This window comes from Mesorhizobium sp. M6A.T.Ce.TU.016.01.1.1 (assembly GCF_003997065.1).
Taxonomy (GTDB): domain Bacteria; phylum Pseudomonadota; class Alphaproteobacteria; order Rhizobiales; family Rhizobiaceae; genus Mesorhizobium; species Mesorhizobium mediterraneum.
In genome coordinates this window covers 1-230,686 of the sequence record NZ_RZTJ01000002.1, presented here as the reverse complement: position 1 = coordinate 230,686, position 230,686 = coordinate 1, and the positions used below count along the sequence as shown (strand labels likewise).

The 230,686-nt window shown below is 60.4% G+C and carries 202 protein-coding genes, 1 tRNA gene and 3 pseudogenes (1 of these 206 cut by a window edge); 64 read left to right on the top strand and 142 right to left on the bottom strand.

The features are described from left to right. Positions 1 to 92, top strand: the final stretch of a protein-coding gene (locus tag EOC94_RS04425) for an LLM class flavin-dependent oxidoreductase (protein WP_127288795.1). Its footprint begins 928 nt before the window's first position; 92 of the gene's 1,020 nt are visible here — the last part of the coding sequence; its start codon lies beyond the left edge, outside the window; it ends in the stop codon at positions 90 to 92. A gap of 52 nt (positions 93 to 144) precedes the next feature. Here EOC94_RS04425 and EOC94_RS04420 read toward each other — a convergent pair. The 3 genes and pseudogenes from EOC94_RS04420 to EOC94_RS04410 form a co-directional block, all read right to left on the bottom strand. Further along, a pseudogene (locus EOC94_RS04420) lies at positions 145 to 367 on the bottom strand (RES domain-containing protein); the annotation flags it as partial. Positions 368 to 408: 41 nt separating this feature from the next. Then, the gene (locus EOC94_RS35045; protein ID WP_281032961.1) at positions 409 to 648 is read right to left on the bottom strand and encodes a hypothetical protein; all 240 of its coding nucleotides are present in this window, start codon (positions 646 to 648) and stop codon (positions 409 to 411) included. Between the two features lie 49 nt (positions 649 to 697). Further along, complete coding sequence (locus EOC94_RS04410) at positions 698 to 1,417, bottom strand: methyltransferase (protein ID WP_185928158.1); 720 nt, start codon at positions 1,415 to 1,417, stop codon at positions 698 to 700. 793 nt (positions 1,418 to 2,210) lie between these two features. On the opposite strand from EOC94_RS04410, the gene EOC94_RS04405 reads away from it, so the two are divergent. Further along, positions 2,211 to 3,185: an AraC family transcriptional regulator gene (locus EOC94_RS04405; protein ID WP_127288789.1), complete on the top strand. Its 975-nt coding sequence runs from the start codon at positions 2,211 to 2,213 to the stop codon at positions 3,183 to 3,185. Positions 3,186 to 3,396: 211 nt separating this feature from the next. Here the strand turns inward: EOC94_RS04405 and EOC94_RS04400 are convergent, their stop codons facing one another. The 10 genes from EOC94_RS04400 to EOC94_RS04355 all read right to left on the bottom strand — a co-directional run bounded on the left by EOC94_RS04400 (position 3,397) and on the right by EOC94_RS04355 (position 15,586). After that, positions 3,397 to 5,046 (bottom strand): GMC family oxidoreductase N-terminal domain-containing protein, encoded by a 1,650-nt coding sequence (locus tag EOC94_RS04400; protein ID WP_127288787.1) that lies wholly within the window; start codon positions 5,044 to 5,046, stop codon positions 3,397 to 3,399. Then, entirely contained in the window at positions 5,043 to 6,554 is a 1,512-nt protein-coding gene (locus tag EOC94_RS04395; RefSeq protein WP_127288785.1) for an FGGY-family carbohydrate kinase, read from the bottom strand. The genes EOC94_RS04400 and EOC94_RS04395 overlap by 4 nt, the downstream gene beginning before the upstream one ends. A 23-nt stretch (positions 6,555 to 6,577) precedes the next feature. Continuing rightward, positions 6,578 to 7,420: a class I fructose-bisphosphate aldolase gene (locus tag EOC94_RS04390; RefSeq protein ID WP_127288783.1), complete on the bottom strand. Its 843-nt coding sequence runs from the start codon at positions 7,418 to 7,420 to the stop codon at positions 6,578 to 6,580. Beyond that, positions 7,393 to 9,129: a glycerol-3-phosphate dehydrogenase/oxidase gene (locus EOC94_RS04385; protein WP_127288781.1), complete on the bottom strand. Its 1,737-nt coding sequence runs from the start codon at positions 9,127 to 9,129 to the stop codon at positions 7,393 to 7,395. Before EOC94_RS04385 ends, EOC94_RS04390 begins: the two co-directional genes overlap by 28 nt. Before the next feature lie 18 nt (positions 9,130 to 9,147). Beyond that, complete coding sequence (locus EOC94_RS04380; protein ID WP_127288779.1) at positions 9,148 to 10,143, bottom strand: aldo/keto reductase; 996 nt, start codon at positions 10,141 to 10,143, stop codon at positions 9,148 to 9,150. After that, positions 10,140 to 11,120: a sugar-binding transcriptional regulator gene (locus EOC94_RS04375; protein ID WP_127288777.1), complete on the bottom strand. Its 981-nt coding sequence runs from the start codon at positions 11,118 to 11,120 to the stop codon at positions 10,140 to 10,142. The genes EOC94_RS04380 and EOC94_RS04375 overlap by 4 nt, the downstream gene beginning before the upstream one ends. A 28-nt stretch (positions 11,121 to 11,148) precedes the next feature. Beyond that, positions 11,149 to 12,138, bottom strand: coding sequence for an ABC transporter permease (locus EOC94_RS04370; protein ID WP_127288775.1), 990 nt, complete (start codon positions 12,136 to 12,138; stop codon positions 11,149 to 11,151). Between the two features lie 19 nt (positions 12,139 to 12,157). Beyond that, positions 12,158 to 13,699 carry a sugar ABC transporter ATP-binding protein gene (locus EOC94_RS04365; RefSeq protein ID WP_127288773.1) on the bottom strand — a complete coding sequence of 514 codons (1,542 nt, stop codon included), beginning with the start codon at positions 13,697 to 13,699 and terminating at the stop codon, positions 12,158 to 12,160. Between the two features lie 108 nt (positions 13,700 to 13,807). Further along, entirely contained in the window at positions 13,808 to 14,839 is a 1,032-nt protein-coding gene (locus tag EOC94_RS04360; protein ID WP_127288771.1) for a substrate-binding domain-containing protein, read from the bottom strand. Between the two features lie 363 nt (positions 14,840 to 15,202). After that, positions 15,203 to 15,586, bottom strand: a complete 384-nt coding sequence (locus tag EOC94_RS04355) for a helix-turn-helix domain-containing protein (protein ID WP_095486262.1) — start codon at positions 15,584 to 15,586, stop codon at positions 15,203 to 15,205. Positions 15,587 to 15,690: 104 nt separating this feature from the next. Here EOC94_RS04355 and EOC94_RS04350 point away from each other — a divergent pair, with 104 nt between their 5' ends. Then, positions 15,691 to 16,740 (top strand): zinc-binding alcohol dehydrogenase family protein, encoded by a 1,050-nt coding sequence (locus EOC94_RS04350; protein WP_127288769.1) that lies wholly within the window; start codon positions 15,691 to 15,693, stop codon positions 16,738 to 16,740. A 158-nt stretch (positions 16,741 to 16,898) separates the two neighbouring features. Here the strand turns inward: EOC94_RS04350 and EOC94_RS04345 are convergent, their stop codons facing one another. Then, complete coding sequence (locus EOC94_RS04345) at positions 16,899 to 18,281, bottom strand: FAD-binding oxidoreductase (RefSeq protein WP_095486260.1); 1,383 nt, start codon at positions 18,279 to 18,281, stop codon at positions 16,899 to 16,901. 458 nt (positions 18,282 to 18,739) lie between these two features. Here EOC94_RS04345 and EOC94_RS04340 point away from each other — a divergent pair, with 458 nt between their 5' ends. Continuing rightward, the gene (locus tag EOC94_RS04340) at positions 18,740 to 22,429 is read left to right on the top strand and encodes a PAS-domain containing protein (RefSeq protein ID WP_127288767.1); all 3,690 of its coding nucleotides are present in this window, start codon (positions 18,740 to 18,742) and stop codon (positions 22,427 to 22,429) included. A 69-nt stretch (positions 22,430 to 22,498) separates the two neighbouring features. Then, positions 22,499 to 23,206: a response regulator transcription factor gene (locus tag EOC94_RS04335; RefSeq protein WP_210212058.1), complete on the top strand. Its 708-nt coding sequence runs from the start codon at positions 22,499 to 22,501 to the stop codon at positions 23,204 to 23,206. Positions 23,207 to 23,466: 260 nt separating this feature from the next. Here the strand turns inward: EOC94_RS04335 and EOC94_RS04330 are convergent, their stop codons facing one another. From EOC94_RS04330 to EOC94_RS04320, 3 genes are read right to left on the bottom strand one after another with little or no spacing between them, the layout of a single operon-like run. Then, positions 23,467 to 25,176: a tetratricopeptide repeat protein gene (locus EOC94_RS04330; protein ID WP_095486257.1), complete on the bottom strand. Its 1,710-nt coding sequence runs from the start codon at positions 25,174 to 25,176 to the stop codon at positions 23,467 to 23,469. A 4-nt stretch (positions 25,177 to 25,180) separates the two neighbouring features. Further along, complete coding sequence (locus EOC94_RS04325; protein WP_280953381.1) at positions 25,181 to 25,348, bottom strand: DUF1127 domain-containing protein; 168 nt, start codon at positions 25,346 to 25,348, stop codon at positions 25,181 to 25,183. Beyond that, complete coding sequence (locus tag EOC94_RS04320) at positions 25,348 to 25,845, bottom strand: methyltransferase domain-containing protein (RefSeq protein ID WP_245465489.1); 498 nt, start codon at positions 25,843 to 25,845, stop codon at positions 25,348 to 25,350. The genes EOC94_RS04325 and EOC94_RS04320 overlap by 1 nt, the downstream gene beginning before the upstream one ends. A 2-nt stretch (positions 25,846 to 25,847) precedes the next feature. Between EOC94_RS04320 and EOC94_RS04315 the strand changes: the two genes are divergently transcribed. After that, positions 25,848 to 26,270, top strand: coding sequence for an AbrB family transcriptional regulator (locus EOC94_RS04315; protein WP_095486254.1), 423 nt, complete (start codon positions 25,848 to 25,850; stop codon positions 26,268 to 26,270). A 115-nt stretch (positions 26,271 to 26,385) separates the two neighbouring features. On the opposite strand, the gene EOC94_RS04310 is transcribed toward EOC94_RS04315, so the two are convergent. The 7 genes from EOC94_RS04310 to EOC94_RS04280 all read right to left on the bottom strand — a co-directional run bounded on the left by EOC94_RS04310 (position 26,386) and on the right by EOC94_RS04280 (position 34,753). Further along, positions 26,386 to 27,777 carry a glycosyltransferase gene (locus tag EOC94_RS04310; RefSeq protein ID WP_127288761.1) on the bottom strand — a complete coding sequence of 464 codons (1,392 nt, stop codon included), beginning with the start codon at positions 27,775 to 27,777 and terminating at the stop codon, positions 26,386 to 26,388. A gap of 498 nt (positions 27,778 to 28,275) precedes the next feature. After that, on the bottom strand, positions 28,276 to 29,025 hold the full coding sequence (locus EOC94_RS04305) for a ribonuclease activity regulator RraA (RefSeq protein WP_127288759.1): 750 nt from the start codon (positions 29,023 to 29,025) through the stop codon (positions 28,276 to 28,278). A 23-nt stretch (positions 29,026 to 29,048) separates the two neighbouring features. Next, complete coding sequence (locus EOC94_RS04300) at positions 29,049 to 30,212, bottom strand: mandelate racemase/muconate lactonizing enzyme family protein (RefSeq protein WP_127288757.1); 1,164 nt, start codon at positions 30,210 to 30,212, stop codon at positions 29,049 to 29,051. A 30-nt stretch (positions 30,213 to 30,242) separates the two neighbouring features. Beyond that, positions 30,243 to 31,340, bottom strand: coding sequence for an ABC transporter ATP-binding protein (locus EOC94_RS04295; protein ID WP_127288755.1), 1,098 nt, complete (start codon positions 31,338 to 31,340; stop codon positions 30,243 to 30,245). Positions 31,341 to 31,350: 10 nt separating this feature from the next. Continuing rightward, positions 31,351 to 32,241 carry a carbohydrate ABC transporter permease gene (locus EOC94_RS04290; RefSeq protein ID WP_127288753.1) on the bottom strand — a complete coding sequence of 297 codons (891 nt, stop codon included), beginning with the start codon at positions 32,239 to 32,241 and terminating at the stop codon, positions 31,351 to 31,353. Continuing rightward, the gene (locus EOC94_RS04285) at positions 32,238 to 33,197 is read right to left on the bottom strand and encodes a sugar ABC transporter permease (protein WP_095486248.1); all 960 of its coding nucleotides are present in this window, start codon (positions 33,195 to 33,197) and stop codon (positions 32,238 to 32,240) included. The genes EOC94_RS04290 and EOC94_RS04285 overlap by 4 nt, the downstream gene beginning before the upstream one ends. Before the next feature lie 77 nt (positions 33,198 to 33,274). After that, positions 33,275 to 34,753: a sugar ABC transporter substrate-binding protein gene (locus EOC94_RS04280; RefSeq protein WP_127204221.1), complete on the bottom strand. Its 1,479-nt coding sequence runs from the start codon at positions 34,751 to 34,753 to the stop codon at positions 33,275 to 33,277. Positions 34,754 to 34,965: 212 nt separating this feature from the next. Between EOC94_RS04280 and EOC94_RS04275 the strand changes: the two genes are divergently transcribed. The 5 genes from EOC94_RS04275 (at position 34,966) to EOC94_RS04255 (ending at position 39,939) form a co-directional block, all read left to right on the top strand. After that, positions 34,966 to 35,676, top strand: coding sequence for a GntR family transcriptional regulator (locus EOC94_RS04275; RefSeq protein WP_127288751.1), 711 nt, complete (start codon positions 34,966 to 34,968; stop codon positions 35,674 to 35,676). A gap of 53 nt (positions 35,677 to 35,729) precedes the next feature. Continuing rightward, positions 35,730 to 36,896 carry a mandelate racemase/muconate lactonizing enzyme family protein gene (locus tag EOC94_RS04270; RefSeq protein WP_127288749.1) on the top strand — a complete coding sequence of 389 codons (1,167 nt, stop codon included), beginning with the start codon at positions 35,730 to 35,732 and terminating at the stop codon, positions 36,894 to 36,896. Between the two features lie 45 nt (positions 36,897 to 36,941). Continuing rightward, on the top strand, positions 36,942 to 38,300 hold the full coding sequence (locus tag EOC94_RS04265; RefSeq protein ID WP_127288747.1) for a mandelate racemase/muconate lactonizing enzyme family protein: 1,359 nt from the start codon (positions 36,942 to 36,944) through the stop codon (positions 38,298 to 38,300). A 103-nt stretch (positions 38,301 to 38,403) separates the two neighbouring features. Continuing rightward, positions 38,404 to 38,730: an NIPSNAP family protein gene (locus EOC94_RS04260; RefSeq protein ID WP_127288745.1), complete on the top strand. Its 327-nt coding sequence runs from the start codon at positions 38,404 to 38,406 to the stop codon at positions 38,728 to 38,730. Positions 38,731 to 38,739: 9 nt separating this feature from the next. Further along, positions 38,740 to 39,939 carry a mandelate racemase/muconate lactonizing enzyme family protein gene (locus EOC94_RS04255; RefSeq protein ID WP_127288743.1) on the top strand — a complete coding sequence of 400 codons (1,200 nt, stop codon included), beginning with the start codon at positions 38,740 to 38,742 and terminating at the stop codon, positions 39,937 to 39,939. Between the two features lie 351 nt (positions 39,940 to 40,290). Here EOC94_RS04255 and EOC94_RS04250 read toward each other — a convergent pair whose 3' ends face one another. The 4 genes from EOC94_RS04250 to EOC94_RS04235 all read right to left on the bottom strand — a co-directional run bounded on the left by EOC94_RS04250 (position 40,291) and on the right by EOC94_RS04235 (position 45,709). Continuing rightward, positions 40,291 to 41,910 carry an ABC transporter ATP-binding protein gene (locus tag EOC94_RS04250; protein WP_127288741.1) on the bottom strand — a complete coding sequence of 540 codons (1,620 nt, stop codon included), beginning with the start codon at positions 41,908 to 41,910 and terminating at the stop codon, positions 40,291 to 40,293. 1 nt (position 41,911) lies between these two features. Next, positions 41,912 to 43,033 carry an ABC transporter permease subunit gene (locus EOC94_RS04245; RefSeq protein WP_095486241.1) on the bottom strand — a complete coding sequence of 374 codons (1,122 nt, stop codon included), beginning with the start codon at positions 43,031 to 43,033 and terminating at the stop codon, positions 41,912 to 41,914. Continuing rightward, entirely contained in the window at positions 43,026 to 43,949 is a 924-nt protein-coding gene (locus EOC94_RS04240; protein WP_095486240.1) for an ABC transporter permease subunit, read from the bottom strand. Before EOC94_RS04240 ends, EOC94_RS04245 begins: the two co-directional genes overlap by 8 nt. Positions 43,950 to 44,116: 167 nt before the next feature. Continuing rightward, a complete protein-coding gene (locus EOC94_RS04235; RefSeq protein ID WP_095486239.1) occupies positions 44,117 to 45,709 on the bottom strand; it encodes a peptide ABC transporter substrate-binding protein in 1,593 nt (530 codons plus the stop codon). Positions 45,710 to 46,123: 414 nt separating this feature from the next. Here EOC94_RS04235 and EOC94_RS04230 point away from each other — a divergent pair, with 414 nt between their 5' ends. Together EOC94_RS04230 and EOC94_RS04225 are read left to right on the top strand one after the other, a co-directional pair. After that, positions 46,124 to 46,573 carry a TadE/TadG family type IV pilus assembly protein gene (locus EOC94_RS04230; protein WP_127289191.1) on the top strand — a complete coding sequence of 150 codons (450 nt, stop codon included), beginning with the start codon at positions 46,124 to 46,126 and terminating at the stop codon, positions 46,571 to 46,573. Then, complete coding sequence (locus EOC94_RS04225; RefSeq protein WP_245465488.1) at positions 46,574 to 48,358, top strand: pilus assembly protein TadG-related protein; 1,785 nt, start codon at positions 46,574 to 46,576, stop codon at positions 48,356 to 48,358. A gap of 15 nt (positions 48,359 to 48,373) precedes the next feature. Here EOC94_RS04225 and EOC94_RS04220 read toward each other — a convergent pair whose 3' ends face one another. From EOC94_RS04220 to EOC94_RS04175, 10 genes are all read right to left on the bottom strand, one after another. Continuing rightward, complete coding sequence (locus EOC94_RS04220; protein WP_127288739.1) at positions 48,374 to 50,002, bottom strand: alpha-glucosidase family protein; 1,629 nt, start codon at positions 50,000 to 50,002, stop codon at positions 48,374 to 48,376. Next, entirely contained in the window at positions 50,002 to 52,029 is a 2,028-nt protein-coding gene (gene glgX, locus EOC94_RS04215) for a glycogen debranching protein GlgX (RefSeq protein ID WP_127288737.1), read from the bottom strand. The genes EOC94_RS04220 and glgX overlap by 1 nt, the downstream gene beginning before the upstream one ends. Positions 52,030 to 52,040: 11 nt before the next feature. Beyond that, a complete protein-coding gene (locus tag EOC94_RS04210; protein ID WP_127288735.1) occupies positions 52,041 to 53,669 on the bottom strand; it encodes an alpha-D-glucose phosphate-specific phosphoglucomutase in 1,629 nt (542 codons plus the stop codon). Positions 53,670 to 53,672: 3 nt separating this feature from the next. After that, entirely contained in the window at positions 53,673 to 55,118 is a 1,446-nt protein-coding gene (gene glgA, locus EOC94_RS04205) for a glycogen synthase GlgA (RefSeq protein WP_095486093.1), read from the bottom strand. Positions 55,119 to 55,121: 3 nt separating this feature from the next. Further along, positions 55,122 to 56,387 (bottom strand): glucose-1-phosphate adenylyltransferase, encoded by a 1,266-nt coding sequence (gene glgC / locus EOC94_RS04200; RefSeq protein WP_127288733.1) that lies wholly within the window; start codon positions 56,385 to 56,387, stop codon positions 55,122 to 55,124. 35 nt (positions 56,388 to 56,422) lie between these two features. Beyond that, the gene (gene glgB, locus EOC94_RS04195) at positions 56,423 to 58,636 is read right to left on the bottom strand and encodes a 1,4-alpha-glucan branching protein GlgB (RefSeq protein WP_127288731.1); all 2,214 of its coding nucleotides are present in this window, start codon (positions 58,634 to 58,636) and stop codon (positions 56,423 to 56,425) included. Between the two features lie 53 nt (positions 58,637 to 58,689). Beyond that, on the bottom strand, positions 58,690 to 61,152 hold the full coding sequence (locus tag EOC94_RS04190) for a glycogen/starch/alpha-glucan phosphorylase (RefSeq protein WP_127288729.1): 2,463 nt from the start codon (positions 61,150 to 61,152) through the stop codon (positions 58,690 to 58,692). A gap of 218 nt (positions 61,153 to 61,370) precedes the next feature. Further along, positions 61,371 to 62,153 (bottom strand): ATP-binding cassette domain-containing protein, encoded by a 783-nt coding sequence (locus EOC94_RS04185; protein ID WP_127288727.1) that lies wholly within the window; start codon positions 62,151 to 62,153, stop codon positions 61,371 to 61,373. A gap of 2 nt (positions 62,154 to 62,155) precedes the next feature. Next, positions 62,156 to 63,220 (bottom strand): ABC transporter permease, encoded by a 1,065-nt coding sequence (locus EOC94_RS04180; protein WP_095486216.1) that lies wholly within the window; start codon positions 63,218 to 63,220, stop codon positions 62,156 to 62,158. A 155-nt stretch (positions 63,221 to 63,375) separates the two neighbouring features. Further along, the gene (locus EOC94_RS04175) at positions 63,376 to 64,392 is read right to left on the bottom strand and encodes a sugar ABC transporter substrate-binding protein (protein ID WP_164547250.1); all 1,017 of its coding nucleotides are present in this window, start codon (positions 64,390 to 64,392) and stop codon (positions 63,376 to 63,378) included. A 234-nt stretch (positions 64,393 to 64,626) separates the two neighbouring features. Here EOC94_RS04175 and EOC94_RS04170 point away from each other — a divergent pair, with 234 nt between their 5' ends. The 4 genes and pseudogenes from EOC94_RS04170 (at position 64,627) to EOC94_RS04155 (ending at position 68,328) form a co-directional block, all read left to right on the top strand. Further along, positions 64,627 to 65,853, top strand: coding sequence for an ROK family transcriptional regulator (locus EOC94_RS04170; RefSeq protein ID WP_095486098.1), 1,227 nt, complete (start codon positions 64,627 to 64,629; stop codon positions 65,851 to 65,853). A 16-nt stretch (positions 65,854 to 65,869) separates the two neighbouring features. After that, positions 65,870 to 66,019: pseudogene (locus EOC94_RS35215) on the top strand (RbsD/FucU domain-containing protein); the annotation flags it as partial. Continuing rightward, positions 66,016 to 66,939, top strand: coding sequence for a carbohydrate kinase (locus tag EOC94_RS04160; RefSeq protein ID WP_095486099.1), 924 nt, complete (start codon positions 66,016 to 66,018; stop codon positions 66,937 to 66,939). The pseudogene EOC94_RS35215 and the gene EOC94_RS04160, both read left to right, overlap by 4 nt. A gap of 246 nt (positions 66,940 to 67,185) precedes the next feature. Further along, positions 67,186 to 68,328: a DegT/DnrJ/EryC1/StrS aminotransferase family protein gene (locus tag EOC94_RS04155; protein WP_095486100.1), complete on the top strand. Its 1,143-nt coding sequence runs from the start codon at positions 67,186 to 67,188 to the stop codon at positions 68,326 to 68,328. A 138-nt stretch (positions 68,329 to 68,466) separates the two neighbouring features. On the opposite strand, the gene EOC94_RS04150 is transcribed toward EOC94_RS04155, so the two are convergent. From EOC94_RS04150 to cysD, 5 genes are all read right to left on the bottom strand, one after another. Further along, positions 68,467 to 68,895 carry a type II toxin-antitoxin system VapC family toxin gene (locus EOC94_RS04150; RefSeq protein ID WP_127288725.1) on the bottom strand — a complete coding sequence of 143 codons (429 nt, stop codon included), beginning with the start codon at positions 68,893 to 68,895 and terminating at the stop codon, positions 68,467 to 68,469. After that, complete coding sequence (locus EOC94_RS04145) at positions 68,895 to 69,134, bottom strand: type II toxin-antitoxin system VapB family antitoxin (RefSeq protein WP_127288723.1); 240 nt, start codon at positions 69,132 to 69,134, stop codon at positions 68,895 to 68,897. Before EOC94_RS04145 ends, EOC94_RS04150 begins: the two co-directional genes overlap by 1 nt. 290 nt (positions 69,135 to 69,424) lie before the next feature. Continuing rightward, positions 69,425 to 70,213, bottom strand: a complete 789-nt coding sequence (cysQ, locus tag EOC94_RS04140) for a 3'(2'),5'-bisphosphate nucleotidase CysQ (protein ID WP_185928177.1) — start codon at positions 70,211 to 70,213, stop codon at positions 69,425 to 69,427. A gap of 10 nt (positions 70,214 to 70,223) precedes the next feature. Then, on the bottom strand, positions 70,224 to 72,161 hold the full coding sequence (cysN, locus tag EOC94_RS04135; RefSeq protein WP_185928157.1) for a sulfate adenylyltransferase subunit CysN: 1,938 nt from the start codon (positions 72,159 to 72,161) through the stop codon (positions 70,224 to 70,226). A 2-nt stretch (positions 72,162 to 72,163) separates the two neighbouring features. Beyond that, entirely contained in the window at positions 72,164 to 73,069 is a 906-nt protein-coding gene (cysD, locus tag EOC94_RS04130) for a sulfate adenylyltransferase subunit CysD (RefSeq protein ID WP_095486105.1), read from the bottom strand. Positions 73,070 to 73,642: 573 nt separating this feature from the next. Between cysD and EOC94_RS04125 the strand changes: the two genes are divergently transcribed. Beyond that, the gene (locus EOC94_RS04125) at positions 73,643 to 74,830 is read left to right on the top strand and encodes an O-antigen ligase (protein ID WP_127289187.1); all 1,188 of its coding nucleotides are present in this window, start codon (positions 73,643 to 73,645) and stop codon (positions 74,828 to 74,830) included. Between the two features lie 16 nt (positions 74,831 to 74,846). Further along, positions 74,847 to 75,794: an NAD-dependent epimerase/dehydratase family protein gene (locus EOC94_RS04120; protein WP_127288717.1), complete on the top strand. Its 948-nt coding sequence runs from the start codon at positions 74,847 to 74,849 to the stop codon at positions 75,792 to 75,794. On the opposite strand, the gene EOC94_RS04115 is transcribed toward EOC94_RS04120, so the two are convergent. From EOC94_RS04115 to EOC94_RS04105, 3 genes are read right to left on the bottom strand one after another with little or no spacing between them, the layout of a single operon-like run. Next, on the bottom strand, positions 75,782 to 76,321 hold the full coding sequence (locus EOC94_RS04115) for a sugar transferase (RefSeq protein ID WP_127289185.1): 540 nt from the start codon (positions 76,319 to 76,321) through the stop codon (positions 75,782 to 75,784). The two genes, EOC94_RS04120 and EOC94_RS04115, sit on opposite strands and share 13 nt — an antisense overlap. A gap of 9 nt (positions 76,322 to 76,330) precedes the next feature. Beyond that, positions 76,331 to 77,323, bottom strand: a complete 993-nt coding sequence (locus EOC94_RS04110) for a glycosyltransferase family 2 protein (RefSeq protein WP_245465487.1) — start codon at positions 77,321 to 77,323, stop codon at positions 76,331 to 76,333. 20 nt (positions 77,324 to 77,343) lie between these two features. Continuing rightward, positions 77,344 to 79,305, bottom strand: a complete 1,962-nt coding sequence (locus EOC94_RS04105; RefSeq protein ID WP_127288715.1) for a nucleoside-diphosphate sugar epimerase/dehydratase — start codon at positions 79,303 to 79,305, stop codon at positions 77,344 to 77,346. Between the two features lie 322 nt (positions 79,306 to 79,627). Between EOC94_RS04105 and EOC94_RS04100 the strand changes: the two genes are divergently transcribed. Next, on the top strand, positions 79,628 to 81,130 hold the full coding sequence (locus EOC94_RS04100) for a glycosyltransferase family 39 protein (RefSeq protein WP_185928155.1): 1,503 nt from the start codon (positions 79,628 to 79,630) through the stop codon (positions 81,128 to 81,130). A gap of 124 nt (positions 81,131 to 81,254) precedes the next feature. On the opposite strand, the gene EOC94_RS04095 is transcribed toward EOC94_RS04100, so the two are convergent. From EOC94_RS04095 to EOC94_RS03985, 24 genes are all read right to left on the bottom strand, one after another. Continuing rightward, a complete protein-coding gene (locus tag EOC94_RS04095; protein ID WP_127288711.1) occupies positions 81,255 to 82,058 on the bottom strand; it encodes a glycosyltransferase family 2 protein in 804 nt (267 codons plus the stop codon). 107 nt (positions 82,059 to 82,165) lie between these two features. Beyond that, a complete protein-coding gene (locus EOC94_RS04090) occupies positions 82,166 to 83,671 on the bottom strand; it encodes an ABC transporter ATP-binding protein (protein WP_127288709.1) in 1,506 nt (501 codons plus the stop codon). Continuing rightward, on the bottom strand, positions 83,661 to 84,458 hold the full coding sequence (locus EOC94_RS04085; protein ID WP_127288707.1) for an ABC transporter permease: 798 nt from the start codon (positions 84,456 to 84,458) through the stop codon (positions 83,661 to 83,663). The genes EOC94_RS04090 and EOC94_RS04085 overlap by 11 nt, the downstream gene beginning before the upstream one ends. A 22-nt stretch (positions 84,459 to 84,480) precedes the next feature. Then, positions 84,481 to 85,617, bottom strand: a complete 1,137-nt coding sequence (locus tag EOC94_RS04080) for a class I SAM-dependent methyltransferase (RefSeq protein WP_127288705.1) — start codon at positions 85,615 to 85,617, stop codon at positions 84,481 to 84,483. Between the two features lie 33 nt (positions 85,618 to 85,650). Further along, positions 85,651 to 86,595 carry an NAD-dependent epimerase/dehydratase family protein gene (locus EOC94_RS04075; protein WP_127288703.1) on the bottom strand — a complete coding sequence of 315 codons (945 nt, stop codon included), beginning with the start codon at positions 86,593 to 86,595 and terminating at the stop codon, positions 85,651 to 85,653. Next, positions 86,592 to 87,809: a glycosyltransferase family 4 protein gene (locus tag EOC94_RS04070; RefSeq protein ID WP_126103176.1), complete on the bottom strand. Its 1,218-nt coding sequence runs from the start codon at positions 87,807 to 87,809 to the stop codon at positions 86,592 to 86,594. Before EOC94_RS04070 ends, EOC94_RS04075 begins: the two co-directional genes overlap by 4 nt. Before the next feature lie 6 nt (positions 87,810 to 87,815). Continuing rightward, entirely contained in the window at positions 87,816 to 88,790 is a 975-nt protein-coding gene (locus EOC94_RS04065) for a glycosyltransferase family 2 protein (RefSeq protein ID WP_126103177.1), read from the bottom strand. Beyond that, positions 88,783 to 90,198 carry a sulfotransferase gene (locus EOC94_RS04060; RefSeq protein ID WP_185928154.1) on the bottom strand — a complete coding sequence of 472 codons (1,416 nt, stop codon included), beginning with the start codon at positions 90,196 to 90,198 and terminating at the stop codon, positions 88,783 to 88,785. The genes EOC94_RS04065 and EOC94_RS04060 overlap by 8 nt, the downstream gene beginning before the upstream one ends. Continuing rightward, positions 90,195 to 91,103 carry a dTDP-4-dehydrorhamnose reductase gene (rfbD, locus tag EOC94_RS04055; protein WP_127288699.1) on the bottom strand — a complete coding sequence of 303 codons (909 nt, stop codon included), beginning with the start codon at positions 91,101 to 91,103 and terminating at the stop codon, positions 90,195 to 90,197. Before rfbD ends, EOC94_RS04060 begins: the two co-directional genes overlap by 4 nt. Continuing rightward, the gene (rfbB, locus tag EOC94_RS04050; RefSeq protein ID WP_127288697.1) at positions 91,100 to 92,170 is read right to left on the bottom strand and encodes a dTDP-glucose 4,6-dehydratase; all 1,071 of its coding nucleotides are present in this window, start codon (positions 92,168 to 92,170) and stop codon (positions 91,100 to 91,102) included. Before rfbB ends, rfbD begins: the two co-directional genes overlap by 4 nt. Before the next feature lie 26 nt (positions 92,171 to 92,196). After that, positions 92,197 to 92,751 carry a dTDP-4-dehydrorhamnose 3,5-epimerase gene (gene rfbC, locus EOC94_RS04045; protein WP_127288695.1) on the bottom strand — a complete coding sequence of 185 codons (555 nt, stop codon included), beginning with the start codon at positions 92,749 to 92,751 and terminating at the stop codon, positions 92,197 to 92,199. Next, positions 92,752 to 93,633 (bottom strand): glucose-1-phosphate thymidylyltransferase RfbA, encoded by an 882-nt coding sequence (rfbA, locus tag EOC94_RS04040; RefSeq protein ID WP_095486117.1) that lies wholly within the window; start codon positions 93,631 to 93,633, stop codon positions 92,752 to 92,754. Between the two features lie 45 nt (positions 93,634 to 93,678). Further along, on the bottom strand, positions 93,679 to 95,067 hold the full coding sequence (locus EOC94_RS04035) for an O-antigen ligase family protein (protein WP_127288693.1): 1,389 nt from the start codon (positions 95,065 to 95,067) through the stop codon (positions 93,679 to 93,681). Then, positions 95,064 to 96,323, bottom strand: coding sequence for a hypothetical protein (locus EOC94_RS04030; RefSeq protein WP_164547022.1), 1,260 nt, complete (start codon positions 96,321 to 96,323; stop codon positions 95,064 to 95,066). The genes EOC94_RS04035 and EOC94_RS04030 overlap by 4 nt, the downstream gene beginning before the upstream one ends. Next, the gene (locus EOC94_RS04025; protein ID WP_127288691.1) at positions 96,211 to 98,592 is read right to left on the bottom strand and encodes a polysaccharide biosynthesis tyrosine autokinase; all 2,382 of its coding nucleotides are present in this window, start codon (positions 98,590 to 98,592) and stop codon (positions 96,211 to 96,213) included. Before EOC94_RS04025 ends, EOC94_RS04030 begins: the two co-directional genes overlap by 113 nt. 56 nt (positions 98,593 to 98,648) lie before the next feature. Continuing rightward, on the bottom strand, positions 98,649 to 99,428 hold the full coding sequence (locus EOC94_RS04020; RefSeq protein ID WP_095486120.1) for a polysaccharide biosynthesis/export family protein: 780 nt from the start codon (positions 99,426 to 99,428) through the stop codon (positions 98,649 to 98,651). Beyond that, positions 99,428 to 100,237, bottom strand: coding sequence for a CpsB/CapC family capsule biosynthesis tyrosine phosphatase (locus EOC94_RS04015; protein ID WP_095486121.1), 810 nt, complete (start codon positions 100,235 to 100,237; stop codon positions 99,428 to 99,430). Before EOC94_RS04015 ends, EOC94_RS04020 begins: the two co-directional genes overlap by 1 nt. Positions 100,238 to 100,345: 108 nt before the next feature. Beyond that, the gene (locus EOC94_RS33990) at positions 100,346 to 100,504 is read right to left on the bottom strand and encodes a hypothetical protein (RefSeq protein ID WP_164547023.1); all 159 of its coding nucleotides are present in this window, start codon (positions 100,502 to 100,504) and stop codon (positions 100,346 to 100,348) included. A 108-nt stretch (positions 100,505 to 100,612) separates the two neighbouring features. Continuing rightward, positions 100,613 to 101,119, bottom strand: coding sequence for a hypothetical protein (locus EOC94_RS04010; RefSeq protein WP_126103184.1), 507 nt, complete (start codon positions 101,117 to 101,119; stop codon positions 100,613 to 100,615). A gap of 372 nt (positions 101,120 to 101,491) precedes the next feature. After that, positions 101,492 to 101,965: a hypothetical protein gene (locus EOC94_RS04005; protein WP_095486123.1), complete on the bottom strand. Its 474-nt coding sequence runs from the start codon at positions 101,963 to 101,965 to the stop codon at positions 101,492 to 101,494. Positions 101,966 to 102,014: 49 nt separating this feature from the next. Further along, positions 102,015 to 104,255 carry a mannose-1-phosphate guanylyltransferase/mannose-6-phosphate isomerase gene (locus tag EOC94_RS04000; RefSeq protein ID WP_126103185.1) on the bottom strand — a complete coding sequence of 747 codons (2,241 nt, stop codon included), beginning with the start codon at positions 104,253 to 104,255 and terminating at the stop codon, positions 102,015 to 102,017. Then, positions 104,252 to 105,088, bottom strand: a complete 837-nt coding sequence (locus EOC94_RS03995; protein WP_185928153.1) for a glycosyltransferase family 1 protein — start codon at positions 105,086 to 105,088, stop codon at positions 104,252 to 104,254. Before EOC94_RS03995 ends, EOC94_RS04000 begins: the two co-directional genes overlap by 4 nt. A gap of 335 nt (positions 105,089 to 105,423) precedes the next feature. Further along, positions 105,424 to 106,461, bottom strand: coding sequence for an SDR family oxidoreductase (locus EOC94_RS03990; RefSeq protein ID WP_185928152.1), 1,038 nt, complete (start codon positions 106,459 to 106,461; stop codon positions 105,424 to 105,426). Next, positions 106,403 to 107,182: a class I SAM-dependent methyltransferase gene (locus EOC94_RS03985; protein ID WP_245465486.1), complete on the bottom strand. Its 780-nt coding sequence runs from the start codon at positions 107,180 to 107,182 to the stop codon at positions 106,403 to 106,405. The genes EOC94_RS03990 and EOC94_RS03985 overlap by 59 nt, the downstream gene beginning before the upstream one ends. A gap of 578 nt (positions 107,183 to 107,760) precedes the next feature. On the opposite strand from EOC94_RS03985, the gene EOC94_RS03980 reads away from it, so the two are divergent. Further along, on the top strand, positions 107,761 to 109,707 hold the full coding sequence (locus EOC94_RS03980; protein ID WP_127288683.1) for an acyltransferase family protein: 1,947 nt from the start codon (positions 107,761 to 107,763) through the stop codon (positions 109,705 to 109,707). 490 nt (positions 109,708 to 110,197) lie between these two features. Then, positions 110,198 to 111,001 carry a hypothetical protein gene (locus tag EOC94_RS03975; RefSeq protein ID WP_127288681.1) on the top strand — a complete coding sequence of 268 codons (804 nt, stop codon included), beginning with the start codon at positions 110,198 to 110,200 and terminating at the stop codon, positions 110,999 to 111,001. 71 nt (positions 111,002 to 111,072) lie between these two features. Here the strand turns inward: EOC94_RS03975 and EOC94_RS03970 are convergent, their stop codons facing one another. From EOC94_RS03970 to EOC94_RS03905, 13 genes are all read right to left on the bottom strand, one after another. After that, positions 111,073 to 112,149 carry a glycosyltransferase gene (locus EOC94_RS03970; RefSeq protein WP_127288679.1) on the bottom strand — a complete coding sequence of 359 codons (1,077 nt, stop codon included), beginning with the start codon at positions 112,147 to 112,149 and terminating at the stop codon, positions 111,073 to 111,075. 20 nt (positions 112,150 to 112,169) lie between these two features. After that, positions 112,170 to 112,910, bottom strand: coding sequence for a methyltransferase domain-containing protein (locus tag EOC94_RS03965; RefSeq protein WP_185928151.1), 741 nt, complete (start codon positions 112,908 to 112,910; stop codon positions 112,170 to 112,172). A 302-nt stretch (positions 112,911 to 113,212) separates the two neighbouring features. After that, positions 113,213 to 114,511: an O-antigen ligase family protein gene (locus EOC94_RS03960; protein WP_127288675.1), complete on the bottom strand. Its 1,299-nt coding sequence runs from the start codon at positions 114,509 to 114,511 to the stop codon at positions 113,213 to 113,215. Positions 114,512 to 114,607: 96 nt separating this feature from the next. Next, positions 114,608 to 115,291, bottom strand: coding sequence for a class I SAM-dependent methyltransferase (locus EOC94_RS03955; protein WP_127288673.1), 684 nt, complete (start codon positions 115,289 to 115,291; stop codon positions 114,608 to 114,610). A gap of 108 nt (positions 115,292 to 115,399) precedes the next feature. Next, positions 115,400 to 116,797: a flippase gene (locus EOC94_RS03950; RefSeq protein WP_127288671.1), complete on the bottom strand. Its 1,398-nt coding sequence runs from the start codon at positions 116,795 to 116,797 to the stop codon at positions 115,400 to 115,402. A gap of 911 nt (positions 116,798 to 117,708) precedes the next feature. Continuing rightward, complete coding sequence (locus EOC94_RS03940; protein WP_127288667.1) at positions 117,709 to 119,100, bottom strand: glycosyltransferase; 1,392 nt, start codon at positions 119,098 to 119,100, stop codon at positions 117,709 to 117,711. Next, positions 119,090 to 119,809 carry an FkbM family methyltransferase gene (locus tag EOC94_RS03935; RefSeq protein ID WP_185928148.1) on the bottom strand — a complete coding sequence of 240 codons (720 nt, stop codon included), beginning with the start codon at positions 119,807 to 119,809 and terminating at the stop codon, positions 119,090 to 119,092. The genes EOC94_RS03940 and EOC94_RS03935 overlap by 11 nt, the downstream gene beginning before the upstream one ends. A gap of 127 nt (positions 119,810 to 119,936) precedes the next feature. Next, positions 119,937 to 120,998 carry a hypothetical protein gene (locus EOC94_RS03930; protein WP_127288663.1) on the bottom strand — a complete coding sequence of 354 codons (1,062 nt, stop codon included), beginning with the start codon at positions 120,996 to 120,998 and terminating at the stop codon, positions 119,937 to 119,939. Positions 120,999 to 121,001: 3 nt separating this feature from the next. Continuing rightward, entirely contained in the window at positions 121,002 to 121,790 is a 789-nt protein-coding gene (locus EOC94_RS03925; RefSeq protein WP_127288661.1) for a glycosyltransferase family 2 protein, read from the bottom strand. Between the two features lie 22 nt (positions 121,791 to 121,812). Next, entirely contained in the window at positions 121,813 to 122,907 is a 1,095-nt protein-coding gene (gmd, locus tag EOC94_RS03920) for a GDP-mannose 4,6-dehydratase (RefSeq protein WP_127288659.1), read from the bottom strand. Positions 122,908 to 123,065: 158 nt separating this feature from the next. Next, the gene (locus EOC94_RS03915) at positions 123,066 to 124,343 is read right to left on the bottom strand and encodes a sugar transferase (protein WP_245465485.1); all 1,278 of its coding nucleotides are present in this window, start codon (positions 124,341 to 124,343) and stop codon (positions 123,066 to 123,068) included. Between the two features lie 256 nt (positions 124,344 to 124,599). After that, positions 124,600 to 125,163, bottom strand: coding sequence for a transcription termination/antitermination NusG family protein (locus EOC94_RS03910; RefSeq protein ID WP_185928147.1), 564 nt, complete (start codon positions 125,161 to 125,163; stop codon positions 124,600 to 124,602). A gap of 437 nt (positions 125,164 to 125,600) precedes the next feature. Next, on the bottom strand, positions 125,601 to 126,191 hold the full coding sequence (locus EOC94_RS03905; RefSeq protein WP_095486142.1) for a biotin transporter BioY: 591 nt from the start codon (positions 126,189 to 126,191) through the stop codon (positions 125,601 to 125,603). A gap of 116 nt (positions 126,192 to 126,307) precedes the next feature. Between EOC94_RS03905 and EOC94_RS03900 the strand changes: the two genes are divergently transcribed. Further along, positions 126,308 to 127,216: an MBL fold metallo-hydrolase gene (locus EOC94_RS03900; protein ID WP_127288655.1), complete on the top strand. Its 909-nt coding sequence runs from the start codon at positions 126,308 to 126,310 to the stop codon at positions 127,214 to 127,216. A 3-nt stretch (positions 127,217 to 127,219) separates the two neighbouring features. On the opposite strand, the gene EOC94_RS03895 is transcribed toward EOC94_RS03900, so the two are convergent. Together EOC94_RS03895 and EOC94_RS03890 are read right to left on the bottom strand one after the other, a co-directional pair. Then, the gene (locus tag EOC94_RS03895) at positions 127,220 to 128,002 is read right to left on the bottom strand and encodes a DUF1499 domain-containing protein (RefSeq protein ID WP_185928146.1); all 783 of its coding nucleotides are present in this window, start codon (positions 128,000 to 128,002) and stop codon (positions 127,220 to 127,222) included. Between the two features lie 76 nt (positions 128,003 to 128,078). Next, the gene (locus tag EOC94_RS03890) at positions 128,079 to 129,707 is read right to left on the bottom strand and encodes a fatty-acid--CoA ligase (protein ID WP_127288653.1); all 1,629 of its coding nucleotides are present in this window, start codon (positions 129,705 to 129,707) and stop codon (positions 128,079 to 128,081) included. 179 nt (positions 129,708 to 129,886) lie between these two features. On the opposite strand from EOC94_RS03890, the gene EOC94_RS03885 reads away from it, so the two are divergent. From EOC94_RS03885 to EOC94_RS03875, 3 genes are all read left to right on the top strand, one after another. After that, positions 129,887 to 130,243 (top strand): hypothetical protein, encoded by a 357-nt coding sequence (locus tag EOC94_RS03885; RefSeq protein ID WP_095486222.1) that lies wholly within the window; start codon positions 129,887 to 129,889, stop codon positions 130,241 to 130,243. Positions 130,244 to 130,394: 151 nt separating this feature from the next. Continuing rightward, entirely contained in the window at positions 130,395 to 130,784 is a 390-nt protein-coding gene (locus EOC94_RS03880) for a DUF427 domain-containing protein (RefSeq protein ID WP_127288651.1), read from the top strand. A gap of 286 nt (positions 130,785 to 131,070) precedes the next feature. Then, complete coding sequence (locus EOC94_RS03875) at positions 131,071 to 132,987, top strand: calcium-binding protein (RefSeq protein WP_210212056.1); 1,917 nt, start codon at positions 131,071 to 131,073, stop codon at positions 132,985 to 132,987. A 279-nt stretch (positions 132,988 to 133,266) separates the two neighbouring features. Here EOC94_RS03875 and ppdK read toward each other — a convergent pair whose 3' ends face one another. After that, positions 133,267 to 135,954: a pyruvate, phosphate dikinase gene (gene ppdK / locus EOC94_RS03870; RefSeq protein ID WP_127288649.1), complete on the bottom strand. Its 2,688-nt coding sequence runs from the start codon at positions 135,952 to 135,954 to the stop codon at positions 133,267 to 133,269. A gap of 210 nt (positions 135,955 to 136,164) precedes the next feature. Between ppdK and EOC94_RS03865 the strand changes: the two genes are divergently transcribed. From EOC94_RS03865 to EOC94_RS03850, 4 genes are all read left to right on the top strand, one after another. Next, the gene (locus tag EOC94_RS03865) at positions 136,165 to 136,509 is read left to right on the top strand and encodes a VOC family protein (RefSeq protein WP_126103203.1); all 345 of its coding nucleotides are present in this window, start codon (positions 136,165 to 136,167) and stop codon (positions 136,507 to 136,509) included. A gap of 147 nt (positions 136,510 to 136,656) precedes the next feature. Continuing rightward, a tRNA-Gln gene (locus EOC94_RS03860) sits at positions 136,657 to 136,731 on the top strand. 232 nt (positions 136,732 to 136,963) lie between these two features. Next, on the top strand, positions 136,964 to 138,115 hold the full coding sequence (locus tag EOC94_RS03855; RefSeq protein ID WP_127288647.1) for a nucleotidyltransferase family protein: 1,152 nt from the start codon (positions 136,964 to 136,966) through the stop codon (positions 138,113 to 138,115). A 116-nt stretch (positions 138,116 to 138,231) separates the two neighbouring features. Next, positions 138,232 to 139,911 carry an ABC transporter ATP-binding protein gene (locus EOC94_RS03850; RefSeq protein WP_127288645.1) on the top strand — a complete coding sequence of 560 codons (1,680 nt, stop codon included), beginning with the start codon at positions 138,232 to 138,234 and terminating at the stop codon, positions 139,909 to 139,911. A gap of 94 nt (positions 139,912 to 140,005) precedes the next feature. Here the strand turns inward: EOC94_RS03850 and EOC94_RS03845 are convergent, their stop codons facing one another. The 9 genes from EOC94_RS03845 to EOC94_RS03805 all read right to left on the bottom strand — a co-directional run bounded on the left by EOC94_RS03845 (position 140,006) and on the right by EOC94_RS03805 (position 148,876). Next, a complete protein-coding gene (locus tag EOC94_RS03845) occupies positions 140,006 to 140,284 on the bottom strand; it encodes a PqqD family protein (RefSeq protein WP_127288643.1) in 279 nt (92 codons plus the stop codon). Continuing rightward, positions 140,281 to 141,150 (bottom strand): hypothetical protein, encoded by an 870-nt coding sequence (locus EOC94_RS03840; protein ID WP_126103207.1) that lies wholly within the window; start codon positions 141,148 to 141,150, stop codon positions 140,281 to 140,283. Before EOC94_RS03840 ends, EOC94_RS03845 begins: the two co-directional genes overlap by 4 nt. Further along, positions 141,147 to 142,277, bottom strand: coding sequence for a methyltransferase domain-containing protein (locus EOC94_RS03835; RefSeq protein WP_126103208.1), 1,131 nt, complete (start codon positions 142,275 to 142,277; stop codon positions 141,147 to 141,149). Before EOC94_RS03835 ends, EOC94_RS03840 begins: the two co-directional genes overlap by 4 nt. 13 nt (positions 142,278 to 142,290) lie before the next feature. Beyond that, positions 142,291 to 142,710: a tail fiber domain-containing protein gene (locus EOC94_RS03830; RefSeq protein WP_126103209.1), complete on the bottom strand. Its 420-nt coding sequence runs from the start codon at positions 142,708 to 142,710 to the stop codon at positions 142,291 to 142,293. 241 nt (positions 142,711 to 142,951) lie between these two features. Then, positions 142,952 to 144,841 (bottom strand): asparagine synthase (glutamine-hydrolyzing), encoded by a 1,890-nt coding sequence (gene asnB / locus EOC94_RS03825; protein ID WP_127288641.1) that lies wholly within the window; start codon positions 144,839 to 144,841, stop codon positions 142,952 to 142,954. A 15-nt stretch (positions 144,842 to 144,856) separates the two neighbouring features. Then, complete coding sequence (locus EOC94_RS03820; RefSeq protein WP_206616794.1) at positions 144,857 to 145,393, bottom strand: lasso peptide biosynthesis B2 protein; 537 nt, start codon at positions 145,391 to 145,393, stop codon at positions 144,857 to 144,859. 258 nt (positions 145,394 to 145,651) lie between these two features. Beyond that, positions 145,652 to 147,424 (bottom strand): SLC13 family permease, encoded by a 1,773-nt coding sequence (locus EOC94_RS03815; RefSeq protein WP_127289175.1) that lies wholly within the window; start codon positions 147,422 to 147,424, stop codon positions 145,652 to 145,654. Positions 147,425 to 147,597: 173 nt separating this feature from the next. Beyond that, positions 147,598 to 147,834: a hypothetical protein gene (locus EOC94_RS03810; protein ID WP_127205514.1), complete on the bottom strand. Its 237-nt coding sequence runs from the start codon at positions 147,832 to 147,834 to the stop codon at positions 147,598 to 147,600. A 109-nt stretch (positions 147,835 to 147,943) separates the two neighbouring features. After that, positions 147,944 to 148,876, bottom strand: coding sequence for a complex I NDUFA9 subunit family protein (locus tag EOC94_RS03805; RefSeq protein ID WP_245465484.1), 933 nt, complete (start codon positions 148,874 to 148,876; stop codon positions 147,944 to 147,946). Between the two features lie 349 nt (positions 148,877 to 149,225). On the opposite strand from EOC94_RS03805, the gene EOC94_RS03800 reads away from it, so the two are divergent. From EOC94_RS03800 to EOC94_RS03765, 8 genes are all read left to right on the top strand, one after another. After that, positions 149,226 to 149,837: a cupin domain-containing protein gene (locus EOC94_RS03800; RefSeq protein ID WP_127205516.1), complete on the top strand. Its 612-nt coding sequence runs from the start codon at positions 149,226 to 149,228 to the stop codon at positions 149,835 to 149,837. Positions 149,838 to 149,956: 119 nt separating this feature from the next. Further along, a complete protein-coding gene (locus tag EOC94_RS03795; RefSeq protein ID WP_127288637.1) occupies positions 149,957 to 150,895 on the top strand; it encodes a substrate-binding domain-containing protein in 939 nt (312 codons plus the stop codon). Positions 150,896 to 150,969: 74 nt separating this feature from the next. Then, positions 150,970 to 151,767, top strand: a complete 798-nt coding sequence (locus EOC94_RS03790) for an ATP-binding cassette domain-containing protein (RefSeq protein WP_126103216.1) — start codon at positions 150,970 to 150,972, stop codon at positions 151,765 to 151,767. Then, positions 151,764 to 152,774, top strand: coding sequence for an ABC transporter permease (locus tag EOC94_RS03785; RefSeq protein ID WP_127288636.1), 1,011 nt, complete (start codon positions 151,764 to 151,766; stop codon positions 152,772 to 152,774). Before EOC94_RS03790 ends, EOC94_RS03785 begins: the two co-directional genes overlap by 4 nt. Before the next feature lie 4 nt (positions 152,775 to 152,778). After that, positions 152,779 to 153,870 (top strand): phosphotriesterase, encoded by a 1,092-nt coding sequence (locus tag EOC94_RS03780; protein ID WP_126103218.1) that lies wholly within the window; start codon positions 152,779 to 152,781, stop codon positions 153,868 to 153,870. A 37-nt stretch (positions 153,871 to 153,907) separates the two neighbouring features. Further along, positions 153,908 to 154,678 carry a glutamine amidotransferase gene (locus EOC94_RS03775; RefSeq protein WP_095486149.1) on the top strand — a complete coding sequence of 257 codons (771 nt, stop codon included), beginning with the start codon at positions 153,908 to 153,910 and terminating at the stop codon, positions 154,676 to 154,678. Between the two features lie 3 nt (positions 154,679 to 154,681). Beyond that, a complete protein-coding gene (locus EOC94_RS03770) occupies positions 154,682 to 155,590 on the top strand; it encodes a ribokinase (protein ID WP_095486150.1) in 909 nt (302 codons plus the stop codon). Then, on the top strand, positions 155,587 to 156,417 hold the full coding sequence (locus EOC94_RS03765; RefSeq protein ID WP_095486151.1) for a BtpA/SgcQ family protein: 831 nt from the start codon (positions 155,587 to 155,589) through the stop codon (positions 156,415 to 156,417). Before EOC94_RS03770 ends, EOC94_RS03765 begins: the two co-directional genes overlap by 4 nt. A gap of 160 nt (positions 156,418 to 156,577) precedes the next feature. Here the strand turns inward: EOC94_RS03765 and EOC94_RS03760 are convergent, their stop codons facing one another. The 4 genes from EOC94_RS03760 to EOC94_RS03745 all read right to left on the bottom strand — a co-directional run bounded on the left by EOC94_RS03760 (position 156,578) and on the right by EOC94_RS03745 (position 162,681). Continuing rightward, positions 156,578 to 157,564 carry an NAD-dependent epimerase/dehydratase family protein gene (locus EOC94_RS03760; RefSeq protein ID WP_185928145.1) on the bottom strand — a complete coding sequence of 329 codons (987 nt, stop codon included), beginning with the start codon at positions 157,562 to 157,564 and terminating at the stop codon, positions 156,578 to 156,580. Positions 157,565 to 157,736: 172 nt separating this feature from the next. Then, positions 157,737 to 161,195, bottom strand: coding sequence for a chromosome segregation protein SMC (gene smc / locus EOC94_RS03755; RefSeq protein ID WP_127288635.1), 3,459 nt, complete (start codon positions 161,193 to 161,195; stop codon positions 157,737 to 157,739). A 117-nt stretch (positions 161,196 to 161,312) separates the two neighbouring features. Next, positions 161,313 to 162,050: a DsbA family protein gene (locus tag EOC94_RS03750; RefSeq protein WP_095486154.1), complete on the bottom strand. Its 738-nt coding sequence runs from the start codon at positions 162,048 to 162,050 to the stop codon at positions 161,313 to 161,315. Between the two features lie 130 nt (positions 162,051 to 162,180). Further along, positions 162,181 to 162,681, bottom strand: a complete 501-nt coding sequence (locus EOC94_RS03745) for a DUF721 domain-containing protein (RefSeq protein ID WP_095486155.1) — start codon at positions 162,679 to 162,681, stop codon at positions 162,181 to 162,183. A gap of 55 nt (positions 162,682 to 162,736) precedes the next feature. Between EOC94_RS03745 and mutY the strand changes: the two genes are divergently transcribed. Together mutY and EOC94_RS03735 are read left to right on the top strand one after the other, a co-directional pair. Continuing rightward, positions 162,737 to 163,921, top strand: a complete 1,185-nt coding sequence (gene mutY, locus EOC94_RS03740) for an A/G-specific adenine glycosylase (RefSeq protein ID WP_127288634.1) — start codon at positions 162,737 to 162,739, stop codon at positions 163,919 to 163,921. Between the two features lie 21 nt (positions 163,922 to 163,942). Continuing rightward, on the top strand, positions 163,943 to 164,554 hold the full coding sequence (locus EOC94_RS03735; RefSeq protein WP_126103221.1) for an HAD family phosphatase: 612 nt from the start codon (positions 163,943 to 163,945) through the stop codon (positions 164,552 to 164,554). Between the two features lie 65 nt (positions 164,555 to 164,619). On the opposite strand, the gene EOC94_RS03730 is transcribed toward EOC94_RS03735, so the two are convergent. Further along, positions 164,620 to 165,753 carry a site-specific DNA-methyltransferase gene (locus tag EOC94_RS03730; RefSeq protein ID WP_127206239.1) on the bottom strand — a complete coding sequence of 378 codons (1,134 nt, stop codon included), beginning with the start codon at positions 165,751 to 165,753 and terminating at the stop codon, positions 164,620 to 164,622. Between the two features lie 175 nt (positions 165,754 to 165,928). On the opposite strand from EOC94_RS03730, the gene EOC94_RS03725 reads away from it, so the two are divergent. Then, a complete protein-coding gene (locus tag EOC94_RS03725; RefSeq protein ID WP_127288633.1) occupies positions 165,929 to 166,615 on the top strand; it encodes an HAD family phosphatase in 687 nt (228 codons plus the stop codon). A gap of 39 nt (positions 166,616 to 166,654) precedes the next feature. Here the strand turns inward: EOC94_RS03725 and EOC94_RS03720 are convergent, their stop codons facing one another. Continuing rightward, positions 166,655 to 167,329, bottom strand: coding sequence for a hypothetical protein (locus tag EOC94_RS03720; protein ID WP_127288632.1), 675 nt, complete (start codon positions 167,327 to 167,329; stop codon positions 166,655 to 166,657). Positions 167,330 to 167,456: 127 nt separating this feature from the next. Here EOC94_RS03720 and thrC point away from each other — a divergent pair, with 127 nt between their 5' ends. Genes thrC through EOC94_RS03700 form a run of 4 tightly spaced genes read left to right on the top strand, consistent with a single transcriptional unit; the run spans position 167,457 to position 173,665 of the window. After that, entirely contained in the window at positions 167,457 to 168,854 is a 1,398-nt protein-coding gene (thrC, locus tag EOC94_RS03715; RefSeq protein WP_127288631.1) for a threonine synthase, read from the top strand. 14 nt (positions 168,855 to 168,868) lie between these two features. Continuing rightward, positions 168,869 to 170,161, top strand: a complete 1,293-nt coding sequence (locus EOC94_RS03710) for a pitrilysin family protein (protein WP_126103224.1) — start codon at positions 168,869 to 168,871, stop codon at positions 170,159 to 170,161. A gap of 15 nt (positions 170,162 to 170,176) precedes the next feature. Beyond that, positions 170,177 to 170,773, top strand: coding sequence for a GNAT family protein (locus EOC94_RS03705; RefSeq protein WP_095486162.1), 597 nt, complete (start codon positions 170,177 to 170,179; stop codon positions 170,771 to 170,773). 3 nt (positions 170,774 to 170,776) lie between these two features. Further along, a complete protein-coding gene (locus EOC94_RS03700) occupies positions 170,777 to 173,665 on the top strand; it encodes an EAL domain-containing protein (protein WP_127288630.1) in 2,889 nt (962 codons plus the stop codon). A 216-nt stretch (positions 173,666 to 173,881) separates the two neighbouring features. Here EOC94_RS03700 and EOC94_RS03695 read toward each other — a convergent pair whose 3' ends face one another. Both EOC94_RS03695 and EOC94_RS03690 read right to left on the bottom strand, forming a co-directional pair. After that, positions 173,882 to 174,808 carry an oxygenase MpaB family protein gene (locus EOC94_RS03695; protein ID WP_127288629.1) on the bottom strand — a complete coding sequence of 309 codons (927 nt, stop codon included), beginning with the start codon at positions 174,806 to 174,808 and terminating at the stop codon, positions 173,882 to 173,884. A gap of 150 nt (positions 174,809 to 174,958) precedes the next feature. Continuing rightward, positions 174,959 to 175,222: a DUF4242 domain-containing protein gene (locus tag EOC94_RS03690; RefSeq protein WP_126103226.1), complete on the bottom strand. Its 264-nt coding sequence runs from the start codon at positions 175,220 to 175,222 to the stop codon at positions 174,959 to 174,961. A 150-nt stretch (positions 175,223 to 175,372) separates the two neighbouring features. Here EOC94_RS03690 and EOC94_RS03685 point away from each other — a divergent pair, with 150 nt between their 5' ends. The 3 genes from EOC94_RS03685 (at position 175,373) to EOC94_RS03675 (ending at position 178,541) form a co-directional block, all read left to right on the top strand. Continuing rightward, a complete protein-coding gene (locus EOC94_RS03685; RefSeq protein WP_185928144.1) occupies positions 175,373 to 176,251 on the top strand; it encodes a LysR family transcriptional regulator in 879 nt (292 codons plus the stop codon). Positions 176,252 to 176,405: 154 nt separating this feature from the next. Further along, the gene (locus EOC94_RS03680; protein ID WP_095486166.1) at positions 176,406 to 177,215 is read left to right on the top strand and encodes a methyltransferase domain-containing protein; all 810 of its coding nucleotides are present in this window, start codon (positions 176,406 to 176,408) and stop codon (positions 177,213 to 177,215) included. 342 nt (positions 177,216 to 177,557) lie between these two features. Further along, entirely contained in the window at positions 177,558 to 178,541 is a 984-nt protein-coding gene (locus tag EOC94_RS03675; protein ID WP_245465503.1) for a transglycosylase SLT domain-containing protein, read from the top strand. Here EOC94_RS03675 and EOC94_RS03670 read toward each other — a convergent pair. Continuing rightward, the gene (locus EOC94_RS03670) at positions 178,538 to 179,146 is read right to left on the bottom strand and encodes a YqgE/AlgH family protein (protein ID WP_095486169.1); all 609 of its coding nucleotides are present in this window, start codon (positions 179,144 to 179,146) and stop codon (positions 178,538 to 178,540) included. The two genes, EOC94_RS03675 and EOC94_RS03670, sit on opposite strands and share 4 nt — an antisense overlap. Positions 179,147 to 179,316: 170 nt before the next feature. Between EOC94_RS03670 and EOC94_RS03665 the strand changes: the two genes are divergently transcribed. From EOC94_RS03665 to EOC94_RS03655, 3 genes are all read left to right on the top strand, one after another. Further along, on the top strand, positions 179,317 to 180,123 hold the full coding sequence (locus EOC94_RS03665) for a protein-disulfide reductase DsbD domain-containing protein (RefSeq protein ID WP_127288627.1): 807 nt from the start codon (positions 179,317 to 179,319) through the stop codon (positions 180,121 to 180,123). A gap of 121 nt (positions 180,124 to 180,244) precedes the next feature. Next, on the top strand, positions 180,245 to 180,745 hold the full coding sequence (locus tag EOC94_RS03660; RefSeq protein ID WP_127288626.1) for a peroxiredoxin: 501 nt from the start codon (positions 180,245 to 180,247) through the stop codon (positions 180,743 to 180,745). A gap of 144 nt (positions 180,746 to 180,889) precedes the next feature. Then, positions 180,890 to 181,372 (top strand): DUF2938 domain-containing protein, encoded by a 483-nt coding sequence (locus tag EOC94_RS03655; RefSeq protein WP_127288625.1) that lies wholly within the window; start codon positions 180,890 to 180,892, stop codon positions 181,370 to 181,372. Positions 181,373 to 181,392: 20 nt separating this feature from the next. Here EOC94_RS03655 and rnhA read toward each other — a convergent pair whose 3' ends face one another. The 11 genes from rnhA to coxB form a co-directional block, all read right to left on the bottom strand. Then, positions 181,393 to 181,926 carry a ribonuclease HI gene (gene rnhA / locus EOC94_RS03650; RefSeq protein ID WP_127206056.1) on the bottom strand — a complete coding sequence of 178 codons (534 nt, stop codon included), beginning with the start codon at positions 181,924 to 181,926 and terminating at the stop codon, positions 181,393 to 181,395. Further along, on the bottom strand, positions 181,923 to 182,885 hold the full coding sequence (locus EOC94_RS03645) for a homoserine kinase (protein WP_126103234.1): 963 nt from the start codon (positions 182,883 to 182,885) through the stop codon (positions 181,923 to 181,925). The genes rnhA and EOC94_RS03645 overlap by 4 nt, the downstream gene beginning before the upstream one ends. 5 nt (positions 182,886 to 182,890) lie before the next feature. Next, positions 182,891 to 183,901, bottom strand: a complete 1,011-nt coding sequence (ispH, locus tag EOC94_RS03640; RefSeq protein ID WP_095486173.1) for a 4-hydroxy-3-methylbut-2-enyl diphosphate reductase — start codon at positions 183,899 to 183,901, stop codon at positions 182,891 to 182,893. Between the two features lie 94 nt (positions 183,902 to 183,995). Next, complete coding sequence (locus EOC94_RS03635) at positions 183,996 to 184,751, bottom strand: SURF1 family protein (RefSeq protein WP_185928143.1); 756 nt, start codon at positions 184,749 to 184,751, stop codon at positions 183,996 to 183,998. Continuing rightward, positions 184,748 to 185,134 carry a DUF983 domain-containing protein gene (locus EOC94_RS03630; protein WP_126103235.1) on the bottom strand — a complete coding sequence of 129 codons (387 nt, stop codon included), beginning with the start codon at positions 185,132 to 185,134 and terminating at the stop codon, positions 184,748 to 184,750. Before EOC94_RS03630 ends, EOC94_RS03635 begins: the two co-directional genes overlap by 4 nt. Positions 185,135 to 185,215: 81 nt before the next feature. Continuing rightward, positions 185,216 to 186,097 carry a cytochrome c oxidase subunit 3 gene (locus tag EOC94_RS03625; RefSeq protein ID WP_126103236.1) on the bottom strand — a complete coding sequence of 294 codons (882 nt, stop codon included), beginning with the start codon at positions 186,095 to 186,097 and terminating at the stop codon, positions 185,216 to 185,218. A gap of 1 nt (position 186,098) precedes the next feature. Further along, positions 186,099 to 186,740 carry a cytochrome c oxidase assembly protein gene (locus EOC94_RS03620; protein WP_127288624.1) on the bottom strand — a complete coding sequence of 214 codons (642 nt, stop codon included), beginning with the start codon at positions 186,738 to 186,740 and terminating at the stop codon, positions 186,099 to 186,101. An 8-nt stretch (positions 186,741 to 186,748) separates the two neighbouring features. Further along, positions 186,749 to 186,910: a hypothetical protein gene (locus EOC94_RS03615; protein ID WP_077381685.1), complete on the bottom strand. Its 162-nt coding sequence runs from the start codon at positions 186,908 to 186,910 to the stop codon at positions 186,749 to 186,751. Between the two features lie 2 nt (positions 186,911 to 186,912). After that, complete coding sequence (locus EOC94_RS03610) at positions 186,913 to 187,854, bottom strand: heme o synthase (RefSeq protein WP_127288623.1); 942 nt, start codon at positions 187,852 to 187,854, stop codon at positions 186,913 to 186,915. A gap of 77 nt (positions 187,855 to 187,931) precedes the next feature. Beyond that, complete coding sequence (gene ctaD, locus EOC94_RS03605) at positions 187,932 to 189,584, bottom strand: cytochrome c oxidase subunit I (RefSeq protein ID WP_095486177.1); 1,653 nt, start codon at positions 189,582 to 189,584, stop codon at positions 187,932 to 187,934. Positions 189,585 to 189,621: 37 nt separating this feature from the next. Continuing rightward, on the bottom strand, positions 189,622 to 190,503 hold the full coding sequence (coxB, locus tag EOC94_RS03600; protein ID WP_127288622.1) for a cytochrome c oxidase subunit II: 882 nt from the start codon (positions 190,501 to 190,503) through the stop codon (positions 189,622 to 189,624). Positions 190,504 to 190,867: 364 nt separating this feature from the next. Between coxB and EOC94_RS03595 the strand changes: the two genes are divergently transcribed. Further along, entirely contained in the window at positions 190,868 to 191,422 is a 555-nt protein-coding gene (locus EOC94_RS03595) for an invasion associated locus B family protein (protein ID WP_095486179.1), read from the top strand. Between the two features lie 238 nt (positions 191,423 to 191,660). Continuing rightward, positions 191,661 to 193,073 carry a metalloprotease TldD gene (tldD, locus tag EOC94_RS03590; RefSeq protein ID WP_127288621.1) on the top strand — a complete coding sequence of 471 codons (1,413 nt, stop codon included), beginning with the start codon at positions 191,661 to 191,663 and terminating at the stop codon, positions 193,071 to 193,073. 39 nt (positions 193,074 to 193,112) lie between these two features. Here the strand turns inward: tldD and EOC94_RS03585 are convergent, their stop codons facing one another. The 4 genes from EOC94_RS03585 to EOC94_RS03570 all read right to left on the bottom strand — a co-directional run bounded on the left by EOC94_RS03585 (position 193,113) and on the right by EOC94_RS03570 (position 196,110). Then, a complete protein-coding gene (locus EOC94_RS03585) occupies positions 193,113 to 193,619 on the bottom strand; it encodes an RES domain-containing protein (RefSeq protein WP_127288620.1) in 507 nt (168 codons plus the stop codon). Next, positions 193,612 to 193,980 carry an antitoxin Xre/MbcA/ParS toxin-binding domain-containing protein gene (locus tag EOC94_RS03580; protein ID WP_126103242.1) on the bottom strand — a complete coding sequence of 123 codons (369 nt, stop codon included), beginning with the start codon at positions 193,978 to 193,980 and terminating at the stop codon, positions 193,612 to 193,614. Before EOC94_RS03580 ends, EOC94_RS03585 begins: the two co-directional genes overlap by 8 nt. A gap of 97 nt (positions 193,981 to 194,077) precedes the next feature. Beyond that, on the bottom strand, positions 194,078 to 195,319 hold the full coding sequence (locus EOC94_RS03575; RefSeq protein ID WP_127288619.1) for a class I SAM-dependent RNA methyltransferase: 1,242 nt from the start codon (positions 195,317 to 195,319) through the stop codon (positions 194,078 to 194,080). Next, on the bottom strand, positions 195,316 to 196,110 hold the full coding sequence (locus EOC94_RS03570; RefSeq protein WP_127288618.1) for a TlyA family RNA methyltransferase: 795 nt from the start codon (positions 196,108 to 196,110) through the stop codon (positions 195,316 to 195,318). Before EOC94_RS03570 ends, EOC94_RS03575 begins: the two co-directional genes overlap by 4 nt. Before the next feature lie 170 nt (positions 196,111 to 196,280). Here EOC94_RS03570 and EOC94_RS03565 point away from each other — a divergent pair. Then, positions 196,281 to 196,681, top strand: a pseudogene (locus EOC94_RS03565) (GFA family protein). Between the two features lie 138 nt (positions 196,682 to 196,819). Here the strand turns inward: EOC94_RS03565 and dxs are convergent. From dxs to EOC94_RS03535, 6 genes are all read right to left on the bottom strand, one after another. Then, on the bottom strand, positions 196,820 to 198,733 hold the full coding sequence (gene dxs, locus EOC94_RS03560) for a 1-deoxy-D-xylulose-5-phosphate synthase (RefSeq protein ID WP_127288617.1): 1,914 nt from the start codon (positions 198,731 to 198,733) through the stop codon (positions 196,820 to 196,822). 133 nt (positions 198,734 to 198,866) lie between these two features. After that, positions 198,867 to 199,787 carry a pirin family protein gene (locus EOC94_RS03555; RefSeq protein WP_126103246.1) on the bottom strand — a complete coding sequence of 307 codons (921 nt, stop codon included), beginning with the start codon at positions 199,785 to 199,787 and terminating at the stop codon, positions 198,867 to 198,869. A gap of 9 nt (positions 199,788 to 199,796) precedes the next feature. Beyond that, complete coding sequence (locus EOC94_RS03550) at positions 199,797 to 200,063, bottom strand: DUF2277 domain-containing protein (RefSeq protein ID WP_023716908.1); 267 nt, start codon at positions 200,061 to 200,063, stop codon at positions 199,797 to 199,799. A gap of 110 nt (positions 200,064 to 200,173) precedes the next feature. Beyond that, on the bottom strand, positions 200,174 to 200,425 hold the full coding sequence (locus EOC94_RS03545; RefSeq protein ID WP_095486188.1) for an exodeoxyribonuclease VII small subunit: 252 nt from the start codon (positions 200,423 to 200,425) through the stop codon (positions 200,174 to 200,176). A 3-nt stretch (positions 200,426 to 200,428) separates the two neighbouring features. Then, positions 200,429 to 201,355, bottom strand: coding sequence for a histone deacetylase family protein (locus EOC94_RS03540; protein WP_127206533.1), 927 nt, complete (start codon positions 201,353 to 201,355; stop codon positions 200,429 to 200,431). A 131-nt stretch (positions 201,356 to 201,486) separates the two neighbouring features. Next, on the bottom strand, positions 201,487 to 202,134 hold the full coding sequence (locus tag EOC94_RS03535; RefSeq protein ID WP_126103249.1) for a TetR/AcrR family transcriptional regulator: 648 nt from the start codon (positions 202,132 to 202,134) through the stop codon (positions 201,487 to 201,489). Between the two features lie 119 nt (positions 202,135 to 202,253). Here EOC94_RS03535 and EOC94_RS03530 point away from each other — a divergent pair, with 119 nt between their 5' ends. Continuing rightward, a complete protein-coding gene (locus tag EOC94_RS03530; protein WP_095486191.1) occupies positions 202,254 to 203,477 on the top strand; it encodes an MFS transporter in 1,224 nt (407 codons plus the stop codon). 102 nt (positions 203,478 to 203,579) lie between these two features. Here EOC94_RS03530 and EOC94_RS03525 read toward each other — a convergent pair whose 3' ends face one another. From EOC94_RS03525 to aroC, 6 genes are all read right to left on the bottom strand, one after another. Further along, positions 203,580 to 204,797 carry a carboxymuconolactone decarboxylase family protein gene (locus tag EOC94_RS03525; protein ID WP_127288616.1) on the bottom strand — a complete coding sequence of 406 codons (1,218 nt, stop codon included), beginning with the start codon at positions 204,795 to 204,797 and terminating at the stop codon, positions 203,580 to 203,582. Positions 204,798 to 204,946: 149 nt separating this feature from the next. Next, positions 204,947 to 207,142, bottom strand: coding sequence for an aldehyde oxidoreductase molybdenum-binding subunit PaoC (gene paoC, locus EOC94_RS03520; protein WP_127288615.1), 2,196 nt, complete (start codon positions 207,140 to 207,142; stop codon positions 204,947 to 204,949). 3 nt (positions 207,143 to 207,145) lie between these two features. Continuing rightward, positions 207,146 to 208,093: a xanthine dehydrogenase family protein subunit M gene (locus tag EOC94_RS03515; RefSeq protein ID WP_127288614.1), complete on the bottom strand. Its 948-nt coding sequence runs from the start codon at positions 208,091 to 208,093 to the stop codon at positions 207,146 to 207,148. After that, positions 208,090 to 208,743 carry an aldehyde dehydrogenase iron-sulfur subunit PaoA gene (paoA, locus tag EOC94_RS03510; RefSeq protein WP_127288613.1) on the bottom strand — a complete coding sequence of 218 codons (654 nt, stop codon included), beginning with the start codon at positions 208,741 to 208,743 and terminating at the stop codon, positions 208,090 to 208,092. Before paoA ends, EOC94_RS03515 begins: the two co-directional genes overlap by 4 nt. 601 nt (positions 208,744 to 209,344) lie before the next feature. Beyond that, positions 209,345 to 210,445, bottom strand: a complete 1,101-nt coding sequence (gene ribB, locus EOC94_RS03505; RefSeq protein ID WP_127288612.1) for a 3,4-dihydroxy-2-butanone-4-phosphate synthase — start codon at positions 210,443 to 210,445, stop codon at positions 209,345 to 209,347. 107 nt (positions 210,446 to 210,552) lie between these two features. Next, entirely contained in the window at positions 210,553 to 211,662 is a 1,110-nt protein-coding gene (aroC, locus tag EOC94_RS03500; protein WP_127288611.1) for a chorismate synthase, read from the bottom strand. Positions 211,663 to 211,944: 282 nt separating this feature from the next. Between aroC and EOC94_RS03495 the strand changes: the two genes are divergently transcribed. Further along, positions 211,945 to 212,208 (top strand): DUF1344 domain-containing protein, encoded by a 264-nt coding sequence (locus EOC94_RS03495; protein WP_095486233.1) that lies wholly within the window; start codon positions 211,945 to 211,947, stop codon positions 212,206 to 212,208. A gap of 385 nt (positions 212,209 to 212,593) precedes the next feature. Continuing rightward, positions 212,594 to 213,583, top strand: coding sequence for an MBL fold metallo-hydrolase (locus EOC94_RS03490; protein WP_126103256.1), 990 nt, complete (start codon positions 212,594 to 212,596; stop codon positions 213,581 to 213,583). Between the two features lie 37 nt (positions 213,584 to 213,620). Here the strand turns inward: EOC94_RS03490 and EOC94_RS03485 are convergent, their stop codons facing one another. After that, on the bottom strand, positions 213,621 to 214,541 hold the full coding sequence (locus EOC94_RS03485) for a LysR family transcriptional regulator (RefSeq protein WP_245465483.1): 921 nt from the start codon (positions 214,539 to 214,541) through the stop codon (positions 213,621 to 213,623). 304 nt (positions 214,542 to 214,845) lie between these two features. Then, the gene (locus EOC94_RS03480) at positions 214,846 to 215,946 is read right to left on the bottom strand and encodes a helix-turn-helix transcriptional regulator (RefSeq protein ID WP_245465482.1); all 1,101 of its coding nucleotides are present in this window, start codon (positions 215,944 to 215,946) and stop codon (positions 214,846 to 214,848) included. A 211-nt stretch (positions 215,947 to 216,157) separates the two neighbouring features. On the opposite strand from EOC94_RS03480, the gene EOC94_RS03475 reads away from it, so the two are divergent. After that, the gene (locus EOC94_RS03475; RefSeq protein ID WP_185928142.1) at positions 216,158 to 217,072 is read left to right on the top strand and encodes a DUF1194 domain-containing protein; all 915 of its coding nucleotides are present in this window, start codon (positions 216,158 to 216,160) and stop codon (positions 217,070 to 217,072) included. A gap of 206 nt (positions 217,073 to 217,278) precedes the next feature. On the opposite strand, the gene EOC94_RS03470 is transcribed toward EOC94_RS03475, so the two are convergent. The 6 genes from EOC94_RS03470 to EOC94_RS03440 all read right to left on the bottom strand — a co-directional run bounded on the left by EOC94_RS03470 (position 217,279) and on the right by EOC94_RS03440 (position 222,326). Beyond that, positions 217,279 to 217,866 carry a histidine phosphatase family protein gene (locus EOC94_RS03470; protein WP_127288608.1) on the bottom strand — a complete coding sequence of 196 codons (588 nt, stop codon included), beginning with the start codon at positions 217,864 to 217,866 and terminating at the stop codon, positions 217,279 to 217,281. A 45-nt stretch (positions 217,867 to 217,911) separates the two neighbouring features. After that, entirely contained in the window at positions 217,912 to 218,730 is an 819-nt protein-coding gene (gene fabI, locus EOC94_RS03465) for an enoyl-ACP reductase FabI (RefSeq protein ID WP_095486201.1), read from the bottom strand. A 146-nt stretch (positions 218,731 to 218,876) separates the two neighbouring features. Continuing rightward, positions 218,877 to 219,257, bottom strand: a complete 381-nt coding sequence (locus EOC94_RS03460; RefSeq protein ID WP_245465481.1) for a hypothetical protein — start codon at positions 219,255 to 219,257, stop codon at positions 218,877 to 218,879. Between the two features lie 440 nt (positions 219,258 to 219,697). Next, positions 219,698 to 220,447, bottom strand: coding sequence for a hypothetical protein (locus EOC94_RS03450; RefSeq protein ID WP_127205743.1), 750 nt, complete (start codon positions 220,445 to 220,447; stop codon positions 219,698 to 219,700). 385 nt (positions 220,448 to 220,832) lie between these two features. Then, positions 220,833 to 221,753 carry a DnaJ C-terminal domain-containing protein gene (locus tag EOC94_RS03445; protein WP_095486205.1) on the bottom strand — a complete coding sequence of 307 codons (921 nt, stop codon included), beginning with the start codon at positions 221,751 to 221,753 and terminating at the stop codon, positions 220,833 to 220,835. A gap of 99 nt (positions 221,754 to 221,852) precedes the next feature. Next, complete coding sequence (locus EOC94_RS03440; protein WP_095486206.1) at positions 221,853 to 222,326, bottom strand: RT0821/Lpp0805 family surface protein; 474 nt, start codon at positions 222,324 to 222,326, stop codon at positions 221,853 to 221,855. Positions 222,327 to 222,366: 40 nt separating this feature from the next. On the opposite strand from EOC94_RS03440, the gene pdxH reads away from it, so the two are divergent. The 3 genes from pdxH to EOC94_RS03425 all read left to right on the top strand — a co-directional run bounded on the left by pdxH (position 222,367) and on the right by EOC94_RS03425 (position 223,702). Continuing rightward, on the top strand, positions 222,367 to 222,984 hold the full coding sequence (gene pdxH, locus EOC94_RS03435) for a pyridoxamine 5'-phosphate oxidase (RefSeq protein WP_127288605.1): 618 nt from the start codon (positions 222,367 to 222,369) through the stop codon (positions 222,982 to 222,984). Between the two features lie 182 nt (positions 222,985 to 223,166). Beyond that, positions 223,167 to 223,412, top strand: coding sequence for a CopG family ribbon-helix-helix protein (locus EOC94_RS03430; RefSeq protein WP_095486208.1), 246 nt, complete (start codon positions 223,167 to 223,169; stop codon positions 223,410 to 223,412). Further along, positions 223,409 to 223,702 carry a type II toxin-antitoxin system RelE/ParE family toxin gene (locus EOC94_RS03425; protein WP_095486209.1) on the top strand — a complete coding sequence of 98 codons (294 nt, stop codon included), beginning with the start codon at positions 223,409 to 223,411 and terminating at the stop codon, positions 223,700 to 223,702. The genes EOC94_RS03430 and EOC94_RS03425 overlap by 4 nt, the downstream gene beginning before the upstream one ends. A 43-nt stretch (positions 223,703 to 223,745) precedes the next feature. On the opposite strand, the gene EOC94_RS03420 is transcribed toward EOC94_RS03425, so the two are convergent. After that, the gene (locus tag EOC94_RS03420) at positions 223,746 to 224,501 is read right to left on the bottom strand and encodes a crotonase/enoyl-CoA hydratase family protein (protein WP_127288604.1); all 756 of its coding nucleotides are present in this window, start codon (positions 224,499 to 224,501) and stop codon (positions 223,746 to 223,748) included. 33 nt (positions 224,502 to 224,534) lie between these two features. Further along, positions 224,535 to 226,313 carry an acyl-CoA dehydrogenase gene (locus tag EOC94_RS03415; protein ID WP_127288603.1) on the bottom strand — a complete coding sequence of 593 codons (1,779 nt, stop codon included), beginning with the start codon at positions 226,311 to 226,313 and terminating at the stop codon, positions 224,535 to 224,537. Positions 226,314 to 226,523: 210 nt separating this feature from the next. Between EOC94_RS03415 and EOC94_RS03410 the strand changes: the two genes are divergently transcribed. Continuing rightward, complete coding sequence (locus tag EOC94_RS03410) at positions 226,524 to 226,760, top strand: hypothetical protein (RefSeq protein WP_127288602.1); 237 nt, start codon at positions 226,524 to 226,526, stop codon at positions 226,758 to 226,760. Positions 226,761 to 226,935: 175 nt separating this feature from the next. Then, positions 226,936 to 228,036 (top strand): glycoside hydrolase family 25 protein, encoded by a 1,101-nt coding sequence (locus tag EOC94_RS03405; protein WP_185928175.1) that lies wholly within the window; start codon positions 226,936 to 226,938, stop codon positions 228,034 to 228,036. Positions 228,037 to 228,056: 20 nt separating this feature from the next. Here the strand turns inward: EOC94_RS03405 and purD are convergent, their stop codons facing one another. After that, on the bottom strand, positions 228,057 to 229,334 hold the full coding sequence (purD, locus tag EOC94_RS03400; protein ID WP_127288600.1) for a phosphoribosylamine--glycine ligase: 1,278 nt from the start codon (positions 229,332 to 229,334) through the stop codon (positions 228,057 to 228,059). A gap of 216 nt (positions 229,335 to 229,550) precedes the next feature. On the opposite strand from purD, the gene ubiA reads away from it, so the two are divergent. After that, a complete protein-coding gene (ubiA, locus tag EOC94_RS03395) occupies positions 229,551 to 230,534 on the top strand; it encodes a 4-hydroxybenzoate octaprenyltransferase (protein ID WP_127289169.1) in 984 nt (327 codons plus the stop codon). Positions 230,535 to 230,686: the final 152 nt, after the last annotated feature.

Below are 230,686 nucleotides of genomic sequence, written 5' to 3'. Positions count from 1 at the left end.
TCACCGTTCCCAACCAGCTCGGCGTCGATTACAACGCGCATGTCATCGAGGCGATCCTGACCCATGTCGCCCCGGCCCTGGGCTGGCGCTGACGCTTGCGGCCAAAGCCCCTGCCCTTCCGCGAATGCTTCATCGCCAGGACAGCTAGTCCTTCGGCAGCCGGCCGCTCGGATCGAACACGTTCACTTTGTGCGAAAGATCCGGACCCCAGTCCCACAGCACCAGGTTGCGGTCCTCCGTCTCGGCGCCCGGAGCAAAACTCGGAATCAGAATACCGGCGATGCCTTGAGGTCGCAGTCGGTCATAGATGGACCAGGACGCAGGACGCTCTCCCCCCGCTGAGAGCCGTCGCCCAGGCGATGAGCTGCAAATGCCGGGCCCTCTTCCATATTGGCGATAGTTCAGTGCCTAGATCGGCACCGCTTCGACCAGATGGATTGCAGATGCAGTTTTCATCGTTCGCGTGAGCCGGAAGCCGGCTTTTTCCAACAACGCCGCAAGATCAGACTCGCTGCGGAGCTTTCCCCCGAAAATCATGAGCATGAGCATGTCGAAGCTCCGGCCGTAGAGGGACTCTACGCCCGGGTCGGCGATCAGCAGGGCGCCTTGTGGGGCGATGGCGGTGCGGACGTTCCGCAGCACCGCCATTGCCGTATCGTCGGTTTGGTCTACGAGAATGCGCTTCAGAATGTAGAGATCACCGCCAACCCGGGACCTCACGAAGGAAGTCGCCGCCGACGATCTTGCACCGATCAACGACGCGCGCCGCCAGCATCTCCTGCGCCTCGGTGGCCACGTGCGGCAGATCGAGCAGCGTTCCCCTAATGCCCGGATGGGCTTCGAGAATGCTCAGCAAAAGTCCGCCACGCCCGCCGCCGACGTCGACGACCGAAAGGTCCGGTGCGAATTCGTAGGCGTCGCAAATGGCTACGCCTTCCTGGCTGGACATCTCGCTCATGGCCTGATTCATGACTGCTCCCACCGCTGGGTTCATGCGGAAGTACTCGTATATCCCATGGCCGTTCGTCTTCTCGAACGTGCTCTCGCCGGTGCGCATACTATGCAGCAGGCACGGCCACGAGGCGGCTAAGCACTCCTGCGCCATCAGCATGGCATAGTGGCGGACCGAGCGTGGCGCGCCAGTCTGAAGGAGCCGCCCCTTGCTGGTGTTGACGAACATGCCGGGCGTCGGTTCTTCCAGAATACCGAGGCTGGCCAGAACGCGCATCAGACGCAGCAGCGCGCCTTGATTTGTCTTCGTTGTCGCGGCGATTTCCGCGACCGACCGGGGGCCGTGCTTGAGCAGGTCGGCAATGCCTAGTTCTGCAGCGACGCCAAGTACGTGGGTTTTCGCTACGCCGAGTGTCATCGCCAGGACGTCTTGCACGTCGGAAATGTCGGCAAGGGTGTTCGACATGTCATGTTTCATCGTGAGCCACTTTGTTTGCATTGAAGTGGAAACTCTCGCGGCCAGGTGAGCCTTTTGCCTATGGCGGTTGTCCATTTGAAAACAACAGAACTGGCCGGCCTCATTCCCGGCTGAAACGACGCGGGTCGAACGGGAGGTCGGCGAGTTGGGTCAGCGACATCACCTCGAGATCTGGATGCGAGAGTGGGTCGCGCAACCACTGACGCCATCTTGCAGCGTCGTCCCCGCACGCCTTGACGGGAGGTGGGAATGAATGAGGACTGAGAGCGTCTTCGTGGACGAATCTCCATTCCACGTGCACTCTTCGGATTTTCCAGATCATCTGGCTCCTCCTCTGCTCAGAAGTCATTTGCGGGTCGGCTCGTGCGTTCGCTTGGGATCAGGACACTGCGCCCCCCTGGAAAGAGGCAGCACAAAGGCGTTTGCGCCAAGGCACGGCCGGGCAACCTCGCCGCCGCGAGACTTGAGTTGTGGCGGCCATGACAAACGCATGTTGAATACTGCCACGGGTTCCTTCCTGCGCTGCGTAGACTCGGAGAACTGCCGTGGATCAACAGGCCATCGCAGCGTCGTTCGTTTATCGCTTCGAAAGGTCGTGGCGTTTTTCACCGTGTGCGATCACCATGTTTGTTGATGCTACCGAACCCGGCTCGTCGAGCCGTGGGCAGAAGCGAACGCGATTATGGACTCGCGCGAAAACGTGATTTTTTACTGGAAAGTTGTATTTCTCGTCGATAAGTTGCAATTCTCGCACAAATCGGGAAGCACAGAGAGGGTTTAAATGGCCTCCTCAGCCGCCGAGTTTGCGTCAATCTGCTTTTCAACCGAGGGGTTGCCAGAGCCGGACCGCTTCGAGTTTTGGCGCGAAGTGCTCGGGCGCGCGATTACGAAATTCGAGATTGACCCCGTGCCGGACAGCTCGCCTGACGCAAGCATCACGCTGCGTGCGCTGCCCGGTGTTGACATTGCCAGTGGAGCAGCTGCCGGCATGCAGTACAGGCGCACACCGGCGCTGATCGACAGCGACGACATCGTTCTGTTTGTGGCTTTATCCGGCGCCCAAACGGTCGACCAAATCGGCCGCGAGTGCACGATCAGTGCGGGCGAGGCCGCAGTGTTTGCATGTGCTGAGCCGGGCCTTGCAATTCCTCGTGAACGTCAACACCGGATCGCCTTTCGCACCCCGCACGATGTGCTCGCCCCGATGGTCGGCAACGTGGAGGACGCGATCTGCAAACCCATTCCGTCGACAGTCGATTCCTTGCGATTGCTCGTCAGCTATGCTGCCACACTTGAGGATGTGGACCAGCCCTTAACGCCAGCGGTTGCGAACCTTGCGGCAACCCATATCCAAGACCTCGTGGCGCTGGCGATCGGCGCGACTCGCGACGCCGCAGCGATCGCCGAAGGTCGCGGCCTGCGTGCAGCACGGCTCAAGGCTATTAAGGCCGATATCGTCAGCAATCTCGGCTACCACGACCTCACCGTCGGCGCCGTGGCGCTGCGCCATGGCGTCACGCCACGCTGCGTTCAAAAGCTGTTCGAGACCGAGGGGAGGACGTTTTCCTCCTTCGTGCTCGATCAGCGTCTCGCGCGCGCCCGTCGGCTCCTCAGTGATCCACGTTACGCCGACTGGACGATCAGCTCGATCGCATTCGAAGGCGGCTTCGGGGATCTCTCCTACTTTCATCGCGCCTTCCGGCGGCTCTACGGCGCGACACCCTCCGATATCCGCCAGGGGATGCTCGGCTTTTAACAGCCAATGAGTGTTTGGCATGTCGCCCGCGAAGCTTCTGAGGGACCTGAAGTTCGACCATACGCCGATGCTGTTGGCCGATTCGGGCGTTCCGCGGCGGTGTGCCAGCCCAGGACTGGGCACTGCTGGCTACTTTGGTCCATCGCCGCGAAGGTGCTGATGGCGCGATTGGCGCTTCGGCACCCTGATCCTCAAGCCAAGAGGTGTCAGCCTAGTTTGGCGCAGATGCGCCACCGAGGATCATTCTCGTGGTTGCGTCGTGCAAGATCATTTCCGATGCCTTCTCCGCGATCATCACCACTGGAGAGTTGGTGTTGCCGGAAACGATCGTCGGCATAATCGAAGCATCGACGATGCGCAGGCCTGAAATGCCGTGCACCCGCAGCCGGCCGTCGACAACCGCCATCGGGTCTGCGCCCATCTTGCAGGTGCCAACCGGGTGGAAAATCGTCGTGCCGATATCGCCAGCCTTGCGGACGAGATCTTCATCGCCTTCATATTGTGCGCCGGGCAGCATTTCCTCAGGCGCGAAACGGGCAACGGCGCGCGCCTTCATCAAGCGGCGGACATGGCGGAGCGATGCTACAGCCACCGTCCGGTCTCCCTCGGTAGACAAATAGTTCGGCCGGATCTTCGGGGCAGTCTGCGGATCGGGCGTCTCTATGTGGACAGTGCCGCGGCTTTCCGGTCTGAGGTTGCAGACCGAAACCGTGACCGCGGGGAAGCGATGCAGCGGCTCGCCCAGCCGGTCGGTGCTCAACGGCTGAACATGGTATTCGAGATCGGGCGTCTCCAGGCGTGGGTCGCTTCTGGCGAAGATGCCAAGCTGGCTCGGCGCCATCGACAGCGGTCCGGTGCGACGGATGGCGTATTCGACGCCCATGGCCGCGCGGCTGAACAGATTGTGGTAGCGCTGGTTTAGCGTCGAGGCATTGGCGACCTTGAAGACTGTGCGAATCTGCAGATGATCCTGCAGGTTCTCGCCGACGCCACCCAGCGCGTGGCGAACCGGGATTCCTGCTGCGCCAAGCACGGCAGGTCGGCCGACGCCGGAAAGCTCGAGCAGCTTCGGCGAATTGATCGCGCCAGCGGCAAGTATCGTCTCGCCTGCCCGCGCACGATGCAACTGACCGCCCATCCGGAAGACAACGCCAGTGACGCAAGCTCCGTCGAAATCCAGGGCCTCGGTCTCGGCGCCGGTCACGACGCGCAAATTCGGCCGCCGAAGCACGCTCCGCAGGAACGCTTTCGAGGTATTCCAGCGCACGCCCTTCCTCTGGTTGACCTCGAAATAGCCCGACCCTTCGTTGGTCCCGCCGTTGAAATCCTCGGTCCGGGGGATGCCGAGTTCCTCGGCAGCGTCGCGGAAGGCATCCAGGATTGGCCAGGACAGGCGTTGGCGCTCGACGCGCCATTCGCCACCGGCGCCGTGAAGGTCGCTCGCACCGCCAAAATGGTCCTCGGACTTGCGGAAATATGGAAGCACGTCATCCCAGCCCCAACCAAGATTTCCGGCTTGCCGCCAGCCGTCATAGTCGGCCGCCTGGCCGCGCATGTAGATCATGCCGTTGATCGACGAGCAGCCGCCCAGAAGCTTGCCGCGCGGATAGGTAAGCGCACGACCGTTCAGCCCGGCTTCAGGCTCGGTCTTCATCAGCCAATCGGTGCGCGGGTTGCCCATGCAATAGAGATAGCCGATGGGAATGTTGACCCAGTGGTAGCGGTCACTGCCGCCGGCCTCCAGAAGCAGCACGCGCATGCCTGGATTGGCCGACAGTCTGTTGGCCAGCACGCAGCCGGCTGAACCCGCGCCGACGATGATGAAGTCGTATTGTCCAAAATCGGCAACGGTCTGTGTCAATTAGAGGTCCGTTCGCTTGCCATCCTGTCCCATAGCGGACCCATGGCCTGGTTGATCTCGCCATACAGACGATAGCGCTGCTCATAGAACGGTGCGATCTCGCTATTGGGCTTGTAGAAGCGGTCGGGCGCGGTCATCGCGGCGACGCCCGCAGAGAAGTCGGCAAACAAGCCGACGCCGGTCCCGGCTGCAATTGCAGCTCCCAGCGCACCAGTCTCGCGGCTGCGCGCCACGGTCACCGGCACTTTCAGCACATCGGCAAATATCTGCGGCCAGATGGCGCTGCGCGAGCCGCCGCCCGAAAGAACCGCCTGGCTGACAGTGGCTCCCGCTCGACGCAGCGTCTCGACATGGCGCCGATGTTCGAAGACGACACCCTCGAACAGTGCGCGCAGCATATGCGCCCGCGTGTGCCAGCCGGCGATGCCGTAGAAACCTGCACGCGCCTTGCCATTCTGCTGCGAGCCGTAAAGGAATGGGTGGTAGATCGGCATGTCTCCCGCGGGATCGACGGAAGCAACAAGCTCGCTGCATATCTCGAATGGCGATGCGCCTGCCGGCGCATGCTCGAAGAACTCACGCACGATCCACTCGAGATTTGCGGCCGAAGTGGCGCTCGATTCGATGGCGAGGTAGCGCACCGGATCGAATGTCGACAGCATGAAGATCGACGGATCGCGGATCGGCTCTTCGGTGATAACCTGGTTGATGCTCCAGGTGCCGGCAATGATGGAAGCGGCGCCGGTGCTGGTGACACCCGAACCGATGGCGCTGGCGACGACATCGAACAGCCCCGCCACCACGGGCGTGCCCGCCCGAAGGCCGGTGGCGGCGGCGACATCGCGCGTGATATGGCCGGCGATGTCGGAGGCTTCCAGCATGTTCGGCAGCAGTTCCATGCAATCGTCGAGACCGTAGGCGGCCAGCAACTCACGCTCGTAGCGTCGACCGGGCATGTGCAAAAGCCCGCAGCCAGACATATCCGAGGTTTCGGTCGAGCGCGCGCCGGTAAGGCGGTTGACGACAAAATCCTTGCACAGGAAGACGGTGCCTATTCGGGCAAAAAGCGCCGGGTCATGGCGCTTGAGCCACGCCAGCAGAGTCGGCGTCTGCGCCGCCCAGGGCCGTTGCAGGCAGTGGACATAGGTCCGGTCGCCAACGCCTGCGGCGGCCCATTCGCTCACGAAGCCGACGCCGCGCGTGTCGAGCGACTGGATGCCGAGCAGCGGGTCGCCGCTGCGGTCTAGCGCATAAAGCCCGTTGCCGTGGCCGGCGCAGCCGATCACGGCGATGTCGCGGGGGTCGATGCCCGACTGGTCGAGACACTGGCGGATGACCTCGACGGCGCTGCGCCACAGTTCGCCGAGGTCCCGCTCGACATGGCCGGGCTTTGGCATGCAGGAGCGGCCGTCCCGAGCGGCGAGCGCGAGCTCGCGACCGTCGGTGTCGAAGATGATGGCCTTGATGACGGTGTTGCCCGCATCAAGACCCAGAATGTATTGCTGCATTAAGCTCCTCCCAAGCGCCAGGATTATTCTTGTTGGTAGAGCTCCCAGGCCGCCGCGCCGTCCGCATTCTCATGGATGATCGCCATCAATCCTCTCACGACGGCCCGAGGGTTGGAATGCTGGTATATGTTGCGGCCATAGACCATGCCTGCCGCGCCCTGCGCCATCAGCGCCGCCGACTTGTCGAAGACGGCGCGCAAATCCTCCCTGCCCCCACCGCGCACAAGGACAGGACAGCGCGCCGCCGCCACGACCCGGTGGAAGTCGTTCGGATCGGAGGTCGGGTCCGCCTTGATGATGTCGGCGCCCATCTCGCTGGCGAGCCGGGTCAGGGTGACGATCTTTTCGGGGTCGCCGTCGACCATGTAGCCTCCGCGCTCCGAGTTTGGCAGCATTGCCAGCGGCTCGATCATCAGCGGCATGCCGTATTTTTCGCAGTCGGCACGAACGCGGGCAATGTTGTGGACGCATTGCCGGAATAAGTCCGGCTCATCGGGCAGCATGAACAGATTGACGACCACGCAGGCGGCGTCCATCTCAAGCGCGCCGATCAGTGGCTCGGCTTCGTTCTGCAGGATGGCCCACATCGAGCGATGGCGGGTTTTGTTGTATGGATTGCCCATGTCTATGCGCATGACCAATGCTGGCTTATCCTTGCCGGGCAAGGACTGCAGCAGATCGGCCTGGCCATAATTCATCTGAATGGCATCCGGTCCCGCGGCGACCAGCTGGGCGACGACGCCGGCCATATCCTCGAGCCCTTCCAGGAACGACGGCTCGTTGCACACGCCATGGTCGATCGCGACGTCGAGACAGCGCGCTCCGCCGAACAACCGGTTCATGCGGACTTTCTTGTTGATGCGCATTCGGCGCTCCTTCCTTGGTCTTTTTGGGATAGCTGGTCGAGATCGACGCCGTGCCGGCGTTGCAACAGAGCAAGGAAATCGGTGCGCTCGAACGCCTTGCGCGCGGCGTCCCAGTTCTTTTCGACAGCGAGAATGTCGAGAACCGCATCGAGAAGGCCGGCCGAGAGCGCACCGGTAATGGCGATTGTCGTGCGGCGGAGCAGCAGGTCCCCCAGCTGCTCGACATATTCATTGGCGATGAGATATCGAACCTCCCGGGCCGAATAGTCGCTGCCGGGCAAGAGCTCGTCATGTCCCGCGGCCATGTGGGCGGCGACGGCATCGGCCGCGGTACCGTAGCGCTCGAAGAGGCTGCGCATGCGCTCAAGCGACAGGCCGTGCGCCGCCGCGCGTTCTGCGCACCATTTTGCGGGGGCAATGGGAAAATCCCGGCCGCCGCCGATCGGCATGTTTTCGGTGCCGACGATGCGCTGCCGGCGCAATCGCTCGAGCACGATATCGGCTGCCAATTCGCCGAACGATCGGAAGGTCGTCCATTTCCCGCCGATCATGCAGAGCGTCGGCGGCACGATACCGGCACCCTCGACAAGCTCGCAGAAATGATCGCGGGGGATGCGCCCGGTAAAACTGTCCTGGCTTATCGGCAGCGGCCTCACTCCGGTGAACTGAAAGACGATATCGGCATCGGCGATCTCGATCCCAGGAAACACGAAGGACAGGGACTGAAGAATGTATTGCCGCTCGTCATCCATGCAGCGCGCCTGGTCGGGATCGTCGACACGGATATCCGTCGACCCGACCAGCACGTTGCCGAGATAGGGAAACAGGATGCAGATCCGGCCGTCCTCGTTCTCATAATAGATCATGTGCCCGTCGAGCGCGTCATGAAGCTCGCGATTGTCGACGATCAGATGCGAACCTTTGGTGCCGCCCATAAGCTTCGGCGCAACGGCTCCGATCGCTGAATTGGTCAGGTCGATCCAGCCGCCTGTTGCGTTGACGACGAGCCGCGGCTTCACGGCTACCGTTTCGCCGGATAGTCCGTCGTTAAGCACCAGGCTCGCGTCACCGAGCGATACGCGTGCATAGTTGAGCGCCCGAGCGGACGGCTTTTCCTTCATGGTATCGCACAGCATCTCGGTACCCAGCCGCTCGGGGTGGCTGACCCAGGCATCATAGTATGTCGCCGAATTTCGAATAGCAGGATTGATTGCAGGCCAGACCTTGAGTGTCTCAGCGCGGCTCCTGAATTTGTGCGTCGGGACGACACGCCGTGCGGCGGTGAAGAAGTCATACATCGCCAAGCCGGTCTTGATGACTAATGCGCCGCGCCGGCCAGGGCGACGGCTTAGCCCAAGGAAGCGAACTGCGCCATTTGCCATGCCTGAGAACAGGTCAAAGACAGGCACCGTGGTTGGCAGTGGCGCAACGTAGTGCGGCGCGTTCTTCAACAGCCGATCGCGTTCGAGCAGAGACTCGCGGACCAGCTTGAACTCACCGTTTTCAAGATAGCGCAAGCCGCCATGAACCATGCGCGAGAGGGCTGCGCTGGCACCGGAACAGTAATCGCCCTTTTCCGCGAGCAGCACATCGACGCCCTGCAAAGCGAGTTCGCGAAACACGCTGATGCCGTTAATGCCGCCGCCTATGACGAGCACGTCAACATCGGGATTGTCGCGCAAGCCGACGATCGTCTGGATGCGATTCATCTCAGGATGCGCTTTCGATCACGCATCTATCGCCACGAGATGCCCGGCCACCGCCGCATCGACGGCCGTCAGTTCCGCGGCGCTCAGCGAAATCTCCCCTGCCCTGGCATTGTCGACCGCCTGCTTCGCGTTTCGTGCTCCACACAACGCGAAGGTGATGCCGGGCTGCGCCAGCGTCCAGGCGATGACGATCTGCGCCATGCTTGCCTGGTGGGCCTCCGCGACTGGGGTCAGGGCATGCTTCAAAGCGGCTATCTTGCGCCGGTTGGCCTGAGAGAAGCGCGGATTGTCTTTGCGCTGGTCGTCGCCGCTGAACTCACGTGCCGGATCGATCGCGCCCGAAAGCAGGCCGAGCGCAAGCGACGAATAACTGAGCGTAGCCACTTGATGCTGGCGCGCGATCGGCAGCAATGTCTGCTCAATCTCGCGATCCAGCATCGAGTATCTCTCCTGGATCGCGTCGAGCTGGCCAGTTCCTACATACTGCTGCAGCTCGGCGGCGTTGAGATTGCTTGCGCCGATGGCGCGGATCTTGCCAGCTGATTTGAGGCGTTCGAGCGCTTCCATTGTCTCGGCAATGGGGGTCGTCGGGTCCTGCCAATGAGTGATGTAGAGATCGATATAATCGGTGCCGAGCCGCCTTAGGCTCTGCTCCACTTCATAAGCGATGCCGTCGGCGCCCAGATATCGGTTCACGGGCTTTCCGTCCTGATCGAAGAAGTGGTTGCCCTTTTTCGAATGCCAGTTCAGGCCACATTTGGTGGCGATGACCGCGCGATCGCGCCGGCCCTTGATGGCCTTGCCGACGATCTCCTCGCTGCGGCCGAGACCGTAAGCCGGCGCGGTGTCGATCAGCGAGACGCCGGCTTCGATGGACGCCTGGATCGCAGCGATCGATTCTGCTTCATCGGTGCCACCCCACATCCAGCCGCCGATGGCCCAGGTGCCGAGCCCGACCGCCGAAGTGACAACGCCGGACTTGCCGATTGAGCGGGTGATCTGTCGAGAATTCATGCTGCATTTCCTTCGGCGAGCTCGAGGATCTTCAAGCCGGTGGTTTCGTCGGTGACGAGGGTATCGAGGTGAGTGCCGCGCATGGCACTGAGGATCGGGACCACCTTGCTTGCGCCGCTGGCGACCCCGATCGACTGCGGAATGGTCGCGAATTCCTCGAGCGTCAGCGAAACGAGCGAGTGGTTGAGGCGGTAGTCCGCGAGCTCGCCGTTGCCGTCTATGAGATGGGCGAGCAGTTCGCCCGCCGCGCCCGAGCGCTCGATGGCCAGCCGGTCGGCGCTTGAGGACGGGTGCAGATCGTAGTAGCTCGAATCGTCGGTCAGGATGGAACCGATGCCGACGACCGCAAGCGTTGCCTCCCGCGCCTTGCTGAAGACGTCCGAAACGGCCCGGACGCCCATCAACATGTCGCGTTGGGCCGGGCTGTCGGCAAACAGCGGCGCGTGAATCTGATAGGCGCGCCCGCCGAGCTTGTCGGCCATCAGAGACGCGACATGATTGACGTCGGTGTAATGCTTGCCCTGGACCAGGCCGGTCGCGGGAACGACCTCGACATCGTAGCTGCGGTTCGGCTTGAGGCCGGCGACGACGGCACTCACCCCCTTGCCCCCGGTTATGGAAATCGTATCGCCGTCCTTGATCGTCTCGAGCACCAGTCTGGCCGCGGCCTCGCCGACGCGCTGGAGCGCGGTCTGCGGATTGTCCGATACGGAAGGGACGACGACGGCCCTTTGGATGCCACCTATCGCGACAAGTCGCGCCTCGATGTCGACCAGTTGCTCGATCGGCGACTTGATCTTGATCTCGACAAGCCCGAGTTGATGACCGCGTTTGATCAGCCGGTTGACCGTCGCATGCGAGATGCCGAGCTCCTTGGCGATTTCAGCCTGCGTCTTGCCTTCCATGTAATGAAGCACAAGCGCCTGATACATCTGGCGGACGATCGTGATGTCGTCCCGCGAATTGGTTGGTGACATGATGGATGCTCAACTCTTGCGCTGCTGCTCAGGATTTCCTGCTGTGCAGGAAGTGGTCAATCGATACCGCCGCGAGCAGGATGCATCCCTTGATCATATCCTGCCAATAGACGGAGACGTCGAGCAGGATCAGCGAACTTGTGACGACGGAGAGCAGCGCCATGCCCAGTATGGCGCCGAAGATGGTGCCCGAGCCGCCATTGAGCGATGCCCCGCCAATCACGGCCGCGGCGATGATGTTGAGCTCCATGCCAGCGCCGAAGGTCGGGGTCGCAGCGCCAAAGCGCGACATGTAGATGACGCCGGCAAAGCCCGCGAGGGTCGAGCAGAGGACCGTGACCCAGAATTTGACCTGCTTGGTCTTGATGCCCGAAAATTGAGCCGCCTTCTCGTTGCTGCCGGTATAGAAGACCTTGCGGAACGCGGTGGCGCGCCGAAGCAGGAAATCGAAGATGGCCACGACCACGACAAAGATTACGATGACATAAGGCACATTGCCGAAGCTGCCCTGGCCGATCGCCTTGAACCCGGGCGGCAGGGTGAACAGCGAAAGCGGGGTTCCCTTGGTGATGACAAGGCAAAGACCGCGCACGATGACCATTGCCGCCAGCGACGTGATGAAGTGATTGAGCCCGATGACGGTCACGAAGAAGCCCATCGCCGCGCCGATCAGCGCGCTGGCGCCTATCCCGATGAGGCTCGCGGTCCACGGGTCCAGTCCCATCAGGAAGAGAGCGCCTGACACGACCATGGAGAAGCAGACCACCGACCCGACGGAAAGATCGATGCCGCCGACAATGAGGAGTATCGTCATGCCGACCACGACGATGCCTTCAATGGAGAAGCTCATCAGCATGGCCCGGAAATTTCCCCAGGTCAGGAAATGCGGCGAGGCGAATGTCATGGCGATGCACAGCGCCAGCATGATTGCGATCAGCCCCGCTTCGCGCATTGACCCCAGACGCAGCCAGTTGCGCCCGCCGAGCCCCGGGGCGCTCGCCTTGATTTCAGCGTCCATGAGGGTTCCTCCGGTCTGTCTAAGCGACATTGTGAGCCTGCCTTGCGTTTGATCGTTGCTGCCGGACACCCGAAGCCAGCAGCATGATCGCCTCTTCGGTCAATTCGTCCGCCCCTAATTCGCCAACGATGGCCCCTTCGTGCACGACAAGCACCCGGTCACTGAGCCCGATCAATTCCGGAAGCTCGGATGAAATCACGATGACGCCGACGCCCCGCTCGGCAAGGTCGCGAAGCAGGCGATGAATTTCCACTTTGGCGCCGACATCGACCCCGCGTGTCGGCTCGTCCAGAATGACCACTTTGGGGCCAACCGAAAGAAGCCTGGCGATGGCCACTTTCTGCTGGTTGCCACCACTGAGCGTCGACACCTGTGTCTCGATGCCGCCCATCCGCACACCGTGGCGCTCCACCAGGTCGACGGCTTGCTTTGCCTCGGCGCGGCGATCGAGCAGCCCAAGGGGTGTGGTCAGTTTCCGAAGGTCCAGCGCGGAGATGTTCGACGAAATCGACAGGTCCAGGAACAGGCCCGACGCCTTGCGGTCCTCGGAGAGATAGACCAGGCCCGCGCGCACTGCATCGCTGTAGGTCCTGATGCTGACCGGCTCGCCATTGAGTTCGACCGATCCCGACACTTTCGGGCGCAAGCCGCAAACGGTCTGAACCATCTCGCTGCGGCCGGCGCCAATCAATCCGCCGATGCCAAGAATTTCGCCTGCACGAAGCGCGAAGCTGACGCCGTCCGAACCCTGTCGATAGGAGAGGTTCCCGACCGACAGCACAGGACGGTCGCCGCGCCGTTCAGGCGAGAGCTTTTGCGGATAGAGCTGCGTGATTTCGCGCCCGACCATCTTGCGAACGACATCATTGGGAGTGACCGAAGCGATCAAATTGGTCGCCACATATCTGCCGTCACGAAAGACCGTGACGCGGTCGCACAGGCTGAAGATCTCGGCCATGCGGTGGCTGATGTAGATGATTGAAATTCCGCGCGCCTTGAGATCGCGGACGATTGCGAAAAGGCGCCGCGCCTCGGTCTCGGTCAGGGCGGCTGTCGGCTCGTCGAGCATCAGCACGCGGCATTCGAGCGTCAACGCCTTGGCGATTTCCACAAGTTGCTGGTTGGAAATCGAAAGCTCGGCGACCGGCGTCTCGACCGGGATCGGCGCCAGCAGGTCCATTATCTTTTGCGCATCGGCGTAGAGCCGACGAAAATTCATCAGGGGCGCGCGCCGGTTGTTGATCGCCGCCATGAGAATATTCTCGGCGACCGTAGCATCCTGGCAGAGCGCGATTTCCTGATGGACGAGCCCTATGCCAAGCCGCTGCGCGGCGGATGGCGATGCGATGGTGATGTCCTTGCCTTCGAGATGAATGGTGCCTTCGTCGGGTTGCACAATGCCGGCGATGATATTCATCAGCGTGGACTTGCCCGCGCCATTCTCGCCGCACAGCGCGTGAATTTCGCCCCGCTGCAGCGTGAAATCGACCCCGGTCAGCGCTTTGATAGCGCCGAAGGATTTCGAGATGTCGCGGATTTCAAGAATGGCGGCGGCAGTCACCCCGTCCCCCTGCAGCGTTGATATTGACGATAATGGCCCGGTCGACGGGGCGCGAGCGCGCCCCGTTCGGTTCGAGCATTTCCGAGAGAACTCCGAAGACGGCGGGGCTTACTCCTCGATGCCCTTGGTGCCGCGCCGCGTGAGGTAGGCATCCCAATAGAAATCGTCAGCGTTTTCCGCAGTGACGATGGAAAAGCCGTTGTCGACGAAAGGCACGCCCATGCTGTTGAATCCGGATCGCCGGGCGTCGTTCATCGGATCAATCAGCTCAGGATGCTTGGCCAGCCACAGCAGCATGAATCCCATGTAGCCCTGCATGCCCTGGTTCGGGTTGACCGAGCCAAAGATTTCGCCCGCCTTGATCATATCGAGGATCTTGGCGTTGACGTCGGCCAGCATAACTCGGATCTTGCCGCCGCCCTCCTTCGCGGCCTGCGCTGCGCCGATTGCCGAGTTGGCTTCCGGCATGAACACTGCGCCCAGTTCGGGATGCGCCTGGGCGAGGCTGAGCACGGCCTGATAGGCCTTCGTCGCGTCCTGGTTCGAAGCCGCGCGGCCGACGAGCTTCATATCCGGCCATTTGGCTTCCATGCGGGCGATGAAGGCGGCGATGCGCTTGTCGTGATTATCCTGTCCGGGGTTTTCGAGGACCGCGTATTCACCCTTGCCGTCCATCGCCTTGGCAACGGCATCGGCGGCATAGGTGCCTTCGGCGACGTTGTCGGAGGTGATGTAGGATACTCGTTTGGAGTTGGGCGAATCTGCGGCGAATGTGACTACTGCCGTTCCCTGGTCTATGGCCCGATTGATTGGCTCGATGAATGGATCGGAGTTCATCGGATGCACCAGGATGCCAGCCGGCTTCTGAGCCAGCGCCTGGTCGAATGTCGCTATCTGCTTATTCACGTCGTATTCCGGCGTTCCGGTGTATTCGGTCTCGCAACCGAACTGCTGTCCAGCCTGCTTGAACATCTCGTAGACCGGGAACCAATATTCGACGCCGGAAACCATGACGTTCATGACGTATTTTTCACCCGGCTCGCATTTGAACGGGTTCGCGGCCTGGGCCGCGGCGTGGCTTGCCCCCAACACAGTGGTGGCTGCTGCCGAAATGGCGAGCATGCTCAAAAATTTGCGCAAGAATCCTCCCTCGGCCGAAGCCTGGTCAATTGGACGGTCGGACACTTACGTGCCGCCGCTCGTGGTTGCTGACACCGAACCTCCTCCCGAGGCCCAGCAGTTGATCATTTGCAGGAGTTCGCTCAACTGTCAATAAAATTCATATGCAGAAATATATTTCATACTTGCTTGGTGCATCCGCCGAGCGAGACACCATGCTCGCCATCGCAGCGGCCGACCTCGTGCATGTGGACCGGCGCCGGAGCATGACCCTAGCTCGACTTCCACTATGCTATTGATATTGCAGTTATTATTAATTTGTGTCGGAGGTCACCAACCTCAAGGTCGCATTGCGCCATCTCAAAGTCCGCATGCTGCCGCTATCTATGAATTCCGCGAAACAGTCCGGCGGGCGTGAGTTGCAGCCTGCTTCGTACGCTGGCGCTCGAGCCGCGCCTCGCCCCATTTCGAAAGCATCTCCACAATAGGCCGGAGACTTTCACCTTCCTCGCTGACGCGGTACTCCACCCGCGGTGGAACTACGGCATAGACCGTCCTGCTGACCAGGTCTGCCTCCTCCAGATCCCGAAGTTGCTTGGTGAGAAGCCGGGCGGTGATACCGGGTACACGGCGATGCAGCTCGTTGAAGCGCAAGCAGCCGGCGTCGAGCAGATGAAATAGCACGACGCCCTTCCAACGCCCGTCGATAAGGTCGAGCGTAACCTCCACCGGGCATCCCGGCACATCAACATAGTGCTTTACCTTCATCCCGACGGTTCCCTTTTGGGAAGTTAATACGCCAAACAGCCGTATTGGCAAAGTCTGTCGCAATGGCAATTTGCTCGGTGTTTCAGCATCGAAAAGGAATTCCCATGCAGGCTATCGGCTACCGTCCAGGCTCCGCCTTGTCCGACCCTCAATGCTTCGTAGAGATCAGCAAAGAGTATCCCAAGCCGCGCCCGCGCGATCTCTTGGTCTCGGTACGCGCGGTCTCTGTCAATCCGGTCGATACCAAGATCCGCAACGGCCAGGTTTTCCTAGGCGAAGAGATCGACGTCCTCGGCTGGGATGTTGCAGGGGTCGTTGTCGATGTTGGTGCCGACGTCACGCTCTTTCGCCCAGGCGATGAAGTCTTCTATTCGGGCAATCTCAATCGGCCCGGTGCCAATGCGGAATTGCACGCGGTAGACGAACGTCTCGTGGGTCGCAAGCCGGCCCGGCTCACATTCATGCAGGCGGCAGCGCTGCCTCTTACGTCGCTGACGGCCTGGGAGTTACTGTTCGACCGCCTCGACGTTACGCCCGGAAGGCTGCACGATGGCGGCACGCTGCTGATCATCGGCGGGGCGGGCGGTGTCGGCTCGATGCTGATCCAGCTGGCGCGACGCCTCACCGGCCTGACCGTCATCGCGACCGCCTCACGGCCCGAGAGCCGGGAGTGGTGCCTGTCGCTCGGGGCGCACCATGTCATCGATCATTCGCGATCGATGATCGAGGAGCTTGCCGCTACAGGCGCTTCGGCAATCACCCACATCGCAGCCCTCAACCAGACAGAGCAGCATTGGGCTGCGATCGCAGCGATCATTGCCCCCTACGGCAAGGTCGGAGTCATCACCAACCATGCAATCCTTGATGCGACGCCGCTTCGGTCGAAAAGCGCTTCGTTGCATTGGGAGGACGTGGTGACGCGACCTCATTCTGGCGGTGCCGACATGGTCGCTCATCACAGGATTCTCGAAGAGGTCTCGGCGCTCGCTGACTCCGGTGTCCTGCGCTCCACAGTGACGACCGACCTTGGAAAGCTCACGCCCAGCAGTCTTCTGGAGGCGCATCGGCTTGTTGAGGGCGGCCGCATGTTGGGAAAAGTCGTCTTAGAGGGATTGTCGACCGAAATGGGGGCGCGCCACTACCCGCGACGATGACGGCGAGGGCTGATGATCGCAGGCCAATTGCTGTCTTGCATTTCCAGTTCGTAAGGGCCGCTTTCCGGTCAGCCCTCGATGGAACGCGACACCGGCTTTCGCATGCCACAAGCCTGTCCGCCTCGGCGTGACCCAAAGACGGACAGGCTCAGCCCGGCTTACGGCCGGATGTTGTGGTTGACGCGGAAGAGGTTCGCCGGATCGTATTTGCGCTTAACCGAGACGAGCCGCTCATAGTTGGCACCGTAGGCGGCGCGCACGCGCGCTTCACCTTCATCATCCATCATGAAGTTGATGTAGGCGCCGCCATGCGGGTTGTGCTTGTGCACCGCGGCCCAATACTCGCTTGCCCAGCGCCTCAGCTCCGACGCCTTCGTCGGGTCGGGATCGATGCCCGCGATAACCATGGACCAACGCGCTCGCCGCGCCCCCCAGGCGGTGGCGTCCGGAGCCACGTCCTGAACCGCTCCGTCGATGGGGTAGAGATGCATCAGCGACAGCTCGCTCGGGGTCTTCGAGCCGTGCTCGGCATGGGCAGCGATGGCCGCATCGGACAGCTCGTCGACATAATCGCCCTTCCAGTACCACTGCAAGCCCTTCGGCAGCAGCGGATCAAACAGCGCCTGCAGATCGACGAAGGGCATCTGCACCATACCGTCCATCAAAGGCTTGGGAAGCGCGTCGCGCACGGGCTGCATCGCCCGGATGCCGTCCTCCTCTGCGCCGTTGTAGCAACTGATCAGCGCGCATATGCGCCTTCCCCAGATCTCGCGCGGGAAAGGGTCGCAGGAGGGCACCGTCTTGATGCCGAAGAACATCCCGAGCTCTCGCGGCGCTCCGGGCAGGAAGTCGCGGTACCAGCGCATGATCTCCGCGGCATCTGCGATGTCGAAGAAGATCGGCCCGGCATAGACATCCTTCGCCGGATGCGCCTGAAATATGAAGCGCGTCACAACGCCGAAGTTGCCGCCGCCGCCGCGCAGCGCCCAGAACAGCTCCGGGTGTTCGTCCTCACTTGCCGTCACGACGCTGCCGTCGGCCAGCACGACCTCGGCCGCAAGCAGATTGTCAATGGTGAGGCCGTGTTTGCGCGTGAGATGGCCGGTGCCGCCTCCCAGCGTCAGTCCGGCGACGCCTGTGGTCGCGACGATGCCCGCCGGCACCGCCAGCCCATGAACGCTGGTGGCGCGGTCGACATCGCCTTGGGTGCAGCCGGCCTCGACGCGAACCGTTCGAGTCGTGGGATCGATATCGACCCGTTTCATCGGCGACATGTCGATGACCATCCCGCCGTCGCAACTGCCGAAGCCTGGACCGTTGTGGCCGCCGCCGCGAATGGCAAGAAGCAAATGCTTCTCTCGGGCGTAATTGACGGCCGCGACGACGTCGGCGACCTCGGCGCAAGGGATGATCCAGCGCGGCCTCTTGTCGATCATAGCGTTGTAGAGCCCGCGAGCCTCTTCATAGACCGGATGGTTTTGGTCAATAAGGCTCGCGCGGAGCCGGTCGGGGAAATCATACGAAGTTACTGGCTTATCCATTTTGAACCCTCAGGTTTCGGAGCAAGACGCGTCGGCAACTCGCCAAGACTAGATTGTTCGTCCTGGGCGCCGGACATTTGCGTTTCGCCGGTTGAATCTGCCGCACTGCGGCTCTTCTTGTCATACACCGCCTTCGTTTCAGACGTTTTTCTGTGACGCCGTGGGAATGTTTCGTTTGTTTCAGCGGCACGCTCGAAGGGGATGACAGGCGGCATTTTGTGGCTGGTTAAGATCCCGAGTCGTTAGCTCGAGCCGTGGTTTCGGCCGTGCAATCTAGGCCATTCATGTTTCGGCCGTTTTTCTGGAGCGTTGGATAGATTTCGTTTTCACGCCAGCGCTGGCGAAGACTCCCACGCGCCGAAACAGTTGAAACAAATCACGCAGCGTCTGAATGTGTGCTGAAACAAAGAGGGTCTAATATCCGCCCTCGGAACATCACGCGAACAAAGGGAACGTCCATGCGGCCTGATAATCCGGTTACATCCACACCCACAGGCTATGCCCTCTTTGACGCCAACAATGTCCTCGTTGGTAGCAATCCGGAGATATTTGGAAGCCAGCGGCTCGACCGCGGCGAGATGCAGCCGATGGACGCCATTGCCGCAATCGCCGAAGCCCTCTCATGTCTGAAAAGTTTCGACGGCCGCCCGATCGAGCCGGGCAACGCGTTCGCTGAAAGCGCTGCGGCGCGATGGATGCAAATCGACGACGCTCCTGTTGAAGCGGAGACTTTGGATGGGCGGTGGAAGTTGCTCACGGCACATCCTCGGCCGGACGGTGGCATCGCCCTGGTAAGCGTCGACATTACTGACATGAAGCGAGCGCAGATCGCGCACCTGGAAAACGCCGAGATATTCCGCTGCATCACGGACAGTCACCCGCTGCCCGTTTGGGTGGTGGACGCGGGAAGCGGGCAAATCCTCTATGAAAGCCTCGATGCGTCGAACCTGCTTGGCCGAAAATGGACGTCGAACGAACCGCAATTCCTGACGGATCATTTCGTGAATACTGGCGAATTCGATGAAATCAGGTCTCTTGCCAACAACAGCGACATCGTGCGGGATCACGAAATCCAGCTTAGAAACGCGAGCGGATCGACTGTCTGGTGTTCGACCAACTGCCGTCGCGGTGTTTATGGCGGGCGCCGCTCGCTCATCATCGGGGTGTTGGACATCACGGAACGGAAGCAGCGCGAGGATCTGTTCGGTTTCTTGATCAAGCATCATCCGTTGCCGGTATGGATGAACGACGCGAGTTCGGGGGAACTCATCTACCAGAGCAATGCTGCCGAACGGCTGCTTGGATGGAGCAAAAAGGCGCAACGCGAGACGGTGCGGCTCGGCGATTACTTTGTCGACCCCGAGAAACACCGGGAAATCAATCGGGAGCTCATGCAAAAGGGCGTCGTCGAAAATTGCGAGGTGCTTCTTAAAAGACCCGACGGCCAAGAGTTCTGGGCCACGGGCAATCTCAGGATCGTCGAGTTCCAGGGCCGGCGAGTGGTTCTCGCCGGCATCGCCGATGTGACCAAGCAGAAGAAGCGTGACGGCGAGGTCGCTGCGGCGCGGGAGATGCTCGCAGACGCCGTTGAATCACTCTCCGAGGGGTTCGCACTGTACGACGAAGATCACCGCCTGGTCATGTGCAACAGCCTTTACCGCGAGCTGAACCACCCGGTGCGGGATCTCGTTAAACCGGGCGTGGAATGGGCCGAACTCCTTCGCGAATCCGCCAAGCGCGGCGTGTACCGCAATGCGGTTGGGCGCGAGGATGAGTGGCTGGACGAGCGGATTCAAGGCCGGATCGAGTTTCACTCCCATTTCGAAGTCCCCCTCTCCGACGGCAAATGGCACTCGGTATCGATACATCCCACCGATCTTGGCGGCTTCGTCGTAACGCGCGCCGACATCAGCGAGCGCAAGAAGGCCGAGGCTGCCGAGCGCGACGCCACGGCACTGCTGCAAAAGGTGCTCGATGCCTGCCCTTCGCCGATACACATGACCACGATCGAGGGAGAAACGCTCTACCGCAATCCTGCTACCAGAGATCTCTACGCCGACCGTCCTCGAATAACCGACCACTATGTCGATCCAGACTATAGCGCAATATTGGAGCGCACCCTGATCGAAAAGGGCAGGATCGATGATTTTCGGATCCAGCAGTACGACACCGAGAACAAGGCCTTCTGGGCTTCGATTTCCGCTCGCCTGATCGATTTCCAGGGAAGGCAGGTGATAGTGTCGAACACGACGAATATCACCGACATGATCGCCGCCCAGCAAGAAACGCGCAAGGCCAACGAGCGGCTGATCGACGCGATCGAATCTCTGGCCGAAGGGTTTGCCCTCTACGACAGGAACGATTGCCTGGTGCTGGCCAACAGCAGGTACCGCCAGATGCACGCGATAAGCGCGGATGTGCTCGTTCCCGGCGTGAACTGGTTCGAGTTCCTCCGCGTGACCGCAGAGCGCAACCAGTTTCCGGTTCCACGGGACAAGATCGACGACTGGCTTGCCGAGAGGGCAAGGGACCGCCGCGAATTCCGGCAACAGGAATTCCGTCACACAGACGGGGGTTGGTTTTTCGTCTCGAACTGTCCGACCCGCGAAGGCGGGTTCGTGGTCACCCGTGTCGACATTACAGAGCGCAAGCGGGCCGAGGAGGCCGCCAAGGAAGCGGATGAAATGGTCCGCAAGGTCCTCGAAGCCTGCCCCGTCAACATCCAGATGACCCGCGCGCATGACGGGAAGCTGCTTTACCGCAGCCCCGCCACCGTTGAGCTGCTCGGCAACGTGACCAGCGCCATCGACTACTATGTCGATCCTTCAGCGCGGATGCGATACGTTGAGCGGCTGCTCGCGATGGGGTTGGTCGACGATTTCGAAACCCAGCTCAAACGCAAGGACGGTGGAACCTGCTGGTGCTCGATTTCGTCTCGACTGATCGATTACCACGGTGAGAAGGTGATTGTTTCCCACGCCTACGATCTCACCGACCGTATCGAAATGCAGCAGGAATTGGAGCGGCAGCGCGAGACGCTGCACCAGAACGAGAAAATGTCGGCGCTCGGCGGATTGCTGGCGGGGGTGGCGCATGAACTCAACAATCCGCTCTCGGTGGTGCTTGGCCTGTCATCGCTGTTGAAGGAGACCGCAACCGACGCCAAGGTCGTGGAACGCGCCGACAAGATGAGCAAGGCAGCCGAACGCTGCGCCAGGATCGTCAAGACTTTCCTGGCTATGGCCAGACAGCAGCCGACGCGAACCTCAAACGTTGCGATCGATGACATTATTTCCGAAGCGGTGGACGTGGCGAGCTATTCGATTCGATCGTCGGACATCGGGCTTTCAGTTCATCTTGAACCTGGTCTTCCCCCGATCTGGGCGGATCCCGATCAGCTTGCCCAGGTGCTGATCAATTTGCTTGTCAATGCAGAACAGGCGCTGCACGGCTGGGAAGGGCGACGGACAATCACGGTTTCAACGCGGCTTCATCCCACGACCGGCAAAATAGTCGTCAGCGTTGCCGACACGGGTCCGGGAATTTCCAAAGAGATACTTCCCCGCATTTTCGAGCCGTTCTTCACGACGAAAGAGATTGGGGCAGGAACCGGAATCGGGCTATCCTTCTGTCATCGGATCGTTCAATCCCATGGAGGAACCATCGAGGTCGAATCCCCCGAGGGGGGTGGCTCGACCTTCATACTTTCGCTGCCCGCTTCGGACCGTCTCGACGAACGAGCCGAAACGGCCGAAGACGAGCTCCCGAATTCAACCGGCATTGCTTGTCTGGTGGTGGACGACGAAGAGGAAGTGGGTGAGCTGGTCGCTGAGGTGCTCAGACGAGATGGTTTCAACGTCACCTTTGCCAGATCCGGCGAAGAAGCGCTGCTGCACCTCCAGAACCGCACTTTCGCGCTGATCCTGAGCGATCTGAAAATGCCGAACATGGACGGACGGGGATTGTTCAACCAGATTGCCAAGCTCCATCCGGCCGAGCTCGACAGGTTAGCCTTCCTGACGGGGGACACGATCAGCCCGGACGCGCAGATGTTCCTGCGCGCCGCGAAACGGCCCTATCTTGAGAAACCGATCAAACCTAACGAGCTCCTTTCGTTTGTCTCGAACTTGGTTAACAACAATACTTGACAGATCCATTGAATTGCACGTCACTCCAGAGGCAACTTTTCCATTAGGCTAGTTGCTCGGTGGTCGATTTTGACGACGCAAGCACACGTAGTTGTCTGCGATGACGAACCGGATATCCGCGACACGGTGGCGGAATATCTGGAGCATCATGGCTATGCCGTGACGCCGGCCAATGCAGGGCCTGCCCTGCGTGAACTTGTTGATAGCCAGCACGTCGATGTGGTCATATTGGATATCCGAATGCCAGGAGAGGATGGCCTCTCCCTGGCGCGATATCTACGAGAGCACTCAGACGTTGCCATTATCATGCTGACCGGATCGGCGGAAATCGTCGACCGCGTTGTCGGATTGGAGATTGGCGCCGACGACTATGTCGCGAAGCCCGTGGACCTGCGGGAGCTGCTGGCGCGGGTAAAGGCCGTGCTGCGCAGAACATCGGCGAGCGAAAGAGCTGCGGAGAAAGCGAGCACTCCGGGCCACCAGGTCCAGTTCGGCAAGTGCCGCTTCGACCCGGACGCACACAAATTATACAACGCCGACGGGGCCGAAATAGCGATCACCGCGATGGAGTTCCGGCTTCTGAAAGTATTCAGCGAACATCGCGGACGAGTACTCAACCGCGATCAACTGCTCGAACTCGCCCACGACCGCGGATGGGATCCCTTCGATCGCAGCATCGACATTCGCGTTTCGCGCCTGCGGAAGAAAATTGAGGTCGATCCCTCCAAGCCGGAGGTGATCAGGACAATCCGCGGCATGGGTTACCTCTACTCTTGAGCGCGCCGCTGCCTAGTTGGACCAGCGCAGCCCTTGCGGCCGAGGTATTGCGATTTTGTGGCTCCCCCGCTCAAACTTCTGATTTTCGGGATCCATGCTGCGTTGGGTTGCGGTTCCACTATGACGTGTGGGCACTGAAAGGCAGGCGTGCAGGCCAAGCCTGTCTTCTCGACACCTGGAATTGTGTGCCGCAGCCGCCGGGTTGCGAGGCTGCGACACGTTTCCTGAGCCGACAACGACGCCGGCACCTTAAGCGCGGCTCAGAGCCGTTCGATGCCGAGAAAGTCCGGCGCTCCCACCCAGGCGGCCTTGAGGCGTGCATCCATCTCTTCGGCGTCCGCTGCCCTGCCGGTCCTGCGGAAAACCTCGCGCAGGCCCCACAACGCCCAGGCGTTGTTTGGAGTCTGCTCCAGGACGTGCTCGAAAGCTGCCGCGGCCGCCTCGTGCTCGCCCATGGCCATGTGGATCGCGCCGAGCGTCTGTCGGACCGGATAATACCAGTAGGCCGGTTCCATATAGGCAAGGCCGTCCTCGATCGCGACCGCCGCCTCAAGCTTGTTGCGCGCTTCCTGTAGGTCACCCTGGTGCTGGGCAATGCGGGCCTCCACGATTAGCGCGCTCAATTCCAGCAGGTCCGGCGCCGGAAGTCCTCCCGCCGTCTCCGTGGAAAAATCGGTCTCGGCGGCGAGCTTGCGGATTGCGGTGGCTTCTGCGCGCGCCGCCTCGCTCGCACCCGTTGCGGCGAAGGCGACACCCCTCGCATATCGCCAGGTTGCCTCGACATACGGCAGGGCGTTTGCCGGCACCGGCAGCGCGAGTATGACCTCGGGATCGCTGTACTGGGCGTGCGCAAAATAGGTGGCCGCCTTGATCGGCTGCAGCCCAGCCACCTTTCTGGCCATGGTGTCGGAGACCAGCGCTTCGAGCTTTTTGGCCGCCCCGGCGATTGCCTCGACGTCGCCCGCCATCTGTGCGGAGGTCATCAAGAAATGCAGGTTGTGAGGATAATAGCCGTCCGTGTAGACACCGGGCGTGCTCTCCGGCGCTATGCTGACGCGCTCGAAATAGGCCTCGTCCGCGACCACCGCCTCGCGGTTGATCTCCAGGCTGTCGATCCACCGGCCGACCTGGTGATAGATGTGAGATGGCATGTGCACGATGTGTCCGGCGCCGGGCATGAGGGCGGCAAGCCGGTCGGCGTAGGGTTCGGCCCTTTCCGGCGTCTTGGACGCTTCGACGGCGTGGATATAGAGATGGATCGCGCCGGCATGATCCGGATTGCGGCCCAGCACCCGCTCCAGTGAGGCCACAAGCTTGATCGTGTCCGGCTTTGGCGTTGCTCCGCTGTCAAGCCAGTAGTCCCACGGCATCAGGTTCATAAGCGCGTCGGCGTAGAGCGTGGCGATCTCGTCGTCCTGCGGATGGCGTTCGGCCAGTTTCGCCATCGCCGTGGCATAGGCCCGGTTGAGGGCGCCCTGGTCGGTCGAAGTGTCGGCGCTGTAACGCTTGGAGAGCGCGGCGATGAGGTCCTTTTCCCGGCTGGAGGCGAGGTGCGCCAACTTGCGCGCCTGCGCGACGGCTTCGGCGGCGTTCGCGGCTGCCTCCGGATCCATGCCGGCGTTGATGTTGGGGCCGAGCACGTAAGCCTCGCCCCAGAAACACATGGCGCAGGTCGGGTCCAGCTTCTGCGCGGCCCTGAAAGCGCGCTGCGCCTCAGAGTGATTGAACGCCCACGCCCAGCGCAGGCCCTGGTCGAAATAGGCCTGCGTCAGCGGGTTAGCGGTGGTGACAAGGTAGGAATGGCTGCCTAGGTTTTCGAACAGCGGGACGCTTGTCGAATCCTCGGCAACCGCCGCCGCCTTGGCCTGGCGGTGCGGAAGGCCCGAGTCATGGGCATTGGCGGCGGGCGCCGCCAGAAGGGCGGCCACGCTCGCACAGGCCAGTAGCGGGAGCCTAAATGAAAGCTTCATGGTTTCAGCCCGCCTTGTCTTCTTGGCCGCGCTTCAAGCCGCGGACCACCAAACCAATTTCGGACCGGCTGATCCCGATGTCCTTCAGGAGGGCATCCTCCATTGCCGCAAGGGTCCGTTCCGCCATACGGTGAACCCGGTAGTCCCGGAAAGAGCGGTAAGCTGCTCGCATTATCGACATTGCAACGCTCCATGATTAACGCCGCGGAATGCAGCGGTGCCGTTGCATTTAAACCATCCCTGTTTCAGGCGTTTTTCCGCGCTGAACGCGAAGTGTTTCGTTTGTTTCAGCGCCGAGGAGCGCTTCCCCGGTGGTGTGAATTCCGAGCTGCCAGAGGCGCGGGAAACCACCTTCTTTCTTGGCGCTGGATCGTGAAACCGGCCTCCGCGATCAGCCACGCTGGCTCGCGCGTCAGATGCCAGCCGCCGGCAAGCCAGCCCCACAGTCCGACAAGACGCCCTTGCAGCGTGCTCGGGGAGCGGAGTTTCGCCGCCGCCATGCTCTATGAACACCAGCCGCCCGCCGGCCTTCAGGACGCGGCGGAACTCAGCCAGCGCGCCGTTCGGGTGCGGGATCGTGCAAAGCGAGTAGGTGAGGACCACGGTATCGGCCATAGCATCAGCCAGGCGCTTCTGGTCTGCATTCTGCCGCCACTCATTGTTTGACATCCATGGCTCGGCAACCGACGGCATCAACCTGCGGACCTTATTGGTTCGGACAGTTTCTCATCGGCATTTCGATTGGCTCTCGCTTCAAGAGGGAGGTGGTCTTGCGGCTTCCTCGCGTCTTCGTCAGTAGCGCGGTTTTCATTCTGATCCTTGCCACCTTGCTTTTCGGTTATGCTGCCCTTCTGTGCTGGCTAACGGGACTGGACCTGGCCAGTGCGACCCTCGGCGCCTCGCCTGGCGGCCTGGTCGAAATGGCCATCACCGCACAAACGCTGCACTTGTCCGTCGGGCTTGTGACAGGGTTTCATGTTGTCAGGGCATTTCTCGTCAACGGATTCGCGACGAAGTTTTGGGTAGAATTTCATCGCGTCGGATTGTTTACCGGCCTGGACTGGATCGCCAGCAGATTAAAGAGACATCGATGATGCATCGAGAGACCGGCAGGTACACGAACCGAGCCGACGAAATTTCCTTTCAGCGGAAGGGATAGGCTGAAGACGGATGCAGCAGTCCAGGCGCGAACGCAGCGTCCCACAGCCGTCACTTTGTGGAGTCACTGCGCGTCGCCACCGCGTCCTTGACGGCATTCGCAAGGTTGGCGAGGATTCTCCATTCCTGCTTGAGACCTTCGAGCGTTGCCTCAAACGAACGGGTGCGGGTAGCTCGGGCACCAGCATGGCTCGCGACAGCGTGCGAATAGAGATCGACGGTCTGCTGCGCGGTCGAAGATTGTGAGTAGGAGGCCGCAGTCAATCTGGCTTCTTCTTGCAGTGCCGCTCGGCCCGGCGGAGTGAGCGCGCGGACTCTGGCGAGAGCCTTGGAGAATTGGCCTGGGGACGCATCGGCTGACAGGAGATAGCCGTTCTTTCCGGTGCGTACCACTTCACGGACTCCAGGTTCATCAAGCCCAACTACGGGAACGCCGGTCGCCATCGCCTCGACGAGCACAAGACCCTGGGTTTCGGAACGCGACGAGAAGGCGAAGACGTCCATCGCGGCATAGACGTCGGCCAGATCGGCGCCTTCGACCACGCCTAGCAGATGGCACCTGTCCTGAAGACCCGCCTCTTCCAGCATGCGGCGCATTTCGGACGCTGACGCACCGTCGCCGGCGACGACAAAATGCGCGCGCTCATTTTGCAAAAGAAACAGGCAAACCGCTTCAGTGAGGTAAGTCAGGTTCTTCTCCGGCGCCAGCCGGCCTACGTGCCCGACGATGAAATCGGTTTCCACTATTCCCAACCGGCTCCGCAATCTCAGCCGATCTCCATCGGCGAACCTGGCCAGATCAATGCCGGTCGGGATTGTGGTGATCGGTTTGGTGACGTCGTGGTGGCGCAAGAGGTCGGCAATGCTGTGAGTTGGAGCGATGATATGATCGCACAGGTCACAGTAGCCAGCCGCCAGGCTGAGCACGAGCCGTTGGAGGACCGGTGCATCCTGCGCAACGTAGTGGCCGTAGAGTTCGTAGCGGGTGTGATAGGTAAATATCGTCGGCAATGCTCGCGACGCCGCGGTGCGAAGGGCGGTGTCGCCGAGAAGAAACGGGTGGTGCGAATGGACGACATCCGGTTCGAAGGCGTTCAGTGTCTTCTCGAGCGAGCGGGTGAACGGAATCGGCACTGAAAAATCGCTGCCGTTAAAATTCTGGATCGCAGGGACACGAAGGATGTCGCTTTCTGATCGAGCTGCTTCCGCATAGTCCGGCGCGACGATCAGGACTGCATGCCCCAACTCACGCAGCATTTCCGACAACGACGCAACGCTGTGTGCAACGCCGCCGACATGCGGGCTGAATGTGTTGGTAAACATCACAATGTTCATGCAGGGCCTGTCGAGTACCGCGCCTATCGATCGAAGGGAGGTAGCCTCCAAAGCAATCGCCGCGTCCAGCTTGTCGAGCCATCGGATGATCGAAATCCGATCTTCCACAGTCCGGACTCCCTGCGACAACCAGGCAGCAAGTTTGGGAGCCTGGCGCTCGGACTAAACCTTGACGTTGCCGTCAAGGATCACCTTACCATCCTGAACATTAACGCGGAAAGCATGAGCTTCGGCCTCGCGCTTCAGCGCTGACTTGTGCGTTTCTTGATGTAGGAAACTAGGGGCCTGGTGTGCCGAGCAAATACCAACTCGTCCGACCGCGCTCGTGACCTCTAGGACCGCGTCAAACGCCTCGCTTCGAGAACGAAGATCCCTCCCTCCTGTTCGCCGAGGTCGGCAAGAAGTGACTCTCGAAAACCCGAAACCAGAATCAACACAGTCCGTCAAGAGCCGACATTCGGCGGACTTCGGGGAAGTCTGAATCACGTCAATCCCGGCTGCCAGATCGAAAGCGGTGCCCCAAAGCGAAATTCGACTCCCCACTTTTTCGTAGACGCCGGCGATACCGCCAGACGGTCTGCCGCCCGCCGCAGGGTAATCCATGCGCTAAGTCGGGTTCTCCAACCGGTTTGTTTTGCGCCACTCTTCATACTCCCCGCGGGCATCGTCATGCAGCGGATAATAGCGCTGCAACGACCCGCCTCCCATGAGTTTCACTCGCGAGAACTCCTCCCAGTCGTGATGCTTCTGTGATTCTTCGATTACCTTTGCCGCCATTGCGACGGGGAGCACCACCACGCCATCGTCGTCGGCGATGATGATGTCGCCGGGGATCACCGTGACACCGCCGCAGGCAATCGGAACGTTGACCGCATTGGGGTAGATGCTGGTCTGCACATGATAATTTGGCGTCCAGCCGCGCAGCCATAGCGGCAGATCGAGCTTTTCAACATTGGGCCGGTCGCGCATGCACCCGTCGATGACGATACCCGCGCCGCCTCTGCCTTTGAAATACGTTGACATCATATCGCCGAAGACGCCCGAGCTCATGTCGCCGCGCGCGTCGACCACGACCACATCGCCCTCCTGTGCGTGATAAAGCACGTGCCGATGCAGCTGCGTCTCTGGATCGGCATATTCTCCCTCGGTGAATAGGTCCGGCCGCTGCGGCATGAACTGCAGCGTCAGCGCCGGCCCGACGATCGACTTCCCGTGGTTCTGCGCCACCGGTCCGACCATGTGCGGATTGCGAAAACCCATGTGGCCAAGCGTGCCGGCAACCGTCGCGGCGCCGATCTCCCTTAGCGCGTCGATCAGGTCTTTTGGCGGCCGCGTGATGTCGGGAGCATGTGTCATCGTGGACTCCGGTTGAAAGGGAACTACCAGTTCGTAACAGAACCGTCGCGGCGCTTAAGGTGAGGCGCTTCCCAATAACGAAAGCTCGCCGCCTGGATTGCCTCCTCGTTGACCTCGACGCCTAGCCCCGGCAGATCGCCGACCGGATAGTTGGTCCCGTCGAGCCGTGGTTGCACCGGGAAGAAGTCGGAATTGTCGAAGCCCAGCTTTCTTTCGGGCGCCCTGGTCTCGAGCCACGCGAAGTTGGAGACCGCGGCGGCGAGATGCATGGTCGCGGCCGTGCACACCGGGCCAAGCGGATTGTGCGGCATCAGGTCGACGTAGTGCGCTTCACTCCAGCCAGCGACTTTCATCGCCTCGGTGAGTCCGCCGACATTGCAAACATCGAGCCGGTTGAACTGATGGATGCCGCGTTCGATATAGGGCAGGAACTGCCACTTGCTGGCGAATTCCTCGCCGATGGCAAAAGGAATGTCGGTCATCGTGCGCAGGGATTCGTAGGCCTCCGGTGTCTCGTCCCGTATTGGCTCCTCGAGGAAATCAAGCACGCCGCGGCCGAGCTTGTTGCAGAAGCTCGCCGCCTCTGCCACCGACAGCCGATGATGATAGTCGATGCCGAGGACGACGTCGTCGCCCAGCGCCTCGCGCGCCTTGTTCATCATACTCGCGGTAGCGCCGATCGACTCGCGCGGCTCGAAGATGTCCCTGCCGTTTTGCCCGACGGGGAAGAAGCGGATCGCCTGCCACCCCTGCGCGCGCAGTTCGCGGGCTCGTTCTATGGCAACATCCCCCTCGGCCTCGTCTCCGGTCGAGGCGAAGGTGGGGACGCGGTCGCGCTGCTTGCCGCCCAGCAGCTCGTAGACAGGCACCCCCAATGCCTTGCCCTTGATGTCGTGAAGGGCGATGTCGATGGCGGAAATCGCCGCCTGCAGAACTCGCCCGCCCTCGAAGTACTGGCTGCGATAAACCTCCTGCCAGATCCGGCCAATCTGCATCGGGTCGCGGCCGATGAGAAACTCGCGATAGTGCTCGACCGCGCCGGCCACGGCCTTCTCACGACCGCTCAAGCCGCTCTCGCCCCAGCCGAAGATGCCTTGGTCGGTCTCGACCTTGACGAGCATCTGGTTGCGCGTTCCTACCCATACTGGATAGGGCTTGATCGCGGTGATCTTAAGCTTCTCAGTCATCTACGCCCACGTTCCACGCGCCGCCCTATCTCAGTTGGCCGTGAGGGCCATTTCAGTTTCGCCGTCGAACAGATGCATCCGCTCCTGATCGAACTCGAGCCAGATCTGTTCGTCAGGTGCGACGGCGATGTTGGGAGGCACGCTGATGTTGACGATGGCGCCGGAGAGGAACGCCTGCACGAAGGTGACGTCTCCGGTTGGTTCCACCGTAAAGGCCTTGGCCGGAATGGCACCGGGGACCGCGCTGTTGTGCAGCTTGATCGTCGAGTGTCGCGCTCCGAGCACGACTTTCTTGGTCGTCGCCTTCTGGACCTTGCGCGCGTTGAGTTGCGACAGGTCGAGGCTCCAGCCTTCCGCGCTGGTCAACACGGTGTTGCCGTTTGCCGTCGATGCCTCAAGCGGAATAAGGCTCATCGCCGGGCTGCCTATGAAGCTCGCGACAAACATGTTCACGGGATGGGCGAAAACCTGTGCCGGCGAATCGTATTGCTGCAGATAGCCACCGTTCATTACCGCCATCCTGTCTGCCATGGTCACGGCCTCGAGCTGGTCGTGCGTTACATAGATGATCGTCGCCTTCAGGTCCTGATGGAACCGCTTTATTTCGGACCGCATCTGCACGCGCAGTTTGGCATCGAGGTTAGAGAGCGGCTCATCCATCAGGAACACAGCGGGGTCGCGGACGAGGGCACGGCCCAGGGCCACACGCTGCTGCTGTCCGCCCGAAAGTTCGCGCGGCTTGCGCTCGAGCAAGTGCGTCATGTCGAGCACTCGCGCCGCTTCCTTGACCTTCTTGTCAATCTCGTCCCTGGGGAGTTTGCGCATCTGCAACGGGAACGCCAGGTTCTTGTAGACCGATTTCTGCGGGTAGAGCGCGTAGTTCTGGAACACCATTGCGATGTCGCGGTCCTTGGGGTCGAGGTCGTTGACCACTCGTTCCCCGATGACGATGTCGCCCGATGTGATCGGGATCAGCCCCGCGACGAGATTAAGCGTGGTCGTCTTGCCGCAGCCTGAAGGGCCGACTAACGCAACGAATTCGCCGTCATTGACCGTCAACGAAACGTCGTTGACGGCTTTGAAGCTGCCATAGGTCTTGACGAGATCTTTGAGGACCACGTGGGCCATCGGCAACTCCCTAATGCTTGACCGCGCCTTCTGTAAGGGCGCGTACGAAGTATCGTTGCAGGACGAGGAACAGCACCACGACGGGCACGCTCATCATAAAGCTGGCCGCCATCAGGCCCGGAAAGTCCGTCGTGTTTTCCGAGAAGAAGCGCTGGATGCCGACCGGCAGGGTCAGCTGTTCGTTCTTGGAGAGGAAAGTGTAGGCGTAGATGTATTCGTTCCACGCGCCGATGAAGGAATAGATCGCGGTGGCGATGATCCCCGGCGTCGAGAGCGGCATCACGATCAGGATGAAGGCCTGGAACCGCGTTGCGCCATCAATGCGCGCCGCCTGCTCGAGCTGCACCGGGATGTTGTCGTAGAAGCCCTTGAGCAGCCAGATCGCCAGCGGCAGGCCGAAGGTGAGATAGGTGAGGATCAGCGAGCCGTGCGTGTTCACCAGCCCCAGCACGCGCATCAGGATGAAGAGCGGCACGAGAAAGATCACCGCCGGGAACATGTTGCGCAGCAGCACCGAGAAGAACAGGAAGTTTCGGCCGGGGAAACTGAAGCGCGAAAACGCGTAGGCCGCAGGGACAGCCACGATCACCGAAAGGATTGTCGTGACTGTCGACACGAAAAGGCTGTTCCAGAAGAAGCGGAGGAAGTCCTGACCGACGCTGTTCTGCGGATCGAGCAGCTTTTGATAGCTGGCGAGGGTAGGCTGGTCCGGCCACCATTGCGGCGGGAACTGCATCGCCGCGAACCCGGACTTGATCGAAGTGATCAGCATCCAGATCATCGGCAACGCGGTGTAAAGCAGCATGAAAACGAGGAAGATGCGCCCGGCCCACCGCCATCCGTCGACGCGCATGCGGCGCCGGGTCTGGCCTCGAGGGGCTGTCTCGGCAATCGTGCTCATGCGCTCCCTTCTTTCCGCTCGTTGCCGCTAAGCGCGCGGACGTAGAAGTAGCCCAGCGTCATCAGGATGAGGAACAGGAGCACCGAATAGGCCGATGCCACGCCCCAGAGCTGTCGGCCGAAGGCGAGCTCATAAATGTGGGTGATCCAGATATGCGATGCGTTCGACGGCCCGCCGCCGGTCATGATCCAGGGGATGATGAAGGAATTGAAGTTGGCCACCGCGAGCAGCAGGATCGTCACTGTCGAGACGTTGCGCAAATGCGGGAAGGTGACGTGCCAGAAACGCTGCCATGCACTGGCCCCGTCGACTTTTGCAGCGCTCAGCAACTGTTCGGGGACTGTCTGCAGGCCGGCCATCATCATGATCATGGCAAATGGAAACTCGCGCCAGATATTGACGACGATCAGGGATGGCAGCACCGTGCTGACGCTGTCGATGAAATTCGGCGGCCGGTCGGCCAATCCGAGGCCGACCAGCACTGCGCCGATGATCCCGAAGTCCGAATGGTAGATCCACCTCCAGATATAGGAGGCGGCGACCGCGCTGATGACCCAGGGAACGATCAGGACAGCGCGCAGGACACCACGGCCGATAAAATCGCGGTGGAGCGCCAGCGCGGCAGCAAACCCCAGGACAAAAGAGATGAAAGTGGATCCCACTGTCCAGATCAGAGTGTTCCAGGTGACTTTCCAGAACACACGACTGGCGAGGATGGTCGTGTAGTTGTCGAAGCCGATAAAGGTCTTGTCGCGGAGCTGTAGGCCAGGCGGCGTCTTAAAGAACGACAGCTCGATCGTGTAGTAGATCGGATAGGCGATCACGATGAGCATCACGGCGATCGCAGGGAGCACGTATGCGTAGTCGGCGCGATGCTCCCATATCTTCCGCAACAAGCCGGATTTACCGGGTTGCAATATTCGGCGAGCCTCGGCCTTGCCGGTCACGATCGTCACTGTGGCGTGCCCTCGTTCTTCGGAACGAGCCGGCTGCACTATCGGCGCAGCCGGCCAGATCGCAGGTCAGGCTTGGACTAGAGTCCGCCCATCAGATCTTTGACCTTCTGGGCCGCGTCGTCCGCTGCCTCGTCGACGGTCATCGCTCCGGTTAGGGCATTCTGCAGCATGTCCGGGACGATGATGTTCATGATCTCGGGGGATTGCGGCAGCGCTGGGAACGGGATGCCATATGGCAGCATCGAGGTCGTCACATCGAGGAACTCGATGTTGTCGAGACGTTCCTTCATCCATTTGGTCTTGAAACCATTAAGGTTGCCTGGGTTCGAGCCGGCGTAGGCCATCTTCAGCGACCACTCAGGGCTCGCCCACATGCAGATGATGGCCTTTGCAGCCGGCTCGTCTACCTTGCCGCCCTCGACATATTCGGGCTTCAGAATGTGAATGTTCGAGCCGCCGAACACGACGGCGCGCTTGCCGTCGGGGCCAGTCGGAATCAGGCCGTAGCGCATGTTGTCGATGACGGTCTGCGCCTTGTCTTTGTCGGTGCCTGTCGCCTTCTTCTGCAGGTCGAGCATCACGTCGTAGTCGGACGGGTGCGAGATCATCATGCCAAGCTGGCCGGCGAGGAACAGGGGCTGGTTATCGGCCTGCTGGTTGGTGAGTGCCGAAACCGGAACCGATTTGTCGCGAACGTACATGTCGTATGAGGCTTGCAGCGCTGCCTTGCTCTGCGGGCTGCCGAGTTGGACCTCCTCATAGGTCGGGTTCGCGGTGGCTTCGTCGAAGACGCCGCCGCCATAGGCCCATAGCTGTGGCATGAAACGGTACGGCGTATTGCCGGCATTCTTGCGAGCCACGAGGCCGTAGCCGGCAATGCCGAGCTTGTCGTGGATCTGCTTGGAATATTTGACGACGTCGTCCCAGGTTGCCGGCGGCTTGTCCGGATCGAGGCCCGCCCGCTTGAAGATGTCGGCGTTCCAGATGAATGCCATCGTCTCGTTGTTGGTCGGAATGCCGTAGGTTACGTCCTCCCAGGTTACGGCCTTCATGGCGCCGGGCCAGAAATCATCGGTCGAATAGCCGACATCCTCGGGTTTGAGCGGTTCCAGGTAGCCCTTTGACGCGAACTCGGTACCACCCAGGATTTGCAGGCGGACCGCCATCGGCGCGGCATTGCCCAGGAGCGCCGTGCGGAACTTGTCGAGAAGGTCGTTATAGGTGAGGGCTTGTTCCTCGAGCTGGATGTTCGGATAGGTCTTGCGGAAGGTCTCGAAGAATTCCTTGTAGTACTGGCGCAGGAGGTCGGGGTCGCCCTCGAACACGCCCTGATACCAGAAAGTCAGTCGCCCCTTGTAGTCGAGCGGGGTGACCTTGGCGCAATCGGCTGCCGTGTCAAAATCCTGTGTGCCGGCAATGGAGCGCACATATTCCGGCGACCACTTGCTCAGGTCGACCGGCGGCGCACCGAGTGCCGATGTGGACATCAGCGATGCCATCAAAGCAGTGGCGACAGTGCCGCGCAGGACCGCACTGCCGAGCGTAATCCTCGTCATAGGTATCCTCCCTGGTTCTCAATGCCGCCCTGCGCCGAGGCAAAGCGGCCTAGCTCGTTCGACCGCGGGACGCCTTTCTATTCTATGTATCCCTTCGATCACCTTGTACGTTTTCAGATCATGGATTGCCTGTCAACGCATAGGATCGTACATTGTTTGTGGAAACCGTGTGTGATATCGGGCAGAGTATGTACTGAATAGGGGAGCCGGCCTTGGCCGAAATAAGTGATTTTAAAGCCATGCCACCGGCTGAGATTGACCCCATAGGGGCCTCCAGCGAGGGCGCCTCAGTTTACGAACTGATTAGGGAAGACATCATCGAAGGACGGCTCGCCGCCAACGAACGGCTTGTGGTCACCGATCTCGCCCGGCGTCACGGCACCTCGACCAACCCCGTGCGCGAGGCCCTGCAGCTCTTGCGCGGGGAGGGGTTTGTCATCTTTCTCCCCAACCGCGGGGCGCGCGTCCGACCCATAGATCAGGATTTTGTGCGGGATATCTACGAGATCGGTGTTCTGATCGAGCCGGCCCTGACGCGATGGTTTGTGAATATGGCGACCGGCGAGGACATCGCCGAACTCGAACGTCTCCAAGGCCTGATCGAAGAGAACAACTTCGCCGACACGTTCAGGCACAGCGAGCTGGATACGGCTTTCCACACCGTGATGTACCAGCGGCACTATAACCGCCATGCCGCCGAACTTTGGTGGAAGCATCGCGAAGTGCTGCGAGCCGTGAGCCGGCGTTTCAACTTCACGCTTGCACGGCGTGCCGCGATCATTCGCGAGCACCGCGAACTCATCGCGCTCGTAAAGGCGGGAGAGGCCGACAAGGCGGCCGAACTCGTTTCTCGCCATGTCGAGGGTTCGGGCCGGCATATTCTCGAACAGATGCGAGCGCGCAACGCCGCTCGGGCCGGATAGAATGTCCAGTCCAGAACATCGTTAGCCCGACCATTTCGAAAAAGGTAGTTGAGATGAAAATCACGAGCATTCGGCCGTGGCTGATCAAGTCCGATGCTTCCTATTGGGGAGAGTTCCTTTTCGTCGAGGTGACGACCGACGAAGGGGTGAGCGGCTGGGGAGAGATCACGACAACCACAAGGCTCGCCAACCGCGCCCTGTGCACGATCCTGCGGCAGATCGGCATCGCCGTGACAGGCGAGAATCCAGCTCATATCGAGCGTCTCTGGCACAAGATTTTCCGCAGCTTCACCTACATGGGCAGCCGCGGCGCCGCCGTCGAATGCGTGAGCGCCATCGATATAGCCCTCTGGGATATCCGGGGCAAAGTCCTCGGTAAGCCGATCTACGAGCTGCTAGGCGGACCGGTGCGCGATGAAATCGCACTCTACACCCATCCTAACCAGGCCAAATTCACCAGCAAGGAGGCTGTGGTCCGCGAAATTTTGGACATCGTCGAGTCCGGACACACAGCGCTCAAGTTCGATCCTTTCCCCCACCAGGGCCGCACCGCCGATGGCCTGTCCCGCGAACAGCGGGACGGTTACCTCGATGGCAGCATGACCCGCAAGGACGAGCGCGAAGCGGCCGAACTCACGGCGCTGATCCGCGAAACGGCGGGGCCTGATGTCGACATTCTCATCGACGCGCATGGCCGCTTCGACGTTCCCACCGCCATTCGCCTATGTCGGAGCCTGGAGGAAGCCGGCCAGATCGACTGGTTTGAGGAGCCCTGTCCGCCCGAGAGCCTTAACGCACTCAAGCAGGTGCGTGAGAAGGTCAGTGCCGCGATCTCGTGGGGCGAGCGCGGCCACACGAAATGGGATTTCGTGCCGGTACTCGAGAACAAGCTCGCTGACTACATCATGCCTGATGTGACCTGGACCGGCGGCATTACCGAACTCAAGAAGATTTCCGCCCTATGCGAAGCCTACTACATCCCGGTCTCGCCGCATGACGCCGCTGGGCCGATCAACGTGGTTGCGGGAGCGCAGGTGATGATGACCGTTCCCAACTTCTACAAGCTCGAAACGTCGGAGTGGAACCTGGGCAAATACGATCACCTCATCGACAGACCTCTCGACGTTTCGAACGGCAGCCTGAAGCTGACATCGAAGCCTGGTCTGGGTGTTGAGATGGACCGCGACTACCTGCAGGCCCATGAGATTGAGCTGGGCTAGTTTAGGCCTGCCCACGAGCCCAGCTGACCAGAACGAGGACTGATCATGCCAAAAACAGATGGGGCCGACGAGGCGCTCAATCGGGTGAACACGGACTCCAAGCCGTCCGACCTTCGCATCACCGACATGCGGGTTGCCGAAATCGTCGGTGCGCCGTTCACCTCGGCGCTCATCAAGATCTACACCAACCAGGGCATTGTCGGCCTGGGCGAAGTGCGTGACGGCGCTAGCGCCACCTATGCGCTGATGCTGAAGAGCCGGTTGCTCGGCGAGAATCCCTGTGACATTGACCGACTGTTCCGCCGCATCAAGCAATTTGGTGGCCATGGCCGGCAAGGCGGCGGCGTCTCGGCGGTCGAAATCGCGCTGTGGGATCTCGCCGGCAAGGCCTATGGCGTGCCGATCTACCAGATGCTCGGGGGACGGTTCCGCGACAAGGTGCGTGTCTATTGCGACACCGACGCCGACAAGCCAAGTGGCACCGAGACCGGCAAGCGCCTCAAGCAGCGCATGGAACTCGGCTTCACGTTCCTCAAGATGGATCTGGGGCTGGCGCAGATCTCCCACATCCCGGGCGCGGTGGTCGCGCCGGCTGGCGTGCTCGACGGTTTCCGCACGCATGCCAGCCGCGGCCGGGCACGCACGTTGGACGAACGCCGGGCGCGCAATGCCGCCTATGACGCGCAGAACGTGCCGCATCCCTTCACCGGCCTCCACTTCACCGAAAAGGGCATCGACCTGCTCGATCAATATATCCACGAGGTCCGCGAGGTGATCGGCTACGAGGTCCCGCTCGCCATCGACCATGTCGGCCACATCTCGCTGCAGGATGGCATCCGTCTCGCCCGGCGGATCGAGAAATATGCACCGGCCTGGCTCGAGGACGTGATCCCCTGGCAGTACACCGAGCAGTATCGGCAGTTGCAGCAGGCTACGTCCGTGCCGATCTGCACGGGTGAGGACATCTATCTCAAGGAAGGCTTCGAGCCGCTGCTCAACTCAGGCATCTCGGTCATCCATCCGGACTTGCTGACCACCGGCGGCATCCTCGAGACCAAGAAGATCGGCGACGCGGCACAGGACCATGGTGTCGCCATGGCGATCCATATGGCGGAAAGTCCAATCGCGGCAATGGCTGCGGCGCATGTCGCGACCGCGACCGAAAACTTCATGGCGCTCGAATATCACTCCGCCGATGTCGACTGGTGGGACGATATCGTCACCGGCGTCCCCAAGCCGCTCGTCAAGGACGGCTTTATCACTGTTCTGGACAAGCCGGGCCTGGGGATTGACGACGTAGTCGACGAGGTAATCTCGCTGCACCTGCAACCGGGGGTCACGGGGATATGGCAATCCACCGAGCATTGGGACAATGAATATAGCTGGGACCGGACCTGGAGTTAGCCCAGACCCCTTTCCCTCATTCCCCCAGGCTCACAGGGCCAACGACCGACCATTCGTGTCGACCTCTCCCAAGGGAGAGGCGAAGAAAGAAACGGACGAAACCATGATCTACGAACTGCGTATCTATGACTGCCTGCCGGGCAGGCTGCCGGCTTTGCTCAAGCGCTTTTCCGACCAAACGCTGGCCATCTGGGAGAGGCATGGCATCCGCCAAGCCGGGTTTTTCACCACGGCGATCGGCGAAAACAGCAATCGCCTCACCTATCTCCTCGCCTGGGAATCGCTGGCCGAGCGTGAGGCGAAATGGGCGGCTTTCGTCACCGATCCGGCATGGCACAGAGCCCGGGACGAGTCTGAGCGCGACGGGCAGATCATTGCCAATATCAGCAGCCAGCTGCTCACGCCGACAGCTTTCTCGTCTGTGAAATAGGACTGCGCCATGAAGATCACCGATCTCCGCTGTGCCGTCATCGGCAAGCACCCCATCGTTCGCGTCGTCACCGACGAGGGCCTCTATGGCCTGGGCGAGGTCGAGTACACCAAGCCGTACCTCAAGCCCTGGGTCCTGCATTTTCGCGAGGCGCTGATCGGCGAAGACCCGACCGACGTCGAGCGGGTGATGCTGAAGATCCGCCAACGCGGCTCTTTCAAGCCCTATGGCGCGGCGGTAAGCGCTATCGAGCATGCGCTGTGGGACATTGCCGGCAAGGCCGCAGGCGTGCCGGCCTACAAGCTGCTCGGCGGCAAGGTGCGCGACAAGGTGCGCGTCTACAACGGCTCGATCCGCCAGAAACGCACGGGCGACCGGCCGGAGGATTACGCCGCTGACGTCAAATGGATGATGGAGCAGCCGCAGAACTTCTTCATGATCAAGCAAGGAATCTCGTTCCACTCCAACATGAAGGACACCATTGAGGGCTTCCATTACGGCGTGACGCAGAAGAAGGCCGGCTATCACGGTGCCATGGATCAAGGCGTGATCAGCGAGCGCGGTTTCAATCACATGCTCGACTGCGTGATCGCGATGAAGGAAGTGCTGGGCGACGAGGTCAGCCTGGCGCTCGACTGCGGCCCGGGCTGGATGCTGCCCGATGCGATCAAGTTCGCTCGCGCGGTCGAGAAGTACAATTTGATGTGGCTCGAGGACATGCTGACTGGCGACTATGTGCCGTGGGTCAATCCGCAGGCCTATCGGGAGCTGACCACCTCCACCTCGACGCCAATCCATACCGGCGAGCAGATCTACCTGCGGCACAATTTCAAGGAGCTGATCGAGACGCAGGCGGTGCGCGTCATTGGTCCCGATCCTGCCGATATCGGTGGCATAGCCGAGCTCAAATGGGTGGCCGAGCACGCCTATATGCACTCGATCCTGATGGCGCCGCACGGCACGGCGAACGGCCTGCTCGGCCTCGGCGCGCTGATCAATGTCTGCGCCACGTTGCCCGCCAACTACGTGGCTTTCGAATATCCCAGCGCTTCGGACCCGTGGTGGAGCGACATCGTCATTGGCCTGCCTGAGCAGGTCGTGAAGGACAGCATGGTGGACCTGCTGGAAGCGCCGGGGCTGGGCCTCGATATCGACGCCGAAGCAACCAGGAAGTACCTCAGGGAAGAGGACGCGGGCTTCTTCGACTGAACCATTCTCGCCGGCATCTGCCGCGCTCGACCCGACTAGCGACGTTTTCCTACATCGACCTGCGCTGGATGTTCGTTAACAACAGCCAACTGTCGCGCAAATCAGGCGGGTGCTCTGTCTGGAATGCAAGCTCAAAGCATGCGTGGTTTATCCCCATTGCGCATTTACGCTTTTGTCGGCGTTGATCCCGAAAGGTCAATCACGTGGGTCCCACTCTTCAGGGTTTGTGTGGTCAGACTTGATACTAATCACCTAGCCGGAATGAACTGTCTCCCTTCTCCCGGAACGGCCAGTGGTTGGCTGTTTTGCTCCCGAAAAAATCTCCCTCCGCTGCAGGCCTGACTGATCGCGTTACGCGCTTAAGCGAAACCGAGTGACGTCGATGGCCGCGGCCATGAGCGTCTGCGTGTAGGTAGCTTGCGGATTGCTGAAGATCGCCTCGGTCGGCCCTTCCTCGACGATCTTGCCCTGCTTCATGACGATGATGTAGTCGGCCATGGCACGCACGACGGCGAGATCGTGGCTTATGAACAGATACGACAGTTCATGGTCGGCCTGCAGCTTGCGCAGCAGCTCGACGATCTGCTTCTGGACGGAGCGGTCGAGCGCCGACGTCGGCTCGTCGAGGACGACCACCTTGGGCTTGAGGATCATCGCGCGCGCGATGGCAATGCGCTGGCGCTGGCCGCCGGAGAATTCGTGCGGGTAGCGATTGCGCGCATTCGGATCGAGCCCGACTTCGCGCAATGCCTCGACCGCGCGCAGATCGCGTTGCTTACCCGACAGGGTCGGCTCATGCACCAGAAGCCCTTCGGTGATGACCTGGCCGACGGTCATGCGCGGCGACAGCGAACCGAACGGGTCTTGGAAGACGAGCTGCAATTCACGCCGCAGCGGCCGCATGGCCTGACGGTCGGCGGAGGAGATATCGCGATCGCCAAAGCGGATGAGGCCATCGCTTGGCAGAAGCCGCAGCAAAGCCCGGCCGAGCGTCGATTTTCCCGAACCGGATTCGCCGACGATGCCGATGGTCTGGTTCCGCTGCAGCCGGATCGAAATGTGATCGACCGCGCGCAGCACCAGCGGCTCTCCGGCAAGAAACCCGCCGCCGATCTTGAAGTTCACTTCGACATTCCTGCCTTCGAGCAGGACAGGCGCGTTTGGCGGCGGCGGCGCTTTGGTTCCGGTCGGCTCGGCGGCCAGCAGCATCTTGGTGTAGGCATGCTGCGGGTTGACGAAGATCGCTTCCGCCTCGCCCTCCTCGACGACTTCGCCGTAGCGCATGACGTAGACGCGGTCGGCAAAGCGCCGGACAATGCCGAGATCGTGGGTGATGAAGACGATCGCCATGCCGAGCTTGCGCTGCAGCTCGGCGAGCAGCATGAGGATCTGCGCCTGGATCGTCACGTCGAGCGCCGTCGTCGGTTCGTCGGCGATCAGTATGTCGGGATCGTTGGCGAGAGCCATGGCGATCATCACCCGCTGTCGCTGGCCACCCGACATTTCATGCGGGTAGGATTTCATCCGCCGCTCGGGATCGGGAATACGAACCAGCCGCAAGAGCTTGAGCGCCTCTTCGCGTGCTTGTGCCGCGCCAAGTCCTCGATGCCGGCGGATCGGCTCGATCAGCTGGTTGCCGATCGAATAGAGCGGATCGAGCGAGGTCATCGGCTCCTGGAAGATCATGCTGATCTTGCGGCCGCGGACCTCGTTCAACTCGGGCTTGCTTAGGGTCAAAAGGTTGCGGCCGCGATAGTCGACGACGCCTGTCGCCTCGCCGTTCGAGGCCAGCAGGCTCATCGCCGCCATCATCGTCTGGCTCTTGCCGGAGCCGGATTCGCCAACCACGGCGACGGTTTCGCCTGAATTGACGTGGATGTTGATGCCCTTGACCGCCTCGACCACGCCGTCGAGCGTGCGGAAGCGGACCCGAAGGTCCCTGACGCTGAGGATCGTTTCGGAAGCGTCCATCTCAACGATCCCTAGGGTCGAGCGCATCGCGCAGGCCGTCGCCAACGAAGTTCAGCGCGAACAGCGTCGAGACGAGAAAGAAGGCAGGGAACAAGAGCAGCCAGTTGGCGGTGCCGATGTTCTTGGCGCCGGTCGAGATCAGTACGCCCCAGCTGGTCATCGGTTCCTGCACGCCAAGCCCGAGGAAGGACAGGAAACTCTCCAGGATGATGACATGCGGCACCAGCAGCGTCATGTAGATGACCACTGGGCCAAGCAGGTTGGGAATGACGTGGCGGATCAGGATGCCGCGCTGGCCGATGCCCATCGCCTCCGCCGCCTGGACATATTCCTGCCGCCGGATCGACAGGGCCTGACCGCGCACGATGCGCGCCATGTCGAGCCAGAGCACGGCGCCGACCGCAAGGAACATCAGCACGAAGTTCCGGCCGAAGAAGACCACCAGCATGATGACGAAGAAGATGAACGGCAGCGAATAAAGCACATCGACGATGCGCATCATCACCTCGTCGACCTTGCCGCCGGCAAGGCCGGCAGTAGCGCCATAGAGCACGCCGATGACGCCGGCGACGACCCCGGCGAGCAGGCCGATGGCCAGCGAGATGCGCCCGGCCATCAGCGTCCGCGACAGGAGATCGCGGCCGGTATTGTCGGTGCCGAACAGGAAATACTGCTGCCTGATCGAAGCGCTCATCACCGCTTCAAGGCCGTCAGGCGATTTGCTCTCGATCTTCGTGTTGTCGAAGGCATCGGAACGGTCGAGGTAGCGGACATTGCGGTCGTCGATCGGCTTGGAAGATGTGACGGTGACGAAGATGCGATTGTCTTCCTGCCGCCACTCCTTGATGTCGACACGCATACGCTTGATCGCCTCATTGAGCGCCGTTTCGATCTTGTCGGCCTTCGGATAGGCCGAGAAGCTCGGCGGCGTGCGCACATAGTCGGCGTAGATGGTGGTGTATCGATGCGGCACCAAAGAGGGCCCGAACACGCTGAGGAGCGCGATGAAGGCAAGATAATACAGGCTGAACATGGCGGCGCGATTGGCCTTGAGGCGCGCCCAGGCATCGGCCCACAGGGAGCGGCCGACGACGGCCGGAACGGTGGCTGCGATGTCAGTCATAGCGCACTCTCGGATCGACGAAGGCGTACATGATGTCGACGATCAGGTTGAAGACGATGGTGAACAGAGCGATGACCACCACGGTGCCCATGACCAGCGTGTAGTCGCGGTTGAGCGCAGCCTCGACGAAATAGCGGCCGATGCCGGGAACGGCGAAAATCGTCTCGACGATGATCGAGCCGGTGAGCAATGCCGCCGCCGCCGGGCCGGTGAAGGAGACGATCGGCAGAATGGCGCCGCGCAGCGCATGCTTGACGACCACCGACCAGTCCGACAGACCGAGCGCGCGTGCGGTGCGGATGTGGTGCGAGCGCAACGATTCGATCATCGAGCCGCGCATCAGGCGGGCGACGATGGCGATCTGCGGCAAGGCGAGGGTCAGCACAGGCCCGACCTTGTTGAGGAGAGCGCCATCCCCCCAGCCGCCGATCGGCAGCAGCTTCCAGGTCAGACCGAACAAAAGCTGGATCACTGGTGCGATGACGAAGGTCGGGATAGTGCTGCCAGCGGCAGCCAGCGCAATCACCGAATAGTCGGCAAGCTTGTTCTGATTGAGCGCGGCAATGGTGCCGAGGAGACTGCCGAGCAGCAGCGCCAGGATCAGGGCCGAGGCGCCGATCTGAATCGAAATGGGCAGCCCCTTGGCAAACAATTCGGTGACGGTGAAATCCGGCATGTTGTAGCTCGGCCCGAAATTGCCGCGCAGCAGATTGCCGAGATAGTGGACATATTGCAGCCAGAGCGGATCGTTCAGGCCAAACTGCGCTTCAAGATTGGCCTTGATCTCCGGACTCAGGCCCCGCTCCTGATTGAATGGCCCGCCCGGCGCGACGCGTATCAGGAAGAACGCCATCGTCACGATGACGAACAGCGTCGGAATGGCGGTCAGGAGCCGCCGAAATACGTAACGCAGCATCGGTTCCCCGCTTTGCTAGCAAACCGGAACCGCCGCCCTAACTCATGACCCCGAACCGAACCGAAGGTTCGGAAGGGGCCATGCGCAAAATCAAAGCGTTACAGCGTCCTTTGCGCGTCCCGAAGGACGCGCGGCGCTGCAAAAGAGCGGCAGTTCGGCCAAGGAAATCAGTCCTTGGAGATGAAGCGCGACGGATGCACGTCCATGACGTTGTCCTCGAAGCCATGAAGCTTCGGAGAAACGATATCGTGATAACTATAGTAGAGAAGCGGGATGTTGCCGACCTCATCGACGAGGATGCGCTCGGCCTTGGCGAGTTCCTTCATGCGCTCTTCGGGCTTGCCGCCGGCGGCTGCCGCCTTGTCCATGGCCTCCTCGTATTTCGGGCTGTTGTAGACCGAATAGTTGTTGCCACTGGCCTTGCGGGTGATGCCGAGGAAGGTTTCCGGATCCTTGTAGTCCGCAATCCAGGCGGCACGCGCGACGTCATAGTCGCCCTTCTGCTCCAGGAAGGAGTAGTGGGTCTTGGTGTCGGTGTTGAGCAACGTGATTTCGATGCCGAGCGGCTTCAACTGTTCCTGGATGGCGACCGCGGTGTTCTTGTGGTTTTCCGAAGTGTTGTAGCGGATTTCCATCTTCAGCGGATTCTCGGGCGTGTAGCCAAGCTTCTCAAGCACCTTCTTGGCTTCGTCCTCGCGGTCGATTTGCGACATCTCAGCATACTTGGCCATTGCCGGCGTGTAACCCTCGATGCCCGGAGGCACCATCGAATAGCCGGGCAGCATCGAGTTCTGCCAGACCTTTTCGGCAATGAAGTCGCGGTCGATTGCCATGGAGATGGCGTTGCGCAGTTCGACATTATCCCATGGGGCTTTGTCGGTCTTGATCGCATAGTAATAGGTGCCGAGATACGGCCCGACGCGAATCTGGTCACCAAACTTGGCCTTGAGATCGGCGAGCTGTTCGGTCGGGAGATCGTCGTAGCTGTCGAGTTCGCCGGCCTCGAAGCGCTTCATCGCCGACGAGCGGTCTTCGGTTGGGATAACGTTGACGGTGTCGATCTTGACGGTCGCAGCATCCCAGAATTTCGGATTCTTGACCAGTTTGATGTGGTCGTTGGGAACCCACTCCGCCAGCGTAAAGGCGCCGTTGGAGACCAGGTTGCCCGGCTTGATCCAATCGGCGCCAAGCTTTTCGATGGAAGCCTTGTTCACCGGATAGGCCGCCTGGTGGGTCAGCATTTCGAGGAAGTAGGGCGTGGGCGCCTTCAGCGTCACTTCCAGGGTACTTGCGTCAATTGCCTTGACGCCCATCTCCTCGGGCTTGGCCTTCTTGGTGTTCACCTCCTCGGCGTTCTTCACGGGATAGAGCATCGAGGCATATTCGGCGCCGGTGGCCGGGTCTTCCAGCCGCTGGAAAGAGTAGACGAAGTCATCTGCCGTCACCGGGCTGCCGTCCGACCAGACGCCGTCCTTGCGCAGCTTGAAGGTATAGACGGTGCCGTCGTCCGATACCGTCCAGCTCTCGGCGGCGCCCGGAATGACATTCGCCTTTTGATCTTGCATGACCAGTCCCTGGAACAGGTCACGCAAAACATTGGCTTCGTAGACTGTCGAGGTCTTGTGCGGGTCGACCGACTCCACTTCGGCGGCGCTGCCTCTGTTATAGACGACCTCGGCGAAAGCCGGCGCGTAGAACGTGCCCGCGGCCAACGTCATGGTTGTGGCGAATACCGTCGCCTTCAGCATATTTTTCAGCATGAAGTTCTCCCTGTCGAGACGGCCCTACAGCTACGCCTCTTGAGTGTTGACGCCCCGAAACCGATTAGATGGCCCCTTTGAGCGCGCCGCCGGTTCCCTTTCCGGCAGCTGGTGGCCAAACAGTAACGTGGAGATTTTTTATTTCAACAGGCTCTAGGGGTCACCCAAAGTAAGGCGCGCCGACAGCCGCTTCGTGGCCGGCAGAACAGTAATCGAAACCAGAGGCTTGGCTGCGTTTTCTCACTTCAGGATTTTCGTTTCCGGCAAGAAACCTGTCGTCGATTCCACTTTGTCGAAATGTCTTAAGCCGCCTTTAAGCAACCATGGGTTACATTGCTCGATGGGCTTCGATGGATCTCTATCATCTCCCAACGGGCAAAGGGTATGAACAGCACAGAAAGTAAGGTTGCCGCTATGAAGTGCCTAAAAGCACTCCACTTAAGACTAATTTCGCGTCTATGTAGAGAAAATTCCGGCACCTCTGCAATCGAGTTTGCACTGCTTTCGCCCATTTTTATCCTGCTCTTGCTCGGAATGGTTGCATATGGTATTTATTTTGGTGCAAGCAACTCCGTGCAGCAGATCGCGGCGGACGCCGCACGCACGGCTATTGCCGGGCTGAACGAAACCGAGCGCCAAGCGCTGGTGACCAGTTTCGTCAACAACAACGCCAGCGGATATCCCTTTGTCGATTCCGACAAGCTGACCTATCAGGCTAAAGACAGCACGGCCGACGGAAAACAGTTCGTGGTGTCCATCCAATACGATGCCCGCAATTTGCCCGTCTGGAATCTATTCCCGGCGCTGCCCATGCCTGGAACCACGATCTCGCGCAAATCGACGATACGAGTCGGAGGCATCTGAATGTCGGAACTTTTGCTGGGGAGGATCGGCCGGGTCGCCCGCTCGATGCTTGGCGACTCGAAGGCGAACTTCACCGTCATGACGGCGCTTTGCGCTCCGTTCGCGCTGGCGCTGGCTGCCTTCGCCATCGATGAAGGTTCGATCTATGTGGAGCGCCGGGAGGCCCAGACAATAACCGATCTGGCGGCAATCACGGCCGCCTCAAACATCAACAACATCGAGGCCGCGGTGGTGACAACGCTCGGCGATAACGGGATGCCGGGTATCGTTGTTCAGAAGGCAGGACATGCAATCGTTCCTACTCTCGGAAAGACCATTGTGTCGGTCACCGCCGGTCGATATTCACCAGAGTCGTCGCTCGGCGTCGACAAGCGCTTCGAGGCCGGCAAGACGCCCTACAACGCCGTCCATGTCGCCCTGCAAAAGATACCCGCCCGCTATTTCGCGAGTTCGCTTATCGCGACTCCGGTGATCGGTACCCAAGCCGTTGCCAGCATAGCGCCGCAGGCGATGTTTTCGGTCGGGTCCAGGCTTCTCAGCGTCAATGGCGGCATCCTGAACTCGCTTCTCAGCGGCCTCCTGGGCGGCAACATTTCGCTCAGCGTCATGGACTACAACGCTCTGATCGCTGCCGACGTCAACCTGCTTTCGTTCTTTGACGCACTTGCCGTTCAGTTGCAGCTGACAGGTGTCAGCTATTCGGAGGTGTTGGCTTCGAAAGCTACGGTGGGCCAGATAGCGACGGCCATGGCTGACGTTTCACCCGTTGGCAGCACCAGCAAGCTTGCTTTGCAGACAATCGCCTCAAGGACCACCAGCACGGTCAAGATACCGCTCAATCATCTTGTCGACCTTGGATCAATTGGCCAACTGGGCCTCGGGCAACAGTCGGCCGGTTTTTCGGTCGACGCTAGCGCCATGGGCATACTGACCACCGCCGCCGCACTGGCCAACGGCTCGAAGCAGGTCGAGCTCAATCTCGGAGCCACGATTCCGGGGCTTGTCTCCACCACGCTTGCCGTTGCCATCGGCGAACCTGCGCAATTCTCGCCATGGCTGACAATTGGCGAGAAGGGCGCCGTGGTGCGTACGGCGCAGACACGGATCAAGCTGGTGGCGTCGGTCGGCGGCAGCAATGCGACTCTCGGTGGCGGCATCAGCCTCCTGGCCGTCAAACTGCCGCTGCATGTCGAGGTGGCCTCTGCCGAAGCCAAGCTGACCGACATCAGTTGCCCGACGGGGCATCCCGACAGTTTGAAGGTTTCCGTTGCCGCACGCCCGAGCCTAGCATCGCTGCACCTTGGCGCCAGCGATGCCGACAACAGCCCCTCCGCCTTCGCCGATTTCAGCAACCCACAGTCGTTTCAAAATGCCGAAATCGCGCAGGTCAGCGTGAAGCTTCTGTTTCTCACCCTGAATCTGATCGGCGTGAATGGCTCTGCGGCCTTCGAGATCACCAACACCGAGCCGACGACATTGACCTTCAACAGCACCGAAATCGCAAACAAGACGATAAAGACCGCTTCCACGAAAAACCTGACGCAATCTCTTACCACGTCGCTGGTCAACAATTTGTCGCTTTCGGTCAGTGCGCTGGGCCTCGGGCTTGATGTAACCGCGCTGCTTGGAACGGTGAAGCCAGCAGTTGTGGCGCTGCTGAACGGTGTGACTGCGCCTGTCGACGAATTGGTTTATAACGTGCTTGCGGCACTGGGCGTGCGTGTCGGCGAGGCCGATGTCCGGGTCCTGGGCGCGACTTGCGGGCGCTCCGTGCTCGTTCAATGACGGCCAGGTGAGAGGTCAGCCGGCTCGTCCCAGGAAGCAGCCCAAGGGCGGCAGCGACAGCATCTTATCCTGCAAGACGGCATCAGTGCCGCCAAGATCGACTGTCTCTGCAACATCTGCATCCTGAGGCAACGGCCAGTCGGCCGGCTCGTCGGCGAAATTGAAGACGCAGAGCAGCTTCTCGCCGCCGCCTTCGCGAATGAAGGCAAGGACATCACCCTCTGCATCGAGAAACCGGATCGAGCCCTGTACCAGGGCCACATGCTGCTTGCGCAAGGCGAGCATCGCCCGGTAGCTGGCTAGAACCGACTTCTCCTCGCCGTTTTGGACATCAACCGCGCGGGCGCGATGGCTATCCGGCACCGGAAGCCACGGTCTGCCAGTGGAAAAACCGGCATTGTCGGCTCCTTTCTCCCAGACCATCGGCGTGCGGCATCCGTCCCTGCCCTTGAACCCGGGCCAGAAGCGGATGCCGTAGGGGTCGCGCAGATCCTCGAACGCCAGTTCCGCCTCCTCCAACCCAAGCTCCTCGCCCTGATAGAGGCAGATCGATCCACGCAGGCACGACAGCAGCGCGATCGAGAATTTTGCCACCGCCTCCAGATCGCCGCCGGGCCTTGTCCAGCGCGTCACATGGCGAACGACGTCGTGGTTGGAAAACGCCCAGCAGACCCAGCCGTCGGAGACCGTACTCTCGAAAGCCTCGACGCAGCCACGTACGTGTGCTGCCGAGAATTGCGGACCGAGCAGGTCGAAAGTGTAGCACATGTCGAGCTTGTCGCCGCCGGCGGTGTAGGCGGCGAGCGTCTGCAACGAACGGCCCTCGTCGCCGACCTCACCGACAGCGGCGCGGCCCTCATATCCATCGAGCAGCGCCCGAAAACGCTTGAGGAAAGCGAGGTTTTCAGGCTGCGTCTTGTCGAACAGATGCTCCTGGTAGAGGTAGGGATTGGTTTCGGTGTTGGTGCCGGCGACGCTCGATGCCAGCGGCGGGTTGCTGCGCAGCCAGCGGTCATGGACGTAGTAGTTGACCGTATCCAGCCGGAAACCGTCGACGCCGCGCTCCAGCCAGAACCGCACCGTCTCCAGCAAGGCGTCTTGAACCTCCGGATTGTGGAAATTCAGGTCCGGCTGCGAGGCGAGGAAATTGTGCATGTAATATTGTCTGCGGGTCGCATCCCACTCCCAGGCGGGTCCGCCGAAAACCGACAGCCAGTTGTTGGGCGCGGTGCCGTCAGGCCTCGGATCGGCCCAGACATACCAGTCGGCCCTGGGATTATCGCGGCTCGCGCGGCTTTCGACGAACCATTCATGCCGATCGGACGAATGCGACAGGACCTGGTCGATGATGACTTTCAGGCCGAGACGGTGCGCCTCGGCGACCACCGCGTCGAATTCCTCCGATTTGCCGAACATCGGATCGACGGCTGTATAGTCGGACACGTCGTAGCCCATATCGGCCATCGGGGATTTGAAGAAGGGCGACAGCCAGATGGCGTCGACGCCAAGCGATGCAACGTGAGCCAGCCTTGAGGCAATGCCACGCAGATCGCCGCCGCCGTCCCCCGTCGTGTCCTGGAAGGAGCGCGGGTAGATCTGATAGATGACGCAGCCGCGCCACCACTCGGCATTGTCATCAGCCATCATGGGTTCTCCTCGATGCGGGCCGGCCCGACCTTGCGCTCGATCATGAAAACGACCGTTCGCCCAGGCACCGGCCGCGAGATGTCGAAAGCGCCAGCCGATGTTTCCATGGCCGGGCCCCAGAAAAATCCCTCGCGCTCCGGTAGCGTGAACATACAGGCCCGACGATCGCCATTGACGACGACCGCAAGACGGCGGCCCCCGTCGCCAGTGCCGCCGAGCACCATGGCCAGGCGATGCCGCTCAGGGTTCTGCCAGCTTCTCTCATCGACTGGCGCCCCGGTCTCGGTCAGCCAGGCAACATCCGGTACTTCCGACCCGGACCGCGGCTCTCCGGTCAGGAAGCGCGTGTCGGAAAGTGCCGGCGCGGCGCGACGCATCGCGGCAAGTCCAGAGGCATAATGCTCCAGCGTCTGGTCCCGGCCGGCCCAGTCGAGCCAGGTGATTTCGTTGTCCTGCGCATAGGCGTTGTTGTTGCCCTTTTGCGTGCGGCCGAATTCGTCGCCTGCGGTCAGCATGATCGTTCCACGCGAAGCAAACAGCGTCGCCAGCAGCGCGCATTGATCATCAAAGCGGACCTTGGCGATGGCCTCATCGCCGGCTTCGCCTTCGACGCCGTTGTTCCACGACAGGTTCTCGTTGTGGCCATCTCTGTTCTGCTCGCCATTGGCCTCGTTATGCTTGTGCTCGTAGGCAACGATATCGGCCAGCGCCATGCCATCATGCGCGGCGATGAAGTCGACGCTGCGGCTTGTTCGCTCTCCCGCTTTGGCAAAGACATCGGACGAGCCGGCGAGCCGCGTCGCCAGCGCGCCGACCATGCCGCGATCGCCACGCCAGAAGCGGCGGATATCGTCGCGATATCTGTCGTTCCACTCGAGGAAAGGCGGCGGGAAGTTGCCGAGCTGATAGCCGTCCGGCCCGATATCCCAAGGCTCGGCGATCAGCACCCTGTCGCCAAGAACCGGGTCGTTCCGAACAGCTCTCAGCAACGGCGCATCGGTGTCGAAAACGCCCTCGACCCGCCCTAGAATGGGCGCCAGATCGAAACGGAAACCGTCGACGCCGGCATGGCGGACAAAATGACGAAGTGTGTCGAGGACCATTTCCTGGACGACCGGATGATCGCAAGCGACCGTATTGCCGGTGCCGGTATCGTTGACCAGGCTGCCGTCCGGCCAATGCCGGTAGTAGGCGCGGCTGTCGAGGCCCCGCAGCGACAGCGTCGGTCCAAACCTGTCGCTTTCGCCGGTGTGGTTGAAGACCAAGTCGAGGATGACACCGATGCCGGCCTCACGCAGTGCGGCGACCGTCTGCCGCAATTCCGCGAGACCGCCGGGCGCGAGGCGCGGATCGAGTGCCATGAAGGTCACGGGATTGTAGCCCCAGGCGTTGCGGAGCCCGAGTGGCGGCAGATGTCGTTCGTCGATCGACGCCGTCACCGGCATCAATTCGACCGCGCCGACCCCGAGTCTTTTCAAGTGCTCGACGACGGCCGGATGGGCAAGGGCGGCAATCGTGCCGCGCTGCTGCTTCGGGATGTCCGGATGCAACATGGTGAAGGCTCGCACCGGCACCTCGTAGACCAGTCCACCGGGCTGGAACAGCGGCGGCAGAGCAGCCAGCGGCTCTGCCAAGGCGCCGGCAATCGCCTTCGACAGCAGCGGGGCGGTGTCGGTCCCCTCGCCCCGGCGAGCGGTGAGCCGGTCGTCATAGACATACGGCCTGTCGATCTCGACGGCATAGGGGTCGACCAGCAGCTTGTCGGGATCAAACCAGAGCCCTCGCTCGGGCGCATAGTCGCCATCGGCGCGAAAGCCGTATCGGGTGCCGGCAGCGAGGCCGGCAACGAAAAGCGCGTGAACGCCCTCGCCTTCCGACCGGAGTTCGAGCCGGTCGATCTCGCGGTTTCCCCGTTCGTCAAAGATCGAGACCCAGAGCCGGCTGGCCGCAGACGACCATGCGGCAAAACGAATGCCGCCTTGCCCGACAAGTCCGCCAAATCGCGGCCGATAACCGGCCGGCATTCCAGATGGCATCAGGTGATGACGCTCGGCTTGACGCGGCCGGTATGGCCGCGAATCCCGGCGATATCATCGGCTGCCGCAATCAGATCGGCAAGCGCCTCCTGGGTGTCAAGATCGTGCCTAGACTTGTCGGGCTCGTAGCGCTCGATATAGACGCGCAGCGTCGCCCCCGAGGTGCCGGTGCCGGAGAGACGGAAGACGACGCGCGATCCGCCTTCGAACAGCACCCTGATCCCCTGGTGCTTGGCTATCGAGCCATCGACCGGATCATGGTAGGCGAAATCGTCGGCGCCAGCGATCTTCATGCCGCGCACGCTGGTGCCGGGCAACGAAGCGAGCTTGGCGCGCAATTCGTCGACCAGCGCGTCGGCGCGGTCGGTCTCGACCTCTTCATAGTCATGGCGCGAATAGTAGTTGCGGCCATAGGTCGCCCAGTGCTCGGTGACGATCTGCTTGGCGCTTTCGCCGCGGGCAGCAAGGATATTGAGCCACAAAAGCACGGCCCACAGCCCGTCCTTTTCGCGGACATGGTTGGAGCCGGTTCCGGCACTTTCCTCGCCGCAGATCGTCGCCATGCCGGCGTCGAGAAGGTTGCCGAAGAATTTCCAGCCGGTCGGCGTTTCATAGATGCCGATGCCGAGCTTTTCAGCGACGCGGTCGGCCGCACCGCTGGTCGGCATCGAGCGGGCGATGCCTTTCAGGCCGGCCTTATACCCCGGCGCCAGATGGGCGTTGGCGGCGAGCATGGCCACGGAATCCGACGGGGTGACGAAAATACCCTTGCCGATGATCAGGTTGCGGTCGCCGTCGCCGTCGGAAGCGGCGCCGAAATCCGGCGCATCCGGTCCCATCATCTCGTCATAGAGGTGTTTGGCGTGAACCAGATTGGGATCGGGATGGTGGCCGCCAAAATCCGGCAGGGGAATGAAGTTACGGGCGGTGCCGTTCGGCGCGCCGAGACGGTTTTCCAGGATCTCCTTGGCGTAGGGACCCGTCACGGCATGCATGGCGTCGAAGCGCATGCGGAAACCCGATTTGAACAACGCGCGCAAGGCATCGAAATCGAACAGGCTTTCCATCAACTCGGCATAGTCGGCGACCGGGTCGATCACCTCGACCGTCATGCCGCCCGTCTCGACGGTACCGATTGTGTCGATGTCGACGGTTTCGATGTCGGCGATCTTGAAGCTGGAGATCACCTTGGTCTTGGCGAAGATCGCGTCGGTCAGCTTTTCCGGCGCCGGGCCGCCATTGCCGGCATTGTATTTGATGCCGAAATCCTCATGCGGGCCGCCCGGATTGTGGCTGGCCGACAAGATGATGCCGCCGAAAGTCTTGTATTTGCGGATGACGTTGGAAGCTGCCGGCGTCGACAGGATACCGCCCTGCCCGACCATCACCTTGCCGAAGCCGTTTGCTGCCGCCATGGCGATGGCCTTCTGGATGACCTCGCGGTTGTAGAAGCGGCCGTCGCCGCCGATCACCAGGGTCTTGCCCTTGAATCCATCCAGCGCATCGAAGATCGACTGGATGAAGTTCTCTGCATAGTGCCCCTGCTGGAACACCGGCACCTTCTTGCGCAGCCCGGAGGTGCCGGGCTTCTGGTCGAGATAGGGTTTGGTGGGGACGGTTTGTGTCATGCTTCAGGCAACCCTTTTCGAAAGCAGCAAGCGATAGAGCTCAACATATTTTTCCGCGCTTTTGTCCCACGACACGTCGGCCTTCATGCCTTGCCGCTGCATCGACGTCCAGACCGTGGGGTTGGCGTGCGCTTCGACCAGCCGGCGGATGGCGTGCAGCAAGGCGCCGGCATCGGCGGGCGCGAACTGGAAGCCGGTCGCGACGCCTGCCGAAACGGACGCTTCATTGGCATCGATGATCGTGTCAGCGAGGCCGCCGGTGCGGGCGACGACCGGCACGCAGCCATAGCGCAGGCCATAAAGCTGCGTCAGTCCGCAAGGCTCGAAGCGCGACGGGATGACGATGGCGTCACAGCCGCCCTGCATGGTGTGAGAAAGGCCCTCGTCATAACCGATGACGACGCCGATGCGACCGCGGTGGCGGGCGGCGGCGGCCAGCAGCGCACCTTCGAGGCCGGCGTCGCCGGATCCCAGAATCGCCAGGCGCGCACCCCTCGCAACGATCCCGTCAACGACCGCCGCCAATATATCCATGCCCTTCTGCCAAGTGAGCCGGCTGATGACACAGACGATCGGACTGTCGTCGCGATCGAGGTCGAAACGATCCTCGACGGCGGTCCGGTTGGGGTGCCGCGCCTTCAAAGTCTTGGCCGTGTAATTGGAGACCAGATGCTTGTCGGTGGCCGGGTCCCATATCTCGGTATCGATGCCGTTGACGATTCCATAGAGATCGACAGACCGCATGTTGACCAGGCCATCAAGGCCCATGCCGAATTCGGGCGAGCGGATTTCCTGGGCATAGGTCGGGCTGACCGTGGTGATGGCCCAGGCGGCCTGCAGGCCGGCCTTGAGGAAGCCGACGCCGCCATAATATTCGACGCCGTCGAGCGCCATGGCCGACGCCGGCAAGCCAAGCTCGCCAAAGATGCCGGCGCCGAACCGGCCCTGGAAAGCGAGGTTGTGGACGGTGATCATCGACGGCGTTCCGACCGCCTTGCCGTAGCGCATATAGGCCAGCGTCATCGCCGATTGCCAGTCATGGGCGTGGACGATGTCCGGCTGGTAGCCCGAGATGGCGCCGCCGGCGATGTCGCCGCCAACCTGGCTCAGGGCCGCGAAACGCCGCCAATTATCCGGCCAGTCGGCGCCGGTGGCATTGCCATAGGGACCGCCGGGACGATCGAACAGATGCGGCGCGTCGAGCACGAAAAGATCGAGCCCTGAAATCTCCACGGCATGGACCGAAGCTTTGCCGCCCTGCAGCTGCGAGTATTGGTGAACGGCCTTTTTCTTCTTGAAGGCATCCATGATCTGGGGATAGCCGGGAACGAGCGTGCGCATCGTCACGCCGTTGCCGGCGAGCGCGATGGGCAACGCGCCGGTCACGTCGGCAAGCCCGCCAGTCTTGATCAGAGGGAATATTTCGGGCGTGACCGACAGAACCTGCATCCACTACAACCCCAGTTTGTCGATCATGACCTGCGTGACGAGGCAGATGCCCTTTTCGGAAACGCGGAAGCGCTTGGCGTCGAGAATGGGATCCTCGCCGACCACGAGCCCCTCCGGTATCCTTACGCCATGATCGATGACCACGCGCTTCAACCTTGCGTTCCGGCCGACATGGCAGTCGGGCAGCATGACGACGTCCTCGAGCGTCGAATAGGAATTGATGCGCGCGCCGGTGAAGATCAGGCTTCGCTTCAGTGACGCGCCTGAGACGATGCAATCGCCCGAGACGAGCGACGACACGGCCGAGCCGCGACGGCCATCCTCGTCATGCACGAACTTTGCCGGCGGTTTCAGCTCGGCATAGGTCCAGATCGGCCAGTCGCGATCGTAGAGGTCGAGCTCCGGCGTGATGTCGGTCAGGTCGATATTGGCTTCCCAATAGGCGTCGACCGTCCCGACATCGCGCCAGTAGGCCTCGTTCTCGGCACTCGAGCGCACGCAGGATTTGGCGAAGCGATGGGCGATCGCCTTCCCATGCTCCACGACATACGGGATGATGTCCTTGCCGAAGTCGCGGCTTGAGCCCGGTTCGGCCGCGTCGCGGCGCAGTTGCTCCATCAGGAACTTGGTCTTGAACACGTAGATGCCCATCGAGGCCAGGGCGAAGTCCGGCTTGTCGGGAATGCCGGGCGGATCGGCGGGCTTCTCGATGAAGGAGATGATTGTGTCCTTGGCATCGACATGCATGACACCGAAGCCGGTCGCCTCCATGCGCGGCACTTCGAGGCAGCCGACGGTGACATCGGCACCGGCATCGACATGCTGGCGAAGCATCAGCTCGTAGTCCATCTTGTAGATGTGATCGCCGGCCAGGATGACCATGTATTCGGGCCCGTAGGCCTCGATGATGTCGATGTTCTGGTACACGGCATCGGCCGTGCCCTCATACCATTGCGTTTCCGACACGCGTTGGCTGGCCGGCAGAATGTCGAAGCTCTCGTTGCGCTCGGGCCGCAGGAAGTTCCAGCCGCGCTGCAGGTGGCGGATCAGCGAATGCGCCTTGTATTGCGTGGCGACGCCGAGGCGGCGAATGCCGGAATTGAGCGCGTTGGAGAGCGCAAAATCGATGATGCGCGTCTTGCCGCCGAAATAGACCGCCGGCTTGGCGCGTCGGTCGGTCAACTCCCTGAGCCGGCTGCCGCGGCCGCCGGCCAGCACATAAGCCATGGCATCGCGCGCCAGCGGCTGGGTTCGTTTTATCTCTGCCATTTTATCCTCCCAAGTTACGCGCTGCGAGACATCGCTCATTCCGAAGCAAATTCGAGCATGATCGTTGACAGCGGCGGTAACAGCATCGTCGCCGAGATGCTTCCTCCTTCCGCCCGAGCCTCGACGGCGCCGCCCTTGCCCTTGCCGGAACCGCCATAGTCGGCGGCGTCCGTATTGATGATCTCGCGCCATGTTCCGGCCGTCGGCAACGGCACGCGATAATTGTCGCGTGGCACGGGCGTGAAATTGGAGATGACGGCGACCGGATTTCCGCCCGGCGCGCTACGCAGCCAGGCAAAGACGGAGTTCGCGCTGTCGTCGACGATCAGCCAGGAAAAGCCCTCCGGCTCGCAGTCGCGCGCATGCAGCGCCGGGCGCGAACGGTAAAGATAGTTGAGATCGCGCACCGTTTGCCGGACGCCGCGGTGGAGCCGGAAATCGAGCAAGTTCCAGTCGAGCGCGCGCGCCTCGCTCCACTCGCGGCGCTGGGCGAATTCCTGTCCCATGAACAACAGCTTCTTGCCGGGGTAGCCCCACATGAAGGCGTAGTAGGCGCGCAGCGTTGCGAATTTCTGCCAGTCGTCGCCGGCCATCTTGCCGAGCAGCGTACCCTTGCCGTGCACGACCTCGTCATGGGAGAGCGGCAGCACGAAATTCTCTGAGAAGGCGTAGACTAGGCCGAAGGTGATATCGTTGTGGTGATGCTTGCGAAAAATCGGCTCCTTGGAAAAATACTCCAGCGTGTCGTGCATGAAGCCCATGTTCCACTTGAAGCCGAAACCCAGTCCGCCCTCATGCACCGGCTGCGAGACCTTCGGCCACGAGGTCGATTCCTCGGCAATCGTCATCACTCCCGGATGATGGCCATAGACCTCCTTGTTCATCCTCTGGAGGAAGCTGACCGCCTCGAGGTTTTCGCGCCCGCCCTTTTCGTTGGGAATCCATTCGCCGGCCTTGCGTGAATAATCGAGGTAGAGCATCGAGGCGACGGCATCGACGCGCAAACCGTCGACATGGTATTTCTCGGCCCAAAACAACGCATTGTTGACGAGGAACGAGACCACTTCGCGCCGGCCGAAATTGTAGATCGCGGTGTTCCAGTCTGGATGGAAGCCCTTGCGCGGATCGGCATGCTCATAGAGCGCGGTGCCGTCGAAATTGGCCAGGCCATGCGCGTCCACCGGGAAATGTGCCGGCACCCAGTCGAGGATGACGCCGATGCCGGCGCGGTGGGCACCGTCGACGAAGCGGGCAAAGCCGTCCGGATCGCCGAAGCGGGCCGACGGCGCGTAGAGGCCTGTCGTCTGATAGCCCCAGGACGGGTCATAGGGATGTTCGGAGATCGGCATGAATTCGATATGGGTGAAACCCGTGTCGACGACGTAGGGGATCAGCCTTTCGGCGAGTTCGTCCCACGACAGAAAGCTGCCGTCGTCGTGAAGCTGCCAGGAGCCGGCATGGACCTCATAGATCGACACCGCCTCGCGCCTGGGGTCGGTGTTGCGCCAGAAATTGCGGTGCGCCTCGTCACCCCATTGATGCGCCGGCGGAAGCGCCGTCACCGAAGCGGTGGCCGGGCGCAGTTCGGATTTGAAGGCGAACGGATCGGCCTTCAGCGGCAGCCTCACGCCATCGGGTCCGATGATCTCGTATTTGTAGGGCCGGCCGGCGCCGATGTCGGGAATGAACAACTCCCAGATGCCGGTGTCGCGGCGGACGCGCATCGTATGCCTGCGGCCGTCCCATTCGTTGAAGTCGCCGACCACCGACACACGCCTGGCATTGGGCGCCCAGACGGCGAAATGCACGCCGGACGCACCCTCGTGGTCGATGAGATGCGCGCCGAGCTTGTCGAACAGCCTGAGATGCGAACCCTCGGCGATATAATAGTCGTCCAGCGGACCAAGCACCGGACCGAACGAATAGGGATCGGTCAGCCACCAGTCGCCACCGGCATTGCGCGCATGATAGCGCAGGGGCTGTCGCTTTTTGAGCGACAGCCTGCCCTCGAAGAAGCCGCCTTCGTCGCGCCTGGAGAGTTCGCCCGCTTTCTTGCCGGTCAGCGTATAGGCAGTGACGAGCTCGGCATGAGGGACGAAGCAGCGGGCGACAAAGCCCTTGTCAACCTCGTGCACACCGAGGACAGCGAAAGGATCACCATGCGTGCCGGCGACAATCGCCGCGACATCACCGGCTGACGCCAGTCCATCCGGCCCGCTTGTCGCAGCGGTCGCGCGCGGCTTCCTCATCAGGCAGTGACCCTCCCCGGGGACCACGTTGTTCGTGGCCTCATGCAATCATATCAAACGGGCACGTTCCAGATTTCTTTCGCATATTGGCGGATCGTGCGGTCGGACGAGAACCAGCCGACGCGGGCGACATTGCGGATTGCCTTGGCGTGCCAATCCGGGCTGTTGCGCCAGACGGCGTCGACGTCGCGCTGGGTGGCGGCGTAGGCATCGAAATCCGCTGCGACCATGAACCAGTCGCTCTGATAGAGGCCGTTCATCAGGTCGCGATAGCGTTCCGGATCGTCAGGCGAAAAGACGCCCGACGAAACGGCAGCCACCGCCTGCGCCAGTTCGGGAGAGGCTTCGATCACGGATCGCGGATCGTAGCCGTTGCTGCGCCGCTCGGCGACCTGCTCAGTGGTCAGGCCGAAAATGAAGATGTTGTCGTCGCCGACGCATTCCTTGATCTCGACATTGGCACCGTCGAGCGTGCCGATGGTCAGCGCACCGTTCAGCGCGAATTTCATGTTGCCGGTGCCGGAGGCTTCCATGCCGGCGGTCGATATCTGCTCCGAAAGGTCGGCGGCCGGCATCATGATCTCGGCCAGGCTGACATTGTAGTTCGGCACAAACACCACTTTCAGCAAGCCGCGAACGGCCGGGTCGCGATTGATGACCTTGGCGACGTCGTTGGCGAGTTTGATGATCAGCTTGGCGTTGTGATAGCTGGGCGCCGCCTTGCCGCCGAAAAACTTGACGCGGGGCATCCAGTCGCGCTCCGGATGGGAGCGGATCTGGTCGTAGAGCGCGATCGCTTCGAGGATGTTCAGGAGCTGGCGCTTGTATTCGTGGATGCGCTTGATCTGGATGTCGAACAGCGCCGAGGGATCGACCTTGATGCCGAGGCGGTCGGCGACGAGATTGGCCAGCCTGACCTTGTTCGCCCGCTTGACGGCCGCGAACTTGTCACGGAAGGCGGCGTCGTCGGCAAAGGCATCGAGCTCCTTGATCGCGTCGATGTCGTCGAGGAAGTGGTCGCCGATCGCCTCGCGGGTAAGCGCGGTAAGACCGGGATTGCATTGGATCAGCCACCGCCGCGGCGTGATGCCGTTGGTCTTGTTGTTGATGCGGTCGGGGTAGAGCTTGTGAAGGTCGGCAAACACCGTTTCCTTCATCAGCTCGGTGTGAAGGGCAGAGACGCCGTTGATCGAGTGCGAGCCGACAAAGGCCAGATTGCCCATGCGCACCCGGCGGTCGCCGTTTTCCTGGATCAGCGAGATGCGACCGATCTGCTCATCCGAGAACTGGTCGGAGGCGCGCGCCTCCAACAGCACTTCGGCGTTGATGGCGTAGACGATCTGCATATGGCGCGGCAAAAGCCGCTCGAACAGCGGCACCGGCCAGCTTTCGAGCGCTTCGGGAAGCAGCGTGTGGTTGGTATAGCCGAAGGTGCGCTTGGTGATGCTCCAGGCCTGGTCGAAATCCATGCCGTGGACATCCATCAGCAGGCGCATCAGCTCGGGCACGGCGATGGCCGGATGGGTGTCGTTCAGATGGATCGCCGCCTTGTCGGGCAGCGACTGCAGGTCGCCATACTGGCTGAGATGGCGCTGGATGATGTCCTGCAACGAGGCGGTCGAGAAGAAATACTCTTGTCTTAGCCGCAGCTCCTGACCGGCCTTGTGGGAATCGGCAGGGTAAAGGACGCGCGACAAGGCATCGGCCTTGTTGCTTTCGGCGAGCGCACCAATGTGGTCGCCGGCGTTGAACTTGTCGAGCAGGATCGGATCGATCGGCATGCCGGACCAGAGCCGCAGCGTGTTGACGCGGTTGGCCCGCCAACCGACCACCGGCGTATCGTAGGCAACCGCCAGAACATGTTCGATCGGCTTCCAGACGTGGCGCTCAAGCCTGCCGTCCTTCGAGGTGATCGATTCCACGGCGCCGCCGAAACCGACCTCGAAGGAGCGTTCGCGCCGCTCGAACTCCCAGGGGTTGCCGTGATCGAGCCAGGTCTCGGGCAGTTCGACCTGCCAGCCATCGTGGATTTCCTGACGAAACATGCCGTTGGCATAGCGAATGCCATAGCCATGCGCGGGGATGTCGACGGTTGCCATGCTTTCCATGAAGCAGGCGGCGAGCCGACCGAGACCGCCATTGCCAAGCGCTGCATCCGGCTCGAGGGCCGCGATGAGATCGAGGTCGACGCCGAGAGACCGCAGCGCTTCGCGCATATTGTCCATCAGGCCGAGGTTGGAGAAGGCGTCGCGCATCAGGCGGCCAATGAGGAATTCCAGCGACAAATAGTAGACGCGCTTTTCCTGCTGGGCGTAGGCCTCTTGCGTCGCCTGCATCCAGTGATCGACGATGCGGTCACGCACGACTTTGATCGAGGCGGTGAGCCAGTCGTATTGCGTGGCGACTGCGGTGCCCTTGCCGACCCTGTATTTGAGGGCCTTCAGGACTTCGTCAGCGAGCGTCTTGGGATCTGGGGTTTCGAGAATGGGAGCTTTGGATGCCATCGCGTGCGTCATGTCGCCTCTCGTGCGGTTGCCATGATCATACTGGCTTTCACCATTCCTCCCAGCCCATGCTAGCGCATATTTTGTTATACATTCAATCGAGTTAGATTGCCGCGGGGCAGCTTACCCTGCGGCAGTTTAGCAACTTGGAGCGCGTCGCGTTTGGGCGGCTTCCGCGATGCGTGCATGTCGTTATCCCAAAACCGCTACGCACTTTTGGGCGACATGCATCAGGCCGCCAGCGCCGCCTCCGGCGGAAGCTTCGCTCCGGTCATGAAGGCGACGGCGTCGGACATCGTATATTGCTTGGGATCGATGACACAGAGGCGACGGCCAAGCCGATGGATGTGAATGCGGTCGGCCACCTCGAAGACATGCGGCATGTTGTGCGAGATCAGCACGATCGGCAGGCCGCGCTTCTTCACGTCGAGGATCAGTTCGAGCACGCGGCGGCTCTCCTTGACGCCTAACGCCGCTGTCGGCTCATCCATGATGACCATCTTCGAGCCGAAGGCGGCGGCCCGCGCCACCGCCACGCCCTGGCGTTGGCCACCCGAGAGCGTTTCCACGGCCTGGCTGATGTTCTGGATGGTCATCAGGCCAAGTTCGGTGAGCTTGTCGCGGGCGCGCTTTTCCATGGCCGGCCGGTCGAGCATGCGCAGCCAGTCGCCCAGAAAACCCGGTTTGCGGATCTCGCGACCGAGGAACATGTTGTCGGCGATCGACAGCGCCGGCGATAGCGCCAGGTTCTGGTAGACGGTTTCGATGCCGGCCTCGCGGGCCTCGATGGGCGACTTGAAGAGCACCTGCTTGCCGTCCAACTCGATGGTCCCCTCGTCCGGAATCACGGCGCCAGAGATCGCCTTGATCAGCGTCGACTTGCCTGCGCCGTTGTCGCCGATCACGGCCAGGATTTCTCCCGGATAGAGATCGAAGTCGCAGTTGTTCAGCGCGGTGACGCGGCCGTAGCGCTTGACGAGGCCGCGCGCGGTAAGGATGGGCTCCTGGGTCATGGTTACACCGAAACCTTTCTGATCCACTGGTCGATCGCCACGGCGCCGATGATCAGCACACCGGTAAGCAGCACTTTCCATTGCGGATCGGCGCCCAGCATGTTGAGGCCCATCGAAACGACGCCGACGATCATCGCGCCGAACAGCGTGCCCAGGATCGAGCCGCGCCCGCCGAAGAGGGAAATGCCGCCGATCACCGTCGCGGTGATCGCCTGCAGATTGTAGTCGGTGACGGCGGCGGACGGCGAGATCGAGCCGTTGCGGCCGATGGAGACCCAGGCAGCGAAAGCGGCGATCAGCCCGGCAAGGGTGTAAACCGAGATCAGCACCTTCTTGGTCTGGATGCCCGACAGTTTTGCCGCCTCCGGATCATCGCCGACGGCGTACACATGGCGGCCCCATGCCGTGTGATTGAGCACGTACCACAGGATCAGCACCAGCACGACCATGGCAATGACGCCGATTGTCAGCACCGCTGTGCCGATCTTGAAGTTCAGGCCAAACAGATGGAGCAGCGGCGCCTGGACGTCGACGTCGGCGTCGCGGATCGTCTCATTGGCCGAATAGATGAAGTTCGTGGCCATGACGATGTTCCAGGTGCCGAGCGTGACGATGAAGGGCGGCAGCTTCATGTAGGCGACCAGCAGCCCATTGAGCAGCCCGCAGGCCCCGCCGGCGGCAAGCCCGATCACCACCGCAAGCAAGGTCGGCAGACCATAGGTGACCGCGCAATTGCCCATGATCACGGCCGAAATCACCATGATCACGCCGATTGACAGGTCGATGCCGGCTGTAAGGATGACCAGCGTCTGCGCGGCTCCGAGAATACCGACGATGGCAATCTGCTGCAGGATCAGCGTCAGCGTGTAGGACGAAAAGAACCGCCCTCCGATGGTGACGCCGAAGACAGCGATCGACAGAACCAGCACGATCAGCGGCACCGCAGCCGGAGTGGAATGCAAAAAATGCTGGATGCGCTTGACGATCGACGTGCCGTGCTCGTCAAAAGCAGCAACGCTTGTCTCGCTGTTCGAGAGAGCCTTTTCGAATTCCTGAACCTGAGCCATGTTTCCTCCCATGGGGCCTCAGCCACGCCGACGCCCGTCCAACCATTCCCGATCTGCCGCCGGAATTGTTCGCGCTTGCGATAGCGCATCGTCCGCCCGAAACGACCGGGGATCAAGCCCCCGGCCGATCGGTTCTGTTGCCTGTCAGACCGGCATCAGCCCCAGCACTTGGCGAGGCCTTCCTTGGTGTCGATGGACTTCACGCCTTCCGCCGGCTTGTCGGTCACGAGGTTCACGCCCGTGTCGAAGAAGTCCTTGCCTTCGGTCGGCTTGGGCTTCGTCCCATCCTTGGCGAAAGCGGCGATCGCTTCGATGCCGAGTGCCGCCATCTGGAGCGGATATTGCTGCGAGGTCGCGCCGATCACGCCCTCGGCGACCGACTTCACGCCGGGACAGCCGCCGTCAACCGAGACGATCAGCACGTTGCCTTCGAGGCCCACGGCCTTGAGCGCCTGGTAGGCGCCGACGGCTGCCGGCTCATTGATGGTATGGATGACATTGATGCCGGGATCCTTCTGGAGAAGGTTCTCCATCGCCTTGCGGCCGCCTTCCTCGTTGCCGTTCGTGACATCGTGGCCGACGATGCGTGCATCGTCCTCATCGCCGATCTTGTTGGGATCCTTCACGTCGATGCCGTAGCCCATCATGAAGCCCTGGTCGCGCAAGACGTCGACCGTCGGTTGCGAGGGCGTCAGGTCGAGGAAGCCGATCTTGGCATCCTTCGCCTTGTCGCCGAGCGTCGCGGCGGCCCACGCGCCGATCAGCTTGCCGGCCTCCAGATTGTCGGTCGCGAAAGTCGCGTCGGCGGCGTCGAGCGGATCAAGCGGCGTGTCCAGCGCGATCACGAGCAGACCGGCGTCACGTGCCTTCTTCACCGCCGGGACGATACCCTTGGTGTCCGACGCGGTGATCAGGATGCCCTTGGCGCCGTCGGCGATGCAGCTTTCGATCGCCGCCACCTGGCTCTCGCTGTCGCCGTCGATCTTGCCTGCGTAGGCTTTAAGCTCAACGCCGAGCTCTTTGGCCTTGGCGGCCGCGCCTTCCTTCATCTTGACGAAGAACGGGTTGGTGTCCGTCTTGGTGATCAGGCAGGCGCCGACGTCGGCAGCGGACGCGGCCGAGGTGAACGCCATCAGACCCAGTCCGGCCGCGGCAAAAACGGTGGACTTCAATAGTGCTGTCTTGGTCACGATTTTCCTCCCAGTGGAACCATTTCAGATGCCAGCCAACCGGCATCCGCACAAGCATCCAGACGACTTCTCCCGGCGTGGACGCCTAGCCCAACACAACACCAGGTCGAGGTTTCTGTCAATAATTAAATCACTCTTATTTATTATTGACAGGGCTGCATCGTTCACTCATTCTGGCCCCAAAAGCTTTGAGGGGAAACGACGGGAGGAACAAGGGTGGAGACCGGCATTACGGGGCACGGTTCGCCCGAGGCAGCCGAAAGCCGCATTCATCGCGGCACCAACCAGAGCGGCATGCGAGACCACAATGAGCGGCTGGTGCTGTCTCTGGTGCGTCGGCACGGCAGCCTGGCCAAGTCCGACATTGCGCGCATGACCGGACTTTCTGCCCAGACGGTTTCCGTCATCATGCGCGAACTCGAGGTGGACAAGCTCCTTGTCCGCCAGGCGCCGTTGCGCGGCAAGATCGGCCAACCTTCCATTCCGATGGCGCTCAATCCCGATGGCGCCTATTTCATTGGCCTGAAGATCGGCCGTCGCAGCGCCGAACTCGTGCTGATCGACTTTCTCGGCAATGTACGCTCGATGCTGCAGCATTCCTACCGCTATCCGGCACCGCGCGAGACGGTCGAATTCGTCACCTCCGGCATGAAGACGATGCGCGGCGAGCTCACCCCGGCGCAGGACAAGCGCATTGCCGGACTCGGTATCGCCATGCCGTTCGAATTGTGGAACTGGGCCGATACGGCAGGTGCGCCGCGCGACGTCATGGACGAATGGCGCCACCGCGACATCCGCGCCGATATCCAGGCGCAGTGCGAATTCCCCGTCTATCTGCAGAATGATGCCACCTCGGCTTGCGGCGCCGAACTGGTGTTCGGCAAGGCGGGTGCGGCGCGCGACTTCGTCTATTTCTATATCGGCGCCTTCGCCGGCGGCGGCATCGTGCTCAACGGTCACCTTTTTGGCGGGCCGACCGGCAATGCCGGCGCGCTGGGTTCGATGCCGGTGCCCGGACCGGACGGCAAGCCGACCCAACTGATCGACGTGGCGTCGATCGCCATGCTGGAAAAGGCGCTCAACGCGCGCGGTGTCGAGGCCTCGCATCTGTGGACGTCACCGGAGGATTGGGGCGAGATCGGCGTCGAGCTTGACGACTGGATCGCCTGCGCCTCGCAAGCGCTCGCCTATGCCATCGTGGCAGCATCCTCGGTTATCGATTTCGAGGCAGCGGTGATCGACGGATGGATGCCGAAGGCCGTGCGGCGCCGGCTCGTCGATGCCGTTGTCGAAGCCATCGGCAACATCGACGGCGAAGGCCTGAACCTCCCAGCCGTTCGCGAGGGCACTGTCGGTATTCATGCACGTGCCCTGGGCGGCGCCAGCCTGCCGCTTTCCGAGCGCTTCCTCATCGGTTCGACCACGATTTCCAGGAGTGCCTGAGTTTGCTGGTCGGAATGGTTGCAAGGCGGTTGCGCTTGCCGGCGCCGGCTTCTATCTACGGGTCAGATCCGCGCACGCGATCGTCGCGACAAACGAGCCGTAGCTCTACGCCAACATCATCATCCGCAAGGGTGTGATCTATCCGCCGGAGAACAGCAAATCATGATCCTCTGTTGCGGCGAAGCCCTGATCGACATGCTGCCGCGTACCACGACGGAGGGCGAGCCGGCCTTTGCCCCCTATGTCGGCGGCGCGGTGTTCAACACCGCTATTGCGCTCGGCAGGCTGGGAGCACCCGCCGGTTTCTTTTCCGGCCTGTCGTCGGACCTGTTCGGCGGCCAGTTCAGGGACGCACTGGGAGAGAGCAAGGTCAGTTCCACCTATGCGCACACATCTCCCCGGCCGACCACGCTTGCCTTCGTGCGGCTGGACAACGGCCAGGCGACCTACACGTTCTACGATGAAAACACAGCCGGACGCATGCTGACCGTCGACGATCTGCCGAAACTCGGCAGCGAGATCGAAGCCATGCTGTTCGGCGCCATCAGCCTGATCTCGGAGCCGGCCGGATCGGCCTACGAGGAATTCATGCGGCGCGAGCATAAGCGCCGCGTCATGATGCTCGACCCCAACATTCGGCCCAATTTCATCCCTGACAAGGCCAAGCATCTCCGGCGCATCCGCTCTATGATGGCGATGGCCGACATCGTGAAACTGTCGGATGAGGACCTCAACTGGTTCGGCGAAGCCGGCTCGCACGAAGACGTCGTCCGCAACTGGCTGGATCGCGGCCCGACCCTGATCGTCGTCACCCATGGCAGCGAAGGCGCTGCCGGCTACACCAGGGATCACAAGGTCACGGTCGTGCCGGACAAGGTCGAGGTGGTCGATACGGTCGGCGCCGGCGACACGTTCAACGCCGGCATCCTGGCCTCGCTGCACGAGCAAGGCCTGCTGTCGAAGGAGGCGATCGCCAATCTGCCGGAAGACGCCATCCACAAGGCGCTGACGCTCGGCGCCAAGGCTGCGGCAGTTACCGTGTCGCGAGCCGGCGCCAATCCGCCATGGCGGCACGAAATCGCCTGATTGGACGGCGATACACCCAGCTTGGCGATCACTTTATGTTTCGCCGGCCGGACGCGACGCAATATGAAAACCAAATGATGCCTGATGAAGCCCGGATTTCCGGCATCTTCAAAGGGCACCTCGGAAATCAGAGGTAACAGGCTGCGACACTTGAGCAATTCGCGGTTTGGTTCGTGCAGCTTTCTCGGCTGGCGCAACTCTGATACCAGCGGCCGGTTATCTGGCTAGTACCGTTTTGAGGCCGACATGCAGTTCATCGATCTTGGCGCGCAGCGCGAACGAATCCGCGACAGGCTGAAAGTGGCGATCGACCGCGTCGTCGATGAGGGACGCTATATTCTGGGACCTGAGGTCACCGAATTCGAAAATAAGCTCGCCGCCTATATCGGCACCAAGCATGTCGTCGCCTGCGCCAACGGCACCGACGCGCTGCTGTTGCCGCTGTTTGCGGCCGGCATCGGCCCAGGCGACGCGGTGTTCGTGCCGAGCTTCACCTTCGCCGCCACGGCGGAAGTGGTGGCGCTGGCCAAGGCCGAGCCGGTTTTCGTCGATGTCGATCCCAATACCTACAACATCGACATCGCCAGCCTCGAGGCTGCCATCGCCATGATCAAGGCGGAAGGCCGGCTGAAGCCAAGGGCGATCATTCCCGTCGACCTGTTCGGGCTTGCCGCCGACTACGAGGCGATCATGGCGATCGCCAACCGCGAAGGGCTGATGGTTATCGAGGATGCTGCCCAGTCGATGGGCGGCTCGATCGACGGCAAGATGTGCGGTTCGTTCGGCGCGGTCGGCTCGACCAGCTTCTACCCGGCAAAGCCGCTCGGCTGCTATGGTGACGGGGGCGCGATGTTCACCAATGACGATGCGCTGGCCGAACAGCTCCGCTCGTTCGCCTTCCACGGCAAGGGCGAAACCCAGTATGACAATGTCCGCGTCGGCATCAATTCGCGGCTCGACACGTTGCAGGCGGCGATCCTGATCGAGAAGCTGGCCATTCTCGAAGACGAGATGGTTGCCCGGCAAGCGGTTGCAAATCGTTACGCCGAAGGGCTCGGCGACATCCTCAAGGCGGCGCGCAACCTGGACGGCGGCCGTTCGGCCTGGGCGCAATACGCCGTCGAGACGCCGAAGCGCGACGGGCTCAAGGCGCATCTCGGCGAAAAGGGTATTCCTTCGGTCATCTATTACGTGAAGCCGCTGCACAGCCAGATCGCCTACCGCGACTATCCGCGCACGCCGTCCGGTCTTGCCGTTTCGGAGGAGCTGCCAAAGCGGATTCTCTGCCTGCCGATGCACCCTTACCTGAGCGAAGCCGATCAGGACCGGATCATCGAGACGATCCGCAACTATATCGGCTCGAATTCGGCGGACGTCGCCGCAGCGTAGAGCTTCACGCGCGCGATCACAGTCTAGCCGGTATGCCTTCCAGCAGCACGCCGATCGCGGCATCAACAGGCGTCAGTTGCGACGACGCGCTTCCCCGGCGCCAGCGCATGGCGGAGGCCGCCCTCCCCTTCCGATATCTCAAGTCTTGGCACCCACAGTCGCGACATCGGTAAGCGCAAATCCCGCATCTATGGTCAGGATCGGCGCCTGGTAGGATTTCGCGGTGGCATAATGGAAGCAATCGGCAAGATTGAGCGCACTATTGCGTTCAGCGTCCGGATAGCGGTGCCGTCCATAGCGATCGAAGGCTTGCAGCGCGGCGGTCAACTCACGGCTCGAAATCGCCAGAACCTCGACCCCAGCCGCTTCAAGGAACTCCTGCACTCGCGCTTCAGCTTCTGCCATGGGAATGCGCTTTTTGCGAAACAGCCCAACAGTCGCTTCCCATGCAGCCACGACCGATGTGATCGGCCGCGGCGAGCGCGCGGCATCGAGCGCCGCCGCAAGGTCCTCGGCCTCAGGCTCTTCCGTCATAATTGCGATGATTGCCGACGCATCGACGAACATCAGTAGTCGCCGCTGAGGTCATCGAAAAACGCCCTGTCTGCCGCAAGGCCGGTGTCCGGATAGGCCGCAATTTTCGCGCGCAAAGGCTTCAGCCGGTCCCACAGAGGGATCGCCTCCTCGACACGGCGCAGTTCGTTTTCCAGGGCCAGCTTCACGGCAGCCGTTTTGTTCAACCGCGTGCGCGCCGCCAATTTTTCGGCAAGCATATTTACCTCTTCACTGCGAATGTTGAGCGGCATAGCGAATTCTCCTATGTGTAGACGTACATATAGAAACGCCAACACGTGATGGCAACCGCATAAGGTTTTGTGTGCGGCGGAATGCGAACGTAGCCAAGAAGAACCTGTTCTTGGGGCGGCCGGTTCATGTATTTTGACTCGAGCGGCGATGTTTTGGGCGAAATCGTTTCGTCGAAGAGTTCTGTGCGCCAGATGCCACGACCGAAGCGGGGATCGTGACGCGCGGTTTCAGCCGGATTTATGCTTCGCACGGCGATCCACGCCCTGCAGGGCTAGCGACGTTATAATCGTCAGATTGGCCCGACTGCCTTGCCGCTGGCTATGAAATGCGGATTGGCGAAGTCCTCGTCATCGCTCTGATTGCGCTTGCCGTAGGCCAGCGGTTTGCCGTCAAGCGTGCGCGTCATGCCGCCGGCGGCGCGCAGCACCGCATCGCCGGCCGCGGTATCCCATTCCATGGTGCGGCCGAAGCGTGGATAGACGTCGGCCTCGGCGCCGGCGACAAGACAGAATTTCAGCGACGAGCCGACCGAGACGATCTCGGCAGCGCCTACCGTGCGGATATAGCCTTCGGTCTCGGGCGTGTTGTGGGACCGGCTGGCGACGATGGTCAGTGGCGCCACACCGGTCCTGGCCGAAATCGGCCGACGGCCGATGATCTGGTAGTCGCCATCGACTTCGATTGCTTCCGCCCTGCCCGGCCGGCCGGAAAAAAAGCGTCCGGTGCATGGCGCAAAGACCACGCCGATCTCCGGCACGCCGTGGCGGACGAGCGCGATGTTGACGGTGAAGTCGGTCCTGCGGTTGACGAATTCCTTGGTGCCGTCGAGCGGATCCACCAGAAAAAAGGCGTCGTCGAGGTCGGGCGGCACGATGCCGGCCGATGCCTCTTCCTCAGCCACGCAAGGGATGTCGGGGAACGCGGCGCGCAAGCCGGCGAGGATGATCTTTTCGCTCTCGCGATCGGCCTCGGTCACCGGCGAGCTGTCTGATTTCTGATCGACCGCGCAACCAGCATCGAAAACCCGCATCACCTCTCGCCCCGCCGCCAAGGCAAGGCGCTCGAACACGCCGAGCATCGCTTCGTCGTCAGATGCCGCCGCCGCTATCGTATTGGTTTTCGGCAATGTCGCGCTCGTTTAGCCAGAGTTCCAGGGCCTCTACCATCTCCTCGGCAGACTTGCCGAGTGTCTCGAGATGGATTTCGGGGTTTTCAGGAGCTTCATACGGGGAATCGACGCCGGTGAAATTCTTGATTTCGCCATTCAACGCCCGCGCATAGAGACCCTTCGGATCGCGTCTGGCGCATTCCTCAAAGGGTGTATCGACAAACACCTCGACGAATTCACCGTTGGCCATCAATTCCCTGGCCATGCGCCGTTCGGCGCTGAAGGGCGAAATGAAGGAAACGATGACGATCAGCCCGGCATCGGCCATCAGGCGCGCCACTTCCGCAACGCGGCGAATGTTTTCGACGCGGTCGGCGTCGGTGAAGCCAAGATCGCGATTGAGGCCGTGGCGGACATTATCGCCGTCCAGGATGTAGGTGTGGCGGCCGGTGGCGAATAGCTTCTTCTCGAAGAGGTTGGCGATGGTCGACTTGCCCGAGCCGGAGAGCCCGGTGAACCAGAACACGGCAGGCCGTTGGTTCTTCAGATCGGCGCGGCCGTGCTTGCCGACATCGAGCGATTGCCAGTGAATGTTTTCGGCGCGGCGCAGCGAATGCAGGATCATGCCGGCGCCGACCGTGGCGTTGGTGATGCGGTCGATCAGGATGAAGGCGCCGGTCGTGCGGTTCTCGGCGAAAGTGTCGAAAGCGATCGGCGCCCGCGTCGAGATGTTGCAGATGCCGACCTCATTCATTTCGAGCGACTTGGCCGCCTCATGGGCAAAGTCGTTGACGTTGACGCGGTATTTCAGGTCGGTGACGGTGGCACTGGTCTGATCGGTCTCGGTGCGCAGGATGTAGGAGCGGCCCGGCAACAGCGCATGCTCGTCGAACCAGACGATGTTGGCGGCGAACTGGTCGGCGACCTGAGGCCGCGCCGCCGGCGACACCAGCATATTGCCGCGCGAGACCTCGACCTCGTCGTCGAGAACTAGGGTGATGGCCTGGCCGGCAACCGCCTGGCTCAGATCGCCGCCATGCGAGACGATGCGCCTGACGTGAGCGGACTTGCCGGATTTGGCGACAACGACCTCGTCGCCTGTTGAGACGGAACCGGAAGCAATCGTGCCGGCAAAACCGCGAAAATCGAGATTGGGGCGGTTCACATACTGCACCGGAAAACGGAACTGCAGTTCGACAACGGCTTCATCGACCGACACGGTTTCCAGATGTTCGATCAGCGTCGGCCCGGAATACCACTTCGTCTTTTCCGAGCGGCTGGAGACGTTGTCGCCGTAACGGGCAGACATCGGGATGGGCATGATCGTCTCGAAGCCGAGCTTGTGCGAAAATTGCCTGAAATCCTCGATGATTCGTTCGAAGACGGACTTGTCGAAGCCGACGAGATCGATCTTGTTGACGGCGAGCACGATGTGCCGGATGCCCAGCAGCGAGGCGATGATCGAGTGGCGCCTTGTCTGGCGCAGCACACCTTGACGGGCATCGATCAGCACGATGGCCAGATCGGCGGTCGACGCGCCTGTCGCCATGTTGCGCGTGTATTGTTCGTGGCCGGGCGTGTCGGCGACGATGAATTTGCGCTTCGGCGTGGCGAAAAAGCGATAGGCGACATCGATTGTGATGCCCTGCTCGCGCTCCGCCTCTAGGCCATCGACCAGCAGCGCGAAATCGACGTCGTCGCCCGTCGTCCCGTGCTTGCGCGAATCACGCTCAAGCGCGGCAAGCTGGTCCTCGAAAATCTGCTTGGTGTCCGAAAGCAGACGCCCGATCAGCGTCGACTTGCCGTCGTCCACGGAACCGCAGGTCAGGAAGCGCAGCAGCGACTTTCGTTCCTGCACCGCAAGATAGTCACGAATGCCGTCGGTGGAGGCGAGGCTCTTGGCCATGATGTGGCGCATGCTCAGAAGTACCCCTCGCGCTTCTTCTTTTCCATCGAGCCCGCTTCATCCCGGTCGATCAAGCGGCCCTGGCGCTCTGACGTGCGCGCGGTGAGCATTTCGCCGACGATGGCCTCCAGCGTATCGGCGTCCGATTCGATCGCGCCGGTCAGCGGATAGCAGCCAAGCGTGCGGAAGCGCACCAGCCGGTTGTCCACTGTCTCGCCGGGGCGCAATACCATGCGGTCGTCATCCCTCAGAATGAGCATGCCGTCACGTTCGACGACCGGCCGCTCCTTGGCGAAATAGAGCGGCACGATCGGGATGTCTTCCTGGAGAATGTACTGCCAGATATCGAGCTCGGTCCAGTTCGACAATGGAAAGACCCGGATCGATTCACCGGTCGCGATGCGGGTGTTGAATATCTTCCACATCTCCGGCCGCTGATTCTTCGGATCCCAGACGTGCTGGGCGTTGCGGAAGGAGAAGATCCGCTCCTTGGCGCGCGACTTCTCCTCGTCGCGACGGGCACCGCCAAAGGCTGCATCGAAGCCGTACTTGTCGAGCGCCTGCCGCAGCGCCACGGTTTTCATCACATGGGTGTGGGTGTTCGAGCCATGATCGAAGGGATTGATCTTGTCGCGCACACCATCTTCGTTGACGTGGACCAGGAGATCGAAGCCGAGCTTTTGCGCCATCTGATCGCGGAAAGCGATCATTTCGCGGAATTTCCAGGTCGTGTCGACGTGGAGAAAGGGAAACGGCGGCTTGGCGGGATAAAACGCCTTCATCGCAAGGTGCATCAGCACGGAGGAGTCCTTGCCTACGGAGTAGAGCATGACCGGCTTGGCGAACGCCGCCGCAACCTCGCGAAAGATATGGATGGATTCAGCCTCGAGCCGCTGAAGGTGCGTAAGCGCGATGTTCATGGACTGTGAGCGTTCTCTCGTGCCATCCAGACCTTGCATCGATGCATCAGGCGCAATTTTCAGCTACCCGGTTCAAGCTTCATTTCTGGACAATGTTTTTTTCGTTTTTTCGTGCAGGCGTTCTAGCAGATCGCCAATGTCTATAACAATGCAAGACAAGCCTGCCCTAGAGTGGTTCGGGAATGAATTTTCCACGCTGGGGCCAGATCTCGGAAATTCCTGCTCAATGGGCTAAGGGACCTAGTGGCCCAAGAAAAATATTCGCGGATCACGAGTGGTGGATTAAGCCGCACTGTCGATTTTGATGGCAGCCCGACCCTGCCGTACTATCGAAAACCATGATCAGCCGCTATACCGGCTCCTGAATGAGCCACCGCGCGTAGCGCATGTGCATGAATCTTGAAGATCATTGCACCAGCCACGGCCAAGTTAAATCCTCATCTCAAAAGATCCCGAAGAATGCGAATCATTCCCTTGGACCGGCTTTCATCGATAAAACAACAATTCACACCTTCGCGGATCAATACCTACTTTTCCATTCTTTGCTTCTTTTCTCCCCCCGTTTTGGGATCGGTGGTTAGCTTTGTATTCAATGGCGGCGGCCTGTGGTCGAGCTTGCTGGTTGCCTTGAAGAGACGGCGCTTCAATGTCGATCGGCCCATGGCCGCCCTCACCGTCGCGATCTATGCATTTTGCGGCGCCGTTGTCCTTGCTTCCATCGTCAACAACTCGATTGCGATGGATGCGACGCATCTTGTGCCGCTGATCACCTTCCTGTTTTTCCCCTTCTCATATTCGGTCTGGAGCATTTCGCACAAAATCACCCTTGCCCGCGTCATCATACTGAGCAGCACGGCCGCTTGCTTCGGCGCGTTGCTGCTGACGGCCATCCAGTACTATTGGCTCGGCATGCCGAGGGTTGAAGGTGGTGCTGGAAATCCGATCGTGTTCGCAACGGTCACCTGCCTTAGTGTTTTGGTATGCATGGCTGGCGCTTTGTCGGGCATCGAAAAGGCCAGGGGCCTTCTCGCCTGTGCGGCGCTGGCCGGAACAATTGCCATCCTCTACTCCGGTTCGCGTATCATCTGGCTGGCGATGCTGATTGCAGGCATAGCCGTTCTGCTGATCAATTGGCAGAAGCTCAGGGGCAAGTACGCCCTTCGTCTGTTGTTGATGCTGGGCGTGGCCGGCCTCGCGATCGCTGCCTTTGGATTCCAAACAATATTGGAGCGAGCCGAGTTCCTCCATTCCGACTGGGAGGCGCTCACGGCGCATGGCAACTACAGCACCGCCTTGGGATTTCGCGTTGCCATGTGGCAAATTGGCCTCGACGCATTTCGCGAAATGCCGCTTTTCGGACATGGGGTGGGCGCGACGCCGCTGTTGATGAAACAGGGGTTCCAAGAGCAGTTCGGCATGGACAAAGGCTTCAGCCACTTCCACAACGGCTTTCTGACCGCACTGGTGGAAGCAGGAATCGTGGGAGCTGTCGCGCTGGCGGCCATCTTTATCGTTGCCGCCAAAAATGCCGCCACAGTGCTGCGCATCAGTGCCGATCCGGTCGAGCGGTTCGGCGCCACCATGATCGTCATTGTGGTGATCACCTATCTCACAGGCGGAATGGTGGGCATTCTGATCGGTCATGATATTCTGGATTCGGTGCTGATGGCATTCCTGGTGTCGGGGACATATCTTGCATCGGGGCGCACCCTTCCGATAGCGGAAGAACGAACGCTGCCGGTGACACCGGCGGGCCCATAGAGATTCGGCGACAGCAATGAAAGTGTTGGTGACTGGCGCCACAGGGTTCATCGGGCGCCTTGTCGTGCAACACCTCCGAGACGCGCAGTTCGAGATCCGGATCGCCTCCCGGCACCCGGAAAAGCTCGGTTCGGGAAACGACATCCTCCTGCTGCCGAATTTCGACGCGCCTGCCGAGGCTTTTGCGACGATCACGAAAGACGTCACGCATGTCGTCCACTGCGCCGGTTTGAACAACGATCGTGGCAATCCAACCGAAGCCGATTACCTGAAAGCCAATGCCGAATTGACCGGGCGGCTCGCGCGCGCCGCGGCTGCACAGGCCAGCGGTCGCTTTATCTACCTGTCTTCGACCCGGGCTGTGGTCGGTGCCGGCTTCAGCGGAAGGCTCGACGAAGAGACTATCCCTGCCCCGCAATGCGCCTATGGGCATTCGAAACGCGAAGGCGAGATCAGGGTTCTGGATGCTTATGCATCGTCCGACCGCTCCGATGCCGCCATGCTGCGCCTGCCGCCGGTCTATGGATCTGGCATGAAGGGAAATCTGGCGACACTGATGCGCTTGGCCGACACCGCCTTGCCACTGCCCGCAGCGGCCCTGGCGGGTGTCCGTTCGCTCATATCCTCCGAGGCAGCGTCCCGGGCGGTTTTGCACCTGTTGACCCATTCGATCCCGCTTCGCCCCGTCTATATCGCCAGCGATATACGGCCAATCCCGGTCGCCGCCATCATCGAAGCCTTTCGACAAGGCTTTGGACGGCCGAAACGCCTGGTTGCGGCACCTGCCGGACTGATACGGCCGGTCGCATCGTTGCTGGGAAAACGCAAATTTTGGGACAGCCTGACCGCAACGCAGATATGCGATCCGTCCCTGCTCATTTCGGAGGGCTGGCTGCCGGAAACCGATACGATCGAGCGCCTGACCGCAATAGCGCGGGGCAGCAGACTTGCTCAGGTCCGATAGATCGTTCCAAGCAGAATCCTGACATCGAGGCCGAACGACGCCGCCTCGAGATAAGCGGCATCGGTTTCGGCACAGAGCATCGGGGCCGACATGTCGATGCCTCGAATCTGAGCCAGGCCGGTTATGCCCGGAAGCATGGATGACACGCCCAACTGCTTGCGACGCTCGATCAGCTCCGTTTGCGTGGGCAAGCATGGACGTGGCCCGACCAGGCTCATTTCCCCCTTCAGGACATTCCAGAGCTGCGGCAATTCATCAAGCTTGAATCGCCGCAAGACCTTTCCGACCACCGTAACCGAATTTGCCGGCGCCTCGTGCGAGGGCAATGACGGCGTCCCCAGATACATCGTTCTCAGCTTGTGGCAGCGAAAAAGCCCGCCATTGCGGCCTACCCTCGTCTGGGAAAAGATTGCAGGCCCGGGTGACGATAGCCGAATAGCCAGGATGGCAACCAACAGGACAGGCGACGTGATCAGCAGCAGCAGGGCCGCCAGCACGAGGTCGAAGGTCTGCTTCGCTGCCCCCATGAACATGGATTAAATCCGGCCGGAGATGATTGCCAAATAGAGGCCGAAGGTTCCAAAAGGCGTCTGCCGATAGACGCCGCTTTGGCGCAGATAGCTCAGGCGACTGAAGATACTGCCCTTTCGCGCCAGGATGAACAAGCCTAGGCACGCAGCCGCGTCTGTCGTGAGAAGATCACGATTGGCGGCCAGACCACTGAGATTCTCATCCGTCCAATTGGCAAATCCGCCTTTCAGCAGATGTGCGAGCCGGGAAAATCTCGCCCTCCACGAAACGTTGGCCCCGACCAAATTTGCCCCGTGCTGGCGGTAGCGCACCAGAGGCCGCGGATCATACCGAACGATGCCGCCAGCCGCGGCTACGATTAGATAGGCCCACCAATCGTGACTGACAAATCGGGTCTTTGACGACGCCTTGGCCAGCAGGTCGCGTGCCGCGCCGTTGATCATGATGGTGTTGCCGCCGGCAATGCTTTGCACGAGAGCGTTGCGGAAGGACGGCGGCCGTTGGAACAGCGGCGAGCAGCCGATCACGCTTCCGGTTTCGGTCATGGTTGCGGTTCTGGAGCAGAACATAGCCGGTATTTTTGCGTCCAGCGTCCGCATCCAGCGGACAGCGCTTTCCAACCTGTCCGGCTCCCAAATGTCGTCCTGATCGCAAAAGGCATAGTAGTCCGCCTCGATCCGCGGATCGACGATCATTGATCGAAAATTGGCAGCGAAACCCTGGCGGGGGCCGTCCACCAAGGTCAGCCGACCCTTGTGCCAGCGGGGTTTCCAGGCGCCGATGAGGGCGGTCGTGCCGTCGGTCGAACCATCATCGGAAATCCACAGATCGACGGGGGAATGCGACTGCGCGAGGAGAGAGCCGAGCTGTTCTTCGATGAAAGCCGCGCCGTCCTTCGTGCCCATCAGTATGGCAACGCGCTGATCTTGTTTGCTCACGATTGTGGTGTCATCTGCAAATGCCTGAGAACGGCTATCGGATTTTTTCCCATCATCCAATCACAACCGCCCGAAGGGTCCTATCCTGCATGTCCAATTCTTTTCGGACCTGTTGGCCGACGTGCGTCACCCGGGGATCTTTCTGCTTGATGGAGCCCTTCCAGCACGGCAAGCGCCGAGCCCTTGTCCTGGCTCTTCATCGCTGTCTGCAGCGCCGTAAGCGCGGTCTCGACCCGCGGCCAGTCGACAACATCCGTCCTGAGGCCAAAAACCTTGGAGGTGCTGAGCTCAACGACTTCTTCATCTTCGCCGTGAAGCGTTTCATGAAGTTTCTCGCCTGGCCTTATCCCGGTGAACCGGATTGGGATATCCGTGTAGGGGCTCTTTCCAGCCATGCGGATCATCGTCTCGGCGACTTCAACTATGGACACCGGCTTGCCCATATCGAGCATATAGACGGCATAGTCGTCCCTGCCCTGTCGCGACGCCGCATCGGCTGCCGACATGATGACGAGGTCGACGGCTTCGGCCACCGTCATGAAATAGCGCGTCATGCGCCGATCCGTAATGGTGACAGGCCCTCCAGCCTCGATCTGCGCCTGGAATATGGTCGCCACTGATCCATTGCTGCCAAAAACGTTGCCGAACCGGACGGCAATGAACTTGGTGCCGGAATGATGCCCCCCCGGTTGATACCCGTTTGGTTGGACCGCATGGCTTTCATGCAAGGCGCTCACGATCTGCTCGGCTGCTCGTTTTGTCATGCCAAGCACAGATGTCGGATCCACCGCCTTGTCACTCGAGACAAGCACGAATTGCGGGACCCCGCATTTGGCGGCTACCTCTGCACAGACAAGCGTTCCGAAAACATTGGTCTGGATCGCCGCATCCCAGTTTTCCTCGAGCAGAGGGACATGCTTGAGCGCGGCGGCATGAAAGATGATGCAGGGTTTGAATTCGCTTATGACACGCGTCATTTGCCGCCGGTCCGCCACATCGACTATGCGGGCCTTGAGACGATCGTGGTCTTTCTCGTCGATATATTGGCTCAACTGGAAAATGCCGAACTCGGAGAGATCGGCGACCAGAACCGCCTCGGCGCCCAGTTCCAGCGACCGCCTGACCAGAGTTCGCCCGATGGAGCCGGCTCCGCCCGTCACCAGGACGCGCTTGCCACGGACAAATGTGCCGATACGCTCGATGTCGGAAGGCACCGCTGGACGGCGCAGGATCGTTTCCATCTCGACGGCATCGAGAACCAGCTTTCCTCCCTGCCCCAGTTCGGAAAACCCCGAGAATTGCACAACGGCTATGCCACTATGCCGGGCGACACGAACCAGCTCCGAATACTCCTCGATCTCCCGCCCGGCACCATTTCCGAAAATCAGCAGGTCGAGGCTTTTCGTGCCCCTTGTGTAGTCCTCCAGGAATTCCGTCAAACGGGGGCGGACTGCAACCACCGGAACCCCTTGAATCCGGGTGCCCAACGGCGCGTCGTTCTCGATCGCCATGACCCCTGCGATGGAATAGTCCCCAGGCTGCGCCGTGCGCGTAAAGCGAATGATCAGATCGGCCTCGCCGAGCCGGCCGACGAACAGGGCTTGCTTCGTCAATCCCTTGTCGGCGGCCCTGTTCAGGATACGCCAGCTCGCTCCGTCACGAAGAAAGCGGTAGAAGAGCCGAGGCGCCGATATGATCGTGAAGGACACGAGGAAGAAGACGATGAACTGGCGCTCGTTGATGCCCGTCACCGGCTTGAAGAAACGAAACGACAGTGAGGCGCAATAGAGCGCGACGGTCAAAATCGCGCAGCTCTTCAGGATGTTGAAAAAGTCCGGCGTCGAAGCGAAGCGCCAGACCGTGTTGTAGAGGCCGCAATATCTGAACAGCAAATGGCTGGAAACGACGATGCACGCCCAGGTGGTCAGGCCAGCATAGGAGAACGCTTCGAACGAAAGGTTGGAACGCGACAGAACTAGACTAAGCGCGACCGCGACCAGAACCATGACGGCGTCCTGGATCATGATAAAAAAACGCCGCATGTCCGGCCGAAGTCCGAATACGGCTTCTAAGTATGAATTCATTGCGCGGCACTACACTCCAGGATCGAGGACTGGCTGCCAGTGTGATACGGGCGAAGCTCATTCGCCGCCGATCACGTTGGCTTGTCGTGCCAATCACCAGCCACCGGCTGTATCGCATACTGCGGAGCCGCAGTCATCGCCAGCGATTTTTTTGAAGCCTAGTCTATGTGGCCGAGCGGGGCGGTATTGATAAGTCAACTCCGTGGTCTACAAACAGCATCGGGATTGGCCTGGTGGCCGGTTTATTCACAAAACCCGCACGATGCATCAGAGGTTGGGCATGGCATTCGTCGCGGCATGGCGACTCAAGGCGACGGGCTCATCGGGATGTTATGTCTCCTTTGAGCTTTTGTCCGCAACCTTAGCAGTTGCGGCAATCTCCGCATTGCTGGCTTTTCACAACATCGACTTTCCGTTCGGTGTCCATCCCGACGAAGCCATCAAAGTGGGATTTGCCTTTGGACAACCCGACAATTACCGCCATCCACCACTGCTGATCGTATTGGCGCGGTTTGCAGCATGGCTCGATGGTGCCGTGCATGACCGGGATTTTCGCTTGGCTGGCCGGACCGTCTGTGCATTTGCTTCCGTCGCGGCGAGCGTCCTCTTTTATCTCGTCTTGCGACGATATGCGGACAAGCTCAACGCTTTCCTGTGGGGTTGCGTTTTTGCGGCGTCACCGGCCATCACAATCCACGCGCACTACTTCAAAGAAGACGCAGTTCTTATTTTCGCGATCTGCATGGGATTGCACGCGCTTGTGCGACTGAGAGAGCGCACCGACAGCGTCGACCTTCTTTATTTCGGGTTCGCATTGGGGCTCGCAATCACGGCCAAGTATGTCGGAGTCGCCAACAGTTTGGTGCTGTTCGTTGTGGCGATCACATATTGCAAACTGGAGTGGAGACAAGCCGCGATCGTTGCCGCAGTCGGCGCACTGACCGTTCTGGCTGTCTATGCCGCGTCGCTTTTGACCGAAACCGGCAGCGGGCTTTCGACCATACTCCGAGGCTTCGTTATTGAACTAAACCATGTTGAAGAAGGGCACGATCTGAAAGAGTGGTTTTTCGAGGGCTACGGGCTGACTCACTTCCGTTATCACCTGATTCCCAGCCTCACGGTGCCGACGACCGTCATCTCATTGGGAGCAATCGCCATCGCTATTCTTGGCGATCGCAACAGGGCTGTCGCCGCTTTCGCGGGCGCGGCCATTGCGTGGCTTTTCATGCTCGAGCTCTCGCCGCTCAAGATCATAGGCTCCATGCGTTATGTTTTGCCCGTGGTAATCTATCTGCTTCTGGCGGCCGGCATTGCCTGCTCCAAAGCGATAGCGCCCAGGTCGCATTGGATGAGCGCCGGCCTGGGGCTTCTGGCCATGGCCGCCAGTTCTCATGCCAGCATCGAGTACACCGGATCTATGAGCAGGGAAAATGATACCCGCTTCGCAGCGATGCGTTTTCTCGAAACCCGGGGCATTACCCGTTTCTTTGCGGATTATTTAATGGGAGAGCCGGCACCCGAGACACGGGACTATCGAGATTTGTCGTCGGTCGACTATCTCGTATCGCAGAGATTTACACGGTATCTGCGCGGCGGAGATTTGAGCGAGCAACCCCAACTTACCTACGTGCTGGCCGGCATGTTTCGGTGTCTCGACGGCCATGTCGCGGCGCAGTTCTCAAGATTGTACGGCGACTACGCATACGTGGCACCCACCGTGAAGATTTATGATCTGCGGCAAGCGCGATTTTGTATCCCGGATCCTGCCGAACTTGGACCTTGATCAGCCTGGTTTGCACCGGTTCGCTACGAAGGGTCGAAGTGTGCCAAAGCATTAAACACGACAGCATTAATACAGAATGAGGACAGAAATCAATAAAATCGAGATGGTGTCACTTCTGCCGACATCACAAGATACTTGAAAATGAATCTTCAACAATTGTCCCATCTGATAAATACATGCTTAAATCGTTGTCATCCACGAAAAAAGATGTGTACTCGTTCTCAATAGCGCCGTCGTCCTTGAGCGCCAGCCAGCGACGGATATGCCAGGATGTATTAGGATGCGCGTCCCGCTCCTGCCGGAATCTTGCCCTTGCCTGTTCGAGCTTCGCCAGGAAATGATCATATGTGCGAACAGGGAAATGGCGAATCAGAGCGTTGTCAGAGACTGCACGTTCGCCAATTTCGTGTTCGATGCTGTGATTCCCACGAGCAATGGAACGCAGTCCCCGCAAAGGGAAGAGCATTTTTCCGGGCATCCTTCGAAGCATAATTGGCAATTGAGTTGGAAGTGGCCTAGCCACCCTGTGGCGTGCAGCAAGGAGCGGGTTCTTAGCAAATTCAGAAAGCTCAGCTTTCAGCGGCAACATATTGTGCCTTGGGCACATCAAAGGGCATTGCAGTTCATCTGCAATTTCCTTGAAGGTTGATCCTAATCCTGAAATGAACTCGTCGGCATCCAGACTTATCGCAAGATCTATCCCTCTTTGAGATAGGCATTCCGCCAAACGTCCCGCCCATACATCCTGCCTATAGTCGGTGTTCTCCTCGGAGAGAATCGTCATTGGAATATCTTTTGAAAGGTCCTCAATTATATCCCGAGTTCCATCGGTGGATAGATTGTCGGTTATCCCAAAGTAATCAAATCCCTGACTTGCATGAAATCTCAAATTCTTTTCAATGACGTCGGCCTCGTCCCGCACGATCATTATCAAACCTAGAGTTCTCACTATTCTATTTTCTCGATTTGATTCTATCAAAATGACTTCGATCGCGGGAAAGCGCCAAATCAATCAAAAGACGTCCCGGCATTTTTCTAAGCTCTTTCGGCAACATCATCTTCAGACGAAATCGTGAGCATGGGCTCCAGGTTGAGATAGCCTATTGCAAGCAGATCTGGCTCAGGCGAAACGCGAAAAAGCTCGGCGTCCACAACCCTATGCATCGTGTAGGTTTCACCTGCAACTGTGCCGGTTACCTCGCAATTTGCGACATAGGTTCCCGGGAGAAATCTACAGTCAAATTCGAACCGTACGTGGCGCGTTGTCGTCTTCGATACCGACCTCAACTGCGATCCGGGTGTACGATTGCTATTGGCGCCGCCAAGGCCAACACCATTGAGCAACTTGATGAACATTCCAAACCCAACATTGTTGGCTTCTGCCGAGAAATCTACAAAGTATTCAAATACATAGCGTTTTCCAAGCTGTAGAGTATTCACACGCTCTCCAGCGAATGTGAGAATCCGGATATCACGGATACGGGCACCTCGTTCTTCCAGATGAATAACTGACTGCGACACAAGCGCCGGATCGAAGTGCTCTGCATATTTGACCATCTGAACTTGATCTTGAATTCGAGGCAGCGAAGGTCCAGCCTCTTGGCCAGAGTTTGGCAACGAATCCGTGGTTATCTCGTCCCCATCGGCAGCCGGGGTTGTTTGTTGAACCAATATCCCCGTTTGAGTGGGATTCAGATCTGGCATTCCTACAATGGCCGCGCGGACCTCGCCGGCCGCCTGGGTACTCGCATTCACCAGTCGCTGGTATTGGTTGACCACCGCCTTCGGGGCCCCTTCGAATATCTTCTCGCCGACATCAATTAGCATGGCTCGCGTGCACAATTGAACGATCGTCGATGCGCCGTGGCTGACGAACAGGATGGTGCCTCCCCTGTCCTTGATCTGCTCGATGCGGGTGAAGCATTTGCGCTGGAACGCCTCGTCGCCCACGGCAAGCGCTTCGTCCACCACCAGAATATCCGGGTCGACATTGATCGCGGTGGCAAAAGCTAGCCGCACATACATGCCAGAAGAATAGGTCCTCACCGGCTGATCGATGAAGGGGCCGATGTCGGCGAAGCGTGCAATGTCGTCGAAGCGCCACTCCATCTCCTTGTGGGGCACGCCAAGGATGGAAGCATTGAGGAAGACGTTCTCGCGACCAGTGAACTCCGGATTAAAGCCGGCGCCAAGTTCGAGCAGTGCGGCGACGCGGCCGTTGACCTCGACTGAACCGCTGGTCGGCTGCAGCGTGCCGCAGATGATCTGCAACAGGGTCGACTTGCCGGAGCCGTTGCGACCGATGATACCGACTGTCTCGCCGCGGCCGACCTCGAATGAAATGCCAGACAGAGCGGCGAAGTCGCGGTAGTAGCGGCGCGGCGGGCGACCCATCAAGCGTTCAAGCCGCGGCACGACCATCTGCTTGAAACGATCTTCGGGCCGCTCGAACATCACATAGTGCTTCGACACATCGCGCACGCGAATGGCAATGTCCGTGCCGCGGCCGCCAGCCTCGATGCCAGACCCATCAGAGGACATCGGCAAAGCCCCTGCGGGTCTTCTGGAAAAATTGATAGCCGAGAAAGGCCACCACAATCGCCACGAGCGAGTAATAGCCAAGCGCTGTCCAGTCGGGCTGCACGCCGAAGATAACCACGTTGCGAAAACTCTCGACCGGGATCGCGAGTGGGTTGAGCGAAAGCCAGGGTTGTAGCCAGGTCGGCAACGACGTCCTCTGGAAGAACACCGGCGACAGGAACAATGTCGCCGTCACCAACGGCGCCACAATCTGGTTCATGTCGCGAAAATAAACGCCGATCGATGCCAACATCCAGGCGATACCGAGCACGAGAACAATCAGTGGCGCGAACACCACCGGCGCCAGAACCGCCGTCAGCGGGACGCGGCCAAAGACCGTATAGGCGAAAACGAGTAATACCAGAAGGCTGACGGCCGCGTGAAACAGGGCCGCCCCCGCCGAAACCACCGGCAGTATCTGGATTGGAAACACGATCTTCTTGACATAGTTGGCGTTGGCCACGACCAGCCCGGGCGCCAGTGAGATCACCTCCGCAAAAAACTGAAAAACGATCAGTCCGCAGAATAGTATGACCGCAAACTCGCCGGTCGAATGCGTGGCGCTCTGCTGGTCGGGGCTTGTCCAGCGCGATTTCATCACCACACCGAAAACAAAGGTGTAGACTGCCAACATGAACAGCGGATTGAGCAACGACCACAACAACCCGAGCGCAGAGCCGCGGTAACGGCCGGAGATCTCGCGACGGATGAGGGAGATCGCTAAAGGAAAGAAAAAAGACTCGAACATCGATATCAGCTTTTCGATTTATTTACTCTTTTTGGAAAACTGAAGTAGTACCCCAAGCTATGTGAAAAGCCTTTTCGGGATCAAGCCTTAGCATTTCATGCGGTTCGTCTTTCATATGCTTTTCAGCAAGCGCAAACAAATCCTTCACCGGCATTTCCAGGAAATCATAACGACACTCCTCTGCTAGCCCTGAAAGATAAATACCGGCTATCTGCTGAAGAGATAGAATCGGATGATTCGACTTCTCCAATACTTGCTCTTTCAACGTCAAATCTTCGAAAAGTTTTACGACACCAGATCTCGTTGCATTGAAATAATGTGAAGGATAACCGTGCTCCGCCTGAAGGAACGGTATCATGACGAATACCCTTCCATTGGGCTTCAAGACGCGTACTAACTCCTTTGCGCAAAGAAATGGATCATCCACATGCTCAAGAACCGCTAACGAAAGTATCCCATCAAAACTATTATCCTTGAAAGGCAGCGACTGGCCAATTGTAAGGATATCAGTGCTAGGATAGTCGTAAATCTCGGCATTTATAACGCTAGGCAGCGGACGTTTTCTTAGGCCGGCACCAGCGTCCAAAAAGATACTGTCTTGCGGAAATTCGTTCAAAAACTTGTAAATCGTCGGCCCATAAAAATGCGACGACACCGCATCGCGCTTCTCCTCAAGGACAGGAGACACTGCCCAACTGTCGGGGAGCGCCGATGGGGCAAAGCAACGACTGTCTCTTCTAACCCCATCCTTAAGGAGGGACGCAAGCCTTGCTTTTTTTGTCGCTTTCGCAGCATGGCAAGAGACAGCAAGCGCTACGGCCTCGTCGGTCACCTCCAAGGTTAACTCTGCCACCTGCACGTTACTTGATACGAAAGCGATGCTCAGAGAACGGCTTACAAGTTGCACTCCGCATAAATCAAGATACACAGTGAACCCGACCGCCGCATTCTGATCGAGATCCGGGCGCGGATAAAAGGAGACTCTCAGAGCTCCAGCAGGAATTCTAGAATCTGCTCCGGACAACCTGATGACAATTGTCTCGTTGGCCGCAATTGCAATCCATCCGTTGATCGAATTAATGGGGTGCCTAAGCACGCGATCCGGCGGATCATCAACTTCGATTCTTGCTCTGCTTTGAAAATCGAGCTTGTTTTTCATCGCCTCACTCCACGGCACCTTTGGGCAAGTCGATCACCCATTGATCGATAAATGCGGAGCGCTCCCGGCATCCGAGATCAATGCAGATGCATGAGAAAACTCCGATTCGATGGACGAACGGATATCGAAATTGGGCGTCCATGCCAAGTGCCTACGCGCTTTTTCAATCTCCAACTTTACGTCTTTTACCAGAAAACTCTTTTCCTTCACGTATGTTTTCTTTATTTCGACTCCCGCAACAGAAGAGCACATCTCAACAATTTCATTTACACTATAAACCTTACCCATTCCGACATTATATATTTGATTCCTTGCAACTTCCGCGTTCAGGGTGCGCGTTATAACTTCACAGAGATCCCTGACATCGATGTAGTCGCGCAAACTGCTTCCATCGCCCCAAATTTCCAACTCACGATTTGATACCGCGGCACTAAGCGCACGCGCGACAAGCCCTTGGCCCTTTTCAGATGACTGGTAGCGCCCTACAGGGTTAGACGCCCTGATAATTGTATAAGTCCATCGGCCTTCAACCGACATTGTTCGAATCATCTCCTCCACCATCAACTTGCCACATCCATACGGGCTTATTGGGTTGGTAGGATGATCCTCAGAAATGATCGGCGAAAGGGGTGGCCCATAGACCGCCCCACCTGACGATAGATAGATGACGTGCTGAATGCCCGACGATCGTGCCGCTTGGAAAAACGTAGAGTAAGGAACAACGTTCCTTTTTACTTCTGAAGCGATGTCATTGGCAAACGTGCTCGGCACGGAAGCGCTGACAAGAAGGATTGCCGAGGTCAGATCCTTCAAATGGCCGCTATACGTTTCGGGGTTCTCAAAATCTATTATCGTAGTTTCCACACCCAGATCAGAGACTTCCCGCCTGGAAAAGACGCGAAACTCCATTCCTCTGGCGTTCAGATGGTCAATCAAATTACGGCCAATAAAGCCAGTTCCTCCGAATATCCCAATCATGCTATCTCTTCCAAGAAGACGGAAACCTTCTCTGCTTCCGCCTTCCAGTTACTGCTTTTGGACCGCTCCAGGGCCAAAGCCGCGCGTCCGGCCATTTCTTCAGGGTTTTTGAGCGCAGCGACAAGCGTTTCGGCGATCGAATCTACGTCCAATTCGCAATAGAAAGCCTCCTCTTCTGGCAGCAGCCAGGTAGCGTTTGGGCCTCGGTTAATTACAAGTGGACAACCGCACGCAGCCATCTCCAGGGGGAGCAGCGATAAATTTGTGGACGACAGGATCAAGCCAATATCGCATTGCGAATAAAGATCGGGGAGATTCGGCACCGCCACAGTCCCAGCATTCAGGTGATGGAAGGGAATTTCATATCCGCCGACATCCCACCCCGCGAAAATAACGGCCGTATCTGGCATCTGGTCGCAAACTCTCTTCAACGCCAAAAGCCCTAGTTCAAAGCATCGCCGAGGCGTCACCGGTCTAGCGTAGAAAAAAATGTGCTTTGTTTTCGACGGGCGCCTTTCATGAGGCCGATATAGATCCAGATCGCAAGCAAAATTAAAATATATCGTGTGCATACCGTATTCATGGCGTAGCTTATCCGCCAACCATTTACCCGCCGTAATACCTATCAAGCCAAGTCTGTAAGTATTTTCAGCGAGTATATATTCAGTCCCGTGCGCATAGAATGCAGGCTCAAAATCCTGAACAAAATACAGCCTTTTCGCAGTGTCCCTATACTTTGCAACCCAATAAGCAGTCTGCCAGCCGGTAGCAACAAGATATTGGCATGGCTCAATGGAGCGCGCGCCCAATGAAACCATAATGCCATTGTCACCGAAGGCTGCGTTCAACGCCGCCTGCGCCTCTGCCGCCGAGCCCCATCGATGAGGTTCCACGACAACAAGACGCTGTTCAGGGAATCCTAAGTCTTTCAGAAGAGCCATGAACCGTAGAATATTTATATGGCCCCCAGACGAAGCGTTGAAATCCGGGACCAACCAGGTCATTGAGCCTACAGGCACGTTCTCTGGGGAGATTTTGAGTCCAAGACCCTGTTCTTCGCCCAATAAGGCTTCATAGTGGTGGAACACGTCAATCTTGCCTTGTAGGGCAATCGGGATGCCCTTCGCTGCACGAGTTAAGGCCTTTCGAGTTGCCGCCCTAATTCCGTCGCGTGCCGCAACGGTCCGAAATCGCCTGAAATTATCCAACAACATATGGCATCAGCGTCCCATCAACTGCCTGTCTCGAGAGAATTTCGTTTCATTTCGTTTTACGAACGATATATCTGCGGTACCAAGATAATAGCCAACCTGGCGAGCGATATTGTCAAATGGCCGCCCAACAGTAGCCCAAAAGTTAGAAAGAAACCAACGATTGACCACCGCTAATTTGAGATCCCTCGCAGTAGTTCTAATAATTTGTCGTAACATTTCTCTTTTTGAAGGAGACAGTCGATAGCCGAACAACTCATACAAGGCCTTTGACTCATCATAACTTCGCATTAATCTAGTCCAAAACGAATAATCATGCGAATGATATACTATAGAATCCCACGAAAAAGCCTTTCGGTATCCCGCCTCGACGATCGTCTTCGCCCACAACTGATCCTCTGCAAAAGATACGTCGGGATATGGATGCCTCATCCATACGGATTTTCGAAGACACGACGAGTTGTCGGAATAGAAATGAAAAGCCTGCCGCAAGCCTTGATTTTTCGTATACTCTCGCGCGTCAGATATCCAAACGACTGGCCACTGCCTCAAGCCCGCAAAATGCATTTCTAGTTCCCATGCTGTAAATGGCGAGGCATTCTCATGAGCAATATGCCTCCCAAATACCGCAGCAATACGGGGGTCTTCGCGCAGCGGCCGTACAAGCTCCCGGAGCCACTGGGAACTGGCTGGCACCGCGTCGTGCGTCAGGAATACACACAACTCTCCGTGCGAGACTTCTACGCCGAAATTTCTTGTCCGTCCGTGGCCAAACGAAGCGGAAGGAATTTTGATAAGCCGAAACCTTTTGTCATCGAGAGGAACGGCATCCAGCGATCCGTCTGTTGACCCAGAATCAATAACAATTACTTCAAACTCGAAATCCGCATCCTGACATTTAATCATCTTATACACTTCCGCAATATGCGGAAGGCCGTTCTTAACGGGGATGATGATAGATACCAGATACTCCTCTCTAAGCATCGTCTGGCCTTCGAGCGCTGGCCTTCAAGAGATACTTTAAATATCTAGCCGGATAAGTTACTTTCCATGAATAACTACTTTTTATTTCAAAAATAGCCGTCTTCATTGCATCCAATTCTTCGGTCAAGCATTGAACCTGCGTTTCCGCGTCAGTGGCACGTTGTGCTTCGCGGTCGGTCTGCGCCACCAAATCGGCTTCGCGAGCTGCAATTTCCACTCCTCGCTTGTGCTGTTCCGCTGCCAGCTCTTCGGCTAGGCGTCGAAGGGTCTCCTGCTGGTGCGTCAGTCGACTGATGTCTGCCGCTCGCTCGTCGGCTAGACGTAGAACGTCGTTCAATCTTTGCGTCAGCTGAGCTTCTCGCGCGGCGGCTTCAAGGCGGCTAGCTTCTAGCTCCACCGCTCGCTCATCGGTTGCGTGGCGCTGCTGCGCTAGTTGCTCAGCCGCGGCCTTTTCGCGTGCATCCATCTCAGGGAAGACGGCTTCGCCGAAGACCCCGCTCGCGCCATCGAAGGCACCTCGAATCGTGTCGAGCTGCTCCATGGCGATGGCATCTGCGGGATCCTTCTCAAGGGCTTTTAGCGCCCCATACGCCCCTTTAACCCAGTCGGCGATGCGTGGATCGGCGTCGAGCAGATCCACGCTTGCAAAATGATGCTGAAGATCGGTCGAGAGATGCGTCATTTCGGCCGTCGGTTGCGGCCACTCGATCCGCAGAGTTCCCGCAATTTTTTCGATGTCAGCCCGCCAATCGTCGAGCATAGCTTCATATGAAACGAACACACGTGGCCGGCCCCTTGTCGCGCGCTCGGCCTCCAGTTCGTGCCGTAGCCACAATAGCGCGCTGAAACCACATGTGAATCCGTCGCGTTTTTCGAGTGAAGCAATGACAGCCAGCGGGTTGCGCCCGATCAGCACGTAGCACGCATCAAGGCGCATGCGCTTCAGAATGTCTGCGTAAAGCGGCACGAAACGCGAGATGCGCGGCTCCTTGAGAACAAAAAGCGGCGCAGTACCATATTCCTCGTCTATCAGCCTGGCGATCTCGGCTTTATAGAAGCGCAGCCGTGCCGTACCGAGATCAGCCGGATCGAAGGACCGCCAGTCATCCCACCGGCTGCCGGCCTCGGCGAGCATCAGGTCATGAAGTTCCATCAGCCGCACGGGCTCCCAATGGCCCGTTTCGTTGGTCGGGTTGGCACCGAGCGTATTCTTCGGCAGATCCGCGCCAAGCAGGCTGATTGCCCGCGTCAGAGCACTCGTGCCTGACCTGTGCATGCCGAGCACCACGATGCAGGTGCGCCTGGCAGCAGCCGGTTTTGCCTTGCGTGTCTTTGGCGTCTCTTCGCTGGCAGCCTGCGGATCAGGCGCCGCATCGTGCAGATTTTCCGGAGACGGCTGCTTGTTCATGCTGTCAGTGCCTGTCTCGTCTCTCCGATCAAGAGACGACGGACCACCTCTTTCGTCGACTCTCGCCATTCCCGTGCCGTCCATCCGAACGCGGACGTGAATTTCGTCGTCGCCAAGCGAGAATTGGCCGGACGCTGCGCCTTGGTCGGATAATCCACGGTGGCGATATCCCGCACCCGCGCATAGGGGCCACCAAACGCCTGGCTTGTGTCCAGGATATGACGGGCAAAGCCACTCCAGTTGGTCTCACCGGTTCCCGAGAGGTGATAGACGCCGAAGGAAGCAAAATCCTTGTTGCTCTGCAGCATCGCCGCGACATGCAGGATCGCATCGGCAATATCAAGCGCCGACGTGGGATTTCCCCACTGGTCGGCCACCACTGCAATCTCGTCGCGATCCGCTGCCAGCTTCAGCATCGTCTTGACAAAATTCCTGCCAAACGGGCTGTAGACCCATGCCGTGCGCAGGATGAGATGGCGCGGATTGGCCTTGGCGACCGCGTGCTCGCCGGCGAGCTTCGAGGCGCCGTAGACGCTGCGCGGAGCGGCCTCGTCATCTTCCGCATAAGCCCCCTCGCCGCTCCCGTCGAATACATAATCGGTCGACAGATGGATCACCGGTGCACCGATCCGTGCTGCGGCCGCAGCGACATGGCCGGCGCCGATGCCGTTAACGGCGAAGGCAAGGTCCGGTTCGTCCTCAGCCTGGTCGACGGCGGTGTAAGCTGCGGCGGACACGACCAGGTCGGGTCGGGTAGCCACAACCGCCCGTTCGATCGTCTCCGGCTTCGCCAGATCGAGTTCAGGCCTGCCGAGGGTGAAGACCTCGACGTCCGGGTGCGTGCGCGCACGCTCGACAAGGCTGCTGACGACCTGGCCCTCGCGTCCGGTGACGGCAAGCCTCACGCAGCACCCTTTCGCGCTTCGCCCAACCGCTCGCCGGCGTACTGCTCGCGGCGGATCGGACCCCACCACCACTCGTTCTGAAGATACCAGTCGACCGTCCTGGCGAGGCCGCTGTCGAAGGTCTCGCGCGGCGTCCAGCCGAGATCGCGCTCGATCTTCGAAGCGTCGATTGCGTAGCGCCGGTCATGACCCGGGCGGTCGGCAACGAAGGTGATGAGATCGCGATAGCGGCGGCCGGCAGAACGCGGCCGCCTGCTGTCGAGGACGTCGCAGATCGCCTCGACCACCGCCAGATTGGTACGTTCCGAGCCGCCGCCGATATTGTAGCTCTCGCCAACCGCCCCCTGGGTCGCGACCATCGCCAAGGCGCGCGCATGGTCCTCGACGAAAAGCCAGTCGCGCACGTTCGCGCCGGCGCCATAGACCGGCAACGGTTTTTCGTCGAGCGCGTTCAATATGACGAGCGGGATCAGCTTTTCGGGGAAATGGAACGGACCGTAATTGTTCGAACAGTTCGACAGGACGACCGGTAGGCCGTAGGTGTCATGCCATGCACGCACCAAATGGTCGGATGCGGCCTTCGACGCCGAATAGGGCGAAGACGGTGCATAGGGCGTCTGTTCGGTGAAGACGCCGCTGTCGAAGGGCAGATCGCCGAACACCTCGTCGGTCGAAACATGATGGAAACGAAAACGGTTTTTCTTCTCGTCGGGAAGTCTGCGCCAATATTCCAGGGCCGAATTGAGCATTCGGTAGGTTCCCACGATGTTGGTCTCGATGAACGCGCCCGGCCCGTCGATCGACCGGTCGACATGGCTTTCGGCGGCAAGATGCATGATGACGTCGATGTCGTCGCGGTGCAGCACTTCCAGAATCGTCCTGTCGTCACAGATATCGGCGTGCACGAATCTGTAGTTGTGCGCGTTTTCGATCGGCCGCAACGAGGCGAGGTTTCCCGCATAGGTGAGCTTGTCGATGTTGGTCACCCGGTAGGCCGGATTGCCGCACAAATGCCGGCACACCGCCGAGCCGATGAAGCCGGCACCTCCAGTCACCAGAAAATTCATGCCGCTCTCCTCACGTAAAACACCTTTCACGCGAACACCTCGGCGGCGGCGAGCGTCGGCGCCTTGAGGTCCTTGTCCGAAAGCTGAAATCCGCCTGATATCGACGGCCATTCGATGCCGATGGCGGGATCGTCGAAACGGATCGATCGGTCATGCTCCGGCGAATAGGTGTCGGTGACCTTATACAGCACCTCGGTGTCCGGCACGAGCGTGACGAAACCGTGCGCAAAGCCTTGCGGCACCAAAATTTGATTGCCTTTTTCGGCGGAGATATCGAGGGCCACCCATTTTCCGAATGTCTTCGAACTGCGGCGAATATCGACCGCAACGTCAAGAATCCTGCCGCGGATAACGCGCAGCAGCTTGTCCTGGGCACGCGGGGGAAGCTGATAGTGAAGCCCCCTCAACACACCCGCGGCAGCGGAATAGGAGTGGTTGTCCTGCACGAAACGCAGATCGATACCGGCGTCTGAAAACCGCCCGGCGTTGTAGGTCTCGACAAAGAACCCCCGCGTGTCGCCGAACCGCTTCGGGATGATCTCCAGCACGCCGTCGAGGCCGAGGGGCCTGATCTCCAACACCTAGTTCTCCGTCAACTCGATGACGCGCTTGCGCAAATAGGCGGCATATTCATTCTTTCCCAGGCGCGTGGCGCGCTGCAGAACCTTGTCCGCCGTCAGCCAGCCCTGCTCGAAGGCGATTTCTTCTGGGCAGGCAACCTTGATACCTTGACGATGCTCGATCGTGCGCACGAAGGAAGAGGCTTCATGCAAGCTGTCATGCGTGCCGGTATCGAGCCAGGCGTAGCCGCGGCCAAGCTGATGAACCTGCAATTGCCCACGCTCAAGGTAGACGTTGTTGACCGCCGTGATCTCGAGCTCGCCACGCGCCGAAGGCCGGATCGTCGGGGCTATATTCACGACATCATTGTCGTAAAAATAGAGGCCGGTGATGGCCCAATTCGACTTCGGCACTTGCGGTTTTTCCTCGATCGTCAAAGCGGAGCCGCTGACCTTGTCGAACGAAACCACGCCATAGCGTTGCGGGTCCTCGACATGGTAGGCGAACACCGAGGCGCCGCTTTTGCGCGAAGCTGCCGTGCGGCAGAGCTGCGACAGCCCTTCGCCGAAATAGATGTTATCGCCGAGGATCATCGAGACGCTGTCATTGCCGATGAAGTCACGGCCAATGATGAAGGCTTCAGCGAGGCCGTTGGGATGCGGCTGCTCAGCATAGGACAGATCAAGCCCGAACTCTGAGCCGTCGCCGAGCAGATCCCGAAAAACCGGCAGGTCGCGCGGGGTCGAGATGACCAGAACCTCGCGGATTCCCGCCAGCATCAGGACGCTCAGCGGATAGTAGATCATCGGCTTGTCGTATATCGGCAAGATTTGCTTAGAGACCGCCAGTGTCAGCGGATAGAGCCGGGTTCCGCTGCCCCCAGCCAAGATAATGCCTTTCAACAAGCTCTCCTAAAAACCGCCTTCGCGCTCCCCAGCCGACGCAACTTATTCGTGTTTGTGTCTCGCGCGTTCGTGCTTATGTTTCGCGCGGCGGCTTGTCAATCTTGGCTTGCGTTGGGACGAAGTTTCGATCGGGACGAACAATTTGTCTCCGTTGTGGTCGATCTCGATCAATTCGTTCTTCTGGGCCAAACGGTCCGCAAATCCTTTGTGGAAGATGATGGCATTCATAAAGGCAAACGTCATTGCAAGCGCTTCGGTCCGCAACGGATAATCAACCAGTGAATGGATGAGAAGAAAGGACACGGAGAGAAACGCCGCCTTTTGAAGAGGATCGCGGCGAATTCTAGTAAACGCTATCAGAAGAATTACTAAATAAAGCACCATCAGCAGAATAGCAAGAACTCCGCCTTCGAAAGCTATTTCAAGATACTCGTTGTGGGCATGATTTACGAACTGTTTGAAAATCATCCCTTCCTTTTCATATATCTGATAGGCCTTTTGAAAATTACCAAATCCGACGCCGGTTGCCCAATTCTCTTTGATTCCCTCAATGGTGGTCCGAGCAAACTCTCCTCGCCCGAAATCCGGATCAACTGCCTCGGCATCGATCTTTGTCCACGCGCCCATGGTGTAGACCGAAAGCGCAATGAAAATCAGCAGGATGCCGAATCCACTCGCCTTGGAACGCGCTGAAAGAAAGACGATGGACAGTACGGTGATCGCCAGTCCAATCAGAACACCGGCGCGCGAACCGGCGGCCAAAAGAAGCAGCAAAAGCGTGACCAGCCCGAGCGATCCGGACAAAAGATGTCCGCGGAACAGACCATAATAAACGACGAAGGGGATAGAAACAAAAAGTAATGCCGCAAAATGATTCTCGTTGGCAAAAAGCCCGGCGTTGATCGTGAAAGGCAACAATCCCTCTATGGCGATGTCGTCGGAGAGCGAATATTGAATCGCGCCTGCCAAGCCGTTACAGATAACACCCATAAAAAAGAACGGCAGAAGCCCGTGCACCTGCTCGACGCGCAAACGCAATACGCTCAAAAAAAATGCCGCCGCCGCCACCAGATACAACAGACATTCAATCGTCCGTCCAACTCCGACGCTGACGAAGCGAAAACGAGTTTCTCCAACCAGCCCGGAATCTGCGAGCAACAGCTCTGGTCGCAATCCACTGAAAATCGCCGCAGGCAGCGGGACAATTTGCAAAATCACCAACGCCACAGCGAAGATAAGCAGCCACAGAACAGAATGGGGGACCCTCTGGCCAGAGGTCTGTGAAAAGACAGCCGCCGCCGAGACAATTGCCGCGATCTCAATCAGCGTGTCCGTATAGAGGCCGTTTGCAGTGCCACCGCCGAACAAAAGCGATATAAACAGAACCGATCCGAGGAGATATTTATCCCATTCCGATGGCCGGTCGCTCAAGATGAAAGTCTCTCGATGCTCAATTTGTGCATTATCAACGTACCGACATATCGAAAGCGCCAGCTCTCGGCGATGGCGGCAGTTTCCAGCTTCAACAATTGCATGGGGCACCCAGCCGGTCCAACCGAAAAATCCTGACTGAGCGCTTGGCGGTTGTATGTACCCTCCGGAATATTGAGACGCGCTATTTCGCCGGTCGGCCCCACACATCTGATCGACCAGAACAACTCCTTTGGCAGCTTCAAGTTTCTCGCAGACGCAGCGAGAGAAATTTTATAGGAGCCTGGAGGCAGTTCTATATATTGCTGAAGAGCTGTGTTCTTGACGGGCGTGTTTAGGAAGCGGACCGTCGCTCCACCCTCACCTTCGACCGCATCTTGAGATGATAGAAACGTAACTTCCAGGCCCGACTGATTGCCGACCTGCCAGTCAAAAGGCTTACCGCTGGACACAGGCTCAAATGTGCTGTTGAAAATGTACCCGCCCAGCTTTCGTTCTTGATCGGACAGGCTGAAAAGAAACAACCGATACGCTTGTTCATATTCTTTCTGTCGAATATGGCCGGAGATCACATAGGACAATTCGCTTGAGTTTGGTGGCACGCTTGACCCAATCAAATCGAGCAGCAGCCGATTTGCGAAATCGAGCCCGTCGGGCGTTTTGCCCAGCTCGACCAACAGCTTGGCTCTCCAGGGCGGCGCGGCCCTGATGGCCGCCAGTACAGCCTGGTATCCATCGGGGTTCGAGAGGATTGTCGGCAGCCCCTCGGCGATCGCCGGAAATTGATCTGGCCATCGCCGCAGCAAAATATCGATCTCGCCAACAGCCTTTGACAGATCGCCTGTTTCGATCGAGCGGCCGATCGACCTCTGGAGCGCGTGGATTTCAGTCTTGGATAAATTTCGAGCCTGATCGAAAAATTCATAGGCTTGGACTTTGTCACCTTGTCGGTACTTGATCTCGCCGATCAGGCTGTAGAGACGTGCGTCCGCAAGGTCAAAGCGAAGCGCGCTTTCGGCCTTGGCAAGCAATGCGTCGAGATCGGGAGCGGTGCTTGTATCGTTCAGGTCGTTGGTAATTTCGCCTATCAGGGCATTGACGTTCAGCGGATCCAGCGCAAGGGAAACGGTTGGCGTTTCGGTTTCAAGAAATCGACTTAGCCCGATCGACGAAGCCGCCAACACCAGAACGGATGCGACGAACCAAACGCCTGAACGCCGGAGATTTTGCATAAGCGGGCTGGTCTGCTCCGTCATCGACTTTGCCCTCAATTTTCGGGGTACCCGTGCCGTAGTCGTAATACTGATAGTTCATATACTTGTAGCCGTAGTTGTAATCGAACTTGTTCACTGCAAACTTCGACATCGCCGCTCCGACCACGTTCGCGCCGGCAGCTCGCAGGCGTTTCAACGCCGTCTTCGCCGACTTGCGCGTCACCTGATTGGTAGAGATGACCATCAATGTGCCCTCGGCAAGCCGGCTGAGGATGGGCGCATCTGAAAGGCCGACGACCGGTGGGGCATCGATTATGACAAGATCGAAGCGCTTGCCGAGATTCGTGATGATCAGTGCCATCTTCGGTGAAGAAAGCAGGTCAGCGGGGTTCGGCGGGATCGTTCCAGAGGTCAGAACGGTCACATTAGGATATTTCGTCGCCCTGAAAATGCTTGCCAGATCTTCCTTGCGGACGGTGTTCGTCAGGAGGTTGCTCAGTCCGATTGTGTTGTCGAGACCAAACAGCCGATGAAGATTGGGCTTTCGAAGATCGCCGTCGACAATGAGAACCCTTGCACCGAGCGCCGCAAAATCCTGCCCGAGCTTGAACGAGGTGGTCGACTTGCCTTCCGAGGGTTCCGAACTCGTGACCAGCAGCGATCGCGGCGCACCTTCGGCGCCGGAGAACTGCAACGACGTTCGAAGCGAACGGTAGGCTTCGGATAGTCCGGATTTCTGATCGGCGATGCTGGCTATGAGTTCCCGGTCATCGACAAGCGGCAAGATGCCGAGCATCGCCAATCCCAATTCCTTTTCGACCTGCTCAGGATTGGTGAAGGTGTTGTTCAACAACTCGATAATATAGATAATTGACGCGCTCAGAGCCATGAAAAGAAACAGAGCGATTGCAAGACTAATTGTCAATCGTGGAGAATAAGGGCTGCCAGGCTGTGCTGCGAAATCCACGATTGCGGCACTTTGTGACTTGAGCTCTGAGCTGACGCCAACCTCGTTCAGCTTGGTAATAAGGCTGTCATACTGAGACCTATTGGAATCAACCTCGCGCTTCAGGATCGTGTATTTGATATTTTTGTCGTTGAAGATAACCTGCTGCATCTCCATCTCGGCGAGCTTTGACTTGAGGTCGGCTTCCTTGTTCTGAGCTTCCTGGTATTTCTGTCGCAGCGAATCGGTTATAGTCAAAACGCCATTGTTATAAAGCCGTTGCAGCTCCTTGATCTGCGACTGAAGCTGCTGCATTTCCGGAAAACCGGGTTTCAATATGCCCAATTTTTGTTGATACTGGCTGGTCAAATCGGCCAGTTTATCGCTGAGCTTCTGCAGACCTTCGCTTTCCAAGACCGGGCCAAGGCTCGCGCCGCGACCTTTGTCGATTTGTTCCACCACCCGGCCGGCATCGAGACGTTCCTGGATTGCTGTCGCGAGCGCCGTGTTCAAAGCCTCGATGTTCGATCCAATCAGCGACTTTTCGTCGCCGGTTATGGTGATGCCTACATCCTTTGCGTAAGCGACGAGTTCCTCCTCCGACTTCTGCAGCTTTTGCTTGACCTGCAAAACCTGTTCCTGAATGAATTGCCGTGCCAGGTCTGAGGTTTCGCTCGTCTGATCGAGGCGCTGGTCGATAAAACTCTGCGCAACCTGATTGGCTATATCACTTGCATATTTCGGTTTCTGGTCGGCAAACGTAATCGACAGCAGGCTGGTGTTGGGGACCAAATTGACTGTGAGGTCACCTCGAACGCGACCGATTGCAATCTGCTCACGTTCCTCCGGGGTTGTCTCTTCAATGGAAGGCGATTTGGAAATTCCGAACGCACGATAGAAAATATTGCTAAGCGAGAAGTTCGGGGTCGGAAACAGGAAATCCGGCTTTTCGCTAAGCCCTAGTTGGAAAACCACGCGCCGCGCCAAAGCCCGGCTTTTCAGCTTTTCCCGGGCGGTTTCAAAGACCAGATAGGCGTCGCTGGCTTCAGAAACCACTTCAATGTCCTTGAAGACCTTGGCCGAAGGAACCAGCACTTCCAATTGTGCTGTTGCCCGATATTTTGGCGTCTGCATCATGGTAACGATGACGCCGGCGACAAGCCCGCCGGCTACCATCATGACGATCAGCCACCGATACTGGACAACGTAAAAAAGCAGCTTGAGCGGATTGAAGCCCTCGTCCTGCTCCGAGTAATCGCGGCCGTAGGGGCTATAGTTGTGCGCGCCGTCATAATACAGGTCGGCGGACAGGGCTTGGCCGTGTCCTGGGCCTGCAATTTGATGCTGTCTGTTACGATCGAGCATGGTGCGACATGATCCTGGGGTTTGTCTGTGTTCCGAAAATTCCGACCAGCTGCAATTTATAGTCCCGGGACCACCGCAAGTCTCGCTGCGCTTGATGCAACTCCGAGAGCGTCTTTGAGATTGTTCATCGCAATTTTCGATTTCGAGGCGAAGACGACAACCTTGTCACCACCGTAGATGCGTGGATTGCGGCTCTTGCCAGCACGAATCTCCTCCACATTGTAATTTGCGACCAACGTGTTTGGGCCAATAGTGCGGTAGACAAAGACCTTTTTTGCATCTCCAACATTATTAAACCCTCCGGCAAGGGCGATCGCATCGATGAGAGAAGAATTGCTCGATACCGGAAAGATACCGGCCCTGGCAACTTCGCCGTCGACGGTAATGCGCTGTCCGATCGATTCCTTGACGAAAACCGACACATCGGGCGACTGCAGATAGTTGGCGCCGTATGCCGTTTCGATTTCCTGCTCCAACTGACGGACGGTCTTTCCCGCCGCGGCGACGGTGCCGATAAGTGGAAGCGAAATTTGCCCGCCGGCGTCGACTTGAACGGTTCTGTTCAGATTGTCGACCTGGAACACATTCACCTCGAGCACGTCGTTCGGAGACAAAGGCTGCTCGCTGCCGTTCTGGGTGTTTTGCGGCGCAGGCAGGTCCTTTACGACCTGCAGGGCACCGCCGCCCGAAAGCGGCGCAGAGGTTGAAGTCAATTGCAGCGCATCGACCGAAGCCGGTGTCGTTGACGAGGTGCTTGTGCAGGCAGACATCGTGAGCGAAGCGAGCAAGACACACATCGTGCCCATACAGCCTTTTGCGAAATGAAAAACGCCCATCACGCCGTCCCACCCTTCAACAAGCGACCCAATCCCGCAAAGCGACCGACGTTGCCGGGGCTTGGTTTTTTTGCGTGTGCCTTTCCGACCGGCTCGAGGTGCCGATTCGCCAATATTTCGCCTGGACGTTTGAACACCATATTGCGGGCCTCATCTTCCCCACATCGCTTCGCGGCAGCAGCGACTGCCTGCGAGAGCCCAGGACGCCGGCGAGTGGCGCCATGAGTGTCGGATGCGATAATATCTACCCTGCCTTCGTCAATCAGCTTTTCCGAATAGTAAAGTGCCGTGCGCCCAAAAGCACCAACAATCGAGTCTGCCGTAAGCTGAACAAGGCAGCCCATTGCATTCAACCTCTCGACAACGTCGTAATTTGCCTTGATCCAGGTCAGCCGCTCAGGATGGGTAAGAATCGGGACGAACCCGGCATTCACGAGACGTAGAGCAAGATCTTCCAGCCTTGGCGGTAAAACGTGATGCGGCGGTTCGAATAGAAAATAGCGAGACCTGTTTAACGTCGGCACATCGCCGAGAGCCAATTGCTCCGGAAGATCGGGCGCTACATGAACGTCGGCGCCGACATAAAGAGCGAGCGGTATTTCGGCCCGGCGCAGCGCCTGCTCCAGCCCTTGAACAGCTCGGGCAATATTTGCTGATCCGTTTTCATACATGCCTGGCACGATATGAGGCGTGCACGCCATATGGGTCGTTCCGTCTGCCACGGCCAGCCGCGCCATTTCCAGCGATTCAGCAAGACTGCGCGAGCCGTCATCAAGACCGGGCAAGATATGGGAATGCAGGTCGATCATTGACGTTTGTGGCCGCACTGAAGCAACGTGACATTTTCTCCCGGATAATAGGCAAATGCGCCACCCGCACGATAGCGAATGACGCATTTATCAAATTCATGCAATGCTTTAGCTGCCAGATTCAAGCCATTCGCCGACGGCGCTGCCGTCATCGTGCAAGCGAATGATCAGCGTTGCCGCGCCACCTGTCACGGTGCGAGTTCGCCCAAGACGAACCGCACCCAGCTCCAACTCAAGCAATAGAGCGGTATGGTTGACGAGTTTCATCAATACCCCGGCTCCAGCCGGCGCGCTAAGCCCAAGGCACAGAGGGCACCGGCGACACAATCGCAGCAGAGGCCGTCACATGCCTTTGCTGCGATTGTCCTGTTGCGCCTAACGGCTCACGCCGTCGTCGTCATCCTGCGTTGCGGCCAGAATACCGGCGGCGGCAGCCATACCACCGAAAATGAATAGCGGAGTGTTGGACCGGTTGCCGCCCGGGGGAATCTGACCCGTATACTCAGAGCTAACGGCGGCAGCCGTCTGCTCGGAGCCCACAACTTTCAGGCAGATATTGTTCTCGACACGAGAAATGTCGAGGCTTGAATTAGCCGGCACATCCAGATTGCAGCCACCGACCTTGACGGAAGCCGATCCCCTGGCTCCGACCACTACGCGGCTGCCGAAATCCAGCGCATTTCCCGCTTTGGCCGGGCCATAGCCGGCGGCTTGCGAAACCATTACGTCACCATTGGCGTGCCCGATGGAACCAATCGAATTCGCCGCTCCCTGGTAAGGGGTCGTACAGGTGCATGGCGTGTCCTGAGCGAAAGACGAAACCGAGCCGAAGCCGATTGAGGCGACAAATCCGGCCAACGCAATTTTTACAGTAAGGTTCATTCGTTTCGATCCTTTTTTCCCGCCGTACCTCGTCCCGCCCAAGTACCAAGGTATTGAACAAGCGCGTAACAGCTTTTTGCTTTGATTCCAACCTGCTTCGCAGGTGCGAGATGACTTTTTGGTTCCGCTGTGTTTCATCGGACACACTCACGTGGCAGATTTGAATTTAGCATTCTAGCGCCGGCCCATCTGGAAATTGTCGGAAAGTCAGGTCTATTTCTTGGGCCCTGATGACCGCCAATCGCGCCGTGCTTCGTACAGGGATTATGAGTCGACTCTGTTTGACTTGGGGGCGTCATCGCACATCCTGCCTTTCGTTTTATGACAGTCGCGATCCATGGGAATGCGAGGGGCAGTTAGGGAACCCGTGAGCTACGAACCCGACAAGCAAGATTTGTAGATCGGACCTGCCTGCGCAGGCTGACCGCACAAGATGCCGTTCTCGGCAAGCTTCGCCGCCAAATCCGTGCCATCGGACGTGAGGCATTGCACAACGATGGCATCACCAAACTTTGAGGCGACATTGCCGTCGCAAGGCGTCCCCGTGCCGACCGGTTTGCAGGTCAGGGCGAGCCCTTGGTAATCCCGGCGCGCCGCCTCCGTTACCATCGCACGCATAGATCGCGGCTTGGTAAACGCCACGCCGCACAACACAATCTTGCGGCCACCGACGCGAAGATCATCGACCGCCTGGATGGAAAGCTTGCCATCAAACGGCTCAAGCGCCGCTTGCGGCCTAGGGGGTTGCGAACGAACAGGCGTCCCTTTTTTCACGATGATGGCAAAGAAGCCAATCGCAAACGCCAAGGCAACGAGTGCCAGCAAGCCTATTTTCTTGAACGACAAAAATTCTCACTCCCGCCGTGGCCAAGCACGCGTCTCTCCGTCAATCGCTCTACCGAGATTCGCCGACCGTGCTGTCGAGATACTGGGTCAGCGCACAGACCAGATGGTAGAAGATGCTTGCCGGTACATCGCTCGCCAGCGAGCGCCCCCGCTCGTCGATGCGGTCTATCCACAGGCCGAGCGGCGCCGGATTGATGTGCCAACGGAACAGGCGACCGACACGTGCTTCGATCTCCGGCTTGAGGTCGGGACCGCCCGAACCGTCCAGTGCAATCGCTGCTTTGATTGCTTCGGCCTGCGGCCAACTGCGCGAGACAAGGTCGAGCGGCAGGCCTTGCCGCGAGACGGCGCCATAGGCGAGGCCGGTGGCGCGATTGAGGCCGTTGGCGATGGCCGAGGCATAGAGCTTTCTGGCAAAGCTGGTTAGTTCGCTCTGGCCGGTGCGCCCTGCGAAGTCGACCAGCAGCGAAGCCCATTCGAAATGGTGGCCGGGTTCCGTCCATCCGCCTTTCTCGCCCTCCGCCGGGCTCCACTCGGCGTCGAAATATTCGCCCAACGTCCAGCTTTCCGGATCGAAGAAATGGCTGCGAAACAGATCGACGATGCGCGCGGCGCGGCGAAGATAGGCGAGATCGCCGGTCGCTTGATGCCAGGCCAGGAAAGCCTCGAGCAGATGCATGTGTGGGTTGGAGCGGCGTTCGCCCGCGCCGCTCGACGTTTCGAGAAAGCCGGTCATGCGGTGATCCTCGAGATGCGCGTCGAGAAACGAAAACGTTTCTTCGCCAAGCCGCAATGCATCGGCATTGCCGACCATATGGGCATGCGCCAGCGCAAGGAGCACGCAGGAATGATCGTAGGCATCCTCTGTGGCATCGGCGACCGTGCCATCGACATTAAGCGTGCGCACCCAGCCGCCATTGTCGGTGCGGCCGTTCCTGTTCATGAATTCGATGCCGTGGCTGATCAACCTGTCGGCGGGCCCATCCCAGCCGCGCGCCTTGGCGACAGCGAAGGCGTAGACTTGCCTGGCCATGGTGCGCATGCGCTTAGGCTTCATCAGCGGTGTGGCGTCAAAGCCGAGTGCCTCGTGGAAACCGCCATGGCGCTCGTCGACACCGACCGTGGACCATAGCGGCACCGTCTCTTCAAACAGCCAGTGGTGAACGCGGCGCCGCCAAGCGCCGCTTTCGATCACGCGGTCGTCGGCGGGCGTGAACCTGGTTTCAAGCCGACCGCTCTTTTCGAGCTGCTCTACAATCTTCTTGACGTTCTGGCTGCGGCTGACCGGGGCGACGAAGGTGGCGTCGGCGGTCGAGACGATGGCAACGTCCTTCAGGCCGATGGCCGACAGCAAGCGACTGTCGCTGCGGATGTAGGAGTTCTCGCAGTCGATGGCGACGACGTCGCCGACGATGACGTTGCCCTCTTCGTCGGAGGGACCGACATCGAGCAGTGATTGCCAGGAACCGAGATCGTTCCAGCGGAAGCCGGCCGGTACCATGGCGATGTGACTGGCGCGCTCCATGATCGCGTAGTCGATCGACGTCGAGGGAATGGCGGCGTAGAGCTCCAGAGGCATATAGAGACCGGAAAGATCTGATGTCGCTGCCTGGTAGGCAATTTCGGTGGCATTCCATATCTCGGGCTCGAAAGCCGTGAAAGCGTCGCGCATGGCGCTGGCACGAAACAGGAAGATGCCAGTGTTCCAGTAGAAGTTACCGGCCGCCAGATAGCTTTGCGCGGTCGCGAGGTCCGGTTTCTCGACAAAACGCGAGACATCGCAGATGCCATCCTTCTCGCCGGCGACCTCGATATAGCCGTAGCCGGTCTCCGGCTGGCTAGGCTTGATGCCGAACACCACCAGCCGGCCCGCGCGCGCCGCACCGGCGCCGTTTTCCACGCTCTGCCAGAATTGCCGTGCGGAAGTGATCTCATGATCGGACGGCACCACCAGCACCAGGCTGTCGCCATATTCGGACAAGGTGCGCAGCGTCGCCAAGGCAACGGCGGCGGCAGTGTTGCGGCCGGTCGGCTCGAACAAGGGGCCGCCGCCGGAAAGGTCGAGGCCGGCGAGGTCGGCATGGACGCGGTCGGCGTGCCGCTCCGAGGCAATCAGGAAAATCGGCGTTTCACCATCCGGCCGCGCCGTCAACCGGCGCAACGTCTTGGCCAGCATCGAGCCATCGCCCGAAAAGTCATGGAACTGCTTGGGATTGTCCTCGCGCGACAGCGGCCACAGCCGTGAGCCAACGCCGCCGCTCATGACAAAACTGACGATCCGTTCGGTCATTGGGTGACACCTCTGACATTTTCAAACAAAGCAAGGAGCGCTGCCGCGTAGTCTCGGCGGCGCATTTGTTGCCGACCCTGCAGCACGGCGACACTATCGCGGGCTAAGCGTGGGCGCTGCCCGGCCTCCAGGAGTCGCTGCGCCAGCGCTTCTGCACTATCGGGTGCGAAGAAGAGCGATTCCGGCGCCTGCTCGCGATGCAGCGGAATGTCGGACAGCAGCATCGGCGTTCCCAGCGACTTCGCTTCCTCGACCGTGGTTGACCACCCCTCGAAGTGCGAAGGGTTCAGGAGATAGTCCGCGGCTCCGATCAGGGCGACGACATCGTCATAGGGAATCAATCCGAGGTGTCGAAAATGGCTTCCGAGCCGGTGCGTTTCCGCAAGCTCCATCATGCGCTTGAACAATGTCGGGTCGCGCGGATCGGTGGTGCGCCCCGTGAGGATTATCGGCGGCAAGGAGTCCAGCGCCCCCATTTGGCCTATATGCCTCAACGCCTCTATGACCAGCCTATGGTTCTTGTGGATCCAAAACTGGTTGGGGAGGAAGAAGAAACGCGCAGGCAGACCATGTGCCTGTCGCGCCTCATCGGCGCGCGCCAGGATGGCACCGGGATCGAGGTCGATAGCGAAACGCACGACAGCGGTCTTGTTGCGCGAGGCTGGATAGAATGTTTCGCAGTCCGCCAGCGCATCCCCACTCGATAGCATTATCGTACGATTTCCGGACGTCTGCAGGCGATAGCCGAGATCCCTGCGCCACCAGGCGCTACGCGGAAAGAGTTGCGGCAGGCGACGGTGCTGGAAGTCCGGAATCCAGGAAACGGCCGGCACTGGAAACCGGTTCCCGAACCACTGGGCGACTTCGAAGACGACATCGATGCCCCGCGCGGCGACAAGCTCCGCGAATGCGCGGTCACTTCCGCTAGCAAGTGCGATCAGCCCTCGCCTGCCGAGCCCGGCGCCCACGACCCGGTCGTCGACAATAGCGGGTGCCGCCAACATATGATCGAAGGACGCGCCAATGCTTGAATGCTGCTCAGGTGTGAGAAACAGTTTCGCCTGCACCTTGCCACGCAGCTCGGAGGCGATGACGCTCAACATGTTGCGTAGATAGGACTCGCCGCCTGACCAGGTTCCGCGGCCGATGAGAGTGAAGCCGACGGTAATCAAGGCGCGACGCGGCGCAGACGGCCGACCGGCTCGGCGAGAACGTCGGCGCGATACCAATCGACGTAGCCTGCAATGCCCTTGCTGAGCGGCACCTGCAACTGAAGCCCCTCCGGGACGCCGGACGGATCCGAGATCAGATTGACAGGGTCGCCCCGCCGGGATTCTCCAGAAAACGAGAGGCGATGGTTCCCTCCCCAGGCATCCAAAACCATGCTGGAAATTGTGCTGACGGACGCAGCTGCGCCCGCACCGCCATTATAGACGGCGAAGCGCGGCTCGCCGGCAGGCAAAATGCGATGGATCAACCGCACGACATCCGAGACATGGTGCCAATCCCTCATTTCCGTACCCGTGCCGCCAAGCACAATGTCGGTTTCGCCTGCCGCGAGCCTGCCGCAGAGATCCCAGAGCAGTTGCTTGCGCAACCCTTCGCCATAGACCGAAAAGAGGCGAGCCACCGAGACTGGCTGGCCGTATGCGGCACAATATGACCGGCCAAGCTCCTCAACCATGCGTTTGTGATAGCCATACGGAGAGTAGGGATCGGGCGCCGCGTCGACCCTGATCGACCCGGCATGCCCGCCGCCATAGACCGCAGCGGAGGATGCAAGAACGACAGGTGCATCGGGTGCGTGGCGGCGCAAGAAATCAAGGACACGAGCCGCAGAGACAACACTTTGTTCAAAGTCCTTCAGGGGATCGGCAATTGACTGGCCAACCGTTGCGCCACCCGCCAAATGATACACGGCTGATGGGCGGCCATGCGCTGCCAGAGCCGCATCCATTGTTTCCACGGCTATTCCACCGGGGAAAAATACGCCGCCGGTTGCCAACGCAAAACCCGGTGCTTCGTTTCGACCGAAGCCGATGACATGGCATCCCCTCTGAGCAAGAAAACGCGCGAGGTGCAGGCCGATGAAACCGCCGGCTCCAGTCACCCAGACAGGCTTAGCCTCTTTTGATTGCGTCAAGAAATCAGTCCTTCCCGTGCTTATGGCAAAGGAAAGAGACCAGGCGCCCGGGCCGGCGGTCAACCGACGCGGCGACCCTGGCGACGACACCAAAGGGCACAGGCGAAAGAGCCAGGCGAACAACCGGGGAGAACGGACCAAAGATTTTGGCGAGCCTCTCGCGAATCTCGGATGGTGTCATTGGGTCATAATTCACGACAGACTGGAACGAGTTCAATTCGCGGTCGATCGTCAGCCCGGCCTCCTGGATTGCAGCGCGGTAGGCCGCCAGCGTAAAGGCGTTCTCTCCACCGTAGAGGTGATGAAGCGGGTGTGCGCGCAGAAAAGGCTCGAGTTGCTGCGGCCCGGAGACAACATGGTCGCGCAACGACAGGATCGTCGCACCTTGGCGAGAGAGACGCGCCATCTCGCGGCAGAAAGCCGGAAGGTCATGGGCATGATGAAGCACCTGCCGTGCGACGACCAAATCATAGCCTGCTGCGGATAACGGTATCGCCTCACCGAACGCTTCCACCACTTCGATGGGGGTGCCTGTGCTTTCGGCAAGTGCCCGGATCGCAGCGGCGCCGACGAGTGCGCTCGGATCGGGCTCAACTGCGGTTACGGACCAACCCTCGCGCGCCAGGGCGTAGGAGAGAATGCCGTTGCCGGCGCCAAGGTCGAGAGCACGGCCGACCTTACGCGGGATCATGCTGCGAACCGCCTGGAACTCCGCGCTTTCGTGGTAACGCTGCGCGGCCACGACCGGATCGTCGAAATAGGCGGCGCGGGCGAGTTCTTTCATCGAAGGCTCGCTCATGCACCAGCGGACGGCGTCTTCCCAAGTCATGGCCGCTTCAGGCATCGAGAGAAACCATATGCTGGATCATCCGCGCTGGATTTCCGGCAACAACTGCGTAAGGCGGCACGTTCTTGATCACGACGATCTCGATCTCCCGTCAGATTTGTCAGATGCGCCCACGACGGCCACCAAGGCTGAGCTTGACGAGTGCGACCGCGCTTCGGTCATAGTCTTGCACGCTTCGCACGTCCACCGTTCCAGGTGGATAATTTGCAGCCTCGGTGAGACGGCTCTTGCCTCTGCCACCTTGCAGCAACGCGTCGATCACGCTTCAGTCAGGAGGTTGTTCGAGGCGTCCAGCTAAGCTACCGTTTCGAGACTCGTCAAGTTCAGGTCACGAGAATTCGAAACCGCGCGAATTTTCGTCCGTGCAAAACTCACTCTCTAGTCCCTTATGTAGCTGAGTTCCTCTCTCCCGGCGTCCCGTCCGCAGATGGTGATTATCGTGTCACCTGAGAGTAGCGCCCCGGCTCTGGTTCTTCTATAGACGGGATACTGCCTCGGGGACCTGAACACTCAACATGCACACCAGAGTCGGAAGCACGGATTCGCACCTCATTGGCTATCGGGCGGACGTCGACGGCCTGCGCGCGATCGCTGTCATTTCGGTGATAGCTTTCCACCTGTCGAGATCATGGTTGCCGGGAGGATATCTGGGCGTCGACATTTTTTTTGTGCTCTCGGGATATCTGATCACACTGATTTTATGGCGTGAGGCGCTCAAAGGGCAGTTCTCGATTTTACGGTTCTATGAGCGGCGTATCCGCAGAATCATGCCGGCTCTTATCCTCCTGCTGTTTTTTACCACCATGGTTGCGATCGTGTTGCTGCTGCCTGCCGACTTGATCGGATATGGAAAGAGCATGCTCGCCACCATCGGCTTCGTGGCAAATATCTATTTCTGGAGAGATACGGATTATTTTTCGAGGGCTGCTGAGGCCAAACCGCTCTTGCATGTCTGGTCATTGGGTGTCGAAGAACAGTTCTATATCATTTTTCCCTTGCTCATTGCGGTATTTGCCCGCTTTTGGCCCCGCGCGACTTTCCCCGCAATCGCACTGCTCACTCTCTTGTCCCTGGCGGCCAATTGCCTAGCTCTCAGGATAGGCGGCGCATCGCCGGCATTTTTCCTGCTGCCAACCCGGGCGTGGGAACTCGGAGCCGGGGCCATGGTTGCACTTCTGCCGACCAGCCTGATACCGCGAGGAACCGTCGCTCGCCTTCTCGGAGCAATCGGTGCGATTGCAGTCCTCATTGGCATCGTCAGCCCCCTTCAGACGTATGGCTCCGTCCCAGTCGCGCTACCCGTGGTTATCGGGGCGATGTTTTTGATCGCCGCCGGTCAGGTTCAGCAATCGCCGGTGAACCGGTTGATAGCGACCCCTCCCCTCGCCTTCGTCGGATTGATCTCCTATTCGCTCTATCTCTGGCATTGGCCCTTCATCGTCTTCTGGCAATATTATCTCGTCCGCGACCTTAACATCGGCGAGATGATGGTTGCCGTGTCGGGCATGACCGTCTGCGCTATTGTCTCATGGCGATATGTTGAGCGCCCCTTCCGCAGTAGAGCCATAGCGGTACGAACCGTGTGTCTCGCTGCTGTCGCCGGTGCCGGCGCCCTCGCGGTGACTGCGTCAGTGCTGATTTGGTCGAATGGGCTGCCCGGCCGCATGAGTGGGGAAGCCGCGGCCATCAACGCGGCTGTCGGAACCAACTATCGCTGCCCTGTCTCAAACTATATTCGCATGGGCCAGTCACGCGCCTGCGTGCTCAACCTCCCCTCTCGCAGCCCTTCTGACGCAAATGTTGTTCTGTTGGGAAATTCCCATGCGCAAATGTATGCACCTGTCTGGGAGTCAATATTTGTCGAGGGCGGGTTGCCGGGCCTCCTGGTTCCGGCGAACGGCTGTCTGCCAACCGTCTCCGTCAATATCTCACGCGCGTGTATCGATGTGGCCGCCAGCAACCTCAGGGAGCTTGGCAAGCTTTCAAACGTGAAGACCGTTATTCTTGGTTTGACGTGGGCACATGCTGAGGACGGATTGGTCGATGCAGGTGGAAACTTCTTAAGCAACCGGAATGACCAGGAGCTGGTCCGCGGGCTTGACGATCTGATCGGCCGCCTGCAGGCATTTGACAAGAAAGTCATTCTGATCGGGCCTATCGCCTTTCCCGGATGGGATCTTCCTTCCGAACTAAGCCGTGATCTCGCCTTTGGCCGACCGCTGGAAAAACTGACGTATCTGTCGGCAGAGGAATTCCAGCGGCAGTACGGGGCGGTTGTTCAACATTTCGAAGCGCGACGCGATATCGGCTTCGCGCGTCCAGACACAGTGTTGTGCGATGCAAGCCGATGCAATTATGTTCTGGACGGACGATCCATGTTCGCGGACGCCAGCCATATTGCGCAAGCGGAATTGCTCCGTTTTCGCTCCATCTTTATTGAAGCGCTGGCCACGCAACGCTAAGCTTTGCTCCATCCGATGATCGGGCTCCGAAAAAGGCCTTCACCTCGCCGGCGAACGCCCGACGAGTGACGGCAGGCGCCGAATGCGGCGCGTTGAAGAAAAGGCGCGAGCGTCGCATGGTCCCCGACGACAAGTCCCCAGCCGCCGCCGTCTGCTTACGGAGCCTTGGCGCTTGGGGCCGTGACGGCCTTCGCCGCCGGATCGACTGCCATGCCCACCAGTTAACAACAGCCGCCGCCAAGGCTTCAGCTTGACGAGGGCGACAGCGCCCGTCCACCATTCCAGGCGGATAATTTCCAGCCTCGGTGAGAAGCACTGCTCTAGCCTCTATCACCTTGCAGCAGCGCGTCGATCACGCTTCAGTCAGGAGGTTGTTCGAGACGTCCAGCTAAGCTACCGTTTCTAGACTCGTCAAGTTCAGATCACGAGAATTCGAACCGCGCGAATTTCGTCCGCGCAAAACTCACCCCGTTGGCGCCCCCGGAGCATCATGTTTTTCAAGACAGTATTCTGCGTGATATGCCTTCTAATCGGCTCATGGCCCGCGACGGCGCGGACGCGGGCTCCATTCAAGCTTTTCGAGGCTATACGGTTCAACGGCGGGCCCGATTTGCAGGCGTTCGGCTTCGAACATCTTGCGATCGCGGACCCTCATTATCTGGGATCAGATGTTCCTCACTCCGGCCAGGTGCGGCGGGCTCTGGCATTGCCAAGGAGCAACCAACATCTCGTTATCGACATTGAAAGCTGGCCTCTGGAGGGACCAGATCAAGCATCGTCCATTGCGAAATACCAGAAGACGCTTGGCGCCTTCAGAAAGGCAGACCCGAGCGTCAAGCTCGGCCTTTATGCTGTCTTGCCGATCAGGGATCATTGGAGAGCGATCGGCCATATGGGCGCCGCTGCACTGTATGACTGGAAACAGCAAAACACCAAGATCGCGTCCACTCTCGTCCCTCATGTCGATGCGCTCTACCCCTCCCTGTATACGTTTTATGGCGACAAGGACGCTTGGGTGGCCTACGCGCAAGCCAACATTGGGGAAGCGCGAAGAATCTCACAAGGAAAGCCCGTCTACTGCTTTCTGTGGCCGCAGTTTCACAAGACGCTTGCCTTTCTGCCGGGCGACCTCTGGTATGCTCAACTGGACACATGCAAGAGACTGGCTGACGGTATCGTTATATGGGGCACCATCGGCGGCAATTCGCCCTATCGGCCAGCGAAATGGGATGAAAAAGCGGAATGGTGGCAGGCTACGTTGAAATTCCTTCGGGAAGAGGGCAAGATTCGATAGCCTGAATTGTTGTTTACTTATGCAGAAGAGCGGATTGGAGCAATAACTCCAACGGAGGAAGCAACACTCCACTATACCAATTCGAGAAATCGCTCAAATTGCCGTCGTTTGCTGTACTCTTCACGAATGGCGCGGTGCCCGGCCCAACCGATCCTATCCCAGCTTCCATCGTTCAACTGCCGTTCGATTCTTTCCGACGCGTCCTGCGGCTGCTCATAGACGGCCATGGTTTCCCCATCGCGCATAGGCGCGGGGTAGATGCCGGAGTCGGAGACCAGCAGAGCTCCGGCTCCCATGGTTTCGAAACAGCGCATATTACCACGATCCGGCCCCGCCATGTCGATCGAGGCGTTGACCACGATCTTGGCCCTTCCGAGTTGGGCGTACATCGCGCGCCCGAATACGGGGGGCGCGCTGACTTTGCGGATCGTACGCGGGCGGCGTACGGCATTCAGAGGGCCGAACCATCCGAGCGGTGTCTCGGCAAGTGGCGTGTAGCGCGATAGGTCCAAATGAAAAACAACACGGCGGCGGCTGGAAAGACGTGCCACTGATTCCAATATCTGTCTTCGGCGTTGGTGATGCCGACTGTAGCCCCCGAAAAAGAGCACATCGATGTCCCTGTCCCGATTCGCGGCCACGGCATCGAGTTCCGGATCGTGAGCGGGAAAGAAGTGAGCCGTCTTGGCTCCCTGCTCTTCCCAAAGCTGCCGCATCGAAGGAAAATTGCACGTCACAAGATCATAGCCGGAAAAGTCAATCCTGCCCGGTGCCGCCCGCCAGGCAATCTTTCTTTTCACGTGCCCCGGCAAGCGGTGCACAAACGCAGCATCGTAACGGAACGGGTCGAGATTGTAGAAGATGTCCGTCCTGTGGTGCTCGATCTGGGCAAGAAGAATGTCGGCCAGGGGCGAGTCTTCGGCCATCCCGTTTTTGCGCGCCCACGCCCGCTGCAGCGATTCGTCGTCACCATTCGTAAAGAACGCCTCCGGACGTCGGTCGAGCACCGGCAACAGGATATGTGCCGCACCGTAACGGTCGTTCAGAAACGCCTCCTTCTGCTGTTCGAACTCGCCGATCCCGGCGACGAGACCAGCAAGTCGGGGCCTATAGCTCGGAGCGATCCCGGAATTTTGAAAAAGTCGCATGGCCTCGTTCTTATCGATGTCTAGTGTGACGGTCTTCTTGCGCTGATGACGAAGCCGGAACAGAAAAAGCGCCAGTCCAACGCAGCGCACATATTCTCGAACAAAGCGACGGAAATGTAGGCGGGCAGAAAGAACGCAAAATAGTCGCTGGCTCGGTAAAACGACCTGACGTCGACTTGCTCGAACCCTTGGTCGCGAAACAATTTGGCCATGCTCGAAGGAGAGCAATGGTCGAAAAAGGCGGGATAACCGGTAACTCCGACCGCTGACGGTCTGAGATACGGGATCAGCCATTTTTGCATGACCGGTCCGATGATCCGCAATGCCACCGAATACGGGTGCCACTTCGACGGAATATAGTGGTGCATCACGCCACCTGGCCTAAGCACCAAAAACATCGAACGCGCCGCAGCCTTATTGTTGGGAACATGCTCCATCAAGGTGATCGAAATGAGCATGTCAGCTTCAATACCGACCGGCTGTTCGATCGACTGGACGACAAACTGATCGTAGATACGATAGCAGTCCGGTTTCTCTTCGATGTCGAGACCAATATAGGTAAAATCAGCACTCCGCTCGAGAAGAGGCCGATCAATTCCGCCTACCTCGAGGATCGCTGACGGCCTTAGCCGCTCAACATCCTCAGCGATACGACGCTCAAGCTCCGCCTTGTAAGACGGCGCGCCGAAAATCCCGGGAAGGCGGCGTTCCAGCCATTCTGCCGCGTTCCTGTTCCAGCCAATAAACGTCCTGAGAATCACCCCACTCCTTTTTCTGCCAACCGATCGCGTTTCTGCCAATCGATCGCGACCTAACCATCGGGAACAGATCAAGACCTAGAGCGGTTCCGGTTCTCTTGAAACCGGAACCTCGCTCTAACTATTTGTTTTGTCGCATTTATGCAGACGCCAGATGATTCCATTGGCTAAAAAATGCTCTAGCGTTCCAGTTTGCCCGCGTACACCGACCTCTTCGTGATCTGGATGAATCACGAGCCTTTGGATTGTCGCGGGCCCTTTCCAGCAGCCTGCCAGGCGCCGATCGCTACCGGTACACTCGATACCTAGTAAGCCCGATTTTCCAATCTACGGCTTCTATCGAGAAACCCTTGATATCCGTACCAAAACGATATTGTCAGAGCTGAGGTAATCCAGAAGGTTGTACTCCCCCACAGGCTGCCGCTTGCCAGGCCAGCAATGGCTTCCCTGATAAATAAGACGGCAGTCAGCACTGCAGCGAGCGGGAACTTGCCAGATCGAATAATACCGACCGTCGATCTAAGTGCCAAAATTATGTGAGCCGCAAACGGCAGTGACCCAATCAGGCCCACCGATATCAGAGATTCAAGATAGATGTTATGAGGATAGAAATGGAACTGCATCTCAACGGCATAACGCCCAAACAAAGGGTCTTCCTGAAACTGCCGCCAGGCCCCGGTATACATTAGACTGCGTGCCATTGTTGATTGATCGGAATTCGCGTCGATCTGAGCAAGTCTCGTGGTGATGACATCGATTAGCTCCGTTCCTGAGCTCGCCACGATCACCACACCTACGGCAATTGCACCACAGATGGCGAATACTCGCTTTGACCCTTTGAGCAGCAGTACATAGATCAACAGGGCTCCAGCACCGGCAATGTAGGCTCCGCGAGAGCGCGCCCACACAAGAACAAGAAAAAGTAAAGGACAGAGCACCATCGTTATGATCGACAATTTTCTTGTCTTCTCTGTCAAAAGAATAAAGAATATTAAAAATAGAGATGCCGTATGCCCCATCGATATTGGGTTAATTTTATCCAGAGACATACGGTCCGTGCCGCTCGCAAATAGAAGGTCTCTGTTTAGAAAAAGCCCTACTAGAAAAATCATGCAAAGGGCATTCATTGCAAGATTCAAATTCTCATTTCTTATCGTCCTATCCATTGACGAGATAAGAAGCGCAGGGCCGACACCGTTCATCAACAAGAAGCTAAATACCCCTACAGGGCCCGGAGGAATATCCACCGAAGAAACGTAGAAATTCTCAACGAGTCTGGATATATAAAATATAAAAAATATCTTAATCGGCAAAAGCGCAGGTGTTGACGATCTAAATCTAGATGGTATTAGTATAAATGAAGTCGATATGACCAGTATAATACCCAACCTGACCAATATAGATCCGATACTCCCTTCTGGGCTAAACCTATTTACTATACCGGAAAAGGCATATGTTCCGCAGATTGCAAGAGCGAAGGCAGTCGCAGGAGAAAACAAAATGCGGTGGTCAACATAACCTTTCAAATGCGCAAATCGATGACCAATCCCGCCTTGATTGAAATTGGTGGATGCGTCGTGGCGAAAATTGGCTCTCTGAGTCATGAGACTAGTCGCACCTCACGGCAGCCGCCACCGTATCAAAACTTTTCGGACACGCACCATGTTTCGTCCAATGCGGAGACTCGAAATGGACACAACTCACACGGTGAAGTGTGCCACGCCATGGATACCGCGGGCTATGTTCCCTTTGGAAAAATGGGAAAGAAATTGGATGCCGAAGAGATCAGCCCAGAGCCGCAGTATCTCCTGCTCACCAAGCCTATGGATGTCATCGAGAAACACGGCGTAATCTTGCGCGAGGCGTGCCTCGAGGGCCGGAAGTGCGGGATAGCGCGCCAGTTCATATCCCGTCTTATAGGCAGGTGGCCCATCGACGACCACACAATCAATCGACAGATCCTGCACAGCCGCTGCGACGATCGCTTGATCGTACCAGTTCAGGCCATTTTTGCTCAACGTGCAGGGCCCCAGTGGCGCGCGAACGACTGTGGCGAATTCGGATAGATTCAACGCTGCAAGACGATTCTCAACGAAGGCTGCCCATTCTGTATCACTCTCAAAGCTGACAATCCGGCCGCCAAGCCGTGACAGGACTTGGGCAATGTAGATCGTGGAAATACCACTCCCGAATTCCACCACTGTCTTGCGAGAATTGATTTCAATTTCGTTGAGCACGACCTGCAGGGCCGAAGGAAGCAGGGACGCATCGGACCACGCCATGTACGGCAGACCCAGCCGGGATAACTCTACCGCAGCTCGCGTATTGTTGGAAGCTTGCGCAAAGTGGTTCCACTTTGTCGCTATTCTGTTAAGCACCGCCATGCGCTCATAACTCCGTTTTGCTTTGGCAATTGAATATCGCCGCTTGTGGACGCCCGCCGAGGCGGCAGCCGAAGGCCAAGGAGTCCTGCCATTGGACTGCCTGATCCGTCAGGCATGGGCGCTTCGTCTTACATAATTGAAGAAATCTTTGGGAGCGCGCCACGGCATAAAGGCGGAGCGCGACATCATTACGAAAATCGGCCGCGTTCGGCGTGGGATGGCCAAGGTGAGGTAGGTGGCCGTCGCATACGACACGAGCGTCGCAAGCGCGGCACCAATACTCCCATAGTGAGGAATGAGAAGAAAATTAAAAGCCACATTCGTAAGCGCGCCGAGGCCTTCGGTTAACATGAAGAATGTGGCGCCGCCTCCTATGATGGTCCATCTCGTGAATGCGATCCGCATGAACAAGAAGGGGGCAGACAGAACATGAACCAGCAACACCGGAACCGATGGGCCGTACTCAGTTCCGAAAAGAAACCGGATAAGCGGCCCGCCAACCAAGAACATCGTGGCGATCATTCCAAGTCCCGCGAGCCACAAGACATCGAAAACGGTCTGAAGCTGCCTGCCAAACAAATCCTGATCGGTTTTCGCTGACTCGATCAACTTGGGGAACACACTGGCGACCAACGCGGCCGGCACGAAGTAAGCTGCCTCCGACAGAGTCGCCGCCACCGCATAGGTACCAACCTCTGCCGGCCCGGCCAGCCAGCGAAGCATGATCATATCGATTTTTAGGTAGATGAGCGCAAATATGGATCCAAGGAAAAGCATCCAGCTCTCCGAGAGCAGCGCCCTTGCCATTGCCGGAGAGAACCGCCATGCCGACACAGGCGGACCTTTCTGCTGCCTGTAAAAGCGGAACGAGAGCATGGCCGCGATCAACACCTGAACCACATTTGCAGCGGCGAACGCCATCACTGCAGCCCCGATCCATACAAACCCGAGTTTTCCCAGGCCGACCAGCAACGCGGATATGCTGGAGGAAATGGCACTGTAGCGGGCCTGAACACGCGAGTGAAACCAGAGTCCGAAGAATCCTGACAGCGACGCCAAGGGTATGAACGCCGCGGCCAAAAACAACATTGCACGCTCCGTCGAATGCACATCGATAGACAGCGCGTAGACGACCAAGCCCGCGGCTCCCAGCAAATGCCCGGAGAATTTCAGGACGAACACTGTGCCGAGTACGCGCGGCACATCGTCAGGGCGGTTGACGATTTCTCGAATGACCAGCCCGTCGAGCCCAAGTTGTCCGACAACCGCAAACAGCAGTGCCGTAGAGAATGTATAGGACAGCAAACCAAATTCGCTCGGCCCGAGATAGCGCGCCACTACGGCCACCACCAAAAGTCCTATTAGACTCGCTAGCAGCCTGTCAGAAATCAACCAGAGTGAGTTTGAAATATATCTCCAATATCGTCTACCCAGACTTGAAAAAGCCCGGAACGCTATAAAGCTCTTACGCACGACAAGACCGAAGTATTGCGGCGCGTGAGTCATGCGTGATTGTAGAAGGCACAATTGCCGCCCGCCGCTTGATCAGCACCCTTCAGCCTTTGCGACACACAAAGATCCTTTCGCCTCGCCATAGGCTATACGTGACACAAGCTTCGCCGGAAGCGGTATACTCGTCCAATAGGAAACCAGCAGATAGTATACGGTCGCGAAGGTCTCGTCCGTAGTATCGCAGATGGTCGTTCTGACCAAAATGCAACTCTCGCTCCAGCGCTCCTCTAGCATGCTTGTGCTCGTAAGTTGTCTCCCATCCATCAATAACCGGCGTCATCAGGTAAAGGACACCCTTTGGCCGCAAGACACGATACATCTCAGACAAAGCGCTGCGATCGTCAACGTGTTCAAGAACGTGACTGCATATTATCGCATCGAATGAACTGTCTGGGAGATTGATCCGTTCGATATTGATCGTGTAGTCCACGTGGTGCCCACTGATATCGGCTGTGAGATATTCTGCAACAGCCGGACGAACAAATCGCGTTGTGGCCGGCTCAGGGGCGAAATGTAGAAGCCTTCCATCAGGCTCTAACGGAAAGTCCGACTGAATTGCCAAATATAGCAGCCGATGACGTTCTAGCGATCTGCAAACGGGGCATCTTGCGTCCCATCTCGGTGGGGAACCGTACGCTTTAAAATATCCTCTGAACTTGCAGATGGGACAAGTTCGCTCAAATTTCCCATTCAATGACTGCGCTATCTGCGTGATTTGGACGATGTCCATTTTGGGTAAGATACTTAGAAAGCGTGCGCTTGCCGCAAGTCTTAACCAAGTATCCGCTGCACGCGCATGCAGGCTTGCCGGCAGCATGCGTTTAGCTGCCTCCCTTAACGTATTCATTTTTCGACTCCGACAAACGATATAAACCAATGCGCGGCCGCTTCTTGCTACCCGCACGTCAAGACCGACTGTGCTGCTGATTGCTACTCAACAAGGATTCATACAGGTCAATATAGCGATGGGCGATAGCCTCTGGTGAGTATCTGTCGATCACGGCGGCGCGTGCGCTCACCCCAAAATTCCTTAATAATGGAACTGGGAGGGCGCGTGCTGTCTCAACAGCGGCCGCTACTGCGTCAGCATCACCGTGCTTTACCAACCATCCGGTCTGCCCGTGGCTGATGATCTCCTCGGCCGGCGTTTTAAGGAGCCCGATGACAGGAGTTCCGCATGCCATCGCCTCAACCGTAACCTTGCCGAATGACTCCTGAAGTGAGGGCATCACGAACACGTCGGCCGCCGAATATATCTGGTTAAGAACGACATCGTCGCGGATGAGGCCAAGACTTGTGCAGTTTTCAGGTACCGGATCGACGAGTTCTGCGACTCCATTGCCAAACAAACACCAATGAACGTTCTTGTCATCTCGGTAAACATTGAGCAGGTGACGCATGATATCTGCGCCTTTGCGCGGATCAGCCAGATTCAAGGCACCGGAGGCGATTACGAATTTGTTCGCTGGGACTCCCAATGCGCTACGCGCCTGCGCCTTGTCCATTGCGCGAAGCTGACTCATTTGCACACTGTTGGGGATTACACGTATATCACGCTCGCGCAGGACCGTACTCTGTCGGGCCTGCGCGGCGATCGTGCCGCTGATCGCGACGAATACCGATTGTGGCCCATAGTGCTCGGCCTTGAATGCAACATCGTCGGATGTGATCCTCTCGTCCCCTCCACCCAAGAGTTGGCACTGGCCACAACCACTGGCATATTTCTCGCAGGAACCAGAGAAATGACACCCGCCAGTGAACGGCCACATGTCGCGAAGCGTCCAGACCACCGGCCGCTTTTCGCGTCTAATCGCGCGCCAGAATGCCGGCCCAAGCGTCGGCGCGTGGGCCCACTGGACATGGATGACGTCAGCGCTCCGGTATTCAGGCGAATTGTGGAGGCGGAGGCCGTGGGAGATGGGATGGAAATTCGGCGGGATATCGCCGAACCGCCGCATCAAATGCCACATGTAGAGACGGTTCTTAACGCCAACAGGCAGACGTTGCAGCAAGGGAATTCTTCTGGCGAACAAGTCCTCCGGAAGGTCCCACTCAACCCTCCCTACGATGCGGGAACAAACTCCTGCTTCCAATAGGGCTTCGTGTACAGCGCGGATTCCTCGACCCGCACCGGTGTTGAGCGCACAGCCAACAATCTGAACAACATTCATGATATTCGAACGATCCGTGTGGCAGCTGTCCCACTGGTTGCTTTGATGTTGGAAAGCTCCTGATTTGGATCTAGCCACACTCTCAAGCCGGCCTGCCAAGCCAGCCTGCAAATTTTCAAGTTTCAAGCCCGGCGCTTGGACGAAAATACAGCGCGTCAACCTGGGTTAAACGCTGAGTCCGTGGGTTTCGATACCCTTGCCAGACATCCCACAATTCGAACCCACCGCCGGCAATGAGCTGATGCACCTCCAGAGCTGTCGCTTGACCCGCATAGAGTTCGACCAGCGACAGTTCCGACAGGACGCCTCGCAATTGCGGCAGAACGGTGGGGGCACCTGCAAGAACAGCCGCTTCAGCGCCCTGCACGTCAATTTTCAGGAACGCTCGCTTGCCAGCGATCATACTCGCGAAGGCATCGAGCCGCTCTGTCTTGACCTCGATCCGTTTGGCGACGGCCACCCGAGGAGTATGTTCCACGAACGACTCGCGCGGCTCGTGCAACGAACTGCTCGTCGCTGCTTCCGTAACGTGGAACGTCGCTGTCCCAGTAGTGTCGCTCAGCGCAACAGCCGGTCCCACCATCCAACGCCCGTCAAACGCCTTGGCAGTGCGCACGAGTTCGGAATGCGCATCTGGCAGTGGTTCGAACGAAATCATCGAGCCTTGGAATCCCGCCGCAAACAGCATCGTGCCGAACTGGCCCTTGTTGGCACCGACATCGATCACGAGGTCGACTTCATGCATGTCAAGAAAATGGACCAAACGCAAATCATCGCGGGAATTGATGCCATTTAGACGGACTTCTAACCCCAACCGCCGACCTACGTCGCGCAATGATGCCTTCGTCTTGTGACCTAAGGATTGTAGCATGTGATCAGCCTTATCTCGATTCCTCAGAACCTACCGTAGCAGGCACCCAAAAACGGCTGCCAGCGGTATTTGAGGAATATGTGCCTGCGGGTCAAAGGGCCGCTCGGATCTTCTGAATAAAATCGGACCGCCAGCCGCCGACGATTTCGCCCAGCCGCTCCGCTTTGTCGGACCGGCTGTCCAAGACCTTGTCGGATCGATTGGCTGCGGCCGTTGCTATATTGGCGGCAGCGTCACGGGTGTCGCCGTAAATTAGACAGACCGGCGCAACTGCACCTTCTTGTGCGTATTTCTCAAGGTACGAGCCTTTGCGGATGATCGGACGTGCACCCAGTTGTACGCTTCGTCCGAATATGCCGGAGGCTTGGTCGTAGTCGGGCTCGTAGCAGCACCAGGCGAAATCGCAGGTTTTGTAAAGACTCAGAAGTTCGTCGTCGGACACGAAACGGTCGACCACCATTCCGCCAGTAGAAATCAGCCGAGCACAATCCCGGCCAGAGGCCGGATCGACGCGGCCGGCAGCCACCACAAAAACATCTTTCGCGAGATCTGGATGGTCGGAGAGGATGTTGACTAAGAATTCGAAGCCCTTCGACTTTCTCACGCTGCCCAGGAAGCACAAAATGGCGCGTCCACCGGCCGCGGCCAACACGTCGCGTGACAGTTGAGACGTTTCGATGGACATCGCGCGGTCATGCATGTCCCACATCTGAGGGTCGTGTACCCATCCGTACGCGACCTGGGCAAATCGACGATCAAATGTGAACGGCAAAATCGTAAAGAGCGACAGGCGAGGCAAATATCGCAAGCACCGGAAAGCCCATCTCTTGAGGCGATAAACGAGCCTTCCCTTTTCGAAGCATTGGGACGGCCTGAGAAAAAGCCCAACCGTGCGCCGTCCGATCAGCGATCTTGTCAACGCGACTGCTATAAAACCAGCGTAGTCATCATCTATGGTGGCAAACAGAAGGTGGCGGGCCCGAACGAGGTCAAGCCACAATCGAGGTCCAATGCGTCCCATTACCGGCTCAAGGTCAAACAGGCTGGCAAAGAGACCCTGGTAGAATTGGCGGTGGCCATCGGGCGCAAACACGTGAACGCGATTGCGCCTCACCCCTGCGCCGGCCTTCGAGGCATGAGTTGCCGAAACCACTGTTCAGCTTGCTCCATGCCGGCTTTGCTTGGCAGTGCTGGCACCATTGACGCCGAAGAACTGCCCAATCTTTCGCGCCGGCTTCGCAACAAGCGCGTAGTCGACAGGGCCTGATCCGAGCCAACGGCGGCGAGAGCGCAGCGCTTCCAGATTGTGCCCGATGTGGGAACGGAAGCTCCTTGTGCTTGCGCCTCCCACCATCATGTCGACAAGGACCTGATCCAGTGTCGCGACCCTAAAGCCATGAAGCTCGACGGCCCGCAGCATCCAGTCGTAGTCTGATGAGACTTTGAGCGCCAGATCGAACGACCCGACCTTTTCGGCAACGGCACGCCGAACATAGAAGGTCGGGTGAGCAGGCATCCAGCCCGAACGGAACCCATTGCGAGGTCTTGGTTCAGCTCGCCAGCGACGAACCACCCGCTTGCTGTCGTGGTTTTCCACGAAATCGAGATGGCCGTGGACAATATCGGCGTCAGCAAGCGCCACGCTGATCTTGCCAAGCACGGACCGGTCGTGAAACGCGTCGTCCGCATTGAGAGCCCCGATTGCTTCGCCGCTGCAAAGTGCAAGGCCCTTGTTCAGAGCGTCGTACATGCCTCGGTCCGGCTCGCTGACGATCTCCAGTTGTTTGTCCCCATAGGAACGAACGATCGAGAGCGTTTCGTCGGTCGAGGCTCCATCGACGACGACCAGTTCCTTGTCCTCATGATCTTGGGCAAAAAAACTGTCAAGCGTATGCCTGATCGTTGCTGCGGAATTCCGGCAGACCGTCAGAACCGAGATTTTCATGTCGACCAGGCCCAAAAGTCGCTTACTGCGCCGCAACGCTAATGCGATCCTCGTCCAGGCGCCGGTGCTCCGATTCCCGCTTTACCGTTTCAAGGTCGGACTGAACCATTTCCTGAACCATCGTGGCGAGCGACGTTGTCGCCTTCCATCCGAGAACGCGCTCCGCTTTCGAGGCGTCGCCGATCAGAAGCTCTACCTCAGTCGGCCTGAAATAGCGCGGATCCACCTCGACCAGAACGGCGCCCGATTTCGCGTCGATGCCTTTTTCGTCGACGCCGGAACCAACCCATTGGATCTCGGTCCCCACCTCGCTGAATGCAAGCTCGACAAAACGGCGGACGGAGTTCTTCACTCCGGTTGCAAGGACGTAGTCGTCGGGCACGTCATGCTGAAGAATTCTCCACATGCCTTCGACGTAATCACGGGCATGGCCCCAATCCCGTTCAGCCGACAGATTGCCGAGGTAGAGCTTGTCCTGAAGGCCCAGGCTGATTGCAGCAGCCGCGCGCGTAATCTTGCGGGTGACGAACGTCTCGCCGCGCATCGGGCTTTCGTGATTGAACAGGATGCCGTTGGAAGCATGGATATCGTAAGCTTCACGGTAATTCACGGTGATCCAGTAGGCGTATATCTTTGCTGCCGCATAAGGTGACCTGGGATAGAAAGGCGTCGTCTCCCGTTGCGGAATCTCCTGCACCTTGCCGTAGAGCTCGGAAGTCGATGCCTGATAGAAACGCGTCTTTTTTGTCAGGCCAAGCAGCCGGATCGCTTCGAGGAGACGCAATGTACCGATCGCGTCGGCATTCGCCGTATATTCCGCGGTCTCGAAGCTCACCTGGACATGCGATTGTGCGGCGAGATTGTAGATCTCGTCTGGCTGCACTTCCTGGACGATGCGGATGAGATTGGTGGCGTCGGTCATATCACCGTAGTGAAGCGACAGCCTTACGTTCTTTTCGTGCGGGTCCTGGTAGAGATTATCTATGCGACCGGTGTTAAACGACGAGGAACGCCGCTTGATGCCATGGACATCATAGCCCTTTGCCAAAAGAAGTTCCGCCAGATAGGCGCCATCCTGGCCGGTGATGCCGGTGATGAGTGCGGTTTTCCTAGTCATTGTGCTTTCTCCGAGCTCGATACGACGTTATTCTCAACGCTGATCAGCGCAACTTTAGACATTACGAATACCCATTTCAAAAAAGTTGGTGGCTACCCGCCCCGTGGGGCGGGAGAGCAGCGGCTGGGTTACGTCGGCAAACAATCTTCGCCGCCTTGTCAACGCGCACCAAAGCCTGTCAGCATGGTTCGGATGGTACGAAACACAATCAGCACGTCCAGCCAAGGGGAGAAGTTCTTGATGTAGTAGAAGTCGTAGTGAAGTTTTTCCAGAACATCGTCCACGGCCGCAACGTGGCCCTGATTGACTTGCGCCCACCCCGTAATGCCAGGCCGAACGATGTGCCGGTATCGATAGAATGGCAGCTCGGCCTCGTACCACTTAGAGAGTACGAGTGCTTCCGGGCGCGGTCCGATCCAGCTCATCTCGCCGCGCAGGATGTTGAAGGCTTGCGGCAATTCGTCGATCCTGGATTTTCTGAGGAACTGCCCAAGGCGCGTAATGCGTGCATCGCCGGCCTTTGTGATGGCCTCTTCCTTTTCGTCGCCAACCGCGGCGCCGAGTTTCATCGTCCGAAATTTGTAAACCTCGTAGATCTTTCCTCTGTATCCCATTCGTCTTTGCCTGAATAATGCCGGCCCAGCCGAGTCAAATCTTATCGCAGCCGCCACGAACAGGAGCAACGGTGAAAAAATTACAAGAATAAGTAGTGCCGCAACCCAGTCAATCGCCTGTTTAATCTTTAAATAAGCCTGGTTAGGATTCAAGGATCCTAAAGTATTCTCAGAAAGATGCTCTATCTCTACTCGACCCGTGAGCGACTCGCTGATCTGTTTGACATGGTAGACTGGCGTTCCCGAAAGCGCGCGATCGGCAATATACCGCTCCCACTCATCCGAAAGATCAGAACGAAGATCGGCAACGACACCATTTACCCGGTCAATGATGGTATCGGGCGAGGCAAGCCAATGCCAATTCACGCCTCCAATCTCTTCAAGACGACCGACGGCCCCCCCTGGAATCACGGCGAGGCTGTAGGGATCCAAGCGTTTGCTCAAGATGCTCAGGCCGAAATACCAGAGGATTGACAGTGTCAAGCTGCTGGCCGCCTGGAAAGCGCTGTAGTCGATACGAAACAAGAAAATTGCCAGGTACACGAATCCGTAGCACAGGGAAAAGGTTGGCAAAATATAACCGGCGGCCGCAACGCCCGGGAAATTTCCTATCCGGCGAAACGAAAAGAAACCGGCAGTATGCGCAACAATGCCTGCGAAAACCGTGATCTGCAGATTGGAATAATACAATATTTGAGGATCAACCACCATGCGGATCAGCGCAGGGGCCAGAATGGCAAAAGCCAATCCGCCAAGAAGTTGAAACCTAACGCGGTGCAGCAGGTGCCGTTGATTACGCGGTTTTATGATGGGAGCATTCAACTCTAAGCGCTCTCTGATAGGTTTGCCGAAATAGCTAGGAATCGTAGGGCACTCAACGCAGAATGTGGAAATTGTCGGGTCCAGTAGACATTCGCTCAAGGGCACCTTGCGAACGCAACGAATACGGCCTGTGCGGCAAAATCCCGTTTGTTTTACCGATCTCGATGGGCTCCAACAATGGCTACCGCACTCCCGGGTGAAACCCGAGAGCCGACTTTCCAACAGTCTACACCGCATGACCGAGCGACAATTGCGGTTATGCGATCGCGACGAGTTCCCTTGAATCCATGTCAACAGGAATCTCGCCATTCATGATGGCAACCAGAACCCGGGCTCTTCCAGCTGGATCGAGCCGGTCAAGGCGGCCGATCATCTCCGCGAAAGGACCTGAAAGAATCCGAACCGATGCGCCCGCAACGAGGCCTCCGCTGAAATCAAGCAGTCCATCCCTGCCAGTCAGAGCTATGAACCGCTCCACCAACCCCGACGGAACCGGCAATGGCCGTTCGCCCTGCATGATGAGTGAGCGCACACCGAACGTTCCATTGACCGAGCGCCACCGCTGCAGCGCGACGTCGAGGGCGATGAACATATAACCTGGAAAATAGGCCGCCGGTCGCGTCTCGATGCGCCGGGCATGACGTGTGGTCTTCTCGCAGCGAGGCGTAAACGGGTGAAACCCCTGCACCCGGAGATGCCGTTCGGCGACGTCTTCTTTTCCCGGAAATACGCTGGCGGCATACCAGCGTGCGGCGGTGCCGGTTGCGGGCCGTTGCAACGATACAGTCGCCTTAACAGTTATTTTTTCCGGGCTAATCACACGTCTCGCTCTCGGCGGTTTTCGGCATGGCTGACGGCAAGGGTTACGACAGCGTGAAGATACCAGCAAGCAACCATCTCGCGAGAATCAAGCTTGGTCGAAAAAGTCCTGTTAATTGTCCACTAACTTTGGCTGCACCTAAAAGTCATCGAGCCGCTTTCTTTTTTAGCTATCCAGCAGGGGTATCGAGCAATTGCGTCGATATGTAGCTGCTTGGTTACGCTGACTCGCGGCGAACCGCTGGCACTTCTGGTCCTTAATCGGTCGATTTGAACATAGTGTGACGGTTATCGTTAGCAAAGCGTTACCGACCACTTGGCGGCGGCCTGCTTTGACGAGAACTCGCGGCCAGGCCGTCGCTGAAACAGGACCACGCAATCACAGGCCTGTGGTTGCGTGGACTCGATCAGTGCCGCGCCCGATCTATCGACCAGAGTTCAGGAGCGTTTGAGCAGCGACCAGACGGCTGGCACTAGGCTCGCCGCCAGGGCGACCTTGATCAGGTCGCCGACGATGAAGGGCACAACACCGAACTGCCATGATTTTTCCGGGCCGATGAGCAGCGCCAGCCAGGCAAAACCCATCGCCATCATGATGATTTCGGCAACCAGAATCGCATTGAAGAGCTTGACCGGATGGCGATCCCAGCCGCGATCGGCGGCCCAGCCGACGATCGCGGCCATGACCACGAAGCCGGCAAGATAGCCGCCGGTCGAGCCGAGCATGTAGGCGATGCCGATGCCCTTTTCCGGCGTGCCCTGGAAGACTGGGAAGCCCATGGCGCCCTCCGCCATGTAAAGAAGCAGCGTGGCGACGCCGAGGCGCATGCCGAATGCTGCGGCGATCAGAAAGACGGCTAAGGTTTGCATCGAGATGTCGACCGGCCCGAGCAAAACCCTCGTCTTGGCCGACAAGGTCAGCACCAGCGTTCCAACGATCGCAAGCAAAAGCTGCGTCATTAGCCGGGTCGCGCCCTTTTCAGGCAAAGCGAGAGAAACAAGCGGACGCATCGTCGTTACAATTGCCATGGTCTTCCCCATTTCGGACTGCCGCAGAGCGCGGCCTTGCGTTTTCCTATATTGGCTTCCGTGTTATGCGGCAATCGGTTTTGCCGTCTCTGGAACAGAGCTGAACGACATTCGCCATGGCGCTGGAATTCGACACACGCTTCGACCCGTCCTACGGCCACAGTGTGACCGTAGCGCCCGACGTGCTTCGAATTACCGCCAAAAACCCCAGCCCGTTCACCTTTTACGGCACCAACAGCTACATCGTCGGGCGCAAGACGCTGGCGGTGATCGATCCGGGACCGGATGACGACGCGCACCTCAAGACACTGATCGAGGTGATCGGAGACAGGCCGGTCAGCCACATTTTTGTCAGCCACACGCATCGCGATCACTCTCCGCTGGCAGCGCGGCTGAAGCAGCATACCGGCGCAATTGTCCTGGCCGAAGGCCCGCATCGCCCGGCGAGGCCGCTGCGCATAGGCGAGGTCAATCCGCTCGACGCCAGCGCCGACATCGCCTTTGCTCCCGACATCACACTGCCCGACGATGAAGTCGTCAACGGCGACGGCTGGGCGATCAGAACAGTGCTGACGCCAGGTCATGCCGCCAATCACGCGGCTTTTGCGCTGGAAGGAACCGGTGTCCTGTTCTCGGCCGATCACGTAATGGCCTGGGCGACCACCATCGTTGCGCCGCCGGACGGCGCCATGTCCGACTACATGGCCTCGCTGGATCGGCTGATCGAGCGCGACGATCGCCTGCTGCTGCCCGGTCATGGCGGGCCGGTGACCGCGCCGCGCAGGTTCATGCACGAGTTGAAGACGCATCGCAGGATGCGCGAACAAGCGATCCTCGAACGGATCAGAAGCGGCGACCGGACGATCAAGGACATGGTCAAGGCTATCTATCGCGATACCGATCCGCGCCTTCATGGCGCTGCCGGATTGTCCGTGCTTGCCCATCTGGAGGACCTAGTGGCGCGCGGCCTGGTGAGCACCGACGGCGATCCGGCGATCGACGGCATTTTCGCGCCCGTTGCGTAGGCGCTACTCGGTCGGGGCCGTGCCGACCTGGCCGGCGACTTCCTGATCCAGTTCGGCGAGGAAATCCACGATGCGGGCCGCATTGTCGCCAAGGTCGTAGCGGCCGTAACGCGACGCCGAACGCATGTCGACGATGATCGCATCGCCATCGTCGGTCACACGGACAGCGACGTCGGCGGGAAGGCTGAGGATGAAGCTCTTGGCCAGGGCGTTGATCGTCACCTCGCTTTGCCCGATCGCGCGGGGAAACGGCGCCGTAAGCTGCCAATCCCGCCGATCGAGCACGGTTTCGACTGCTTCCAGGACGCGATCGAACGGCAGATTGTAGCTGCGTCCAGTGACAAGCGGATAGGTCTCGGTCTGCAGGCGCTGCTCGCCGGGAGTCGGTGGCGAAAGCGCGTTCATATCCCCGGTCCGGGTGCTGGTGTCGAGCATCGGCGGATCGTCGAAATCCGTCGAGATGTCCCTGAGCGGCGGGTAAGTCGCTGCCCAGTAGGCAGCAATGCCAAAAGGAGCAAGCACCAGCAGCGCCAACAACGTGCCGACGGTGAGATCGCGACCGCCACGGTCGCCGAAATTCCACAGTCTCGAAAAGGCAAATCCGGCGAACAGCAAGGCAAAAGCAGCAAGCAACGCGACAATGCCAAGCACCCAGAGGAAAGCCGGCGTTTCAACCAGGCCATATCGATGGCCGATAAGAACGGTCAGTAGCAGGACCGCCGAAAAAGCGCCTGTGCGCCGCGACCAGCCGGCCACCTTCGACGTCTGTCGCTCGGGAGTTTCCATTATCCGCACTGCCCCAACCCGAACGGGCGTTTAGAGCCCTTTAGCGGCGGCTTGAAGGCGAAAGACGTCATCTCCGTCAATCCGTCGGCAGGCGATAGTCCCTGAATTGCTGGCGCAGGGTGGTCTTCTGGATCTTGCCGGTGGCGGTGTGGGGAATTTCGCCGACGAAGGCGACGTCGTCCGGCATCCACCACTTCGCCACCTTGCCGTTCATGAAAGCGAGAATATCCGTCTTGGTCGGCTCCCGGCCCGGCTTGCGGACGACGACAAGCAAGGGCCGTTCGCCCCATTTCGAATGTTGGATGCCGATCGCGGCTGCCTCCGCCACATCCGGATGGCCGACCGCGAGATTCTCGAGCTCGATCGTCGAAATCCATTCACCGCCCGATTTGATGACGTCCTTGGCGCGATCGGTGATCTGCATATAGCCGCCCGGGTCGATATGGGCGACGTCACCGGTATCGAACCAGCCTTCTTGATCGAACTGTTCGGATCCGACGCCGCCATAATAGGCGCGCGCGACTGCCGGACCGCGGACCTTCAAGCGCCCGAATGTCTTGCCGTCCCATGGCTGTTCCTTATTGTCGTCGTCCGTCACCTTCATTTCGACACCGAACGGCGGATAGCCCTGCTTGCTCTGGACGTCGAGCCGGGCTTCGCCCTCGAGCCCGGCACAGCCCGGCTTCATGGTGCACAGGGTGCCGAGCGGCGACATCTCGGTCATGCCCCATGCATGGATGACCTCAACATCGTAATTGTCCTGGAACTTCGCCGTGATCGCGCGCGGGCAGGACGAGCCGCCGATGACGACCCTCTTCAGATAAGGAAGGTTCTTGCCGGTCTCTTCCAGATGTTGGAGCAGCATCATCCACACTGTCGGCACGGCGGCGCTGAACGTCACCTTTTCGGTGTCGAGCAACTCATAGATCGAGGCGCCGTCCATCCTGCAGCCAGGCATGACCAGTTTGGCGCCGATCATCGGGCCACTCTGGCCAAGGCCCCAGGCGTTGGCGTGGAACATCGGCACGACCGGCAGTATGGTATCGCGCGACGAGAGGCCCATGGCGTCGGGCATCGCGGCGATCATCGCGTGCAGCACGTTCGAGCGATGGCTGTAAAGGACGCCTTTCGGATCGCCAGTCGTGCCCGAGGTGTAGCACATGCCAGCGGCGGTGTTTTCATCGAACGTCTTCCAGGCGAAGGCGCCATCGGCTTCGTCAAGCCACTCCTCATAGGCAACGACGTTCGGCAGCGCCGTTTGCGGCATGTGCGCCTTGTCGGTCAGCACGATCACCTTTCTCAGCGATTTGACCGCGCCGGCGATCTTTTCAAGCAGCGGCACGAATGTCAGATCGATGAAGATCGCCTTGTCTTCGGCATTGTTCATGATCCAGACGATCTGCTCGGGAAACAGGCGCGGGTTGAGCGTGTGATAGATCGCGCCGACACCCATGATGCCGTACCAGGCTTCGATGTGGCGCGCCGTATTCCAAGCCAATGTGGCGATGCGGTCGCCAAGCCCAAAACCGTCACGCTCAAGCCGCTGGGCGGTTTTCAAGGCGCGGCGCTGTATTTGGGCGTAAGTGGTCCGGACGATCGGGCCTTCGATCGAACGCGACACGATCTCGCGTTCGCCGTGCTGCCTGGCTGCATTGTCGATGAGCTTGTGGCAAAGCAGCGGCCATTCCTGCATCAGTCCGAGCATTTTTTTCCTCCCATTGGTTTTTCGTTCCATTGTGGGGCGAACCAGCTGATTGTCCAGCCATGACCGGGCAGAAGCGGTGCATTGATCGAAAAGACAGGAAAACCGCCACAATCCGGCCATCCTCGGCGTTAACTTTGATTAATGGGCAAGGGTGCGATTGGCGAATGAAAGAGGTTCGCATGGACGCGCAGCTCGACGACAAGACTCTCGAAAATACGCTCGCCGAAAGCCTGGCTGATTTGGTGCCGGACACTAAGACCGTTTCCGAAGACGAATTTGTCGAAGTTGTCGGCGGCGCCCTTGAGGCGGTCGGCGGCACGCTGCTGTTCAAGATGTGCGTTCAGAACGAAGGCGAAGGCCAGCACGTTGCCGCGGCATGCGTCGGCGATGGCGGCAACCGCCAGTTCCTTCTGCTCACCTTGCCGACCGGCGGCGGTGCGCTGAAGGTCGAGACCGCATCGAGAAGCAGCAATCCGGTCGCCGGTATCGCCGCAGCCTATGCCGAGCTGATGGATGCGTTTCAGGCTGCTGCCTGATCGTTTCCAGCCCGGTTTAACGGGAGACCAGGCCGAAACCTGAGCCGCACGGCTGGCTGTGCGTCATTCCTAAAGGGCGACCTGGCGCAATGCATTCGCTCGCCACACTTATCCAGGACGGCGCAGCATGCCGGACAGGAGAACCCCGCCAATGGACCAGATCGCAAACCCCGCACCAGGCTTTCAACGCAATCCCGGCAAGGTCATCACCGTCGAGCCCTACCGCGGCACCGTCGCGGTGCGCAGCGGCGAAACCGTGATCGCCTCGTCCACGAAAGCGAAGGTGCTGACCGAGTCCCCCTACCCTTCAGTCTTCTACATTCCGTTTGCAGACATCGATTTCGACCAGCTTCGCAAGACGGAGTTCTCGACTCATTGCCCTTACAAGGGCGATGCGAGTTATTGGAGCGTGCTGCCTGCCGCCGAGGCGGGCAAGGACGCGATGTGGGCATATGAGCGGCCTTTCGACGAGATGGTCGAAATCCGCGATCACGGCGCGTTCTATCCCAACAAGGCGACGATCGAAGCCAAACCAGCCTGAGCAGGGACGGCTCGAGACCTGTCCTGCCGATCAGTCGGGGCCACCGCTGCCGAGGTCGAGCCGCACGAAGGTCAGCCTCCTGTCCTTCAGCGCCAGAAGATCGTATTGCCGCCATTAAGATTCGCGCAGGTTCGCACAAAGCCCGTGCAGTCAAATCACATGACAATTGGCGGTCCATCGAAGTTCAACGATTCTATCAATGGCGTGTCGCTAATTGATTAGGCGCTAATATGGGCCGTCGAGTAGGCAGGGATCGGGGGCTTCCGAATCAGACGAGGGATATCGCATGGCCACAATGCACTTCACCTGGGGCGCCTCAGCGGCCCAGGCCGCGGCCACTGGCTTCAACCTGGTCGATCTTCAATACGCGTCATCGGTCAACGCGTTGCCGGATGGCTCGAAGGCCCTGATCTGGCTCGGCGAGAGCAACGGGGTAACCCAGTCCTTTATCGACAAGGTAACGCCTCTCATCGGCAATCCGAAGGTTCTTGGATTTTTCCTGACCGACGAGCCTGATCCCACCGGCAGATACCATACCCAGGTCAGCGCTGCCAACCTGAAGGCGGAATCCGACTGGATCCATTCCCATTTTCCGGGCGCCAAGACTTTTATCACCCTGATGGACATGGGGTCGTTCGCAGATTCGGACTATTCCCACACCTACAATCCTGCCAACACAGGCATCGACTATTATGGAATAAACCCTTATCCCGTGCGCACGACTGCGGTGGACTTCAACTACATTGATAGAGCCGTGGCTGCGGCGTTGGAAGCAGGCATCCCGCAGAGCGCGATCATTCCAGTCTATCAGGCGTTTGGCGGCGGCGGCTGGGCGACCAATACGGGCGGATCGTATGTCATGCCCACGACGTCCCAGATGCAGACCATGATGGACCACTGGGAAAGGCTGGTTCCCAATCCTGCCTTTGACATGGCCTATAAATGGGCCTCGCAGAACGGCGAAACCTCGCTTGGCAACACTCCGTCGATGCAATCCTTTTTCCTGCAGCACAACACCAGCACCACGACCCCGCCTCCAACCGACGATGTTCTGGACGGCACAAGCGGAGCCGATGTGCTTCAGGCAGTCGGTGCCCGCACAATGACTGGCTATGGCGGCAACGACACCTATCATGTCGATGATGCTGGCGACAGGGTGATCGAGGCGGCGGGCGGCGGTTCGGACAAGGTGCTCGCTGCAGTGAGCTATGCGCTTACAGCCGGCTCGCATATCGAGCTCCTCGCCACCAACAACGCGGCCGGCACAGCGGCGATCAATCTGACCGGCAATGAGTTTGCCCAGACCATCCAAGGCAATGCCGGAGCCAACGTGATCAACGGCCTCGGCGGCGCCGACACGATGACCGGTTATGGCGGCAACGACACCTATTATGCCGATAATGCCGGCGACAGGGTGGTTGAGGCGACAGGCGGCGGTACCGACAAAGTGCTCGCCTCGGTGAGTCATGGGCTTACGGCCGGCTCGCAGATCGAGCTTCTCGCCACCACGAACCCGTCAGGCACGACGGCTATGAACCTCAACGGCAACGAGTTCGCCCAGACCATCCAAGGCAATGCCGGCACCAATGTCTTCAATGGCCTCGGCGGGGCCGACACGATGACCGGCTATGGCGGCAATGACGGCTACTATGTCGACAATGCCGGCGACAAAGTGATTGAGGTGGCAGGCGGCGGTCGCGACAACATAGCCACTACGGTGAGCTATGCGCTTGCGGCCGGCTCGGCGGTCGAGCTTCTCGCCACCAGGTATCCGTCCGCCACGACGGCAATCAACCTCACTGGCAACGAGTTCGCCCAGACCATCCAGGGAAATGCCGGCGCCAATATCATCAATGGCGGCCGTGGTGCCGACATCTTGACCGGCAACGGTGGCAATGATGCTTTCGTTTTCAACTCCGCCCTTGGAAGCGGAAATATCGACAGGGTCACTGACTTCAACACGCTCCAGGACAAAATCCACATCGACAACGCCATCTTTGCCGGGCTGAGCTCGGGCGCGCTCACATCCGCCGCTTTCTTTACGGGCGCGGGCGCGCATGATAGCTCCGACCATATTATCTACAACAGTTCAACTGGAGCGCTCTCCTTCGACAGCGACGGGATCGGCGGCGCAGCTCAAACACAGTTCGCCACCCTTTCTCCAGGTCTCTCGATTACGGCAGGCGCATTCTTTGTGACCTGAAGGAGCTGACGGGAAGCGACATGGTGGGAGGACCCGCGGTCGCCAACAGGGACAGGTGGACAAACTGCACCGTTCAGTCTGTCTCTTCTGGCGAGCATGGACGTTCCCGCGTGGACTCTTGCCGCACCGGCGAGTGCAGCGAGCGAAATGCGCCTCAAGAGACCATGCCCGAGAGGGTGCGCGTCAGCGAAAATCCGAATCGGGTTTTCGCTACGCTGGGGTTCGGTTCGACGGGATCATGCGCAAAGACCAGGTGCCGAAGCGTCGTTTGCGTCCCAATTAAACGGCGCGCGGCGCTGACGTCTTCGAAACCTGCACCGCCGCCTGAGCGGCAGCCAGCCTGGCGATCGGCACGCGGTAGGGCGAGCATGACACATAGTCGAGGCCGACCTCCTCGCAGAAATGGATCGACGCCGGATCGCCGCCATGTTCGCCGCAAATGCCGAGCTTGATGTCCGGCCGTGTCGCCCTGCCCTTTTCGGCCGCCATCCGCACCAGTTCGCCGACGCCCTCGATGTCGAGCGACACGAACGGATCCTGCTCGATGATGCCCTTTTGACGATAAGTCTCCAGAAACGAGGCCGCATCGTCGCGTGAGATGCCGAAGGTGGTCTGGGTCAGATCGTTGGTGCCGAAAGAGAAGAATTCGGCCGCCTCGGCGATGACATGGGCGCGGATCGCCGCGCGCGGCAATTCGATCATCGTGCCGGTAAGATAGGTGATCTTGACGCCGGTTTCCTCCATCACGCTCTTGGCGACGGCATCGATCCGCGCCTTGACATAATCGAGCTCCTTCACCAGGCCGACCAGCGGCACCATGATTTCCGGAACCACCAGCGCGCCGGCCTTCCTGCCGGCCTCGACGGCGGCCTCGAAAATGGCGCGCGCCTGCATCTCGGCGATTTCGGGATAGGAAACCGCAAGCCGACAGCCACGATGGCCAAGCATCGGATTGAATTCGTGCAGAGCCTCGGTGCGCTGCCGGAGCTTGTCGGGCGACACGTTCATGGCGGCGGCGACTTCGGCCACCTCTTCCTCGGTCTTGGGCAGGAATTCGTGCAGCGGCGGATCCAGCAGCCGGATCGTCACCGGCAGGCCGGCCATGATCTCGAACAGTTCGAGGAAATCCGAGCGCTGCATGGGCAAGAGTTTTGCGAGCGCCGTTCGCCGGCCCTTTTCCGTTTCGGCCAGGATCATCTCGCGCATGGCGACGATACGGTCGCCGTCGAAGAACATGTGCTCGGTGCGGCAAAGCCCGATGCCTTCGGCGCCGAAGGAGCGCGCCATGCGCGCGTCGAGCGGCGTTTCGGCGTTGGTGCGCACCTTCATACGGCGCACGGAATCGGCCCATTCCATGATGGCGGCGAAATCGCCCGAGAGTTCCGGCTGCAGCATCGGCACGGCGCCTTTCAGCACCTGGCCGTTGCCGCCGTCGATCGTGATGATGTCACCTTTGCGCAACGTCGACCCCATCGCCGTCAGCGTGCCGGCCCTGTAGTCGACGCGCAGCGAGCCCGCGCCCGACACACAAGGCTTGCCCATGCCGCGCGCCACCACCGCGGCGTGGCTGGTCATGCCGCCACGCGTGGTCAGGATACCTTCCGCCGCATGCATGCCGTGGATGTCTTCGGGACTGGTCTCGATGCGCACGAGGATCGCCTTGCGGCCTTGCGTCTTGAGCTCCTCAGCGTCGTTGGAGGAAAAGACGATCTCGCCGGTGGCAGCACCCGGAGAAGCTGGCAGGCCGATGCCGATCACATCGCGCGCGGCCTCCGGATCGATGGTCGGATGCAGCAACTGATCGAGCGAGGCCGGGTCGATGCGGGCGACGGCCTCTTCCTTCGAAATGAGCTTGTCCTGCGCCATTTCGACGGCGATTCTGAGCGCGGCCTTGGCGGTACGCTTGCCGGATCTCGTCTGCAGCATCCATAATTTGCCGCGCTCGATGGTGAATTCGAGATCCTGCATGTCGCGGTAATGCGTTTCCAGACGGTCGGAGATGGTGACGAATGACTGGAACGCATCCGGCATCAGCTTCTGCAGCGACGGCTTGTCGGAGCCGGCGGCAATGCGCGCCGCCTCGGTGATGTTTTGCGGCGTGCGAATGCCGGCGACGACATCCTCGCCCTGCGCATTAACCAGGAATTCGCCATAGAGCATCTTTTCGCCGGTCGACGGATTGCGGGTGAAAGCGACGCCGGTGGCCGAAGTTTCACCCATATTGCCGAAGACCATGGCCTGGACGTTGACCGCCGTGCCCCAGCTTTCGGGAATGTCGTGCAGGCGCCGATAGGTGATGGCGCGGCTGTTCATCCAGCTCGAAAACACGGCGCCGATCGCACCCCAGAGCTGCTCGTTCGGATCCTGCGGAAACGGCTTGCCGAGTTCCTCCTCGACCTTGGCCTTGTAGAGTGCAATCACGCCCTGCCATTCGATGGCGGTCAGTTCGGTGTCGAGCTCATGGCCGAGCCCACCCTTCTGGTCTTCGAGGATTTCCTCGAACACCTCGTGGTCGAGGCCCATGACAACATCGGAATACATCTGGATGAAACGCCGGTAGCTGTCATAGGCAAAGCGCGCATCGCCTGAATCGGCGGCCAGCGCCTCGACCGTCTCGTCGTTCAGACCGAGATTGAGCACGGTGTCCATCATGCCGGGCATGGAAGCGCGGGCACCGGAACGCACCGACACCAAAAGCAATTTCGAGGGATCGCCGAAACGGCGCCCGGTCAGCCGACCGATATGATCGAGGGCGACCGCGACATCCGCTTCCAGCGAGGCCGGATAGCAGCGCTCATTGGCGTAGTAGGCGTTGCAGACCTCCGTGGTGATGGTGAATCCCGGCGGCACGGGCAGGCCCAGGCTGCACATTTCGGCGAGATTAGCACCCTTGCCGCCCAGGAGGTTCCTGTCGCCGGCACGGCCTTCTGCGGCGCCGTCGCCAAAGGTGTAGACCCATTTGGTCATGCTTGCTCTCCGGTTGCAGGAGATTGAAAAGATTGACGAAGCCGAAGTTTCGCCGTGTCCCTACCCGAGCGATATGATGCTGCAGTGCGAAAGGCAAGGCGTCGGCAAAGCCAGCCGGCTTCTACAATCGATTAAGAAAAAGCCATGCCAAAAAGACTTGCGGCTTATCGGCCACCAAAGTAGAACATAAGAGGAACATGAGGTGGCGCCATGAGACTGACCGGAAAACTCGATTATCTGGAAATGCCGGCAACTGGTGGAACGCTGGACAGGCTGAAGGCTTTCTACAGCGCCGCCTTTTCCTGGTCGTTCACCGACTATGGGCCGACCTATTCGGCCTTTTCGGAAGGTCTTGATGGAGGCTTCCAGGCTGATGCCGGCGAAGCGCCCGCCAAGCCGCTTCCGGTGCTTTATTCCGAGGACCTGGAAAAAATCCTGGGCGCCGTCGAAAATGCCGGCGGCACGATCGTCAAGCCGATCTTTTCGTTCCCTGGTGGCAGGCGGTTCCATTTCGTCGATCCGGCCGGCAACGAAATGGCCGTCTGGGGCGAGTAGACGCCATGGCCTGACAGCAGGGGATAATGTGTGAACTCCCCTATCTGCGGGAACCGATGGATCAGTTCCGCGCACCGCTATTCTCGGCATTGAGCTTTCCGTCGGCTCGTCCTATAAGGCCGCGCGCAACGGGCATGTTCCCGCTGCTGGGGCGTAGCCAAGTGGTAAGGCATCGGTTTTTGGTACCGACAATCCCAGGTTCGAATCCTGGCGCCCCAGCCATCGCTCACAGGTCCGTTCCGGACACATGTGCAGCAGCCACTTCGTAATGCCGGCACGCTACGTCGATGCCAACTTGACAGCCTCGTCGCCAATGCCCATCAGGACCATGTCACGACCAAAGCTTGCGATGAACGCAGCAGCGAACAGATGGCTAGGCCCGAACGAATGACAACAATCTGCCAGAGCGCCGGGCTCAAGGGCGCTGTTGGATCTCTGCAACGGAGCTCTAGTCATGCAGGGAATTGAAGAGCTGCTTTGTGCTACCTTACGTGGCGAAAATCCGACTTGGCCGGAATACGGCGACAATAATTTCGCGGCCCGCTTCATCGAGCGAAGTGCTTATCACGGGGTACAGGCGTTACTTCATCACTATATTGCAGATCGCGAACGCGTTGACATGGGTTGGCCGGAAGTTATCCTGGCTACTTGTCGTCAGCAGGCCACTGCTCAAGCATTGTGGGAGATGCGCCACCAGTACATGCTGAAACAAGTACTGGAGCGGCTAGCAGCTATTGGGATCCATCCAATTCTGTTCAAAGGCACGGCCTTAGCCTACAGTGCCTATCCGACGTCTTTCCTGCGTACAAGAGGTGACACGGACCTCCTCGTACCGTCGGACACGCGTGATCGGGTAGCCAAAGCGTTAGAGGCCCTGGGGTTTCGTGAACTGGGAACAAGAGCGGATGTCATCCGCGGCCAGACGAGCTATAGCTGGACAGACCCCGCCTCCAATCAGGAACACACCCTCGATTTGCATTGGCGGATCACCAATTCCACACTCCTGTCAAATCTGTTCTCGTATGAAGAATTGCGCTCCGTGGCCCGGCCACTGCCGAACTTGAGCGCGAATGCCCTAGCAGCTGATCCAGTGCACGCGCTCGTGCTCGCCTGCATGCATCGAGCGGTCCACAAACACGCTTTGTATTATGTCGATGGCGTGGAATATTATGGCGGCGATCGACTGATCTGGCTTTACGATATTCAGCTTCTGTTTTCGATGCTATCGCCGTCGCAACGCAATGAGTTTGTGAAATTTGCCGAGCGTAAAGGACTGCGGGCGGCCTGCCTGGACGGCATCGAGGCGACCCGAGCCCGCCTTCATACCACTATACCCGAAGCCATGTCTGGCGCGCTTTCCCGTCCTGGGCCGACAGAAACCGCTTCGTGCTATCTTAGCGGATCCAGGGTGAACCGAATATGGATGGACTTCCAGGCCGCGAGAGGCGTACGGAACAAGTCCGGTTTTCTGGCCGAACTCCTCTTCCCGCCCGCAATTCATATGCGGCAAAAATATCGCCAGGCAAACACATCCTGGCTACCTTGGCTCTACTTACGCCGGGCCACGACCGGGTTTTTAAAGTACTTACACACCCCGAACAGGTGACTGCTATCTGCGGTATGATCCCGCAAAATCGTAAGAAAATCTACCGCGATTGATGATGCAGCCTGACTATTGGTGCCTGCTCCAGCAGATCATATCGATCTATCTCTTGTGGAACTATGAACAGATTATCGAAAATTAGTGAGACAAACATTCTGCTGAATTTAGCGGCACCTTATCGCCTGGCGTTGGCCGCTGGTCTGGTATTAATGCTATGCGAAAGCGCTGCTTTATTGGTTATGCCTTGGCTTGGTGGCAGGCTTGCTGAAACGTTTCTCCAAGAACGCGCAAGCAGCAGCACGATCGATACTCAGGTACTTTTTCTAGGAGCACTGGCGCTGTTCGCGGTTCAGGCTGTTTTAAAATTCAGCAATATATATCTGATTGGTGGGACGACTACACAAATACTGGCGGACTTGAAAATTCGAATTTACGACCACCTTCAGGCCTTACCGCTTGCTTTCTCCCATCGGCGGCGTCACGGCGATACGCTCGCGCTACTCACCCATGATGTGCACGTCGTGAGCGATTACATCAGCGGCACCGCACTTGCTGCCCTGCCGCTCTTTTTCACCGTCAGTGGGGCATTGGCTTTAATGTTCCGAATTGATTCTCTTCTCGCCATGTCCGCTGCAATCATGATTCCTTTGCTCTATCTACTGCTTAAAATTTTCGGACGGCGTATGCGGCCATTGGCGCTCCAACTTCAGGAGGAGCACGCCATTGCCATCGCCATTGCTGAGGAAAACCTCGGCATGCTTCCCGCCATCAAGACCTTCACGCGCGAACAGCAAGAATCGCAACGTTATCGGAGCCAAATCGAGCGCGTCGTCAGCCTGAGCGCCAAGGAGCGCGCTATCCACGCCGCATTGGGGCCGGGGGTTCAGCTTGTGACGGCGACCGCGGTGGTTCTTATGCTTTGGTTGGCCCAAGGGCAAATTGGCGATGGGGCTCTCACTGTGCCTCAATTGGTGAGTTTTCTCCTCTACGCCCAAGTCATGGCTCGACCGATGGCCGGGCTCGCAGACGTCTATGGACAGACACAGCGCGCGCGCGGAGCGCTGAGCCGGCTCGCAACAGCCTTGGCCGAAGAGCCTGAGCCGAGCTGGCATGCGGGCAAGCAGATGGGAAAAATAAACGGCGACATCGAATTCCGTGGTGTCACGTTCGCTTACCCGGGGCGTGAGCCTGCATTGAGGTGCCTCGATCTATCCGTCGCCGCGGGCGAGACAATAGCAATCATAGGTCCCAACGGCGCAGGAAAGAGCACTGTGGCGCATTTGCTCATGCGATTGCATGAGCCTTCCGAGGGAAGCATCTTCATCGATGGCGTGGATATTTCCACGGTCTCCTTGCATAGCCTGCGCAGCCAGATAGGGGTTGTGCCTCAGCACGTGTTACTGTTCAACGCCACCGTCCGCGACAACATCGCATATGGGCGGCCTGAGCCCACACAGGATGAGGTCGAGGCAGCAGCACGGTCGGCCCGCGCGCATGATTTCATCATGCAATTGCCGCAGGGCTACCGGACGCCGATCGGCGATCGGGGCGTGCGGCTGTCCGGAGGGCAACAGCAGCGGCTGGCGTTGGCTCGGGCGCTGTTGAAAGATCCGCCGATTCTAATACTCGATGAAGCTACCGCTATGTTCGACCCGGAAGGGGAGCGCGAGTTCTTGCAGGCATGCGTCGATGTGCTGCGACAGAGGACAGTGCTTTTGATAACCCACCGGCCGGCGAGCCTGGCACTGGCTGATCGGGTGTTCAAGCTGGATGACGGCATCACGACAAGCGCCGAGTAAGTCCAGCCTCACCGTCACCCAGGCCGGCTCAACTGAACTCGGTGCTTCGGATCAGGCTACGCGCACCTGCTGCTAGACATACAAATTTATACACTCATGCCTCTTCAATCTTGATCAGCCCCTGGTGTTCGAGCGTTTGCAACAAGCTGAATACGTCTTTCTCCAAGGGCGCAGGCTCGACCTCGTACTCGTCGAGCATGGTTCGGCAGATTTCGCCGACGGTTTTTCCTTCGGACAGTAGTATCCAGATACGTGCTCCGACCGTGTCCAGCCCAAAATACGTTCCGCTGGCGAGGTCCAGGATCACTGTCTCATTGCCCACCTGTCGCGCCATCACTTGCGCCGGAATCGCCACTCTGTCAGTCAAATTCATGCCTGTTCACCCACCTTAAACGCGTGTTTCACAATGGCCTGCCTGACCCGCGGCAGGTCTTCAAAGCGACGGGGATAATCCAGGCGGTAAAAAATTGGTTGCCCAGCCAGGCTGGATAATTCATCGAAATGGGCGGCAAGCAATTCGTGTGCCTCAATTTCAAGTAAGAAAGAATGCTTCATTAGTTCCATCAGAGCTTCGCGCCCGGTCATACCCTCGAACACCGCTTCCTGCTGAACACCCTCGCCAAGAAAATACACCTGGCGCAAGCGCCGGGGTTGCCCGCAGAAGGCGATCTCATCGCCCGCAAGAAAACGCGCCTTCGATGTGAACTGCACCGGGGGCGCTTTCCGCACACCATCCTTGCCGACCAAGGCTTCCTCACTGTCTCCCCATAAGCGGATCGAAGGATGGCTCGGCATAATCTGAAACCCACCGTCGCAAGGCTCTACCAGCAGCCCGTCATCCGTCAGGAAGCGGAACCCGTCGGTTGCAAAGCTTGCCGCCAGCGTGGACTTGCCTCGGCCTGACTCGCCGATAAATGCGATGCCCTCGCCGCTGATTTCGACCGCGCTGCCGTGCAAAACCAGCTTCCCCTGTTTGCTGAGCGCCAGGGGCAAAACCTGATTCAGATAAAGATGCTGAATGGTCGCGCCGGAGACTCCCTGCACCGGCCATGCTTGGATCTGTCCGCCATCTTGACTTAGCTGGAAATCCGCCAGTTCGGGAAAACGCAGCAGGTAGGCTCCCCCGATGCGGTAGAAATCCGTCCACAAAGTTCCGTCTGGGAAAACCCACTGGTGAAACAAGGTGGCGTCAAGTGGCATTTGAGGGCGGGCGTCCGCCACCTGAAAGTCCACCGTCATTCCGTGTCCTTGCCCAGCACCTGGGCGACAAATCGCGCTGTTTCTTCCACGGAAGGGAACAAGCCGGGGTGTTCGCGCAGCACGGCTTCTTCAACCTGCCTGACCGTCCTTTGACCGTCGCAAAGTCCTAGCACGATCATTCTTGCCTGCCCCTGGCAATTGGGTCGGGGCACATGCGCGGGATTCCGTGTGATGATCTCGGCCGGCGTCCGCAACTCGCCCTGCCAGGTCGAATGGCTGAATTTCCGCCCTCCGGACGCGATTTCAACTTCCCACGCGATAACCGAATCCGTCGGGCGCGCCATCACCCTCGCCCTCACCACATCGCCGGATTTTACCTCGACGGCTTCGCCGATGGGCAGGAAAGCCTGAGAGCGTTTGATTGGACGATCGGCAAGCGGCGAGTTCGTCAACCACACCCCTTCGGCCAACTCACAATCGAACCAGCCGCCGAGTCCGTGCACAACGCCATCGCGCTCTATGCGCAACTCCGCATCCCAGGAGAAAAAGTCCGGATTGTCTTCACGAAAATCGATGCCGCCCAGTTCAGCGGGGGCGCCAAGCAATTCTTCCCGCTGAAGATTGACCGCATACTTGGTGTTGACGGCGTATTGGCCCACCCAATGAAATTCGCTGGGTACGCCCTCTCGTCGCCACCCGTCGGCCAAGCCGTAACTGGTTTCCGATTCCACTGCGGCGAGTTGAAGCCTGAGCCTGGCGGGAATCAATGCCCCCCCTGGCTTCAGGAAACGCCGCCTGGCGTCCGCGAGGTATTCGATGATACCGGCATCAAAGCCGAAGTAGCCGACTTGATCGCAGATCACCACATCAACCCGTTCGGGCAGGTTGGCCCGCGCAGAGTAGTCCCCCATGAAAATCGCCTGGCCACCCCATCCCGCGCGAACGAAGGATTCCCGCGCGACCTCGATCATGGCGGTTGAGTCGATGGCGTAGACACGGGACGCGCCCGCCTGCAAGCACAACAGCCCCAGGATCCCGGTGCCACAACCGAGATCCGTGATGTAATCCCCATGTTTGACGACTTGGGCGACAGCGGACTTGAACTGTTCAAGCCTTACCGAATCGCCGACATACCCCAAGTGTTCCTGCAGCGCGGAACTCGACATTCCCCCGCAAGGCTCAGTGAATAGAGGAGTGCCGTATCCTCAGCATCCCGTAGTCCACCCTCTTGTAACCGTCAGGATGAACGCTTACGGCTTCCGGCATCACCGTCTCGACCTCGTCGGCCATTACACCAAACTGCCTGCCAAGGCCCCACTGCTCGCGGTATTCAGGCTTGTAGTCGAACAGATAGAGGCCGATTCCAAGCGAATGGGTGCCAATACGGACGACGTTCTCTTTGGCGCGCGGGTCGGACACCATACTCATACCGGCGGGGCCCCCATCTAGCCCGCTTCCGGTACCGCCTCTTGTTATCGCGCTTACGGAACCGTAGATCTGCAGTGTGGGAGTCGAATAGGGCGCCTTGTTTACCTCAGCAGCTTTGTTCTCAACGGTGAGGTGGGATGGCGTCTGCTGGTCGTTCAGATTGCTTTTCATTAACTCGGCCCTTTACGCTGACTGGGAAATCTCTCAGGAAACCGTCAGATGAACTATCTGGACGTTCTCGGTGGCTTTTGAACAAGATTTTACCTTGCCACCAAGCGAAAACGGGCGCAACCCTGACGGGCAGCATTCGTCGAAAATTTAACCGATGTGACGATCAAGTTATCTAACGGTACGCTACACGGCTTCAACGGTACGTTACATGGCATCGATTAACAGTACGTTATATGACCCATTAACAGTCCCCTATATACGTTACATGACATCCATAAATTCCCCACAAAATCCATTTCGGCATGCCGGCCTGCGGATTGTCTCGATAAGCCCGGAATAGCCGGGCCATCCCGTCCCGATCAACCCAGGTGCTACGCTCATCGGGAATCGTCTCGGTCAATATGGCTTGCATCCGGTCCAGATGCTCACGGAGCACTATTGAAAATTCTGCCTTGCTTTTCCGTTCGAGAATCCGCTTCGGCAGGAGATTCTTCAAAGCCTGGATATGGATATATTTGGTTCTGTCTCCACGCAGACGCAGCCTCTCGGGTAGCGAAAACGCATACTGAACGAGTTTGGGGTCGTCGAGTGGGTATCGCATTTCGATCCCGCAATGGGCGCTCATGCAATCAAGGTCCTCCATCGCCTGGGCATCATAAGCATCGTATAGAGCCTCAAGTAGCGCCCTCTGGCCGACGCTGCGCACTCGCCGATGGTGTGATGGGGGAATAAGCTCGCGACGCATCCGGATCACTTCCCCCATCCGCGGCGAGAGCCAGTAGCAGGCTTTGCTGGTCCCGCTCCCGCGCATCCTACGAACCAGGCGGCGGAGACCCTCCTGGAGAGCGATTGGCAGTAGCGGGAAAAACCCCTGCCGTATGAGCCAACTCACCGCCTGTCGCGCGCCGAATGCCGTCGCGTCGGTTTTGAGGCAGTCATAGAGCGTACGCAAATGCACTTGCGCCAGTGCCTCTGCGTAATATGCCCGGGAACCTTCCAGCCATTGATCTCCTCCGTGACCGCCTAGCGTCACGCGGCTCCCGTGCGCAACGGTTTGCTGCCATAGGCCAGCCTGCATTGACAGGTTCGGAAACCCCGGAAACTGCCGGCCGGACCGGGCGCGTTCCGCAAACCATGAAAGAGGCATCCTGGAAGGGGGAGTCTCATGAATCCGGAGCCCTAAATACCCGCCCACGGCCCGTGCGTAGGGGAGTTCGCTGGCATCGCCTTCCTCCTCCGTGAAGCCAAGCGTGTAGCCATTTATGCCGTGCGTGAGCAGTCTGTTCGAGCGGCGCAGGTGTTCCGCCACACAAAACACCGCCGAGGAGTCGAGCCCGCCGCTCACCTCAATGGCGACCGGCCGATGCGACCGGGATGAACGCCTGACGCACTCAAACAGTAATTCGCGATAATGCTCAATGTATTCTTCGTCCTTGCGAAACGGCAACATCGCCCAAAGATTCGGTTCCCAGTATTGTTCGAGTCGCGGCCCCTGGTTCCCGGCTACCATTTGATGTGCTGCAATCAAGCGCAGGATACCGTTCCATAGAGTCTCGTCCCTGGAATACCATTCCGCCGCCAGCATTTCGGCCAACATGCCTTCATTGGGTTCCTGCTTCATCCAAGGCAGCGCAAGGATCGCTTGCAACTCTGAGGCGAAGGCCAGGGTTTTGCCGTCCCAATGGTAATAGAAAGGCTTGTTGCCCATGCGGTCGCGGGCGCAAAAGGCCTCTTGTCGCCGCGCATCCCAGATTGCCAGTGCGAAATCGCCGTCGATATGCGGCAAACATTCCCGCCCCCAAATCTGATAGGCTCTCAGCACCAGTTCAGCATCCGAGCGATCTCGAAGTACGGCGCCGCGCACCAGCAGTTCCCCCCGCAGTTCCTCCCAGTTGTCCACCCGCCCGTCCATGACCAGGACAAGGCTTGCATCCTCATTCGTCAGCGGCTGGGTTTCTTCCAGCGACTCTGGCGTGGTGCGAAGCATGCATTGGCCGAGCCCGATGGAGCCCTTCACCCAATGGTGGATGCCATCCGGGCCCCGGTGCGCCATGGCCGTGGTCATTTTTTCCACTAACCCGGGTTCGACCGGCTTACCGTCAAAATGAATTATCCCGGCGATGCCGCTCATATCATCCCCATGGCATCAACCAAAATTGCGCTTGAATGCGGCAAAGCGCTCGCCAACATCGACCGTATCGTTAAGAACCTTGCCCCGGTATTCGACCCAGGCATGGGCTTCAAATTTGCCATCAGCCTTACGCGTGCCGATGCGCAGTTCTCCTTCGATGCCTTGCCGGCGCAGCAAAAACCAAAGCGTCATTGAGCGCTTCAGGCAGTTGCCGGAATAGGAACCACGATACGCGGCGATGGATACCAGACGAGCGGTCTCTTGTGCCTGCCCATAAAAATCGGTCTCCCCGCCCATTGATTGAAGCCGGTCGGGGTTGCAAACCGCAACCGGAACGTTTGAAGGCGGCGGCGATTCACGAAGCGTGAGTGACGGATTTGCAACTCCCCTCACGCTTCGAAGGTCGCAAATCCAGATCAGTATAATTCTTGCACGTCGGAAACCAAACATCTGCAATACCATTGCAGTGAATGGCAGCAGCAACATTGCAGCGATCACTGTCCTGCGTTGTGCGGCCTTCAGGGCCAGAAATTTTTTCAATCGATTGGTCACTAGCGCCTGCGTTCGGTTGATAACTGATCTGATCGCTAATTGTAACCGCTTGCGCTCGGGTGACTACCCTCTATCGAGATATGCTCATCACGCCATTTGATCGGTCAAGCACACCTCTGGCAGTGTTGTGCTTCCGGTGTGGTTAACAATCCGTCGCCGGCGCGCGAGGTCCATGTTCGCTGTGCTGATGTGCCAACCTTCTCGATTCGGCAGCGAGGGTTGTTTTCGTCGGCCGGCGAAAGGTCGCTGTATCGCATATCAGTCCATTGGCCATACGATCATAAGCATCGGCACAGCAACAATGACGACGAGGAACGACAGCGGCAGTCCCAGACGTGGATAATCGCTGAAACGGTAGCCACCCGGCCCCATGACGAGCGTGTTGCACTGGTGGCCTATCGGGGTGAGAAAATCGCAGCCGGCGCCAATGGCGACTGCCATCAGAAATGCTTCCGGCCTGTAGCCCAGATCGCCAGCAAATTCAGCGGCGATAGGCGCCATGACAAGAACGGTGGCGGCATTGTTGAGGAATGGCGTAACGGCCATGGCGGCGACAAGGATGAGCATCAGCGCGCCGGACGCCGGAAGAGTGGTCCCCAGTTTGGCGAGCTCGCCGGCAATTACTCCCGTCGCCCCTGTGCTGCGTAGCGAATCGCTCACTGGAATGAGAACGGCGAGCATAAGGAGGATTGGACCGTCCAGCGATTGGTAGACCTCCCGGACCGGGATGACCTTGAAAAGCACCATCCCGACCGCTGCCGCAAAGAAAGCGACGGAGACCGGGAGCAGCCCAAACGCAGTCGCCACAATGGCGAGAGCAAGGACCGTTACCGGCACGATTCCCTTGCGGACGCTACCAAGCAGGATAGCCCTTTCTGCCAGCGGCAGGCAGCCGAGTTCACGCAGTATCTCGGGTATCGTCGCAGCATTGCCCTGCAACACGACGACGTCGCCGAGCCTTAGCTCGACTTCGGCCAGCCTGCGGTCGAGGCGCTCGCCGCGACGGCTGACGGCCAGGAGATTGACATTGAAGCGGTCGTAAAGGGCAAGGCGCTGGGCTGTCCAGCCGATCAAAGAGGAGCTTTCACCGATTACGGCTTCGATGGCTACCGTCTCGCTGGTGGTGCCGTCACCACCGACCCTATTGCCCGTGACGCTGAGCTTGCCCTGGGAGACAAGGCGATCCAGCGCCTCCGGGTCGCCTTCGAGCAGCAGAATGTCGTTCACCTTAAGCACAGCATCGGGCAGCGGCGTCATCCGCATGGTCCGATTGCGCAGGATCGACGTCACGATAGCATCGCCGCCGGAAAGCTTCATGAGGTCTGCGACGGTTTTCCCGAGCACCGTGGAATCGCTGACAATTCGAGCCTCTGTCAGGTAATTCTTGATGTCGATGGCTTCATTCAGCGACCCGCCGAGCTTTTCGCGCACCGGTAAAAGCCAATAGAAAAGCAGCAGGAAGATCGTTCCGGCGGCGGCTAGGGCAGCTCCAACAGGTGTGAAGTCGAACATCGTGAAGGCGGTTCCGGTCAGTTCCTCCCGCACACGGGACACAACGATATTGGGAGATGTCCCCACCTGCGTCATGAGTCCGCCGAGCAGTGACCCGAACGCCATAGGCATCAGGAATATCGAGGGTGAAATGCTCGACCGGCGCGCGAACTGGAAGGCGATCGGAATCATGATAGCGAGCGCACCGATATTCTTTACAAAGGCAGACAGGATCGTGACCACGATCACCAGCAGCGCCAGTTGCGACCGAACTCCCGATAAATTCGGAACAAAGCGCTTGATGGCGACTTCCATGATGCCCGAGCGTGCTATGCCTGCGCTCACCAGCAGAGCACTGCCGACAATGACCACGATATCGTCGCTGAACCCGCTGAAGGCTTCGTCAAAAGGTACAATGCCAACCGCGAGCGCAAGCAACAGTGCCGCAGCTGCGACCAGATCATATCGATATCGACCCCATACGAACGCTGCCATCATCACGAAGGTAACGGCGAACGACAGAATTTGCGGCGTAGTCATGTCTTCGGATGCCCCGCCGCTAATACGGCTGATCAGAACGGCCAACCCGCTTTTTAGTTGCTTTCGCTGATCACGGCTTTGCTAGCGCGCTTCTGAATGCTGAACTTCCATGCTTGCCAATAAGCCCGTGTCGAGTCCTGGCTCTTGGGGGCCATGATCCCGGTTGCGTTGCATCATGGTGCGCGATCGGTCAGCGCGCTCGCACCTTCCTCCGCGGCGCAATGGGCGCAGCAGTAGATGATGTCATCTTGTTCGACGCCATGTCCGATGATCCGGCATCCGCAATGCGGGCACATCGGAGCAAGTTTCTGGATCGCGCATTCGAAGCTGTCGAACGTATAGGTTTCCTCGGCTAGCTTCACTTCGAAAGCCTTGTCGTAGTCATTCCCGCACTGGTCGCATCTGGCCATAGTTCTTTTCCTTCTTCATTGGCTCGCGCTCGACCAACCCGCCGCATCGCGATAGGTTCCCGTCAGGGGCGTAGAGTCTTGCTAAGCAGGAGAAGAGCGCGAGCCGGCATCACGCGCGCCGTTCGATCAAGCGGATCACCTCGTCGATATCCCGCGGCTCGATGTCGAGTTCCTTCAGGCCCGGCGCGCCGATTGCTGCCACATTGTCGTGCCGCATAAGATCGACCTGGTTACGCGTTATGGGCGCGGCCGGAAGGAGTTCCGCGAGGCCAGCCAAGGCGTCCCACGCCGCAAACGGCACCGGCATCAGCCTGATGTGGGTGTCGAGCTGCCGGGCGACCTCCCGCAGCAGTTCCGTATAGGTGTAGATGCGCGGGCCACCGAATTCGAATATGAATGAACCCTTGTGGTTTCGCCGGTCGATCAGCCGGCTCACTGCTTCCGCGACGTCTGCCACATAGACCGGCTGAAGCCGTGTGCCGCCGTCGCCGAACAGCGGATAGACCGGCAGGAGGCGTATCAGCCTCACAATGGTCGTGAGGAAAACGTCGTCAGGTCCTGTCATGACGGTGGGACGCACAATGAGAGCGCCGGGAAATGCGCTCGCCACGGCAACTTCTCCGCGCCCACGTGCGCTAATGTAGTTCGAATCCGATTGAGCATCGGAGCCGACCCCCGAAATCTGGACGAACTGGTCGACCTCGCCGCCGCGCGACGCGGCGGCGAGATCAGCGGCGGCTTCCACATGCACCCGTTCAAACGTCTGGGCGCCCTGCTCGACATAAAGGCTGACAGCATTCACGATCGCCTGTGATCCGGCAATGGCCGAGCCGATCGAGGACGCATCCAATACATCCGCCTCGACGGCTTCGGGCATCCTTGCAGTCGAGGAAAAAACTTGGCTTACGCGAGCCGGGTGGCGGGATGCAGCGCGGACCGTAAAACCCCTTTCCAGGAGCCGCTTCACGATCCTTCGCCCGAGAAAGCCTGTTCCGCCGAACACGGTGACGATCCGTTTTGTGTTGAGATCGTCGGGATCCATTTGCCTCGCCATCCCTTCTTCGCGTGCCTGCCGCGAGGATTGTCCTTGGCCGGCGTATGAACCAGCCTCATCGAACGTCAGGACGGTTGGAGAACAACGCAGGAAAGCTTTTTGTTCCAGTCAGCGCTGGTTTGTCGAGGCACGGCCGATATCGCTGTGGCGCCTCGCGCATCACCGTCGTTCGCCCGTTGGCGAGTGTTTTTGACGCTGAGTTGCTTTATCCGTGTTATCAAAACCTGGTCGCGGCACTGCAGCGTCGAAATTGACAGATCACCACTTGCAAATCGGTCGCCGCTGTCTTTTGCTCGCGCGACAGTTGTCCAATGACTGTTGAATGGTTGGCGAACGGATGAACAAAATCGATCGGCGACGGCCAGAGTCCGAAATGGACGCCACCGTAAATGCTGCGCGGCTTGGAACGCGGTTGCGCCTCGCCCGCCAGACACGTGGCATGACGCTGAAGACGCTGGCGACAGCTGCCAACTGCTCTGAAAGCCTTTTGTCCAAGATCGAGAACGGCAAGGCTTCGCCATCCCTGCCTATGCTTCACCGCCTGGTCGAAGTTCTCGAGACCAATATCGGCTGGATGTTCGAACAGGTCGACGACGACGAGGCGATCGTGTTTCGCGCAGGCGCGCGGCCATTGATCTCGCTCGACGCGCTAAGGCGCGGCGAGGGTATCTCGCTCGAACGCATTATTCCGTATTCGCCCGGTCACCTGCTGCAGTGCAATATCCATCATATCGAGGCAGACGGCGAGAGCGAAGGTCCCATCCAGCATGTCGGCGAGGAAGTCGGCTATGTGCTCGCCGGCCGGATCAAGCTGATCGTCGATGGCAAGAGCCATGATCTCGCCACTGGCGATGCATTCGTGTTCAGGTCGGAGTTGCCGCACCATTACCGCAACATCGGCAAGGAGAGAGCCAGCATTTTCTGGGTCAACACGCCGGCGACCTTCTGACCTGCGCACGGGTTCAAAGGAGTTGACAAACATTCAAGTCTCTTGAATGTTTGTCTCGTGCCTGTAGCACCAATGGGACCAGCCGAACAGGTTTGGCCCGCAAGCAAGGGGAACCGTAAATGCGTCCGTTCAAACTTCTCGTCCGTTGCGCCGCCGTCATCGCCATTTGCTCGACGGCAATGGGATCGGCGTTCGCCGATACGTTCGCTCTCGTCAACATCAACCAGCAGGCCCTCTTCTTCAACCAGATCAACGAGGGCGCGCAGAAAGCGGCCGACGCCGCCGGCGCCAAGCTGGTCATCTTCAATGCCAACAACGTGCCGAGCGCGCAAAATGACGCGATCGAGAACTACATCACACAGAAAGTCGACGGCATCATTTTGGTCGCCATCGACGTGAACGGCGTCAAGCCTGCAATCACCGCCGCGAAGGCGGCCGGTATTCCCGTGATCGCCATCGATGCGCAGATCCCCGACGGTGACAACGTTGCGTTCATCGGTGTCGACAACGCCAAGGCCGGCGAGGATATCGGCAAGTTCTACGCTGACTATGTGAAGTCCGAGATGGGCGGCACTGCCAAGATCGGTATTGTCGGCGCGCTCAATTCGTTCATCCAGAACCAGCGGCTCGACGGTTTCAAGAAGGCGGTCACTGACAGCGGCTTGGCGATCACGTTCCTCGACACGGTCGACGGCCAGAACGTTCAGGAGACCGCGATGAGCGCTTCGGAGAATTTGATGACCGCCAATCCGGACATGACGACGTTATATGCGACCGGCGAGCCGGCGTTGCTCGGCGCTGTTTCGGCCGTAACCAGCCAAGGCCGCACCGGTGACGTCAAGGTGTTCGGCTGGGACCTGACCAAGCAGGTCATTCAGGGCATTGACGATGGTTGGGTGGCGGCGGTCGTCCAGCAGGATCCAGCCGGTGAAGGCAAGGCCGCTGTCGAAGCATTGACCAAGCTCAAGAAGGGCGAAACGATCGAGCCGATCATCAATATTCCGGTGACGATCGTGACCAAGGACAATGTCGAGCAATACCGCGCGATGTTCCAGTAAACTGCATCGATGACCGGTCCGCGGCGCCGCTTGAGGCTACGCCGCGGACGCTTTGCAAATCCGGTGGATCCAAGATGAGCAGTGGCGAGACCTATCGGGTGCGGATGAGCGGTATCTCAAAGCGCTACAACGCCATCCAGACGCTCGATGACGTGTCGCTGGTGCTGAGGCCTGGCGAAGTCCTGGGGCTGGTCGGCGACAATGGCGCGGGAAAGTCAACGTTGAGCAAGGTGCTGTCGGGGGCGGTGGTTCCCGATGCCGGCACGATCGAGATCGATGGCATGCCGGTGACCTTCAACTCGCCAGCAGACTCGCGCGCAGCGCGCGTCGAGATGGTCTATCAGGATCTGTCACTCTGCGACACGGTCGATGTCGCCGGCAATCTCTTTCTCGGCCGCGAGCCGCGCCGCCGCATCGCCGGCATTTCCTTTCTCGACAAGAAGCGCATGCACGAGCAAACGCGCCAGATGCTCGACCGACTCGGCATCGTTATCGCCGACACGCGGCTCAAGGTCGAAAACCTGTCCGGCGGACAGCGGCAGTCGATCGCGATCGGCCGCGCCGCCTCGTTCGAGCCGTCCGTGCTGATTATGGATGAGCCAACGGCAGCGCTTGCCGTCGCCGAGGTCGAGGCTGTGCTGGACCTGATCCGCACCGTGAGCGCCCGCGGCGTCAGCGTCATTCTGATCACCCACCGCCTGCAGGATCTGTTCCTCGTATGCGACCGCATTCAGGTCATGTACGAAGGGCGCAACGTCGCCGAGCGGCTGATCGGCGAAACCAATATCGAGGATGTCGTCAACCTGATCGTGGGCCGCAAGTTCAACGCTCGTTCCGCCAACAACGCCCATCGCGATGGAGCATCAGCATGAGCGAGGTGACTTCGACCCACTCCGCTCAGTCTCGGAGGGTCCGCGAAGGCACATGGCGAGATGCGGTGCTCGCCAATGGCAGTGTCGTGTCGATTGCGCTGTTCTTTCTGGCCGTTTGCGTCATCTTCTCGGTGGCGACGGACGCCTTTTTGACGTCGCCCAATCTGCTGAACATCCTGCGTCAGTCGGCGCCATTGCTGATCGTCGCCGCAGCGATGACCTTCGTCATCACCACGGGTGGCATCGACCTTTCGGTCGGCTCCGTGCTGGCACTGGTGGCAACGTTGTCGGCAACACTGCTGCAGCTGGGCTTGCCATGGCCTGTGGTCATCATCGCCATGCTTGCGCTGGGCGCCTTGCTTGGCGCGATACAAGGCTATTTCGTGGCTTATGAGGGCATCCCGGCCTTCATCGTCACGCTTGCCGGGCTTTCGGTGATCCGTGGCGTGGCGCTGCTGATCACCGGCGGCTACTCCATCCCTATCGAGCCGGGAAGCCCTTTCACGGTGCTGGGCCGCGCCTGGCTCCTTGGCGTGCCGGCGCCGGCGCTGATCGCGCTGGCGATCCTCGCGATCGCCTATATCGCCTTCAACGAGACGCCGTTCGGCCGCTACGTGACCGGCATCGGCGCCAACGCCGAAGCGGTTAGGCGCGCCGGCGTGAACACGCGGCTGACGACGCTTTTCGTTTACGTGATTTCCGCGGCCGCGGCAGCGCTTGCGGGGATCATCATTGCTGCCCGGCTCGGATCCGGGTCCTCGAATGCCGGGCAAGGCTTTGAGCTCGAAGTGATCGCTGCCGTCGTGCTTGGCGGCACCAGCCTGTTCGGCGGCCGCGGAACGATCGTCGGCACGGTGCTCGGCGCGCTTACCGTGGCCGTCATCGGCAACGGCCTGATCCTGGCGCATCTGTCGCCCTTCCTGACGCCGATCGTGACCGGAACGATCATCCTGATCGCCATCTGGCTGAACTTCCGCCTGTTCCGCGGCGCCATGCGGAGCCGCTGAGCCTATGAGTGATCTCTTCGATGACGCGGCTCCCAGGAAGCGGCTGGCGATCGGGGTCGAAACCGGCCATGTGATGACCGTGCTCGGCCCCGTTCCGGTCGAAGAAATGGGCATTACGCTGATGCACGAGCACATATTGCTCGACGGCGCGCGCACCTGGAAATGTCCCTGTCATCCCGACGACCTGGCGCTCGCCGAGCAGCCGGTTAACATCGAGATCATCGGCGAATTGCGCATGAACCCTTACGTCAACCGCGACAATGTTTCGCTCGACGACAGTGATCTCGCGCTATCGGAGCTGCAGCGCTATCGTGCGCTCGGCGGGCACACCGTCGTCGACGCGACCAATATCGGCATCGGCCGCGAGCCGGAAAAACTCGCCCGCATCGGCCGCGTGTCCGGACTGAAGATCGTCATGGGCACCGGCTTCTATCTTGAGCACACCCATCCCGAATGGCTGAAGACCATGGATGTCGACGCAGTGACCGAGTTCATCGTCGACGACGTCGGCGGCGGCGAGACGCAGCCGCCGATCCTGGCCGGCCTGATCGGCGAGGTCGGCGTCAGCAAGGATTTTACCGCCGAGGAACGAAAGTCGCTGCGCGCTTCGGCGCGGGCCTCGCGCATCACGGGCGTGCCACTATCGATCCACCTGCCGGGCTGGGAGCGGCTGGCGCACGAGGTCCTCGATGTCGTCGAGGCCGAGGGCGCCGATCTCCGCCACACCGTGCTGTGCCATATGAATCCGAGCCACAACGATCTCGACTACCAGACAAGCCTCGCCCGGCGCGGCGCATTCCTTGAATACGATATGATCGGCATGGACTATTATTATGCCGATCAGGACGCGCAGTCGCCCTCAGACGAAGAGAACGCGCGGGCAATTGCGGCACTTATCGAGGCCGGCTTCGGCGACCGCCTGCTGCTGTCGCAGGATGTGTTCCTCAAGATCATGCTGACCCGCTTCGGCGGTTTCGGCTACGGCTATATCCTGAAGCATTTCATACCGCGCCTGAAACGGCATGGCGTCGAGCGGCCAGCCATCGACCGCATGCTGATCGCCAATCCGAAGGCCGTGTTCTCGCGGCAGAATTAAGCGCAGACTTACGGCTTACACTTACGACGGAGTTCAAATGTCCAAGAAAAAGATCCTGCTTGCCGGTGAATCCTGGGTGTCGACCGCGACCCATATCAAGGGTTTCGACCAGTTTCCGACGGTCACCTATCACACCGGCGCGGACGAATTGCTGACGGCCCTGAAGGCGACCGACTTCGACGTGACCTTCATGCCGGCGCATGAGGCACAGCGCAGCTTTCCGCAAACGATGGAGGCGCTTTCGGCCTATGACGCGGTGGTGCTCTCCGACATCGGCGCCAATACGCTGCTTCTGCATCCCGACACCTGGGTCCACTCGAAGCCGACGCCGAACCGCTTGCGCCTGCTGCGCGACTACGTGCGCGATGGCGGCGGGCTTTTGATGTTCGGCGGCTACTATAGCTTCCAAGGCATCAATGGCGGCGCGCGTTACCGCAAGACGCCGGTCGAGGAGGTCCTGCCGGTGAACTGCCTCGCGTTCGACGACCGCGTCGAGGTGCCGGAAGGTTTTTCGCCTATGCCGCAAGCCTCGTCCAGCCATCCCATCCTGAAGGGTCTCGGTGCGGATTGGCCGATCCTGCTCGGCTTCAACGAGGTGACGCTGAAGGACGGGGCGGAAGTTCTGGCGACCGTGTCGTCGGACTACGGATCGCTGCCGCTGCTCGTCACCGGCCACTATGGCAGGGGCCGCACTGTGGCCTGGACATCCGATGTCGGGCCGCATTGGCTGCCACCGGAGTTCATCGCCTGGAAAGGCTACAAAACCCTGTTCGAACAGATGCTGAGCTGGGCGACCGGCGAGAGCTGAGCGATGCACGTCCACGTCGTGGGCAATGCCTGTGTCGACACGATGTTTCGCGTCGGCCGCTTCCCTGCCGCCGGCGAGACTTTAAACGCCAGCAGCTACGCCGACGGCCTCGGCGGCAAGGGCGCAAACCAGTCGGTTGCGGCCGCGCGCACGGGTGCTGCGGTGACGTTTTGGACGGCGCTCGGCAAGGACCGCGCAGGCGCATGGATCAGGAGCCGCCTCGACAGGGAGTTGTCTGACCTCGAGGCGAGCGAATTTGACCTGCCAAGCGACCGCTCGACTATCGTCATTGAGGCTAGCGGCGAGAATTTCATCGTCAGCGGTGTCGCCTGCAGCGAGGCGTTCGATCCGATCGCGCAAACTGCGCTTGCCCGCCGGATCGCGTTTGGCGACATCCTTGTCTGCCAAGGAAACCTGCGAGCCGCCGCGATAAATGCCTGCCTGCGGGCAGCACGGCAAAATGGCGCGCGCACCGTCCTGAACGCCAGCCCTATCGATGCGGCGGCTCTGCCTGACTTCGGTCTGGCGCAGGTATTGGTGGTGAATCAGTCCGAGGCGAAAGCACTGACAGGCCAGGGTGATATGGCAGCCGCGGCCGACGCGCTCGCGGCCAAAGGCGCCGGGACAGTTGTGGTCACGCTTGGCGCTGAAGGTTGTCTCGTGCTTGGCCCGGACCAGGCAGGACCGCGTCGTTTGCCGGCGCCGCGCGTCGAAGCGCTCGACACCAGCGGTGCCGGCGATGTGTTCTGCGGCTGTCTGGCCGGCGGGCTTGCCAAGGGAATGTCGGTTATCTCAGCGCTGAAGTTCGCGCTCGCGGCGGCGGCAATTGCAGTGACTCGCCCGGGCACACTGATATCCTGTCCTTCCGCGTCTGAAATGGCGGCGCTCATCGATCAAACGGAGTTCTCATGACCCAACTCGGCCAATCAGGCGGCGACGCGCTCGTAGAACTTTTCGGCCGCACCAAGGTGGTGATCGGCGTCGTTCACCTTGCGCCGCTTCCTGGCGCGCCGCGCTTTGACGGCGAGGCGGTCGAGGCGATCTATCAGCGGGGCCTCGATGATGCGAGATCCTATCTCGATTGCGGATGTGACGGGGTGATCGTCGAGAATCATGGCGACATCCCCTTTGCCAAACCTGACGATATTGGGCCGGAGACAGCGGCCTATATGGCTGTTATCTCCGACCGTATTCGCCGCGAACTCGGCAAGCCGGTCGGCATTAATGTGCTCGCTAACGCCGCGATCCCGGCCCTTGCCATCGCCAGTGCCGCTGGCGCGGGCTTCATCCGCGTCAATCAATGGGCAAATGCCTATGTCGCCAACGAGGGTTTTGTCGAGGGGGAGTCGGGTCGCGCAGCACGCTACCGCGCCAAGCTGCGCGCCAACGGCATCCGCATTTTCGCTGATGCTCATGTCAAGCATGGCGCGCACGCGATCGTTGCCGACCGCCCGGTGGAGGAACTGGTCAAGGATCTGGTCTTCTTCGATGCCGATGCCATCATAGCGACCGGTCAGCGCACCGGGCACGCTGCGGATCTGAGCTACATCCGCATGATCAAAGAGGCTGCCGGCCTACCGACGCTGGTTGGCAGCGGCGTGACGCCCGACAATGCAAACGATATTCTTGGCATCGTCGATGGCGTCATCATCGCCAGCGCGCTGAAGCATGACGGCGTCTGGTGGAACCAGGTCGACCCCGCCAGAGTAAAGGCCTTCATGGCCGGGCTGAGGCGATGATCGAGCTGGGCTGGTTATGGCGCGAGGCTCAAGGCTACAAACCGGCCACGTCACAATGCAGACGACGGAGCCTCGGTGGGACGTGGCGCGTATCACCGGCAAGTTCTTCGGTATATGCTGACGCGCGGAGAACCCGGCGATGACGATACTCAGGCCGCCATCATCTTGTCGTTGATCCCGCAGCCCATTCCGACCGGTACCAGTCGACAAATTTCTTCAGCCCGTCTTCGATTGAAACGCTCGGCTTAAAGCCGAAATCGCGCTCCATGGCGGTCATGTCGGCATAGGTCCGCTCGACGTCGCTGCTTTGCATCGGCTCGCTGTGGCGGATCGCCTTCACACCGAGCAGTTTCTCCAGAGTGTCGATGAAATCGCCCAGCCGCACCGGCCGGTTGTTGCCGACATTGTAAACCCTGCTCGGCGGAACCTCGGCCACGGGCGGCTGGTCGAGCACGGCAACGACCGCCCTCACCACATCGTCCACATAAGTGAAATCCCGCCACATCTCGCCATTGTTGAACACCCGGATCGGCTTGCCCTCGAGCATCGCCTTGGTGAATATCCAATAGGCCATATCGGGCCGGCCCCAGGGACCGTAGACGGTGAAAAACCGCAAGCCGGTCTGCGGCACCCCAAAGAGATGGGCGTAGGTATGGCTCATCAATTCATCTGACTTCTTGGTGGCGGCGTAGAGCGAGACGGGCCTGTCGACCTGATCGGTCTCGCTGAACGGCACCTTGCGGTTGCCCCCATAGACCGAGCTCGACGAGGCATAGACCAGATGCTCGAATGCGGGCTGCGCGCGACAGAATTCAAGCACTTCGAGATGGCCGACGACATTGGAACGGACATAGAGGCGCGGATTGTCGAGCGAATGGCGCACACCCGCCTGAGCAGCGAGATGGACAATCCTGGTTATGCCTTGCCCGGCCAAAGCGGTAGCGAGCGCGCCCTGTTCGGCGATCTCGATCTGATGAAATGAAAATTTCTTGTCAGGCTGAAGGCGGGCGAGCCGTCCTTTTTTCAGCGCCAGGTCGTAGTAGTCGTTCATGTTGTCGACGCCGACGACTGCTTCCCCCCTGTTCAGGAGGTAGTGGCAAACATGGCTGCCAATGAATCCCGCGGCTCCAGTGACAAGTATAGGCAACAAGGTTCTCCACGCATATGCCGGCACATGATCGCAAAATCGAGATCGATTTCGGAAAGGATCATGCACAACATCAAAATGCTACATCCGAATGAACGGAACCGACCGTTTCAGTTCGTGCTACAACCGAGAGTCCCTATAAGCGCTACCGACAAGCGGTCTAGTCGACGCGTCAGCTCGCCTCGCGCAGGGCCTCTGCAGCCTGCAGGTCGACCGACACGAGCTGGCTCACGCCCTGCTCGGCCATGGTCACCCCGAACAGCCGGTTCATGCGGGCCATGGTGATCGGGTTGTGCGTGATGATGACGAAGCGCGTCTCGGTGGTGGCTGCCATTTCATCCATCAGATTGCAGAAACGCTCGACATTGTGATCGTCTAGCGGCGCGTCGACCTCGTCGAGCACGCAGATCGGCGCGGGATTGGTCAGGAACACGGCGAAGATCAGCGACATCGCCGTCAACGCCTGCTCGCCGCCGGAAAGCAGCGTCATCGTCTGCGGCTTCTTGCCGGGCGGCCGCGCAAGGATTTCGAGACCAGCCTCGAGCGGATCGTCGGACTCGATCAGTTGCAGTTCCGCCGTGCCGCCGCCGAACAGATGCGAAAACAGCCGCTGGAAATGGCCATTGACCACGTCGAAGGCAGCCAGCAGCCGTTCGCGGCCTTCGCGATTCAGGCTCTGGATCGCCTGCCGCAGCTTGCGAATGGCCTCGATGATGTCCTCGCGTTCGGAAACGATGGTCTCCAGCCGGTCGGACAGTTCCTTCTGTTCTTCCTCGGCGCGCAGATTGACGGCGCCCAGCCGTTCGCGCTCGATCTTCAGCCGGTCGAGCTGGCGCTCGATCTCGGTCATCTCCGGCATCGGGCTGTCGGCCTCCAGGCCGGTGTGGCGGATGACCAGATGCGGCGGCGTGTTCAGCGTCTCCTGGATGCGGGCCTCGACCTCGAGCCGTCTTTCGTCGGCTGCGGTCAACCGCTCTTCGGCGCGGACGCGCGTTTCGCGCGCTTCGGCCAACGACTGGATTGCTGATGTCGCGGCCTTGTCCAGTTCGGACTGCCGGTTCTCCGCCTCCTGCAAACGATCGCCGGCTGCCTGGCGCAGACTTTCGGCTTCGGCAAGCTGCGACAGCAAAGCGCGCCGCTTGGCGTCGATCTCATCGGGTGCGTCGGCCAGTCTTTCACGCTCGGCCTCGGCCTCGGCTTTGCGTTCGCCGAGTGCGGCGATCTGCGTCGAGGCGTTTTCGGCACGCGCCAGCCAGTTGCGGCGTTCCGCGCCGATGGCCTCAAGGCGGCGCGTTCGCGCTTCGGCTTCCCGCCTCAAGCCTTCATGGACGGCGCGTGCATCGGCAAGGGTGGCGCGGTCGCGAGCAACGTTGGCGGCCGACTGTTCGAGCTGCAACTGGAGATCACCGAGATCGGGAGCGCTTTGCAGCAGCATCTCCGCCTCGACGAAGGCCGCCGCCGTCTCTTCATGGCTGTCGACGATGCGCGCGCGCGCCTCGTCAAGTGCTGCGCGTCGGCTCGACAGCTCGCCGCCGGCCTTCTCGGCCTCGGCCAGCACGCTGCGGGCGGCGTCCAGCCCATGCTGGGCATCACGCCCGGCTTGACGGGCGTAGCGCTCGGCCTCGCTCGCCTGGGTAAGCGCCTGCTCGGCATGAGCGAGAGCCTCTTCGGCCTGGCGCAGGATGCGGATCGCGTCGACCGCCTCGGCGTCGAGTTCGGCCAGCCGGTTTTTCTGCGCCAGCCGCTGCGCGGCCGCGGTCGGCGCGTCGGCGCTGGCGGTGAACCCATCCCAACGCCAGAGCGCTCCTTCGCGGCTTACCAGCCGTTGCCCGGGGGCGAGCAGCGCCTGCAGCCGCTTTCCGTCGCCGGCCTCGACGATGCCGATCTGCGCCAATCGGCGGGCCAGTTGCGCCGGCGCGCGCACCATACTGGCAAGGCTCTTGATGCCTTCGGGCAGAGCGGCGTCGCCGGGCTGGACCTCGCTTTGGCCCCAATGCACCGGTGCGCTGCGGTCGAGCGGCACGTCGAGATCCTCACCGAGGGCCGCTCCCAGCGCCGTCTCGTAGCCGCGTTCGACGCTGATCTGCTCCAGGACGGAGGGGAAGAGGTCGCCGCTCGCAGCATTCAGGATCTTGGCCAGCGTGCGGGCCTCGGTTTCGATCCGCGCCAGCTCGGCCTTCGCATCCTGAACCGGCGGGCGGGCGGCGCTTTCCGCCGTACGCGCCTCGGCGACAGCCTGTTCGGCGGCAATCGCCGCGGCTTCGGTCTCCTCCAGCAGCGCCAGCGCCTGTTCGACCAGAAGCTGCTTTTCGGCGGGATCGGGCAGGCCGGCGACCCTGGAGGCGATGTCGGACAATTCCCGGTCGACATCGGCGAGCTGGCGGGCGAAACGGTCGCGGCGCTCAGCGGTATCGCGCAGCGTTCGCTCGATCTGGTTGCGGGAGGCGGCGGCCTCCGCCCGTTCGGCCGTCAGCCCGGCGAGTTTGGCTTCGCTCGCGGCAAGCGTCGACGCTGCCTGTTCGACCGCGGCGCGGGTACTGGCCTCGCGCTCGGCGGCGCCTGCATTCTCGGCATTGAGCGTGGCTTCTTCGGTGGCGAGGCGTTCGAGGATATCCGCATTGTCGCGGACCATCCGCTCCTCGCGAGTGATGTCGCCGTCGAGCTGCTGGAGGCGGCGGTCGAGTTCCACTTGGCGGGCGCGGATGCGGCCCGCTTCCTCCTCGATCTGCGTCTTGGCGATCGACAGGCGCTGGAAGGCGGCAGCGGCGGCGGCTTCCGCATCGCGCAGGTCCGGCAACCGGTGCGCGCCGATCCCTTGCTCCCTGGCGGCAGCCATCTGGGCGGCGGCGCGGTCGCCGACCAGCGCCGTGGCGATCGCCAGCGCCGAGCGGGCCTCGCCTTCCTGCGTCTTGGCCAGCGTCCAGCGCAGGTGCAGCAGCGTCGCTTCGGCCTTGCGGATATCGGCCGACAGGTTCTTGAAGCGCGACGCCTGGCGGGCTTGGCGCTTAAGGCTTTCGATCTGGCTTTCGAGTTCGCCGACGACGTCGTCCAGCCGTTCCAGATTCTGTTCGGCCGCCTTCAGCCGCAGCTCGGCCTCATGGCGGCGTGTGTGAAGGCCCGAAATGCCGGCCGCCTCTTCCAGAAGCGCGCGGCGCGCCTGCGGCTTTGCCTGGATCAGCTCGCCGATGCGACCCTGCCCGACCATCGAAGGCGAGCGCGCGCCGGTAGACTGGTCGGCGAAAAGCAGTTGCACGTCCTTGGCGCGGGCTTCCTTGCCGTTGATGCGGTAGAGCGAACCGGCCTCGCGCTCGATGCGGCGCGAAACCTGCAGCTCATCGGCATCATTGAAGGCCGAGGGCGCAGTACGGTCGCTGTTGTCAAGGAAAAGCGTGACTTCGGCGGTATTGCGGGCCGGACGCGTTCCGGAACCGGAAAAGATGACGTCGTCCATGCCGGACGCGCGCATGTTTTTGTACGAGCTTTCGCCCATCACCCAGCGTAAAGCCTCGACAAGGTTCGACTTGCCGCAGCCGTTCGGCCCGACGATGCCGGTCAGGCCGCGTTCGATGACGAACTCGCCGGGTTCGACGAAGGACTTGAACCCGAGCAGGCGAAGGCGCGAGAACTTCATTCGCGCCGCCCCATAGCCAAGTTCCGCAAAAGTGTTCCGCGGTTTTGCGAAGAGAATCCGCGGCACAGCAAAAAGCTGCGCACGCCGAAGCGCAGCCGCTTCGGCGCTGCGGAAACGTCAGAGCAGAGGGTCGATGATGGCCGATATTTCCTCAATCGACAGCGCCCCCTTGTAGGTCTTTCCGTTGATAAAGAAGGTCGGCGTCGAGTCGACCTTGAATTCATCGGCGCCGCGCTTCTGGACCGACCTCACATCGTCCAGAAGTTTCTGGTCCGTCAAGCAGGCCTCGAAGGACTCCTGTGTAAAACCGGCCATCTTGGAGATTTGCAGCAGGGCATCCTTGGTATTGGCAACACCTGCCCAGTTCGCCTGCTGCTTGAACAGAACGTCTACCATCGGGAAATAATTGTCCTTGGAGCAGCGCGCCAGCATGAAACCGGCCTCAGCGCTGGGGTCGAACGGAAATTCGCGCAGGATAAGGCGGGCCTTGCCGGTGTCGATATATTTCGTCTTCAGCTCCGGGAGGGTGGTTTCGTGGAAATGCGCGCAGTGCGGGCAGGTCATCGAGGCATATTCGACGATTGTGACTTTCGCGTCGTCCTTGCCCAGTTGCGCGTCGGGCAGCGCGCCTGGCTTCAGCAAGGCCGCCATGTCCACCGTGCCCTGGGCCTCAGGCGCCTTGACCGCGGCCGGCGTTGCCGGCTTCGCCGGATCGGCCGGCTTCATCGCATCGGCGGGAGCCGCATCCTGCGCGACGGCCTTCTCGCCCGAGTCGCTGCAGGCGGCGAGCAGAGCCACCGCCGGAATGGCGGCCAGCGACGACAGGAGGTTTCTGCGGGACAAAGGACGGGTCATACGAATCACCTGACAATAGTTGGATTTTGCAATGCAAAGACTAGAAAAGGCGAGAGTTGGCGCGAATTAAGGCATCGCCGTCCCCATTCCAATCGCCAAACTTTGTGTGCGCGATCACGAAAGCGCGAGATTATACCTTCTTTTGACCGAGAATGGTGGCGCCGAGCCGCTCCAGCGAAGCACGCAGCCCGTCATCCTCGATCATTCCGACAGTGCCTGACAGCTTCACCTTCTCGGCCGCAGTCAGCGGCCGGAAGCTTGGTTTAGGCCGCCCCTTGTCCGCCGTCACCGGCTTTTGCACGATTCTGATCCGGCCGATAGCGTTGAAGCCGAGGAAGGCGTTGACCCTGTTGATGATCTCGCCGGTTTCGTGCTGCAGATGGAGCGCGGCCATGCCTTCGCAGGCGATGACCAGCACCGCCGGCTCGAACGGATCGTCTTCATGCATGCGCCGCGGCCACTGGATCTTTTCAGGGCGCGAACGGCTGGCGAGCCGAGGCCCGGCAATCTCCTCCCAAGACTGCACGAGCCCGATCGACATGCCGGCCCGCTTGCGCAACACCGGATCGAGGATCTGGGTTGCGAGATCACTCACCGGAACGGGATTGCCGAAGGGCCTTTTCCCTGCCATGTGCGTTCTCCAGTCACGACCTTCACCAAGCATCGGCTAGGCCTGTCCTCGATCAATGGCACTGCACGACCAGACCCGCAAGACCGCATCCGGAGACAGCGGCGGAGCCGCGTCTAGAGACAGCAGCAAAGCTGCGTCCGACGATAGCAGCAAGGCTGCATCGGGGGAGAGCGCCGAGATCGCGTCCCGCCTGCTCGCCTGGTACGACGCGCATCACCGCGACTTGCCGTGGCGCATTGCGCCGCGCGAGCTGGCACGCGGGGTGCGTCCCGATCCCTACCGCATCTGGCTTTCCGAAGTCATGCTGCAGCAGACCACGGTGGAAGCGGTAAAATCGTATTTCCGGGCCTTTGTCCAGAAATGGCCGGATGTCGAGGCGTTGGCCGCTTCACCGACCGAAGATGTCATGAAGGCCTGGGCCGGGCTCGGCTACTATTCCCGCGCGCGCAATCTAAAGGCCTGCGCCGATCTCGTCGCACGGCAAGGCGGCAGGTTTCCGGATACGCAAGCTGCCTTGAGAGAGCTGCCCGGCATCGGCGCCTACACGGCGGCGGCGATCGCGGCGATCGCCTTCGACCAGCCAGCCGCGGTCATCGACGGCAATGTCGAGCGTGTGGTTTCCCGGCTGTTCTCGATCGCCACGCCGCTAAGCGAAGCCAAGGGAGACATACGCGCCTATGTCGAGCGCATGGTTCCAGCGACCAGACCGGGCGATTTCGCCCAGGCGATGATGGATCTGGGCGCGACGATCTGCACGCCACGCCGGCCGCGCTGTATGCTGTGCCCGCTGCGAGACGATTGCAGCGCCACTGTCTCGGGCGACCCCGAGCATTTTCCGGTGCGCCTGCCGAAGGCGGAAAAGCCATTGCGGCGTGGCGCCGCCTTTGTCGCCGTCAGGGCCGACGGCGCCATTCTTTTGCGAAAACGTGCGGAAAAAGGCCTGCTCGGCGGCATGACCGAGGTGCCGACGACCGGCTGGACAGCACGGATTGACGGCGCCACCACGGATGCGGCAGCCCCCTTTCCCGGCGACTGGCGGCCCGCCGGGCGGATTGGCCACGTCTTTACCCATTTCGGGCTTGAACTCGACGTGTTCAAATCGGTGACAGAAGGCGCTGCTCCGGCGGGGCATTTCTGGTCACTGGCCCATGAAATTTCCGGGGAAGCCTTACCCACTGTCATGAAAAAGGTAATCGAAGCGGCGATACCGGGCGCGACCAAAAAGCAGCGCCCGCATTGAATTGCATTGAATGAGGACAGAATGACTGAAATCCGCCACATCGTTTTCGACATCGGCAGAGTGCTGATCCACTATGACCCGAACCTTCCGTTCAGCCGTCTCATTCCGGATGCCGAGGAGAGAAAGTGGTTCTTCGACAATGTCTGCACGCATGACTGGAACATCGAGCAGGATCGAGGGCGGACATGGGAGGAAGCCGAAGCCCTGCTGATCGCCGAACATCCCGACCATGCCGAAAACATCCGCAGCTTCCGCCGCCTCTGGCACGAGATGGTGCCGCACGCCTATGCGGACAGCGTTGAGATCATGGAGAAGCTGATCGACACCGGCCACGACGTCACCATGCTGACCAACTTCGCCTCCGATACGCTCGCCGAAGCCCGGCAGCGTTTCGATTTCCTCAACCGTCCGCGCGGGGTGACCATTTCGGGCGAGATCGGCCTGATCAAGCCTGATCGCGGCATCTACGATCATCACGTCGCCGCCTTCGGCCTCGAGCCCGCGGCCACGCTGTTCATCGACGACAGCCAGAAGAATGTCGAAGGTGCCAAGGCGGCCGGCTGGCAGTCCGTGCTGTTCACCGACGCCAAGACGCTCAAGGCGGACCTTAGAGAGCTGGGGATCAGAGTGTGATTTGAATCACTTCGACAGGCCGATCGATAATCCGCTTTAACATGACGGATCCATAGAATCCGTCGTCAGGCCCCTGCCCGCTCCATGCCAAGACGGGCTATGCGGCGAAGCTCGTCGATCGGGGTCAGGCCGCCGCTGCGCTCATAGTGCCAGAAGGTCCAGCCGTTGCAGGCGTCCAGCCCCTGCACTTCCGCCCCGATCTTGTGGATCGATCCGGCGCTGTCGCCAATCGCCACCGTGCCGTCGGCGCGTACCCTGGCCGCCCAGCGCTTCTTGGCGTCATAGAGCGTGGCACCCGGCAACATCAGCCCGGTGTCGATGAGGCTGACGAAGGCAACCCGCGGCTCGGCGCGCTTGCCGGTAAGCACGGTAAGATCGGCGCCGCTCAGCGGTCGGACTGCATCGATGCGCTCGTTGGCGGCGTCGATATAGGCCTGCTCGCGCTCGATGCCGACGAAATGGCGGCCGAGGCGCTTGGCTACCGCGCCGGTGGTGCCGGAGCCAAAGAAGGGATCGAGGACGATATCGCCGGGCTTCGTCGAGGCCATCATGATGCGGGCGAGCAGCGCTTCGGGCTTCTGCGTCGGATGCAGCTTGTCGCCATTTTCGTTCTTCAGGCGCTCGCCGCCGGTGCAGATCGGAAACAGCCAGTCGGAGCGCATCTGGATGTCGTCATTCGACGCCTTCAGCGCTTCGTAGTTGAAGGTATAACCCTTGCCCTTCTGATCGCGCGAGGCCCAGATCATCGTCTCATGGGCGTTCTGGAAGCGACGGCCGCGGAAATTCGGCATCGGATTGGTCTTGCGCCACACGACGTCATTGAGGATCCAGAATCCCAGATCCTGCATCTTGGCGCCGACCCTGAAAATGTTGTGGTAGGAGCCGATGACCCAGATGGTGCCGTTGGGTTTCAGCACGCGGCGCGCCGCCAGCAGCCAGGCGCGGGTGAAGGCGTCGTAGACCTCAAAACTCGCGAACTGATCCCAGTCATCGTCGACGGCATCGACCTTGGACTGGTCGGGCCGGTGCAGATCGCCATCGAGCTGCAAATTGTAGGGCGGATCGGCAAAGATCACGTCGATGGACTTTTCGGGCAGCCGGTCGAGCGCGGCGACGCAATCGCCCTTCAGGATCGTATCCAGCCATTCGGATTGCTGGGGAGCATGGGAAAGGTCGTCGAGAAGACGCACGGCAGACATTGTGACACCCAAAGCACGCGTTACTGTTTACTCCCTGTTATGGTTACCGATCAGCGTAAATATTCGGTGAAGGCTGAGGGTTCGGACCACAGGCAATTTGCGAAGGCCGGCCTGTTGGTGTATGCCGCGCCGCCTGAGCGTCTCAGCCTCCTCCCTCCCGCTTTCCGGATCGCCAATGCCCCAGCCAGACCTTGTCATCTTCGATTGCGACGGCGTGCTCGTCGATTCCGAAATCATCGCCGCGCGCATCGAAGCCGAGCTTTTGACATCGGCCGGTTACGAAATATCGGCCGAGGAGATTTCCGAAACCTATGCCGGGTTGACCTTCAAGGACATCATGATGCGGGTCGAGGAGAAGTCCCGCATCCCATTCCAGGCCTCGTTGATCGACCGCGCCGAAGACCTGGTCGACCGCAGGCTGCGCAGCGATGTGCGCGCCATCGACGGGGTGCACGAGGCGGTCGCCGCGGTGACTGCGCCGCGCTGCATCTGCTCGAATTCTCGCTCCGAGCGGATAGAGTTCATGCTGGAGAAGGTGCATCTGCTGCCGTTTTTCACTGGGCGGATTTTTTCCTCGCTGGAAACACCGACCGGAAAGTCCAAGCCGGCCCCAGACGTGTTCCTCTTTGCCGCGGAAAAGCTCAATGCCGATCCGGCCAACACCTTCGTCATCGAGGATTCCGTGCATGGCGTGACCGGCGCCAGGACAGCCGGCATGCGCGTTATCGGCTTTACCGGAGCGGCGCACAGCTATCCCGGGCATGCCGACGCGCTGACCGAGGCCGGCGCCGAAACGGTCATTCGCCGCTGGGCGGAACTGAAAAGCGTGATCGCCGCTCTGTCGGAATGGTCGGATGCGTGATGCATACGCCTCCGACCGGAGGCGGCCCCACCGCCGCCGCTATTCGGCCGCGGCAATCTTCTTGTCAGCCTTCTTCGCCGGGCCTTCGTCATAGCCGGCGAACGCCTGATAGTCCTGCGCAGTGGGCTCGGGAACGACGACGTTCGAATCGGTGAAGACGAACTGGGTGGCACTCGAGGGATTGGTAACCTGGACCTGATGTTGATGAAGCTGCGAGTAAAGCACCTCGGTGCCATGCATCACGGCGATACGAATCGGCATTGTGATCGTGCCCGGGCTGAACATCGGTCCCGGAACGACCTTGCCGGCGACGGCGATCTTCATCGTCAGCGAGCCGTTGGCACGGTTGCAGTCGCGGGTCACATCGGTGATCGAGGCCTGATAGATGACCTTCGCCGAATCGTCCTGCTGATCGCTGCTCGCGTCGAGCGCAGCAGCCTCGGCGTCCTGAGCGGCGGCTTTTTTCTTAGGTTTCTGGTTGCCCTTGGCATAGGTGTTGAAGAAAGCGGTGCCGTCGCGCAGCGTCACTTTCGGACAATAGGCCAGCAGTTGGCTGGAAAGAACCTTCGGGTCCGGAGGTGGTGGCGGTGTCGTGTCCTTTTTTCCGAAGCCCAGAATGCTACTGCCGCCTGATTGGCAGCCGGCGGCGGTAAGCATAAAGCCAGTGAGGGCCAGACCCGCGATAAAACGACCGTTGAATGAATGAAACGCCATGAACTGCACTTCCCTCTCGCAAAGCGGGTGACGTATATCAACCGCGCGGCAAAAATGCGACTGAGCAAGCACGGAAATTAACCACTTTGCCGCGGACGAAACCGCCCGGCAGCAATGGAACATGACGATGCGATATGTGAGTACCCGCGGGGAAGCGCCCGTGCTTGGATTTTCCGACGCGGTGCTGGCGGGTCTGGCGCGCGATGGCGGACTTTATCTGCCTGATACCTGGCCGCAGTTTTCGGCGGCAGAGGTCCGCGCCATGCGCGGCCTTGCCTATCCCGACCTCGCCATCCGCGTGCTGTCACCGTTTCTCGGCGACGAGATCGCGATGCCGGTGTTCGAACGCCTGGTGCGCGAAGCCTATGCGACCTTCCGTCACGAGGCTGTCTGCCCGCTGGTGCAGACCGGCTCGAACATGTTCGTTCTGGAACTCTTCCACGGCCCGACACTTGCCTTCAAGGACGTGGCCATGCAGCTTCTCGCCCGGCTGATGGACCATGTGCTTGCCGAACGCGACCAGCGCGCCACCATTGTCGGCGCCACATCAGGCGATACCGGCGGGGCTGCCATCGATGCTTTCGCCGGGCGCAATCGCACTGACATCTTCGTTCTTTTCCCGCACGGCCGGGTCTCGCCGGTGCAGCAGCGGCAGATGACGACGTCCACTGCGGCAAATGTCCATGCACTGGCGGTCGAAGGCAATTTCGACGATTGCCAGGGCCTGGTGAAGGACATGTTCAACGATCACGGTTTTCGCGACCGGGTGTCGCTGTCCGGCGTCAATTCGATCAACTGGGCCCGCATCATGGCCCAGATCGTCTATTATTTCTCGTCGGCGCTGTCGCTCGGCGCGCCCGACCGGCCGGTTTCCTTCACGGTGCCGACCGGCAATTTCGGCGACATCTTCGCCGGCTACGCCGCCAAGAAGATGGGGCTGCCGATCGAGCGGCTTATCATCGCGACCAATGACAACGACATTCTGGCGCGCACGCTGTCGAGCGGCGAGTACCGCACGAAAGGCGTCTTTTCGACCACGTCGCCGTCGATGGACATCCAGGTCTCGTCGAATTTCGAGCGCCTGCTGTTCGAGGCGGCCGGTCGCGATGCCTCGACCGTGCGGCGCTACATGAGCGGCCTCAAGCAGTCCGGCGCCTTCGCCATCGAAGCGGGCGAGATCGCCAGGATCCGCTCCGAATTCGATGCTGGCCGTTCGACGATGGACGAAGTCGCCGCCACGATCCGCTCGACGCTCGACGCCAGTGATTATTTGCTCGACCCGCACACGGCCGCGGCCATGCATGTTGCGGGTGCGAAGGCCACCAAGGCCGTGCCCATGGTGGTGCTCGGCACCGCCCATCCGGCAAAATTCCCGGCTGCCGTCGAAGCCGCCAGCGGCGTGTCGCCTGCCCTGCCCGCGTGGCTAGGCGGGTTGATGACATCAGAGGAAAAATACACGGTACTTCCATCCGACCTGAAAATGGTGGAAGATTATGTTAGCCGTCACACGCGGGCGGCAAGTTAGGGAGTATTAGCTATATGGGTGTTGAGGTAAGCCGTCTGTCGAACGGCCTGACAGTCGCCACCGAAACCCTTCCAAGCCTCGAATCCGTCGCTCTTGGTGCCTGGGTCAAATCAGGCGCCCGCAACGAGCGTAACGAAGAGCACGGAATGGCCCACCTGCTTGAACACATGGCGTTCAAGGGAACCAGAAGGCGCAGCGCCTTCGAGATCGCCTCGGAAATCGAGGATGTCGGCGGCGAGATCAATGCCGCCACCAGTGTCGAGACCACATCCTATTATGCCAGGGTGCTGAGCGACGACGTGCCCCTGGCCGTCGATATCCTCTCCGATATCCTGCAGGAATCCGAGTTCGACCCGCAGGAGCTAGAGCGCGAGCAGCATGTGATCCTGCAAGAGATCGGCGCCGCTCACGACACGCCCGACGACATCGTCTTCGACCGTTTCACCGAGACGGCCTTCCGCCACCAGACGATCGGCCGTTCCATCCTCGGCACGCCGGAAACCGTCAAATCGTTCACCTCGAAGCAACTGCACAAATTCATCGAACGGCAATATGGCGCCGAACGCATGGTGGTCGTCGCCGCCGGCGACATCAAGCACGACAATTTCGTGCGTGAGGTCGAGAAGCATCTCGGCGGCTTCCGCAGCAAGTCCGACAACACGATGCCGCAATATGCGCAATATGTCGGCGGCGATTTCCGCGAGGACCGCGACCTGATGGACGCGCAGATCGTGCTGGGTTTCGAGGGCCGCGCCTATCATGTGCGTGACTTCTACGCCTCGCAGGTCCTGTCGATGATCCTTGGCGGCGGCATGTCGTCGCGCCTTTTCCAGGAAGTCCGCGAAAAACGCGGGCTGTGCTATTCGGTCTATGCCTTCCACTGGGGTTTTTCTGACACCGGCATATTCGGCGTCCATGCCGCGACCGGGCAGAGCGACATCGCCGAATTGGTGCCGGTGGTCATCGACGAGTTGCAGAAGGCCGGCGAGAACATCCTGCAGGAGGAACTCGACCGGGCACGCGCCCAGTACCGCGCAGGCCTGATCATGTCCGCCGAGAGCCCGGCCAGCCGCGCCTCGCAGATCGCCCGGCAAATGCTTCTGTTCGGCCGGCCGATCGCCAAGGAAGAGCTGATGGAACGGCTGTCGGCGCTGACGGTCGAGCGGTTGACGGACCTGTCGTCACGGCTGTTTTCGACCAAGCCGACGCTGACTGCCGTCGGACCGGTGGGCACGCTCGCTCCCTATGAGGCGGTCCTTGAGTCGCTTTCGGGCACGCAGACCACGGCCCGAAAGCTCGCCGGCTAAGTCCATCAAAGCGTCATGTTCGCGCTCCCTTTCTTTCGCCGTGACCTGCCGGCACTGAAGGGCGATCGCGTCACGCTGCGCGTGCCGCTGACCAACGACTATCGCGAATGGTCGGTGCTGCGCGGGGAAAGCCGCCGCTTCCTGGAGCCGTGGGAGCCGCGGTGGAACCCCGACGAGCTCGACCGCACGGCCTGGCGGCATCGCCTCAGCCGTTACCGCGAAGATTACGCGCAGGGAACGGCCATAGCCTTCTTCATCTTCGACAAAAGCAGCGGCAAGCTTGTCGGCGGAATCACCCTCGGCAATATCCGCCACGGCGTCGCGCAAAGCGGCCATATCGGCTACTGGATCGGCGAGCGCTACAGCGGCCACGGCCTGATGACCGACGCGGTCAAGGTGGTGACGCGCTTCGCCTTCGATACGCTGAGGTTGCACCGGATCGAAGCTGCCTGTATTCCCGACAACGCCCGGTCGATCCGCGTGCTTGAAAAAGCCGGATTCCGGCGCGAAGGACTTCTGCGATCCTATCTCAGGATCAATGGCATCTGGCAGGACCATTACCTCTACGCCCGGATCGAGGACGATCTGCCCGGCGCGGGAACGAAGGACTGATTTTTGACGAATTTCCTGCGAATCGGGTCGCTGTTCGCCTTTGTCCTGACGGCAATCGTCACGCTCTGCGCGGCGTCCTCGGCCTTCGCCGTCGAACCGATCAAGATCGCCCGCGACGACGTGGCGCTCGACCTTTCGGGCGCGGTCGAAATCTACCGCAACCAGGGCGAGAACTTCCAGGTGTCGACCGCGCCGGGACCGGACGGCATCGTGCGGCGCATCGAGGTCGAGGCCAATGATGCGCGCTCGACCGGCGACTGGGCGGTGTTCGCGCTAGCCAACACCACCGACCAGCAGCTCGACAGGCTGATCGTCGCACCGCATTTCCGGCTGGTGAATTCCGGCATCTTCTGGCCGGATCTCGGCTCGACCCGCATTGCCGCGATCACGCCCAGCGAGGGCTTCGCGCTCGACCGCCAGACCAGCCCCGACGCCGATGTGTTCCGGGTGACGCTGAATCCCGGAACGGTGATCACCTTCATTGCCGAACTTGCCTCGCCCAAACTGCCGCAGGTCTATCTGTGGGATCCGGAATCCTACAAGGACTCGGTCAATTCCTACACGCTGTTTCGCGGCATCGTCATCGGCATCGCCGGCCTTCTGGCGTTGTTCCTGACCATCCTTTTCGTCGTCAAGGGAACCTCGATGTTCCCGGCTACCGCCGCACTCGCCTGGGCGGTGCTCGCCTATATCTGCATCGATTTCGGCTTTCTCAACAAGGTCCTGGAAATATCGCCCGGCAACGAGCAGATGTGGCGAGCCGGAACGGAGGTGGCGCTTGCGGCGACCTTCGTGGTGTTCCTGTTCGCCTACCTCAACCTCAACCGATGGCACGGCCATTTCAGCTACGGCGCGCTGGTCTGGATTCTTGGGCTGGTGCTGATCGCGGGTGTGGCCATCGTCGATCCGGCGGTCGCCGCCGGCATCGCCAGGCTGTCCTTCGCCGCCACCGCCCTGACCGGCCTCGGCCTGATCATTTTCCTCGGCATACGCGGCTACGACCGTGCCATCATGCTGGTGCCCAGTTGGGTCATGGTCTTGTTGTGGCTATGCGGGTCGTGGATGGCGATCACCGGCATGCTCGACAACGACATTGCCCAGCCGGCGCTGGGCGGCGGGCTGATCCTCATCATCCTGCTGATCGGCTTCACCGTCATGCAGCACGCCTTTGCCGGTGGCGCGCTGCATCAGGGCCTGTTCTCCGATCTCGAACGGCAGGCGCTGGCCGTCGCCGGATCGGGCGACACGGTTTGGGACTGGGACGTGATGCGCGACCGCGTCGTCACCAAGCCGGATGTCAGCATCCAGCTTGGCCTTGCGCCCGACAGTCTGGGCGGGGCCGCCCGCAACTGGCTGCCGGTGCTGCATGCCGACGATCGCGACACGTTCCGCACGACGCTCGACGTGGTGCTCGAACACCGGCGCGGCCGCGTGTCGCAGAACTTCCGCCTGCGCGGCGCCGACGGGCACTATCACTGGTTTTCGCTGCGCGCTCGGCCGGTGATCGGATCGGACGGCGAGGTCATCCGCTGCGTCGGCACCATGGTCGACGTGACGGAGCAGAAAAAGTCAGAGGAGAGGCTGCTGCACGATGCCGTGCATGACAATCTCACCGGCCTGCCGAACCGGGAATTGCTGATGAACCGGCTGGAGGCGATCATCTCGATCGCGCGCACGGAAGAGAAGGTGCGTCCGACCGTCTTCGTCATCGACATCGACCGGTTTAAGCAGGTCAATGACGGGCTCGGCATCTCGGCCGGCGATACCATCCTGCTGACCATTGCGCGCCGCCTGCACCGGCTGCTCAAGCCGAAGGATTCGCTGTCGCGCTTTGCCGGCGACCAGTTCGCGCTGATGCTGCTTTCTGAACAGGACCCGGCCCGCATCGCGGCGGTCGCGGACGCCATCAAGCATGCGATCAACAATCCGATCACCTTTGCCAAACGCGAGATTGTGCTGACCGCCTCGATCGGACTGGTCACCTGGACCTCGGCGCAGAGCTCAGCCGAGGACATGGTCAAGGACGCCGAGCTTGCCATGCACCAGGCCAAGCGTTTCGGCGGCGACAGGATCGAGCCGTTCCGCCCCGCCTTCCGGACCGTCGGCACCGACCGGCTGCAGTTCGAGTCCGACCTGCGCCGCGCCATCGAACGGCGCGAATTCACACTAGCCTACCAGCCCATCGTGCGGCTCGAAGACGGCAGCGTTGCCGGCTTCGAGGCGCTTTTGCGCTGGGACCATCCGCGCCGCGGCATGATCCCGCCGGGCGATTTCATCCCGGTCGCCGAGAGCTGCGGCCTGATCGTGCAGCTTGGCCTTTTTGCCATGCAACAGGCCGCCGAAGATCTGGCGGGCTGGCAAAAGCAGATCGGCGATGCGCCGTTGTCGGTTTCGGTCAACTTGTCCAGCCGTCAGCTCATCCGCCGCGATCTGGTCAGCGACGTCCGCTCGGTGATCGCGCGAGCCAATCTAAAGCCGCGCTGCTTCCGGCTCGAACTCACCGAATCGTTGGTGATGGACAATCCCGAGCAGACAGCCCATGTGCTGAACAAGCTGAAGAAGCTTGGTATCGGCCTGTCGCTGGACGATTTCGGCACCGGCTACTCATCGCTAGCCTATCTGACGCGCTTCCCCTTCGACACGATCAAAATCGACAAGAGCTTTGTCGACGACTCGACACCGAAGCGCGCGGTGCTGCTCAAATCCATGGTCAACATGGCGCATGAGCTCGGCCTTTCGGTCGTGGCCGAAGGCATTTCGGACGAAAGCGATGCGCTCGAACTGCGGCAGATGGGCTGCGAATATGTGCAGAGCTTCATGTTCGGCGCGCCGATGCCCGGCGATCAGGTGCTGAAGACGCTGAAGGAACAGTATCCGCTGCCTCAGGCTTGATTTTTGCGCATGTCGTAGTGTCAAAACCGCTGAGCATTTTTTGGGCGACATGCGTACCCGCTTGGAATGGCAGAGAACGACCCTTCCTAACCAGAGCGGCCTTATGCCGGCCGCTTCCCGGCGCTCGGAGGTTGCAAGTCAACCCTTCTGGTCCGCAGTATCGAAAACTTTAACTCCCGACCCGTGGCGTGGCTCTACCAATGTTGGAAGCCTGAATTAACGGCGGCGATAGAGATAGCTCTCGGAAAGACCGAGGCGACGGCATGACTGGACGGCTGGTGATGAGGGGAGCACGATGCTCTCGCAGATTGCAGCCGTCATCTTCACAAAAGCACGCTCCCACGGCTTCAGGGTCCAGCGGTCGCCGAGCGCCAACCGCTCGCGGACCCAGCGGGGTAGGATCTCGACTGCCGCCTTCAGAAATGGCCGCTGAAGCGGTCGAGCCACTCCCGGCAAGGCGGGAACTTCTTCCATGATCTCCAGGAATTCCAAGATGATCGGCGACGCGACTAGTCTTTGCCTCATTACGTCGAACAGCGCGTAAAGCTCGGCCTGAGACGTGGGCGCGTCAACCGCACCATAGAGAAGCGCGACGGGGCGAGCCTCAGCAAACATCGCGTCCCGTTCGAAAAAATGCAGACGATGCACATAGACGTGATACGCCTGCATGAAACCAAACCCGGCCGTCGCTTGCACCCAGTCCAGCAACTCCGGGTCGGTGGCGTGGTATGGCTCACCTTCGCTGGTTCGACCTGAAACGCGCCCATGCATCCTGACTACACCTTCGATCATGGCCTTAGCCTTGGTTTGGGGGCCGTAGACAGTGACCAAGGCAGCGAGGCCAGTGCGCTGTAATCGTCGCAGCGCATGGGAGCGGAATGTGCTGTGCTGCCAAATGGCGTCGCGAACCCGCGGCTCCGCCAATTCGAGCAGCACCGCCGTAACCCCGCCGATGAACAGCGCAACAGGGTTCTTGAAAATACGCCAGGACACGGAGGTGGGCGGCAACAGCGCCGGCTCGCCTTCCGGGGTCGAGAAGTCCATCTGAGATCCGAGCCGCTGGCGCATGAACGACTGCGCAAGAGTATCCACACGACGCTCAAGCGGGCGAGGCAGAGGAATGATGCCCGAGCTGCCAAACATGGTCCGCCTCAGACTCCTGGGAGCAACAAGCGTTAGATCTGCGGCTAGCGGATGCAGCACGAACGTCTTGGGTCTTTCCGTCGTTCCAAATGATCAGCCTCTCCAGAACGCCGGGCCCGGATGGTCATCACGAGCCCGGTCGTGCTGGTCTTATGGGGTAAGATCGAGCGCCGGCACGATTCTGTGATAGGGCAGTCCTGCATCGTCGTTTAGACGCTTCACGTCGGTATTGGAGACAGCGTCAAACAGGCACATGCAGCGCCCGTCCTCCGGTGCGAAGGTCGAGCGCAGATACCTAATGTCGGTGCCGTTGGACGTCATCTCAGCGGCCTTGCTGATCGCCGCCTTCTGTGCATCTCCCAGAGCTTCCATGCTGATGCCCTTGAGGTCCCGTTCCACCATATAGACGGTCATTTCCAGATCTCCTCCTAGTTCGGTGACTACAGGAGTTGAATGCAATGGCGGGCGAAAGAAAACGACATTTTTTCTATCGATCGATAGCCGACAGTTATCGATGAAGGGGCTATAATGTCGTTTCGTGGAACCGCCTCGGGAGGGCTCGCCATGGAGATGTTTCAGGTCCGCTACGTGCTTGCGGCCGCGAAAATACTGAATTTCACCAAGGCCGCCACCGATTGCAATGTGTCTCAGCCGGCGCTCACCAAAGCGGTCAAAACACTCGAGGATGAGCTTGGCGCGCCCTTGTTCCACCGCGAGGGTAAGCGCATCCTCCTGAGTGAGTTCGGGCGCTCCATTCTGCCTCATCTTCAGCAGATCATGCAGGAGGCCCACGCAACCAGGACGCTTGCCGATAATTTTAGGCTACTCAATCAGGTGCCGATCCGGCTCGGCGTGATGTCGACCATCGGCCATGTGAAGCTCGCCCGGTTCCTGGCAAAGTTCCAGCGCGACTATCATGGTGTCGAGCTTGAAGTTAGCGAAGCGGGCGTTCAGGAACTGAAAGACAGGCTTGAGCATGGCGATCTCGATCTGGCCGTTCTCAATCCGCTGGAGGGATTGGGAGCGGCTTTCCGCGTCCATGATCTCTACAGTGAGCGTTACGTCGTCGTATTCGCGCCGGATCACCGGCTTGCGACCCTCGATGCAATCAAGTTGGTCGACCTCTCTCAAGAACCCTATGTCGATCGTCTGTCCTGCGAAATGCGGGACCTTGTGATGGGGGTGTGCCGGGAAAGAAACGTTAGCCTTTATGCCCGCTTTCGTTCCGAGCGCGAGGATTGGGTCCAATCAATGGTGCTGGCGCGGATCGGCTTCGCCTTCATGCCTGAATATTCGGTGACATCGCCTGAACTTCTTCAGCGCCCGCTGATCGAACCCGCGGTGGCACGCACGGTGTCCCTGGCTAGCGTTCCGGGCCGGCCATATAGCCCGGCGACGGCGGCAATGGTCCGAGCTGCCCAAAGTTTCGATTGGCCAGGCTAGGCGTTATTGCTGAAGCTTGAGCTGCTGCTGGTTTGAGATGCTTTCTCTCTTTCTCCTAAACGGCTGCAACTTTCTCTTGGTTGGAATCGCACGCGGCCAAGGAACAGCGGAGAAGGCTCGCGATGGCCGGATGGAAATCTGAGGGAGGACAATTATGACCTTGCCCAGTTACGCAATGAACCAGGCAAGTTTCCCGGAAATGTACGAGCGGTGGCTCGTCGGCCCTCTCTTCCGTCCATGGGCCGAGTTGGCTCTTGACGAGCTGGAATTGTCTTCGGGCGATCGCGTACTCGATATCGCTTGCGGAACAGGAATAGTGGCGCGCGTTGCAAGAGAGCGGCTCGGTGAAGCCGGATACATCGTCGGCGTCGACATCAGCCTGGACATGCTTGCCGTGGCGCGGGCTGTAGAACCAGCCATTGACTGGCGTCGGGGCAATGCCGGCGAGCTGCCTCTGCGTAACGGTGAGACGTTCGACGTGGTCGTCTGCCAGCAAGGACTGCAGTTCTTTCCCGACAAACCCGCGGCGGCGGCGCAGATGCGTCGCGCGCTGGCGAAGGGTGGTAGGCTGGCGCTTGCCACGTGGCGCCCGGATGACGAAATCCCGTTCTTTCGCGAACTGCGCCGCGTGGCGGAGCGCCACCTGGGCGCCATCGCCGATCAACGGTACAGCTTCGGGGAAGCGGCGCCACTTGAGGCGCTGCTGCGAGACGCCGGCTTCCACGAGGTCCGATCAAGGACTATTTCGCGCACCATCCATTTCGGGGAAGGCGCACCCTTCCTGCATTTGAATACGATGGCGCTGGTCGGGATGAGTTCTTTAGCCAAGGAAATGGACGATCAGGAACGCAAGCGCGTCGTGGAGGAGATCGTGAGCGAGAGTGCGCCCGTGCTGCAGCCATACACCAACGGGTCGAAACTAGCCTTCGAGCTCAGCACCAATCTGGCGACAGCCAAAGGGTAAATGATCTCTCTTCACAAGCAACGCATTGCCTACGCAACGCTCGGTAAAAATCAACCCATTGTACATTACGAATTATTTCGCCGCACTGCGGCCATTGTACCGCCATTATCCATGACTAGCTAGCGGAGGCACTGACCGTTCTTCTTGTCTTTTCGACGTTGACGGCTCAACGTTGGAAATAGATCTTCCCAAAATATCTGGGGCAGACAAGGAACGGAGGATGACCTGGCGTCACTCCAAAGAACACGTGAATTCTTTGCTTGCGGAGGCGTCATTCTTTCGGGCGTGCGGCCTTTGTCGAAAAGGATCGCGGGGCTTGGCTTGGCGGCGACAGTGGCAGCCATGCCGTGGCCGGTCTATTCGGGAGCCTTGGTCAACGGAGCGACCGAAGCCGCGGTTGCCACTGCTGCTCCGTCCTCCGCTCTGGGTTTCCCCTCGGCCGCGCCCGAGTTCGACATCATCGATCCGGGCACCATATCGACCTCCCGACGCAAGGGAGAAGGCACCTTGGCCGATGCATTGAAGGGCACCGTCTCCATCCTTTCCAAAGGCGCGGAACAGATCGTCGTAGGCATGTCGGTGCACGAGTTCGGCGAATACAAGGTGTCCCAGTACATTGCCAGCGAGATTCTGCGTGCAGCCAAGGACACCCAATTTCCTGCCGACACCCTTTTCGCGATCGCCGAGAAGGAATCCTCCTTCGACATCAACAACCGCCCGCCTAAAGGGTCGGCGCTTGGTCTTATGCAGTTCCTCGACCAGACATGGCTCGAGGCCGTGAAGGACTACGGTGCAGAGTTCGGCCTGGGCGACGAAGCGGAACTGATCCGGATCCGCCTCGAGGGCAAGCGCGAACACCATTTCGTCGACGACAAGGCCGAAGAAGAGCGCATCCTTCAATTCAGGCGCGATCCCTATCTGTCGGCAGCACTTGCGGCCAAGAACCTTCTTGCGGCCAGGGAACGCATCGAAGCCCGTCTCGAGAAGGCCATGGACGAACGGGATCTTTACCTCCCCCATTTCCTTGGCACCAACGGCGCAGCAAACCTCCTGTCGAACGCCGACGAGACGCCCAATGCCAAAGCCAGCAAAATCTTCCCCAAGGCGGCGCGGTTCAATACCGCGATGTTCAGGGCCAAGGGAAAACAGCTCACCGTCGGCCAGTTTCACCAGCGCATGCGCTCCTTCTTGGAAGCCCGCATCGGCAAATACAGCGATGTCGAAACCCGCGTGAAAGAGGCTGACCTGTCCTGGACAGCCGGTATCGAGAATATCGTCTACGATTTGGGCAAACGGCTGGCGATGGTGTCAGGTTTTCAGCACTAGGCGTGACCGGCAGCGACGCTGAGATGCGCGAGGTCGATACCGATCGAAGCGAGAATCCGGTCGTATTTGCGCTCGATGTCGGTATCGAACAGAAGCTCCGCAGTTGCCGGGCAGGTCAGCCAGCCGTTCTCGGCGATTTCGCTTTCCAGCTGGCCGGCGCCCCAGCCCGAATAGCCGAGCGCCATCAGCGCGTGCCGAGGTCCGCGGCCCGACGAAATGGCGCGCAATATGTCGACGGTCGCGGTCAGGCAGATCTCGTCGGAGACGGTCAGCGACGATTCCACCCGGTAGTCGCCCGAATGCAGGACGAAGCCGCGGCTGCGGTCGACCGGTCCGCCGTTGCGCACGACGAAGTCACGGGCCTGCGCGGGCAAGCGGATCGCCTCCTGTTCGTTCATGATGCCGAGCTGGACGAGAAGATCCGGAAACAGCATCTGCTGCGTCTGGTTGATGATCAGGCCCATCGCGCCTTCGTCGCTGTGCGCGCAGATGTAGATGACGGAGCGCGTGAAGCGGTCGTCCTTCATGCCGGGCATGGCAATCAGGAACTGGTCGTCGAGAAAGCCGCGTCCTGCGACCATCTTCTTGTGGCGCAACAAGTCCATGACAGGCAGCGTAACGCGTTTTGGAAGCGCCGAAAAGATGTGCCGCGCGCGATTTGGTCTCGGCTTTGCGTCCAAGGTCACGCAAAGCTGTGCCCGAGGTCACGCAAATATGATAACAGCGAAGCCATGAAATCATTGCGCAGCCATGAACGGACGCTCAAATCACCGCCATGCAAAGCTTGAAAGTCCTGCTGCTCAGCGCCGCTGTTGGATGTGGAACCGGCCTTCCCGCTGCAGCCTCCTCGTCGATCTGGTACAACACCGAAGGCGGCAAAGTGCGGCTTGTGACCACCGGCAAGCCCGACGAAGCCGGGCGCATCCATGGCGTCCTCGATATTGCGCTCAAGCCTGGCTGGAAAACCTACTGGCGCGATCCGGGCGACGCGGGCGTGCCGCCGCAAATCGATGTCTCGGCCAGCACCAACATTGCCAACGCGATTTTTTCGTTTCCGCCGCCCCAGCGCCACGACGACGGCTACGGCAAATGGGCCGGCTATGACCATCCGGTTTCGCTGCCGGTGACGTTCACGTTGTCGGCGCCGAACGAGCCGGCCGTCATCGATGCCGATATCTTTCTCGGCATTTGCGAGACGATCTGCATCCCGGTGCAGACGAGGCTGACCGTCGATCCGGGCTCCGATCCGGACAATGTCGAAGACGCCGATTTGGTGAAGGCGGCCCTCGCAACCCTGCCGGCCCCTGCAAGGCCCGATTTCGGCATCAATATCCTGCCGGGTGACCGCGAGACACTGATTGTCGAGGCGAGCTTTCCGGGCAATCCGAATGCGGCGGATTTCTTCGTCGCCGGTGAGCGGGATTACATGTTCGGCGTGCCGGCTCGCAGCGAAAAGGACGGCAAGCTGGTGTTTACCGTGCCGATCCTCGACAGGCCGACGACGACGCCGACGGATGGCGGACTTTACTACACGCTGACAACTGCGGTCGGCGCGGTCGAGGGACAGCTGCCTTTCCCTTGATCCCGAGCAAAGGATGTTCAGGTCGAACATCCTTTTGCTCCAGGCTCCCCAAACGGTTGCGGGAAAAGTCTGAGTTCGCTATCGCAAGGATACTCCCTTTATTTGTCAAATGAGGACCATCATGATGATATCCGTTGGCGACAAGCTGCCCCAAGCGACCTTCAAGACGATGACTGCCGACGGGGCAAAACCGATCACAGCGGCCGAGATTTTCTCGGGCAAGAAGGTGGTGCTGTTCGCCGTTCCCGGCGCTTTCACGCCGACCTGCAGCAACAACCATCTGCCCGGCTATCTGGATAATTACGACGCCATCCTGGCGCGCGGCGTCGACACCATCGCCGTCGTCGCCGTCAACGATATTCACGTCATGGGGGCTTGGGCCCGCTTCAGCGGCGGCGAAGGCAAGATCCTTTACCTTGCCGACGGCAATGGCGACTTCGCCAAGTCGATCGGCCTCGACGCCGACCTCTCCGGCGGTGGCATGGGACTGCGTTCGAAGCGGTTCTCGATGATCCTCGACGACGGCAAGGTCATCGCGCTTAATGTCGAGACAAAGCCTGGCGTTGATGAATCCGGTGCGGCTCATATTCTCGGACAGCTTTCCGTTCTGGCGACAGCATAGGCCACAGTCGCCTTTTAGAACGTCGCGCGTCCCAAGGACGCTTCAAGACTTTCGAATCGGCGCATGATCCTTTCCGAAAGCCGATTCCGGTTTTCGGGATCGTGCGCTGGCTCTTCGGGACTGCTTGCTTTTGGGGGGACCTCGATGACGTTTGATATCTTCTGGCGCGCTGTTGCGATCGGCATCGGCGCCACGGCGCTCATGGACCTCTGGGCGATTCTCCTGAACACGGTGTTTGCTCAGCCGCGGCCGAACTGGGGGCTGGTCGGCCGCTGGGTCTGGCATCTGAGGGACGGCAAGGTCTTCCACGAAGATATCGGCGAGGCAGCACCCTACGCGCATGAATCGGCGCTGGGCTGGGCCTTCCACTATTTTGTCGGCATCGTCTACGGCATCATCCTGGCCGTTTTGGCGGGAGCGGCGTGGCTGGCGGCGCCGACCTTCCTGCCGGCCTTCATCCTCGGCATCGTCACCGTGGGCGCCGGCTGGTTCCTGCTGGCGCCCGCCATGGGCGCCGGCTGGGCCGCATCAAAGCGCCCCAACCCCATGCAGATCCGCGCCCTCAACCTGGTGTCGCATACGGTGTTCGCGCTCGGGCTTTTCGGCACGGCGCTGCTGATCCGCTGAACACGGAGGACCAGACTGGTTTAGTAGCTCTGGGTCGAGCGCCGCATTTTCTTGGCTGCCGGCTGCTTGGCCTGGGTGCTTTCCTTGGCCGAAAGGAGCGCGGGCCTGGCCGACTTGTTCTTGAACGGCGCCATGCCGAGCCGCGCCAGTTCGTCGGCACGCTCGTTCTCCGGATGGCCGGCATGGCCCTTGACCCAGTGCCAGACGACCTGATGACGGCTGCGCGCCTCGTCGAGTGCCTGCCACAGCTCGGCATTCTTCACCGGTTGCCTGGCGGCCGTCTTCCAGCCGTTGCGCTTCCAGCCATCGATCCAGCTGAAAATGCCGTCCTTGACATAGTTGCTGTCGGTATAAAGATCGACGGCGCAGGGTTCTTTTAGCGCATTGAGCGCCGAGATGGCGGCCAAAAGTTCCATGCGGTTGTTGGTGGTAGCAGCCTCGCCGCCCGACAGTTCTTTCGTGATGCCGTTGAAGCGCAGGACCGCCCCCCAGCCGCCCGGCCCCGGATTGCCCGAACAGGCACCATCGGTGAAGATTTCAACGCGCTTGGTCATGTCAGTCCGTATTCGGAAGGGGATTTGATCGCCCGGTGGAAGCGCATCCTGCGGATGTACTCGGTCGGGTCGCGTTTTATGACCAGCCCGCCGTTGGCAACAGTCAGCCAGTCGTAAAGCCGGGTCAGCATGAAGCGCAGTGCCGAGCCGCGCGCCAGCATCGGCAGCGCGGCTTTCTCGTCGCCGCTCAAGGGTCGCACGCTCTGGTAGCCGGCAAGCAGCGCCGTGCCCTTGGTCAGGTTGAAAGAAAAATCTTTCTCGAAGCACCAGGCGTTGAGGCAGGTGGCGACATCATAGGCGTAGAGATCATTGCAGGCGAAATAGAAGTCGATCAGCCCGGACAGTTTTTCGCCGAGGAAGAAGACATTGTCCGGGAAAAGATCGGCATGGATGATGCCTTCCGGCAGGCCTTTGGGCCAGTTCCGCTCGAAATCGGCGAAGTCGGCATCGACTTCGGCCGCAAGTCCCGGCTCGACCTCGTCGGCGCGCGCGTGGGACGCGTTCCACAGCTTACGCCAGCCATCGATGGCAAGGGCGTTCGGGCGGGTCATGGGAAAGTCCTGACCCGCGAGATGGAGTTGCGCCAGCGCCTTGCCGACCTCACCGCAATGCGCTGCCGTCGGTCGCCGCAGCGACAGGCCTTCGAGGAAGGTGATGATGACCGCCGGCCGGCCGGCAAGCGCGCCGATGACGGTGCCGTCGTGCGCGGTGACCGGAAGCGGGCACGAAATGCCTTTTCTCGCGAGATGGCCCATGAGGCCGAGGAAGAACGGCAGGTCGGCCTTGTCGACGCGCTTTTCGTAGAGCGTCAGGATGTAGGAGCCGCTGGTGGTGTGCAGCAGGAAATTCGAGTTCTCGGTGCCTTCTGCGATGCCCTTGTAGGACAGGAGATCGCCGACCGGATAGGGCTTCAGGAACGCGCCGAGCTCACTTTCATTGACGTCGGTGTAGACCGCCATGGACCTTACGCGGCCCCATTGACGAAGGCCATGTCGGCCGCCGTCAGTTCGACATCGCGCAGGACCCGCATCACCGGAAAATCCTCCGTTTCAGTGGCCGTCACCGCCAGCTCGATCGTCACATTGAAGCGCTGCCGGAAAGCGTCGATGATCTCGTCAACAATGATTTCCGGCGCCGAAGCGCCTGCCGACAGACCGAGCGTCGAGATGCCGGCAATGTCAGTCCACGGAATTTCGGAAGCGCGCTGCACGAGGAGTGACATCGAGGCGCCGGCGCGTTCGGCCACTTCGACAAGACGCCGCGAATTGGAGGAGTTGGGGGCGCCGACGATCAGGAAGAGATCGGCACCAGCGGCGGTCTCCTTGACCGCCTCCTGACGGTTGGTGGTGGCATAGCAGATCGATTCCGCGGCCGCCGCATGTAAATCGGGAAAACGATCCTTAAGCACGCGGATGATGCCGGCGGTATCCTCGACCGAGAGCGTCGTCTGGGTGACGAAACCGAGTGCCTGCGGGTCGGCGGGCACCAATTTCGCGGCGTCAGCTTCGGTCTCGATCAAGGTGACGGCGCCGTCCGGCAATTGCCCCATCGTGCCGATCACTTCGGGATGGCCGGCATGGCCGATCAGAAGCACGTGGCGGCCAAGCCGCTGATGGCGCATCGCCTGCTTGTGGACCTTCGACACCAGCGGGCAGGTGGCGTCGAGATAGAAGAGGCTACGCGCCTGGGCGTCCGCCGGCACCGACTTCGGCACGCCATGCGCCGAAAAGACGACCGGGCTCTGGCGATGCTCCGCCGGTATCTCGGAGAGTTCCTCGATAAACACCGCACCCAGGCTTTGCAGCCCCTCGACGACGTAGCGATTGTGCACGATCTCGTGGCGGACATAGACCGGCGCGCCGTATTTCTTCAGCGCCAGAACGACGATCTGGATGGCGCGGTCGACGCCGGCGCAGAAGCCCCTGGGCTGGCAGAGCCTTATCGTCAGCGGTGGCTTTGTGGTCGTGTGAAGCATGATTCCCGGCCGGTTGGTCGTATCGTGAACCCAGGTGAACTCAAGGCGCGAAATGAGGTGCGCACCCCTGCCCTGTCAAGGGCGCCAGCGGCGATCATTTCTCTTTCGCCGGGCGGCGAAGCCTGAAGATGAGGACGCCGGCAAGGGCAGCGGCAAGGCCATACCAGGTTACGGCGTATTGCAAATGGCTGTTCGGCAGGTTGATGACGGTAACACCGCCGACCGGCAGCCCACCCGGGTTCGGGGTGGCGTCCGCGTCGATGAAGAATGGCACCAGCCCCGCGCCGGCCGGCAGACCCGCGCTCGCCGCCATGGCATCGCGATCCTTCCAGTAGAAGATGTTCTTCTGCGGATCATTGTCGGGAAGCATCATCGAGGGCTTCGCCGGCAGCGGGTTGCGGGCGAGTCCCGTCACCGTCACTTGGCCCTCTACCTGGCTTTGCGGGCGCTTGGCCGCATCCTTGAGATCGTAGGGCACGAAGCCGCGATTGATCAGGACGAAGCGGCCGTCCTCCAGATGCAAGGGTGTGAAGACATTGAAACCGGACTGGCCTTCCCAGGTCGCGAAGAAATGCCGCTCGCCTTGATGCAGGAAAGTGCCTGATGCCGTCACCGGCGTGTAGTCGACGTCTCCGGTGGCGGCAAACCGCTTTTCGATCTCGGCCAACGGCACGGGCGCCGAGTGCGTGCGCTGGTCGATTGTCTGGAGAAGACCCTCTTTCCAGTACAGGCGCTGGACCTGCCAGGTGCCGAGCGCCAGCAAGATGAAGAACAGCACGAGGCCGAAGCCAAGCAGCAATGCCGTCTTCGGCCGCGAACGGCCTGCGACCGAACCGGATGTCGTGCTCATTCGCCGAGGTCCAGCCTGCCCTCGGCCGCCTTGTTGCGGTACTGCAGCGTCAAAAGCACGCCTTTGATCAGCCTAAGCGCCCCAAGGCATAGCACCAGCGTCAGCGGTATCCACAGCATGAGATGCAGCCAAAGCGGCGGACTAAGCGTCACCTCCATCCACAGCGCCAGCCCGACGACGATGAAGCCGATGATCAGGATGACGAACACCGCCGGACCGTCGCCGGCATCGGCGTAGGAATAGTCGAGGCCGCAATTGGCGCAGCGCTTGCCGACGGTGAGAAAACCGGAAAACAGCCTCCCCTCGCCGCAGCGCGGGCAGCGGCCGTGCAGGCCGGCCGAAATCGGATCGATTGGTGGCCAGATCGCCTTGTCATCGCTCATTCCGATACCTTAGTGCCGTTCGCCCCAAAAGATAAGGCGGCCACGTCGCCGCAGCCGCCTCGCCACATTCCCTTAAAGATTTCAGTGACCTTCGATCACCGCGCCGCTTGATGCCCACACATAAATCGACGCAAACAGGAACAGCCAGACCACGTCGACGAAGTGCCAGTACCAGGCGGCCGCCTCGAAGCCGAAATGCTGCTTTGGGGTGAAATCGCCCTTCATCGCGCGAACCAGGCAGACCAGCAGGAAGATGGTGCCGATGATGACATGGAAGCCGTGGAAGCCGGTCGCCATGAAGAAGGTGGCGCCGTAGATCGAATCCCTGAAGCCGAACGGCGCGTGCATGTACTCGTAAGCCTGCACCATGGTGAACAGCATGCCGAGACCGACGGTCAGCACCAGGCCGTTGATCAGCCCCTTGCGGTCGCCATGAATAAGCGAGTGGTGCGCCCAGGTCACCGTGGTGCCCGACAAAAGCAGGATGACGGTGTTGTAGAGCGGCAGGTGGAAGGGGTCGAGAACCTCGAGGCCCTTCGGCGGCCAGACACCGCCGGTGAAGGCGGCGCGGGCGTATTGCTGTGCCTCGCCGGGAAACAGGCTGGCGTCGAAGAATGCCCAGAACCAGGCGACGAAGAACATCACCTCGGAAGCGATGAACATGATCATGCCGTAGCGCAGATGCAGCGACACTACACGCGTATGGTGGCCTTCATGCGCTTCCTTGATGGTGTCCGACCACCAGGCGTACATGGTGTAGATGACGATCAAGAGGCCGATGTAGAACAGCCACGGATTGGCGATGTTGAAGCCGAAAATCGGGAAATCGCCGCCCTTGAGGTACTGCATGTAACAGACGCCGCCGATCGCAGTGACCAGCGCGCCGACCGAGCCTAGGAACGGCCACGGGCTCGGGTCGACGAGATGGTAGTCATGTTGTGGTTTTGCGTGCGCGTCTGCCATATCAACCCCCGAGGCTTCGTTCGGTGTGTGAAACTTTGTTGCTTGTGCCTTCGGCCGGCGCCGACGACGCCACCGGTTTGTTCTTCTCGTTCTTCTCGACCGGGAACATCGTGTAGGACAGGGTAATCGTCTTCAAGTCCTTCAGCTCCGGCGCATTGACGATGTCGGGATCTACATAGAACACGACCGGCATGTCCAGCGTCTCGCCAGGCTTCAGCGTCGTGTCGGTGAAGCAGAAACACTCGACCTTGTTGAAGTAGGATCCCGCCAGTTCCGGCTGCACGTTGAAGGTCGCGCGGGCGGTGGTGGCGCGGACGAACTTGTTGGTGGCGCTATAATGCGCCTGCGCCGTCTCGCCTATCTTGATGGTGACCGAGCGGGCGACTGGCTCGAACTGCCAGGGCACGCCGGATGTGTTGGCGTCGAAACGGATGGTGATGTCGCGGTCGAGCACGCGATCGGCATATTGCTGCGTTGCGCGTTTCACGGTGCCGCCGTAACCGGTCGCCTGGCAGAACATCGCGTAGAGCGGCACCGCGGCATAGGCCATGCCGATCATGCCGCCGAAGAAGGCGATGCAGACGCCGGCGACGATGCGGTTGGTGTTCTTCTTTTGAGGATAGGTCACTGTTTGGCGGTTCATCTTGAGCCTCACATCGTTCCGGTGAGGTTGTGACCGAATTTCACGACGGTCGCGATATAGAAGATGACGACAAGCACCGCCAACGCCAGGCCGATGGCTACCGAACGGTTGCGCCGCGCCTTCTGCTGGCGCTCGGTCAGCGTGACGAGTTCAAGCTTCTTGTCGGCCATGGTCATGCTCCGCCCGCCAGCGCGCGCCCGACAACGCAGTCGGCAAGATAGATGGCGAAAATGGCAAAGAGGTAGAGCAGCGAGTAGCCGAACAATGCCTTGGCCGGCTTCATCACATGGTCGTCGTCCGCCATCTGCAGCACCTTCCACGCATACCAGACGAAGCCGGCGCCAAGCAGCACCGCTAGGGCGCCATAGGCGGGTGTGGTGAAACCGAGCGCCCATGGCAGCACGCCAACCGGCGCAAGGATCAGCGCGTAGGCGAAGATCTGGCGTCGGGTCGAAGCCTGGCCGGCGACATTCGGCATCATCGGGATGCCGGCCCTGGCATAGTCCTGCGACTTGAAGAGAGCGAGCGCCCAGAAATGCGGCGGCGTCCACAGGAAGATGATCAGGAACAGGACGACGCTTTCCAGGCTGACCGTTCCGGTCACCGCGGCCCAGCCGATCACCGGCGGAATGGCGCCGGCAGCACCGCCGATGACAATGTTCTGCGGCGTCCAGCGCTTCAGCCACATCGTGTAGACGACGGCATAGAAGAAGATGGTGAAGGCCAGGAGCGTCGCCGACAGCCAGTTGACCAGCACGCCGAGCGTCATCACCGACAGCACCGACAGCACAAGGCCGAAACTCAGCGCCTCGCCGGGCCGGATGCGGCCGGCCGGCACCGGACGGCCGGCGGTCCTGGTCATCACCGCATCGATATCGGCGTCATACCACATGTTGAGCGCGCCGGACGCGCCAGCCCCAATGGCAATAGCCAGGATCGCGATCACCGCCAGAAGCGGATTGATGGTCACGGGCGCCGCGACCAGGCCGACAAAAGCGGTGAACACCACCAGCGACATGACGCGCGGCTTCAACAGGGCGAAGAAATCGCCCGCCGTCGCTTCCGACATGCGAAAGCCCGGTTCGTCAGTCAATGTGTCGTCGACAAGGGCCATGCGTACTTAAAGTCCATCATTCCGTTGGCCAAAACCGCCGGGCGGACCGGCGGTTCCGTATTCGCCCAGGCAGCCGCCTATTTGATCTTCGGCAGCTGTTCCCACTGGTGGAAGGGCGGCGGCGAAGGCAGCTGCCATTCAAGCGTCGTCGCACCCTCGCCCCACGGGTTGGCGCCGGCCACCCGCTTCTTCTGGAAGGCCTCGAACACGCCATAGAGGAAGATGACCACGCCGACGGCCGAAATATACGAGCCGTAGGAGGACACCATGTTCCAGCCGGCAAACGCATCCGGATAGTCGATATAGCGGCGCGGCATGCCGGAGAGGCCGAGGAAATGCTGCGGGAAGAAGACGAGGTTGACGCCGACGAAGGTGACCCAGAAGTGGGTGTTGGCGATGACAGGCGAATACATGTAGCCGGTCATCTTCGGGAACCAGTAGTACCAGCCGGCGAAGATGGCAAAGACCGCGCCCAGCGACAGCACATAGTGGAAATGCGCGACCACGTAGTAGGTGTCGTGCAGCGGGCGGTCGAGACCGGCATTGGCAAGCTGGACGCCGGTAACGCCGCCGACGGTGAACAGGAAGATGAAGCCAATCGCCCACAGCATCGGGGTCTTGAGCGAAATCGATCCGCCCCACATGGTGGCGATCCACGAGAATATCTTCACGCCCGTCGGCACCGCGATAACCATGGTGGCGAAGACGAAATAGCGCTGCGTGTCGAGCGACAGGCCGGTCGTGTACATGTGGTGCGCCCAGACGATGAAGCCGACCGCACCGATCGCGACCATGGCATAAGCCATGCCAAGATAGCCGAAGATGGGCTTCTTCGAGAAGGTCGAGACGATATGGCTGACGATGCCGAAGCCCGGCAGGATCAGGATGTAGACTTCCGGGTGCCCGAAGAACCAGAACAGGTGCTGGAACAGGATCGGGTCGCCGCCGCCGTCCGGCGCGAAGAAGGTGGTGCCGAAGTTGCGATCGGTCAAAAGCATTGTGATGCCGCCGGCCAGAACCGGAAGCGACAACAGCAGCAGGAAAGCGGTGATCAGCACCGACCAGGCGAACAGCGGCATCTTGTGCAATGTCATGCCAGGCGCGCGCATGTTGAAGATGGTGGTGATGAAATTGATGGCGCCGAGAATCGACGATGCGCCGGCGATGTGCAGCGACAGGATCGCAAGGTCCATCGCCGGTCCGGGCTGGCCCGATGTCGATAGCGGCGGATAGATCGTCCAGCCACCGCCGACGCCGTAAGCGCCAGGCGCGCTCGGCACGAAGGCCGAGATGATCAACAGGATGAAAGCCGGCGGCAGCAACCAGAACGAGACGTTGTTCATGCGCGGGAAGGCCATATCGGGCGCGCCGATCATGATCGGCACCATCCAGTTGGCGAAGCCGCCGATCAAAGCCGGCATGACCATGAAGAAGATCATGATCAGCGCATGCGCGGTGGTGAAGGCGTTGTACATGCTCTTGCCACCGTCGAGCGCGGCGTCGGCGTTCAAGCCGTAGACCATCTGCGCCAGGCCGGTGAAAATCTGGATCCCCGGCTCCTGCAGCTCCATGCGCATCACGACAGAAAGGGCACCGCCGACGCAGCCCGCCATGATCGCGAAGATCAGATAGAGCGTGCCGATATCCTTGTGGTTGGTCGAATACACCCACCGGACCCAGCCATGATACGGCTTATGGTCGTGATCGTCGTGAGCTGCAGCGTCTGCCATGTTCGGCTCCGTTCCCTGATCTTTTCTGGTCGCGGCATCAGTTGCCGGCGGCCGCTACCTTATCTTTGCTGTCGACCTCGGCCATCAACGCCTTGTTGGCGCCAGGAAGGTCGGAGCTGGCTGCCGCCAGCCAGGTCTTGTACTGGGCGTCGGAGACGACGCGGATCGCGATCGGCATGAAGGCGTGGTCCTTGCCGCAAAGCTCCGAGCACTGGCCGTAATAGAGGCCTTCCTTTTCCGCCTTGAACCAGACCTCGTTGATGCGGCCCGGAACCGCGTCGGTCTTGATGCCGAAGGACGGCATGGCAAAGGCGTGAATCACGTCTGCCGCCGTCACCAGCACGCGGGTCATGGTATTGACCGGCACCACCATCTCGTTGTCGACGGCGAGCAGGCGCGGATAAACGCCGCGATCTTCCTTACCGGCCGCAGCGCGGTCAGAATCCGCCAGGATCGCCGAATTGAAGGAAAGCGTGTTGTCGGTCTGATATTCGTAATCCCAGTTCCACTGGTTGCCGGTCGCCTTGATGGTCAGCTTGGCTTCTTCCGGCGGCGTGTATTGCGCGGTCAGAAGCTGGAACGACGGGATGGCGAGGCAGAGCAGGATGACGACCGGCCCAACCGTCCAGATCACCTCGATCAGCGTGTTGTGGCTGGTGCGCGAGGGGGTCGGGTTGACGCTGGCGCGGAATTTCAAGATGCAATAGGCGATAAGAGCGAGCACGAAGAGGGTGATCGGCACGATGAACCACAGCGTGTAGTGCTCGAACCAGGCGATCTGCCGCATCATCTCGGTGGCGGCAGGCTGGAAGGTCACTTCCCACGGCGCAGGCTGGGCGGCATGGGCCGATGCACCGGTGAACAGTGTGGCAGCCCAAGCGCTTGCTAGGAGTTTGGCGCCTGCTAGGAATTTTCTCATTGCCGTCATTATCTCCCAGTTCCTCGCGATCGGACCGCAAGAATATCGAACAACGCCGGGACGGGAATCCCGGACAGTCCCGAGGCTGGTTCAAACCATACTCTATTTGCCTCTGCAAGAAAGGAGCGGAGGAAACCGTGCGGCATTTTTGCGCGCAAGCGCGGCGGCACATTTTGGCGGCGGCCGCGGCGGTGGAAGCCCGAGCGGCGGAGTGTCCTGGCAAAATGCGCCGGCCGGTCGCAATTCGGGCGAATTTGGCACGGAAAAGCGCACAATTGCCTTGGTCGAAGCAGGCCGGCAGTGGTCTCATCCTTTACTTGCCCTTGGCGCGGCTTAAAGTGCCGTGATTCGCAATGGAGCCGTCATGAACTCTTGGCTTTGGGGACTTGGGCTTTCGAGACTTAGGATTTCGAGGACCTTGGCGAAGGTCATCTTTCTCGTTGGCTTGTCTGGCCTGTCCGTTGTCAGCCAGGTCAATGCCGCGCAGCCAAGCGGCAAGGTGCGGTCGACGCATGGCGCGTGGTCGATTATCTGCGACACGCCGGCCGGCGCCACATCAGAACAATGCGTGATGATGCAGAACGTCGTCGCTGAGGACCGTCCCGAGATGGGGCTTTCGGTCGTTGTGCTGCGCACCGCCGACAACAAGGCCGAAATCCTGCGCGTGCTGGCCCCGCTCGGCGTTCTATTGCCCAACGGGCTTGGCCTCAATGTCGACGGCAAGGACATCGGCCGGGCCTATTTCGTGCGCTGCTTCCAGGACGGCTGCTATGCCGAGGTCATTCTCGAAAAGCCGCTGCTCGACACGCTGAAGACCGGAACGTCGGCCACCTTCATCGTCTTCCAGACGCCGGAGGAAGGCATCGGCATTCCGGTAGAGCTCAAGGGTTTTGCCGACGGTTTCGCCGCCCTGCCTTGAACCGGTCAGACGCCCAAATCCTTACCAATGAAAGAGATTGTGACCGGCCTTTAGCTACAGCGCCGCGCGTCCAGGGACGCGCAAAGGACGCTGTAGCGCTTTGATTTTGCGCATGATCCTTTCCGAAAATCGACTCCGATTTTCGGGGTCATGCGCAGACAATGGTCATTGCCGATTGTCTGGACGCGCCTTCGCGCCTACATCGTGAGGACAATCTCTTTCCACGGACGGACCTGCCATGAACAGCCTGATCGGCCAATTCGACATTTCCGACGATCGCATCAAGCAGATCGTCGCCGAGACCATCAACGGCGCCGACGACGGCGAATTGTTCCTCGAATACAGCGAGAGCGAAGCGCTGATGTTCGACAATGGCCGGCTGAAGACCGCCAATTTCAACACCGACCAGGGTTTTGGGCTACGCGCCGTCGCCGGCGAAGCCAGTGGCTACGCGCATTCCAGCGATCTTTCCGAAGCATCGCTGCTGCGCGCGGCCGACGCGGTCTCAACGGTCAAGGGCGGCTATTCCGGCACGCTTGCCGCGGCGCCTGCCCGCACCAACCGTCATCTCTACGGCGACGAGAACCCGATCCCCTCGCCCTCCTTCGAGGCCAAGGCCAAGCTCCTTCAGGAAATCGATTCGTGGCTGCGAGCCGAGGATCCGCGCGTGCGACAAGTGACGGCTTCGCTCGCCGCCTCCTGGCAACATGTCGAGATCGTGCGCGCCGACGGCCAGGTGGTGCGCGACATCCGCCCGCTGGTCAGGATCAACGTGTCTGTGGTGGTCGGCAATGGCGACCGCCAGGAGAGCGGCTCCTACGGCATGGGCGGGCGCAAGGCGTTTGGCGAATTCCTGGTCGAGGAGAGCTGGAAGCACGCGGCCAAGGAGGCGCTGCGGCAAGCGCTGGTCAACCTCGAGGCCATTCCGGCGCCCGCCGGTACCTTTGACATCGTCCTGTCCAGCGGCTGGCCGGGCGTCATGCTGCACGAGGCCGTCGGCCACGGGCTGGAAGGCGACTTTAACCGCAAGAAGACATCGGCCTTCGCCGGCCTGATGGGCCAACAGGTGGCCGCGAAAGGTGTCACCGTCGTCGACGACGGCACCATGGCCGAGCGGCGCGGCTCTCTGACCGTCGATGACGAAGGAACACCTTCGGCCCGCAACGTGCTGATCGAAGACGGCAAGCTTGTCGGCTATATGCAGGACCGCCAGAACGCCCGGCTGATGGGCATGAACGCCACCGGCAACGGACGGCGCGAAGGCTACGCGCATCAGCCGATGCCGCGCATGACCAACACCTACATGACCTCAGGCGACATGGAGCCGGACGAAATCATCGCCTCGGTCAAGAACGGCATCTATGCCGTCTCCTTCGGCGGCGGCCAGGTCGACATCACCTCGGGCAAGTTCGTGTTCGGATGCACCGAGGCCTACATGATCGAGAACGGCAAGGTGACGCAGCCGATCAAGGGCGCCATGCTGATCGGCAATGGACCTGACGCCATGCACCGCGTTTCGATGATCGGCAACGACATGAAGCTCGACACCGGCATCGGCATGTGCGGCAAGGCCGGCCAGGGCGTGCCGGTAGGCGTCGGCCAGCCACATCTCAGGATGAACCAGATGACGGTGGGTGGCACCAGGGTTTGAGCGGCCAGCCTGTCGAGGTAGGCCTGTTCGAAACTCCCGTTATAGCCATGACGCCGGTGTTTTAGGTAGGCGATGATCGGGGTCGACGACACCGAGACGCGGGGCGTCCTCCTCGTTCCAGCGCCAGAGCGCAACACATGTGCCGCCGGGCGACATGAAGGATGGATAGATCACGCCATGTAGTCCATCGGCAAGCAAGCGACCTCTTAGCCTGTGCGTCTCTGGCACAAGGTCTCGATCCAGCATGTCGCGCCACTCACACCGATGAATGTCCGTAGTTGCCCCGAGTTCGGTCAGCGTATCGGCGTCGGTCAGGTCGGCCAGCCGCGCGCCTGAAAGCTCGAGTTGGGCGATCAACGCCGGATGCTGGACGAAGCCCTGATTGTATTCGGCCCAGGCAGTGGACAATTCCCGCGCCGCATAGATCGCCGGGGCGCCCACAGGATTCCAGCGGCCGCCAAAGCGGGCAGCACCCTCACCGGAAAGCGGCAGATGCGCCCAGCGGGGCACGAAGGCACGCCATAGGCTCAGCCTGGTTTCAGGCATAGATGCCGGAGCGGACTGCCTCCAGATAGGCAAGCACCTTATCCGTCTTGCCTTCCCGAACCAGATCGTAGGCGGTCTTTCCCGCCCAGCCGGGGATCGGCTGATGCTTGAACCAGATCGCCGCACGCTGCTCATTGCCGGCCATTTCGCCCGCCATCGCCAGAATGCGAACGACGGGACTAAGTGCAGCGTCGACCTTGCGCGCGCCGGCCTTGGCGGCAAGCGTGTTGCGCGCGACACCGATCAGGCCGGCCAGTTCCGTCAGGTTGACGCCGAGCAGTTCGGCGACCCGCCTTGCAGAGAGAAACGGCGTGCGCTCCTCGCCGAAGCGCGATGCTGGAATGTCGAGGGCTACTGCCATGGCGATTTCCTACCGCATTTTGACAACACCTCATCAAAATATGCTCAATCAACGCGCAATTCAAGCTCAACGGATGCCAACCTGCATTCCTGCCAGCCTACCGCCTTCGCCTCGGCTTCTCCAGCAGCGCCACAGCCTCGACATGCGGCGACCAGAGGAACTGGTCGATCGGCGTCACGCTTTTCAGCGCATAGCCGCCGTCGATGAGGATGCGCAGGTCGCGCGCCAGCGTCACCGGATTGCAGGAAACCGCGGCGACCAGCGGCACGTCCGAACGGGCGATCTGCTTCGACTGGTCCTCGGCACCGGCGCGTGGCGGATCGAAGACAAGGCCGTCGAAGGCATTCAGCTCCTTGAAAGTGAGCGGCCGGCGGAACAGATCGCGGCGTTCGCTGGTCACCCGCTTCAGACCGCTGGCGAAACGGAACGCCCTATCGAGCGCCGAAAGCGCTGCCGCATCGCCCTCCACCGCATGGACTTCCGACTTCGCGGCCAGGCGTAGCGCAAAGCTGCCGCAGCCGGCGAAGAGATCGGCGACCTTTTTGGCGCGCGCGAGGTGCCGGCCGACAATATCCGCCATCGCCTGCTCGGCGGCCTCGGTGGCCTGCAGGAAGGCGCCCGGCGGCACCGCGACAGCGATGCTGCCGAACGTGACAACCGGCTTTTTGGGCTCGATGATGATCTCGCCATCGATCGAGAGCCTGGCCAGCCCCTGAGTGATGACGAAGTTGGAGGCGACGCGGCGTTGGTTCTCACCAAGCTTGCCGGACTCGTGAACCGCGACATCGAGGCCGGAACCGGTCACCGTGACCGTCATGCGGAACGATTTCGTCGTTGCGCAAATCAATTCGGCGAGTGCTTTCAGACGGTCGAGCTTTGCGACGATCTCAGGCAGCGAGATCGGGCATTCCTCGATGGAAATGATTTCCGACGACAGCGCACGAACGAAGCCGAGCTGCATGCCGGCCTCACTCCGTCGGGCGGTGAACACGACGCGCCGACGCGTCTGCGGCGCGCACGGCAGTAGCGCGTCAACGTCGCAAACAATGCCCTTGCTGTTCAGCGCATGCGCAACCTTGTCGTGCTTCCACCGATGATAGGCTTCGGCCTCGAGATGCTGGATGGCGCAGCCGCCGCATTCGGTGAAATGTCGGCAGGCGGGATCGATACGAAGCGGCGACGCTTCCAGCACCGCCATCAGCGTGGCGCGATCCTTTTCGCGCGCGGCGGTGACGGCTTCACCGGGCAACGTGAACGGAATGAAAAGCTCGCCGGTTTCGGTCTCGGCGATACCGTCGCCCTGGGAGCCCAGTCTTGTGATCGTGAAGGGCGCGTTCATCGGCCGCCGATCCCGCCGTTCTTCACTCCGGCGTCCTTGATCCCGGCGAGCAGAAATTCGCGATTGCCGTCGCCGCCCTCGATCGGCGACAGATGCAGTCCCAGCGAGCGCCAGCCGGGGACGCCGTCGAGCCAATCCTGAAGCAGACCGGCAACCCGCGCCGCATCGTATGGGTCTTTCAGCAAGCCGCCCTTGCCGATCGCCTCGCGGCCCGCCTCGAATTGCGGCTTGACCAGAAATATTGCTCTGGCGCCGCTCCTGGCAATGGCGAGCGCCGGCGGCAGCGCCAGTTTCAACGAGATGAAGCTGACATCGGAGACGATGAAATCCGGAATGCGATCGGCAAGATCGGCGACTGAGAGATCGCGGGCGTTCATTCCCTCGATCACCGTCACGCGCGGGTCACCAGCGATATCCGGATGTATCTGGCCATGCCCGACATCGATCGACGTGACATGCGCCGCGCCGCGTTCGAGCAGCACTTGAGTAAAACCGCCGGTCGAGGCGCCGACGTCGAGCGCTTCGCTGCCGGCGGGATCGAGACCGAAATGGTCGAGCCCGGCGATCAGCTTCAGCGCCGCGCGCGAAACATAGCCTTGCGCCGGATCATCGACGGCGATGAGGCAATCAGCCAAGACGGTCTGGCCGGGCTTGCGGGCAATGACGCCGTCGACCGTCACCGTACCGCGCTCGATCGCGTCGCGGGCGCGAGAGCGGCTGGGGAACAGGCCGCGAGCGACGAGCAGTTCGTCGAGCCGCTGGCGTGTGCTGGCTGGCAAAGGGAAGTTCATCGGCCTTCATGGCGAAAGCCGACGATGATGGCAAGGATATTGGGGGGACAACGAACATCTTCGGAAAGCAGCGAACGTATCAAGCTGCCAGAGCTTGTTGAATATCGCACCGCGTCCGGCACAATGTCAGGGACGATATACGTTTTGCTGCCGAACGCGAAGGAGGGCGAATGCTGACCGGAACCTGCCATTGTGGCGCGGCCCACTGGACGTTGGAGGGCGATCCCGGCTCGATCACAGCCTGCAATTGCACGCTTTGCCGCCGCTATGGCGCGCTGTGGGCTTACGATTTTGTTGACGAACGCATCCGCCTTGCGGGACCGACAAGGTCTTACACGCGCGCCGGAAAGGATGCCCCGTCGCTCGAGATTCTGTTCTGTCCGACATGCGCCTGTGTTCTGGCCTGGCGTGGTTTGCGCTCTAGCGCCACCGGTCGCACTCGAATCGCCGTCAATGTGAGGCTTGCGCCGCCTGAAGCAGTCGCCGACCTGCAATCGACCATTTCGATGGTCTCTACAAATTCGAGGATCTGCCGAGCGATGGTCGATGCGTGCGCGATATGTGGTTCTAGCTTCTAGAAGATTGGCCGCGAGACCCGGTGTTCGACCGACGGTGCCAAGAGACACGATAAGCAAACGCCAAATCGCAGCTTAAACAGTCGGTTACGGCCGCCTGTCGGCAAACTGAGTCAAGCCTTTGAGATTTTGATTCAGGCGCTTTGCGCGCTGGCGGTATGTCCCAGCGCCACGAAGACGGTGCGCACGATGCCGGCAGCATCCAACCCAGCATCGGCATACATCTTTTCAGGCTTGGCGTGATCTGTGAATGCGTCCGGCAACACAAGCGGGCGTACCTTCAGGCCGTTTTCTAGCAGCCCTTCATGGGCCAGGAATTGCAGCACGTGGCTGGCAAAACCGCCGACCGCACCCTCTTCCACCGTTACCAGCACCTCATGCGAGCGGGCCAGCCGCCGGATCAGGTCTTCGTCGAGCGGCTTGGCGAAACGAGCATCGGCGACCGTGGTGGAAAGCCCTGCCGCGCCGAGCTCCTCGGCCGCAGCCAGGCAATCCTGCAGCCGCGTGCCAAAGGAAAGCAGCGCCACCTTGGTGCCCTCTCGGACGATACGGCCCTTGCCGATTTCGAGAACCGAGCCACGTTCGGGCATGTCGACGCCGACGCCGTTGCCGCGCGGGTAGCGGAAGGCAATGGGGCCGTCATCATAGCTTGCCGCCGTGCGCACCATGTGGCGCAGTTCCGCCTCGTCCGCGGCGGCCATGACGACGAAACCGGGCAGCGTTGCCAGAAAGGTTGTGTCGAAGGCGCCGCAATGAGTCGCGCCGTCGGCACCGACGAAGCCGGCACGATCGATCGGAAAGCGCACAGGCAGTTTCTGGATCGCAACGTCGTGAACGACCTGGTCGTAAGCGCGCTGCAAGAAGGTCGAATAGATCGCAGCGAAAGGCTTGAAGCCTTCCGTGGCAAGGCCGGCGGCAAAGGTCACCGCATGTTGCTCGGCGATGCCGACGTCGAAGGTCCTCGCCGGGAACGCCTCGCCGAACAGGTCAAGACCGGTGCCGCTCGGCATGGCGGCGGTGATGGCGACGATGCGGTCGTCCTCTCGGGCCTCCTGGATCAGGCTTTCGGCAAAGACCTTCGTGTAGCTCGGCGCGTTGGCCGGCGCCTTGGCCTGCGCGCCGGTGATGACGTCGAACTTGTTGACGCCGTGATATTTGTCGGCCGCCGCCTCGGCCGGTGCATAGCCCTTGCCCTTCTGGGTCACGACGTGGATCAGCACCGGGCCGTCGGCATTGTCGCGGACGTTCTTCAGCACCGGGATCAGGTGCTCGAGATTGTGACCGTCGATCGGGCCGATGTGGTAGAAACCCATTTCCTCGAACAGCGTGCCGCCGGTGACGTAGCCGCGTGCATGCTCGACCGCCCGCTTGATGGCGCGATCGGCGCGCTCGCCCAGATAGGAAGTCAGCTTCTTGCCGAAATCGCGCAAGCCGAGATAGGCCTTGCCGGATGCAAGGCGGGCCAGATAGGCGCTCATCGCGCCGGTCGGCGGAGCAATCGACATGTCGTTGTCGTTGAGGATGACGATCAGACGGGCATCGAGCGCGCCGGCATTGTTCATCGCCTCGTAGGCCATGCCGGCCGACATGGCGCCGTCGCCGATGACGGCGATGACGTTGTTGCGGCCATCAACGAGATCGCGTGCCATTGCCATGCCGAGGCCGGCGGAAATGGAGGTCGAGGAGTGGGCGGCGCCGAACGGATCGTATTCGCTCTCGGCGCGCTGGGTGAAACCGGACAGGCCGCCCTCTTGCCGCAGCGTGCGGATACGGTCGCGGCGGCCGGTCAGTATCTTGTGCGGATAGGCCTGGTGACCGACATCCCAGATCAGCCGGTCGTCGGGCGTGTTGAAGACATAATGCAATGCGACCGTCAGTTCGACCACGCCAAGGCCAGCACCGAGATGTCCGCCGGTGTGGGACACAGCGTCGATCAACTCGGTGCGAAGCTCCGATGCCAACTGCGGCAGATCACCTTCGTCGAGCGTCCTGAGGTCGGCCGGGATGCGGACCTTGTCGAGAAGCGGCGTATGGAGCTTTGCGTTCACTGGTGGTAGGGCCTGCTTTTTATTCATCTGCGAAATAGGCTGCTGGCCGGCGAATGTAAATGCGTGTGAGTGACGCGGCGTAGATTCAAAGTGTTAGGGTTTCCTTTGCGTGTCCAAAAGGGCGCGCGGCGCTCTAATTGTCCGGCAGCGGAATGAACTCTTCTTCATCCCCAGGAACGATATCGAAGCGGCCTGTCTTCCACTCTTCTTTCGCCTGCTCGATGCGTTCCTTCGAAGATGACACGAAATTCCACCAGATGTAGCGCTTGGAGCCGAGCGAGGCACCGCCGAACAGCATAAAATGCGCTCCACCCTCCGAGGACACGACGATCTCGTCGCCGGGCCGGAATACCAGCAGCCGCTCCGCTGGAAAGCGGTCGCCGGTGATCGAAACCTCGCCTTCCAACGTATAGATGGCGCGCTCCTCGGCATCGGCAGGGATTTTCACACTGGCGCCAGGCGCCAGGCTGAGGTCAGCATAGAGCGTGTCCGAAGCGGTCGCGACCGGAGACCGCAACCCGGAAAAGGCACCGATGACGACACGCCCGCTGACGCCTTCGGCGTCGATCTCGGGAAGACGCATGGCCGCCGTATTCTCGAAGATTGGATCGACCTCTTCCTTATCGTCGGGCAGCGCCAGCCATGTCTGCAGGCCGGACACCGACATCGGTGCGCCGCGCAGCTCCTGTGGCGTGCGCTCGGAATGGACGATACCGCGGCCGGCGGTCATCAAATTCACGTCGCCGGGCTGGATTACCATTTCGGTGCCGAGCGAATCGCGGTGCCGGATCTTGCCGTCGAATAGGTAAGTGACCGTCGACAGGCCGATATGCGGATGCGGACGGACATCGAGCGCCTGGCCGGCCCGCAAGATGGCCGGGCCCATGCGGTCGAAGAAGATGAACGGCCCAACCAGCCGCCGCTTCGCGGTCGGCAAAGCGCGGCGAACCTGGAAGCCGCCGATGTCCTTGGCGTTCGGAATGACCATCAATTCGATCTGGTCGCTGGCGAAGGCATCGCCAGCCTGCGGGTCATTTCCAGGGAAGAAACTCATGCGGTCTCCTCAGGCGAAGCGGAGTGCAGATTTGGCTTTCGCCTTGGCCGCCACCTCTTCGCGATTGCGCGGATGCTGCGTCGTCTCGAGGCTGTCGAGCAATTCGCGCGCTGACGCCGCTATTGCCTCGACGGCGTGGTCGAACGCATGCTGGTTCTGCTTCGATGGCCGCGTCGTTCCGCTCAGCTTGCGGACAAACTGAAGTGCGGCATCGCGGACCTCGTCATTGGTTGCCGGCGGATCGAAATTGAACAGGGTCTTGATGTTTCTGCACATCTTTCGCAATCTCCTCTCGTCCTGGAGCCATTTCAATCGGGATGAGTTTTGTCCCCAATCATCATCATGTCCAAAGCCGGTAAGGCGAACTCTTCCTTCAGGGCCGTGCCTTACTCCGCGTCCAGCGGCTCTGTCCCCACCGGCTTGCCGTCGCGCGAAAGCCTGATCTTCTCGACCTTGTCCTCGGCCGCCTTGAGCAGCCGATCGCAATGGACCTTCAGCGCCTCGCCGCGCTCATAGATGCGGATCGACTGGTCGAGCGGCACGTCGCCGCGCTCCAGATCATCGACGATTTTCTCCAGCGCGTCGAGCGCCTGCTCGAAGCTCATCGCCCTGACGTCTTCGTTGGTCTCACCAGCCATCGTCTATCCTTTCATCAGTCGCCCGACATGGGCGGCGACCGAAAATGCCAATCCCTGCAGATCGTAGCCGCCCTCAAGCAGGCTGACGAGCCGGTTGTCGCTGTAGCGACCGGCACGCTGCATCAACTGGCCGGTCGCCCAGTCGAAGTCGTCCTCGGTCAGGTTGATCTCGGCCAGCGGATCGCGGTGGTGCGCGTCGAAGCCGGCGGAAATTACGATGAGGTCGGGCGCGAAATTATCGAGCGCCGGCAAGATGCGCGACAGGAAAGCGTCGCGGAAAACCTCGCTGCCGGTTTGCGGCGCCAGCGGCGCGTTGACGATGTTGCCGGCGCCGGTTTCGCTCACGGCCCCGGTCCCTGGGTAAAGCGGCATCTGGTGCGTCGAGCAATAAAGCACCGACGGATCGTCCCAGAAAATGTCCTGCGTGCCGTTGCCGTGGTGCACGTCCCAGTCGACGATTGCGACGCGCTCGGCCTGGTGCTGCCTTTGCGCGTAGCGCGCCGCGATCGCCGCGGTGTTGAACAGGCAGAAGCCCATGGACGTCGTCTTTTCGGCGTGGTGGCCGGGCGGCCGGGCGGCGACAAAGACATTGGCGGCGTTGCCCCGAAAGACATCGTCGACGGCCGCGTTGGCGGCACCGATCGCCGTCACAGCCGCCTGCCAACTTTTCGGGCTGGCGGTGGTGTCGGCGTCGACGCGGGCGATACCGGTATCCGGTATCGCTGCGCGGACCCGATCGACGAATTCCTGCGGATGTGCGTAGAGGATGGTGGCCTCGTCGCCTTCCGGCGCCTCGGCACGGTCAAGGGCCGCAAAGGCCTCGTCGTCGAGCACGCGTTCGATGGCGCGCAGCCGGTCGGGCCGCTCCGGATGACCGGGCGGCGTTATGTGCTCGAGAAAGATCGGGTGGGTATAAAGCCTTGTGACCATGCCCCGATATAGGCGCGCCCGGCGGCTTTGACCATGTTTTGGAGCCACCAAAGGCAGACGTTCAACAGGGTTTAGATGTTGGGCCCCGGTTGGGTCCAGCGCAAGCCGTCCTATATGCCCCGACCTCTCCCTTAGGGACGGCCCTCTTCTCCAATCTCAGCCATCACTTGCGGACGGCCAGTCCTGCGGCCCTGTTTGAGCAGCCCCTCCAAAAGCACGTTGAATGCCTTCACCGCCTTTTTCGACGTCGCTTCGGGATCCTCCGAATTTGCGATCCACTGCGCCGCATGCAGCGAGGCGCCGCTGACCAGCCTTGCCGCGGCTTCGGGATCGACGGCAACGATGGTTCCCTCGTCCCTCAGCTTTTGAAGGTTCTCGCTCATCGAGCGGATGCATTCGTTCTGGCTCGGCCATTGCGAAGGATCGCCGAGCACCGCCGGTCCATCGCGAAGGACAATACGCTGGATCTCCGGCTCCAGCGCCATCTCGATATAGGCGGTGCATTCGTCGACAAAGCCCTGCCAGAGAGTGTCCGCCCTGGCCGAAACGATCTTCAGCCGGGCCAACATTTCCGCGTCGATCTCGGCGATGACCGCCTGGAGAAGGCCCTTCTTGTCGCCGAAGTGGTGATAAAGCGCGCCACGCGTCAGCCCGGCCGATGCGGTGAAGTCGTCCATCGAGGCCTCGGCATAGCCGACAGTGCCAAAGGCATGGCGCGCCGCAGCGACCAGTTTGGCGCGGGTCTCCGCGATCATCTCCTTGCGTGGTTTGTGCGCCATTCGCCCATTCCTTCACATACGTCTCGTATATTAATTGACATACGTCTCGTATGCTATTATCTGATTTGCATACGCCACGTATATAAGTGGCCCGGCCTCAAAAATCCAGGAGTATTCACATGCCCAATCCCTATCGCGAAATCTTCAAGGCAAGGGGAGCCAAGGGCTTCGCCGCAGCCGGCTTCGTTGCCCGGATGCCGATGGCCATGGCTCCGATCGGGATCGTCGCGATGCTGTCGCAGACACATGGCGAGTACTGGCTGGCCGGCGCCGTCTCCGCGACATATGCGCTGGCCAATGCTTTCGCCGCGCCGCAGATATCGCGGCTGGTGGACCGCCTCGGCCAAGCGCGGATTGTGGTGCCCACCACCGTCATTTCCGTGCTCGCTTTCGTGGTGCTGATTGCGGCGGCCAATCAGGACTGGCCGATATGGACGCTATTCGTGTCGGCGCTGCTGGCCGCTGCAATGCCCAGCATCCCGGCAATGGTGCGCGCGCGTTGGACAGAGCTCTTCCGGGATCGCCCCGAGATGAACACCGCGTTTGCGTTCGAGTCGGCGGCCGACGAGCTGGTCTACATCGCCGGGGCATCGCTATCAGTGGGCCTGAGCGTCGCTCTTTTCCCAGAAGCGGGAATGTTGGCGAGCACATTGTTCCTCGCCTTCGGCTCGACAGCCTTCATCCTGCAGCGCTCGACCGAGCCGCGAGTGCGACCGATCGACCAGGGCTCGAGCGGCTCGGCAATCCGCCTGCGGCCGGTCCAAATCATCACCTTGGCCCTGATCTTCATCGGCGCGACCTTCGCAACCACGGAGGTGAGCACAGTGGCGATCACCAAGGAGCTTGGCCAGCCAGGCGCTGCCAGCCTCGTCATCGGCGTCTACGCGCTCGGATCGTTCGTCGTCGGCATCATCATCGGCGCCATGAACCTGAAAACACCGCTGCAAATTCAACTTGCCATCGCGGTCGCCATCATCGCGCTCACCACGCTGCCGCTGCTCGTGGCCGACACGGTGCCTCTTCTGGCACTGGCCGTCTTCGTTAGCGGCGTGGCGATCTCGCCGACCTTCATCACGGCATTCGGCCTGATCGAGCGGCGCGTGCCGGAGGCAATGCTGACCGAGGGCATCACCTGGGTCATGACCGGCATAGGCATCGGCATGGCGCTTGGCTCCTTCGCCGCCGGATGGGTGGTGGACGCCTTCGGCGCACAGAGCGGGTTCCTGGTATCGGTGGCGGCGGGCACAATCGCGCTGGTCATCGTGCTCGCCGGCCAGCGCAGCCTTGCCACGGCGGATTGCGAAACCTCCGCATGCGACGCAGCCGCGGTTCCTGCCGAATAGTCTCTATGCGTCCGGTCCCGAGCGGGGCCGGACGTCCTCCTCTCGAAGGCGTCTACGGCCGCCCGCCTCTGGTGCGACGGCCTGAGGGGCCGACACGGCAAATCAGCCGCGGCACTGATCGGCGGCTTCGGGGCCGCGGGCATACTGGTCGTCCCTCACCTGCTCCATCCAGGTGACGGCACTGCCATTGAGGGACTCCGCCACGGCCACGTGGGTCATGGAGGCTCCCTTCGAGGCGCCATGCCAGTGACGAACATTTGGCGGAATATTCACCACATCCCCAGGCCTCACCTCCTCGATCGGCCCGCCTTCGCTTTGTACCCAGCCACAGCCTGCGGTGACGATCAGCGTCTGGCCAAGCGGATGCGTGTGCCAGGCCGTACGCGCACCCGGCTCGAAGCTCACCGTCGCCCCGCCGACTCGCGCCGGGTCCTCGGCTTGAAACCGCGACTCGACCCGCACGGAGCCGGTGAAGTTTTCAGGTGATCCCGTGGCGGCGGCCTCTGGGTCGTGTTTCTGCAGAGAAAGCGCGTCGGCACCGGCGTCCCCTGGCGCAGCAGCTTTGCGAGCCCCGAAGACCCCGCGCAGGACCGGCACCGCCGACATCGCATTGGGCCAGCCGGCATAATAGGCCAGATGCGTCGGAACCTCCGCTACCTCGGTTCGTGTCAGGCCGTTGTCCATGCCTCGACTTAGATGGAAAGGCAGTTGCTCGGCTTTGCCCGTTGCGATGAGACCGGCGATGGTGACAAGGCTGCGGTCACGCGCCGAGAGTTGCGGCCGTCGCCAGAGATCGCCGAAGAGCACCTGGTTGGTATATTCCGCGAGCCCCGGAACGACCGGGCCGGTCGATGTATCCACGCTCGCCGCCCTTGCCGCCTCGGAAGCTGGATCGAGTTCCAGTGGCTGCCCCGCCTCGGCCGCAACCGGCTCGATGCCGCGCTTATCGAAGACCTCCTTTGTCGCGTTGACGGCGGAAATGGCGTTCGGCCAGCCGGAGTAGAAGGCGAGATGGGTGATGATCTCACCGATCTCGCTTGGGGTCACGCCGTTATCGAGCGCCCGACCGACATGCCCACCCACCTGCGCAATGCGCCCCGACGCAATCAGGGCCGAGACGGTGATGATGCTGCGATCACGAGGCTTGAGCTCGTCGCGCAGCCAGACATCGCCGAACAGCAGCTCGTCCGTGTACTCTCCAAGACCAGGCGCCACGACATACACGTCCGGCGGCGCGATCCGGCCTGCGGGCCGCTCCTGCGCCTCGCCGACGGAGGTGGCGAGCGACGAGATCACCAGGGAAGCCGCGAGTTTCTTCATGAGGAATTCTCCATTCCAGATAGAGACTTGTCATTCGAAGACGGGCGCTTGGGGCGACCGCTCGTAGTCGGTGGCGCTTGGCAGCGCCCAGCGAAAGTGAGGCATTGCGAGGAACAGAAGCTCGCGAGGCGTGGCCGCGGGGAGGACAGTCATATCTCGGGCAAACCCGAAAGCAGCTTGTCGAGTGTGACCGGATAGTCGCGCACGCGCACGCCGCTAGCGTTGTAGACCGCGTTGGCGATGGCCGCGCCGACCCCGCAGAGGCCGAGCTCGCCGACGCCCTTGGCCTTCATCGGCGACGAAATCGGATCAGTCTCGTCGAGAAAGATCACCTCCTGGCGCGGGATGTCGGCATGGACCGGCACCTCATAGCCGGCGAGATCATGGTTGACGAAGAAGCCGTGGCGCTTGTCGACTGCAAGCTCCTCCATCAGCGCCGCGCCGACGCCCATGGTCATGGCGCCGATGACCTGGCTGCGCGCCGATTTGGGATTGAGGATACGACCGGCCGCACAGACCGCTAGCATCCGCCTCACGCGGATCTCCCCGGTTGCGGCGTCGACACCGACTTCAACGAAGTGAGCAGCAAAGGTCGATTGCTGGTATTGTTTGGCGAGGTTGCCATATTCTATCGCGTCCTCGGCGACGAGGCCTGCTTCACCTGCGGCCTCGGCGAGCGAAGCGCTGCGACTGCCCAAGCGGACATTGCCATCCTCAAAGAGGGCCTCGGCAGAGTTGAATCCAAGCTTTTGCGTCACCGCCTCGCGTAGCTTGATGCACGCGGCGTAAACGCCTGATGTCGAGTTGTTGGCGCCCCATTGTCCACCTGAGCCGGCCGAAACCGGGAAGCTCGAGTCGCCAAGCCGCACCACCACCTTGTCGAGCGGCACGCCCATCATCTCCGCCGCCGTCTGGGCGATGATCGTGTAGCTGCCGGTGCCGATGTCGGTCATGTCGGTCTCGACCGTGACGACGCCACGATGATCGAGCCGGACGCTCGCGGCAGACGTCGTCAAGAGGTTGTTGCGAAAACCCGCGGCGACACCCACACCAATCAGCCAGCGCCCCTCGCGGACCCGGCCGGTCTTGACGTTGCGCGTCTTCCAGCCGAAGCGGTCGGCGCCGATGCGCAGGCACTCGACCAATTGGCGCTGCGAGAACCGGCGATCCGGGTTCTCAGGATCGACCTGGGTGTCGTTGAGGATGCGGAATTCGACCGGATCGATGTCGAGCTTTTCCGCCATCTCGTCCATCGCGATCTCCAGCGCCATCAAGCCCGGCGCTTCGCCTGGCGCACGCATCGCATTGCCTTCGGGCAGATCGAGCACAGCAAGCCGTGTGGCGGTCATGCGATTGGCGCCGGCATAGAGCAGGCGGGTCTGCTGGACTGCATTTTCTGGGCCGCCGCCGGGCAGGTCGCCAGACCAGCTTTCATGGCCGATCGCGGTGATCTTGCCATCCCGGGTCGCGCCGATACGGATGCGCTGGATCGTTGCCGGCCGGTGCGTGGTGTTGTTGAACATGAAAGGTCGCGCAAGCGCCACCTTAACCGGCCGCCGGGCGGCGCGTGCGCCAAGAGCTGCAAGCACCGCATCGGATCGCACGAACAGCTTGCCGCCAAAGCCACCGCCGATGAACGGCGAGATAAGGCGAATATTCTCCTTGGGGATGCCCAGCGTCTTGGCCATGTCCCCCGTGCTCCAGGCGATCATCTGGTTCGAGGTCCAAAGCGTGAGCTTATCCCCGTCCCAGGCGGCGATCGAGGCATGCGGCTCCATCATCGCGTGCCCTTGATCGGGCGTCGTGTAGGTCGCATCAAGCTCGACCGGCGCACTGGCAAAGGCGCTGGCGAAGTCGCCGACCGCGGTATCAGGCGTGGCCCCATCCGGCACGACCGCGGAACCCTTGGCGCTCTCGAGGTCGAACGCGCCCTGGGCTCGGATATAGTCGACGCGGACCAGCTGTGCCGCGGCGCGCGCCTGTTCGAACGTCTCGGCGACGACGAGCGCGATCGCCTGATGATAATGCTGGATGTCGGGACCGCCGAGCAGCTTGGCTGTGTTCCAGTCACCTTTGCCGAGTTTGCCGGCGTTTTCAGCCGTGACGATGGCCAGCACGCCTGGCGCGGCCCTGGCTTTGGTCAAATCGATCGAGGCGATCCGGCCCTTGGCGATGGCCGAGCCGACCACGTAGCCATAGGCCTGGTTGGGTACGACATCGTGCCACTCATAGGCATAGGGCGCAGTGCCTGTGGTCTTGAGCGGACCGTCGATCCGATCGGTAGGCTTGCCGACGATCTTGAGTTGATCGATCGGATTGGTCGTGGCGGGGGTATCGAATCTCATCGGTCAGGTCCTTGCTTCCGCCAGAACCGCGGCGAGCGTGCGCTCGACCAGCGGCAGCTTGAATGCATTCTCTTGCGTCGGCTTGGCGTCGGCCAGCAGCTGCTCCGCTACGGCCTTGGCGCCGCGCGGCAACTCGGCCTCGGCCGCCTCGACACGCCACGGCTTGTGCGCCACGCCGCCGAGAGCGATGTGCCCGGTGCCGTCGCGCTGCACGATTGCACCGACCGAGACCAGCGCGAAGGCATAGGAAGCCCGGTCGCGCACCTTGTGATAGATATGCGTTCCGCCCACCGGTCTGGGCAGCGTGACTGCGGTGATCAGCTCGCCAGGTATGAGTGCGTTCTCGACATGCGGCGTGTCGCCGGGCAGCCGGTGGAATTCGGCGATGGGTATGCTCCGCGCCGTGCCGTCGGGGCGCACCGTCTCCACTGTTGCGTCGAGCGCCCGCATCGCCACGGCCATGTCGCTCGGATGGGTTGCGATGCACATCTCGCTTGCGCCGATCACGGCATGCTGACGGCTGAACCCGCCGATCGCGGCACAGCCGCTGCCGGGCTGGCGTTTGTTGCATGGCTGGTTGGTGTCGTAGAAATAGGGGCAGCGCGTGCGCTGCAGCAGGTTGCCCGCGGTGGTCGCCTTGTTGCGCAGCTGGCCCGAGGCACCGGCGAGCAGCGCGCGAGAGAGCAGGCCATAGTCGCGTCGCACGCGCTCATCCGCGGCGAGATCGGTGTTGCGCACCAGGGCGCCGATGCGCAACCCGCCCTCTGGCGTGGTCTCGATCCTATCGAGCGCGAGATCGTTGACGTCGATCAGGTGCGTCGGCGTTTCGATTTCGAGCTTCATCAGATCGAGCAGGTTGGTGCCGCCGGCAATGAACTTGGCGCCTTCGGCACGCGCTGCGGCAGCTGCTTCCGCAGGAGAACTCGCGCGCTCATAGGTGAAGGATCTCATGCCGGCCTCCCGGCGACCTCGGCGATTGCTGCGACGATGTTGGAATAGGCGCCGCAACGGCAGATGTTGCCGCTCATCCGCTCGCGCAGTTCGGCGACTGTGGCTTGCGGCGTTGCGGTCAAATCACCGCTCACGTGGCTCGGGATGCCCGCCCTGATCTCGTCCAGCACCGCCACGGCGGAGCAGATTTGCCCGGGCGTGCAATAGCCACACTGGTAACCGTCATGCTTCACGAAGGCAGCCTGCATCGCGTTCAGGTTCTGAGGCGCGCCGAGCCCTTCGATGGTGGTGATGGTATCGCCTTCGTGCATCACGGCGAGCGTCAGGCATGAATTGATCCGTTGGCCGTCGACCATCACCGTGCAAGCGCCGCACTGGCCGTGATCGCAGCCCTTCTTGGTGCCGGTGAGATGCAGGTGCTCGCGCAACGCATCGAGCAGCGTGGTCCGCGTGTCGAGATCCAGTTCGCGGGCCTCGCCATTCACAGTGATCGCTACTTTCGACATGGCAGGTTCGCCGACGGCGGAAGGCATATCACCAGTGCCAGCTTGAGCGTTCGCCCCGGATGGCGCCGCGGTCATTACCGCGGAGGCGGCTCCTGCCATCAACAGATCCCGTCTGGTGATACTAAAGTCTGCGGAGGTCGTCATGTCGCTTTTGATCCTCTTCTCTGTCAGAGCGAGCACATCAATGGCCGCTGAAGGCGTGCCGATTTTTCGGCAACGTCCTGTTGGTCGTGGCGATCGGGGACCGAGCTTGTCCCAACAGGAAGATAGTTTGAGCAGCGCTCGCGATTAGTGGCTCAATTCCGCATGCTCTTATGCGTGAGCGTCATGAATGCTGGCGCGCGGCTTATCATTCATCTGGCGGAAGTGGCCGTCAGGCAGACGCGTAGAAAGGCGCGGCGTATCCGCGGGCCTGTCAAAGCCGGCAGCGCCGCTCACTGCGTCCAGATCATTGCGCAAATCGGAACTTCATGAATACGACATGAGGAGCTTGCCGGCCTGAGTGGTTTTCTGGCAGGTGCGGAGGAGCGCAGCTCTTCACGCGCGCTGCGGCGAAGCTCGGGACGTCGCAATTTACCCCTGAGCCACACGGCGCTGAGGCCGGCAAGCAGAGGCCAACAGGGGAATGCGGGACGCGCCGCCTCTAGAGCAATTCCAGGAAAAGTGTGAAACGGTTTTCCGTCCGGAATTGCGCAAAAACAAAGAGATAGAGCGGTTCGGCGTTTCCGGGAAACGATGAAGCGCTCTAGAGAATTTCGGTGTTGGCGATATGGATGCCGAAGCCTTCGAGGCCGACGTAGTGGCGCTCGCGCGAGGCGATCAGGTTGATCGAGGAAATACCCAGATCCTTCAAGATTTGCGCGCCGAGGCCGATCTCGCGCCATTCGTTTTCGCGGCGGCGCGCCTCTTCATGGTCCTCGCGGTCTTCGGCAGCCGGCCGCTTGCGCTCCTGATGGGCGACGCCGACCGAGCCTTCGCGCAGATAGACGATAACGCCGCGCCGGCGCTCGCCCATCGATTTCATGATGCCGTCAAGCCTGTGGCTGGTGCCGAAAACATCCGTCACCACGTCTTCGGAATGCAGCCGCACCGGCACCTCCTCGCCGTCGCGGATGTCGCCGAAGACGATCGCCACATGGTGCATCGAATCCCACGGCAGCGTGTAGGTGAAGACCTGCGCCTTGCCGCCAGGCGTGTCGATGTCCGAACAGGCGACACGCTCGACCAGCGTTTCCTTGCGCTGGCGGTAGGCGATGAGGTCGGCGACCGAAATCTGCTTCAAACCGTTCTTTTCGGCGAAGGCCTGCACCTGCGGGCCGCGCATCACTGTGCCGTCATCATTGACCAGCTCGGAAATGACGCCGACCGGCGGCAGGCCGGCGAGCTTGCACAGGTCGACCGCGGCTTCGGTATGGCCCGAACGCATCAGCACGCCGCCTTCGCGCGCGATCAGCGGAAAGATGTGGCCGGGGCGGACGAAATCGGAGGCGCCGACATTGCCGTTGGCAAGGTTGCGCACGGTCAATGTACGGTCGTCGGCCGAAATGCCTGTTGTGGTGCCGTGCTTGAAATCGACGCTTACGGTGAAGGCGGTGGTGTGGGCCGAATCATTGTCGGCGACCATCGGCGACAGGTTGAGGCGCTTGGCTTCCTCGCGCGGCATCGGCGTGCAGACGATGCCGGACGTGTTGCGGACGATGAACGCCATCTTTTCCGGCGTGCAATGGACGGCGGCAACGATCAGGTCGCCCTCGTTCTCGCGCCCGTCGTCGTCCATGACGACGACGATCTCGCCGCGTTCGAAGGCGCGCAGAGCTTCGACGATTTTCTTCTGGTCGTAAGGCATGGGCGCTCGTTTCACTCGCAGGGGAGTAGGGGAATAGGGCAGTAAGGGAGTAGGGAAAAGGAAAAAATTGGTGTCGCGGGAGCTGCGTAACATACTCCCCTACTGCCTTACTCCCCTATTCCCCTCCCCGTTTGTCCCCGATGACGCAGATAGTGATCCGCGATCGCGCAGGCAACCATCGCCTCGCCGATCGGCACGGCGCGGATGCCGACGCACGGATCGTGCCGGCCCTTGGTCATGATCTCGACGTCGTTGCCATCCTTGTCGATCGACTTTCGCGGGGTCAGGATCGAGGAGGTTGGCTTGACGGCAAAGCGCGCGACGATTGCCTGGCCGGTCGAGATGCCGCCGAGGATGCCGCCGGCATTGTTGGACAGGAAGACGGGCTTGCCGTCATTGCCCATGCGCATCTCGTCGGCATTCTCTTCGCCGGTGATGCGGGCGGCCTCGAAGCCGTTGCCGATCTCGACACCTTTGACGGCGTTGATCGACATCAGGCCCGAGGCGATATCCTGGTCGAGCTTGGCGTAGATCGGCGCCCCGAGGCCTGCCGGAACGCCGTCGGCGACGATCTCGATGACCGCGCCGACCGAGGAACCCGCCTTGCGGATGCCGTCGAGATACGCGGCGAACACGGCGACTGACGCCGGATCGGGCGTGAAGAACGGATTTTCGGCATCGCCGACGAAATTCCAGTTCCAGTTGGCGCGGTCAATCGATTTTTCGCCCATCGACACCAGCGCGCCGCGCACGACCATGCCGGGCACGACCTTGCGGGCCAAGGCTCCGGCCGCCACCCGCGCCGCCGTCTCGCGGGCCGAAGAGCGGCCGCCACCGCGATGATCGCGCAGGCCATATTTGGTGTCGTAGGTGTAATCAGCATGGCCCGGCCGGTACTGGCGGGCAATCTCGCCATAGTCCTTAGAGCGCTGGTCGACATTCTCGATCATCATCGACACCGGCGTGCCGGTGGTGATCATGGTCTCGCCGTCCTCATCCAGGATGAAGCCGGACAGGATCTTGACCTCGTCGGGTTCGCGACGCTGCGTCACAAAACGCGATTGACCCGGGCGACGCTTGTCGAGTTCGGCCTGGACCTCTGCGCGTGTGAAGCGGATGCCGGGCGGACAGCCGTCGACCACGCAGCCGAGCGCTGCGCCATGGCTTTCGCCCCAGGTGGTGACGCGGAAAAGATGGCCAAACGTATTGTGAGACATGAAAACCAGCCCTGCCGGCGTCGGAGCCGCCTTGCGCATGACCCTGAAAATCGGAGCGACTTTCGGAAAGGATCCTGCGCAAAATCAAAAGTGCCACAGCGTCCTTTGCGAGCCCAAGAGGACGCGCGGCGCTGTAGTCTGCCTTCTATTGGCGTTTTCAGCAGTGGTCAAACTGTGATCCAGCGGATTTAGTTTTGACACATTCGGTTGGTTTCTGGTCAGCTCCATCTGCCCGTTGAACACTCGCCGCCACCGTGCCGGCGCAATGATAAGAGGATGATGATGCGTATCCTGATCGGCGCCGTTGCCGCCACATTGCTGATTTCGACCGCCGCCTTCGCCGGCCAAACCGAAGGCCTGATCAAAGAGGTCGACAAGGACACGTTGACGCTGACACTCGACGACGGCAAATCCTACAAGCTGAATGCCGAAACCGATCTTGAGGCGCTAAAACCCGGCATGGATATCGTGATCGCCTATGACGAGACAAACGGCGAGAACATCATCACCGACATGCAATTGCCGGACAGCGATTCAACCGAATAGAATCTTTCCGGCTGCCCCATCCCCAAAGGCGCGGATGAAGTCCTGGCTAAACCCGCCTTTGTTTCGCCTTCCCTTGTTTGAAGTTCAACCACCGGCGCACCGCACTGCGGTGTAGCTGTCGAGTGGACGATACGCCTTGCCGTTGCTCCTACTGAGAAGTAGTTCGCCCAACCGAGCAGCGTCCGGTTCAACTTGCCCACCATTCTCGCTTCAGTGATCGTGCGCCGGCAGAAGGCATCCACGCGACCAATCTCCCCAGTGCTTCCGCTTCGAGAGGTATAAGGCTCGTCGATAGGTCCGATCCAGCTATCGAATTTCAATCCGAAGCGCACAACCCGTAACCAAGGTCCACCGACAACCACAACTGACCAGGACCTCAACAATCATGACCTTCCGTATCCTTCTCGCCTCGACCGCAATAAGCTTGCTGCTCGGCACGGCGGTGCCGGCTTTGTCCGAAAGCGCGGCCCCTAGCGCCACTGCCGCTTACTCGCAAACCACTGACACTTACGCGTTTCCGCTGGGCGAGCTCGGCATCATTGCTTTGTCTGACGGCACCGTTCGGCAAGACCTGCACGCTCTCCTGACAGGGACGTCACCTGCGGAGGTCGACGAGCACCTCAACCACGCGTTCCTGTCCAACCCGGTGGAAGCTTCCATCAACGCCTTCCTGATCCGGGACGGCGAGCGGCTCATCCTTGTCGACACCGGTTCGGGGCAACTCTTCGGGCCAGGCAACGGTGGGAAGCTGCGCGACAGCCTCGCCAGTATCGGTGTCATGCCGCAGGACATCACCGACATCCTCATCACTCATATCCACACCGACCATACCGGTGGCCTTGTCGCTGACGGCAAGCCCGTCTTCGCCAATGCAACGGTTCACGTCGGAGCACCCGATCTCACCTTCTTCCTGGACGCTTCGAACTCGGAAAGGACAGGCTACGCCCGCCAGTACTTCGACGAAGCCGAAAAGACGATCGGCGTCTATCAGCGGGCGGGCAAGGTCAGGGCGTTCTCCGACGACGAAACTATCCTGCCGGGAATCGTGGCGACGCTGCATCCCGGTCACACGCCTGGCAGCGCTTTCTTCACGGTGTCAAGCAAGGGGCATTCGATCGCGTTTATCGGCGACGTCATCCACGTCGCGGCCGTGCAGTTTCCCGATCCCGCTGTCACCATCGTATATGACGTGAACCCAGGGGAGGCGGCGGCCGAGCGGCAGAAGACCTTTTCGGCCTTCGCGGACGCTCGCCAACTCGTCGCCGCGCCTCATCTCCCGTTTCCCGGCGTCGGGCACATCCGCGCCGAGGGCGGCGGCTCGTTCACCTGGCACCCGGCTGAGTACCGGAACCGTGAAGAAAGCCAAGGGCAGTAGACTAAGGGCCGAGGCGGCAAGCGATCACCAGGCCCGCTTAGCGGCCTTGGGCCCGCGCCGTCTGAAACACCTGTTCACGTAGCCAGCCATGAGCGGGATCGCCGCTCATGCGCTGATGCCAGAAGGCGGACATCTGAAACTTGGCGAGGGCCAGGGGAGGCTCGAAGAGATCGAGCGACGTGGTGAAGCGCTGCAGGAAACGGCGCGGCAGGGTGCAAATGCAGTCGCTGCCCATCAGCACCAAAGGGGCAAGCGCATAGCTCTGGATAGAGACCGAGACCCGGCGCTCACGTCCGAGGGCGGCCAGCGCCTCGTCGATCATGCCGGCGAAGCTGCCTCCGCTGGTCGAGATCAGGAGGTGGTCAAGCGAGCAGAACTCATCCAGATCGAAGGGCTTGCTACCCCTTGGATGATCCTTGCGCTGTGCCGTGACGAACGCTTCGTCGAACAGTGTCCTTCCGATCAGTCCACCCGCTACGTCCTCGGCCGCGCCGATGAAGAGATCGATGTCACCCTGCTCTAGGTGGGCGGCGATCCGGGCTTTGTCCGGAAGCACAAAAGCGAGGCGGATGTGAGGTGCCTTCGCCTTCAGGAAGGGGATGAGTTCCGGTGCGAGAATGGCGGCTGGATTGTCCGTTGCGGCGATCCGGAAGACGCGGCGGCTGGTGGCGGGGTCGAAGAACTGCGCTACGTTCGCGAACTCGCGCAATCGCTCGATCAGCTTGGCGAGTTCGGGCTGGAGCGCGGCGGCGTGCGGTGTCGGCACCATCCCGCGGCCGGATGATGCCGGGATCAACAGTTGGTCGCCAAACAACTGCCGCAGCCGAAGCAAACGAGCGGAAAGAGCGGGCTGCGTGATGCCGAGCCGAGCTGCGGCATGGGTGACGTTCAGTTCCTTCAGAAGAGCATCGAGGGTTAGGAGCAGCCCCCCGTCGATCTCGAGCATACGTTCGCGCAATTGGGCTCGTCCCTCAGGTTAAAGCAGCATGGACCCACTGCAGAGACTCCTCGTATCGCACTGTTGGCTTACAGGCAAAGTGCTGGCCCTCCTCTGCTTTTGGCCGGTTTGAGAGGTCATTAGCCCCGATAAGCACGCCCGGCTTTGTCCCTGTCGGGATCCCCCAGCATTTGCAGCAATGCCTTGGGTGTGTGACCTTCATATCGTTCTGCTTCAATACTCGGAGCGATCGGCGGCGACCGGCTATCGCTGCCCCGCAGATGATTGACCCGTCCGGCCTTTGGGCACAGGCCCGTGTTTCCGGTCATTCAGTTTGAGCTGTACTCGCTATTCTCGCGAGCAACGCGACCAGTTCCGGCTGGCGATGGGTGTCGGTTTTGGCGAAGACGGCTTTCAGCTGATTCCTGGCGGTTTCGTAGGAGACCCCCAGGTCCTCCGCGACGGCCTTCAACTCTGCGCCCGATGAAATCCGGCGAGCCAGTCGCGCCTCGGCAGGGGTCAGCCCGAAGCAAGTCCGCAAGGCAATCTCCGACGGTTGAGGATAAATGTCCGGATCGACAAAGCAGATAACTATCTGACAGGATGCAAAGGCGTTCGTGGTAATTCTTGGCAGGCGCATGGGGTAGGCTAGCAGAGGTCTGCCTCCGAGGCGGGGCAGCGAGACGGGGTTCGCCATTGCTGGCGGGGTCGGATTTCGCAGCAGCACATGAAATGCGCACTTGAGGGCATCGGTGGCGTTCTTGTCGGCACACGCCAAATGGCGGCCGGTCACCCAAAGGTCTCGACCGAATAGCCTCTCTGCAGGTTCGTTCACCAGGATCACGGCGGCGTTCCGGTCAAGCATCACCGCAGGCGTGCCGCTTGCGCTGAATGCATCCATCGCGCCTTCGGCCCGCGCGAAGCTCAGCATTCTCGCGAACGCGGCCGCGGAACCCAACTGTCTTGAGAAGTCGGCAAAGCTCTGCATCTCTGATGGCGAAAAAGGGCCTTGCTGGATCGACCTCTGGATCGACAGGCACCAGAGGTCATCGCCTGCCGCAACCTTCACACCCGCAAACCACCGCAGACCGAATGGCGCGAGAAATTCCTGATAGTAGGGATGCCTGGCGATTTCCTCGGGCGTCAGGACGTCAAGCTCGCTGACGGCTCCTCTGCGAACCAACAGAGGCAACAGCTTGTATCGGTCGTCCCGGTCGATCCAGCCATCCTTGATGTATGTCTCGAGCGATGGACCCATTCGGCGACTTTTCGGTATGCCGGGGAGATGCCCTTTCGCGTCGAATAGCATTGCGCCAAAGCTTCCAGTGGCGTCCGCAGCCACGTCCATTGCAGCGTCCCAGCGCGTCGGGTCGGCCGCCGCTTCGGCTATGGCATTGCCCACTGCGTCGAGATCGAACGCGCCCATCTCCATCCCGCATCCGAGAAGAAATCGGACCTTATATTAGCTAACTTGAAACTTCCAGTCGTCCGCGGCCGAGGGGCACCTGATACGCAGGACTAGTACCTCGTCTGACCCGGTTGGGGCATGCGCAGAATTTGGATTTCTATAAGAACAGCCTTTGGGAGCCGGGCGAACGTCGCTGGGTCGAAAAGCGTCTTTGGGAATGGGGGGATCGGTGGCTGAAATTGCAACGCACGGCGGACGCACCATCCACATCAATGGCGTCATTGCCCCTAACAACGGAACTCTCCACGCCCCAATGGCGAGCCCCGCAGTCGCACCAAAACACTTGGGCGCATTCGCGCGCACCCTCATCATCTGCACGAGCTTCTTTATCCCAGCTGCATCCGTCCGCGCGCAGAAGGCCGACGCCGCGGTTGACGTGTGCCTCGTCCTGGCCGGCGATATATCGGCCAGCATCGCTGATGGCACAGCCCATATGCAGCGTGAGGGTCACGCCCAGGCGTTGAGCCACCCTGACGTTGTGTCCGCCATAGCCGTGACCCGCACTGGGCGGATCGCTGTTACCTATGTCGAGTGGTCTAGCCATCGTACCGCCCACACCATATTGCCTTGGCGCATCATAGAGAATGCGCGCGGCGCGCGAGAGGCAGCTGACGTTATTCGAGATATGGGCCACCGGCCCGGTCAAGATCGCCTCGGCCACACCAGCCTCAGCTGGGCCATTTCCTACGCCTCTCAGAGCTTGGCCCACTGCCCCGCCACACCCGACCGCACGATTATCGACATCTCAGCGAATGGACCCAATAATGATGGTCCTGCCCCACAGGCCGCGCGGGACCATGCCTTGGCCAAGGGTCACATCATCAATGCGCTTGCCATCCCCGCGCCGGTGTTGCCACCCAAGAACCTAGCCGTCAGCCTCGACCCAGACGAAGGAGCGTGGCAGCACCCAACCGATTATCTCTACAGCCACGTTACCGGCGGTCCCAACAGCTTCGCGACTACAGCTCGCACTTTAGAGGATTATTTTCCTGTTCTCCGCCGCAAGATCGTCACGGAGATTGCCGGTTTGTCGCACAATCGGCTTGAGCACTTGCAGGAAGTCAAGTTTGCCTGGCGGCCTTGATCTGAGACATAGCAGAGCAGGACCGCATCCGCCTTTGCAAAGGCCGTACCAACCGCCGCCGGCGGTTTCCCAAAATGGCAGCATTTGAGACGGCATTCTGGCTTGGCAATGGGCTGCTTCGGGTCAACTTTCCGTCGTCCCCGACTTGGCATCAATGTCCGAGAAGAAGCAGAACCCCGGTCGTTCCGAGTGATTGGATTTCGCCCTTAGAGCCACTCCAGGCGTCGTCCTTCTAGCCTGAGCAAGCGATCCTGCGGCACATCCAGGTTTGCGGCTTCTTTCTCGGGTATTCCCAGCACCATGCGGAACAGGGCCCGCACGACGCCGCCATGGGTCACGCAGACCGTCTGGCGGTCCAGCGCGTCGAACCACGGCTTTATCCGTTCGAGCAGCATTTGATAGCTTTCGGCGCCCTCGCCGGGCGGCAGGAAATTCCATTTGTCGAAGCGCCTCTCCCTGGCCGAGCCCAAATGCCGGGCCTCGAGTTCGGGAAAGGTGAAACCCTGCCAGTCGCCGAAACTCATTTCGACAAGGCGAGGATCGGTGCGGTAAGCTTGCGGATCGAGCTTCATCGCAGCGCGGATGCGCTCCATGGTCTCGCTCGTCCGCCGCATCGGGCTGGCGACAAAGTCGAAATCTCCAGGGTTATGAACGAATTCGCCTAGCCGAAGACCGTTGCGGGTCGCCTGCTCGCGGCCGAGCGCGTTGAGGTCGGTGTCGGCCTGTCCTTGCAGCCGGGCCTCGGCGTTCCACTCCGTCTGGCCGTGGCGCGCGATGTAGATGAGCGGATACATCTGGTCATCCGGAGAGCAGCGGGAAGCGGGAGAGTTCGAGGGGGTCTATTCCTTGACGGTCGAAATATCAGGCGCGTCGACCGCCTTCATTCCAACGACGTGATAGCCGGAATCGACATGGTGGATCTCGCCGGTGACGCCGCGTGAAAGGTTGGACAGAAAATAGACGGCTGAATCGCCAACTTCCTCCTGCGTCACCGTCTGCTTCAGCGGTGAATTGTATTCATTCCACTTCAGTATGTAGCGAAAATCGCCGATGCCGGAGGCGGCGAGCGTCTTGATCGGACCGGCGGAGATGGCGTTGACGCGGATCTTCTTCCCGCCGAGGTCGACCGCCAGATAGCGCACGCTGGCTTCGAGCGCTGCCTTGGCGACACCCATGACGTTGTAGTGCGGCATCACTTTTTCCGCGCCGTAATAGGTCAATGTCAGCAGCGAGCCGCCATCGGTCATCAGCGCCTCGGCGCGCTTGGCGATGGTGGTGAAAGAAAACACCGAAATGTCCATAGTGCGCAGGAAATTGTCACGCGTCGTCTCGACATAGCGGCCCGTCAGCTCGTCCTTATCGGAAAAGGCGATGGCGTGGACGAGGAAATCGAGCTTGCCCCAATGCTTGGCGATGTCGTCGAAGACCGCATCGAGCGTTGCCGGATCGGTGACGTCGCAGTGGCCGGCGACATGGGCGTTGAGTTCCGCCGCCAGCGGCTCGACGCGCTTCTTGAACGCCTCGCCCTGATAGGTCAACGCGATCTCGGCGCCGTGGTCGACGCAGGCCTTGGCTATGCCGAAGGCGATCGACCGATTGTTCGCGACGCCAAGCACAAGCCCGCGCTTGCCGGCCATAATGCCTTGTCCACCCGCCATGTGAGCGCTCTCCGCAATTTCTGCTTTGTGGAGTGCCTATCGCACAGGCACAGAGTCCCTTCAAGCGCTCAAAAACGGACAGTGCCCGCCCACCTGACCTTCCGGCCCGGAGGATCGATTGCCTGGGCGAAGCGCTTGTGGCGTGCTCAAGCGAAAATTGACGAAAAGACGGCACGCCATGCCATGCAGCAGTTCTGCAAGAGTAGTTCCAGCGCCGCGTCTCGCGAGGATTCTGTTCCGCCCGCGAAATTGTCGGTTCCGTTGGCGCAGATGTTCGTGACCGCGCGCTCCGTCGCGTGCGGCGATGACGTCAACAGGAGCGAAGCAAAGTCGATCGCCTCCGACATGTCTGTCAGACGATCGTGCATCGCCGCGGGATCAGCGTCGCCGTCGCGGTCTTGCTCCATATCGCCGCCTCCGTAATGGGTCCGGTCGATGAGCGTCACCGAAGCGAGCGCCTGAGACACGCGCGCGGCGTCCTCGGCCGAGCCGATGACGGTCCAGCGCCAACAGGTCGAACTTGCCATCGCTTGACCATGTGAAGACGGCGAACCCGATCCGACGCCGCGGGCCGGCGGTGGCGGCGCGCAGGAAGTCGGGGTGGACGAGCGCCCGCACGAGCCCGGTCTGCTGGAGCCATTCCTCATATCGGCCGATCAAGTCCGATACGTCGATTGCTGTGACGACATTGGCGTCGGTGCCCGGCACGACCGCCTTGGCCGCTGGCGACGTGCCGCACAGGAAGACCATCAATGGCAGGGCGAGATATAGGGCGCGCCAGCGGCAAGGTTTCGCCGGCATAGCAGGCTTCGGCTTCACCTCCTGGTGTTCTGAACGGCGCAGAACCTGCGCGTTGGAACGGACGGAAACAGGTGCGACAGCATTGGCCCTCCAGGAATGTTCCCGGGGGTAACGGGCCGGAGCCAAACTTATTCCTCCTGTTCGCGCGGCCGTTTCAGCAATTCGGTTATGTCCGCTTCGAGAACGGCAGGCTCGGATCCATTGCCTGAAGATCCGCATCACGCCCCAGCCCGCGATAGAGGATGAACGCACAGCAACAGGCGACGGCAATCGACAGCATCTCGCCGCCGTCTTCCGCGTAACCAACGAGCTTCGAGCCCGTCAGGAAGTGCAGCATGTCCACCACCACGGCAAAGCCGACAAGACACGCGAACAGCAGCAAAAACACCGATCCGAGGGCTTGTTGCCTGGGTCTGCTTTGGCGGAATGACCACAACAGCGGCGCCAGCAGGCCGAGCGCGACCACCGACCAGGTGATGATTTCTCCGGTGTCGCGAGCCCGCATGCCCGGCAGCGAAACGAGGTCGAATGTCGCTGCCAACAGCAGGCCGCCGCGCTCATGGAAACGGGTGGCGTCGTCGAGCGTCACAAAACTAAAAATCAGCGACCAGGCAAGAAACATATGCTCCCTGGTTCGAAGCCAGATGCCGAACAGAAACAGGGCGCAAAGCGCGGCCTGCCCGTAGTTGAACATCTCGGGCAGCGATCCATCCCTGCTGATGTTAAGACGCGCAGGCAGATCGTAGCGTGAAATTCCGACAGATCGAAGCGCCTCGATCGCGAATGGAACGGTGATGACGAAGATATTCAGGCATATTACTATCAGCGCGAAAACCCTGCTGAGCCTGTCGTTTCGATGCATCGCCCGGATTTCCCCGAACGCACTTTCCAAACTCGATAACGCATGACCCAGCAATCCGACGCGCTCCTTCGTTGCTACTCGTTTGACGGACAATTTCGTTAGTCAACCAAAAGATCCAGATTGGGGCAAGACGTGCTCTTGGACCGCCCCTCGACGTTCAGCCCGCTCGGCTGAGCTCGGTCCTGGCGGTTTTTGACCGCGACTTCATCGGCCTCCGGCATGGTCTGGAAACGGGGCGGCCGCGGGTTTATTCCGCCCGCGCAAAAGAAAACGCTGTCGGCGACGAGCGACTGACCCGCCTGGCGCGAGCCGGCCATGTTCCGGGCGGGCGTTCGTCATCGAGCGATGTCGCGGAATGCGGCTGAGTCCTGCAATCGATCAAAACGGACAGGTGAGAGACAGGAGCGTTTGCGGCGCAGCCCGCCTTTGACGCGCCAAGCTAGCGTTTTCGGTTGCGCATCAGCGCTTCGAGATCGCTGTCGCCACCTTCAGGCAGCATCAGCCGCACATGTGCGTAGAGATCGCCGTGACCGCCAACTTTTTCCGGCAGGCCCCTGCCCTTCAGCCGCAGGACCTTGTCCGAGCTCGACCAGGCGGGGACATTGACCGCAAGCTTGCCGGTCGGCGTTTCGACCGCCACCTTGGCACCCAGCACGGCATCCGCCAGTGCCACGGCCAAGTCGGCATGGAGGTCGCGGCCTTCGACACGATAGCGCGGATGGCGGCGGAAGTGGATTTTGACCAGCGCGTCGCCCGGCTGCCCCGGCCCTTGCTCGCCCTGGCCTTTCAGCCGGATGGTCTGGCCGTCCTCGACATAGGCCGGCAGCTTGACGGCGACCTTGCGTCCGTCGGGGAACATCGCCGTCACCTTCTCCGCGGTCGCCGCTTCCTCGATGGTGACGTCGAGCGTCACGTTCAGGTCGGCGCCGGACGGCGCCTGCCGGCCGGCGCCCGTGCCGGCACCGCGAGAGAAGGTCTCGCCGAAAATCTGGCTGAAGATGTCGCTGTTGCCGTCGAACGGATCGCCGCCCGGACGGCTTGAGCGAAACTCGAAGCGCGAGCCGCCCGGTCCTTGCTGCCGACGGAAGCCGGCGAACGGATCGGCGCCGCCCGCGGCACCTTCGAAGCCCTGGAAACGCGGCTTGCCATCGGCGTCGATCTCGCCGCGATCGAAAGCGGCACGGTTCTTCTCGTCGCCGACGATCTCGTAAGCCTGGTTGGCCGCGGCAAACCGCTCCTTCGCCTTGGGATCCGGATTCTGGTCCGGATGATACTCCTTGGCGAGTTTGCGGTACGCCGATTTTATGTCCTTGGCCGATGCGTTCTTAGCAACGCCCAGCACCTCATAGGGGTCGCGCATGCTTCCTGCCCTGGAGAAGGAGTGAGTCCACGATTGCCATCTATATGCGCTCGCATAGGAAGAAATTCCAGTGGCGCGCGGTCATATGATGGCGGAAAATCAGAGCGCTTTGAAGTCCTGCATCCGCCAGGCGCCGGCGCCGGCCAGGCACACCTCGCCCTTGAACAGCGCGACGCCGTCGAAGCTTTCGCGCGAGGCGGTGAAGCGGCGGCAAAGCTGGCCGTTGTCCCTAGACTCTGCCAGTTCCGTGATCGAGCCGCGCGAACCGGTATCGGAATTCGCCCAGGGAACGGCCTGCCCGCCAAGTTCCTGGATATCGGCGGAAGACACCGCGTTGCGGATCGTCGTCTGGTCCGAGGCGCGATCCTGATCGATCGGCGAGGCAGAAACAGGGGTGCTGCTGGTGAGGATTGTACGGTCGACCTCCGCCTGCTCCAAACTGAAGCCGCCGCCACCGCAGCCGGCGAGCGACAAGGCTACCAGCACGATCGCGACCTTGACCGCAGCCTGGGCGCTGGCCGAAGCAATAAGGCTCCATTGCCTGCTGTCAAAAAGTTGCGCGATACGCGACAATCGGCAATCTCCCCAGCCGGCAACAGAATTTGGAAAAACTATGAGCGAAACTGAGTTAACAAGCGGTGACTTTACCGAGGCTGCCGAGCCATTCCGCCTCTTTGCCGCATGGCTCGACGACGCGACGAAGAGTGAGATCAACGATCCCAACGGCGTGGCGCTGGCGACCGTCGATGCCGAGGACATGCCGAATGTGCGGATGGTGCTGCTCAAGGGGTTCGATGAAAGCGGATTTGTCTTCTATACGAATTTCGAGAGCGCCAAGAGCCGTGAGATTCTTGGCAGCATGAAGGCGGCGATGTGCTTCCACTGGAAATCGCTGCGCCGGCAGGTGCGCGTGCGCGGGCCGGTGGAGATCGTCACCGAAGCGGAAGCGGACGCCTATTATGCGACGCGCCCCCGCGGCAGCCGCATCGGCGCCTGGGCGTCGAAGCAATCGCGGCCGCTGGAGAGCCGCTTCGCACTGGAAAAAGCGGTTGCCGAATACACGGCGCGCTATGCGATCGGCGAGATCCCACGGCCGAAACACTGGTCTGGCTTCCGTATCGTGCCGCAGACGATCGAGTTCTGGCACGACCGGCCCTTCCGACTGCACGACCGCGTCGTCTTTTCACGCAACGCCAAGGGCGGCTGGGACAAGACAAGGCTTTATCCCTGATAAGGGTGGCCCTTAAGCAGCTTCACCAACGGGAGAACTGGGCGCGCGGCAACATGGCATCGCCGATATAGGGTGGCGCGCCTTGAAGTAAGGGGCACCAGGCCCCAGGAGGACCCCGGTAATCCTTGACGAACCACGTTGGTTCACCAATAATCATCGTGAACCAAACGAAAGTTAAGACCATGACGGCTTTTACCGTGCGCGTCCCGGATGAAACCGCAAACAGGCTTGACCAGCTTGCCGAAAAGCTCGACCGCTCGCGCTCCTATGTGGCTGCGCAGGCCATTGAGGACTTTGTAGCCCGTGAGGAATGGCAACTCGCCGAGATAGAGGCCGGGTTGGCCGAAGCTGAGCGCGGCGATTTTGCCAGTGACCGTGATGTAGCCGGTGTTGTCGGAAAATACGTCAAGTCCGCCCGCCGAGCATGAGCCGCAAAAGAATCCGCTGGACCATGCGAGCGCTGCGTCGGCTTGACGAAATCGGCGCGCATATCGAGAAAGACAACCCCGAAGCGGCCGCCCGAGTCATTGCGCGCATCGTGACGGCGGCAGAACATCTCGCCGAGCAACCGGCCATGGGGCGCATCGGGCGCATCAAGGCGACGCGGGAACTCGTTTTGGTTGATATTCCGTATATCGTACCCTATCGCGTCAACGGCGAGACTGTCGAAATACTCACCGTCATGCACACCGCCCAACGGTGGCCACAAGCCCTCTAAAATCGCCCAACACCATGGCTCGCGTCATCAGGCCACACCGCCTTCAGCCTGCTTTCTTCCTGGTCATGAAGGCCATCAAGGCAGCGCGGGCCTCGTCGGATTTGAGCCGCTTGCGGAAATGCTCGCTCTCCTCACCGATGCGGGCAACGAGGTCTTCACGCGAGCCGCGCATCAGGTCGCGCGCGATCTTCAGCGCTTGCGGCGGCTTGGCTGCGATCTGGCCGGCCGCTGCCAGCACGGAGGCTTCGAGCTCGTTTTCCTCGACCACCGCGTAGATCAGCCCGGCGGCCTTCGCCCGCTCGGCCGAAAAGCCTTCACCGAGACCAAGCAGCGCGAAGGCGCCTTGCCGGCCCAGAATCTCAGGCGCAAGCAGGCTCGACCCCGCCTCGGGAACCAGGCCGAGATCGACGAAGGGTGTTCGGAACACCGTTCGCGGCGTGGCGAAGGTCAGGTCGCAATGCAGGTTGAGCGTTGTGCCGATGCCGACCGCAATGCCGTCGACGCCGGAAACCATGGGCTTTTCCGCCCTGGCCAGCGCCATTAGGAAATCCCAGACTTCGGTGCCGCCCTCGCCGCCGGCGGCGACGACCATGAAATCGGCTAGGTCGTTGCCGGACGAGAAGGCGCCTGAAACACCGAGGAAGACATGAACGCGGACCGCCGGATCGGCATCGCCTTCGGCAAGGGTTTTGGACATTTTCGCATACATGGCGCGCGTCAGCGCGTTCTTCTTTTCCGGACGGTTGATGCGGATGATCTGGATGGCGCCCTGGCGCTCGACGAGGATATGGTCTGTCATGGTCGGCCCCTTGTGGACGTGAGCTTGTGAACGTCAGGAAGTTCCGGCAGAAATCAGTGCCTTGCCGGCAGCGGCAAGGCTTTCGGCGCCGCCGATGACGCGCTCCTTCAGCGCGCCCGCCTCGCCAAGCAGGTTTTCGGCGAAGAAACGGCAAAGGGCGATGCGGCTTTGGTCGGCAAGCGCGCCGCGCGCCAGATAAGCGCCGCCCGCCGCAAGCGAGATCAGCCTCAGATATGGCGTCGCACCGGCCAGCGCCTCGTCCGAACGGCCGTCGGCAAGCAGCCCTTGCAGGAAACGTGTCGCTTCGCTGACATTGTCGAGTGCCTTGTCGAGACCATCGGCGGTGCGGCCAAACCCCTGAAGATTTGAGGTCCGCACCTGACTGGCGACCGCTTTCAGTTCGGCGATGTAACCACGAACATGCTCGCCACCGCCAAGCGGCAGCTTGCGCGCCACCAGGTCGATCGCCTGGATGCCGTTGGTGCCTTCGTAGATCGGCGCGATGCGCGCGTCGCGATAAAGTGCTGCCGCACCCGTCTCTTCGATAAAGCCCATGCCGCCATGCACCTGCAGCCCGAGCGAGGCGACCTCGACACCGACATCGGTGGAAAAGGCCTTGGCCAGCGGCGTCAACAGATTGGCGCGCTCCTGCCAGTGGGTGGCTTCATCGCCACTGGATATCCGCGCGTTGTCGATGGCATGCGCGCAGGAATAGCTGATGGCGCGCGCAACCTGGGTCAGCGCCTTCATGGTCAGGAGATTGCGCTGCACGTCCGGGTGATGGACGATCGGCGCCATGCCGTCGCCATCATAGCTTGCAGCCTTGCCTTGCCGGCGGTCATTGGCGTAGGCGAGCGCCTTTTGCGTGGCCGTTTCGGCGACCGCCACGCCCTGCATGGCGACGGCGAGCCGCGCATCGTTCATCATGGTGAACATGCAGGCGAGGCCCTTGTTTTCCTCGCCGATCAGCCAGCCGATCGCGCCAGGCACTGTCCCTTCGAAACCATCGCCATAGATCATGGTGCAGGTCGGCGAGGCGTGGATGCCCAATTTGTGCTCCAGCCCGGAGCAGAACACGTCGTTGCGCGCGCCCAACGCGCCATCGTCGCCGACAAGGAATTTCGGCGCCAGGAACAGCGAAAGCCCACGCGTGCCGGCCGGCGCATCCGGCAGCCGCGCCAGCACCAGATGGATGATGTTGTCGGTGAAATCGTGCTCGCCATAGGTGATGAAGATCTTTTGCCCGAAGATGCGGTAGGTGCCGTCGCCGGCCGGCTCAGCGCGGGCGCGCAACGCATTCAGGTCCGAGCCCGCCTGCGGCTCTGTCAGGTTCATCGTGCCCATCCATTCGCCGGAGACGAGCTTTTCCAAGTATTTGGCCTTCAGCGCCTGTGATGCGTGCTTGTCGAGCGCCTCGACCGCGCCCATGGTCAGCGTCGGGCCGATGCCGAAGGCCATGGCGGCGGAGTTCCACATTTCGAGCGCCGCGACGCCCAGCATGGTCGGCAGCGCTTGGCCGCCGAATTCCTCCGGTGCGGATAGCGCGTTCCAGCCGCCGTCGATCCAGCGACGATAAAGCGCCTTCCAGCCAGGCGGCGTGGTGACGGCAGCGCCGCTCAGCACCGCACCTTGTTCATCGCCGATCTTGTAGAGCGGCGCGATCTCCTCTGTGGCGAAGCGGCCGGCTTCCGCCAGAATGGCGTCGACGAGATCTTCGCCAAGGTCGCCAAAGGTGCCGGCGTCGAGCGCCGGCTTCAGGCCGGCCACGTGCTTCAGCGTGAAGGCGATTTCCTCGACTGGTGCCCGATACATGCCGCTCGCTCCTCCTGTGTCCGGCAGGTCAACTTAAGATCCGTGCCGACACAAAACCATCCGCCTTTGGGTCGCCTCTCCCACCTTCTTTTTACGTAAACGTCAAAATTTGTCACGCAGATTTTGCAATTGCTGCGACACAGGCTAAATTCGGCAAAAGCCGGACAAGTTCGACCGGCGACGGATCAAGAACACCGGATCGGACCGCCCGTGCTTGCCAGACCTGACGCCTATCGCTGCCTCGAATGCGGCCTGCCCTATCGAGCGGCAGGTTTTTGGCACTATCGGGGCAAGGTCGAGGACGGCGCCGCCTATTGGTCGGATCGCGGCATCCTGTGTTCGCCGCAATGCTCGCTGGCCCATCACCGCAAACGCGAGGCCGAGGGAAGGCTGCCGCAAGCGCCGGCGCCCGACCCGTTCCAGATCCAGCCGCTCTCCCGCCGTTGATGGCCAGCGAAGCCATCACCGGCAGAATTGCGGCATTCGCCGCCGGCCGCCGAAAGCATTTCCTTAACCATGGCGGTTCAGGATCAGGCTTTGGCCAGCAAGGATCTGCTGTTTGAAACCGCCGGCGCACCCCCTTCGCCGCCTAGGACTCCTCGTCGTCGCGGCCGCGATGACAATGGCGTTGGGGCCGGCACAAGCCTCGGATTTCTCCGAGCCGTGGAAGAACACCGACCGGGCGCTGGTGATCGACGCCTACGAATACAATTCCATCGACTGGGCTGAACTTGCCACCGACAAACGCATCGTCGGCTTCATCAACAAGGCGTCCGACGGGATGCCGCCACCCTATTTCTGTTTCGGTGCCGATACCGAGACAAGGCTCTGCAAGACGCTGTGGAAGCGCCATGCGGTAGCGCAGGAACTGTTCCAGACGCGCAAGGTGGTGGCCAAGGCGCTCGGCCTGAAATGGGGCGCTTATCATCTCGCCCGCCCCGGCAATCCCGTGGGACAGGCGAATAATTTCATCAATTTCGCGAAGCCTGGGCCGGATGACCTGCTTGCTCTCGACATCGAGGATGATGACCCCACGAAATGGATGTCGCTCGAGGATGCCGAGGAGTTCGTGCGCCACGTGCATCGGCGGATTGGCCGCTTTCCGGTGCTCTACACCAACGGCAAGACCGCCAAGCACATCGCCGACAACAAGTACAAATACCGGCTCCTGTCGCGGCTACCGCTCTGGTATGCGCGCTACAAGCCAGACATCGGCGTGCATTTCCCGATGGGCAACTGGCAAGGCTATGCACTCTGGCAGTTTTCGGCAAAAGCCAATTGCGGGCGGTTCCGCTGCCCCTACCGGGTGGCTGGCACGCCGAATGACATCGATGTCAATGTCGCACCGATGGATGCCGCCACATTGCGCGCGCAATGGCCGTTCGGCGGCCTGATCGACGTGCAGCCGGATTACCTCGCCTCGATACCGGTGCCTCTCTCGCGCGAGGCCGGACTAGCCGGCAATGCCATCACCTACGCGACCGTGGCGGCACCACCGACCTTCGCCGAAATAACCGCCGCGTTTAGCGCACGCTGGACCAAATTCCGCAGCAGCTTTCAACTGCCTTTTGTAAAGGCCGCGCCGCGCCTTCCGCGCGGGGTTGCCGAATATGTGGCCTGGACGCGGAAGGAGAAGCGCTCTGCATCGGCCTCTGAAGCGGCGCCCGCCGCCAGCGATCCGGTCAGCACCGCATCGACCGAGTTCGACCGTGGGCTGCGCTAAATCTGAAAGCCGTTGAAGGGTCAGCGCACCTGCTCGCGCGCCACAGCCTGCCAACCAATGTCGCGGCGGCAGAAGCCTTGCGGCCAATCGATCCGGTCGAGCGCGGCATAGGCTCGTCTCTGCGCCTCGCCGACGGTGCCGCCGACAGCCGTGATGTCGAGCACACGGCCGCCATTGGCGACCAGCGCGCCGCTGTTGATGGCGGTGCCGGCATGAAAGATCTCGACGCAATCGCCCGCGGCCTCTTCGACGCCGCGGATGACCGAGCCCTTTTCCGGCGTGCCGGGATAGCCCCTGGCCGCCATCACCACGGTGAGCGCCGCCTCGTCGCGCCAGCGCGCTGACATATGTGCAAGCTGGCCATCGGCAGAAGCGTTGAGGAGGACCAAGAGATCGTCCTTCAGCCGCATCATCAGCACCTGGCATTCCGGGTCGCCGAAACGGGTGTTGTATTCGATCAGCTTCGGCCCCTTGTCTGATATCATCAGCCCGGCGAACAGCACGCCGGAAAACGGCGCGCCAAGTTCGGCCATGCCGCGCATGGTCGGCTCGACGATCTCGCGCATCGTGCGGTCGATCATCTCCGGTGTCATCACCGGCGCTGGCGAATAGGCGCCCATGCCGCCGGTGTTCGGGCCGATGTCGCCGTCGCCGACACGCTTGTGGTCCTGCGCGGTGCCGAACGGCAGCGCGGTCGCGCCGTCGCACAGGCAGAAGAAACTCGCCTCTTCGCCGGTGAGAAACTCCTCGACCACCACCTCAGCGCCGGCCTGTCCGAAAGACCCGTCGAAACAGGCGTCGAGCGCGGCCAGCGCCTCATCCAGCGTCATGGCGACGGTGACGCCCTTGCCGGCGGCGAGGCCGTCGGCCTTGATGACGATCGGCGCACCCATCTTTTCGACATAGGCCCTGGCCGACGCCAGGTCGCCGAAACGGCCATAGGCGGCGGTCGGGATATCATATTTCGCGCAAAGGTCCTTGGTGAAGCCTTTCGAGCCTTCCAGCCGCGCCGCCGCCTTGGACGGGCCGAAGACGCGAATGTTCTCAGCGCGAAGGTCGTCGGCAATGCCGGCGACCAGCGGCCCTTCCGGCCCGACCACGACGAGGTCGATCTTTTCCTCCATGCAGAACCGGGCCACCGCCGCATGATCGGCAATATCTAGCGTCACCAGTTCGGCTTCGCGGCCGATGCCCGGATTGCCGGGGGCCGCGTAAAGCTTCGTCAGCAGCGGCGAGGCCGCAATCTTCCAGGCCAAGGCATGTTCGCGGCCGCCGGAGCCGATCAACAAAACACGCATGCCCAGATCCCTTGCCATTCCACGATCAGGACTGCGCTATTGCGCCTCGGACGATGGGTCAAGACATTTGGATGATTTGGGACCAATTGCGCACGGGAACGTCGGGCATCAATGCCCGATATCGGGGGAAAGGCTGGTTCGCCGCCTACGATATTTACGCCATGACGATTTGGCTTGATGCTTGACGGCGTTCGCCTCTGCTGCCACTCCAGCACAATGGAACCCGTCCAGTCGAAAGCAGCCCAGGGCCGCGTCGCCGATGCGCCGAGCGGCCACTGGGTCTACCGCATTCTGCCACGCTGGCTGTGGCCCTATGCGCAGCTTGCGCGATGGGACCGGCCGATCGGCTGGCAGTTGCTGCTGTGGCCGTGCTGGTGGTCGGCAGCCCTTGCGGCAAGCGCCTTCCCTCGCCCCGGTGACCCGCTGCTCTCGCTGCTACCGGCACCATGGTATCTCGTGCTGTTCCTGATCGGTACCATCGCCATGCGCGGCGCCGGCTGCACCTATAACGACCTGGTCGACCAGGACATCGACAACCAGGTGGAGCGCACGCGTTCGCGGCCGCTGCCGGCGGGAAAGGTCACACGCCGGCAGGCCTGGGCGTTTCTCGTCATCCAGGCATTGGCCGGCCTCGCTGTGCTTTTGCAATTCAACAGCTTCGCCATCCTGCTCGGCATCTGCTCGCTTGCCATCGTTGCTGTTTATCCATTCATGAAGCGATTTACCAATTGGCCGCAACTGGTTCTCGGCCTTGCCTTTTCCTGGGGTGCGCTGATGGGATGGGCGGTCGAGTTCGGCGATCTCGATGGCCCGGCCGTCATGCTCTATATCGGCTCCATCCTGTGGGTGATCGGCTACGACACGATCTATGCGCATCAGGACAAAGAAGACGACGCCATCGTCGGCGTGCGCTCGACCGCACGCCTGTTCGGCGACAACACCAAGGCCTGGCTCGTCGGGCTCTATGGCGGGGCGCTGGTCTGCTTCGCCATCGCCTTCGCGTCGGCACAGGCGCCAGTGCCGGCGCTGGCTGGGCTGGTCGCCGCCGGCGCCCATATGACGAGGCAGATCGCCATGCTGGACATCGACGATCCGGACCAGTGCATGCTTCTGTTCAGGTCGAACAACCAGGTCGGCTGGCTGGTCTTCCTTGGCCTGATCGGCGGCGCTGTGTGGGTGGCGCTGAAGCCGCTGGTTTAGGGAGCCTGTTCCCTTCTCCCCTTGTGAGGGCTTTGCACGGGGAGCGAAGTGGAGTTCGGTGGTCAGTGGGGGCCTTTTTGAAGGCCGGCAGAGCGGTTTTCCGCGGCCCTTGCGAGGCCTTTGTCGGTTTAGGCAGCCATCCTGCCGGATTG

Excerpts from the sequence above, each read along its gene's own strand:
- EOC94_RS35045 (WP_281032961.1), bottom strand. The coding sequence starts at position 648 with ATGGCGGTGCTGCGGAACGTCCGCACCGCCATCGCCCCACAAGGCGCC.
- EOC94_RS04410 (WP_185928158.1), bottom strand. The coding sequence starts at position 1,417 with ATGTCGAACACCCTTGCCGACATTTCCGACGTGCAAGACGTCCTGGCG.
- EOC94_RS04405 (WP_127288789.1), top strand. The coding sequence starts at position 2,211 with ATGGCCTCCTCAGCCGCCGAGTTTGCGTCAATCTGCTTTTCAACCGAG.
- EOC94_RS04395 (WP_127288785.1), bottom strand. The coding sequence starts at position 6,554 with ATGCAGCAATACATTCTGGGTCTTGATGCGGGCAACACCGTCATCAAG.
- EOC94_RS04390 (WP_127288783.1), bottom strand. The coding sequence starts at position 7,420 with ATGCGCATCAACAAGAAAGTCCGCATGAACCGGTTGTTCGGCGGAGCG.
- EOC94_RS04385 (WP_127288781.1), bottom strand. The coding sequence starts at position 9,129 with ATGAATCGCATCCAGACGATCGTCGGCTTGCGCGACAATCCCGATGTT.
- EOC94_RS04380 (WP_127288779.1), bottom strand. The coding sequence starts at position 10,143 with ATGAATTCTCGACAGATCACCCGCTCAATCGGCAAGTCCGGCGTTGTC.
- EOC94_RS04375 (WP_127288777.1), bottom strand. The coding sequence starts at position 11,120 with ATGTCACCAACCAATTCGCGGGACGACATCACGATCGTCCGCCAGATG.
- EOC94_RS04370 (WP_127288775.1), bottom strand. The coding sequence starts at position 12,138 with ATGGACGCTGAAATCAAGGCGAGCGCCCCGGGGCTCGGCGGGCGCAAC.
- EOC94_RS04355 (WP_095486262.1), bottom strand. The coding sequence starts at position 15,586 with ATGAAGGTAAAGCACTATGTTGATGTGCCGGGATGCCCGGTGGAGGTT.
- EOC94_RS04350 (WP_127288769.1), top strand. The coding sequence starts at position 15,691 with ATGCAGGCTATCGGCTACCGTCCAGGCTCCGCCTTGTCCGACCCTCAA.
- EOC94_RS04345 (WP_095486260.1), bottom strand. The coding sequence starts at position 18,281 with ATGGATAAGCCAGTAACTTCGTATGATTTCCCCGACCGGCTCCGCGCG.
- EOC94_RS04340 (WP_127288767.1), top strand. The coding sequence starts at position 18,740 with ATGCGGCCTGATAATCCGGTTACATCCACACCCACAGGCTATGCCCTC.
- EOC94_RS04330 (WP_095486257.1), bottom strand. The coding sequence starts at position 25,176 with ATGAAGCTTTCATTTAGGCTCCCGCTACTGGCCTGTGCGAGCGTGGCC.
- EOC94_RS04325 (WP_280953381.1), bottom strand. The coding sequence starts at position 25,348 with ATGCGAGCAGCTTACCGCTCTTTCCGGGACTACCGGGTTCACCGTATG.
- EOC94_RS04320 (WP_245465489.1), bottom strand. The coding sequence starts at position 25,845 with ATGTCAAACAATGAGTGGCGGCAGAATGCAGACCAGAAGCGCCTGGCT.
- EOC94_RS04315 (WP_095486254.1), top strand. The coding sequence starts at position 25,848 with ATGGCTCGGCAACCGACGGCATCAACCTGCGGACCTTATTGGTTCGGA.
- EOC94_RS04305 (WP_127288759.1), bottom strand. The coding sequence starts at position 29,025 with ATGACACATGCTCCCGACATCACGCGGCCGCCAAAAGACCTGATCGAC.
- EOC94_RS04300 (WP_127288757.1), bottom strand. The coding sequence starts at position 30,212 with ATGACTGAGAAGCTTAAGATCACCGCGATCAAGCCCTATCCAGTATGG.
- EOC94_RS04295 (WP_127288755.1), bottom strand. The coding sequence starts at position 31,340 with ATGGCCCACGTGGTCCTCAAAGATCTCGTCAAGACCTATGGCAGCTTC.
- EOC94_RS04290 (WP_127288753.1), bottom strand. The coding sequence starts at position 32,241 with ATGAGCACGATTGCCGAGACAGCCCCTCGAGGCCAGACCCGGCGCCGC.
- EOC94_RS04280 (WP_127204221.1), bottom strand. The coding sequence starts at position 34,753 with ATGACGAGGATTACGCTCGGCAGTGCGGTCCTGCGCGGCACTGTCGCC.
- EOC94_RS04270 (WP_127288749.1), top strand. The coding sequence starts at position 35,730 with ATGAAAATCACGAGCATTCGGCCGTGGCTGATCAAGTCCGATGCTTCC.
- EOC94_RS04265 (WP_127288747.1), top strand. The coding sequence starts at position 36,942 with ATGCCAAAAACAGATGGGGCCGACGAGGCGCTCAATCGGGTGAACACG.
- EOC94_RS04260 (WP_127288745.1), top strand. The coding sequence starts at position 38,404 with ATGATCTACGAACTGCGTATCTATGACTGCCTGCCGGGCAGGCTGCCG.
- EOC94_RS04255 (WP_127288743.1), top strand. The coding sequence starts at position 38,740 with ATGAAGATCACCGATCTCCGCTGTGCCGTCATCGGCAAGCACCCCATC.
- EOC94_RS04250 (WP_127288741.1), bottom strand. The coding sequence starts at position 41,910 with ATGGACGCTTCCGAAACGATCCTCAGCGTCAGGGACCTTCGGGTCCGC.
- EOC94_RS04245 (WP_095486241.1), bottom strand. The coding sequence starts at position 43,033 with ATGACTGACATCGCAGCCACCGTTCCGGCCGTCGTCGGCCGCTCCCTG.
- EOC94_RS04240 (WP_095486240.1), bottom strand. The coding sequence starts at position 43,949 with ATGCTGCGTTACGTATTTCGGCGGCTCCTGACCGCCATTCCGACGCTG.
- EOC94_RS04235 (WP_095486239.1), bottom strand. The coding sequence starts at position 45,709 with ATGCTGAAAAATATGCTGAAGGCGACGGTATTCGCCACAACCATGACG.
- EOC94_RS04230 (WP_127289191.1), top strand. The coding sequence starts at position 46,124 with ATGAAGTGCCTAAAAGCACTCCACTTAAGACTAATTTCGCGTCTATGT.
- EOC94_RS04225 (WP_245465488.1), top strand. The coding sequence starts at position 46,574 with ATGTCGGAACTTTTGCTGGGGAGGATCGGCCGGGTCGCCCGCTCGATG.
- EOC94_RS04220 (WP_127288739.1), bottom strand. The coding sequence starts at position 50,002 with ATGGCTGATGACAATGCCGAGTGGTGGCGCGGCTGCGTCATCTATCAG.
- glgX (WP_127288737.1), bottom strand. The coding sequence starts at position 52,029 with ATGCCGGCCGGTTATCGGCCGCGATTTGGCGGACTTGTCGGGCAAGGC.
- EOC94_RS04210 (WP_127288735.1), bottom strand. The coding sequence starts at position 53,669 with ATGACACAAACCGTCCCCACCAAACCCTATCTCGACCAGAAGCCCGGC.
- glgA (WP_095486093.1), bottom strand. The coding sequence starts at position 55,118 with ATGCAGGTTCTGTCGGTCACGCCCGAAATATTCCCTCTGATCAAGACT.
- glgC (WP_127288733.1), bottom strand. The coding sequence starts at position 56,387 with ATGGCAGAGATAAAACGAACCCAGCCGCTGGCGCGCGATGCCATGGCT.
- glgB (WP_127288731.1), bottom strand. The coding sequence starts at position 58,636 with ATGAGGAAGCCGCGCGCGACCGCTGCGACAAGCGGGCCGGATGGACTG.
- EOC94_RS04190 (WP_127288729.1), bottom strand. The coding sequence starts at position 61,152 with ATGACGCACGCGATGGCATCCAAAGCTCCCATTCTCGAAACCCCAGAT.
- EOC94_RS04185 (WP_127288727.1), bottom strand. The coding sequence starts at position 62,153 with ATGACCCAGGAGCCCATCCTTACCGCGCGCGGCCTCGTCAAGCGCTAC.
- EOC94_RS04180 (WP_095486216.1), bottom strand. The coding sequence starts at position 63,220 with ATGGCTCAGGTTCAGGAATTCGAAAAGGCTCTCTCGAACAGCGAGACA.
- EOC94_RS04160 (WP_095486099.1), top strand. The coding sequence starts at position 66,016 with ATGATCCTCTGTTGCGGCGAAGCCCTGATCGACATGCTGCCGCGTACC.
- EOC94_RS04155 (WP_095486100.1), top strand. The coding sequence starts at position 67,186 with ATGCAGTTCATCGATCTTGGCGCGCAGCGCGAACGAATCCGCGACAGG.
- EOC94_RS04150 (WP_127288725.1), bottom strand. The coding sequence starts at position 68,895 with ATGTTCGTCGATGCGTCGGCAATCATCGCAATTATGACGGAAGAGCCT.
- EOC94_RS04145 (WP_127288723.1), bottom strand. The coding sequence starts at position 69,134 with ATGCCGCTCAACATTCGCAGTGAAGAGGTAAATATGCTTGCCGAAAAA.
- cysQ (WP_185928177.1), bottom strand. The coding sequence starts at position 70,213 with ATGCTCGGCGTGTTCGAGCGCCTTGCCTTGGCGGCGGGGCGAGAGGTG.
- cysN (WP_185928157.1), bottom strand. The coding sequence starts at position 72,161 with ATGCGCCACATCATGGCCAAGAGCCTCGCCTCCACCGACGGCATTCGT.
- cysD (WP_095486105.1), bottom strand. The coding sequence starts at position 73,069 with ATGAACATCGCGCTTACGCACCTTCAGCGGCTCGAGGCTGAATCCATC.
- EOC94_RS04120 (WP_127288717.1), top strand. The coding sequence starts at position 74,847 with ATGAAAGTGTTGGTGACTGGCGCCACAGGGTTCATCGGGCGCCTTGTC.
- EOC94_RS04115 (WP_127289185.1), bottom strand. The coding sequence starts at position 76,321 with ATGGGGGCAGCGAAGCAGACCTTCGACCTCGTGCTGGCGGCCCTGCTG.
- EOC94_RS04105 (WP_127288715.1), bottom strand. The coding sequence starts at position 79,305 with ATGCGGCGTTTTTTTATCATGATCCAGGACGCCGTCATGGTTCTGGTC.
- EOC94_RS04100 (WP_185928155.1), top strand. The coding sequence starts at position 79,628 with ATGGCATTCGTCGCGGCATGGCGACTCAAGGCGACGGGCTCATCGGGA.
- EOC94_RS04095 (WP_127288711.1), bottom strand. The coding sequence starts at position 82,058 with ATGATCGTGCGGGACGAGGCCGACGTCATTGAAAAGAATTTGAGATTT.
- EOC94_RS04090 (WP_127288709.1), bottom strand. The coding sequence starts at position 83,671 with ATGTCCTCTGATGGGTCTGGCATCGAGGCTGGCGGCCGCGGCACGGAC.
- EOC94_RS04085 (WP_127288707.1), bottom strand. The coding sequence starts at position 84,458 with ATGTTCGAGTCTTTTTTCTTTCCTTTAGCGATCTCCCTCATCCGTCGC.
- EOC94_RS04080 (WP_127288705.1), bottom strand. The coding sequence starts at position 85,617 with ATGAAAAACAAGCTCGATTTTCAAAGCAGAGCAAGAATCGAAGTTGAT.
- EOC94_RS04075 (WP_127288703.1), bottom strand. The coding sequence starts at position 86,595 with ATGATTGGGATATTCGGAGGAACTGGCTTTATTGGCCGTAATTTGATT.
- EOC94_RS04070 (WP_126103176.1), bottom strand. The coding sequence starts at position 87,809 with ATGTTGTTGGATAATTTCAGGCGATTTCGGACCGTTGCGGCACGCGAC.
- EOC94_RS04065 (WP_126103177.1), bottom strand. The coding sequence starts at position 88,790 with ATGCTTAGAGAGGAGTATCTGGTATCTATCATCATCCCCGTTAAGAAC.
- EOC94_RS04060 (WP_185928154.1), bottom strand. The coding sequence starts at position 90,198 with ATGAACAAGCAGCCGTCTCCGGAAAATCTGCACGATGCGGCGCCTGAT.
- rfbB (WP_127288697.1), bottom strand. The coding sequence starts at position 92,170 with ATGAATTTTCTGGTGACTGGAGGTGCCGGCTTCATCGGCTCGGCGGTG.
- EOC94_RS04030 (WP_164547022.1), bottom strand. The coding sequence starts at position 96,323 with ATGACGGAGCAGACCAGCCCGCTTATGCAAAATCTCCGGCGTTCAGGC.
- EOC94_RS04025 (WP_127288691.1), bottom strand. The coding sequence starts at position 98,592 with ATGCTCGATCGTAACAGACAGCATCAAATTGCAGGCCCAGGACACGGC.
- EOC94_RS04020 (WP_095486120.1), bottom strand. The coding sequence starts at position 99,428 with ATGGGCGTTTTTCATTTCGCAAAAGGCTGTATGGGCACGATGTGTGTC.
- EOC94_RS04015 (WP_095486121.1), bottom strand. The coding sequence starts at position 100,237 with ATGATCGACCTGCATTCCCATATCTTGCCCGGTCTTGATGACGGCTCG.
- EOC94_RS33990 (WP_164547023.1), bottom strand. The coding sequence starts at position 100,504 with ATGAAACTCGTCAACCATACCGCTCTATTGCTTGAGTTGGAGCTGGGT.
- EOC94_RS04010 (WP_126103184.1), bottom strand. The coding sequence starts at position 101,119 with ATGAACCTTACTGTAAAAATTGCGTTGGCCGGATTTGTCGCCTCAATC.
- EOC94_RS04000 (WP_126103185.1), bottom strand. The coding sequence starts at position 104,255 with ATGACCGAACGGATCGTCAGTTTTGTCATGAGCGGCGGCGTTGGCTCA.
- EOC94_RS03985 (WP_245465486.1), bottom strand. The coding sequence starts at position 107,182 with ATGAAAGAACTCGCCCGCGCCGCCTATTTCGACGATCCGGTCGTGGCC.
- EOC94_RS03980 (WP_127288683.1), top strand. The coding sequence starts at position 107,761 with ATGCACACCAGAGTCGGAAGCACGGATTCGCACCTCATTGGCTATCGG.
- EOC94_RS03975 (WP_127288681.1), top strand. The coding sequence starts at position 110,198 with ATGTTTTTCAAGACAGTATTCTGCGTGATATGCCTTCTAATCGGCTCA.
- EOC94_RS03970 (WP_127288679.1), bottom strand. The coding sequence starts at position 112,149 with ATGCGACTTTTTCAAAATTCCGGGATCGCTCCGAGCTATAGGCCCCGA.
- EOC94_RS03960 (WP_127288675.1), bottom strand. The coding sequence starts at position 114,511 with ATGACTCAGAGAGCCAATTTTCGCCACGACGCATCCACCAATTTCAAT.
- EOC94_RS03955 (WP_127288673.1), bottom strand. The coding sequence starts at position 115,291 with ATGGCGGTGCTTAACAGAATAGCGACAAAGTGGAACCACTTTGCGCAA.
- EOC94_RS03950 (WP_127288671.1), bottom strand. The coding sequence starts at position 116,797 with ATGACTCACGCGCCGCAATACTTCGGTCTTGTCGTGCGTAAGAGCTTT.
- EOC94_RS03925 (WP_127288661.1), bottom strand. The coding sequence starts at position 121,790 with ATGAAAATCTCGGTTCTGACGGTCTGCCGGAATTCCGCAGCAACGATC.
- gmd (WP_127288659.1), bottom strand. The coding sequence starts at position 122,907 with ATGACTAGGAAAACCGCACTCATCACCGGCATCACCGGCCAGGATGGC.
- EOC94_RS03905 (WP_095486142.1), bottom strand. The coding sequence starts at position 126,191 with ATGGCAATTGTAACGACGATGCGTCCGCTTGTTTCTCTCGCTTTGCCT.
- EOC94_RS03900 (WP_127288655.1), top strand. The coding sequence starts at position 126,308 with ATGGCGCTGGAATTCGACACACGCTTCGACCCGTCCTACGGCCACAGT.
- EOC94_RS03895 (WP_185928146.1), bottom strand. The coding sequence starts at position 128,002 with ATGGAAACTCCCGAGCGACAGACGTCGAAGGTGGCCGGCTGGTCGCGG.
- EOC94_RS03890 (WP_127288653.1), bottom strand. The coding sequence starts at position 129,707 with ATGCTCGGACTGATGCAGGAATGGCCGCTGCTTTGCCACAAGCTCATC.
- EOC94_RS03885 (WP_095486222.1), top strand. The coding sequence starts at position 129,887 with ATGGACGCGCAGCTCGACGACAAGACTCTCGAAAATACGCTCGCCGAA.
- EOC94_RS03880 (WP_127288651.1), top strand. The coding sequence starts at position 130,395 with ATGGACCAGATCGCAAACCCCGCACCAGGCTTTCAACGCAATCCCGGC.
- EOC94_RS03875 (WP_210212056.1), top strand. The coding sequence starts at position 131,071 with ATGGCCACAATGCACTTCACCTGGGGCGCCTCAGCGGCCCAGGCCGCG.
- ppdK (WP_127288649.1), bottom strand. The coding sequence starts at position 135,954 with ATGACCAAATGGGTCTACACCTTTGGCGACGGCGCCGCAGAAGGCCGT.
- EOC94_RS03865 (WP_126103203.1), top strand. The coding sequence starts at position 136,165 with ATGAGACTGACCGGAAAACTCGATTATCTGGAAATGCCGGCAACTGGT.
- EOC94_RS03855 (WP_127288647.1), top strand. The coding sequence starts at position 136,964 with ATGCAGGGAATTGAAGAGCTGCTTTGTGCTACCTTACGTGGCGAAAAT.
- EOC94_RS03850 (WP_127288645.1), top strand. The coding sequence starts at position 138,232 with ATGAACAGATTATCGAAAATTAGTGAGACAAACATTCTGCTGAATTTA.
- EOC94_RS03845 (WP_127288643.1), bottom strand. The coding sequence starts at position 140,284 with ATGAATTTGACTGACAGAGTGGCGATTCCGGCGCAAGTGATGGCGCGA.
- EOC94_RS03840 (WP_126103207.1), bottom strand. The coding sequence starts at position 141,150 with ATGACGGTGGACTTTCAGGTGGCGGACGCCCGCCCTCAAATGCCACTT.
- EOC94_RS03835 (WP_126103208.1), bottom strand. The coding sequence starts at position 142,277 with ATGTCGAGTTCCGCGCTGCAGGAACACTTGGGGTATGTCGGCGATTCG.
- EOC94_RS03830 (WP_126103209.1), bottom strand. The coding sequence starts at position 142,710 with ATGAAAAGCAATCTGAACGACCAGCAGACGCCATCCCACCTCACCGTT.
- asnB (WP_127288641.1), bottom strand. The coding sequence starts at position 144,841 with ATGAGCGGCATCGCCGGGATAATTCATTTTGACGGTAAGCCGGTCGAA.
- EOC94_RS03815 (WP_127289175.1), bottom strand. The coding sequence starts at position 147,424 with ATGACTACGCCGCAAATTCTGTCGTTCGCCGTTACCTTCGTGATGATG.
- EOC94_RS03810 (WP_127205514.1), bottom strand. The coding sequence starts at position 147,834 with ATGGCCAGATGCGACCAGTGCGGGAATGACTACGACAAGGCTTTCGAA.
- EOC94_RS03805 (WP_245465484.1), bottom strand. The coding sequence starts at position 148,876 with ATGGATCCCGACGATCTCAACACAAAACGGATCGTCACCGTGTTCGGC.
- EOC94_RS03800 (WP_127205516.1), top strand. The coding sequence starts at position 149,226 with ATGAACAAAATCGATCGGCGACGGCCAGAGTCCGAAATGGACGCCACC.
- EOC94_RS03795 (WP_127288637.1), top strand. The coding sequence starts at position 149,957 with ATGCGTCCGTTCAAACTTCTCGTCCGTTGCGCCGCCGTCATCGCCATT.
- EOC94_RS03790 (WP_126103216.1), top strand. The coding sequence starts at position 150,970 with ATGAGCAGTGGCGAGACCTATCGGGTGCGGATGAGCGGTATCTCAAAG.
- EOC94_RS03785 (WP_127288636.1), top strand. The coding sequence starts at position 151,764 with ATGAGCGAGGTGACTTCGACCCACTCCGCTCAGTCTCGGAGGGTCCGC.
- EOC94_RS03780 (WP_126103218.1), top strand. The coding sequence starts at position 152,779 with ATGAGTGATCTCTTCGATGACGCGGCTCCCAGGAAGCGGCTGGCGATC.
- EOC94_RS03775 (WP_095486149.1), top strand. The coding sequence starts at position 153,908 with ATGTCCAAGAAAAAGATCCTGCTTGCCGGTGAATCCTGGGTGTCGACC.
- EOC94_RS03770 (WP_095486150.1), top strand. The coding sequence starts at position 154,682 with ATGCACGTCCACGTCGTGGGCAATGCCTGTGTCGACACGATGTTTCGC.
- EOC94_RS03765 (WP_095486151.1), top strand. The coding sequence starts at position 155,587 with ATGACCCAACTCGGCCAATCAGGCGGCGACGCGCTCGTAGAACTTTTC.
- smc (WP_127288635.1), bottom strand. The coding sequence starts at position 161,195 with ATGAAGTTCTCGCGCCTTCGCCTGCTCGGGTTCAAGTCCTTCGTCGAA.
- EOC94_RS03750 (WP_095486154.1), bottom strand. The coding sequence starts at position 162,050 with ATGACCCGTCCTTTGTCCCGCAGAAACCTCCTGTCGTCGCTGGCCGCC.
- EOC94_RS03745 (WP_095486155.1), bottom strand. The coding sequence starts at position 162,681 with ATGGCAGGGAAAAGGCCCTTCGGCAATCCCGTTCCGGTGAGTGATCTC.
- mutY (WP_127288634.1), top strand. The coding sequence starts at position 162,737 with ATGGCACTGCACGACCAGACCCGCAAGACCGCATCCGGAGACAGCGGC.
- EOC94_RS03735 (WP_126103221.1), top strand. The coding sequence starts at position 163,943 with ATGACTGAAATCCGCCACATCGTTTTCGACATCGGCAGAGTGCTGATC.
- EOC94_RS03730 (WP_127206239.1), bottom strand. The coding sequence starts at position 165,753 with ATGTCTGCCGTGCGTCTTCTCGACGACCTTTCCCATGCTCCCCAGCAA.
- EOC94_RS03725 (WP_127288633.1), top strand. The coding sequence starts at position 165,929 with ATGCCCCAGCCAGACCTTGTCATCTTCGATTGCGACGGCGTGCTCGTC.
- EOC94_RS03720 (WP_127288632.1), bottom strand. The coding sequence starts at position 167,329 with ATGGCGTTTCATTCATTCAACGGTCGTTTTATCGCGGGTCTGGCCCTC.
- thrC (WP_127288631.1), top strand. The coding sequence starts at position 167,457 with ATGCGATATGTGAGTACCCGCGGGGAAGCGCCCGTGCTTGGATTTTCC.
- EOC94_RS03710 (WP_126103224.1), top strand. The coding sequence starts at position 168,869 with ATGGGTGTTGAGGTAAGCCGTCTGTCGAACGGCCTGACAGTCGCCACC.
- EOC94_RS03705 (WP_095486162.1), top strand. The coding sequence starts at position 170,177 with ATGTTCGCGCTCCCTTTCTTTCGCCGTGACCTGCCGGCACTGAAGGGC.
- EOC94_RS03695 (WP_127288629.1), bottom strand. The coding sequence starts at position 174,808 with ATGTTTGGCAGCTCGGGCATCATTCCTCTGCCTCGCCCGCTTGAGCGT.
- EOC94_RS03690 (WP_126103226.1), bottom strand. The coding sequence starts at position 175,222 with ATGACCGTCTATATGGTGGAACGGGACCTCAAGGGCATCAGCATGGAA.
- EOC94_RS03685 (WP_185928144.1), top strand. The coding sequence starts at position 175,373 with ATGGAGATGTTTCAGGTCCGCTACGTGCTTGCGGCCGCGAAAATACTG.
- EOC94_RS03680 (WP_095486166.1), top strand. The coding sequence starts at position 176,406 with ATGACCTTGCCCAGTTACGCAATGAACCAGGCAAGTTTCCCGGAAATG.
- EOC94_RS03675 (WP_245465503.1), top strand. The coding sequence starts at position 177,558 with ATGCCGTGGCCGGTCTATTCGGGAGCCTTGGTCAACGGAGCGACCGAA.
- EOC94_RS03670 (WP_095486169.1), bottom strand. The coding sequence starts at position 179,146 with ATGGACTTGTTGCGCCACAAGAAGATGGTCGCAGGACGCGGCTTTCTC.
- EOC94_RS03665 (WP_127288627.1), top strand. The coding sequence starts at position 179,317 with ATGCAAAGCTTGAAAGTCCTGCTGCTCAGCGCCGCTGTTGGATGTGGA.
- EOC94_RS03660 (WP_127288626.1), top strand. The coding sequence starts at position 180,245 with ATGATGATATCCGTTGGCGACAAGCTGCCCCAAGCGACCTTCAAGACG.
- EOC94_RS03655 (WP_127288625.1), top strand. The coding sequence starts at position 180,890 with ATGACGTTTGATATCTTCTGGCGCGCTGTTGCGATCGGCATCGGCGCC.
- rnhA (WP_127206056.1), bottom strand. The coding sequence starts at position 181,926 with ATGACCAAGCGCGTTGAAATCTTCACCGATGGTGCCTGTTCGGGCAAT.
- EOC94_RS03645 (WP_126103234.1), bottom strand. The coding sequence starts at position 182,885 with ATGGCGGTCTACACCGACGTCAATGAAAGTGAGCTCGGCGCGTTCCTG.
- ispH (WP_095486173.1), bottom strand. The coding sequence starts at position 183,901 with ATGCTTCACACGACCACAAAGCCACCGCTGACGATAAGGCTCTGCCAG.
- EOC94_RS03635 (WP_185928143.1), bottom strand. The coding sequence starts at position 184,751 with ATGAGCACGACATCCGGTTCGGTCGCAGGCCGTTCGCGGCCGAAGACG.
- EOC94_RS03630 (WP_126103235.1), bottom strand. The coding sequence starts at position 185,134 with ATGAGCGATGACAAGGCGATCTGGCCACCAATCGATCCGATTTCGGCC.
- EOC94_RS03625 (WP_126103236.1), bottom strand. The coding sequence starts at position 186,097 with ATGGCAGACGCGCACGCAAAACCACAACATGACTACCATCTCGTCGAC.
- EOC94_RS03620 (WP_127288624.1), bottom strand. The coding sequence starts at position 186,740 with ATGAACCGCCAAACAGTGACCTATCCTCAAAAGAAGAACACCAACCGC.
- EOC94_RS03615 (WP_077381685.1), bottom strand. The coding sequence starts at position 186,910 with ATGGCCGACAAGAAGCTTGAACTCGTCACGCTGACCGAGCGCCAGCAG.
- EOC94_RS03610 (WP_127288623.1), bottom strand. The coding sequence starts at position 187,854 with ATGGCCCTTGTCGACGACACATTGACTGACGAACCGGGCTTTCGCATG.
- ctaD (WP_095486177.1), bottom strand. The coding sequence starts at position 189,584 with ATGGCAGACGCTGCAGCTCACGACGATCACGACCATAAGCCGTATCAT.
- coxB (WP_127288622.1), bottom strand. The coding sequence starts at position 190,503 with ATGAGAAAATTCCTAGCAGGCGCCAAACTCCTAGCAAGCGCTTGGGCT.
- EOC94_RS03595 (WP_095486179.1), top strand. The coding sequence starts at position 190,868 with ATGAACTCTTGGCTTTGGGGACTTGGGCTTTCGAGACTTAGGATTTCG.
- tldD (WP_127288621.1), top strand. The coding sequence starts at position 191,661 with ATGAACAGCCTGATCGGCCAATTCGACATTTCCGACGATCGCATCAAG.
- EOC94_RS03585 (WP_127288620.1), bottom strand. The coding sequence starts at position 193,619 with ATGCCTGAAACCAGGCTGAGCCTATGGCGTGCCTTCGTGCCCCGCTGG.
- EOC94_RS03580 (WP_126103242.1), bottom strand. The coding sequence starts at position 193,980 with ATGGCAGTAGCCCTCGACATTCCAGCATCGCGCTTCGGCGAGGAGCGC.
- EOC94_RS03575 (WP_127288619.1), bottom strand. The coding sequence starts at position 195,319 with ATGAACGCGCCCTTCACGATCACAAGACTGGGCTCCCAGGGCGACGGT.
- EOC94_RS03570 (WP_127288618.1), bottom strand. The coding sequence starts at position 196,110 with ATGAACTTCCCTTTGCCAGCCAGCACACGCCAGCGGCTCGACGAACTG.
- EOC94_RS03555 (WP_126103246.1), bottom strand. The coding sequence starts at position 199,787 with ATGAGTTTCTTCCCTGGAAATGACCCGCAGGCTGGCGATGCCTTCGCC.
- EOC94_RS03550 (WP_023716908.1), bottom strand. The coding sequence starts at position 200,063 with ATGTGCAGAAACATCAAGACCCTGTTCAATTTCGATCCGCCGGCAACC.
- EOC94_RS03545 (WP_095486188.1), bottom strand. The coding sequence starts at position 200,425 with ATGGCTGGTGAGACCAACGAAGACGTCAGGGCGATGAGCTTCGAGCAG.
- EOC94_RS03540 (WP_127206533.1), bottom strand. The coding sequence starts at position 201,355 with ATGGTCACAAGGCTTTATACCCACCCGATCTTTCTCGAGCACATAACG.
- EOC94_RS03535 (WP_126103249.1), bottom strand. The coding sequence starts at position 202,134 with ATGGCGCACAAACCACGCAAGGAGATGATCGCGGAGACCCGCGCCAAA.
- EOC94_RS03530 (WP_095486191.1), top strand. The coding sequence starts at position 202,254 with ATGCCCAATCCCTATCGCGAAATCTTCAAGGCAAGGGGAGCCAAGGGC.
- EOC94_RS03525 (WP_127288616.1), bottom strand. The coding sequence starts at position 204,797 with ATGAAGAAACTCGCGGCTTCCCTGGTGATCTCGTCGCTCGCCACCTCC.
- paoC (WP_127288615.1), bottom strand. The coding sequence starts at position 207,142 with ATGAGATTCGATACCCCCGCCACGACCAATCCGATCGATCAACTCAAG.
- EOC94_RS03515 (WP_127288614.1), bottom strand. The coding sequence starts at position 208,093 with ATGAGATCCTTCACCTATGAGCGCGCGAGTTCTCCTGCGGAAGCAGCT.
- paoA (WP_127288613.1), bottom strand. The coding sequence starts at position 208,743 with ATGACGACCTCCGCAGACTTTAGTATCACCAGACGGGATCTGTTGATG.
- ribB (WP_127288612.1), bottom strand. The coding sequence starts at position 210,445 with ATGCCTTACGACCAGAAGAAAATCGTCGAAGCTCTGCGCGCCTTCGAA.
- aroC (WP_127288611.1), bottom strand. The coding sequence starts at position 211,662 with ATGTCTCACAATACGTTTGGCCATCTTTTCCGCGTCACCACCTGGGGC.
- EOC94_RS03495 (WP_095486233.1), top strand. The coding sequence starts at position 211,945 with ATGCGTATCCTGATCGGCGCCGTTGCCGCCACATTGCTGATTTCGACC.
- EOC94_RS03490 (WP_126103256.1), top strand. The coding sequence starts at position 212,594 with ATGACCTTCCGTATCCTTCTCGCCTCGACCGCAATAAGCTTGCTGCTC.
- EOC94_RS03480 (WP_245465482.1), bottom strand. The coding sequence starts at position 215,946 with ATGGGCGCGTTCGATCTCGACGCAGTGGGCAATGCCATAGCCGAAGCG.
- EOC94_RS03470 (WP_127288608.1), bottom strand. The coding sequence starts at position 217,866 with ATGTATCCGCTCATCTACATCGCGCGCCACGGCCAGACGGAGTGGAAC.
- fabI (WP_095486201.1), bottom strand. The coding sequence starts at position 218,730 with ATGGCGGGTGGACAAGGCATTATGGCCGGCAAGCGCGGGCTTGTGCTT.
- EOC94_RS03460 (WP_245465481.1), bottom strand. The coding sequence starts at position 219,257 with ATGGCAAGTTCGACCTGTTGGCGCTGGACCGTCATCGGCTCGGCCGAG.
- EOC94_RS03445 (WP_095486205.1), bottom strand. The coding sequence starts at position 221,753 with ATGCGCGACCCCTATGAGGTGCTGGGCGTTGCTAAGAACGCATCGGCC.
- pdxH (WP_127288605.1), top strand. The coding sequence starts at position 222,367 with ATGAGCGAAACTGAGTTAACAAGCGGTGACTTTACCGAGGCTGCCGAG.
- EOC94_RS03430 (WP_095486208.1), top strand. The coding sequence starts at position 223,167 with ATGACGGCTTTTACCGTGCGCGTCCCGGATGAAACCGCAAACAGGCTT.
- EOC94_RS03425 (WP_095486209.1), top strand. The coding sequence starts at position 223,409 with ATGAGCCGCAAAAGAATCCGCTGGACCATGCGAGCGCTGCGTCGGCTT.
- EOC94_RS03420 (WP_127288604.1), bottom strand. The coding sequence starts at position 224,501 with ATGACAGACCATATCCTCGTCGAGCGCCAGGGCGCCATCCAGATCATC.
- EOC94_RS03415 (WP_127288603.1), bottom strand. The coding sequence starts at position 226,313 with ATGTATCGGGCACCAGTCGAGGAAATCGCCTTCACGCTGAAGCACGTG.
- EOC94_RS03405 (WP_185928175.1), top strand. The coding sequence starts at position 226,936 with ATGGCGTTGGGGCCGGCACAAGCCTCGGATTTCTCCGAGCCGTGGAAG.
- purD (WP_127288600.1), bottom strand. The coding sequence starts at position 229,334 with ATGCGTGTTTTGTTGATCGGCTCCGGCGGCCGCGAACATGCCTTGGCC.
- ubiA (WP_127289169.1), top strand. The coding sequence starts at position 229,551 with ATGGAACCCGTCCAGTCGAAAGCAGCCCAGGGCCGCGTCGCCGATGCG.